The sequence below is a fragment of the Clostridium sp. CTA-7 genome (genome assembly GCF_054768095.1).
Window position 1 is genome coordinate 57,672 of sequence record NZ_BAAAAV010000003.1, and the last position, 230,686, is coordinate 288,357.

The 230,686-nt window shown below is 28.4% G+C and carries 226 protein-coding genes and 4 pseudogenes (2 of these 230 only partly in view); 25 read left to right on the plus strand and 205 right to left on the minus strand.

The genetic code is table 11. The features are described 5' to 3' along the window. The 4 genes from ACYUEX_RS06390 to ACYUEX_RS06405 all read right to left on the minus strand — a co-directional run. A protein-coding gene (locus ACYUEX_RS06390) for a hypothetical protein (protein WP_460287126.1) crosses the window boundary here: on the minus strand, nucleotides 1–655 show its 5' portion. Its footprint begins 401 nt before the window's first position; 655 of the gene's 1,056 nt are visible here — the first part of the coding sequence; its start codon is at nucleotides 653–655; its stop codon lies beyond the left edge, outside the window. A 259-nt stretch (nucleotides 656–914) separates the two neighbouring features. After that, on the minus strand, nucleotides 915–1,604 hold the full coding sequence (locus tag ACYUEX_RS06395) for a dual OB domain-containing protein (RefSeq protein WP_460287127.1): 690 nt from the start codon (nucleotides 1,602–1,604) through the stop codon (nucleotides 915–917). Nucleotides 1,605–1,614: 10 nt separating this feature from the next. Further along, the gene (locus ACYUEX_RS06400) at nucleotides 1,615–2,067 is read right to left on the minus strand and encodes a DUF488 domain-containing protein (RefSeq protein WP_460287128.1); all 453 of its coding nucleotides are present in this window, start codon (nucleotides 2,065–2,067) and stop codon (nucleotides 1,615–1,617) included. After that, on the minus strand, nucleotides 2,064–2,675 hold the full coding sequence (locus ACYUEX_RS06405) for a DUF488 domain-containing protein (protein WP_460287129.1): 612 nt from the start codon (nucleotides 2,673–2,675) through the stop codon (nucleotides 2,064–2,066). The genes ACYUEX_RS06400 and ACYUEX_RS06405 overlap by 4 nt, the downstream gene beginning before the upstream one ends. Before the next feature lie 385 nt (nucleotides 2,676–3,060). Between ACYUEX_RS06405 and ACYUEX_RS06410 the strand changes: the two genes are divergently transcribed. From ACYUEX_RS06410 to ACYUEX_RS06425, 4 genes are all read left to right on the plus strand, one after another. After that, nucleotides 3,061–3,291 (plus strand): hypothetical protein, encoded by a 231-nt coding sequence (locus ACYUEX_RS06410; protein ID WP_460287130.1) that lies wholly within the window; start codon nucleotides 3,061–3,063, stop codon nucleotides 3,289–3,291. Between the two features lie 317 nt (nucleotides 3,292–3,608). Then, the gene (locus ACYUEX_RS06415; RefSeq protein ID WP_460287131.1) at nucleotides 3,609–3,743 is read left to right on the plus strand and encodes a hypothetical protein; all 135 of its coding nucleotides are present in this window, start codon (nucleotides 3,609–3,611) and stop codon (nucleotides 3,741–3,743) included. A gap of 177 nt (nucleotides 3,744–3,920) precedes the next feature. Continuing rightward, a complete protein-coding gene (locus tag ACYUEX_RS06420) occupies nucleotides 3,921–4,343 on the plus strand; it encodes a hypothetical protein (RefSeq protein WP_460287132.1) in 423 nt (140 codons plus the stop codon). A gap of 118 nt (nucleotides 4,344–4,461) precedes the next feature. Beyond that, nucleotides 4,462–5,532, plus strand: coding sequence for a hypothetical protein (locus ACYUEX_RS06425; protein WP_460287133.1), 1,071 nt, complete (start codon nucleotides 4,462–4,464; stop codon nucleotides 5,530–5,532). A 70-nt stretch (nucleotides 5,533–5,602) separates the two neighbouring features. Here ACYUEX_RS06425 and ACYUEX_RS06430 read toward each other — a convergent pair whose 3' ends face one another. From ACYUEX_RS06430 to ACYUEX_RS06495, 14 genes are all read right to left on the minus strand, one after another. Beyond that, nucleotides 5,603–5,989 carry a hypothetical protein gene (locus ACYUEX_RS06430; RefSeq protein WP_460287134.1) on the minus strand — a complete coding sequence of 129 codons (387 nt, stop codon included), beginning with the start codon at nucleotides 5,987–5,989 and terminating at the stop codon, nucleotides 5,603–5,605. Between the two features lie 14 nt (nucleotides 5,990–6,003). After that, the gene (locus ACYUEX_RS06435; protein ID WP_460287135.1) at nucleotides 6,004–6,459 is read right to left on the minus strand and encodes a DUF5677 domain-containing protein; all 456 of its coding nucleotides are present in this window, start codon (nucleotides 6,457–6,459) and stop codon (nucleotides 6,004–6,006) included. A 117-nt stretch (nucleotides 6,460–6,576) separates the two neighbouring features. Next, a complete protein-coding gene (locus tag ACYUEX_RS06440) occupies nucleotides 6,577–8,028 on the minus strand; it encodes a protein kinase domain-containing protein (protein ID WP_460287136.1) in 1,452 nt (483 codons plus the stop codon). Between the two features lies 1 nt (nucleotide 8,029). Beyond that, nucleotides 8,030–8,671, minus strand: a complete 642-nt coding sequence (locus ACYUEX_RS06445) for a hypothetical protein (protein ID WP_460287138.1) — start codon at nucleotides 8,669–8,671, stop codon at nucleotides 8,030–8,032. Continuing rightward, on the minus strand, nucleotides 8,664–10,349 hold the full coding sequence (locus ACYUEX_RS06450; RefSeq protein ID WP_460287139.1) for a helicase HerA domain-containing protein: 1,686 nt from the start codon (nucleotides 10,347–10,349) through the stop codon (nucleotides 8,664–8,666). The genes ACYUEX_RS06445 and ACYUEX_RS06450 overlap by 8 nt, the downstream gene beginning before the upstream one ends. Before the next feature lie 13 nt (nucleotides 10,350–10,362). Beyond that, a complete protein-coding gene (locus tag ACYUEX_RS06455) occupies nucleotides 10,363–11,523 on the minus strand; it encodes a hypothetical protein (RefSeq protein ID WP_460287140.1) in 1,161 nt (386 codons plus the stop codon). Beyond that, nucleotides 11,510–12,304 carry a hypothetical protein gene (locus ACYUEX_RS06460; protein WP_460287141.1) on the minus strand — a complete coding sequence of 265 codons (795 nt, stop codon included), beginning with the start codon at nucleotides 12,302–12,304 and terminating at the stop codon, nucleotides 11,510–11,512. The genes ACYUEX_RS06455 and ACYUEX_RS06460 overlap by 14 nt, the downstream gene beginning before the upstream one ends. Before the next feature lies 1 nt (nucleotide 12,305). Beyond that, entirely contained in the window at nucleotides 12,306–16,364 is a 4,059-nt protein-coding gene (locus ACYUEX_RS06465; protein WP_460287142.1) for a hypothetical protein, read from the minus strand. 13 nt (nucleotides 16,365–16,377) lie between these two features. Further along, nucleotides 16,378–17,430 (minus strand): hypothetical protein, encoded by a 1,053-nt coding sequence (locus tag ACYUEX_RS06470; RefSeq protein ID WP_460287143.1) that lies wholly within the window; start codon nucleotides 17,428–17,430, stop codon nucleotides 16,378–16,380. After that, entirely contained in the window at nucleotides 17,427–18,482 is a 1,056-nt protein-coding gene (locus ACYUEX_RS06475) for a hypothetical protein (protein WP_460287144.1), read from the minus strand. Before ACYUEX_RS06475 ends, ACYUEX_RS06470 begins: the two co-directional genes overlap by 4 nt. Before the next feature lie 16 nt (nucleotides 18,483–18,498). Beyond that, the gene (locus ACYUEX_RS06480; RefSeq protein ID WP_460287145.1) at nucleotides 18,499–19,959 is read right to left on the minus strand and encodes a restriction endonuclease subunit S; all 1,461 of its coding nucleotides are present in this window, start codon (nucleotides 19,957–19,959) and stop codon (nucleotides 18,499–18,501) included. After that, nucleotides 19,960–21,852, minus strand: a complete 1,893-nt coding sequence (locus ACYUEX_RS06485; protein ID WP_460287146.1) for an HsdM family class I SAM-dependent methyltransferase — start codon at nucleotides 21,850–21,852, stop codon at nucleotides 19,960–19,962. A 12-nt stretch (nucleotides 21,853–21,864) separates the two neighbouring features. Continuing rightward, nucleotides 21,865–22,221, minus strand: a complete 357-nt coding sequence (locus ACYUEX_RS06490) for a hypothetical protein (RefSeq protein ID WP_460287147.1) — start codon at nucleotides 22,219–22,221, stop codon at nucleotides 21,865–21,867. Then, nucleotides 22,221–23,558, minus strand: a complete 1,338-nt coding sequence (locus ACYUEX_RS06495) for a restriction endonuclease subunit S domain-containing protein (RefSeq protein ID WP_460287148.1) — start codon at nucleotides 23,556–23,558, stop codon at nucleotides 22,221–22,223. The genes ACYUEX_RS06490 and ACYUEX_RS06495 overlap by 1 nt, the downstream gene beginning before the upstream one ends. A 528-nt stretch (nucleotides 23,559–24,086) precedes the next feature. On the opposite strand from ACYUEX_RS06495, the gene ACYUEX_RS06500 reads away from it, so the two are divergent. The 4 genes and pseudogenes from ACYUEX_RS06500 to ACYUEX_RS06515 all read left to right on the plus strand — a co-directional run bounded on the left by ACYUEX_RS06500 (nucleotide 24,087) and on the right by ACYUEX_RS06515 (nucleotide 25,458). Beyond that, nucleotides 24,087–24,296, plus strand: a complete 210-nt coding sequence (locus ACYUEX_RS06500) for a helix-turn-helix transcriptional regulator (protein ID WP_460287149.1) — start codon at nucleotides 24,087–24,089, stop codon at nucleotides 24,294–24,296. A gap of 76 nt (nucleotides 24,297–24,372) precedes the next feature. Further along, nucleotides 24,373–24,789: pseudogene (locus ACYUEX_RS06505) on the plus strand (tyrosine-type recombinase/integrase); the annotation flags it as partial. Nucleotides 24,790–24,801: 12 nt separating this feature from the next. After that, nucleotides 24,802–25,146, plus strand: coding sequence for a site-specific integrase (locus ACYUEX_RS06510; protein WP_460287151.1), 345 nt, complete (start codon nucleotides 24,802–24,804; stop codon nucleotides 25,144–25,146). Further along, nucleotides 25,147–25,458 carry a tyrosine-type recombinase/integrase gene (locus tag ACYUEX_RS06515; protein ID WP_460287152.1) on the plus strand — a complete coding sequence of 104 codons (312 nt, stop codon included), beginning with the start codon at nucleotides 25,147–25,149 and terminating at the stop codon, nucleotides 25,456–25,458. 9 nt (nucleotides 25,459–25,467) lie between these two features. Here the strand turns inward: ACYUEX_RS06515 and ACYUEX_RS06520 are convergent, their stop codons facing one another. The 9 genes and pseudogenes from ACYUEX_RS06520 to ACYUEX_RS06560 all read right to left on the minus strand — a co-directional run bounded on the left by ACYUEX_RS06520 (nucleotide 25,468) and on the right by ACYUEX_RS06560 (nucleotide 35,443). After that, nucleotides 25,468–26,382 carry a hypothetical protein gene (locus tag ACYUEX_RS06520; RefSeq protein WP_460287153.1) on the minus strand — a complete coding sequence of 305 codons (915 nt, stop codon included), beginning with the start codon at nucleotides 26,380–26,382 and terminating at the stop codon, nucleotides 25,468–25,470. A gap of 716 nt (nucleotides 26,383–27,098) precedes the next feature. Beyond that, a complete protein-coding gene (locus tag ACYUEX_RS06525) occupies nucleotides 27,099–28,478 on the minus strand; it encodes an McrC family protein (protein ID WP_460287154.1) in 1,380 nt (459 codons plus the stop codon). Nucleotides 28,479–28,480: 2 nt separating this feature from the next. Beyond that, the gene (locus tag ACYUEX_RS06530) at nucleotides 28,481–30,838 is read right to left on the minus strand and encodes an McrB family protein (protein ID WP_460287156.1); all 2,358 of its coding nucleotides are present in this window, start codon (nucleotides 30,836–30,838) and stop codon (nucleotides 28,481–28,483) included. A gap of 57 nt (nucleotides 30,839–30,895) precedes the next feature. Next, nucleotides 30,896–31,570 (minus strand): hypothetical protein, encoded by a 675-nt coding sequence (locus ACYUEX_RS06535; RefSeq protein ID WP_460287157.1) that lies wholly within the window; start codon nucleotides 31,568–31,570, stop codon nucleotides 30,896–30,898. 142 nt (nucleotides 31,571–31,712) lie between these two features. Next, nucleotides 31,713–31,877, minus strand: a pseudogene (locus tag ACYUEX_RS06540) (phosphoribosyl-ATP pyrophosphohydrolase); the annotation flags it as partial. A gap of 450 nt (nucleotides 31,878–32,327) precedes the next feature. Beyond that, nucleotides 32,328–33,005 (minus strand): hypothetical protein, encoded by a 678-nt coding sequence (locus ACYUEX_RS06545; RefSeq protein ID WP_460287158.1) that lies wholly within the window; start codon nucleotides 33,003–33,005, stop codon nucleotides 32,328–32,330. Beyond that, nucleotides 33,006–33,551 carry a sigma-70 family RNA polymerase sigma factor gene (locus tag ACYUEX_RS06550; protein WP_460287159.1) on the minus strand — a complete coding sequence of 182 codons (546 nt, stop codon included), beginning with the start codon at nucleotides 33,549–33,551 and terminating at the stop codon, nucleotides 33,006–33,008. It abuts the gene before it with no gap. A gap of 353 nt (nucleotides 33,552–33,904) precedes the next feature. Further along, nucleotides 33,905–34,477 (minus strand): helix-turn-helix domain-containing protein, encoded by a 573-nt coding sequence (locus tag ACYUEX_RS06555; protein WP_460287161.1) that lies wholly within the window; start codon nucleotides 34,475–34,477, stop codon nucleotides 33,905–33,907. A 264-nt stretch (nucleotides 34,478–34,741) separates the two neighbouring features. Next, nucleotides 34,742–35,443 (minus strand): hypothetical protein, encoded by a 702-nt coding sequence (locus ACYUEX_RS06560; RefSeq protein ID WP_460287163.1) that lies wholly within the window; start codon nucleotides 35,441–35,443, stop codon nucleotides 34,742–34,744. Nucleotides 35,444–36,102: 659 nt separating this feature from the next. Here ACYUEX_RS06560 and ACYUEX_RS06565 point away from each other — a divergent pair. Beyond that, on the plus strand, nucleotides 36,103–36,849 hold the full coding sequence (locus ACYUEX_RS06565) for a phage antirepressor (RefSeq protein ID WP_460287164.1): 747 nt from the start codon (nucleotides 36,103–36,105) through the stop codon (nucleotides 36,847–36,849). Between the two features lie 137 nt (nucleotides 36,850–36,986). Here the strand turns inward: ACYUEX_RS06565 and ACYUEX_RS06570 are convergent, their stop codons facing one another. The 3 genes from ACYUEX_RS06570 to ACYUEX_RS06580 all read right to left on the minus strand — a co-directional run bounded on the left by ACYUEX_RS06570 (nucleotide 36,987) and on the right by ACYUEX_RS06580 (nucleotide 40,386). Then, nucleotides 36,987–38,210: a hypothetical protein gene (locus tag ACYUEX_RS06570; RefSeq protein WP_460287166.1), complete on the minus strand. Its 1,224-nt coding sequence runs from the start codon at nucleotides 38,208–38,210 to the stop codon at nucleotides 36,987–36,989. 60 nt (nucleotides 38,211–38,270) lie between these two features. Further along, nucleotides 38,271–39,584 (minus strand): sensor histidine kinase, encoded by a 1,314-nt coding sequence (locus ACYUEX_RS06575; RefSeq protein WP_460287167.1) that lies wholly within the window; start codon nucleotides 39,582–39,584, stop codon nucleotides 38,271–38,273. A gap of 106 nt (nucleotides 39,585–39,690) precedes the next feature. Then, nucleotides 39,691–40,386, minus strand: a complete 696-nt coding sequence (locus tag ACYUEX_RS06580) for a response regulator transcription factor (protein WP_460287169.1) — start codon at nucleotides 40,384–40,386, stop codon at nucleotides 39,691–39,693. Nucleotides 40,387–40,676: 290 nt separating this feature from the next. Between ACYUEX_RS06580 and ACYUEX_RS06585 the strand changes: the two genes are divergently transcribed. The 3 genes from ACYUEX_RS06585 to ACYUEX_RS06595 all read left to right on the plus strand — a co-directional run bounded on the left by ACYUEX_RS06585 (nucleotide 40,677) and on the right by ACYUEX_RS06595 (nucleotide 43,282). Further along, nucleotides 40,677–41,171 carry a GNAT family N-acetyltransferase gene (locus ACYUEX_RS06585; protein ID WP_460287170.1) on the plus strand — a complete coding sequence of 165 codons (495 nt, stop codon included), beginning with the start codon at nucleotides 40,677–40,679 and terminating at the stop codon, nucleotides 41,169–41,171. A gap of 232 nt (nucleotides 41,172–41,403) precedes the next feature. Further along, the gene (locus ACYUEX_RS06590; RefSeq protein ID WP_460287171.1) at nucleotides 41,404–42,195 is read left to right on the plus strand and encodes a CPBP family intramembrane glutamic endopeptidase; all 792 of its coding nucleotides are present in this window, start codon (nucleotides 41,404–41,406) and stop codon (nucleotides 42,193–42,195) included. Nucleotides 42,196–42,199: 4 nt separating this feature from the next. After that, a complete protein-coding gene (locus tag ACYUEX_RS06595) occupies nucleotides 42,200–43,282 on the plus strand; it encodes a hypothetical protein (protein WP_460287172.1) in 1,083 nt (360 codons plus the stop codon). 155 nt (nucleotides 43,283–43,437) lie between these two features. Here ACYUEX_RS06595 and ACYUEX_RS06600 read toward each other — a convergent pair whose 3' ends face one another. Further along, nucleotides 43,438–43,758 carry a hypothetical protein gene (locus ACYUEX_RS06600; protein WP_460287173.1) on the minus strand — a complete coding sequence of 107 codons (321 nt, stop codon included), beginning with the start codon at nucleotides 43,756–43,758 and terminating at the stop codon, nucleotides 43,438–43,440. Nucleotides 43,759–44,038: 280 nt separating this feature from the next. Here ACYUEX_RS06600 and ACYUEX_RS06605 point away from each other — a divergent pair, with 280 nt between their 5' ends. Together ACYUEX_RS06605 and ACYUEX_RS06610 are read left to right on the plus strand one after the other, a co-directional pair. Next, nucleotides 44,039–44,929 carry a hypothetical protein gene (locus ACYUEX_RS06605; protein WP_460287174.1) on the plus strand — a complete coding sequence of 297 codons (891 nt, stop codon included), beginning with the start codon at nucleotides 44,039–44,041 and terminating at the stop codon, nucleotides 44,927–44,929. 340 nt (nucleotides 44,930–45,269) lie between these two features. Continuing rightward, on the plus strand, nucleotides 45,270–45,752 hold the full coding sequence (locus tag ACYUEX_RS06610) for a DUF2975 domain-containing protein (protein WP_460287175.1): 483 nt from the start codon (nucleotides 45,270–45,272) through the stop codon (nucleotides 45,750–45,752). 400 nt (nucleotides 45,753–46,152) lie between these two features. On the opposite strand, the gene baiCD is transcribed toward ACYUEX_RS06610, so the two are convergent. After that, the gene (gene baiCD, locus ACYUEX_RS06615) at nucleotides 46,153–49,626 is read right to left on the minus strand and encodes a bile acid Fe-S flavoenzyme BaiCD (RefSeq protein ID WP_460287176.1); all 3,474 of its coding nucleotides are present in this window, start codon (nucleotides 49,624–49,626) and stop codon (nucleotides 46,153–46,155) included. A 364-nt stretch (nucleotides 49,627–49,990) separates the two neighbouring features. On the opposite strand from baiCD, the gene ACYUEX_RS06620 reads away from it, so the two are divergent. Beyond that, nucleotides 49,991–50,974 (plus strand): MerR family transcriptional regulator, encoded by a 984-nt coding sequence (locus tag ACYUEX_RS06620; RefSeq protein ID WP_460287177.1) that lies wholly within the window; start codon nucleotides 49,991–49,993, stop codon nucleotides 50,972–50,974. Between the two features lie 299 nt (nucleotides 50,975–51,273). Here the strand turns inward: ACYUEX_RS06620 and ACYUEX_RS06625 are convergent, their stop codons facing one another. The 48 genes from ACYUEX_RS06625 to ACYUEX_RS06860 form a co-directional block, all read right to left on the minus strand. Then, a complete protein-coding gene (locus tag ACYUEX_RS06625; RefSeq protein WP_460287178.1) occupies nucleotides 51,274–51,444 on the minus strand; it encodes a hypothetical protein in 171 nt (56 codons plus the stop codon). Nucleotides 51,445–51,522: 78 nt separating this feature from the next. Next, a complete protein-coding gene (locus ACYUEX_RS06630) occupies nucleotides 51,523–52,059 on the minus strand; it encodes a hypothetical protein (RefSeq protein WP_460287179.1) in 537 nt (178 codons plus the stop codon). Nucleotides 52,060–52,118: 59 nt separating this feature from the next. After that, complete coding sequence (locus ACYUEX_RS06635; RefSeq protein WP_460287180.1) at nucleotides 52,119–52,928, minus strand: P-loop NTPase family protein; 810 nt, start codon at nucleotides 52,926–52,928, stop codon at nucleotides 52,119–52,121. A 169-nt stretch (nucleotides 52,929–53,097) separates the two neighbouring features. Then, nucleotides 53,098–53,634 carry a hypothetical protein gene (locus ACYUEX_RS06640; protein WP_460287181.1) on the minus strand — a complete coding sequence of 179 codons (537 nt, stop codon included), beginning with the start codon at nucleotides 53,632–53,634 and terminating at the stop codon, nucleotides 53,098–53,100. Between the two features lie 116 nt (nucleotides 53,635–53,750). Further along, on the minus strand, nucleotides 53,751–54,656 hold the full coding sequence (locus tag ACYUEX_RS06645; protein WP_460287182.1) for a hypothetical protein: 906 nt from the start codon (nucleotides 54,654–54,656) through the stop codon (nucleotides 53,751–53,753). Nucleotides 54,657–54,719: 63 nt separating this feature from the next. After that, nucleotides 54,720–55,424 carry an alpha/beta hydrolase gene (locus ACYUEX_RS06650; RefSeq protein ID WP_460287183.1) on the minus strand — a complete coding sequence of 235 codons (705 nt, stop codon included), beginning with the start codon at nucleotides 55,422–55,424 and terminating at the stop codon, nucleotides 54,720–54,722. A 152-nt stretch (nucleotides 55,425–55,576) separates the two neighbouring features. Next, nucleotides 55,577–56,089, minus strand: coding sequence for a GrpB family protein (locus ACYUEX_RS06655; RefSeq protein WP_460287184.1), 513 nt, complete (start codon nucleotides 56,087–56,089; stop codon nucleotides 55,577–55,579). A 152-nt stretch (nucleotides 56,090–56,241) separates the two neighbouring features. Next, nucleotides 56,242–57,324 carry an LCP family protein gene (locus ACYUEX_RS06660; RefSeq protein WP_460287185.1) on the minus strand — a complete coding sequence of 361 codons (1,083 nt, stop codon included), beginning with the start codon at nucleotides 57,322–57,324 and terminating at the stop codon, nucleotides 56,242–56,244. 242 nt (nucleotides 57,325–57,566) lie between these two features. Beyond that, nucleotides 57,567–58,106: a hypothetical protein gene (locus tag ACYUEX_RS06665; RefSeq protein WP_460287186.1), complete on the minus strand. Its 540-nt coding sequence runs from the start codon at nucleotides 58,104–58,106 to the stop codon at nucleotides 57,567–57,569. A 76-nt stretch (nucleotides 58,107–58,182) separates the two neighbouring features. Next, a complete protein-coding gene (locus ACYUEX_RS06670; RefSeq protein WP_460287677.1) occupies nucleotides 58,183–58,623 on the minus strand; it encodes an NUDIX hydrolase in 441 nt (146 codons plus the stop codon). Between the two features lie 105 nt (nucleotides 58,624–58,728). Next, a complete protein-coding gene (locus ACYUEX_RS06675; RefSeq protein WP_460287187.1) occupies nucleotides 58,729–59,574 on the minus strand; it encodes a hypothetical protein in 846 nt (281 codons plus the stop codon). A gap of 94 nt (nucleotides 59,575–59,668) precedes the next feature. Next, the gene (locus tag ACYUEX_RS06680) at nucleotides 59,669–60,034 is read right to left on the minus strand and encodes an ASCH domain-containing protein (protein ID WP_460287188.1); all 366 of its coding nucleotides are present in this window, start codon (nucleotides 60,032–60,034) and stop codon (nucleotides 59,669–59,671) included. Nucleotides 60,035–60,535: 501 nt separating this feature from the next. Then, complete coding sequence (locus ACYUEX_RS06685; protein WP_460287189.1) at nucleotides 60,536–61,774, minus strand: DUF6179 domain-containing protein; 1,239 nt, start codon at nucleotides 61,772–61,774, stop codon at nucleotides 60,536–60,538. Nucleotides 61,775–61,782: 8 nt separating this feature from the next. Further along, nucleotides 61,783–62,253: a DUF6323 family protein gene (locus ACYUEX_RS06690; protein WP_460287190.1), complete on the minus strand. Its 471-nt coding sequence runs from the start codon at nucleotides 62,251–62,253 to the stop codon at nucleotides 61,783–61,785. Between the two features lie 133 nt (nucleotides 62,254–62,386). Beyond that, nucleotides 62,387–63,367: a permease prefix domain 1-containing protein gene (locus ACYUEX_RS06695; protein WP_460287191.1), complete on the minus strand. Its 981-nt coding sequence runs from the start codon at nucleotides 63,365–63,367 to the stop codon at nucleotides 62,387–62,389. Between the two features lie 3 nt (nucleotides 63,368–63,370). Next, nucleotides 63,371–63,697 (minus strand): PadR family transcriptional regulator, encoded by a 327-nt coding sequence (locus ACYUEX_RS06700; RefSeq protein WP_460287192.1) that lies wholly within the window; start codon nucleotides 63,695–63,697, stop codon nucleotides 63,371–63,373. Nucleotides 63,698–64,000: 303 nt separating this feature from the next. Further along, nucleotides 64,001–66,025 (minus strand): ribosomal protection-like ABC-F family protein, encoded by a 2,025-nt coding sequence (abc-f, locus tag ACYUEX_RS06705; protein WP_460287193.1) that lies wholly within the window; start codon nucleotides 66,023–66,025, stop codon nucleotides 64,001–64,003. A 944-nt stretch (nucleotides 66,026–66,969) separates the two neighbouring features. Further along, nucleotides 66,970–67,422 carry a hypothetical protein gene (locus tag ACYUEX_RS06710; protein ID WP_460287194.1) on the minus strand — a complete coding sequence of 151 codons (453 nt, stop codon included), beginning with the start codon at nucleotides 67,420–67,422 and terminating at the stop codon, nucleotides 66,970–66,972. Between the two features lie 142 nt (nucleotides 67,423–67,564). Beyond that, nucleotides 67,565–68,308 (minus strand): YwqG family protein, encoded by a 744-nt coding sequence (locus tag ACYUEX_RS06715; RefSeq protein WP_460287195.1) that lies wholly within the window; start codon nucleotides 68,306–68,308, stop codon nucleotides 67,565–67,567. A gap of 168 nt (nucleotides 68,309–68,476) precedes the next feature. Then, complete coding sequence (locus ACYUEX_RS06720; protein ID WP_460287196.1) at nucleotides 68,477–69,292, minus strand: MBL fold metallo-hydrolase; 816 nt, start codon at nucleotides 69,290–69,292, stop codon at nucleotides 68,477–68,479. A 615-nt stretch (nucleotides 69,293–69,907) separates the two neighbouring features. Further along, nucleotides 69,908–70,720, minus strand: coding sequence for an MBL fold metallo-hydrolase (locus ACYUEX_RS06725; RefSeq protein WP_460287197.1), 813 nt, complete (start codon nucleotides 70,718–70,720; stop codon nucleotides 69,908–69,910). A gap of 245 nt (nucleotides 70,721–70,965) precedes the next feature. Further along, nucleotides 70,966–71,109 (minus strand): hypothetical protein, encoded by a 144-nt coding sequence (locus tag ACYUEX_RS06730; protein ID WP_460287198.1) that lies wholly within the window; start codon nucleotides 71,107–71,109, stop codon nucleotides 70,966–70,968. 391 nt (nucleotides 71,110–71,500) lie between these two features. Beyond that, nucleotides 71,501–75,421 (minus strand): beta-xylosidase family glycoside hydrolase, encoded by a 3,921-nt coding sequence (locus tag ACYUEX_RS06735; protein WP_460287199.1) that lies wholly within the window; start codon nucleotides 75,419–75,421, stop codon nucleotides 71,501–71,503. A gap of 445 nt (nucleotides 75,422–75,866) precedes the next feature. Further along, on the minus strand, nucleotides 75,867–76,517 hold the full coding sequence (locus ACYUEX_RS06740; protein WP_411167802.1) for an ABC transporter ATP-binding protein: 651 nt from the start codon (nucleotides 76,515–76,517) through the stop codon (nucleotides 75,867–75,869). A 4-nt stretch (nucleotides 76,518–76,521) separates the two neighbouring features. After that, on the minus strand, nucleotides 76,522–78,741 hold the full coding sequence (locus ACYUEX_RS06745; RefSeq protein ID WP_460287200.1) for a hypothetical protein: 2,220 nt from the start codon (nucleotides 78,739–78,741) through the stop codon (nucleotides 76,522–76,524). A gap of 794 nt (nucleotides 78,742–79,535) precedes the next feature. Then, on the minus strand, nucleotides 79,536–80,531 hold the full coding sequence (locus tag ACYUEX_RS06750) for a serine hydrolase domain-containing protein (RefSeq protein WP_460287201.1): 996 nt from the start codon (nucleotides 80,529–80,531) through the stop codon (nucleotides 79,536–79,538). Nucleotides 80,532–81,140: 609 nt separating this feature from the next. Next, a complete protein-coding gene (locus ACYUEX_RS06755) occupies nucleotides 81,141–81,560 on the minus strand; it encodes a 2-thiouracil desulfurase family protein (protein ID WP_460287202.1) in 420 nt (139 codons plus the stop codon). A gap of 401 nt (nucleotides 81,561–81,961) precedes the next feature. After that, the gene (locus tag ACYUEX_RS06760; protein ID WP_460287203.1) at nucleotides 81,962–82,489 is read right to left on the minus strand and encodes a GNAT family N-acetyltransferase; all 528 of its coding nucleotides are present in this window, start codon (nucleotides 82,487–82,489) and stop codon (nucleotides 81,962–81,964) included. Between the two features lie 107 nt (nucleotides 82,490–82,596). Further along, a complete protein-coding gene (locus tag ACYUEX_RS06765) occupies nucleotides 82,597–83,034 on the minus strand; it encodes a hypothetical protein (RefSeq protein WP_460287204.1) in 438 nt (145 codons plus the stop codon). A 145-nt stretch (nucleotides 83,035–83,179) separates the two neighbouring features. Beyond that, complete coding sequence (locus ACYUEX_RS06770) at nucleotides 83,180–83,701, minus strand: NUDIX hydrolase (RefSeq protein WP_460287206.1); 522 nt, start codon at nucleotides 83,699–83,701, stop codon at nucleotides 83,180–83,182. An 84-nt stretch (nucleotides 83,702–83,785) separates the two neighbouring features. Further along, nucleotides 83,786–84,190, minus strand: a complete 405-nt coding sequence (locus tag ACYUEX_RS06775) for a nucleotidyltransferase domain-containing protein (protein WP_460287207.1) — start codon at nucleotides 84,188–84,190, stop codon at nucleotides 83,786–83,788. 248 nt (nucleotides 84,191–84,438) lie between these two features. Continuing rightward, a complete protein-coding gene (locus ACYUEX_RS06780; RefSeq protein WP_460287208.1) occupies nucleotides 84,439–85,782 on the minus strand; it encodes a DUF4179 domain-containing protein in 1,344 nt (447 codons plus the stop codon). Nucleotides 85,783–85,786: 4 nt separating this feature from the next. Beyond that, nucleotides 85,787–86,335 carry an RNA polymerase sigma factor gene (locus ACYUEX_RS06785; protein WP_460287209.1) on the minus strand — a complete coding sequence of 183 codons (549 nt, stop codon included), beginning with the start codon at nucleotides 86,333–86,335 and terminating at the stop codon, nucleotides 85,787–85,789. 378 nt (nucleotides 86,336–86,713) lie between these two features. After that, the gene (locus ACYUEX_RS06790) at nucleotides 86,714–87,190 is read right to left on the minus strand and encodes a DUF4829 domain-containing protein (RefSeq protein WP_460287210.1); all 477 of its coding nucleotides are present in this window, start codon (nucleotides 87,188–87,190) and stop codon (nucleotides 86,714–86,716) included. Nucleotides 87,191–87,398: 208 nt separating this feature from the next. Beyond that, nucleotides 87,399–88,247: a PhzF family phenazine biosynthesis protein gene (locus ACYUEX_RS06795; protein ID WP_460287211.1), complete on the minus strand. Its 849-nt coding sequence runs from the start codon at nucleotides 88,245–88,247 to the stop codon at nucleotides 87,399–87,401. Nucleotides 88,248–88,410: 163 nt separating this feature from the next. Next, complete coding sequence (locus ACYUEX_RS06800; protein WP_460287212.1) at nucleotides 88,411–88,755, minus strand: hypothetical protein; 345 nt, start codon at nucleotides 88,753–88,755, stop codon at nucleotides 88,411–88,413. Nucleotides 88,756–88,821: 66 nt separating this feature from the next. Next, nucleotides 88,822–89,379 carry a GNAT family N-acetyltransferase gene (locus ACYUEX_RS06805; protein WP_460287213.1) on the minus strand — a complete coding sequence of 186 codons (558 nt, stop codon included), beginning with the start codon at nucleotides 89,377–89,379 and terminating at the stop codon, nucleotides 88,822–88,824. Next, entirely contained in the window at nucleotides 89,376–90,011 is a 636-nt protein-coding gene (locus tag ACYUEX_RS06810; protein WP_460287214.1) for a CPBP family intramembrane glutamic endopeptidase, read from the minus strand. The genes ACYUEX_RS06805 and ACYUEX_RS06810 overlap by 4 nt, the downstream gene beginning before the upstream one ends. 314 nt (nucleotides 90,012–90,325) lie before the next feature. Continuing rightward, nucleotides 90,326–90,664 (minus strand): DUF3784 domain-containing protein, encoded by a 339-nt coding sequence (locus ACYUEX_RS06815; RefSeq protein ID WP_460287216.1) that lies wholly within the window; start codon nucleotides 90,662–90,664, stop codon nucleotides 90,326–90,328. 271 nt (nucleotides 90,665–90,935) lie between these two features. Beyond that, on the minus strand, nucleotides 90,936–92,225 hold the full coding sequence (uraA, locus tag ACYUEX_RS06820) for a uracil permease (RefSeq protein WP_460287217.1): 1,290 nt from the start codon (nucleotides 92,223–92,225) through the stop codon (nucleotides 90,936–90,938). Nucleotides 92,226–92,347: 122 nt separating this feature from the next. Then, the gene (locus ACYUEX_RS06825) at nucleotides 92,348–92,896 is read right to left on the minus strand and encodes a lysozyme inhibitor LprI family protein (protein WP_460287219.1); all 549 of its coding nucleotides are present in this window, start codon (nucleotides 92,894–92,896) and stop codon (nucleotides 92,348–92,350) included. A gap of 33 nt (nucleotides 92,897–92,929) precedes the next feature. Next, the gene (locus ACYUEX_RS06830) at nucleotides 92,930–93,493 is read right to left on the minus strand and encodes a GNAT family N-acetyltransferase (RefSeq protein ID WP_460287220.1); all 564 of its coding nucleotides are present in this window, start codon (nucleotides 93,491–93,493) and stop codon (nucleotides 92,930–92,932) included. A gap of 58 nt (nucleotides 93,494–93,551) precedes the next feature. Continuing rightward, the gene (locus ACYUEX_RS06835) at nucleotides 93,552–94,130 is read right to left on the minus strand and encodes a DUF6434 domain-containing protein (protein WP_460287222.1); all 579 of its coding nucleotides are present in this window, start codon (nucleotides 94,128–94,130) and stop codon (nucleotides 93,552–93,554) included. 362 nt (nucleotides 94,131–94,492) lie between these two features. Next, nucleotides 94,493–94,639 (minus strand): DUF2922 family protein, encoded by a 147-nt coding sequence (locus ACYUEX_RS06840; protein WP_460287223.1) that lies wholly within the window; start codon nucleotides 94,637–94,639, stop codon nucleotides 94,493–94,495. 2 nt (nucleotides 94,640–94,641) lie between these two features. After that, nucleotides 94,642–95,463: a hypothetical protein gene (locus ACYUEX_RS06845; protein WP_460287225.1), complete on the minus strand. Its 822-nt coding sequence runs from the start codon at nucleotides 95,461–95,463 to the stop codon at nucleotides 94,642–94,644. A 64-nt stretch (nucleotides 95,464–95,527) separates the two neighbouring features. Continuing rightward, nucleotides 95,528–96,718 carry a serine hydrolase domain-containing protein gene (locus ACYUEX_RS06850; RefSeq protein ID WP_460287226.1) on the minus strand — a complete coding sequence of 397 codons (1,191 nt, stop codon included), beginning with the start codon at nucleotides 96,716–96,718 and terminating at the stop codon, nucleotides 95,528–95,530. Nucleotides 96,719–97,070: 352 nt separating this feature from the next. Next, nucleotides 97,071–97,364, minus strand: coding sequence for a hypothetical protein (locus tag ACYUEX_RS06855; RefSeq protein WP_460287227.1), 294 nt, complete (start codon nucleotides 97,362–97,364; stop codon nucleotides 97,071–97,073). Beyond that, the gene (locus ACYUEX_RS06860) at nucleotides 97,357–97,665 is read right to left on the minus strand and encodes a DUF2089 family protein (RefSeq protein ID WP_411167827.1); all 309 of its coding nucleotides are present in this window, start codon (nucleotides 97,663–97,665) and stop codon (nucleotides 97,357–97,359) included. The genes ACYUEX_RS06855 and ACYUEX_RS06860 overlap by 8 nt, the downstream gene beginning before the upstream one ends. Nucleotides 97,666–98,090: 425 nt before the next feature. On the opposite strand from ACYUEX_RS06860, the gene ACYUEX_RS06865 reads away from it, so the two are divergent. Further along, nucleotides 98,091–99,041, plus strand: coding sequence for a 5'-nucleotidase, lipoprotein e(P4) family (locus ACYUEX_RS06865; RefSeq protein ID WP_460287228.1), 951 nt, complete (start codon nucleotides 98,091–98,093; stop codon nucleotides 99,039–99,041). Between the two features lie 258 nt (nucleotides 99,042–99,299). On the opposite strand, the gene ACYUEX_RS06870 is transcribed toward ACYUEX_RS06865, so the two are convergent. From ACYUEX_RS06870 to ACYUEX_RS06920, 11 genes and pseudogenes are all read right to left on the minus strand, one after another. Continuing rightward, nucleotides 99,300–99,512 carry a hypothetical protein gene (locus ACYUEX_RS06870; RefSeq protein ID WP_460287229.1) on the minus strand — a complete coding sequence of 71 codons (213 nt, stop codon included), beginning with the start codon at nucleotides 99,510–99,512 and terminating at the stop codon, nucleotides 99,300–99,302. A 236-nt stretch (nucleotides 99,513–99,748) separates the two neighbouring features. After that, the gene (locus ACYUEX_RS06875) at nucleotides 99,749–100,420 is read right to left on the minus strand and encodes an ABC transporter ATP-binding protein (protein WP_460287230.1); all 672 of its coding nucleotides are present in this window, start codon (nucleotides 100,418–100,420) and stop codon (nucleotides 99,749–99,751) included. A gap of 12 nt (nucleotides 100,421–100,432) precedes the next feature. Beyond that, nucleotides 100,433–101,869 carry an ABC transporter permease gene (locus ACYUEX_RS06880; protein ID WP_460287231.1) on the minus strand — a complete coding sequence of 479 codons (1,437 nt, stop codon included), beginning with the start codon at nucleotides 101,867–101,869 and terminating at the stop codon, nucleotides 100,433–100,435. Between the two features lie 410 nt (nucleotides 101,870–102,279). Then, nucleotides 102,280–103,596 (minus strand): sensor histidine kinase, encoded by a 1,317-nt coding sequence (locus tag ACYUEX_RS06885; RefSeq protein WP_460287232.1) that lies wholly within the window; start codon nucleotides 103,594–103,596, stop codon nucleotides 102,280–102,282. Between the two features lie 142 nt (nucleotides 103,597–103,738). Continuing rightward, the gene (locus ACYUEX_RS06890) at nucleotides 103,739–104,401 is read right to left on the minus strand and encodes a response regulator transcription factor (protein WP_460287233.1); all 663 of its coding nucleotides are present in this window, start codon (nucleotides 104,399–104,401) and stop codon (nucleotides 103,739–103,741) included. A 327-nt stretch (nucleotides 104,402–104,728) separates the two neighbouring features. Then, the gene (locus ACYUEX_RS06895) at nucleotides 104,729–105,190 is read right to left on the minus strand and encodes a hypothetical protein (RefSeq protein WP_460287234.1); all 462 of its coding nucleotides are present in this window, start codon (nucleotides 105,188–105,190) and stop codon (nucleotides 104,729–104,731) included. Nucleotides 105,191–105,257: 67 nt separating this feature from the next. Beyond that, nucleotides 105,258–105,416 (minus strand): annotated as a pseudogene (locus ACYUEX_RS06900) (LiaF transmembrane domain-containing protein); the annotation flags it as partial. A gap of 43 nt (nucleotides 105,417–105,459) precedes the next feature. After that, entirely contained in the window at nucleotides 105,460–106,395 is a 936-nt protein-coding gene (locus ACYUEX_RS06905; protein ID WP_460287235.1) for a DUF5692 family protein, read from the minus strand. Between the two features lie 269 nt (nucleotides 106,396–106,664). After that, nucleotides 106,665–107,492, minus strand: coding sequence for a helix-turn-helix domain-containing protein (locus tag ACYUEX_RS06910; protein ID WP_460287237.1), 828 nt, complete (start codon nucleotides 107,490–107,492; stop codon nucleotides 106,665–106,667). 190 nt (nucleotides 107,493–107,682) lie between these two features. Continuing rightward, nucleotides 107,683–109,572: an endonuclease MutS2 gene (locus ACYUEX_RS06915; protein WP_460287239.1), complete on the minus strand. Its 1,890-nt coding sequence runs from the start codon at nucleotides 109,570–109,572 to the stop codon at nucleotides 107,683–107,685. A gap of 442 nt (nucleotides 109,573–110,014) precedes the next feature. Beyond that, complete coding sequence (locus tag ACYUEX_RS06920; protein WP_460287240.1) at nucleotides 110,015–110,542, minus strand: hypothetical protein; 528 nt, start codon at nucleotides 110,540–110,542, stop codon at nucleotides 110,015–110,017. 439 nt (nucleotides 110,543–110,981) lie between these two features. On the opposite strand from ACYUEX_RS06920, the gene ACYUEX_RS06925 reads away from it, so the two are divergent. Then, nucleotides 110,982–112,397 (plus strand): DUF4317 domain-containing protein, encoded by a 1,416-nt coding sequence (locus tag ACYUEX_RS06925; protein ID WP_460287241.1) that lies wholly within the window; start codon nucleotides 110,982–110,984, stop codon nucleotides 112,395–112,397. Between the two features lie 316 nt (nucleotides 112,398–112,713). On the opposite strand, the gene ACYUEX_RS06930 is transcribed toward ACYUEX_RS06925, so the two are convergent. The 26 genes from ACYUEX_RS06930 to ACYUEX_RS07055 form a co-directional block, all read right to left on the minus strand. Continuing rightward, entirely contained in the window at nucleotides 112,714–113,919 is a 1,206-nt protein-coding gene (locus ACYUEX_RS06930) for an MFS transporter (protein ID WP_460287242.1), read from the minus strand. Nucleotides 113,920–114,056: 137 nt separating this feature from the next. After that, entirely contained in the window at nucleotides 114,057–115,454 is a 1,398-nt protein-coding gene (locus ACYUEX_RS06935; RefSeq protein ID WP_460287244.1) for an MATE family efflux transporter, read from the minus strand. 72 nt (nucleotides 115,455–115,526) lie between these two features. Next, complete coding sequence (purF, locus tag ACYUEX_RS06940; protein WP_460287245.1) at nucleotides 115,527–116,945, minus strand: amidophosphoribosyltransferase; 1,419 nt, start codon at nucleotides 116,943–116,945, stop codon at nucleotides 115,527–115,529. Nucleotides 116,946–117,002: 57 nt separating this feature from the next. Continuing rightward, on the minus strand, nucleotides 117,003–117,665 hold the full coding sequence (locus ACYUEX_RS06945; protein ID WP_460287247.1) for an HAD family hydrolase: 663 nt from the start codon (nucleotides 117,663–117,665) through the stop codon (nucleotides 117,003–117,005). A gap of 70 nt (nucleotides 117,666–117,735) precedes the next feature. Next, nucleotides 117,736–118,389, minus strand: coding sequence for a dihydrofolate reductase family protein (locus ACYUEX_RS06950; RefSeq protein ID WP_460287248.1), 654 nt, complete (start codon nucleotides 118,387–118,389; stop codon nucleotides 117,736–117,738). A gap of 88 nt (nucleotides 118,390–118,477) precedes the next feature. After that, on the minus strand, nucleotides 118,478–119,596 hold the full coding sequence (locus ACYUEX_RS06955; protein ID WP_460287249.1) for a sugar ABC transporter substrate-binding protein: 1,119 nt from the start codon (nucleotides 119,594–119,596) through the stop codon (nucleotides 118,478–118,480). 50 nt (nucleotides 119,597–119,646) lie between these two features. Continuing rightward, complete coding sequence (locus ACYUEX_RS06960) at nucleotides 119,647–121,587, minus strand: alpha-amylase family protein (protein WP_460287250.1); 1,941 nt, start codon at nucleotides 121,585–121,587, stop codon at nucleotides 119,647–119,649. 25 nt (nucleotides 121,588–121,612) lie between these two features. After that, on the minus strand, nucleotides 121,613–122,626 hold the full coding sequence (locus tag ACYUEX_RS06965; protein ID WP_460287251.1) for a zinc-dependent alcohol dehydrogenase: 1,014 nt from the start codon (nucleotides 122,624–122,626) through the stop codon (nucleotides 121,613–121,615). Between the two features lie 952 nt (nucleotides 122,627–123,578). Further along, nucleotides 123,579–123,959 (minus strand): MerR family transcriptional regulator, encoded by a 381-nt coding sequence (locus ACYUEX_RS06970; protein WP_411167849.1) that lies wholly within the window; start codon nucleotides 123,957–123,959, stop codon nucleotides 123,579–123,581. A 31-nt stretch (nucleotides 123,960–123,990) separates the two neighbouring features. Beyond that, complete coding sequence (locus tag ACYUEX_RS06975) at nucleotides 123,991–124,977, minus strand: aldo/keto reductase (RefSeq protein ID WP_460287252.1); 987 nt, start codon at nucleotides 124,975–124,977, stop codon at nucleotides 123,991–123,993. 235 nt (nucleotides 124,978–125,212) lie between these two features. Beyond that, nucleotides 125,213–127,459, minus strand: a complete 2,247-nt coding sequence (helD, locus tag ACYUEX_RS06980; RefSeq protein WP_460287254.1) for an RNA polymerase recycling motor HelD — start codon at nucleotides 127,457–127,459, stop codon at nucleotides 125,213–125,215. 199 nt (nucleotides 127,460–127,658) lie between these two features. Continuing rightward, nucleotides 127,659–128,867, minus strand: coding sequence for an MFS transporter (locus ACYUEX_RS06985; protein WP_460287255.1), 1,209 nt, complete (start codon nucleotides 128,865–128,867; stop codon nucleotides 127,659–127,661). After that, on the minus strand, nucleotides 128,864–129,286 hold the full coding sequence (locus tag ACYUEX_RS06990; protein ID WP_460287257.1) for a MarR family winged helix-turn-helix transcriptional regulator: 423 nt from the start codon (nucleotides 129,284–129,286) through the stop codon (nucleotides 128,864–128,866). Before ACYUEX_RS06990 ends, ACYUEX_RS06985 begins: the two co-directional genes overlap by 4 nt. A gap of 464 nt (nucleotides 129,287–129,750) precedes the next feature. Beyond that, the gene (locus tag ACYUEX_RS06995) at nucleotides 129,751–130,767 is read right to left on the minus strand and encodes an alpha-hydroxy-acid oxidizing protein (RefSeq protein ID WP_460287258.1); all 1,017 of its coding nucleotides are present in this window, start codon (nucleotides 130,765–130,767) and stop codon (nucleotides 129,751–129,753) included. A 421-nt stretch (nucleotides 130,768–131,188) separates the two neighbouring features. Further along, on the minus strand, nucleotides 131,189–131,683 hold the full coding sequence (locus ACYUEX_RS07000) for a helix-turn-helix domain-containing protein (protein WP_460287259.1): 495 nt from the start codon (nucleotides 131,681–131,683) through the stop codon (nucleotides 131,189–131,191). A gap of 555 nt (nucleotides 131,684–132,238) precedes the next feature. Next, the gene (locus ACYUEX_RS07005) at nucleotides 132,239–133,177 is read right to left on the minus strand and encodes a hypothetical protein (protein WP_460287260.1); all 939 of its coding nucleotides are present in this window, start codon (nucleotides 133,175–133,177) and stop codon (nucleotides 132,239–132,241) included. A gap of 32 nt (nucleotides 133,178–133,209) precedes the next feature. Beyond that, on the minus strand, nucleotides 133,210–134,388 hold the full coding sequence (locus ACYUEX_RS07010) for a glycosyltransferase family 2 protein (RefSeq protein WP_460287261.1): 1,179 nt from the start codon (nucleotides 134,386–134,388) through the stop codon (nucleotides 133,210–133,212). A 27-nt stretch (nucleotides 134,389–134,415) separates the two neighbouring features. Beyond that, nucleotides 134,416–135,333, minus strand: a complete 918-nt coding sequence (locus ACYUEX_RS07015; protein WP_460287262.1) for a hypothetical protein — start codon at nucleotides 135,331–135,333, stop codon at nucleotides 134,416–134,418. Between the two features lie 3 nt (nucleotides 135,334–135,336). Further along, complete coding sequence (locus ACYUEX_RS07020) at nucleotides 135,337–136,317, minus strand: GDP-mannose 4,6-dehydratase (RefSeq protein ID WP_460287263.1); 981 nt, start codon at nucleotides 136,315–136,317, stop codon at nucleotides 135,337–135,339. After that, entirely contained in the window at nucleotides 136,311–137,075 is a 765-nt protein-coding gene (gene rfbF, locus ACYUEX_RS07025) for a glucose-1-phosphate cytidylyltransferase (RefSeq protein WP_460287264.1), read from the minus strand. The genes ACYUEX_RS07020 and rfbF overlap by 7 nt, the downstream gene beginning before the upstream one ends. Before the next feature lie 24 nt (nucleotides 137,076–137,099). Beyond that, nucleotides 137,100–137,330, minus strand: a complete 231-nt coding sequence (locus tag ACYUEX_RS07030; RefSeq protein WP_460287266.1) for a hypothetical protein — start codon at nucleotides 137,328–137,330, stop codon at nucleotides 137,100–137,102. A 484-nt stretch (nucleotides 137,331–137,814) separates the two neighbouring features. Continuing rightward, the gene (locus ACYUEX_RS07035) at nucleotides 137,815–138,513 is read right to left on the minus strand and encodes an LbetaH domain-containing protein (protein ID WP_460287268.1); all 699 of its coding nucleotides are present in this window, start codon (nucleotides 138,511–138,513) and stop codon (nucleotides 137,815–137,817) included. A gap of 279 nt (nucleotides 138,514–138,792) precedes the next feature. Next, nucleotides 138,793–139,878, minus strand: a complete 1,086-nt coding sequence (locus ACYUEX_RS07040) for a UvrB/UvrC motif-containing protein (protein WP_460287270.1) — start codon at nucleotides 139,876–139,878, stop codon at nucleotides 138,793–138,795. 155 nt (nucleotides 139,879–140,033) lie between these two features. Beyond that, the gene (locus ACYUEX_RS07045; RefSeq protein ID WP_460287679.1) at nucleotides 140,034–142,031 is read right to left on the minus strand and encodes an oxidoreductase; all 1,998 of its coding nucleotides are present in this window, start codon (nucleotides 142,029–142,031) and stop codon (nucleotides 140,034–140,036) included. 122 nt (nucleotides 142,032–142,153) lie between these two features. After that, complete coding sequence (locus tag ACYUEX_RS07050; protein WP_460287272.1) at nucleotides 142,154–142,951, minus strand: MerR family transcriptional regulator; 798 nt, start codon at nucleotides 142,949–142,951, stop codon at nucleotides 142,154–142,156. A 329-nt stretch (nucleotides 142,952–143,280) separates the two neighbouring features. Beyond that, nucleotides 143,281–144,900, minus strand: a complete 1,620-nt coding sequence (locus tag ACYUEX_RS07055) for a vanadium-dependent haloperoxidase (protein WP_460287274.1) — start codon at nucleotides 144,898–144,900, stop codon at nucleotides 143,281–143,283. A 510-nt stretch (nucleotides 144,901–145,410) separates the two neighbouring features. Here ACYUEX_RS07055 and ACYUEX_RS07060 point away from each other — a divergent pair. After that, nucleotides 145,411–145,773, plus strand: a complete 363-nt coding sequence (locus ACYUEX_RS07060; RefSeq protein WP_460287276.1) for a hypothetical protein — start codon at nucleotides 145,411–145,413, stop codon at nucleotides 145,771–145,773. Between the two features lie 177 nt (nucleotides 145,774–145,950). Here the strand turns inward: ACYUEX_RS07060 and ACYUEX_RS07065 are convergent, their stop codons facing one another. The 9 genes from ACYUEX_RS07065 to ACYUEX_RS07105 all read right to left on the minus strand — a co-directional run bounded on the left by ACYUEX_RS07065 (nucleotide 145,951) and on the right by ACYUEX_RS07105 (nucleotide 159,060). Next, entirely contained in the window at nucleotides 145,951–146,103 is a 153-nt protein-coding gene (locus ACYUEX_RS07065) for a hypothetical protein (RefSeq protein ID WP_460287278.1), read from the minus strand. A gap of 461 nt (nucleotides 146,104–146,564) precedes the next feature. Then, a complete protein-coding gene (locus tag ACYUEX_RS07070) occupies nucleotides 146,565–147,686 on the minus strand; it encodes a DegT/DnrJ/EryC1/StrS family aminotransferase (protein WP_460287680.1) in 1,122 nt (373 codons plus the stop codon). Nucleotides 147,687–147,727: 41 nt separating this feature from the next. Continuing rightward, on the minus strand, nucleotides 147,728–148,903 hold the full coding sequence (locus ACYUEX_RS07075) for a DegT/DnrJ/EryC1/StrS family aminotransferase (protein ID WP_460287280.1): 1,176 nt from the start codon (nucleotides 148,901–148,903) through the stop codon (nucleotides 147,728–147,730). A 100-nt stretch (nucleotides 148,904–149,003) separates the two neighbouring features. After that, entirely contained in the window at nucleotides 149,004–150,203 is a 1,200-nt protein-coding gene (locus ACYUEX_RS07080) for a MerR family transcriptional regulator (RefSeq protein ID WP_460287282.1), read from the minus strand. 356 nt (nucleotides 150,204–150,559) lie between these two features. Beyond that, nucleotides 150,560–153,241: an FAD-dependent oxidoreductase gene (locus tag ACYUEX_RS07085; protein ID WP_460287284.1), complete on the minus strand. Its 2,682-nt coding sequence runs from the start codon at nucleotides 153,239–153,241 to the stop codon at nucleotides 150,560–150,562. Between the two features lie 168 nt (nucleotides 153,242–153,409). Continuing rightward, nucleotides 153,410–154,249 carry a hypothetical protein gene (locus ACYUEX_RS07090; RefSeq protein ID WP_460287286.1) on the minus strand — a complete coding sequence of 280 codons (840 nt, stop codon included), beginning with the start codon at nucleotides 154,247–154,249 and terminating at the stop codon, nucleotides 153,410–153,412. A 352-nt stretch (nucleotides 154,250–154,601) separates the two neighbouring features. Then, nucleotides 154,602–155,948, minus strand: a complete 1,347-nt coding sequence (locus ACYUEX_RS07095) for an APC family permease (RefSeq protein WP_460287288.1) — start codon at nucleotides 155,946–155,948, stop codon at nucleotides 154,602–154,604. A 73-nt stretch (nucleotides 155,949–156,021) separates the two neighbouring features. Beyond that, on the minus strand, nucleotides 156,022–157,275 hold the full coding sequence (locus ACYUEX_RS07100; RefSeq protein WP_460287290.1) for a YeeE/YedE family protein: 1,254 nt from the start codon (nucleotides 157,273–157,275) through the stop codon (nucleotides 156,022–156,024). Between the two features lie 84 nt (nucleotides 157,276–157,359). Next, nucleotides 157,360–159,060 (minus strand): FAD-dependent oxidoreductase, encoded by a 1,701-nt coding sequence (locus ACYUEX_RS07105; protein WP_460287292.1) that lies wholly within the window; start codon nucleotides 159,058–159,060, stop codon nucleotides 157,360–157,362. Nucleotides 159,061–159,269: 209 nt separating this feature from the next. Here ACYUEX_RS07105 and ACYUEX_RS07110 point away from each other — a divergent pair, with 209 nt between their 5' ends. Then, a complete protein-coding gene (locus ACYUEX_RS07110) occupies nucleotides 159,270–160,163 on the plus strand; it encodes a LysR family transcriptional regulator (protein WP_460287294.1) in 894 nt (297 codons plus the stop codon). 437 nt (nucleotides 160,164–160,600) lie between these two features. Here the strand turns inward: ACYUEX_RS07110 and ACYUEX_RS07115 are convergent, their stop codons facing one another. Together ACYUEX_RS07115 and ACYUEX_RS07120 are read right to left on the minus strand one after the other, a co-directional pair. Beyond that, entirely contained in the window at nucleotides 160,601–161,344 is a 744-nt protein-coding gene (locus tag ACYUEX_RS07115; protein ID WP_460287296.1) for a hypothetical protein, read from the minus strand. After that, nucleotides 161,341–161,889, minus strand: a complete 549-nt coding sequence (locus tag ACYUEX_RS07120; RefSeq protein ID WP_460287298.1) for a sigma-70 family RNA polymerase sigma factor — start codon at nucleotides 161,887–161,889, stop codon at nucleotides 161,341–161,343. The genes ACYUEX_RS07115 and ACYUEX_RS07120 overlap by 4 nt, the downstream gene beginning before the upstream one ends. 395 nt (nucleotides 161,890–162,284) lie before the next feature. On the opposite strand from ACYUEX_RS07120, the gene ACYUEX_RS07125 reads away from it, so the two are divergent. Next, complete coding sequence (locus ACYUEX_RS07125) at nucleotides 162,285–163,043, plus strand: polysaccharide deacetylase family protein (RefSeq protein ID WP_460287300.1); 759 nt, start codon at nucleotides 162,285–162,287, stop codon at nucleotides 163,041–163,043. Between the two features lie 143 nt (nucleotides 163,044–163,186). On the opposite strand, the gene ACYUEX_RS07130 is transcribed toward ACYUEX_RS07125, so the two are convergent. From ACYUEX_RS07130 to ACYUEX_RS07150, 5 genes are all read right to left on the minus strand, one after another. Next, nucleotides 163,187–163,360 carry a hypothetical protein gene (locus tag ACYUEX_RS07130; RefSeq protein WP_460287302.1) on the minus strand — a complete coding sequence of 58 codons (174 nt, stop codon included), beginning with the start codon at nucleotides 163,358–163,360 and terminating at the stop codon, nucleotides 163,187–163,189. Nucleotides 163,361–163,856: 496 nt separating this feature from the next. Beyond that, on the minus strand, nucleotides 163,857–164,171 hold the full coding sequence (locus tag ACYUEX_RS07135; protein ID WP_460287304.1) for a hypothetical protein: 315 nt from the start codon (nucleotides 164,169–164,171) through the stop codon (nucleotides 163,857–163,859). 96 nt (nucleotides 164,172–164,267) lie between these two features. Continuing rightward, entirely contained in the window at nucleotides 164,268–164,774 is a 507-nt protein-coding gene (locus tag ACYUEX_RS07140; RefSeq protein WP_460287307.1) for an HIT family protein, read from the minus strand. Nucleotides 164,775–164,949: 175 nt separating this feature from the next. Then, nucleotides 164,950–165,198, minus strand: coding sequence for a hypothetical protein (locus tag ACYUEX_RS07145; protein ID WP_460287308.1), 249 nt, complete (start codon nucleotides 165,196–165,198; stop codon nucleotides 164,950–164,952). 69 nt (nucleotides 165,199–165,267) lie between these two features. Beyond that, the gene (locus ACYUEX_RS07150; RefSeq protein WP_460287309.1) at nucleotides 165,268–165,897 is read right to left on the minus strand and encodes a hypothetical protein; all 630 of its coding nucleotides are present in this window, start codon (nucleotides 165,895–165,897) and stop codon (nucleotides 165,268–165,270) included. Nucleotides 165,898–166,452: 555 nt separating this feature from the next. On the opposite strand from ACYUEX_RS07150, the pseudogene ACYUEX_RS07155 reads away from it, so the two are divergent. After that, nucleotides 166,453–166,605: pseudogene (locus ACYUEX_RS07155) on the plus strand (IS110 family transposase); the annotation flags it as partial. 333 nt (nucleotides 166,606–166,938) lie between these two features. On the opposite strand, the gene ACYUEX_RS07160 reads toward ACYUEX_RS07155, so the two are convergent. Further along, nucleotides 166,939–167,787 carry a MerR family transcriptional regulator gene (locus ACYUEX_RS07160; protein ID WP_460287310.1) on the minus strand — a complete coding sequence of 283 codons (849 nt, stop codon included), beginning with the start codon at nucleotides 167,785–167,787 and terminating at the stop codon, nucleotides 166,939–166,941. A gap of 215 nt (nucleotides 167,788–168,002) precedes the next feature. Here ACYUEX_RS07160 and ACYUEX_RS07165 point away from each other — a divergent pair, with 215 nt between their 5' ends. Then, nucleotides 168,003–169,085, plus strand: a complete 1,083-nt coding sequence (locus tag ACYUEX_RS07165; protein ID WP_460287311.1) for an NAD(P)H-dependent amine dehydrogenase family protein — start codon at nucleotides 168,003–168,005, stop codon at nucleotides 169,083–169,085. Between the two features lie 229 nt (nucleotides 169,086–169,314). On the opposite strand, the gene ACYUEX_RS07170 is transcribed toward ACYUEX_RS07165, so the two are convergent. The 10 genes from ACYUEX_RS07170 to ACYUEX_RS07215 all read right to left on the minus strand — a co-directional run bounded on the left by ACYUEX_RS07170 (nucleotide 169,315) and on the right by ACYUEX_RS07215 (nucleotide 176,085). Further along, entirely contained in the window at nucleotides 169,315–169,473 is a 159-nt protein-coding gene (locus ACYUEX_RS07170) for a hypothetical protein (protein ID WP_460287312.1), read from the minus strand. Between the two features lie 66 nt (nucleotides 169,474–169,539). After that, nucleotides 169,540–169,674, minus strand: a complete 135-nt coding sequence (locus ACYUEX_RS07175; protein WP_460287314.1) for a hypothetical protein — start codon at nucleotides 169,672–169,674, stop codon at nucleotides 169,540–169,542. Nucleotides 169,675–169,749: 75 nt separating this feature from the next. Further along, the gene (locus ACYUEX_RS07180; protein WP_460287315.1) at nucleotides 169,750–170,088 is read right to left on the minus strand and encodes a hypothetical protein; all 339 of its coding nucleotides are present in this window, start codon (nucleotides 170,086–170,088) and stop codon (nucleotides 169,750–169,752) included. A gap of 205 nt (nucleotides 170,089–170,293) precedes the next feature. Further along, complete coding sequence (locus ACYUEX_RS07185; protein ID WP_460287316.1) at nucleotides 170,294–170,764, minus strand: hypothetical protein; 471 nt, start codon at nucleotides 170,762–170,764, stop codon at nucleotides 170,294–170,296. Between the two features lie 77 nt (nucleotides 170,765–170,841). Further along, complete coding sequence (locus ACYUEX_RS07190) at nucleotides 170,842–171,003, minus strand: hypothetical protein (protein WP_460287317.1); 162 nt, start codon at nucleotides 171,001–171,003, stop codon at nucleotides 170,842–170,844. Between the two features lie 94 nt (nucleotides 171,004–171,097). Further along, the gene (locus ACYUEX_RS07195) at nucleotides 171,098–171,376 is read right to left on the minus strand and encodes a hypothetical protein (RefSeq protein ID WP_460287318.1); all 279 of its coding nucleotides are present in this window, start codon (nucleotides 171,374–171,376) and stop codon (nucleotides 171,098–171,100) included. Nucleotides 171,377–171,735: 359 nt separating this feature from the next. Next, the gene (locus tag ACYUEX_RS07200) at nucleotides 171,736–172,317 is read right to left on the minus strand and encodes a hypothetical protein (RefSeq protein WP_460287319.1); all 582 of its coding nucleotides are present in this window, start codon (nucleotides 172,315–172,317) and stop codon (nucleotides 171,736–171,738) included. Nucleotides 172,318–172,626: 309 nt separating this feature from the next. Continuing rightward, complete coding sequence (locus ACYUEX_RS07205) at nucleotides 172,627–173,904, minus strand: FAD-dependent oxidoreductase (RefSeq protein ID WP_460287682.1); 1,278 nt, start codon at nucleotides 173,902–173,904, stop codon at nucleotides 172,627–172,629. After that, entirely contained in the window at nucleotides 173,904–174,896 is a 993-nt protein-coding gene (locus tag ACYUEX_RS07210; protein ID WP_460287320.1) for a sulfide/dihydroorotate dehydrogenase-like FAD/NAD-binding protein, read from the minus strand. Before ACYUEX_RS07210 ends, ACYUEX_RS07205 begins: the two co-directional genes overlap by 1 nt. Nucleotides 174,897–175,038: 142 nt before the next feature. Continuing rightward, nucleotides 175,039–176,085 (minus strand): D-alanyl-D-alanine carboxypeptidase family protein, encoded by a 1,047-nt coding sequence (locus tag ACYUEX_RS07215; protein WP_460287684.1) that lies wholly within the window; start codon nucleotides 176,083–176,085, stop codon nucleotides 175,039–175,041. A gap of 256 nt (nucleotides 176,086–176,341) precedes the next feature. Between ACYUEX_RS07215 and ACYUEX_RS07220 the strand changes: the two genes are divergently transcribed. Together ACYUEX_RS07220 and ytfJ are read left to right on the plus strand one after the other, a co-directional pair. Further along, nucleotides 176,342–176,950: a DUF2953 domain-containing protein gene (locus ACYUEX_RS07220; RefSeq protein WP_460287322.1), complete on the plus strand. Its 609-nt coding sequence runs from the start codon at nucleotides 176,342–176,344 to the stop codon at nucleotides 176,948–176,950. Nucleotides 176,951–176,952: 2 nt separating this feature from the next. After that, complete coding sequence (gene ytfJ / locus ACYUEX_RS07225; RefSeq protein ID WP_411167900.1) at nucleotides 176,953–177,435, plus strand: GerW family sporulation protein; 483 nt, start codon at nucleotides 176,953–176,955, stop codon at nucleotides 177,433–177,435. 42 nt (nucleotides 177,436–177,477) lie between these two features. Here ytfJ and scpB read toward each other — a convergent pair whose 3' ends face one another. The 40 genes from scpB to ACYUEX_RS07425 all read right to left on the minus strand — a co-directional run bounded on the left by scpB (nucleotide 177,478) and on the right by ACYUEX_RS07425 (nucleotide 209,783). Beyond that, entirely contained in the window at nucleotides 177,478–178,086 is a 609-nt protein-coding gene (gene scpB / locus ACYUEX_RS07230; RefSeq protein WP_460287323.1) for an SMC-Scp complex subunit ScpB, read from the minus strand. After that, entirely contained in the window at nucleotides 178,079–178,828 is a 750-nt protein-coding gene (locus ACYUEX_RS07235) for a segregation/condensation protein A (protein ID WP_460287325.1), read from the minus strand. The genes scpB and ACYUEX_RS07235 overlap by 8 nt, the downstream gene beginning before the upstream one ends. Before the next feature lie 115 nt (nucleotides 178,829–178,943). After that, the gene (locus ACYUEX_RS07240; RefSeq protein ID WP_460287327.1) at nucleotides 178,944–180,164 is read right to left on the minus strand and encodes a D-alanyl-D-alanine carboxypeptidase family protein; all 1,221 of its coding nucleotides are present in this window, start codon (nucleotides 180,162–180,164) and stop codon (nucleotides 178,944–178,946) included. Nucleotides 180,165–180,250: 86 nt separating this feature from the next. Continuing rightward, nucleotides 180,251–181,555: a pyrimidine-nucleoside phosphorylase gene (locus tag ACYUEX_RS07245; RefSeq protein WP_460287328.1), complete on the minus strand. Its 1,305-nt coding sequence runs from the start codon at nucleotides 181,553–181,555 to the stop codon at nucleotides 180,251–180,253. A gap of 56 nt (nucleotides 181,556–181,611) precedes the next feature. Then, the gene (locus ACYUEX_RS07250; protein ID WP_411167905.1) at nucleotides 181,612–182,490 is read right to left on the minus strand and encodes a tyrosine-type recombinase/integrase; all 879 of its coding nucleotides are present in this window, start codon (nucleotides 182,488–182,490) and stop codon (nucleotides 181,612–181,614) included. Between the two features lie 70 nt (nucleotides 182,491–182,560). Continuing rightward, entirely contained in the window at nucleotides 182,561–183,196 is a 636-nt protein-coding gene (gene spoIIM / locus ACYUEX_RS07255) for a stage II sporulation protein M (protein WP_411167906.1), read from the minus strand. A 211-nt stretch (nucleotides 183,197–183,407) separates the two neighbouring features. Next, nucleotides 183,408–183,926 (minus strand): NUDIX hydrolase, encoded by a 519-nt coding sequence (locus tag ACYUEX_RS07260; protein WP_460287330.1) that lies wholly within the window; start codon nucleotides 183,924–183,926, stop codon nucleotides 183,408–183,410. 207 nt (nucleotides 183,927–184,133) lie between these two features. After that, nucleotides 184,134–184,940: a sporulation transcription factor Spo0A gene (gene spo0A / locus ACYUEX_RS07265; RefSeq protein WP_460287331.1), complete on the minus strand. Its 807-nt coding sequence runs from the start codon at nucleotides 184,938–184,940 to the stop codon at nucleotides 184,134–184,136. 340 nt (nucleotides 184,941–185,280) lie between these two features. After that, the gene (gene spoIVB / locus ACYUEX_RS07270; RefSeq protein WP_460287332.1) at nucleotides 185,281–186,471 is read right to left on the minus strand and encodes a SpoIVB peptidase; all 1,191 of its coding nucleotides are present in this window, start codon (nucleotides 186,469–186,471) and stop codon (nucleotides 185,281–185,283) included. A 182-nt stretch (nucleotides 186,472–186,653) separates the two neighbouring features. Further along, a complete protein-coding gene (gene recN / locus ACYUEX_RS07275) occupies nucleotides 186,654–188,354 on the minus strand; it encodes a DNA repair protein RecN (protein WP_460287334.1) in 1,701 nt (566 codons plus the stop codon). Between the two features lie 18 nt (nucleotides 188,355–188,372). Then, nucleotides 188,373–188,822: an arginine repressor gene (locus ACYUEX_RS07280; protein ID WP_411167911.1), complete on the minus strand. Its 450-nt coding sequence runs from the start codon at nucleotides 188,820–188,822 to the stop codon at nucleotides 188,373–188,375. A 1-nt stretch (nucleotide 188,823) separates the two neighbouring features. Continuing rightward, complete coding sequence (locus tag ACYUEX_RS07285) at nucleotides 188,824–189,675, minus strand: NAD(+)/NADH kinase (protein WP_460287336.1); 852 nt, start codon at nucleotides 189,673–189,675, stop codon at nucleotides 188,824–188,826. Between the two features lie 105 nt (nucleotides 189,676–189,780). Beyond that, nucleotides 189,781–190,590, minus strand: coding sequence for a TlyA family RNA methyltransferase (locus ACYUEX_RS07290; RefSeq protein WP_460287338.1), 810 nt, complete (start codon nucleotides 190,588–190,590; stop codon nucleotides 189,781–189,783). A 14-nt stretch (nucleotides 190,591–190,604) separates the two neighbouring features. Then, nucleotides 190,605–192,461 (minus strand): 1-deoxy-D-xylulose-5-phosphate synthase, encoded by a 1,857-nt coding sequence (gene dxs, locus ACYUEX_RS07295; RefSeq protein ID WP_460287340.1) that lies wholly within the window; start codon nucleotides 192,459–192,461, stop codon nucleotides 190,605–190,607. A 19-nt stretch (nucleotides 192,462–192,480) separates the two neighbouring features. Then, complete coding sequence (locus tag ACYUEX_RS07300) at nucleotides 192,481–193,356, minus strand: polyprenyl synthetase family protein (protein ID WP_460287341.1); 876 nt, start codon at nucleotides 193,354–193,356, stop codon at nucleotides 192,481–192,483. Further along, nucleotides 193,349–193,561, minus strand: a complete 213-nt coding sequence (xseB, locus tag ACYUEX_RS07305) for an exodeoxyribonuclease VII small subunit (protein ID WP_411167916.1) — start codon at nucleotides 193,559–193,561, stop codon at nucleotides 193,349–193,351. The genes ACYUEX_RS07300 and xseB overlap by 8 nt, the downstream gene beginning before the upstream one ends. Before the next feature lie 15 nt (nucleotides 193,562–193,576). Beyond that, entirely contained in the window at nucleotides 193,577–194,776 is a 1,200-nt protein-coding gene (gene xseA / locus ACYUEX_RS07310) for an exodeoxyribonuclease VII large subunit (protein WP_411167917.1), read from the minus strand. Then, a complete protein-coding gene (locus tag ACYUEX_RS07315; protein WP_460287343.1) occupies nucleotides 194,766–195,614 on the minus strand; it encodes a tetrahydrofolate dehydrogenase/cyclohydrolase catalytic domain-containing protein in 849 nt (282 codons plus the stop codon). Before ACYUEX_RS07315 ends, xseA begins: the two co-directional genes overlap by 11 nt. 23 nt (nucleotides 195,615–195,637) lie before the next feature. Continuing rightward, nucleotides 195,638–196,042 (minus strand): transcription antitermination factor NusB, encoded by a 405-nt coding sequence (nusB, locus tag ACYUEX_RS07320; RefSeq protein ID WP_460287345.1) that lies wholly within the window; start codon nucleotides 196,040–196,042, stop codon nucleotides 195,638–195,640. Nucleotides 196,043–196,167: 125 nt separating this feature from the next. After that, nucleotides 196,168–196,554, minus strand: coding sequence for an Asp23/Gls24 family envelope stress response protein (locus ACYUEX_RS07325; RefSeq protein ID WP_460287346.1), 387 nt, complete (start codon nucleotides 196,552–196,554; stop codon nucleotides 196,168–196,170). A gap of 84 nt (nucleotides 196,555–196,638) precedes the next feature. Next, nucleotides 196,639–197,169 (minus strand): SpoIIIAH-like family protein, encoded by a 531-nt coding sequence (locus tag ACYUEX_RS07330; protein ID WP_460287347.1) that lies wholly within the window; start codon nucleotides 197,167–197,169, stop codon nucleotides 196,639–196,641. 38 nt (nucleotides 197,170–197,207) lie between these two features. Next, nucleotides 197,208–197,816, minus strand: a complete 609-nt coding sequence (gene spoIIIAG, locus ACYUEX_RS07335; protein ID WP_460287348.1) for a stage III sporulation protein AG — start codon at nucleotides 197,814–197,816, stop codon at nucleotides 197,208–197,210. A gap of 13 nt (nucleotides 197,817–197,829) precedes the next feature. Continuing rightward, the gene (gene spoIIIAF / locus ACYUEX_RS07340) at nucleotides 197,830–198,408 is read right to left on the minus strand and encodes a stage III sporulation protein AF (RefSeq protein ID WP_460287349.1); all 579 of its coding nucleotides are present in this window, start codon (nucleotides 198,406–198,408) and stop codon (nucleotides 197,830–197,832) included. A gap of 8 nt (nucleotides 198,409–198,416) precedes the next feature. Continuing rightward, entirely contained in the window at nucleotides 198,417–199,646 is a 1,230-nt protein-coding gene (spoIIIAE, locus tag ACYUEX_RS07345; protein WP_460287350.1) for a stage III sporulation protein AE, read from the minus strand. Nucleotides 199,647–199,656: 10 nt separating this feature from the next. Continuing rightward, nucleotides 199,657–200,040 carry a stage III sporulation protein AD gene (spoIIIAD, locus tag ACYUEX_RS07350; protein WP_460287352.1) on the minus strand — a complete coding sequence of 128 codons (384 nt, stop codon included), beginning with the start codon at nucleotides 200,038–200,040 and terminating at the stop codon, nucleotides 199,657–199,659. Between the two features lie 8 nt (nucleotides 200,041–200,048). Further along, complete coding sequence (gene spoIIIAC, locus ACYUEX_RS07355; protein ID WP_460287353.1) at nucleotides 200,049–200,246, minus strand: stage III sporulation protein AC; 198 nt, start codon at nucleotides 200,244–200,246, stop codon at nucleotides 200,049–200,051. A 14-nt stretch (nucleotides 200,247–200,260) separates the two neighbouring features. Continuing rightward, nucleotides 200,261–200,779 carry a stage III sporulation protein SpoIIIAB gene (gene spoIIIAB, locus ACYUEX_RS07360; RefSeq protein WP_460287354.1) on the minus strand — a complete coding sequence of 173 codons (519 nt, stop codon included), beginning with the start codon at nucleotides 200,777–200,779 and terminating at the stop codon, nucleotides 200,261–200,263. Further along, nucleotides 200,767–201,690 carry a stage III sporulation protein AA gene (gene spoIIIAA / locus ACYUEX_RS07365; protein WP_460287356.1) on the minus strand — a complete coding sequence of 308 codons (924 nt, stop codon included), beginning with the start codon at nucleotides 201,688–201,690 and terminating at the stop codon, nucleotides 200,767–200,769. The genes spoIIIAB and spoIIIAA overlap by 13 nt, the downstream gene beginning before the upstream one ends. Before the next feature lie 154 nt (nucleotides 201,691–201,844). Continuing rightward, complete coding sequence (locus ACYUEX_RS07370) at nucleotides 201,845–202,207, minus strand: CD1247 N-terminal domain-containing protein (RefSeq protein WP_460287357.1); 363 nt, start codon at nucleotides 202,205–202,207, stop codon at nucleotides 201,845–201,847. A 95-nt stretch (nucleotides 202,208–202,302) separates the two neighbouring features. After that, a complete protein-coding gene (efp, locus tag ACYUEX_RS07375) occupies nucleotides 202,303–202,860 on the minus strand; it encodes an elongation factor P (RefSeq protein WP_460287358.1) in 558 nt (185 codons plus the stop codon). A gap of 156 nt (nucleotides 202,861–203,016) precedes the next feature. After that, on the minus strand, nucleotides 203,017–203,385 hold the full coding sequence (locus ACYUEX_RS07380; RefSeq protein WP_460287360.1) for a hypothetical protein: 369 nt from the start codon (nucleotides 203,383–203,385) through the stop codon (nucleotides 203,017–203,019). Beyond that, nucleotides 203,382–203,780: a hypothetical protein gene (locus ACYUEX_RS07385; protein ID WP_460287362.1), complete on the minus strand. Its 399-nt coding sequence runs from the start codon at nucleotides 203,778–203,780 to the stop codon at nucleotides 203,382–203,384. Before ACYUEX_RS07385 ends, ACYUEX_RS07380 begins: the two co-directional genes overlap by 4 nt. Next, the gene (locus ACYUEX_RS07390) at nucleotides 203,758–204,372 is read right to left on the minus strand and encodes a hypothetical protein (RefSeq protein ID WP_460287363.1); all 615 of its coding nucleotides are present in this window, start codon (nucleotides 204,370–204,372) and stop codon (nucleotides 203,758–203,760) included. Before ACYUEX_RS07390 ends, ACYUEX_RS07385 begins: the two co-directional genes overlap by 23 nt. An 11-nt stretch (nucleotides 204,373–204,383) precedes the next feature. Continuing rightward, on the minus strand, nucleotides 204,384–204,827 hold the full coding sequence (locus tag ACYUEX_RS07395) for a hypothetical protein (protein ID WP_460287364.1): 444 nt from the start codon (nucleotides 204,825–204,827) through the stop codon (nucleotides 204,384–204,386). Further along, complete coding sequence (locus ACYUEX_RS07400) at nucleotides 204,818–205,333, minus strand: prepilin-type cleavage/methylation domain-containing protein (protein WP_460287365.1); 516 nt, start codon at nucleotides 205,331–205,333, stop codon at nucleotides 204,818–204,820. Before ACYUEX_RS07400 ends, ACYUEX_RS07395 begins: the two co-directional genes overlap by 10 nt. Beyond that, nucleotides 205,293–205,730, minus strand: coding sequence for a type II secretion system protein (locus tag ACYUEX_RS07405; RefSeq protein WP_460287366.1), 438 nt, complete (start codon nucleotides 205,728–205,730; stop codon nucleotides 205,293–205,295). The genes ACYUEX_RS07400 and ACYUEX_RS07405 overlap by 41 nt, the downstream gene beginning before the upstream one ends. Beyond that, a complete protein-coding gene (locus tag ACYUEX_RS07410; RefSeq protein WP_460287367.1) occupies nucleotides 205,727–206,188 on the minus strand; it encodes a prepilin-type N-terminal cleavage/methylation domain-containing protein in 462 nt (153 codons plus the stop codon). The genes ACYUEX_RS07405 and ACYUEX_RS07410 overlap by 4 nt, the downstream gene beginning before the upstream one ends. Then, nucleotides 206,189–207,241 (minus strand): type II secretion system F family protein, encoded by a 1,053-nt coding sequence (locus ACYUEX_RS07415; protein WP_460287369.1) that lies wholly within the window; start codon nucleotides 207,239–207,241, stop codon nucleotides 206,189–206,191. Further along, the gene (locus ACYUEX_RS07420; RefSeq protein WP_460287370.1) at nucleotides 207,216–208,604 is read right to left on the minus strand and encodes a GspE/PulE family protein; all 1,389 of its coding nucleotides are present in this window, start codon (nucleotides 208,602–208,604) and stop codon (nucleotides 207,216–207,218) included. The genes ACYUEX_RS07415 and ACYUEX_RS07420 overlap by 26 nt, the downstream gene beginning before the upstream one ends. A 192-nt stretch (nucleotides 208,605–208,796) precedes the next feature. Next, nucleotides 208,797–209,783 carry a hypothetical protein gene (locus ACYUEX_RS07425; protein ID WP_460287371.1) on the minus strand — a complete coding sequence of 329 codons (987 nt, stop codon included), beginning with the start codon at nucleotides 209,781–209,783 and terminating at the stop codon, nucleotides 208,797–208,799. A 278-nt stretch (nucleotides 209,784–210,061) separates the two neighbouring features. Between ACYUEX_RS07425 and ACYUEX_RS07430 the strand changes: the two genes are divergently transcribed. Next, a complete protein-coding gene (locus tag ACYUEX_RS07430) occupies nucleotides 210,062–211,807 on the plus strand; it encodes an Rqc2 family fibronectin-binding protein (RefSeq protein WP_460287372.1) in 1,746 nt (581 codons plus the stop codon). A gap of 53 nt (nucleotides 211,808–211,860) precedes the next feature. Here the strand turns inward: ACYUEX_RS07430 and ACYUEX_RS07435 are convergent, their stop codons facing one another. The 21 genes from ACYUEX_RS07435 to ychF form a co-directional block, all read right to left on the minus strand. Continuing rightward, entirely contained in the window at nucleotides 211,861–213,018 is a 1,158-nt protein-coding gene (locus tag ACYUEX_RS07435; protein WP_460287373.1) for a THUMP domain-containing class I SAM-dependent RNA methyltransferase, read from the minus strand. Nucleotides 213,019–213,029: 11 nt separating this feature from the next. Beyond that, nucleotides 213,030–213,566 carry a bifunctional pyr operon transcriptional regulator/uracil phosphoribosyltransferase PyrR gene (pyrR, locus tag ACYUEX_RS07440; protein WP_460287374.1) on the minus strand — a complete coding sequence of 179 codons (537 nt, stop codon included), beginning with the start codon at nucleotides 213,564–213,566 and terminating at the stop codon, nucleotides 213,030–213,032. An 11-nt stretch (nucleotides 213,567–213,577) separates the two neighbouring features. Further along, nucleotides 213,578–214,492, minus strand: a complete 915-nt coding sequence (locus ACYUEX_RS07445; protein ID WP_460287375.1) for an RluA family pseudouridine synthase — start codon at nucleotides 214,490–214,492, stop codon at nucleotides 213,578–213,580. A gap of 118 nt (nucleotides 214,493–214,610) precedes the next feature. Continuing rightward, nucleotides 214,611–215,204: a DivIVA domain-containing protein gene (locus tag ACYUEX_RS07450; protein WP_460287376.1), complete on the minus strand. Its 594-nt coding sequence runs from the start codon at nucleotides 215,202–215,204 to the stop codon at nucleotides 214,611–214,613. A gap of 15 nt (nucleotides 215,205–215,219) precedes the next feature. Further along, on the minus strand, nucleotides 215,220–215,990 hold the full coding sequence (locus ACYUEX_RS07455; RefSeq protein ID WP_460287377.1) for a YlmH/Sll1252 family protein: 771 nt from the start codon (nucleotides 215,988–215,990) through the stop codon (nucleotides 215,220–215,222). Next, entirely contained in the window at nucleotides 215,990–216,244 is a 255-nt protein-coding gene (locus tag ACYUEX_RS07460; protein WP_460287686.1) for a YggT family protein, read from the minus strand. Before ACYUEX_RS07460 ends, ACYUEX_RS07455 begins: the two co-directional genes overlap by 1 nt. Before the next feature lie 6 nt (nucleotides 216,245–216,250). Then, nucleotides 216,251–216,700 (minus strand): cell division protein SepF, encoded by a 450-nt coding sequence (locus ACYUEX_RS07465; protein WP_411167946.1) that lies wholly within the window; start codon nucleotides 216,698–216,700, stop codon nucleotides 216,251–216,253. Further along, nucleotides 216,693–217,370: a YggS family pyridoxal phosphate-dependent enzyme gene (locus ACYUEX_RS07470; RefSeq protein ID WP_460287380.1), complete on the minus strand. Its 678-nt coding sequence runs from the start codon at nucleotides 217,368–217,370 to the stop codon at nucleotides 216,693–216,695. The genes ACYUEX_RS07465 and ACYUEX_RS07470 overlap by 8 nt, the downstream gene beginning before the upstream one ends. Nucleotides 217,371–217,463: 93 nt before the next feature. Continuing rightward, nucleotides 217,464–218,198: a DUF881 domain-containing protein gene (locus ACYUEX_RS07475; RefSeq protein WP_460287381.1), complete on the minus strand. Its 735-nt coding sequence runs from the start codon at nucleotides 218,196–218,198 to the stop codon at nucleotides 217,464–217,466. Then, on the minus strand, nucleotides 218,199–218,549 hold the full coding sequence (locus ACYUEX_RS07480; RefSeq protein ID WP_411167949.1) for a small basic family protein: 351 nt from the start codon (nucleotides 218,547–218,549) through the stop codon (nucleotides 218,199–218,201). A gap of 15 nt (nucleotides 218,550–218,564) precedes the next feature. Continuing rightward, nucleotides 218,565–219,284, minus strand: a complete 720-nt coding sequence (locus ACYUEX_RS07485; protein ID WP_460287382.1) for a DUF881 domain-containing protein — start codon at nucleotides 219,282–219,284, stop codon at nucleotides 218,565–218,567. Nucleotides 219,285–219,300: 16 nt separating this feature from the next. After that, nucleotides 219,301–220,050 carry a cell division protein FtsQ/DivIB gene (locus tag ACYUEX_RS07490; RefSeq protein ID WP_460287383.1) on the minus strand — a complete coding sequence of 250 codons (750 nt, stop codon included), beginning with the start codon at nucleotides 220,048–220,050 and terminating at the stop codon, nucleotides 219,301–219,303. A gap of 185 nt (nucleotides 220,051–220,235) precedes the next feature. Continuing rightward, a complete protein-coding gene (gene spoVE, locus ACYUEX_RS07495; protein WP_411167952.1) occupies nucleotides 220,236–221,354 on the minus strand; it encodes a stage V sporulation protein E in 1,119 nt (372 codons plus the stop codon). A gap of 22 nt (nucleotides 221,355–221,376) precedes the next feature. Continuing rightward, entirely contained in the window at nucleotides 221,377–222,351 is a 975-nt protein-coding gene (gene mraY, locus ACYUEX_RS07500; RefSeq protein ID WP_411167953.1) for a phospho-N-acetylmuramoyl-pentapeptide-transferase, read from the minus strand. Between the two features lie 34 nt (nucleotides 222,352–222,385). Then, nucleotides 222,386–223,747, minus strand: a complete 1,362-nt coding sequence (locus ACYUEX_RS07505) for a UDP-N-acetylmuramoyl-tripeptide--D-alanyl-D-alanine ligase (RefSeq protein WP_460287384.1) — start codon at nucleotides 223,745–223,747, stop codon at nucleotides 222,386–222,388. Nucleotides 223,748–223,762: 15 nt separating this feature from the next. Beyond that, nucleotides 223,763–225,214, minus strand: coding sequence for a UDP-N-acetylmuramoyl-L-alanyl-D-glutamate--2,6-diaminopimelate ligase (locus ACYUEX_RS07510; RefSeq protein ID WP_411167955.1), 1,452 nt, complete (start codon nucleotides 225,212–225,214; stop codon nucleotides 223,763–223,765). Nucleotides 225,215–225,315: 101 nt separating this feature from the next. Next, on the minus strand, nucleotides 225,316–227,511 hold the full coding sequence (locus ACYUEX_RS07515) for a stage V sporulation protein D (RefSeq protein ID WP_460287385.1): 2,196 nt from the start codon (nucleotides 227,509–227,511) through the stop codon (nucleotides 225,316–225,318). Between the two features lie 90 nt (nucleotides 227,512–227,601). After that, nucleotides 227,602–228,039, minus strand: a complete 438-nt coding sequence (locus ACYUEX_RS07520; protein ID WP_411167957.1) for a cell division protein FtsL — start codon at nucleotides 228,037–228,039, stop codon at nucleotides 227,602–227,604. 35 nt (nucleotides 228,040–228,074) lie between these two features. Continuing rightward, entirely contained in the window at nucleotides 228,075–229,007 is a 933-nt protein-coding gene (gene rsmH, locus ACYUEX_RS07525; protein WP_460287387.1) for a 16S rRNA (cytosine(1402)-N(4))-methyltransferase RsmH, read from the minus strand. Between the two features lie 11 nt (nucleotides 229,008–229,018). Further along, nucleotides 229,019–229,447, minus strand: a complete 429-nt coding sequence (mraZ, locus tag ACYUEX_RS07530) for a division/cell wall cluster transcriptional repressor MraZ (protein WP_411167959.1) — start codon at nucleotides 229,445–229,447, stop codon at nucleotides 229,019–229,021. Between the two features lie 200 nt (nucleotides 229,448–229,647). Beyond that, nucleotides 229,648–230,686 carry the 3' portion of a redox-regulated ATPase YchF gene (ychF, locus tag ACYUEX_RS07535; protein ID WP_460287388.1) on the minus strand. It continues 59 nt past the right edge of the window, so only the last 1,039 of its 1,098 coding nucleotides appear in the window; the start codon falls outside the window, past its right edge; it ends in the stop codon at nucleotides 229,648–229,650.

The following is a 230,686-nucleotide window of genomic DNA, read 5'->3' on the forward strand; positions in this document are numbered from 1 at the left end:
AATCTACCTCATAATTTTCTAACAATTTACCTGAAGCTACCTTTTGTCCAATAATATCATTAGCCTTTACAATTTCACTGTTAACTTTAAGTATTAACTCATTTTTTTGTATAAATTTACTAAATATCCTTCCTAATTTATTGATAGTAATTTTTATATTATTCTCATTATCTATTTCATCCTTTACCCTTTTATCTAAATCACTAATATTAATTTTTGTTCCTTCAATCATATTGCTATTAAATTCTATCTCTTTATAATCTGAATATAGCTCTACACTATCAATTTTTAAATCTAAAATAAACTCTTTCGAACAAATTTCATTGTTTGAAAAAATCTTTATTTCATTTCCTAATTCAAATAAAGATTTTTTAATTCCTAAACATGAAATTTCTTCTCCAATATTTAATCCAAATCTAAAAATCTCTTTATCTGTTAGTATTGGATCAACCCCTCCACTATTATCAGTTATTTCTATTAAATCTCCAAACATTTGTATTCTTACTTCGCATGGGTTATCCTTAGTTGATAAAAACCTTCTAGCAATAATTGAATTTTCTACAAATCTACTTAAGGATTCAGCTAAATCTTTTCTATCCGAAAGAACTTTTTTAAGAAAATTTTTATCAATAATTACTTTATTATAATTTTTCATACTCCCTCTCTCAATAAGTAATTTACAATTACTATATTTAATAGGAAATTAATTTGTTACTATTTCTTTGTTTTGTAAGTCAAATTAAAATAAACTTGTTTTCGAGTTAAAAGTATAATAAAATACCCTTTGTCCATTATGTACAAAGGGTATTTTTTAATGATATTTCGTCCATTTAGTTTTACGTTTTTTGTACATTTCGTCCATTATTTCTGTTTGGTGATGACTCATTGATGATACTTCTGATGACTCATGTAAATTAAAATGCAAATGGATTTTCTCCCCAATAGTTAATCTCTTCTTCAATAATATTGGCTACTAACTTATAATGTTTTCCATAATATTCTGGTGCCAAACTCATTATTAAAATTGCATCATTTAATATAAGTGGTCTAGGTGAAGAATCTATAACTCTTTGATAATATTTCTCCGTTAGATTATGATCTGTAATTTTAATGAACCTATATTCATTTTCTAGATGAATAAAATTTGCAGTTAGTCTTCCTTCATTGAATTTATCAGCCCATAATTTTAATTCACTTACTCTGAACATAATTAAAGAATATTTTTGTAATTGACTTTGTAAATCTTTTTCATCAATTGAATTTGAGTTATTATAAAAAATATAATCTTGATTCATTAAATATTTACTTATCTCTTTTTTATTAGAAACTCCTATTTTTTTCATATAATAACCATCATCTATTATATAGTTTTCAGGTTGTTCTATACAGTTTTGTCTACCTTTTAACCTTACCTTAACAACGTCCATTACGTCTACATAACTTCGCTCATCTTCATAAATTAAATCATTGTCATGTAACGCAAAGTGTGATGCACAATCTTCTGATACTAATCTAATAAACTTTCCATTTCCCTTATCAATTCCTGCTACGCAATATCCCCCATTTTTATCTGACTTAGTTAAAATTATAACCTCTTTCTCCATATTCATCCCCCTAAATATGAACTATCTCAATATCCTCATCCTTTAGTATATCTTTTATATATTCTGCAACTAATCTTCTGTGGCAATGTTCAGCTGTATCTTCGCTACATAAAAAACAAATCTTATCTAATTTATCTTTTAAATTATTTTTAATATAACTTTCTAACTTTCTTGCCTTAAGTAATTTTCCGAACTTTTCCTCATAGTTTTCCCAACTAATCTTCTTCTTTTTATAATCATCTAATATCTCTTTTGTTGGACTAAATTCAATATTATGAATATAGTTTATTGACAATATCCTTCTCAAAAAAAATTCCATATCTTTTCCTTTTGAGAAACCTGCCAACTGTGTTGAATTATTTAATCTTACATCAAATACTGTTTCAACATTATTTTCTTCTAACAATTCAAAAAAACGTTCAGCAGATTTTTTAGTAAAACCTATGGTGTAAATAGTTATCATTCCTCATCACCTCCAATTGAATATCCAATTTCTTTATTTCTTTTTCTATATGATTCCTCTATCATTTGTTCATCTGTTAAATTATTTGCAGTATCAAATGATATTTGCAATCTATTAGGAAAATACTTAGCCAAAAGCCTATCCTCTATTTTCTCTTGGCTCTGAATTTCTTTATTAGGCAATATATGATTTATTTTGAACCCATTATCTTTTAACCCTTTACTAACCATTATAGTTCTATGACAATCAAATGGGTCTTTCTCTGTACACATTAACGTTATGCTAAATCCTTTATTACAGCCTTGTTTTATTCTTTCAATCCCTTTTAAAAATTCTGCATCTTTCCTTGTCTTTTCAAAATCTAAGTATCCATCAGTCGTATACAGTTCTTTATTATTTCTTCTAGCACCAAATTCATTTCCCATTTTTAAGTAATAAATTCCTCGCTTATTCAATTCTGCTTTTATATTATTTTCATTAAATTGAGGTGTATATTTGGAAAATGGAGTTGATCTAACATCTACTACACAATTAATATTATAATTTCTTATCAATGCCACAAACTCTTCAATAGAGTGATTTGTATGACCTATTGTATAAATCTCCATATAGTCCTCCTAAATTAACATTTCTAGTATTATTCTACCATATTTTATAAGTTATTTTCTAATCTTTTCATAAATATTCAAATTATTATTCTCAAATGGTTTCTAAGACATCTATATTAAGTCTAGCAAGTTTTATCTTAATTAAAATCGGTTCATTACTAATATGGGTATAAAATAAGGCACAAACAAGAAGATCTTTTACTATAAGGAAAGTGATTACTGAAACGACTTTTTTCTCTGAAACCACTTTTATATTAACCTTTATAGAAATTCCAAATAATAATTTGATTTTACATCAATAATTATTTATATTGCATTAAAGGTAAATATAAATCACAATACATGTTGCTAACTACATTTACCTATATAAAAATTGAAAGGAATTATGTTTATGAGAATTGAAGAAAACTACATTTATTTTAATAAAGGAGATAACAAAATTGTAATTAATGATAAGAAGATTACTATACCTACCTATATTAACAATGCTAGAAGTAGGTATCGCTTTAACACTACTAATAACGTGATAGAGAAACAATGTAGTAAATATTTAACATTTTATGATGTTTTGAAGTCAACTGATAATGAATTTACCGATATCCATAAGGAAGAATAAATTTATTTAAATAGCCAAAAATCTGGTTTTGCAAGTTCTTGTAATAAATGTAAGAGTCAAGTTACATCCTCTACTTCTAAAAAAGATACTTATCCTACATCAGAAGAATCTTTAAACCTTAAGATACCTTTATCCCTTAAAAGAACTTACCAACATGCTGCAATTGATTATAACTGCACTTTAAAGGATTTAGTTATTAAAGCATTATAAGAATATAGAAAATTTCTTTAAAAACTCCAACTTTTGGAGTTCTTTATTTGATTTAAACTAACTAAATTTACTATAATGCAACAAATATAATTAAGGAGGCATTTCATATGAATGTAAAGAAGGTATTACTAGAATACAAAAACATATTTGATCAATCTAATAATATTGGGTATATCACTAATTTAACTAGAACTTTAGATGTTGTAGGCGATGAATTAGAAAAACTACTTAGTGTAAAATAAAATTTTCTAGAGGTAAAGGACATAATTTTCACAATGACAACCTATCCTGTATTTATTCATTGTGCTAAATTATACAAGTAACATTACAAGGATTACTTCTATGAATTTGACTTAAAACTATTTAACAAGATACAGAAATTTATAATCTCTCAAAAGATTTACTATAACAGCAATGATTTGTTTGAAGCAATCTGCGACTATAGTCTTCGTGAAATATGTGATATTACACATGAAGATAATTTTTACAATAACAAAATAGTCGCTATGTATCATTACTCACAAGAGAGTATATTAGAAATAGATTCCCTTGCTACAAAGTATGTAAATATATATTTTGATGAGATAAATATATTTAAATCATTAACATCAGAGTCACTAATAAAAGACTTTTATGATTTATATCTAGATAATAAGACTTATCACTTTAGGGTAAGATTAATAAATGAATTATACTTATATCTTAATAGTGAATATAAAAAAGAAATTAAAAGAATTATAGATATCGGGTTAAATAGTAGTAATTTTCTTATTACTGATCTACGAGAAGAATTTGAATATCTTGATCTTGCATTCAAATACAAAAACAAAGGTATTAAATGAAAAATTGCATCAGCGTCAGCTGGTGCATTTTTTATTTAAAAAGTTCTCTAAAAATTTGAAAACCTTCTTTCTACTGGTTATATTGTTTCAAATTAAAAGAAGAAAGGAGGTTTTATACATGGATACAATTAAAGCATTAATAAATATTTTCATTGATTATGATTACTTTAATAACAATCCTTATTTTACTAGAGGTAATAACAATGCCTCACTTGGAGTATTTTACTATGCTAGTATAGATAACCTAAATATCATTTATTTTGCTACTAGAGGCTTTTTACAAGTTTCAGCTTCTATTACTAAGTTTTTATATGATAATAATCATACTACACTTAATATTGAACATCTATCTCACTTTTTTAAAAAAGTTAACTTAATAATTAAATTTCTTTTAAGAGGCTACTCTATACCAAAGTTTCAATCCTGGAATTTAACTAGGTTAGACTTAGCAGCAAACTATATATGTTCATCTATGGCAGACAAGGCTGCTTATATTGAGTATTTAAAAACTCTTAAATATTCTAGGGCTGAAAAAACTAATTATGACACAAGTATACACGCTCATAATAAAAGTTTTTGCTATAACTTCTATGATAAAAATGAAGAGGCTAGAAAGCATAATATCTCTATAAATGATAATATTCTTAGAATTGAATTTCAGTTAAAAAACCCTTACTTATATAGAAATTTAAAGAATATTAAAACAGTAGGCAGTATTTTGAGTGACCAAAATTTGCTTAATAATCTTTTTAAAAGTAAACTAGATACTATTGGATTAACCATTAGACCAACAACTACAAACTCTACAATCAATTCAATAACTACTTTAACTAAGGAGCATAAAATAACTACTTTACTTTCTAAAAACATTATGACTTTTTTAAATTGTAATTTAGAAAGGTCCATTTCTTCTGCAACATTATATAGATACAAGAATATTCTTAAAGAATTTGGACTTAATATTAATTCTCTTCCGTCTAAAATATATAAGTATATAGATTTTAACAACTTCCAACTATTCACTACTGAATATACTAACTCATTATCACTAGCACTAACTTTAAAATATTTAAGACTGCTACTATTATTATTAGAAGAATTTATAATAACCACTAATTATAATATTACATTGCCAAATTACTATATATGTAAACCAAACATAAGTATTGATTTCTTAGATGATAGTTGATTCCTAATAACATCCTCTTCTTCCTTCTAAGTTTAAAATTTAATAATCCTATCTAGAGTATTTTTAGTTGCTACTTTTTTAAAGTTTCTCTATTTATACTCTTTTTGTGCTTTCTAATTTCTTTATTAATTCTGTTTTTCATTATTTTCAGTGCAAATGTTAATGTTTCTATATAATTTTGAATTCCATCATGACATGAGTTTTCAATATTTTCATATTCATTAATAAGAATATCTGATGCTTTTTTTATAACTAATAATTCTTTAAAATATAATTTTCTACCTTTATCTCTATAATTATCTCCATCATAATAATATTTTCCCCAAACAATAATCATATTTAATAACTTCAAGTATATATATAACGCTATTGAAGTAACTATATTATTATCTACATAACAATTTGTATTATAAAAACCACCTCCATCAATATAATCCCATTGTGTAATCAGGTCCACATGAACATAAGCACTTAAATACTATAGACTATGCTTAAATAATCATCACCTTCATTTACTTCTTTTAATCTACTTAAACCCATACAGCCTTTACTTTTATTCTTGTTATATCTAATCTTATTATCTTCTATGTATATATGTTCCAATCTCCAATTTAGAGAATTGTAATATAGTTCTTTACTAATGATAGGATCTCTCCTATAAGCCTTTGCTATTTCATAACTTTCTAATAACGTTCTTGCTAATATAAAACTGCCATAAAAATCATTATTCTTTAGTAGTAATGAAATAGACTTTAAGATGCTTGTACCTTTAGTAAATATAAATTTATCAAAGTTCCTATTAAGATCTTCTGTATTTAGGTCACTGACTAAAATATCCGCAAAAAACCTTTCTTCTATTAGTTCATTAGCAAAGGTTATTAATTCATCAAACAACTCATTAACTTCTACTTCTATTGTATCTAGCATAAGACATCCCCTCTCATGGTTTTATCTTAACGTAAAGGTAATATATGTGTCTGCCATAAAAGTTAAAAAAGCATGGATCATGTTCCATACTTTTCACAACTAAATTCAATACTTTTATTATAAATAGCCTAAGTACCTTGAATATTCATCTATTCTTTTACTAATTACTTCATCGCTAGGATCTAACTTTAGTGCATAATTAAAGAATGCTCTCGCTTTCTTATATTCTTTTATCTGATCATAGGCGTGTCCTAATTTCTTCACAATATAAAGCATACCGGGACTCTCTTTATTAATTCCTTCTAGAATATTTATTGCCTCTTCTTGTTCATTATTCAAGCCATATGAACAAGCAAGTTTATATCTATAGTCTAAGTTTTGCTTATTTTTATTATATAATTCTTTAAAACATCCTATACTTTCCTCATATCTTTTTAATTCAAATAACACCTTAGCCTTTAAATATGTTAAGTCTTCCTTGAAGTTTTCTCTCCTTATATCTTCAACACCATTGCTATTAATCTTTTCTATAGTTTCAAGGCTATCAAAGAATCTATCTTGTCTAAAATAAGTGTAAGCAATATGGTAAATTACATCTTGTGATGTGTTTCCATTATCATATTCATTTTTAAGTATTAACTCTGCTTCTGTAAACTTCTTTTCTTTATACAATCCAATTACATTTTCCATCCAATTTATATCTTCTAATAAAATTTGGAATTTATTGTTGTGAACTATCATACTATTATTTTCATTGAATATGTTTTTTAAATCCTTTTTAACTTCACTTACAGATTGGTATCTTTCACTTGGATCTCTTTTTAATAACTTTAAAATTACTGACTCTACTGCTAGTGAAATATTTTCATTTATTTCTCTAGGTTTTGGATAAGGCACATTATTTATTAGTTGATTAGCAGTTTCATGTGGTGTTCTACCAGTTAAAAACTTATATAATAACACTCCTAATGCATAAATATCAGAATTTAAGTACCTTTGATTAGATCCTGCTACTTCTGGGGCCATATACGCCCATGTACCACCACCATCAATAGTTTTAATAAATAAATCCTCTATTAACTTACTTGTACCAAAGTCAGTTATTTTAGCAATTTTACCATCAGTTAAAATATTCTGTGGTTTAATATCTCCATGACATATATTTTTTGAATGAATATATTCAACCCCATCAAGTATTTGGATAAATAAGTTGTATATTTCTTCAAAAGTCCTAGGGCTCCTAAAGCCTGATTCGCATAATTCATCTGATAATTTATGTCCTTTAAAATATTCCATTTCTATTACAAATAAACCATCTATCCTATCCATCCACTTTATCTTAACAACATTTTTATGGCAACTTCCTATAAATTCTTTTCCCTCTGATAAAGTATTATCTCCTCGTTCTTGATTTTTTGGTATTTTTAATGCAACAATTTCATTATCTTCAAAATTTATTGCTTTCCATACAATTCCAAAAGATCCCTCATCTATAAACTCTTGTAAAATATATTTACCTCCAATATTAGCATCAACATGAGGTTGAAAGTTTACTGCTTTTCTTTTCATACTATCCCACCTCTACCCACTGATTAAATCTAAGATTTTCACTTGTTCCATTAGCAACAGCCCTGTACACTAAATAAGAAGTCTTTATTCCATTTATCCCTGGTACATAATCGCCATTACTTTTTCTAAATCCATTATCTAAAATAGAAATACATTCATCAATATATTTAGGGTTTTCAGTTGAATAACTCCAATATACAAATAGTATTATTAGTACAGTACCGCCTAGTTGATGATATGCAATAAGTAAATTTTCAATCTTTTCTTTAATTTTCAAATCTTTTCTTTTACCTTTTTCATATCTTTCAAATTCACATATTAATAATGGCTCATTGTTTTCCTTTGAGAACCAAACAGAATCTGGTCTTACTTCACTAAACTTCTCACCATAAACTGCTGATTCTTCTGCAACAACTAAACTATAATTATTATAATATTTATACGGATATACTGGGCATTCTGAAATTGCAGAAATACCCTCTATTTGCCTTCCTATTGCTGTAATGTAGTTTAAACCCAAAGAATGCACTGTTTCTGAATAATCTCTTACACCAAACTTAGTCATCATAGGAAACATATTCTCTCTAATATTCCCATTCTTAAATTCTTCCTTAATAAAAATAATAATATCATTCTTATTCATCAAAAGAACCCCATTCTCTAATAACTTCCGGTGACTCTCCCCCATGTAGCAATGCTTTAGTTCCCACCTTTACAAGAAGAGGTGCTGGAATCGATCTACCACAAATAAGTGCTTCACCTGTAGACAATGATGGTAATTCATCAATATCTGATTTCGAAAACATATCTGATGTTTTAGCAATAAATCTTTGATCATCAGGATTTTTCAATCTCATAGTAATTATTGTATTACATTGAGATGTTACATCTGGATCAAGTTTAGATGGTCTTTGTGATATTATTGCAAACCCAGTCCCAAATTTTCTACCTTCTGCTGCAATCTTTTTAATTATCTTTTTTGAAATACATGGCACTCCTGCTGGTGCAAAGTTATGTCCCTCTTCATAAACTAAGAAACATGGTCTAGTCTGTCTTTTTTTATCTGCTGCTGCTCTCATAACATCACTAGATATTAATGCTGTAATAATTTGTTTTGCATCATCAGATAGTCCTTGTAAATCTATAATTACAAGTCTTCCTACGTTATTTCCTTTTTCCCCAACCATTTTATAAATATCTGTAGGTTCTCCTATCGCTCTAGTATAAAAACTTTTCGCCTCATTAATAACCCTTGTTAATTTCATCGATGCTACAGCCGCACTTCTATTATTTAATGCTTTTGCTTCACCTTCTGTTAAGTTGTCCCAATTCCTCAATTCCTCTAATCCACGTTCTTCAGATAGTAAATATGTTAAATCTTGAATATCTCTAGGTGGATTGCTATACTTTGCTTTCCAATACCTTATGGCTACATCCAAAACTCTGGATTGCGCCTCTGTCAATCCTGGTAAAATGGATGACAAATCATCCATATCAAATCTATCAAATTGGAGTGCCAGATGATTATTTTTACCGCTATACTTATAATCAAAAGTATCTAGTTGTGGAGTGTAAACTTTAATTCCACCATCTGCTTGTAGTAATTTTACAAATCGTTCTTGAATATTTTCAAGACTCTTTATTTCATTTTTATCTTCAATAAAACTAAGATCCTCATTGAAATGTATAGAACCTTTTTCAAAAGCCTTACCATATTCACCGTGAACATCAAAAACTATAACTGTTCCATTCATTTCTGCTACAAGTCTTTCAATTATTCTACCAACTGTATAAGACTTTCCTGAACCAGTCATTGCTAAAACTGCAAGATGCTCTGTTACTAATTTATTAACATCAAGATATACTGGAACTATATCGCTCCCCCTATCATATCCTATTAAGTTTCCAATATTTAAACTAGTATTCTCATCAAACTTATAAAATTTAGCAAGGAATTCATAGTCTACACCATATACTTTCTCTCCTGGATTTAAAGGTCTTCTAGGAATTTTAATTTGTCCATTATTATCTCTATAACCAACAAGTTCAATAGTTCCAAATAATGTTTCACCAGTAACACTTGCACCTGGTAATATTTCAAGACTTGTTAATCCTTCTCCCATATTAGAGTTATATAAAATATTATTTCTAGTAATTGATACTATTCTTCCTAATACAAAAGTTTCTCCCTCTTCTTCAACTTCAATATGCCTTATTTTTACAAATTCTCCTCTTTTGGCTGAAAAACTATTTTCTAACACCAATTTCAAATCATTTGGATTACCTGTATTTCCAATAAGTTTTCCTATATACTTATCCAAATTTCTCCCTCCTTTATACCTCAAATACATCTAAATTCTCTTTCCATATACTTTCTAACTCTTCATTTTTTAATGATTCTCTCGCTTGTGCCTTATAATATTCAAGTATTCTATTCTTACCATTATCTGTTGCTTCTATTGGTCTTAGTGCATACTTCGCATACCATAGTGGCATAGGTAATGCTTTTTGTTGATCAAATGTAATCAGTGATATTATCTGTGATGCTAATTCATCTAACATTTCAGTATCCCATTGAGTAACATTACCAAGTACCTCTACCAATAGTGGTGGGGTTGTATTCCCTGCTTTTACATGCATCCCCATCAATCCAACATTCCTTAACTCTTCTGGCTCGTATCTACTATCTTCATTAATACCATCTTGTTGATAAGCAGCAGTTCTAGTTCGTTTTACAAGTATACCTGTCATTAGCCTTTTAATTCCTACGTCTCTTAGTTTGGGCATTAAATCTGCCACTTTTAATAGTATAGCAGTATCAATTTTATCAGGAATATACTTAACTTTTTCATCACTTAATGCAAATATTACCGCCCCAAATTTCTTATTACCAATTGAAGCAATTTTAATTCCATCCTTTTTAAATGGATAAATTTCATCTTTGTACCTACCCCAGAAATCAGATATTATTTTTCTACATTTATTATATATATTAACTATATCTGTCCTGTCATCTAAAGGTGCATCTGCTCTTTCTAATAATAAAGGAACTTCTAAAATTACAAGTTCAGGTTTATCATCTTCTGACATTAATTCAGAAAGAAGTTTATACGCGTTTATAATATTAATAAACTTCAACTTCTTTTGACTATCAAGATCATCTATTTCATCAACTTCAACTTTACTTTCCTGTCTTGTCTTATAAATAGTACCATCTTTTATTAAGATATCCTGCCTTACAGCACCAGCAACATAAAGTATTCCCCCAAATGCATTTGATGTTCTACTTGAACATGCTATACCTGTTGCATTTATGGTAACTGGATTTATAATATCAATATTTCTGATAACTCCTCCATCTTTTAAAGTAGGAGCAATCCTATCAATAAATCTCATTTTTGCCGAAAGTTTAGATACTGTTGCTGGAAGACCTAATTGAATATTAGCAACTATACTTTGTGATATTGTAGTATTTCCACTATTAACACCATCCATTCTCTTTCTCACTCCTCTCTTTAACAACATCAATAAAGGATTTTAATTTCCCATTTTTAACCAATACAATTCCCTTTTCAGTTAACTTTCCTGAATTAATGTATTTAAAATCAATTAATTCCTTATACTTTTGATTCACTATCTTTAAATCATATTTCTTCCCAAAGTATTTCTCTAAATTATCAGATATATTTGTATTTATTTGTGATGCACACAAAATTATTAAAAGAACATGTAATTCATCAGTTTCAAACTCTTCTATAATTTCTTTTGATTCTTCTAATATTGCGTTTTTTGGCAATATATTTACAAAGATTTCTTTAAATTTATCTTGAAACTCTATAAGTTTGTAGTCTAATAACGGTAATGTTATTACCGTCATTAGACCACTACTTAAATTATTTCTATAATTTATACCATATATTTTTCCATTTTGAGCCAAAGTCTTATCTTTAACTGTTGATTCGATTTTATAACCTACAGGAATATCCTTGTATACTCCTTGATCTTTTTTTATTTTGATATCAAAAGAGGTATTAAAGTATTTTTTCAGATTTTCCTCATTCCATGAAGGTAACAATACTAATTGATTTCCCTTATTCTCTATCCAAGTATTTAAAATGTTAATAGATTCTTTAGGCATTTTACTTAATATAACTCCGGGTATAATAAGACTTCCTATCTTCAATTCATTTATTTTTACCACATCATAGTTACAATAATTATTTAAAACTTTATACTCTATTCTGTTTCTATATTCCTCTAATACCTGAATAGCCATTCTACACCTCAATTTTCTGCCTTATTATTTTAATATCTAACAATTCCTTCATCTCTTCTAAGTGGTTATCCCAATCTATATCTCCATCTTTAGTAATAACTTCTTTGTAAAAACTGAATGTAGTCTTCTTAATCTTAGATGAAGTTTTAAAGAATTTCTCTCCTTCATTTTCTAGTACATTCATTTTCCTTTTCATAGAAGTTTTAGTTTCACTATATAAATTCTCTTTTGGATATTCATCCATTCTAATTTCGATAGATGCTGGAGATAAACCTTGATGATTTCTAATTTTATCTATAGTTTTTATTAAATCTTCATCTCTCAACTCGTTCTTCTTAACTTTTGCTAAATTCATTACATTGTTTTTATATCCATCAATCATCCCTACGTTCTGATACATATCTTCAATTTTATCCTTTAAGAACTTCATATACTCTTCGGGCTTAGATAACATATCATTTCCTGCATCATCAACATCTTGTTCCAATCCACCGTTAATAAAGAAATCTAGTTGAGTAATTATTGTATCTAGATTCTTAACATCAGTATTATTTTTTAAATTTGCTGGAGCATCCGAAAAATATTTAATCCATCTTTCTGACTCTGCTTTTTTCTTATATCCATCAACAACAAACTTAAAACCTTTATAAATATTCTTATATTCACCTATTATTCCCTTATCATTTGACCATTTTAATTCACTATTTTCTATAGGTTCTAAACCACAATACTCTAATATTTCCTCTATCCTCATAGCAGCACCACTGAAATCACCGTCTTGCAACTTGTATGCAAGTGTATTAATATGAGTTACCATAGTGCCTGTACCTGACATTGTCATTTTCTTATAATCAGTTGAGTTCTGTAATTCATTACAATACTTTTCAAGAATATTTGTAATTGGTGATATTGGAAGCATAATATCTTCATAAACACATGTCTTTTTAACTTCTTCAATTTTTTCAGCAATAGATTTTTCTGCTGGTACTTTTAGGTTGTTTATATAATCAATAAATAGATGTATATGCCTTATTCTAAACCATAAAGGTTTTTCTTTATCATCAATTTTAATATCTTTAATGATATTAGGGTTATAACTATTTATATTATTCCATCCATCTTTATCATATACTTCTCTACATAAGGCATCAAATTTTACTATTTTACCAATAACATCCTTGAAATTGTTGTAAGTATTAATATCATTAACTTCTAACAATTCAATTTTTATTTCATCTCTAATTCCTTCTGCTTCTTGTAATTTCCCTTTGTAATAAGGTATTTGATTGTCTTCAAGAACTTTTAAATATGGCCCATTAATTACCTTTTTCATACTTTTTATCTCTTCTTTGCAGTCTTCATCAAGCCATTTTTTAACCATGTCATATTTCCCCTTAAGTTCATAAGATGATATTCTGCCAATAAATCCATCTTTTGTTCTAGTTAATAGATTAATGTCTATCATAAATGCTATCCATTGATCTACTATCTTTTTAGTCTTGATATCTTTAGAAACACTAAAGAAAAATTTATCCTCATATTCCTCCACTGATTTATTGCAATTAGAGTTAAATTTTAAAATTCTATTTACACAAGAAGGGATTGCAACCGTAAAATTGCCATGCTCATCTTTAACAAACAATCCAGTTTCTTTATAGCCTTGCCCTTCATTTAATTTACCTATCAGTATATTTTTAAGTGCCATTGTAAATTCAGTATAATCAGATTGAGAAAGTTTATAATCTTTTTGACTTCCAACTTCTTCACTATCAATATCATTGATCAACATTTGTTTAAAACCTACTGGTAAAATATTAATGGCTGAATCTGATTGCTTTTTATAGATTATTGGTCTTAAAACCCATCCTTCACTATCAACTCTATCAAACCACTCATTTGATGTAGTTTGTATATAATCTCTTATTTTTCTTACCTTTTCTCTAAATATTGGAGTAATAATATTTTTATTTTCTCTAATATCCAATATTTCTTTATCTAAGGAGATTACTTCTAATATATCCTTTTGAAGTCTTGTAATATTAATAAAAATTAAGCATTTACCAATTCCATCATATTTATCTTTAATAAACTTTTCAGTATATTCTTTACTAATTACTGAATCTGAAAGCACGATTATAGGATGTACACCATCTTTCATTAATTTATTATCCAATAGTACATCTTTTAATTTTTCTTCGTCTTTCCCCCAAATAATATCTACTATTTTATTGTTGTGTACATCTAAAAATGGACCATTTTCAACTTTAGTCCTTACGCAATCTATACCATTTATCGAATAAAAAATTTCCTCTGAATAACTTAGTTCTAAAGCCCTACATGATCCTGAAAGTATCCTTTTAACTTCATCTTTTCTATTTTTGCTTCTTTCTAATAACAACTTTTCTATTTCCTTATTCTTTTCTGAATCTGGAACATATCCGAAGTTATCTTTATCAACTCTATATCTTCTATTTATCTTACTTAAGAAAGCAAAATCAGGTCCTATATAATCAGCATCAGTTACTTCGTCAATTTGTAATTTTTCAATAATATAAGAATATAAATACTTTGCTGCTTCTTCAACTTCCTCTTTAGGATAAAGCATTCTTATCTGATCTAAAAATGTTTCTTCTTCCTTTCCAACTATATATTCATTTTCTCCAACACCTATTGAGAATGTCTTAAGACTTCTTAGTAAAACTTCTAAATCAAAATTTCCACCAATATTATTAATAAAAATATCCCCAATATCTTTCTTATATCCTTGTGAGTTTAAATATGAACCAATTTTATCTTTCTTTAATTTTACACAGTAGAATTCTTTAAATAACTTTCCACCTTCTATATCCTTTGCATCCAACATAGCCTTAATCGCTTCACTTGAATAATAATCTTTTTTATCTGGAATTTGCTTTAAAAGAGCATGTTTTATAGTTTCCTTAAACTTATCATTACAATCTATATAATCAAAGGATGATTTATCTATAAGACTCTCCTTGAACCTGTTGCTTGAATTTAATATATTTTCAAAAATATATCCTGTTTCCTTTTTTATAGTTTCATCTTCCATCTTTTGATCAACATTATACATAATAACATTGAACCATCCAAAATTACCTCCTGCAATTGTATATGCAGCCTCTATTGTTCCATTTGGATATTCAGGAATCATCCCTTTTTTACTTAGATATTCAGTAAAATCTGAAATATCAGCAAAAGAATTTTGAAGCATTTCATACATTTCAGTTCTTCTATCTAATGCTCCTATCCCCTGAATACTACCACCAATAACAGTGGAACATAGAAGTAAAAATGCTACTTCTGGATATTTCTTTCTAGGATCTTCATGCTTTATAGCATTAGTAATTACTTGAATTGCCTCTCCATCAATCTTACTTTGAAGTTCCTTATCTTTTTCTATACCATACTTTGCAATTTCACCTGCTGTTTCAAGTTCATCACAAACAACTAGTATATGTTCTATATTAAACTTCTTTATATAGTCAATGGCTTTATGTGTTAATTTATCTAATTTACTACCGTCAATAACAATATCGTCTAGGTTTATGCTTTCTATTTCTAAAATTGCACCTAGTGTTTCTCTATCAAATCCCATTGGTAATAATGCATTTTGAATAGATTCAACTATTTTGCCTTGAATACTTCCATCTGGTTCTTTAGATAAGTAAGTTAATGCAATGTATGTACCATATGCAACCCAATTATCTCCTATTAAGTCTTCATGGCACATTTGTGAATATCTAATATATAATGGTAGCACTTTATCTTCAAAATTTGGTTTGAAAATTCTTACTTCTTGTTGCTCACCATCTTCACTTACTATCCAACCTTTATCCATACCTAAAGGTTCTGATATAACTTCAAATCCTATTCTTGATTTACCTATACCCCACTTAGATATTAATGGGAATATTGTTGCCATATTGGCTTTTTTCATCATTTTAGTGAATGACCTAAATGTATCGTAAAACTCTTTTTGTCCAACCATAGGTTGATTTAATGGAAAATCACTTATACCAAAAGGTGACCACATTGACATAATCTCTACCCCCTTATTTTAAAATTTCTAATTTAATTAATTGATAATCTTTCTTTCCAAGAAGACCTCTTCCATGTCTTGGTTGCCCTTGTTCATTATCTACTATTCTTAATACCCCATTATTTATAGCAGTCATAAAGTAATGATCTATCCATTGATCATATCTTTCATTATTACTTCTATCAATCTTATCCTTCAAAGATGACCCAACCTTCTCTATAGGGAAGAATCCTCTCGCATCTGAATTTCCCATTATTAGTTCTTTTAATTCCTCAATTTCATTAAGGGTATTATTCATAATTAAACTATTAAAGGTTTCTTCACTAATATCTTCTTTGATTCTATACTTATCTAAAATATATCTTCTTTCACTTTCTTCTTTAATCCACCCCAGGTAATTAAAAAGCAGCAGAGGTATTTTTAAATATGTACTAGATCCAAGAGATGGTTCTTTCTTGTTAACTCCTTGAATTTCTACTATTTCATCATTGCAAATATCTAGTTCCTCTCTCCAAAATGGACCAAACACAATATTAGGATAGAGTCCTATTAAATTATTAACAGTTGCATCTTCCATCTTATTACTAAATATATAGTAGACATTATCTCCATAAGAAATATAGGATGTTTTTAAATTTTGGAGATAACCTTTTTCACATACTAAACATCCTCCATTTAATAATGCCAATACTATACTTCTAACTCTTACTGAATATTTTAATAGTTGTTCTGCTAGTGCTTTCTCCCATTCTTCATTTTCGTTATATTTATTTAAAAGATCTATTGCACCCTCCGTTAATACATAGCCCTTATCTTTTTCATTAATAAAGTTGCTACCTACAATAATTATGCCAGTCCTTGATTTTTCAGCCCCAAAAAGTCCATAGACCTCATCAGAATTTACAACCCTACCTCCTTCATCAACTTTATAATGAAGGTAATTTTTTGCGATATCTTTTTTACTTTTACATTGTATTTCTCTAGGCAGTGAACTTAGTATTTCTGCCCATCTTTCCAGATTGGATGCTCTAACCCAAAATCTATCTGTACCTATTTTTATTATCATAGTGCCTTCCTCAAATCTTCAATATAATCTTTTAGATTATTCTTAAATTTTCTCGATCTATTTTTAATTATTATGTCCTTCGAATATATAAGATCGTTTAAATCTTGATTTATTACATATTCACCATCTTTGTAATCCATCTTACGTTCAGGCAATAATTCAAAAACCACTTTACTAACCTCTGGTACTTTATCAGGGAATATTAATAACTCATTTTTGATACAATAATCATATATAAATTTATCTAATGAACCTACTTTAACTTCATTTCCTTTAGAATTGCAGATGTACACTTCTAAATTTTGCTCATTATAAGGATTACTTACCTCTGAAGGTCTTATTGCAACTCCATCAAATCCCTCTACTTTATATTCTAAACCTATCATAGATAAAACAATTAAAAATGTTTTCCAAGGAAAAGATAAAATATCTTTAACTTCCTTTTCAACCTGAAAATCTGAATATTCATAAGGAATTAAGGTGAATTCTTGTTTTTCTTTGTTTTTCTTTAATGAAATAGATGATGTTATTCTTCTACCCTTTATCCAATTTTCATTAGGATTTTTACCAACAGGTACTACATCTAAATCATTAATGTCCTCTGCTAATTGCATTAACTTTAATTTACTCAACATTTCTCCATATTGAGGATATCCATTAAAAATAACCTGATATAATGACTTTATTTCTTCATTTTCTTGTATAGGTACATTTTCAATTTCTATTATTCTCTCCGAAAATTTGGGTATGCTATCAACAAACTCAAACAGTGCTTTCCCATCTCCACTTTCACCGATAGAACATGCTTCTCTATATACCTTTAAAAGTAATGTATTCAATAGTGATGGATAATAGCAAAGAAGAGATGATATAAACTCTTCCCTGCTAACCTTACCACTAAATGTAATCCATTTTTTTGTTATTACCAATTTATTGCCTATAAGTTTCAAGAACTTTTCCTCTATTAAATAGCTAAATATTTCATTATAGTTTATTTCACCATAGTCATATAAAATATTTAACCTTTTTACTATATGATTAACATTTTGCAAAAGGTTCACCTACCTTTTAATTAGCTTCTTTTATTTTGGACATATCAAAGTTACCTTCTATTAAATCTTCTATATCTTGTTTTGATTGCTTAATTAAACTCTTCTCTAGATCTTTTATCTCTTCAATCATTCTTATTTTATCGCCTATTTTCTTTTGTATATCTATTGGTAAAATTGGAATTTTTAATTCCCCAATATCTTCCAAATGAAAATCAGGTTGATTAGAACCTTTGCATAATCTAAATGATTGACTTCTCCCATAATTACTGTTTAAAAACATTTCTACATAATACGGGTCAATTTCTTTTTTCAATTTTAATAATGCAACACTAACAAATATACTAAAATTATTATCCTTGTTAGGAACTGCCTTTGCATACCCTATACGGCCTACCTTCGTAAACAGTATATCCCCAGCCTCTACATTAGACCGTTTAGAGATTTCTTGATGTTCTTCCATAGATATATACTTTACATTTTCAAAGTCAATTTCATCATCTAATATATTTTTTGATGATATAAAAGTTACCCCTGCTTCTATATAATTCGGTGTTTTGTGAGTACCATCCGTTATTTTCGTACATAATTCTTTTAAGGGCTTAAATCCATATTCATAATGTATTAATTTAGAATCCAGTTCTAGATCATCTCTTTTATAAAACGTAGCCTCAATCCTAGAATCATCTACTAATGTTTCAGAAACATATAGAATATTAGGTTTATTATTAATAAAAGTATATTCTTTTTTCTTATTAAATTGATTCGTTTTATTTCTACTTAACTCATCTATTAATAATATTTCCGCCTCATTTTTTAATTTCTTTACTTTTAACCTTAAATCTTCCGTTTTTCTAATCTTATCACCTATATATTTTTGAATTTCACAGTTCGGTATAGGTACCTCAATTTCTCTTACTTCTTGAACACCTAGATTAGACCACACATTTGATTTTGAACTTCCTTTTGTCTGCATTTTACCGTATTTACTGTTGAAAAACGTGCATAAGTAATACGGATCATAAAGTTTACTTAATCTTATTGCAACAATATTAGCAGACATATTGGCTTCCCCGAACTCACTTGGAACTACAACAGAATCTCCTATTGTTCCAGTAATAGTCAATAACACATCTTCATATTCTAATTGCGATTTTTTTAAACTTTCATGTACATCTCTAGAAATAAATTTTACATCTTGGAGTTTAAAATTAAACTGCTGAATATTGGAAATGTTTAAGAATTTTACACCTTCTGTTTGATAATTTCTTTTTGAAGTAAATCCAATATTAATTCCTTTTGCTATATCTTTTATTTTATTCATCTTAAAGCATGAACTTAGTGAACAATTATCTTTCCATTTTAGATACTCATCGCTAAATGAGTCCATACTTAACCTATCTTCTATAAATTCACTATTAACCCATTTAATACTTGGTTTACTATTAATTATTCTATAATGCTCCAATATTCTCACCACCTATTCTATCTCCTCTTGTATTCCTACCTTATACGCCTCTACAATTTTTAACAAATCATTATGATCATCACCTAATTGTATCTCCACATTTTGCTTTACTGTAAATCCAACCTCATCTGCTACTGCCATAAACACTGGGCCTTGTTTTTCTCCTGGATGCTCCTTTTTCTTTAAGTATAATAATGAAGTTTTAGCACCTGCTCCTGATAGTGAGAATGTTTCTGCTGGCAGGCTAATAACTGCTTTAAGTATTGCTTTTCCACCTTCAAATTCTCCTGTTACTGGATTCTTCTTTCCCATTATATATTCTCTTACATACTTATCCCCAGAATTAGATAGTATTCCATCTGGAATTACTATCATTAATAATCCACCTTTTTTTAATAATTGTAGATTTCTATCAATAAATAATACTGCTGGATCTATTGAGTTTACTTCCTTCCATTTACCCTTACTATCTGGCTTTGATCCTAATGACAATTTATCTGGATTCATTTTGTTTTGCTTATCTTCATCAATATCCTCTGAATATTTTGCTATTATTTCAATTCCTTCTGGGTTTTCTATTGTTGACTTACCTTTTTTTATTGTTTTACTAACTCCACCTTTAGCAAATGGTGGATTTGTTATTATTGCATCAAAAGTTTCTGGTTCAAGATTTTCTGTCATAAGAGAGTTTCTTGTTTGGAATATTGGACATTTTGCTGCTCCATTCATAGCCATATTTAATCTTGCTTTTAAAACCATTCCTGGTGAATTATCTGCACCTATAAAAGAATGTTCTTTCATTAAATCAAAAACTTCCTCATAATGTTTTGTATTACCACCTAATCTAGTAAGCATATGACTTTTTATTTCTTGCAACATTTTTATTAAGAATCCTGCTGAACCACAACATAAATCCCCTACTTTAAACTTTGGATATCCAGTCTTAGGATCAGTCTCTATTAACTTTCCTGCTCCATCCTTAGTTAAATCATATACAACCATATCTACTGCGGCTTCCGTTACCTGCCTTGGTGTAAGATAGATACCCATTCCACCTTTATTTTCAAACTTTCCTCTTAAAAGTACATCAAACACTCTACCTGCTACATCTCCTGTTAAATCTAGTAAAGTTCCTGGTCTTTCTCCAATTTCTGTTTTTAATGGGCCTAAATCTTGTAATGTTTTTAAGACAGTTATATAAATAGTTGGATTTTCAAGTTTCACATAATCATCCACACTAAATATTCCTGCCCTTGTTCCATCATCTAGTGTTGCAACGTAGTCTTCATGATTTTTTACTATTTTAAATGCTTCTCTTATTTCTCCAACTGCTTTATTCTTATCTTTTGCATTTTCTATATATTCATATCTATAGATATCATCAAATTTCTTTCCTTCTAATTCGCCACCTCTTAATATATAATCAGTGTGACTTAATCTAAATACTTCCATAAAAATCAACTTACAAAACTCATCTATAGCATCATTAGAATTATTCACATGATCTTTCATGTTATAAATCATTTCATGAATACCATCAAACTTTTCTTGCAATTCTTGATACTTATTAATTGACCATATATCTCTATCAGTTAATTCTCTTCTTCCAAAATGGAATTTCTCCTTACCTTCTACTACTAAAGGGATCTCTGATATTGCCTTTTCATCTTCAACTAAAATATAAGAATTACTCGTTCCATTAGTGATCCAAACATATGTTGACATTGGATCTGTAGCCATTGCTTCATAAGTAATGTTAGTTATTAAGTCTGGTTTTAATTGATCATCCTCAACTTTCTTAACGTATACACAAACATCCTTATGGCTTCCTACAAATGTACTTTCATCTATATCTTCTATTTTTTCATAACCTAACTTTATTATTTTCTCTTTCAATTCTTTCATTTTCTAGTCCTCCTAGTTGATTCTTTTTAATACTGCTGCATTTGGATTTATATAATTGCCACTTTCCACAGCAATTTTCCTTATTTCTTCTACACTTATTACAATATCCGAAGGAATATTATTAATTATTTGCTTGATAGGTATTATTGGTTTAGAACCAATTGTTTTTTCAATGATACCTAAAACTACTTCTTTCATATCACCGCTACTAACACTATAAAATTCTCCATCTTGAACTATATTCTTATCCATCTGTAAAAATAGTTGAACTTGAGCCTTATTCCACTTAAGTCCAACTTCATTTAATCTTTCATATAACTCTTTTATTGTTCTCGGTGTTCCTAAATGATCATATATTTTATTAACCACTAATCCACCTCCTTCTCTGAATCACTTTTAATATTTAATGTATAACTTTTCATATAACTAATTATTAAGTCTTCAACCTCTTTTTTAAATCGAGGTATTCTTATATTTGCAAATTCTTCTCTTTGAAGTAATTTATATAGAGTTCCTCGTGCTATCATACTTATTTGACTTATTATAATATTTTGCTTTAATAAAAATAGTAAATAGTATTTGTCTATCTTCTTAGGAATTAAATTAAATAAAACATCACTGGTTAACATTCCATCTAATTCTTTTGTAATTAATGCTGTTGCATGTGATTTAGTCCCAGTAGCACTACCAGCCTTTGCAGTTATAATTTCACCTTCTTCAACTATATATCTCATTCTATTGCTTAAATTACAATAAACTTCTTTATGCGTTTCTTTTACAATGGATAAGTTTGCATCAACATCTGATAATGTAAAGTATCTTACTTTATCATAATCATTTAATTTAGGCTTCAATGCCTTTTTTATCTCAATTAAATCTCCTAACCTTTGCCATTTTATGTCTTTAGTATCTGTATTTATCAATTTGTAAAGGTTAGAATATAAATTTGCATAGTAATTGAAATCTAATCTATCTACATTCAATTCTTTATTTATAAAAAAAAACTTTTTACTTTCACTTTCCCCTTTATAGTAAAGATATTTTGAAAATAAAACTTCTGCCTTTTTCAGACTTTCATATGCTTCTACATTTAAATCTACTGTTTCATTAGAATTATCAATGTATTTATAAAATTCTTTTGGTATCATCATATTTTCAATATTTTTAACTAATAACCTATTTCCTCTACTTCCCTTTTGCATATTGATAATATTTTGCCCTATGTTACTCCTAAGAAAATTAACAAGTAACTTTACATCTTCTTTATTTTTCATAGTAATCTTTATAATATCTGATGTAATTACAACTTGATCTAAATCATCTTCTACACATATTATCTGTCCAGACCTACCTGCCGCAGTAATTAGAATATCCCCTTTATTTACTGTATCTTTCTCATTAACAATATCTTTTTTCACACATTTTAAAGCATCAAATACTACTACGCCATTTTTAATATCACCAGGCCCTATTACTCGAAAACCATCTTGTGAATAATATTCTTTTCTTATTCTTATTCCATTAGTTATTTGCTCTGTTATATTCTTTAACTCTATGAATTTCTCATTTTTTAAAGTATCATAAACAAACTTTTTTATTTTCAAATATTCATAGGAGATTTTATGACCATCTAAATTATTTACACTTACAAACTCATAATACATAATCCCAAAACCTCCATCACATAAATTCCCTTTTAATATCATTTCCCTTAAATATAATTTTATTCTTTATTTCCTTTAATAGCAAGCAAATTATTACAATTATGAAAAACAGAAAATTTAATTTTTTCCATTTTTTAGATTTTATAGTGGATTTTTTCAAATCAATGCTATAGATAAACATTTCCAATATTTAACATATATCTGATAATAAAATATTGGATATTTCAATAAATATTTTTTAAATTTGTGACCGATTAAAAAAAACTGTGTTATTCATACTATCGCTATTTTCAGTGTGATAATTCTTAATACAACGTTGGCTAAATGCATTATTTATCAATAAATTATTGTAGTGAAAATTTTTTTATTCTTTATGGCTGATTTTTTAGTTTAAATGTTATAGATAAATATTACATTGAAAATCATGTTCATACCTATTACTTTCACAACATCAGAATTAATAAGATACATGTTTAGATAAAAATTATTGGTTATTGTATAACATACTTTTTAATAAAAAAATTTGAAACTTTATAACAAAAATTGTTAAAACATAGAAGGGTGATATATATGAAGGAAAGATTAGGAAACAACATGGAAATATCAAAGTTTTACAAAGTCACTGATATACAAGAAATTTTAGGGGTTAGTAGATCTACAGCCTATAATCTTGTTTCAGATAATAATTTTCCTAAGATAAAAATTGAAAAATTAATCAAAATACCTAAACATGAATTTAACTTATGGTTAGAAAACTCACTTGAGAAAGGATGTATTTAAAATGGAAAAGAAGACAAATAAGAAGGAACTATGAAAAGGGAACCCATATCAAAAAGTTCAAGGAGGTAGTTGGTATATCTTTTGGTATGTAGTTGATGGTCTAACTGGTAAAAGGAAGCAATGTAGAAAAGGTGTTTTTAGGACTAAAAGAGAAGCACGAACTTACTTAGATAAAATTAAGGGAGATGTTGCAACTGGAACTTTTAGAGATGCTGATAATCAAAAGTTTGAGCAATATGCTACAGAGTGGCTAATTAATAAGAAAAATTTATCCCCTACCACCATAGAGCATTATACCTTTTTATTAAAGAAACATATAACACCACTTTTAGGCTCTAAAAAATTAAAAGACCTAACTCCAAGGACAATAGAACAATTTTATAATTACAAGGAAAAAGAAGGTACTATATCTAATACAACTATAAAGCATTTACATAGGCTTATTGTAAATATACTTAATAGCGCTGTAAGGAAAGACTATATTCTTAGTAATCCAGCAGTAAAAGTGGATAATATACCTCAAAAAGATGAATTTCATCCTGAACTCATAGATTTAGATGATATTCATACTGTTATTAATTCTTCCCCTACGCTAACACATAAAGTTGCTTTTGCTTTAGGGTTTCAAATGGGCATGAGACGTGGGGAAATATTAGGTCTTACTTGGGATAGCATCAATTTTCAAGAGCAAGAACTAAGCATCAATCAGCAATTAGTATTAACTACTAAAGGACCTATATTTAAAGCACCAAAGACTTCTACATCTATTAGAATAAACCCAATTCCTGATTCAGTATTTCAACTACTCCTTGAATTGCAAGAATATCAAGAAGAATTAAAGGAAAAATGAATGGTAAATAAACATAATGTTGTTATATGCAAAGATGATGGATATATTTATAATCCCTCTTCTTTAACTAGTAGTTTAAAGAGAACTCTAAAAAAACTGAAATTGCCGATCATGAGATTCCACGATAGACGCCATTGTTGTGCTCAACAATTGTACTTGCTAGGTATTGATAAAAAAACTGTTTCAGATTTACTGGGACATTATACTCCTGTATTCACTAGAAATACTTATCAACACAGGAATAAAAATATGATTAGAAATGCTCACAATACATTAGATAGTAATCTTAATGGACAAGCCACTCAAGATTAATTGAGTGGCTTAGTTATTTAGTTCATTTAAATCATGTAAATATATTTCCTTACCTGCAATATCAATAAATTTCAACTTAGTTGTTAAATGCCAATAGCCTGGATGTCTACTACATTCTATTATATCAAATGTTCTATTTTCAATACTCTTTAAATCATTTGTTATTTGATATTTACCATATTCTTTGTTAATAGCCGTACAAGAGTTTACTATAATATCATACTTCTTTAATTCTTCTAAAAACTCTTTTTTATATACATTTTCATATAAACACTTCCATAATTCATTTCTTATCTTATCATTTAATCCCTTTTTATAAAAACTACCTAATGATGCCTGAAATTTTACAGGATTAATTATATAAATATCATACTTATTACAGACAAAGTAACATTTCTCAATGGCTTTTATTAAATTAATAAGATATTTTTCTATATTATTACCACTTGCTCCCATTGCAGGTCCTAGTGGCTTAAACTTATTATTTTCTATTACAAACTCTTCTCTATGAGGAGACTCCATCACTACTGCAATTTTAATAATATTCTTTCCTTCTCGTAGTTTAGTTGTCCTTAATATAGATAAGATTTCCTTTTCCTCATATGTAGAATATTTGATTTCTGATTTATTTAAACATTTACTATTTTCTTCATAAGTATCTGGGCCTTTATATGAAACTATATTTATTATAGGATTTACAATGTGATCTACTTCAAATATCTTTTTCGCTATTATATCATAATCCCTAAAATTATCTGGTAATAATAATTTAATTTTTTCATCATCCTCAATTAAATTTTTTCCTAAACTAAATTCAAAATTTTTTAATTGTTTCATTTTATTCGCTATCTCTCTAATCATTTGTTCGTCAACTTTAATTACGTTTGTTTCATATTCTCCAAAACCTATAATTATTTTCTTCATCGCTATTCACCCACTATTTAAATTAAACTTCCTCTATTTTTCAATTATACTATATATTTTAATTAAATTAATACACTTAATTATAATTGATGAGCCTTTGATGACTATTTATAAAAATAAGCACTTTTCTAAAACTAATCTTTCCACCTGAAGCCCTCGTATTTTCAGTATTCATCACAACTTAACATTCCCCCAAAAATATTAAGTTAACTTGTTTTCGAGATAAAATAATTTAATATTCCACTTAATAAATCGTTACTATCAATGGCCACTCTACTTAAATAATACCTTTCACTATCCATGGCTAACACAATAATACATACTAATCTCTTATCTCTGAGGACTTTATAGTACTATAATCTTTGAAATAACTTTGTACTATATGATCTACAAAAATTAATAACAATTCATTTACATATTGTTTTTCTTATAAATTTAGATTTATAGATGATTTCATAATTCTCTTTTTTAAATCTTCTATATTAATATTGGTTCGTAAAATAGCTTTATTCTTTTTTGTACTGTTAATTAAATCATTATAACTATTTAAATACATACTTTCTCTTTTATTCGATTTTAAAAATTCAAAAATAAAAATTTCTCTTTAAAACATATAATGACTTTGCACAAAAATGTGCAAAGTCATTGTTTTCTCACTCTATTATATTATTATGGTAATTATATAATATTCTTTAATCTAATTTATATTTCAGCATCTATTTCTTAGTATTTAATAAATATGATATAGTTTCCAGCTTTAATTTTTCATCATTATTTTTACCAAGTAATGTGAAATCTCTACTTCTACAGTACTCATTATAATCTAACATAAAGTTAAAACTTAAAATTTCAATTTCAATAGATACTATACTAAAGCCACTATTAACTACATATTTTATCTCTCTATCAAACTCAAAGATTTTTGGATAAGCTAAAGCTAATTTATTATATCCACCTCTTAGGGCATAACTGCTCATTTGATATAAATCTCCCTGACTTATACCGTATTTTTCTTCTTTATTTTTATTGAGAAGCTTATATTTTGTATCTAAAATATAAACATTATCTTCATTGTCCTTTAAGTATATATCTTGTTTAAGATTAAAAGCTTTTCCTGAGTATTTACCATCTAAATATAAATCAGCTAAGTATAAATTACTCTTTTGCTTTGTTATTTCTTTAAATTTATCCTTGAAATTCTCCTTTATAAAGTTATATATAAAATCCTCATATATAAGCTCCATTGGAACTAAGAAACAAAAGTTTAGTTTTTCATTATCTTTGGTTGAAGTTATTGATGAATTTCTTAAAAACATCTCACAGAAAGCAATAACAGTTTCATATTCTTTGTTAAATCTAGTTATGCTTATTCCATCACAAGCATTTTCTCCTAATGCTACATCATCAACTTCATCTAGAATAAATATTATTTTCTTTAAATTTTCGCTACTTTCTTGATTTCTCGTTACATTTATAAGTTTTTTAGATACAAACTTAATTATTTTATTTACTTCATTGTTATAAACAAATGGCTCATAAATTGTGCTAAAAGAATTCCAACGTCCTGTTGAAATATTATTCTTAAGATACTCTGGAATATTTAATCTTCCTTTTAAATATGGTAATTCTTCCTCAACTTCTTCATAACAATTATATGGATTATTATAAACTACATCTAAAGTAATCTTACTAAAAATATAAATTAATATTTCAAGGATACTATCTTCTTTGTTAAATTCAATATTTGTATCAACTATAGGAAACTTTATTTTAGTACATCTTTTAAGCCAATATATTAAATTTAGCATTAAGTAATTATCTATATCCTCTTCTTTAACATCTTTATTAAATATCTTAGGGTATATTGTTATACTTTCACCTTCATAAGTTATATAGCCTACATAGTTTCTTGCTTTAACGTAATCACCATCAAAAGTTAAAAATCTTTGTTCAGAGTTACTTATTTCATCACTATATAACTCCCTATCATCATAAAACTTATATCTCTTTCTCCAACTCTCATTTAAAAACTTTCTAAATTCCTTTGTTGAGTTTAAATTAAGTTTTTGGAATTTACCAAACTCTCTTAATTTCATTGCTATTCCTCAATCCCATCATATTCAAGCTGAAAGGTATCTAAGTTTTCTTTTACTCTTATTCCACCTCTATTAAGTATTTCAACTACTTCTCCACTATTCATATAAAAATACTCATTTAATAATGGTATAACCTTATTGTTTATAATCCTACCTAAGTCATCCTTTATTTTATTTACAAAAAAAGCATGACCAATTAAGTAATCAGCAGATCTTTTCTTTTCATATATTGCTTTATTTATAGGTCTTAGTATATGCTCAAATTCTGGAATAATAGAATAATCAGTATACATAGGAATAAAGTCAAATCTTCTTCTTAATGCAATATCTATATTAGCTATTGATTTATCCGCTGTGTTCATAGTTCCTAGAATATATAAGTTAGGTGGCACGATAAACACTTCTTTAGATGGTAAGGTTACTGAAGTTTCATTAGGTTCCCCTAATCTCTTATCATCTTCTATTAATGTAATTAACTCTCCAAATATACGTGAAATATTACCTCTGTTTATTTCATCAATTACCATAACATAAAGATTATTTAAATCATTTTTAGCTCTTTCAACTAAATCCTTAAATATTCCATCTTGCTTTACAAAGGATAGCTGATCTGTATTATTTGTATTTGCTCTTATACCTTGTATAAAGTCTTCATAGCTATAATTTTGATGGAAGGTAGTAAATACTATTCTTTTTTCTGCTAGATATTTTTTATATCGGTTGAATACATCTTCTCTATTTTCAAGTGATTCATTTAAAATTTCTTCTACTTCCTTCTTTTCTACAATACTTACGGCATAATTAACAGTATTATAAGTTTTTCCTGTTCCCGGTGGCCCATATAAAATCATATTTAAAGGTGTTTCAATTTCTTTTTCAAATAGCTTGTCCTCTATAACTTCTTCAGGTTCAACTTCTCCTGTCCTAGATATAGGATTAATACTTGTAGCTAGGTTAAGTGTTTTTATTTTTTGTAAAAGAATATCTAAATCTACTTCGAAAATTTCATTAATAACTTCACTTTCAAATTCTTCTTTTTCCTCTTCTTTAACTGTTATTACTTGCTTTGAGCTAAATTTATTTCCCCAAGCCTTATTGCTATTAATACTATCTGTTGTTTTATCACTTTCTATAAGTTTTATAAACTTACGATAATATAAACCATCTTTTTCTGTTACATCATTAGTAAACACACCTAAAAAAAGTATTTTATTTTCATCTGAAACATAAAAGATATTTTTTGTATTTTCGTCTACTTTAATGTTTTTATAGTTTAATGCAACTATATTGTTTTTCAAGTTTTCTTCAACTTCTTCTCTTGAAAGTTCTATCCCCTTAAAAGCTTGAATTTTAAAGAAATTATTTTCTACATTCCATAGTTTTGCTACTTCCTTTGAAAACATAATTCTAGCGTAGACAACTCCTCTATTTTCTTCATTCTTAACCTTGATATTATGTTTATTTAATTCTCCATAAATTATTTCACATAATTTATCATAATGCTTTTCTAGTGGAGCATTTGGTTTTAACACTCTTACAAACTGCATTAGCTTATAATTTTTAAAAGCAGATAATTTATCTATTGGACTAATAATATACATTATTACATTTCTAACTATCTCTGGAACCTTGCCTAAGTCCTTATATTTTTTATAGCTTATAAGGCTTCTAACCCACTCATTTTGTCTTACAAATGTTAATGCTAATGTACGCTTATCTTCATAATCATTATAAATATTCTTGTTATAAGCATTTTTATCTATGTAAGCTACAACCTCAAATAATAACTTTAAAAAGTTATACTTTTCTTCATTATTTTTATAGTTGCTTAAAAAGTCTCCAGAACTAAACTTATCTAAAGCTTCAATATCAGATTTTAATTCATCAAGACTATTATTGCTTATATTGAAATTAATGAATTCTTCCCATTTGTTAACTAGCTTTTGAAAAGCAAACTCTTCCATTCCCATGTATTTTTGAATATACTCAACATTATTTTCAATAGCAGCCTGTACTATTTTTGTTATCTTTTCTGTATATTCACTTTTTGTTTCTTCGTAACATTTATTTATTATTTTCAAATACTCATCTATATTATTTAAATCATATATTTTCAATTCTGCATTTAAGCTCCACTGAAAATTTTCCGGCATTATTTTGATATCTAATTTATTTATATCTTCATCTGTTAAATACTTTTTATTTACTAGGATACTTATATAGTCTTTTCTTTCCGCCACCTCTGCATACATCTTTGAATTTACTTTATATCCTATATACCTAGGTGTTATGTTTTCAACAGTTCCCTCTAAATTTCTCATGTAATTTAAAACTTTATCTTTTAATGTATCAATATTCATTTACTTCTCCTTTAATTTATATTTCTTTATAAGATATGAAAATAGTTACTATTATTCTTAATAAAATTTTATTCTTCCATCATCTAGAATTTTATAATCTAAACCAACCTTAGTTATTGTATTAATAATATCTTCAGTATAGGAAGCATCTAACTTTCTTTTATCATCTAAAAGCTTATTTAAATATATAGAAGCATCACTTGTTTGTCCCTTAAGTATAGAATAATATTCGATACTATTTTTTGTTATGTTAATTTGCTCTTCAAGTTTTCCTTTAAACATACTATATTCTTCTTCCTTGAATTCATTCAAATCATAATTACTTAATTTAGCTAATTCATTTTCTAACTTCTTTTTTGTTGACTCTGAAAAATCTTTATTTGTATATACACTAACCATATTTGTTAAAATAGAATTAGTTTCCTTTGATATGTTATTTGCTATATTAAGGAAATCATCCATACGTTTAATTTTTCTTTCTTTTCCTATAGACAATGAAGATTTTAAAAATGAAGCTGATTCTGAAGTACTACCTTCATTTGATATGTCCTTTATAATAATAAAACTTACAGTAGCAATTCCTAGCATTATTCCTACCAATAATGCACTTAATCTACTTATTTTATTACTTTTATACTTCTTATATTTTTTACTGTCAAAACTATGTTTTTTGTTTGTGCTGATCATTTTCCTTTCAATATAACTATAAACATAATCATCATCTTTTGACATATAAGCACCTCCTAAATTACCCAATTAATATACACCATACCACAATATAAATATCTATATATTCATTTCTACTTACTTTAAAATTCACTATAAAATTTTCTACTTTATATATAATTAAATATCTATTGTAAGTCTTTTATATTTACTTAACGCTTTTTAAAACTATCCCCTCTTTAAACCCACCACGTTCTTCTAACTTTTCTAATCTCTTTTTATTTAAATCCTCTTCACTATATCCCATATTATTAGCTAGTCCATATAAGACTTCCATTACATCAGCTAATTCTTCTAAATTTTTATCTTCTAGATTACTCAAGGACAAAAGGAGTTGAGTCTCCTTAATTACATTTTGTTACATTTATTTATATTTTATCATATTTTAATGCTTTAAATAAGAAAAAATAGGAATTAATATGCAATTAATTCCCATTTATTTAAACCTAGGTATTTTAAATTTTAATTATAATTAATCAATACTCTGTTAAAAATCAAATTGAATTCAGTATTTAAAAGATTGGTAAAACTGATCAACATACGTCATCTAAAGAAGAAGGAAAATTTTAAGTAAAGGCTGATTACCTAAAAACAAGATTAAGAAACTTATGAAGAAACTATTGAATTAAAAAGTTAAATAGAAAAATAAGTCTAGAAGACAACAAAAACTCAGTTTAAATACTGAGTTTTTTTATTTGTATAAAGAATATAAAGGAAGTCTTATACCTTCCTTTATCATTAAAATATTCTATTAAAAGATGAATTAGGTAATTGCATGAAGAGCAGCGAATACTAAAATAATAATTAATAGTATGACAGCATACTTAGGTCCAGGAATTAACCCCTGCCAATTAGTTGCTAAATATATTAAATTGCTTTTGATTTTTTCTTTCCTAATCTCTATACTCTTTTCTATATTTAAATATTTTATTATTTCTAATAGAAGTTCACTATTTTCTTTATTAAATGGTCTTAAATCAATTTTCACTTTATCTTTAAAAATCAGACGAAATGTATCAAAGTCTTCTCTTCCATCTATTATATACTTTATATTTTCTATATCATTAATATATTCATATTCTATAATAGTATAGCTTCCAGATAACTTATATACGAAAACTCTTTTATTTGTTATAAATATTCCAAAATAAACTGGGCTTAAATATCCATACGTTGTTGGATACATTGTTATCCTTTTATTTAAAAAGCTTTGAAAAAATATACCTCTATATTCTATAGTTTCATCCTTATTAAGATTAACTTTTGCTAATTTATTTAAATGTGAAAAAGCAAGTTTTCTTACAATCTCTTCATTTTTAATTTTATAAAGATCTTCTGCATATTGATTTTTACTTTCAATAGATTTCTTTTCTAATTCACTTAGCTCTTCTTCTGAGTAGTCAATTTTATTTAATAGTTTTAATACTTCTCTATCATCCATTTAAATCACATCCTTCTCTATATTTTTTAATTTTTTTCTAGTTCTAGATATTCTAGTATGAATATAGTTTTCTGAATACCTAAGCTCCTTTGCTATTTCCTTTATTGTATAACCTTCTATATACCTTTTAATAAATATTACCTTATCTTTTTCTTCTAGGTTATTTAAAATATTATCTATAATTTCTTCATCTTCTATTTTTTCTAAGGTTTTATCTTCTACTGCTGTTATTTCATCTGTATATTCAACATAATTATTATTCTTAAAATTCTTTCTCTTAATATCTATGGCTTTATACTTAGTTATAGATATCAACCAATTTTTAAAGTTCCCCTTTTCTTCATCAAAACAATCAATATTAAACCAAATAGTTGTAAAAACATCATTATAACATTCATCTATAAAGTCCTTTTCATAGTCCTCCTTTAATATATTTCCTGCTACATAATAAACTAACTTTCCAAAGTCATTGACGAGCTTAGCGAAAGATTGAATATCTTTATTTTTAATCATATAAATAAGTTCTTTTTCATTTATATCTCTCAAATTTACACCTCATTTCTATTTGTCTTTCTATCTATTATTCGTTTTGAATTTATGCTTTCTGTCAGTTATTATCTTTTTTTCTAAATTTATTTAAGCTATTACATTTTTTGATTCCTTAAAAATTGTAACATTCTAAATGCGCTTATTAACCATAGCCAAATTTTAAAATAGCTAAAAAGATATATTTTCAAAACATAGTTAAAAAAATATAAAAATAAGCAAAAGAACATATTAGATATTGTTCCTTTGATTGGGAAATTATAAAAGTCAGGTTTCATAAACCTGACTTTTAATATTTAAAAATTAGACTCTGTTTTAAACCAATGTTGATAAATGAACATAAGTAAAGTAGCCTACAAAGTATAATTTGTTTTCACAAAACGATTTCCATCTATAATATATTTTTTACCATTAAAAGGACGACTTATTTCTTTTCCCTCAATATTAGTCTTGCTAACTTTAACCAATAACTGCTTAATATCTGTTTCAACAAGATAATATGCGCTTCTATCATTAAAACTATCCGCAAGTTGTAACACTCCTGGTTGTACCAAAAAATCAATTATATTCTCTACTTTACTTAGTTTTTTTTGCCTGATTAATGGATAAATAATCTTAGCTTTAGAATATTTATCTTTAACCACAGCATCATATATAGACCTGCAATTTCCTGTCTTATGATAAAGCGAAATATCTATGGATTCTTTGATTACAAAGACTGGTTTATCATCGCCATCTTTTAATAAAGAATCTATTGAAGTATCAAATAATTTAGCAATACTTTGCAAGTTTGTAACATCTGGTATTCCATTATCAGATTCCCATTTAGTTATTGCTTGTCTAGATACACATAGCTTTTCTGCAAGTTGTTCCTGTGATAAATTAGCGTTTTTTCTTAACATCTTTAATTTTTCACCAAAAGTCATTTATATTCCTCCATTCGTTTATCTAATAATCAAATCTTACCTTTTTGTACCTGTAAAACACAAGAAAAATGACTTTACATGTATGCTACTTTCCGTAGCATAATGCTTTTTACCCTCTAATGGACTTATTAAATAATTGTTCATACAGCCCAGTAATCCTTACGAGGAGCTTCACAACACTTTCTTAAAGCTCTCTCGCTTTTTTTATATAAAATATAATTAATTAGAGTTGCTAAATATATTAATAAAACTGGAAGTACCGTTTTAATTTAAAAGTAAATTTAAATCAATTATAGCATTTACCTTTAATCCAGTTTCCTTTATATCTATTTCCTTCAAAGTTACACCTTTAAAGTTTTCTTTATAAACTAAAATATTTCCATTATTAAAGTCTACCTTTAAATTACTCTCTTCTGGAAACCAATCCTTAATAAAATTATCTAATGCTAAATTTACAATCCAATTTGTAATTTTTAAATCTAACAATTTTACTTCCTTAATATTTAAAACTAAATTTTCATTTTCATCTAAACTAGGTATAACTTTAACTTCAATAGGTGTTTTCATCATATTAATTACATTATAATTTACGTTGACTACTATATAGCCATCTCCTATATCAACCTTAACATCGCTCATCTTATCATTTTTAGTATGCTTTAAGTAATAATCTAAACTATTAATGATAGCTTCTTTAGGTGCAAATATTTCTCCTTTAACACCCACAACAGGATTGTTTATAACTTCGATATTATTAGCCTGTAAGCCCGCTATAGAGCTTATAAACTCAACAACATTGCTTTCATTTGTTACTACTTCCTCTTGCTCATTATCTTTCTTAACATTTTTTATATTTTTTGTATCATTCTTTTGAAAAAATACTACTGCTACCACTATTAAAAAAATTAATACTAATGCAAATATAATATACTGTACCTTTTTATCTTTAACACTAAACTTCATCACTATTTCTCACTTATATACTTCTTATATTTTCTTCACTCTTGGTTAATTTAGCCCTAATTACATTTAGTTATATTTTATCATATGGAGTTTAATAAATCTATAATTGCAATACCCCTTACTTCCCTATAGCTATCTCTCATTATCTCTAAATACTAATCTGTATATATTTCTTTTACAACTTTTCTACTTCTTATTTTATAAATGCATATAACAGAACTTTTTAGAACTTAATTCTTATCTTCAAGTCATGAGAAAAATGTTTATATAAAAAAGTCGCCAAAGCGAATTTGCCGAGCTGTCGACTTTTTTTCGCGCATGTGCATTTCCGAAGCTTGCCTGAGGAAAATCTTGCACGCGCACTTTATTCTCTTTTTTACTCTATAGGGGTAACTTTAATAACTTATATGCTGTAAATAATTTATCTACATATTTTAAAAATACAATTTCATATAGAGTAAAAAATTATTTCATTACTAATAAAAAATTTTGTTAAAAATTTTAAAAAATATAGCTTTCTGCATATTTAAATAATGAATAGAAATTTTCTATTTAATAAAATACCTAATAAATCTAGCGAAATCAATGGTTTATAAAGGGACTAACATTTAGTGAGGTCCTTTGAAAATAAAAAAATTAATTTATAAAGTGAGGTTTATGTTATGGAGAAACTAGAAATTTTTAAAAATGACACCTTTGGAAAAATAAACATCTTAGGAATTAACGGTAGAGAATATTTTCAATCTAACCAATGTGCTTTAATTCTCGGATATTCAAATCCACATGCAGCTATAAAAAGACATACTAAATATGCTTTCAAGCACAAGGTTTCAACTTCAGGTGGAAATCAAGAAGTTATATTTATGCCTGAAAGTGATTTATTTAGACTTATTGTGCACTCTAAACTTCCTTATGCTGAAAAATTTGAAAGTTGGGTTTTCGAAGAAATACTTCCATCTATAAGAGCTAAGGGAATATATGCTACCCCTAAAGTAGTAGAGGAAGGATTAAAAGATTCAACTACCATTGAAAAATTACTTACAGATTTAAAGGAAGAAAGAGAACAACTAATATTTGAACTTGAAGAATCTAAAGAAAAAGTTAATTATCATGATACAGTTTTAAATAATGATTTGATAATTCCTATAACAGTAATTGCAAAAGACTATGGAATGTCTGGTATGCAAATGAATAAAATTCTTAATTCATTAAAAGTACAATATAAAATTTCTGATAAATGGGTTTTATATCAAGATTATGCACCTGAAGGATACACACTCTCTAAAACACTCAATACTCCTAGTGGAAGATCTATAATAGTAACATACTGGACTGAAAGAGGACGAGCTTTTATCTATAAACTATTAAAAGATAAATTAGATATTGTTCCCTTGATGGAGAAATTATAAAAGTCAGGCTTTATAAACCTGACTTTTCATATTTAAAAATTAAAATACATTAGGAATTCGTTTGGCTATTCAACTGTGAAATTTTTGAGGTAAAAATACATTATTATAGTTTTGTAAATATTTCTATCTAATTACTTTTATTCTATTATATTATAAACCTCTAGCTTAGTTGTTGCGTTATAATTTTCATCCTCTACAATTGATTTTACATAAAATGTTTTTCCACCATCTGCCCAACCTGCAAATGCTTTATGATGTCTTTCCTCTGTATTAGTAACTATGTTAGTTATATTTGTAATTTCTAACTTATCATTGATATTTGCAATACTTAAGGTATTATTTTGTTTTTCACCCTTTTCTAAAGCAGGTTTCAAACTACTTATAACAACTTTATCTTTATTTTCATTGATATGAAATTCAAAGAATGTACCACTATCTACATCTACAATTTTTGTAAGTTTCTTGTTATCTATATCATAATTCCAGATTCCATTTTTACCTTCTTCTAAACCTGAAAATAGTATTCTACCATTTTCATAAAGCATTTCTCCCCTAATATCAATTTTAATACCATCATCTTCTGATAATATCTTAGTGAATTTATTATTTTCAATATATCCTATAGTATTTTTTGTATTATGCTCTTTAGACGGATCAAAATCATCTGAATAATACCCTTCTAAATACTGATAGTTAACATAAATTCTATCTCCCTCTATTCCTAATATTTGTCTTAACACTCCATCTTTATCATTATGTCTTAATTCATTAGGGATAATATAATATTTTTCATTTGGGATATCTATTACAGCTAATTTTGGATCTTCCTCACTTCCAAATGTTGCTGCATCTATAGTACAATTTCTATAGGAATCATGACCATCATAAAGTAAGTTACCTTGCTCTTTAATTAATTTAGTATATACAGCTAATTCTTCTAATTCACCATCCTTATTAACAGTATATACTTTGTTATCATTTTTTATCTTAGTTGGGGAGGATCCATTATAAGAGATGTTTGTATATATTCCCCAGTCAACATTTTTATATGTCCAATTTACTTTATTATTGCTATCTAATTTACCAACGCCTACTTCTCTAATAACATCATCATTTTGGTAAATAAGTTGAATAATGTTTTCCTTTACATAAAGCATCCTATAAACAGTTCCAGGATCTATAGGTTCTGTTTCTGCAACCATTTTAATTTGAAAATCCCCGTTTTTTTTGTCTTTTGTGTTGTCATCAATAATAATTTTTTCTGTTCCCAATATTACATCTTTACTACTTCCCTTTGAACATCCTACCGGTATAATTGTTGTCATTATAACAATTAATAATACTAAATATTTTCTTTTCATATTAGCTCCTCCAATCACTTTATATCCTTAGTATAATAACTAGTTGTTATTGGAATAATATTAATATGTTTCCAAAGTATTAAAATTTTTAAATTTGACAATGAATTTAGATTTATTTCCATCTACCTCTACTTCTATTGTTGCATTATGTGCTTCTACAATATTTTTGCAAATATACAAACCTAAGCCGTGAGAATTTCTCTTATTTTTACTAGTACTATCAACCTTAACAAAGGGTTCAAATATACTTTCCTTCTTCTCAATTGGAATAACCTTTCCTTCTGATGAAATTGAAAACATTGTATGTTCATTAATATCTTTTAATTCAATCACTATTTTACTATTATTATTTGAATACTTTACTGCGTTTTCTACTAAGTTATTCACTAATATATATAAATATTGTTTATTTCCCTTTATACTAATATCATTAGTTTCATTAATTATTTCTAATGATTTTTCTTTTATACTTATTAAATTAGCTTGGACTATATCATTTAAAATAAATTTCAAATTAACATTTTCATAGGAATAATCTTCTAAATCACTTATTTGCTTTGAAATATCTAAAAGTGTACCTACTAACTCATTCATTCTTTTACACTCAAAAATAATTCTTTTTATAGCTATAGCTTTAAATTCCTCATCCTGAAAGTTATCCTCACTTAATATTTGTGCATATCCTGAAATACTAGTAATTGGTGATTTTAATTCATGAGTTATATTTCTAAAGATATTTTTTTCTTGTTCATCTTTCCTTTTTAACTTTTCACTCATTAAATTAAAAGAGTCTACCAAAACTCCTACTTCATCATTTGAAGTAATATTAATTTTTGAAGGATAACTACCTTTTCCTACTTCTGAAACTTTATTCTTAAGAAGTATTAATGGATTAACTATCTTTGATGATAAAAAATATATAGAAATTAATATAATTAAGAAAAGTCCAGTAAAAATATAATTAACTAACTTATTGATATTTTGATTTCTTATATACTCCTTTTCATAATCATTGGCTAACATTATAACCCCTATAGCTTCTTTATTCTTACCATATATTAAGTAACTTACTTTTCCAATAATACTATTAGATCTTCTTTCAATATCTATAACAGCCTTATTATCTTTAACTATACTTAAAGTTTCTTCTGATACCCAATATATATTTAGATCTAATTCTTTTTCATTAATTTCTCCTTTTAATAATAAGTTACCATTTAAGTCGTATAAAGCTCCTTGACAATAAGCTCTGTTTAAAATAAAGTTAATTACTTTATTATTTAAATCACTTATCGTGATTTCATTTTTATTAATATTATTAATGGCTAAATAATCATTTAAACTGCTAAGTGAAACCTGATAGTTTTTCTCCATATCATTTGTAATATACTCTTTAAAATTTTTATAAAAAAATTTATTTAATATTATATTGGATATAATTATGAATACAATGAAAATTAAGGATAATACTATTCCATATTTACGCCTTATCGTTAGCATTACTTTCCTTTAATATATAACCCACTCCAAAAACTGTTTCTATGTTGACTTCCTTTTTTAACTTTTGACGTAATCTTGTTATATGTACATCTATAGTCCTTGTATCTCCAATAAAATCATATCCCCAAACTAAGTTTAATAAATCATTTCTTGAATAAACTCTATTTTTGTTTTTTATTAAAAATAATAAAAGATCAAATTCCTTTGGTTTAAGTTTTATTTCTTCACCATTACATTCTACAATTCTACTGTGTTCAGAAATATTAATTTTGCCGCTAGAGATATTTTCTTTAGTATTATCTTGATTTGCAATTTCTTTTTTTCTTCTTAAAGCTACTCTAATTCTTGTTATTACTTCCCTAATATCAAAAGGTTTTGTAATATAATCATCTGCACCTAATTCAAGACCAAGAATCTTATCTGTAATATCAATTCTTGCTGTAAGCATAATTATAGGTATCTTATAATTTGAAATTTCTTTGCAAATAGAAAATCCATCTATATCACCTAACATAATATCTAGCAATATTAAATCTGGCTTAAAAGTTTGTATATCATCTTCTACTCTTAATCCGTTATCATTTATCTTAACTGAGTACCCTTCTTTAGTTAATGAAAACATTAATATCTGGCTTATATCTTCATCATCTTCAATAATCAATATATTTTCTCTCAAAGTATCACCCCTTTTATTACCATTATATATTCTTTGTTATTTTTTTACTAGTTTTCTAGTTATTATAATCCTATTAATGTTTTTAAATAGAATTTCAACCTTTAATACCGTTAGATATTTTAACTCAATAAATTATTCAAGTAAGAATGCACTATTATAGTATATAAGAGTTTTATGGAACAAATTTCTAAATCATGCTAATATAAGATTAAACAATTAATGTGAAATTGTATTGTTCATTATTAGTATTATGAACAAATAAATTATAAAAGAAATGGAGAGAAAATTTTATGGAAATAAGAAAAGTTTTGCAAAATGAAATAGATATTTTCTTTGAACTTATTGGTGAAGTTGAATATGATCTTTTTAATATAAAAAATGAAGAGCATATTAATTGGCTAAAAAAGAAACTTGATAGACTTTATTATAATGGAGCCGAGTTTTTCGGAGCATTTAATGAAAATAATGAGATACTAGGTATTATTACTATATTAGTGGATGTACCACCAGAAGGAATTAATGATGGTTATAATAGTTGTGAAGTTATAGAAATGGGAATAAACAAAGGTATTAGAAATAAAGGATATGGGTCACAGTTATTAAAATATGCCGAAAACTATGCAAAAAATCAAAATGTCTATTGCATGTATATGCATACATATGCTGGTGATTACGATGTAATAGCATTCTATGGTAAGAATGGGTTTGTTCCAGTTGGTATTATACCAGATATATATGGGCCTAAAAATGAAGGTATGTTATATATGAGAAAAATAATAAGATAGTAATACCTCTATATAAATTAGTTTTACTGAACAATTTTAATATTTAGTGACATAACTTTATATTAATATGCATTAGTTTTTATCAAGTAATTATATAAATAGGAATTTGTAATGGGGATTATTTTTGCGAGCACAACTTTGAATTAGCAGAAATCAAACATTAGGTGATAAAAGTCAAAGCGTCCATCCATTAAAATTTAATGAGTACTTCAAAATGTGAGGTGAAGAAATCATGACAGATAAAAAAATCATAGTACAATTTACAATGCTGACATTTTGCATAGCCTATTTTGTGTCAGGTGCTTTGATTGCTCTTGGGCAATTCGGATATTCGGTTTACAATTGGGTTCACTCGTTACAACAATTCGGGATGAATATTCCTTTTGCAATCTATATTTTGTCACCCGCTATTGCTTCATATATCATTCTGAAGAAGAATAACAAAATAGCAGATTTTAAGGAATGGTTGAAAACTGTTTTCTACGCTCCAAATAACATATTTCCTTATTTGTTCGTCGTTGCAGGACTTGCACTGTATTTTTTGATACATATTGCAGTTTCAGGTCGCACGGAAATGGTGCTTCCATTTTATACGTTCTTCCTTTCCCTACCTGGTGGCCTTATTATCGGTGGCTTGGAGGAATCTGGCTGGATGTACATATTGCAGCCTGGTCTTGACAAAGAATATGGCTTTATTTTATCTTCTATTTTCACAGGAATCGTTTGGTTTTTTTGGCATATCCCTCTCTTTTTTATTCCGGGGACTAATCATGGAGATGGACTCATTAACTTTTGGATGTTTGCAGTTCAACTCATGGCGTTTCGGTTTTTTAACGGAGCAATCTACAAAATATCAGGAAAAGGCTGTGTGTTTATGTGCGTATTATTTCATACCATGTTCAATGCAGCATCCCCCCTCTTTGGCACCATGACTATGACTTGGGTAGGAACTGTTGTCGCAAATGCTATGATTATTATTGTTTCAATTATAACTGTTGTGATATACGACAAAAAGAAGAGGTAATATGATGAAAGAAAAAATAATTAAATTTATTCTTATTGTAAGTTTTTATATAATTATGTTTTGCTTATGTATTTTAGGAATTAAAACTATATTTTTTATGAACTACTATGAATGGATGAATGTTGTGTTATTCTTAATCTCTGTTGCAATAGCTTCTTTAGGTGTTTATCAACTTATTAGTCGAAAATTTAATTTCAAATATTTGGGTGGAAGATCATTAGGTGCTATTATTCTTTCAATCATAATATTTATCCTTCCACTTTTTTATGTTAATGCTTTTAATAAAACACTCTTTAATAGTTGTAAGGATAGTGAAGCTTTATTAGAAAAAAAACTAGCATTAATTCAATCTAAAAACTCTGCTGAATCAGTAGAAATTGTTAAAGATACCTTTATTCAAAATAGTAATAATATTACAAAGGACTACAATATCATTACTGATAATAACTTAAACATTTATTATGGGATAGGAGATTATTCAGAAAGTATAGAGGTTATCAAAGCTGTAGTATCTTCTGCTAAAACTAACAAGTTAACAAAATATCTAAAGAAATTTCAAGATAAGGAAGCAAACTTTGTTATAGTAAATCAAATTAATAAAATAAATAACTTTATTGATAATAATGCTGCCGCTTATTATGATCCACTTACAGGAAACATAGTTCTCCAGTCATTGTCAAAATATAATTCACTTAAGGAATATGAAGGTGTAATTTTCCATGAGTATGTACACTACGCTTTGGACCTAGAGCTGAAAGATAAATTCGAAAATATACCTGAACTTCCTAATTGGTTTAATGAAGGTTTAGCTACCTATCTAGCCGAAATATATTATGGACCTGAAACAAAAGAATTTAATATAGTTCCTGTGGTTGGAGATATTACAGATGACTCTAATTTCAACAAAGCTAACGCTTTTAACTACTACCAATATTCTAAATACCTACTAAAATATATATTTGAGAAAGGTGGCGATAATTTTATAATTAATTTATTTGATGATATGAAAATTACCAATGATATATATAAATCAATAGAAAATATTCTAGGAGAAAGTTTTGATGAAATAGGGATTAATATGCTTTAAAATTACTTAAATTAGTTATTATAAACTAACAGATAAACTTCAATTTATCGAAGTGATTAAATAGAATTTAATGTGAACAATTTGAAAATATTATTCGTTAAAGTAAGTCTTTTAAAATATTTTTGTCTATAAGAAGAAATAGGGTTTTAACAACCCTATTCTGCAAGATCATATTCCATAACAATTTCTCCTGGACCTATAACAAGTACAACATCTTCATTAGTTAGAAGTTTAGTAGCTGTTATATCATTAAGATTCAAGTCAGTATATAACTTTAAGTATTTAAGAGGTGATAATACTATTACTGTCATGTTATCTGGACCTATATTTCTAAATCTAGCATTAACTTTTTGTGAAATTTCAGATCTATGAATGCCTTCTTTTAATACTTTAGTTTTAGTTTCTGCATGGGCTTTTGTAGTAATAAGAGAAATTGCTAATAATAATGTAAATATAAACTTTTTAATTTTAATCAACTCCTTTGTTATTAGTATGCATAGAATTAATAAAAATAAACTCAATAACTAGTGTTAAAGAGTTGTAAAATAAGTGCAGAAATACAAATAAGATAGAAAAGAAAATGTGTTAATGAAATAAAAATTCTAAAGAATAATTTGAAATTATTGAGAACTAAATAAAAATGTAGATGTTGCGAACTAATTAATAAAATTTGTTCTTTGAAAATTGAATAGTGTGGTATTTACAAAATATGTTATAATTAACTCATAACTGTACGATATTGTGAGGAGATTTGAAATGAATAAAAAGCTAACTTTAAAATTATTATTATTAACATTATTATCTTTTTCCCTTATCTCATGTGGACAAAAAGATAACATTTCTAAATCTAATAATGAAACTCAAAGTTTTATAAAAAAAGAAGAAGGCAATAGAAATAAGGATAGTTTGCCTAATGAAGAAGAGAATGCTGCAAATCAGGATACTAACATTCCGGATTTGTTTATTGTTGCAGGAGGTCCTAATAAAATTCCTGGAATCTGTGAATATTCTTTAGCTAAAATTAATGCTGGCCGCAAAATTAAACCTCCAGTTAGCAACAAAAACTCTACCTGCTATGTTGTAGAAACTGATGAGAATATCTATATAGATGTAACCTTTGAAGTATATAGCTTGATGAATAAAACTGAAATGGCCGGTGATATGATAACTACAAAAATAAGAATCAAAAATATTGAGTATCCTTGTTTTTCCCTTGTAGAAAGCACTGATGGAACTGCTTTAGAAGAATACGCCTTAATAAACCCTTTGGAAACAAAAAGAATTCATTATCTAGCAGAAGTACCTACAGCCGACTCAGCTACTGGTGAATTTGAGATTATTTTGACTATAAACGGAAAGGACTTCAGCAATAAGTTCAGTTTAGACAGCCTTCAATATTCAATAAAGGAAAATATGCAGCAAGATGTAAAGCAAAGCTTAACCGAAGAAGAGTATTATAATATAATAAAAGAAGCTAAACAGCATCAGCAGGATTATATTGATTCTATTGATGATCCTCATATTAAGCAGTCAGTGCAATCCTCGCACTCTGCTGCTATTGCAGAATCATCAGCATTGCACATAAAATATCCGGATGATACTGATACTATCGATGCAGCTTTAAAGAGGGTTCTTAATGGAGAATAATCTTAAACTATTGCGAAAATAAACTTAAATATTAATTTATTAAAAATACCGTACTATTCAATAAAATGTGCGGTATTTTTTAATGCGCAATTCAAATATATTATGAACAATTTGAATTTATTACGAATAAAAAATTGGGCAGGATAAAATGTTAACGGGTTTACTTCTGGGGTGCAAAAATCAATCTCATAGTATATTTTTAATGAGAGTTCACGTTTTCTATAAATTAAAATATATAATAATAACAATAATAATATAATGAAAAGAGATATAAATTAATTGATAAACGATAAATTATGTGTTAAAATCATTTTATCATTAAATCAGTGAGGTGCTTTAAATGAATGTTAAACAAGGTTCAACCACTTTCTTAAAGGTAATTATTTTTCTGCTTGGTATTGCGATGCTTGCTTTGTGTATCTTTTGGTTACCTAGCCTAGCCATTAGAGAACCAAAAGCACATCCAGGGGACTACTCGCTATACCCCTTATTAGGATATGCGTATGGATGCTGTATTGCGTTTTCTGTTGCATTGTATCAAGCTTTTAAACTATTAATCTATATTGAAGGGAACAATGCTTTCTCCGAGTTATCACTTAAATCTTTGAAGGTCATAAAGAAATGTGGGTTAACAATCATCATCTTCTTCGTATTAGGGATAATAACCTTAAAGGTAATTTCTAAAATCTCAGGAGATGACCCAGCAGGTCCTATATCATTAAGTATAATGAGTATTTTAGCAACAAGTATCATCACCGCTATTGTGGACGTGCTTCAAAAATTATTAAAAAATCTTCTAGATACAAAACCAGAAAATGATTAACGTTTTGATAAAATTCAATTAGTGAGGTTATTTGCTTAGAGAATTACATTGATATTAATCATTTTGGGAGAGAGCATTAGAAGGACATTTACCATCAGAAGTAAGAATAAAAATTGAGAATATATTAAATTCGTAAACAACTATTAATACTAGCTACATAAAAAGACTGCCATAACGGCAGTCTTAAATTACTTTCATTTGATTTTGATAAAATCTAAACTCTTTTTAAGGCATCTGAAAATAAATAATAAGTCAAAGATGGGAAGTATATTTTGAGTTAGACAAGGAAATAGGTTCCGCAGATAGTAGCACTATCTAAGGGTTCTGTTGACGCAGTATAACACAAAATAGACGAGCATTCTGACTTACTTATTTTTTGAAGATGCCTAATTATATTATTTTAATCTAAACCTAAACTTTTCTTTAATTCATCTGTAACATCGTATGCGCTATGCTTCATTGGTATTACATAATCATCATTTTCTCCATGTATAGGTGTCCATACTTGAGCATAGAAAGGATTCTTTTTAGCTATATCACCATAATGCCATTCATTTCTTAAACACTCTGGACACCAATGTCCACCATGTAATACAGCATTTGTTGAAAGCATAAATTCATGTCCATCTGCACATCTCCATTTAATTGGTGTATATATATCTAAAATTTCCTTTGCTAAGCACTCTCCCCCACGGAATTTTGCTGCTTTATTTAGATCCTCAATAGTTAAATTTTCTATACCTTTTTCTTCATCATAGCCATGATTTAGATAAGTTACCTCTTCACTTGGATGGAATAATTCATAGCCTTCCTCTACACTTTTAATAGCCTTTTGTTTTTCTCTTGATCCAAAGAAAGCATTAATCCAATCTTCTTCGTTATTTTCAAACATCCAATAAGTTCCCATTTCTTTATGACCTATTGCAATATTATTAGCTTTCATTTGCTCTACTGTTGGAAACATCGCTCTAACCATTGGATTTGCTGCCATAAGCTGCATTTCTTCTTTTACTGATGCCCAATATTGTTCAGCAGGAATACAACGGAAATGTAATATTTGGTCTAATTTATCTGCATCTGAATAATAATGGCCATGGAAATTATATTGTGCCATCATTCTTGTATCATACAAATCAGTAAACTTAATTCCAAATGCTCCAAGCTGCAAATCCATCAATTCCCAAGTAGCTAGACGATATCCTTTTCCACTACTTAAATTATATGCCTTTCTCCAAAATTCTTCTGGAACCCAATCTTCACAAAGATTAGCCATACATATTCCTGATTCAATAGAAGTGCTCCACTCTAATACATTATTTGGAGGTTGATGGAATACTATAGGTTCATCTTTAGCATTTTCATTACTTGGATGTTGTCCTGTTTGACGTATTGATACCCAATGTTTCAATCCTGAATCAAAAAGTGCCATTTCTGAAAATACCTTTGACATTCCATAATAGTCAAAAATAGAAGGATTAATTGGGTCGCCAACTCTTCCCCAATGAATTGGTGCTGTTCTTCCACCAGTCATTGCTACTGTTGCAACATATGCAAAATGTACTTTATCTGGATCAGGTTGTGCTTTAATAGCCTTTATTATATTTAAAGTAGAACCTATATTAGTGTAAAGTGTCTCTTTAGGATATTTATCAGCTGCTGGAGATACCATAGCACCTATATGCAATACATAATCTGCACCAGTTACACCTTTTAAAATAGTATCGTAATCAGCCATATCACCCCAGATAGCTTCTAAAGAAGGACATGCAAATTTTTTCATTATTTCTTTATTTTTTTCTGATGGTCTTGCAATAGCTCTTACTTTAAATCTACTACTCCTTGAAAGCAATTGTTTTAAAGTCTCTCTTCCCATAATTCCTGTTCCACCAGTAACAAAAACTACTTTTTTAGGTTCTAATGCTTCTCCATGAACCTTAGGATCATCAAAAGTCATAGCTACATCAAATGCTTCTCTAGTAGCATTTAAAGCTTTTCTTGCCATTGCTGCATCTCCAACTGCAAAATATGCTACTCCATTTTCTCTACATGCATCTTCTAACTCTTTTCCATCTCTTGATTTTGATCCAACTGCCATAACAACATAGTCACAAGGATAAGATACTTTTTCTTCATTCTTAATTCCAATAACTTTTCCTTCTTTTATTTCTGTCACTTTTACTTCTGTTATAGGGGTAATACCTGAAGCATATATATTTTCTGTTACACATATTTTTCTTGTAGTCCCCATATCTTGGCAGAAGTCTTTAAGCATCTCTAAAACAGTTACTTTTCCCCCTTGTGATGTAAGGTATTCTGCAACTTCCATTCCAACTAATCCACCACCAATTACAACAATGTTCCCTAAAGCTTTTCCTTTTCCATTAAGAACATCATGAGAGTTTAATACAAATGGTAACTGAGCTCCTGTAATATTGGGAATAATTGGTTCTGACCCAATAGCATTAATAAGTGTATGTGGTTTTATTTCTTCAATAATATTCTTTGTAACTTTAGTATTTAATCTTATTTCTACACCTAGTCTTTCGGCTTTCTTAGCCATACTTTCAGCAGCTTCCTTCATTTCTTCTTTTCTTGGAGCTTCCCCTGCAGTTAAAAATTGTCCTCCTAATACTCCTGTTGCTTCACATATTATTGGATTATGTCCACGCATTTTTAATATTATAGCAGCTTCTAAACCAGCTATTCCTCCACCAGCAATTAATACTGTTTCTGGCTTTTCAGCTTTATTTATTTTACATATTCCTTCTCTACCAAGGGCTGGATTTCTAAGACATGTAATATGTTCTGCATCCACATTTTCACAGCAATCGTAACAACCTTGATTACAGCCTACACAATAATCAATATCTTCAATATTTCCTAAACGTGATTTCTCACAAAAATAAGGATCTGCTAACTGAGCACGTCCAATTACTATCATATCAACTTTATCATCTTCTAAAATTTGCTCTGCTAATTCAGCATTATTTATTCTACCTACACCAACTGTAAGCATACCTGTTTCTTTTCTAATTCTTGCTGCATTTTCAATGTTGAATCCTCTAGGTAAATCTATTGGAGGAACTTCATATTTTAATGCAGCTGTTAAGATATTTCCTCTTGAAATATCAAGTACATCTACACCAGCATCTTTTGCAAGATTACAGAATTTAATAACTTCTTCTATTGTAAGTCCATTTTCTAAATAATCATCATGAGCATCTATACGCATAAATATTGGCATAGTATCTGGTATATTGTTTCTTACTGCCTTAATTACTTCTAATGGAAACTTAGCACGATTTTCAAAAGAACCACCATACTCATCATTTCTTCTATTTATTCCAGCTGAAAGAAATGAATGAGGAAGATAATTATGTCCTGCATGTATTTCAATACAATCAAATCCTGCTTCTACAGCTCTCTTTGCTGCTGCTCCATAACTTGCTACTACTTCTTTAATTTGATCTATAGTTATCCCTGGCAATGTAACCTCTGCACTTACTGGCATATCACTAGCTACTAATATTTGTGCAGATTTGTCACTACCAACAGCTAGGCTACCTTGCCATAATTGAATTCCAGCTTTACCGCCTGCTTCATGAATAGCATCTGTCAGTTTCCTAAATCCAGGAATATATTTATCATCACATATTGCTAAATATCTTCTTGGTGCACTCTTTTCATGCACACTTGTGACTTCAACCATATTAAGACCTGTTCCACCTTTAACTCTTTCTAGATGATATTGAATTAACTGATCATTTACCATTCTAGAGTTTCCAGCAAACTTTGTTCCCATAGCAGGAAAAATAATACGATTTTTCAGTTCCATTCCTCTAATTTTAATTGGTGAAAATAACTTATTAAACATACTAATACCTCCTTACCTTAGGCATCTGAAAATAAATAATAAGTCAAAGATGTGAAGGATATTTTGAGTTAGACAAGGAAACAGATTTCACAGATAGCCAAGCTATCTAATGGTTCTGTTGACGCAGTATAACACAAAATAGAAGAGCATACTGACTTATTTATTTTTTGAAGATGTCTTATATAAAAATTCTACAGTATAACGTTTATGGATAGTCAATAAGTTAATTTACTAAAGTAATATTCCCGCCAAATACTGATATGTATAAGTTTTCCACCGTGGTATAATATTTTTGTAACCTATTTATTAATAATTATAATAAAAACTGTACATTAGGGTAACAGTTTATTTGGGGAGATTTTGTATGAAAATAAATGAAGTGGTTAAAAAAACTGGTCTTAACAAAAGAACTATTCATTACTACATAGAAGAAAATTTAATTACTCCGGAAGTTAATTTAACTAATGGGTATTATATATTTTCAGTGGATGATATTAATAAATTGAAAACTATAAAACAATTACGATTAGCTGAATTTTCTATCTCTGATATTCGTTGCATATTGAAATATCCTAATACAATTCATTTTTATATCCAAAGACAAACCGAAAAGCTAGAAGAAGAGTATGTTTTGCTTGGTAAAAAAATTGAATGCTTACAGACTTTAAATAATAAATTACCCTTATTTGTTTCTTATGATGACTTAAGTAATCATATTGAAAATATTATTTTTCCAACACAAAAACCTACTTTAAATATTTCAAATAATTTAAATGATTCTAAATTAATTTCATTATATTTGTGGGGTAATTTTTTATATGATCTTCCAATGACTGAATATCGTCAGTTTTTATGGGATAAAACTCTTAAAACAATGGCTGATATTAATGACTCCAATATTGTTTTATTAAAAAAGTATCTATATTCCCTTTCAGCCTCTGAAATAGATAAGGAATTTACAAAACGTAATATTCATATAAACGAGGTATGTAGTATAAATAAATCTGATTATGAAAAATACGTAAATAAAATGAAATTGCAATTATATGAAATAGTAAAAGAACCTCAGCATCAACTTCAATGGAAAAATGCTTATTATTCTTACTTTTTACCTAGTATTTGTATTTTTGATTCTCAAGTTAATCAGTTAATGACTGAATTAAGTCCTCGCTTTTCAACTTATAGTGAAAATATACATGAGTGTTGTGAACTATTATATCAATGGCTATATACAGAAAAGGGAAATTCATTAAGAATAGAACTTAATGATAGGCTTAATAATTATATTAATATAAAAGACTATCATCATGGTCAGTTAGCAGCATTAGCTAATTTTAGTAGTTTATAATAAAATAGTGGACATATGTAAGTTTACTTATTCCGTCGCCTCGCTCCAAGTCAACGCAAACTTACATATGTCCACATACAAACTGAAGGTAAGGAAAGTATAAACTAAATCTACTTTTCCACTATCAAAAGCACCATTTATCCATATAATCATTTTCCACCGCATAAATTTAAACAATCTTATTGATAAATTGAAATTTGTAGGACTGTTAAAATTAAATATTTTATATAAAAAATGAATAGAATGATAATAAATCATCCTATTCATTGAATTATCATTTGTTAGATAGAGCTATTTTTTTACTTTACTGCAGTTAATGCGTCATTCTTCTTTTTAATTGATGTATACAAGCAACATAATGAAATCAAAGCAATATTAACAGCATACATAATTCCTGACTCGATTCCACCAGTTAAAGTTGCAATCACTCCACTAAATGTAACTACTGATAATGCTAATTTTTTATTCACTCTATATAACACCCCCCTTTCTAAATAAGTCTTTATATTAATTATCGACAAGAATTTAATTATTCAACAAATTGGAATTTAGCAAGTTAAAAAGGATACAATCTCCCAAGCATAATTCTTTTCTTTTCTTTCCCATACCAAAGAAAGCTCTATATATTTTCTAAAATTTCTATCTCTATATTCGGCTGGGTTATCTTTAATCTTGAAAATATAACCACCTCTAGTAATTTCTAATGTATCATAAGGCAATTCATATTTTGTATTGTTCATATCTTTTGGAAACTTACTTTGAGAATACATCTTTTCTATAGATCTAGAATCCGGTGCTCCAATTCCAATTATATAACCTCCAATTTCCCCAACAATATTAAGAGTATTTTCATCACCACCGTCATTAAACATTTTACCGTTATCAAGTTCACATGAAATTATGTCACCTAATGAAAAAGAATTTAAATCTAATAAAATTTTATAACATCCTTCTGGATGAACTGCTTTATTATCATTCATCCAATAAGTATTATATGTACCCTCTTCGATAAAGAAAAAACAAATTTCAGAATTTTTATATACTCTAAATAAACCAACAGGAGTTTCAAATTTATCTACAATCATATATGTTCCCCTTTTCAAATTCCTATTTTCCAGTCTAATCTACATATTGAAATTTGTACTTACAATCCATATATAAAATTCTTAAGTTTTTTATGTGTTTCCTCCCAATTTTCAAATGGATTTTCAATTATCATTTTATCTATGTTAAGATTATTTAAAATAGATAATTCTATTTCCTGTCTTGCTTTTAAGCATTTAACATACCCATCAAAACCTTCATATCCACAGCCCTTACCATATCCTTGTGATGTATGGTATTTTATTACTTCATCAAGCCATTTCTTTTCTCTCTCTTTTGAAACATCTTGTATACGTTGTTTTATATTGGTATTTTTAAGATATATAACTACAGGATTAAGTTGTTTTATGCGCTGATAAATATTATCTATATAATCATAAATCCCTTCAGTTTTCATATTAAATCTCATCATTGTCTCACAAAGTGGATTTTGTAAGAAACAACAATCAAACACATATATATAATCATTAGTCATTGCTGTTTTACTGAAATCTTCCCATTTGTTAATCATTACAGGATATTCTTTATCCCATGGGAGCATATCATATATCTTATATTGAATTACCTTATTAAATAATTCTCCGCCAATATTAGTTAATGAAATTACATATCCATTACTTTTATGCTCAGAACTACTTAATAGTATATCTTTTTCAGCCGTTGAAAATCTATCCAAATCATCATTAGTTACAAAAGCATGAAAGTTATAATCTGCTGGATGGTCAGGTGCTCCCTCTGGGAAATGTAATGCCTTTTCTCCTGATGTACTTATTAAGTTTGATATAAATTCACTCGTGGAAGTTTTTCCAGTACATGGCACACCTTCTACTATGAATAACCTATTTTTCATAATTCTCTTACCTCACATATTATATATAATCTGATTAAAACTATTCGCTAAATATTTATCCCCCTTACAAATTCCTATTTATCTAACTAATATTAAAATACTCTTTATTTCATATTATATTATTTTTTGAAATTGATTTAAATTCCTTGATAAATTGGAATTTGTTAATCTATTTCTGCCTTATCCATGTAATATTATCTAATTTTTTCAACAAATCTTGCCATTTCTCCTTATTATTCCAAATAATTACTTCTTTATCGAATTTTCCGAGAGTGACTTTCCATATACGTTTTTTATTTCTAAACTCGTCTAAATTATAAAATCTCCATTCGATGCCATTAGTATAAATAACCTGTTTGTAAAAATCAATATGTCCGTTTAACTGTTCTATATAGTCTTCCCAATCCAAATCTAAACCTATATACTTTATCTCAACTGCCCCAAGAATAGCTGCATTCTCACTTTTTTCTCTTGTCCTTATCACAAAGTCCGGAAATCCTGCGTCTCCTTTAAATGGTCTAGAAAAATCAGTTTTCCGTCGTACAGAAACATCTCTTAAAGAAATATCCCCACCTTGCTTACTCTCTCTAATAATATAGGCAATTACTGAGTATAAATCGCATTCTACTCGGTTTTGAGCTTGTATTAATTCAATCTCATCTTTATATAATGTGAAATTATTTGCTAATGACACATGTTTTCCCATCTTGTTGCATCTCCTTTATAAATTCTGATTTGTATATTTCATTGTTTATAAATGTTCTTCATAATTAATTATAAACAACTCGATAAATTCCTATTTTCCAATCTACATATTGGAATTTAGCTGTGTATTGCTTTAATATATCGTGTATTTTTTATAATCAAATCTGATTTCCACCAATTCTTGCTAATGTTCCATTGTTCAGGATAATCTGTCCATGACCATGTAATACCCCATGTACCATCTGATTCTTGAGTATTTAAAATAAACTCACATTCATAATCGCATATTTCTTTATTATCCATATAGAAATCACTTGTTTTAGTGCCTATGAATAAAGATGGCTTACATACGTAGTCAACTGCCCACTTTGATGTGTCGTATGTTATAACATGTTGAATCTGTTCATGTAGTAAAGCACTGAATTCCTCTATATCCAAAAGATCATTCATTGAGCTTTCTTTTATATACTCATACAATTCAACAAAGCAAGAAACAGTGTGCATAGATTCCATAGGAAAATGTAACTTAAAATAACTATATGCTTCTTTAGCAAGAACACAGGCCAATTCAAAAAGTTTGCTATTTTTATCTTCAAATTTCAATATAAAACCAATAAGGCATGCTGTAGGATTATATGATGTTTCCTGATGGGGCTCGAAACTCCACCATGGTGCATGAGGATAATCATTGTTAGTAGCCACTGTATTTGACCATGTATGTCCATCAAAATCATTTCCCAATGACAAGTAATTTAATACTCCTTGTATAATTGGGTGATTTTTATCATTCAGATTTATCTCTTTAATGATTTCCGTGGCAACCCATGTTTGCACTGGAGATGAATTAGGATTCCAACAATCTGGCTCAAGTGCATTCCCAAAGCCTCCATCCTCATTTTGGTATGCAATTAACGCTGTCAGAACATCTTCCTTGCTCCCGTTTTCAAACAGGTATTTCCATCTTGCTATATCAAGTGGTCTAGCATTCTTATAAATAAAGTTTCTAGCCTGTTCATAGTACATAATCAAACCTCCATTTAGTTTCTATGATAAATTCCTATTTTCTAATCTACATATTGGAATTTATTAATCAATATGCTTTCGTAACCAATGCTTGAATACATTCAACTGTTCTTTTGTATGAAAATAATGTTCTCCTGCGTCCATGATTTCTAATCTACAACAATATTTTTTAACAAAATAACTAATAGTTTCAAATTCACACAATTCATCCTTTGCTCCATACATAATATCTGTATCTGTATTCCATGTATTAATAGGATGTTGTTTTACATAACAGAAGTAATCCCAATACAGCTTTTGACCAATGGGTGTTTCTATAGTCATTTCCTTTTGCAAACGCTCTGGTGTTACATTAAACCATATCATCATATTTTCAATAATTCTTTCCATATTAACTACTGGCGATAAAAATAATGCCTTTCTCAAGATATCATTTTTATACGCTAAAAGACTAAAATAAGCTCCCATACTACATGCAAACAAACTCACTTCTTTCCAATGTTCTTTTGCATAGTTCATAATTATAGATAAATCACTAACGCAAAACTGTACTTTGCAAGGAGTACTATCATTTTTTCTTTCACCATGTTCTGGTAAATCAAAACTTAGCACTTGATAACCTTTTTGATGTGCTTCTTCAGCTAAAATTTGAATCACAACATCTTCCTTGTTTGACATATTTCCATGTACTGCAATAAAAAGTTTTTCACTCTTTTCTCCCCACAAAACTGCAGGAATATTACTAATATTAAATTTATCTTTAAACATATTTCCTCCATAATTTATAGAGGTAAAACCCTCCATAAAAGCTCTTTATTTTTCTTGTTTATCATAATAAAATCCTCCTTTCTCAGTTAATTCTATATAAAGTCTGTTAACTGCAAATTTACTATTTATAATACTCAACCTTAAACTGGAATTTATTTTTCTAAACCACACTTCCTATATATATCTAAAATTACTTGTTGCTTTCCTCTAATATAAGAATCAATATCTTGATGATATTTTAATGCCATTTTCTTTTTTATTTCACCATATGTATCTCTTTCTTTTTTATGATTTCTAAGATAATCTCTAAAAGTAATATGACGATATAGTTCTTCATTATCTTTATTACATACATATAAATGATGTATCATTAAATGCGGCTTATTAATATATCTAAATGCCTCTCTACCGTGTATGCCTAAATCCCCTTCATATATATAACCAATACTTTCTAATAATCCCTTAACCTCTTCAAAGTTTTTATCAATCACAATATCAATATCTATAATTGGTTTTGCACATAATCCTTCTACTGATGTACTTCCAACATGCTCTATTGAAATAATTTTTCCTGATAAAACTGTTAATAGTTCATTCTTTATACTTTTAAATTTCTCTTTCCATATTGGATTATAATCTTCTACTACTACATATTTAGTCTTCATCAATAGTCTCCTTTACAAATTACTATTTTTCTTATTCATATCATCTTCTAAAGAGTAAAAACTGTTATTATATTAAAATAATAACAGTTGTTGTTTTGCTTATAATATATTACATTACTTTAATTATCTAAATTTTCTTTTTAAATTTAATTCTATTCACCGAATCCATCATATTCATAATAAATACTTGTATCTCTTTCAGTACTTCTATTTAATATAAAATCTGGTAGAGTATCATTAAAAATGAAGTCGTTAAGTATTAATGCATTTTTATATCTATCCATTCTTAAAACTAAATTTCCATCTACTTCTTCATCTACACAAAGTTCTGGCGCTGGTATGCTAAGTTGTTCCGTATCTAAACTTGGGAATTTAAAAATAGTATATGCCATATTTAAACATTCAACAAGCTCCATATTAGTTCTAAGATAATCTAACATCTTATTTGCTATCCCAAAATACTTAATAGGATTAGTTTTCTGTAGCTTTTCAGCGACTTTAGAAAGTACTTCTCTTTGTCTTTCAGCCCTTTCAAAATCATCTCCAACACCTTTTCTTATTCTTGCATAAGATAAAGCTTGTTTACCATTTAAGGTTTGAAGCCCTGGTTTCTCTACTGAACAATTATTTCCACCAGTATCAATGCCTATGTACTTGTTTAATTCGTGTAATTGATATTGCTGAACGTCAATATCTATTCCACCTATTTGATCAATTATAGATTCAAAACCTACAAAATTTATCATTGCATATTTTTCTATATTTAAATCATAATTATATCTTATGGTATCCATTACAAGCTCTGGTCCACCTAAACTAAATGATGCATTCATCTTATCTTCCCCATAGCCTGGAATATATACTAATGCATCTCTATATAGAGATGTTAATTTCACTTTTTTATTATTACTATCTAAAGTTGCAATAATCATAGAATCTGATCTTTGATCTCCTGAATCAAAATTTATTCCATCAGCACCAATTAATAATACATTGGTAATTCCATCAACTTCCTTATAGTCAATAGTTTCTTCCTTTGGTTTAACAGGAGTTTCTACATCTGTTACCACTGTAGGTTTATTTTTTCTATATATCTTGCCTCTAACATATAAGTATCCTGACCCAATTAATATTAAACAAACCATAAATAACGAAAAAACAATGATAAAAATTTGTTTAGACTTATTTTTAATTTGTTTACCATTTTCAATTTGTTTACTGTTTTTATTTTTCATCATATCCCCCTTCAATAATCCCCTTCATAATTTGGCTTAGAATCACTATTTTCTGTCTTGACTGGAGAAGTTGCTCCTTATATTTACAATTAATTATACTACAAAATATGGTAAATCAAAATAATACTACAGTAATATAATATTGAGAATAAAAAACAGTCTTAAGGTATTTAAAAGGAGTTACTTCCCAATAAATTACTATTTTTCAACCTAATCTACATATTGGAATTTATATTAATAATCTATCTATAAATAAAATCTTTAATTTCATATGGTATAGGAGACTTATTTGCGAAATAATACTCTGCAATGGCATCTTCTAAATAGTCATAAATATCATCGTCTGTATATGCTAATCTTAATATATCAACTTGACTATCAGCAATTTCGCCATTAGCATATTTACGGGCATAATTTCCATTATTCTTTATATAATCTAAAACCATTCTTATTTTTATATTTTTTGTTTCGTCAAACAAACCACAGTTCACTAATTCTTTCTTAATAAAATCGCAGAACCACTCAAAATTATCATCCCAGTTTATATTTCCATTACCTACTGCTTCATTTCTTAACTTTTCTGTCATTCTAAGCATTTCCCCTTGAAGATTATCAGCTTGTCCCGACTTAGGAACCATATTTATCCATATATATTTACACTCTTCGAAATGTCTTTGTAAATAACCTTTTACTCCAATTTTCTCTACTACCTCATACTGTTTGCTCCAATCAATTCTATCATCATTGTTTGTAAAGTTATCTGATTTTTCTGCTTTTTCCATACATATCTTCTCCTCAACAAATTACTATTTCCATTACTCACCCTTAAATTGGAAGCTGTCGGGCTTTGTAGTATGCTCATTTTGTTGATTGCCACTTTCTCTCTGCAATAGAAAAACAATCCCGTAGTATTGGATAAGTTAATTGATCCGGCAAACAATCGAACAATCCTATTTTTCCCATCTCACTGTAATTTGGCAAATCACCTATATTCTGTACAATTGCAAAATACACTTGTCCATTTCCTTTGAAATGCCAACCATTCTGTATACCGTTTATATAGTAATCACATAATGGTTCAATAATAAATTCAACAGCTCCGGTTTCTTCATAGAGTTCTCTTTTTGCAGCCTCTAACGGTGTTTCACCAAGTTCAATATGACCACTGGGATGTTCCCATGTATCTCTTTCTTTATGCATACAAAATATCCATTTTCCATTATATATTGCCATTATATCAGCTGAAAAGTAATCCCCAAGTGCATTAAAAGGATAAATTTTAATTTCTATTATACTCACCTCCAAACCTAAGACAACTAATCTTCCCAACAAATTCTAATTTGCGCGTCAGTTACAAGCAGATGCTTGCTTTTATGGATTCATAAGTTAACTCATTTATAATATTTAACGGAATCTTACATGAAAAATTCTATTTTCTGGAATGAACCCACTGCTTATCAACGTTGTAATGCTCTCTGTATTGCCATACCAACATCCTGCAACAGGGATTAACCCTTGCTGGATAGCAATCTTGCTCAGGTTTATCATTATACTTCTGCCGACGCCTTTCCTTCTATGCTGTGGAAGTGTGAAATTGCCTACGTCAACATTTTTCTGATTATTTATCATCTTACCTATACCACCATATCCTAATGTCTCCTTATTGTTTGTGATTTTATAGAACTTGAAATTTCCATCTTCAAAGCAACCTTCCCATTGCTTCTCAGTAAGACTGTTCATTAATTCATATTCACTTGGACTTACCTCTTTCACACAATTCATGCCATACTCCGCTTCACGTTCAGACTCTCCATAAATAAAGTTAAATGCCTGCATATCAAAAAATGTTTTAAGTGAATTCATCTTTTCAAATGCAAGTCCAACATAATGTGAGTCATTGCTTGCAACAATGGCTGCTTCAATCTGAAAATCCTCCATTACTTTATTGAATATTTCTATTGATGCTCGGCGTTTTGAAGGAATCACATAAAATCCTCTTAACATTTTGCCATTGTCCCATGAAGTTCCAACAGAGAAAAATCCTGATTCTTCATCATTGCAAATGATGAGATATGGTTCTCCTTCAAACATAATAGAATTATGAAAACCATCATTTTTATATCCAAGTTCATCAAAGTAGTCTGTATAAAGATTCTGTATTTCACTCCATTTTGTTTTATTTACTGTAATATCGTTCATTTGCTTGTTATTCCTTTCGATTATAAAATTAACCATGAGAACCTGCCCCATAAGGGCATGATATTCTAATATAAATTTCTATTTATATTACTTAACCTTAAATTGGAATTTCTCAACGTATTTTAATTTTGCATTGTAGGTTATCTCATTTTGAGAATACAACTTTAAAATCTTCAAAAATTACAGGCATATTTTCCGAGAACTCATACCCAAGTTCTTTCCCATCCTCCATAAAAAAATGCATATGTCCTTTTTGCCAAGATTCTAATGTATCATCTTCACCTTCACGCTTACAAATATCAAATGTTATTTGATTAAATGGTAATATTGTCACAGCTGTTGTTTCAATTACACAGCGAGGATTGCCGTTCCAATCAGTAACAATACTATAGTCACCTACCTGTGGAATTCTATCTCCTTCAATTTTATATGCCAACAAGCTACTTGCTGTTGCTTGCTTTTTACCGGACAATACCATTTCTAATAATTCATTTGCTAACTTCTCTGTCAACTCAAAATGAAAACACTCTATATACTGTGTTGAAGGCTCCTTATTCTTAACATATAAAAATTCCTGCCAAAACTCATCTTTATTCAAATCCCATCACCTCTCAAAATATAAATAATCTGTATTTCAAATTCCTATTTTGTCTATTAGTTAAATATAAAACTACTTCATAATTTAATATATATCAATGTAACTTTCATAATATTATAATAACATATTTTCCATTTATATCTAAATATTCTTTTAAAAGAATTTCATACTATAAATGGAATATTACTTCATATAGGTATTCACAGAAATAATAAAAGCTATAGCAAACCATAAATTTTATAGTTCACAATAGCTTTATGTATTAAATGGAGCTCCTTCTCATATGCGTTCCAAGGAGTAAGTTCTAAATCATAGATTTAGATTCTCACTTAAGTAGTTACCTTATTTGTTTACTTAGTAACTACTTAAGCTGAAACCTTTTCTGTTAAGTCTCCATCGTCTGTTTTTATAAACTTATTTTCTTATATAATTCCTAAATCTTATTTCCCATTCTGAATTAGAAATATATCCTTCACCTTTACTATCTAAATAATCCTTTAATAAATATATTTCTTCCTTTGAAAGTGTTTTAAATAATTCTAATGCTTCATCATCCCAAAAGCATAGGCCTAATACTTCTACTAAATCACTTAAGCTATGAACCGCTTCTTTCACCATTGCAATCTTATCAGAAATAAATCTACAATCTTTTATTTCATTTATTAAATTGCGTAACTTTTCATTGTCCATAGCATCATTATCTATAAAATCAATTTCATTTAAACCCTCTTCATACTTAAAGCTTAAAAATACATTATCAATATTTCCAGTTGATAATCCAACTTTAATTCTAGGATAAATCTCTATAGCTGTTTTTTGAATATATTCTATCTTTTCATTATCGATTATCCCTAAAGTATCGCATACCCTCTTTGCTGAACTTTTTAACTTATCTAAAATCTCAGCTTTTGATAAATTTCTAAAAGTCCTTAATAACATTTCTCTTTCCATATCTGAAATCTCTAAGGATAATATATCCTCTCCTAAAATATCCAGCCCTACTGCATTTGTTAGTATTGGCTCAAAAATATTAATTAATAGCCCTTTATAATCAGGACAATAGCTATTTAACATATATATAACTTTATCCTTATTAAAATGTTTGCAAAACTCATTTTCGATAATCAAGGATTTTAAATATTCATTTATATACTGAATTCCCTGTAATTTTTCTGATACTGGATTAGAAAGTTGATAATCTATAGAACAGTCTATCTTATGAGCAAAGAATCTATAATCATATTTTTTAAAGAATTCTCCTATTTCCTTTAATGTATCATTATAAGATATGTTTTCTATATACGGTGAATTTTCTTTAACCTCTTCTAATAACTTCTTTCCCATCTCAATCATAAAATCTATTTTGCTCCAAGAAGCTTTTAATAAATGGCTTATATCTTCTCCTAGCAATACTTCTTTTTGATTATTTGATCCCTGTAATTCTAATTCTATTGAAAAACAAATTGAATTAAGTAACTCTTCAGCTACTTCTATTGGAACTGATGTACTATCACCCATTGTATATCTTTCAGTATGCTTAGATAGTAAATTCCACATTTTTAATTCAATAAGCATTCTATCTTCTTCACCCAGGTTTTTATCTATTTGCATATTATCTGAAAATGACAATAAACTTATATTATTTTCTTCCATAATGCCTCCTAAAATTCATGACCATATATATCTGTATCATCAACCTCATATCCGTATCTTGTATCTCTGCAAAGCTCTTCTAAATTAGTTCCACTTAAATATTCTACGGAGCCTTGGCATTTTCCATCAAAATGTCTTTTCATAAACTCAATAAGTTCATCATCAGATATCTGATCCACAGCCTCACTTTTAAAGAAATAAAAAGACTCTTGAATCTCCATTAATGTATCTTTGTAATTCTGTTGCATTATATAAGATGAATCACAAAAGGCTTCAACTAGCTTTTTCAAAACACCTTCTGAAAACTCAATTCTTCCTGTATCTTTTAAAGACTTAAAACGATTTTCAACTAGCTCATTAATATCTTCATTAGATAATGTTAAACCATATTTACTTGTCATTTCATTACAACTTTTCAGCTCTATTATCGCTTGTTTTTTTTGAATATCTTGAAGTGCTAAACTAATATTTTTATTCACACAGATCACCTCTAAACTTACTGTACTCCTTATTTAACCCTACTTCAAGACTTGAATTTTTCGCAATTTTGTGGTAATATATAATTAGAAAAAAGTAATCTCTAGTTAAAAATTTTAACTAGAGATTTTTTTATTATTCCTCTATTCCTTTTAGTGATTTATATATACTACAGAAAATCCCAAATAAAATTCCTACTGCAGGAAAGACCATCCATGAAGTCCCCCATCCATTAAAGGCAAAACCCCATATAAAAAACACAATTGTGGTTAATGGCCAAACTACGCTAGCTACTGCACCTATAACCCTATCTCCTTCTCTTGATTTCTCACTATACTCTCCTTGTTTTAAAAGCTTTTTGTGTGCATTATTACATGCACTTACATTAATAAAAAGAAATACAGCCACTGCAACAATTAAAACAAGTACTGTAGTTCCGTATACATAGCCCGCTTCACTTATCATTCCACCTATGAAAATTGCTATTGGCGATAAAATGCAAAGTGCCACTCCTATAATAGTCCCAAAGGTTACCTTTGATTTTAATCTTTCAGACTCCGCCTCAACCATCATTTTAGCATTACCCTCTAAGTTAAATAATCCTTTTTCAATATACTTATACTTTTCCATTAAATTTCCTGAGAAAATAAATAGTGCTACAGCAACTACTACAAGAACTAAAAGTATACTTACTGGAATAAAGCTTACCTTGTCTTCATTTAATCCATTAAAGATTATCCCATCCTCATGTAATTGAAAAAATAAAACTAAAAATGATCCCCCAAGCATACAAAGCATAACCCCTATACTCACAAGGAAATTACATCTTTTTGTATCCTTTAAAAAACTTCTTGCTCCTTCTAAACTAACCTGAGGCAGCTCATTGTCTTTATTTATCTCATTTGTTTCAATTCCAAACTCTTTTATTATTTCATCTATATTGCCAAATTCAGAAATTACAATACCAACGGCTTCATTTTCAGTTTTGCCCTCACTTTTAAGTTCTGAATACTTTTCTTCCATATTCATTAATATATCTTGCTTTAACTTCTTTAGCTCTTCTGTCCTTGGTAAAGTTTTAAACATATTCTCTACGTAAATCTTTATTGTTTCCACCTCTTACAACTCCTTAACAAATTTATTTATTACATTTTGTGTAAGCTTCCATTCTACACATTTTTCCTTATAAAACTCTCTTCCCTTTTCTGTTATCTTAAAGTAAGTTCTTCTTTTTCCAAAGGTTTCATCCTTAAAGTAAGATTCAACAAATCCATTTTTCTCTAGTCTACTAAAAGCTGAGTAAAGAGTTGTTTCCTTAATAACATATTCTTCGTTAGTTATATTTCTTATATTTTTTGAAATTTCATAACCATAGGAATCTCCCTCTAAAAGAATGCTTAATATTATTGTATCGTTGTATCCTCTGATTATGTCACTACTAATCAAATTATCACCCTCTTAAATTACTACTACGACAGATATAGTTATTACTTCATCTATCGTAGTAATGTAATAACACAATTACTACGACAGGTAAAGTACTTTTTAAAAATTTTTCCAAATTACTTTTTCTAGTATTTACAAAAAATAAAAGGGATCCTTCGATCCCTCTTAATTCCAGTTTTAAATATTATATTTTGACTATACAATTACATTTCTCTAATTATATATAAAAAAGCCATTACAGTTAATTTTCACCGTAATGGCTTTTATACAAAATTCAATAAATAATAGACCTGAAATACAATGTTAGCTATTAAGACTTAACCATATTTCCATAACAGCATCTAACTCTTCTATTAATGCTTCTTTCCTTGCGTACAATTTATTAAGCTCATCATAATGCATATTTAAGTCAGCCATAGCTAAGTCAATTTCTTCAATCTCTCCTTCAAGAGCTTCTACCTTTTTTTCAACTTTAGCTTTTTCAGCCTCTTTCTTTTTGGTTTCATCAAAATTAGTCTGCTTCTTAAGCTTTTTCCCATTTTTATTTTCATCATTATTGTTTAACTTCTTGCCATTTTCAGTCTTCTCTTTTTCATTATTCTCAGCCTTTAGCTTTAACTCCTCTTTTATTTCTTTATAGTAATCATAATTTCCTGGATAACTAATAAAGCCATTTTTTTCAATTGCAATTACTCTTTTACTTATTTTATTAATAAAATATCTATCATGAGATATGAAAAATATTGTTCCTTTAAAGTCTTCTAAAGCCTCTTCAAAGGTTTCTATTGAATCAATGTCAAGATGATTTGTAGGCTCATCTAGTATCAATAAATTTACATCCTCATATAATAGCATACTAAGCTTTAGTCTTATTCTCTCTCCTCCAGATAAGTGCTTTACTTTTTTAAATACACTGTTTCCAAAAAACATAAATTTAGATAAATATTCACGTGCTTTTCCTTCCAGTATTGAAATATCTTCTCTAAAGCACTCTAGAACAGTAAGTTCCTCATTATTAAAGGTAATTTTCTGTGGCAAATACCCCACCTTTACATTAGAACCTAATTCTACTACCCCTGCATCTTGCTGTTCTTCACCTAAAATCATCTTAAGAAAAGTAGTTTTACCACTACCATTAGGACCAATTAATGCTGCTCTTTCTCCATAATTAATCAGTAAATCAACATCTTTTAAAATAACCTTATCTTCAAAAGCTTTAGAAAGTCCTAAAGCCTTTATTGTCTGATTACCAGATCTTTCACTTTCCTTAAAATTAAGCTTCATAGTCTTTCTTTCAAACTTTGGTTTTTCAGTTCTTACATATCCACCTCTAGTTCTATAACTATTATTACTTTCTGTATCACTATTTAACATCTTATCAAGTCTTTTTTCTAAACTTGCAGCTCGCTTAAAGAATTTATTATTATCTGCCCTTATTGCCCAGTCCCTAAGATCTTTTATGGTGTTTTCTATATTCTTAATTTCCTTTTGCTGCTCTCTATATTGATGAAACTGTTCAATCATATTTTCTTCTTTTTGCTTTGCAAAATCAGAATAATTACCTTTATAGGTCTTGCTTTTCATATCTTCAATTTCTATAATTTTTGATACTACATTATCTAAAAAATATCTGTCGTGAGATACGATAATCACAATACCATTGTAGCTCTTAAGATAAGTTTCAAGCCATTCAATTGAGTCCATATCAAGATGATTTGTAGGCTCATCTAATAGTAATATATCTGGATTATCAATTAAAAGCTTACCAAGGATAACTGTAGTTTTTTCACCACCACTTAACAAATTAAATTCTTTATTTAAAAAGCTTTCACTAAATTTTAATCCTGTACAAATCTTTGATAACTTCTCTTCAGTACTATATCCACCTTTAACTTCATAAGCTTCAACTAATTGGCTATACTGCTTTAAAGCTTTTTCTAAAGTTGCTTCTTCTAAAAATTTCATTTCCTTTTCTAATTTACGCATTTTCTTTTCTATGCTATAAACTTCTTCAAATGCTAACTTTAAAACATCAATAACCTTTATACAATCTTCATACTGAGGGATTTGTTCAAGATAAGCACAAGTAGCTTCTTTTGGTTTATTAATAAAACCTTCATCATAACCTGGACTTGTAGCTCCTGGATATCCTACACAATAATCCATTGGTAATATTCCAGCTATTAACTTTAAAATAGTACTCTTTCCACTTCCATTAACTCCTACTATACCAACTTTCTCACCTGAATATACTTGAAAACTTATATCCTTAAGTACAAGAGTTGCTTCCATATATTTTTTTACATTAATTAACGATAATTCAAACATAAAAATTCCTTCTTTCATCCATTACTTCTTTTAGGCATCTTCAAAAAATAAATAAGTCAGAATGCTCGTCTATTTTGTGTTATACTGCGTCAACAGAACCCTTAGATAGTGATACTATCTGCGGAACCTATTTCCTTGTCTAATCCAAAATATACTTCCCATCTTTGACTTGTTATTTATTTTCAGATGCCTTAATCCTCTAAATGGATAGACAAAGAACATTACTAACCTTTATATTTTATTAACTTAACACCTAAGTGCTCAATTAAGGACTAAAAAATAATTAATCTATCCCAATTACTTTTCCATGTATAATTTACGTCCACATAATTCTACAATGTAATACTTAATCTTTTCATATGTCCTTAATTTTGAAAAATAAAAAAACTGTAAGAAGCTCTTATCTTCCTACAGTCTGAAAATCTTTTATTATCCTATAAGTTTCAACAATAAAACTATACTTAAATTAATGGCAATACATAAATATTGCACACTATTAATATAGAAATCTTATTAAACATATATACTATAATTTATAATCTTGAATTTCAGTAAAGTAAGTTACCTTCTAACGCCTTATTCCATAAAGAGTACAACAATTAAACCTAAATAATTAGGCAAATTAAAACTCATTATAAAATACATATTAAATTAAAATAATTTTAAATTATATTTCAATTAATATTAGCAATTAGCTGGTGTCATAACTTACTATCCCCTTTCAAGATATTTTTCTTTATTATACCACATTTTGTATATTATTCAATTTATTTTATATAATTTTTATTAAATAATTTATTGTTGATAATTGAATAAATTATGCTCAAAAATTTCAATAGAAATATAGTTACTTTGAACTAAGTCCAATATATCTGATGCATTTAATTCCAGCTTATTTTTTAGACAAATTGGAGTTTGTTATAACCTCTCTACCAAAGATTTATTTATCTACTTAATAGATATCTCCATTTTAAATTGGCTGCAATGACATATGTAGTCATTTGTTCATTTAATATATATCTTTCTACTTCTTCTTTTGGATTGAAACCCTCAGTATCTGCCCAAACAATTAAATTGTTATCTCTGCCCATTATCAAATCATTGCGTATCTCTAAATAGCAATCGAAAATGTCACAACTATAATACTCTTGCCAACCTGCTACATGAAATTTTTTCACATTAGTAAACAATAATTCCAACATAATTCCAGTACATTGGCTTTGGAAAATCATATGAAGTTCTCTTTCTTCAGATGTTCCGAAACACATACTTCTTTCTTTATCTACATATGCACCACTTTTATAATTCAATTCAACTAAGCATGAATCATGAAAACCACAATATTCTTTAAGCAAATAGTCAATATCTCTTTGTTCTTTAACTTCATACCATTCCATAAAACAAGCTCCTCCATTGACTCTTCATTTATCTTTTTATTTATAATCTATATTTAAATTAACTCGACAAAATTGGAATTTAACAATATTGTATAGTTATTATCTATTCAACAAATAAGCATCTATATATGATTTTTATAATCTAGCAGCATTGCCAATCATACATTACTTTTGAAAAATCCTTATTCTTCAAAGCATCCTTTGGAATAGAAAAAATACAATTTCCAGAATCTCCAAACATAATACCACATTCATCATCTATATCCAGCTGCAATAAAAGAAAATCCTCATCATTAAAACCTAAATAATCATTCTGCACAAAATATGGATAACCTCCAATTCTGCTGTCACAGCTATAACAATCCTCACTCAGTTTCTCATATTCTTCTTCTGAAAGCTCATTCTTAAAAAGTTTTTCAAATAAATCTAATGAAGAAGACATAGGCATTTCCCTTATTTCAAAATACATTTTTCCATTATTTGAAAAAGGTAGCCCTTGCTTATATCCTTCATTATTTTCATAAGGATTTTCCTTTATTAATTGTACTTCACTTTCTTCATAATCTTCTATATATTTTACTACAATAGGACTTTCTAAACCAAACATATCATCATTTACAATAAAAAACTGCAATAACCCTTTTTCTGGTAGCTCATCTAGCTTTTCAAGGTCTGATAGATTTATTTGTGCTAAAAATAACATAGGGGTTCCCTCTTCATCTATTGGATACTCTCTAATATTTTTTAAATATGGACATCCACCTAATTTACTCTCCCATGGTTTTGTTTTTTCACATTTAAAACCTATCTCATTACTATACCTAAAAGTTCTTTTTATTATATTTTCATGCTCTTTTAAAATCTCAGGAATTTCGTATTTAATCAATTTATCTCCTCCCACATGTTCCAATTTCATCTCAATTTACTCTTTATCATAATTCATTTTAAGAAGCTCCACTACTTATTGTGAATATATATTCTTCTAGCGTTCTTCTACAAATTCCCATTTCCCAATCTAATCTACATATTGGAATTTGTCGACTTCGTGTTATGCTCATAATTTTTCCATCATCTCATAACTCAATGTACGAAATACCTGACAATAATTTTGAAACCCATCCTCCCCGATAATATAAATATTGGGCATATAGTCCATTCTTGTTTTTGAATACATAATACGTTCCAAACCATTATCTACAGCTGTATGATTGCTTAAAGCCACATCTACTTTTTTACGCATTGCTTCACTAATAAAGTAATCCAATGACTTGAGATATTGTTTCACTTCATTCTTTGTCCATGGTGGTGTCGTACCTCCCCATAATGCTGCCATATGTATTTCTCCATCTTCTTTTACAGGAAATATGTAACTTAATCCTCCCGGAGTATGACCAGGAGTACCATAAACATATATTGTTTTATCACCTAATGTTATGGTATCACCATCCTGAATATAAGCATCAATTTTGTAATCTTTCCATGTTTCCGGTCTATCAGGCTTTGCCGGATGTTCTTTCCAAAAAATATCATCTACTTTAGAAAGATATGTATCAACATGATATTTTTCAACAAACCATCTCCCACATCCTGTATGATCAACATGTCCATGTGTCAAAACCAGCTTTTTTATTGTATCAGGATTCCACCCTACATCTTTAATCCCATCTAATATTGCCTCAAAAGCTTTTTTTGCTGGCCAAATAGCATCTATTACTATCAACCCATCACTTGTCTTTAATACAAAACAATTTGTTTGTTTTTGTGCAACAATTAGCAAATCGTCAAAAATCTTAGCATGGGTAAAAAATGACATATCCTCCATTGCTTTGATTGTTTCTTTCGTAATAACTGGTTTATTTAATCTATTCATTTAATATACACTCCTCTGTACAATATTAATTTTATAGTTGCACAGAGGATAAGCGATTCTTTGGATGCATACGTAAAAATATATTCATGACTTCACCTTCTCTACAAATTACTATTTATCTATTAGTTAAATATAAACTACTGCATAATTTAATATAGATTTCATAATATTATAATAACATACCTAGTCACAATGTAACTTACAATAAAACTCCTTAAAAAATTGGAATTTGTTTTGTAATAGTTTAAATTATTTATTAAAACAATATTTGTAAACAGTTGTAGCAACTAATAGAATAAATGCAATAGTTAACAATAAATTAGAAAGAAGAGTTATCTCTCTATATGTGTAAAGAATAATCATTTCTAGTATAAAAAAACTACTGCTAACCCATAACCTGACCTCTCTATTTTCTTTTTATTTAGCATATATATTACCTCCTAGTTAATTTGTTAAATCATTTAGCAAAAGTTAAAATTTAATAATTATCTTACCAAGAATAATATTACTAATAAATTTCTATTTTCCAATCTAATCTACATATTGATATTTGACGAATTGCTAATTATATCATACTTTTTACCAACCATACTATCTCATATAGCAGTGCGTTCTCTATATCTCGATAGTCAATCCAACCTTAAACTGCTCCAGTTTCTCCCCTAACTGCTCCTTCAAAATCCGATATGACTTTGCTCCAGTACAATGGCCGGTATATACTTTTTCAATACCAGTGTCTTTTACCCTATTAGCAAAAGCTTTTACTTCCTCATGAGATGCATTGTATAAATGAAAACCTCCAATTATAGCATAAATATACTTATCGGGAAAAGTGTTTGCCACCTCATGGATAATAAGATCTGCACCTGCATGAGAACAACTATTTAAGATGACCAGTCCCTTTTCTGTCTCAAAAACAATACTCTGTTCGTGAGAAAAATCATCAGGATACCATTTTCTTTCTTTTTTTATATACATCTTATTCTTTTTCCCAATCATAGCTAGATTGGATGTTTTATGAGGTATTAAGGTAACTCCTGGAATCAGCTCGTAATCTCCATCTACAAATACGATTCTATCCTTGTAAGTTTCCAAGGTGCCTTTGCGAATTCCTATATAGCGACTGAATATCCCAAACTTTAAGTAGCAGTTTTCCCCGCTGCCTGCACGCAAATAAAATTTTGCTTCTTTGTTTTCATGAAAAAAGCTTTCCATGCCGTTTGCGTGGTCATAATGAGCGTGGGATAACACGCCGTAGTCTACTTTTCTTATATCTACATCGAGTTCCTTCGCATTATCCAAATAAAGCTTAGAACCACCAGTATCCAACAGAATATTTTTGCCCTCATATTCTATAAAAATAGCAAGTCCCCATTCATCTTTTAGTTGTTCACTTGCTATATTGTCTACTAAAATAATTGCTTTCATAAACTCTACTCCTTATCAATAATCATATAACTCTCTATAAATTCCTATTTTATCTATTAGTTAAATAAAAAACTAACTTACAATTTAATACAAATCTTAATTAATTAGTTAATCTTATATTAACACTTTTTCCAATTTTATTCCAACAAACCTTTTGTTGATAATAAAAAAAGTGGATGAATGCTTTACATTACATTAAGTTTAATTACATAACTTACAAAATGAGTAGATTCAAGTGTTGAATCTCATGTTACCTCATTTATTTCTGTTTTAAAATTTTCACCATTATACTCTATTGTCATTGCTAGATAATTATTAGGATATTTTGATTTAGAACATCCACCTAAGAACAATAAGTAAATTGATATTATTAGAAATATTTTTCTCAATAGTTTCATTCCTTTCATATTTCAAAATAAATAATATTTATCCGTTCTCATTTACATATTCCTATTTATCTAACGCACAATATAATACATTAGTTTCTATTTCTAAATACATAAATAAAGTTCTATTTTTCAGTTACTCTACTTATTTGAATTCTTTCAGCAATTACCATCTTATCCACCATAAGATTATTTTATAAATCCCTGTTTATCTTTTATTATATAATTTTTACCTTTTAGTTTAACTCTATCTAATTTTATTGGTTTCATAGGTTTGATAGTCGCTACAACTCTGCTTATGATGAACTTATCTTTATATTTTTCTAACTCTATACAATCAAAACAAAAAGCTAAGGCTATTGCATTTAAACAATAGCCTTCTTTTCTTACATTATTACATATTTTCTTTTTTCTTTTTAAAAATTGAAATACCTATAGCTGAAATAAGTGTTCCAAATAGCCCTACAGCCACCGCTGGTGTTCCTCCTGTATTTGGTAATTTATCACCTTTATTTGGTTTTTTACCATTATTTTTGTTGCCACCGTTATTTTGTCCTTCATTGTCATTGTTGCCGTTATTATTATCTTTTTCTGTTAAACTAGCTAATGCTACCTCAAGGTCTTTTTCTGCTTTAGCTACTTCCTTTTCTGTAGCTTCTTCATTAGCAAATATGTTTCTTGCATTTGCTAATACATTGTCTAAATTCTTTAAGCTCTTTTCAGTATATTTATTTCTATCAATACTATTTGCCTTATCTATTAACTCTTGTAATCTATCCTTATTTGGTTTTAATCTTAACTCTAAGAATGACCTTATTAAATCTTCATAAGTCTTCATTACTTCTGCCTCTAAAGCATTTTCATCAGAAACTATCTTGTTTGCAATTTCTAATTGCTTTTGTAGCTTTTCCCACGTTGCTGAAAGATACTCATCTGCATCTAACCCATTAATTTTATCAATTAATGAAATAAGCGATTCCTTATCACCTTTTTCAAAGGATAACATTTGCATTACTTTACTTAATCTATCAAAGGATATATTTACCTCATCTTGAGTTGCATCATTATTTGCTAATAGAGCTTCTGCTTCTGCTAATGCATCTTTAAACTCCTTAACTACAACTGGAACAACTTTAGAAAGCTCTTCTTCAGTTAATTTATTAGCCTCTTCTACAGCAATTTCTAAATGTTTCTTAAATATATTTACTGTCACTTTTTCTAAGGCTTCAATTGCGGCTTCTAAGACTTCTTTTGCAACATCTACCTCTCCTTGAGTTGCCTCTTCATTAGCTAATACAACATTTGCAGCTTCTAAAGCTTTTTCTAGTACTTCCCATGATAAATCTGTATAATCAGCTTTGTTTAAATTTTTAACTTCTTCTACCACCTCTATTAAACCATCTTTACTTACAATGTCCACTTCGCTTCGGAAAACTTCTATCTCTGCCAGAGATGCAAAATCATTCCAGCTTTCATCAATATATACTTTCAGATAGCGTGCATGAACAGTGTCAAAGTCGATGGTCTGCAATTTCTCATTTAGTGGAAGTTCTTTTTGTCCTATAGTAGTAAAATCTTCATCTTTCATGCCTGTAGTACTATAGGAAAGTGTAAACTTCTGAATCAGTCCATTCGATCTATCACCACTTCCCTGACGCGGAAGTATGGTGATCTGATTTATATCATAAGAACCTCCTAAATCAAGTATAAACCAGTGAGGCGGCTTAGCGACTTCGTAACTCCATCTACTATGCCAGAAGGTATTGGCATCGCCATCTAAAATAGCAGAGATGTAACCACTCTTAGGCCCTTCTCCCCCGGCTTCTTCACTGGAGAATTTTGGAATAGAAATGCTGCTTTGGGGGATACGCTTCGGATTAACCGGGGTAGAAACCTCGACTCCTTGACTCCATGCACTATAACCGCCCTCATTTTTAGCGCGGACATACACCTTGTATAATGCACCTTCCGGTATTCCTGTTTTCACATACGGGCCCGTTATGTTAGTAACGATTTCCTCTCCGATTTTCAAATCGTAACTTGCTGCTCCCGGAACTTCGTCCCATGAAAATTCAATTTGCGTATTTCCTATAGCTTCTGCCTGAAGGTTCTCAGGAACTTCTGGAACTTGCGGCTGTTCTCCTGTTCCAGCCATAAACCAGTTGATACGGCAGGATCCAGGTGCACCTTCGCGATATACCAGACAGATTTTATTTACACCTGTCGATGAGGTCTCCAGTGGCACAACTACATTCTGGAATGTTTCCCGGTCTTCGGTGTTTGGAACATCTACCGTTGCCAGAACGTCTCCCTGAGCATCATTTAAGCGAACTTCAATCTGACCGCCATCTGCTGTTCCTGATATACGGAAGTTAAACCAGTCAGCTCCGTCTTTGAAGTCTACACGGTTATACGAAACCCAGTTGCCTTCTCTTAGATTGCCAAGTGCCAGATCATAAGCTTCTCCATTTTTGGTCAGATTATCTGCATTTGCATAGTCTGCTGTCCATTCAGTCAGCGGATTGTAATCCCGACTTGGCTCTCCAAGTGAAGTATCATAGCTTTGATTGTCGTATCTCTCAGCCTCGATTTTTTCATTTAACGTATTGTAGTTTCCATGGTCATCCGGCATGTCCATATGGAAGTAATCCAAATCCACATAACCGCCTAACTCTTTTGTGGCATAATTGAATGCACCAAATCCCATTCCTACATAATTGCCTTCATGCATATCATATCGCCCACCCAGTCTGATGAAGCTCTCTCCGTCCAGACTGTAAGAAAATTCGGTGCGATACTCAAAACGCGGCATAGATGCACGGAACCAGATATTTTTGGTATCGACAGGAATAGCCTCGGAAATCTGTTCCGTACCCTTGTCATTAATCATGACTCTCTTGTCCCCGCCCTCTGTTGTAACACCAATGTAGTTGTAGTCTCTCTGGATAACCGATAATCCGGCAATATCTCCATCCTTCATGTTGGAAATATCCATCTTAATAGTAGCAGAGCTTTCCGGCCCTACAACTCTCTGACGCAATGTATTCTGAGCTGTAGAGAGGTTGTCCGTTACGGTAGCCGTATGAAGGCGCATATATCCAGACCGCTCTGTTAGGCTCCATTTTTCCGGATCTGAGACATGATTCCACTGCCAGTGATTGCCAAGCATCTCACTGTCAAATTCATCGGAATCAGCAGGTTTTTCAGGCTCAGTGTGTGCACCGGTATTCGGTTTCTTCATGGTAACCACTGCTTGATCGCCATTTTGTCCTTTCACACCCATCATCGGCCATTTCAGGCCGTTTTCATCCTCTTCCCAGTAAACAGGCTGAAGTGTCGGAACGCGGCCAAGTTTACCACGGTCTTGGAAGATAACGGACCACCACTCAGAAGAGCCATCTTCCTGTGGTACATCTACAATTCCGCCCTGATGAATGCCATTTTCACCAAAATTCATATAACTGCGCATGATATCCTTTACATTATAAGGTCCATTTACCAGATCTTTTGTCTGGATATCAATGGACTTCTTGGTTGAAGTTCCGCTCCATGTAGGTGTGCTGATGATATGGTAAGTATCTCCAATTTTGTATACGTGAGATCCTTCATTAAAGTAACCACCTTGGTAATTGTAAATCGGAATGTTTTTCTGTTCTTGGTCGATAGCCAGTTCACCTGTTTGCCCATTTACCACATATAGTTTAGTCATAAAAAGACGTCCCTGTCCATGTATAACCCAAATATCACCATTTTCTTTGCCTGTCACCGGATCTTTGTCAAAGAGCAGCCCCGGATCATATAATCCCTTGATTGCTCCTTCCGGGTTATCCAGACGGTAAGTGTTCCATGGTCCGGATGCTTTGTCGGCAACACACAGGATTGCATATTCTGAATCTACGCCATCTTGCATATTAACCAGAAGATAGAATTTCTTAAGTTTTTCGCTGTAACGAAGACTGGTTGCCCATGGCCCTTTGTCATAAACATTTCTTCCATTTTTCAATGTCAGTCCGTCATCGTTCTTAGCTAGCTTTAAAGCAGCTTCCTCAGATAATGTATAACTTTCGTATTTCCAGTTTACCAGGTCTTTGGAACTCATGATCGGGCATCCCGGGAATAAATGCATACTGGTAGAAGACATGTAATAGGTATCGCCTACTCTGATGATGTCATTATCAGGATAGTCACCCCACATAACGGGATTGCTGAATGTTCCGTCACCGTTATCCGACATCCATGCTTTAAGCGGCATTGCTGGAAATAATATGATTACTGCCAAAAGCGCTGACAACCATTTTGTAATGCGTGTTCTCATTTTTTCTTTTTCCCCCTTTTATATTATTGGATACTCTAACATTAAAATGTAATCATCTTATGTTATAGCCCTAAAAGCATCTTATCATATTCCATTTTCTTCCACAATTTATTCGCAATTTTTTGCTATTTTTTCGCAAGAAACAAATATTCTAATCCTCCAGTTATCATAATCACTACCATACTGATAATTAAATAGTTCATTTCAAATGTATATTTCACAACCAGACTTTCCTCATTATAGTAACTAAATGGGGAGAGATATTTCAAAAATAGCTCTATTGCAAAATCATTTGTCTTAAATATCTGCATAGCGATCTGAAAAGAGTATGTAGTTTCTATTGATATACTACAAAAGAATGAAAAACCACTTGTTTATTAGATAATAAAAAACCTTCCACAAATACATATATCAATTTATGGAAGGTTGATTTTCTTAGAGTTAATTAACATTTTGAGATGTTAATTATTCTGTCTGCTTGATTTGCTAAATTTTCACTATGAGTAACCATAATTACAGTCTTTCTATACTGTTTACTTAAATCCTTAATTAGGTTAAATGCTATTTCAGCTGCAGCAGAATCTAAAGATCCAGTTGGCTCATCTGCAAGAATTATATCACCTGGCTTCAGTATTGTTCTTGCTAGTGCCACTCTTTGTTGTTCACCTCCTGAGAGAGTATTAACCTTTTCATCTTTAAATTTTTCTAAATGAACCTTTTCTAATATTTCCTCTATTCTTTTATCCTTTTCCTTGGTAGTAATATTAGAGAAATTCATCGCCAGAAAAAGATTCTGATATATTGTCATATCATTGATTAACGCAAATGATTGAAATAAGTAATTAATTGTATTTCGCCTTAGCATTGTAGCTCCGTTGCTTTCTATTTTAGGAATTTCTTTTCCTTTTAGCTTAATCTGCCCTGCATCCCTTGATTCTAAAAGACCTATCATATTTAAGAGAGTTGATTTTCCACAACCACTTGGTCCAACAATTGAAATAAACTCCCCGTCTTCAACGGACAAATTTAGATTTTTAAATATATATCTTTTCCCAAATTTCTTTGTAACATTTAATACTTCTATTGCTTTCGCCATAATTCTACTCTCCTTTAAACGCCATACGTATGTTTTCAATTTCACACTTAGTCATATACCTTGAAAAAATAAGTATCTGAATAACTGCCAAGATAAGCATTAACAGAAACCCAAACTTAGAATGCATAATAAGCATAAAAATCAACTCAATACATATAACAGAAATAAGCATAATAATTGGCATGCGATATAAATTAATAAATCCATAGCCTAAAAATTTCTTAACATTAATTTTTTCCTGATTTGCAATTCTAAAAACTGTTGCAAGAGCAATTAATATCCCTAGAAGGATAAGCGTTAATATTAAAAATACCACTCCAAACCATGCAATTGTAGTCATTAAATCTTTCTGTAATCCATCGATATATTTTCCTGTATTTACAAATTGAGGATTATTGTCATTCAATTTATATTTTTCAAGTATATCATTATCAAGATATTTTTCTGCTACTGCTTTATTCACAAATTTTATATAACCATTAAAGCCGTTTGCTCTAAGACTCTCTGATTCAAAATAAGTCATATTTTCTGGTGTACATATATAAATAACCGGATTAGTACATGTATTTTCATATGTTGACTCCGTATTCCATGTAAACATGTTATCTTTAGGAGTATATTCTATAAATTTTACATTCCTTTCTTTATTAAATACAGTACTGATATCTCCTTCATGTGGCATTTTTGTTGATGATTCTGTGAGCCAGTTTTTCATCTTAACTTTCTCATTTTCTGAATAAGATTCTGGTATCAGGTAAACTCTTGTTCCTGATTTTGCCTCATTTAGAATACTACTATCAACATTCAAATTCAGAGATTTTATATAATTTGGCGAATATAAAAAATACCAAAATGGGTTTTCAGGAATATCTTCATATACATTATTTTGTTTCCATCCATCTAACTGTTCATTATCGTGATACTTTGTATTTATTAGATATACTCCATTATCATCATACATCCCTTTGTACCAGTCATAAAAACTTTGATCAATCTCTCTTGAATTTCCACTAATGGAACTTTGATCATTCCCAATCGAAATATTCTTTAAAATCTGAAACTCCGATACACTACTCCACATTTGTGAAAGTCTTGCATTTTCTGATATGGTCTTCATAGGACCGTCTACATAAAGACCACAAAACACAATTCCCGCACTTACTCCAATATACGCCAGTACCCCAAAAATATACAATATATTTTTTGGTATTCTGCCCTTAATTGCATTCAGCGGACTAATTGATAGCTGAATTATAGCTGAAATTCCTATTTCTAATGTTACCAATATAAGGTTTATAACTGCAAATAATATGAAATAACTAATAAATAAACCTGTTATTTTGCTCCAACCAGAAAGCAGAATTCCTATCACGATTTGAATTGGAATATTTAGCAGTGCATAACCAATAAATCTTCCTAAGGTTTCAGTACAATATGCGGTTCTTGACCATCCTAAAAGTGCCAATTTACCACTTTTACTTATGTTGCGTATAGTTATAATCATAAAATACACAGTATTTAAAATTACCTGAGCAAAAATAAATACAAGTATTATTGTTTTTGCAAAACTATCATCTTGAAAAGAACCTTTCTTCTCATTGAGTAGATCATCAGCGGGCAAATTACAGGCTAAAGCCAATCCCTGTATAAAAGCATTTTTATCACTATCATTTAATCCAAGGACAACGTAGTCTCCGTTGATAGTACCACTTTCTTCTATTAAACGGTTTAACTTTTTAAAAACCGTTTTTTGTCCAAATCTGAATGAAGGAATTTCACCAACACTGTAAACACTACCTTTATCTATACCAAGAGTACTTTCATCCACTTCTGATAAAAGGAGGTTATTAAGCATATCTTTCTCAATAATTTTTTTACCATAAAATTCAAATGAAACCTCATTGTTTTCAACATCACCATATATGCCAAAAGTATAGCCTGAAAATATACCTTCATTATTTAACGCTGAATCTTTTCTAGCTATAAAGAGATTTTTTTCAAGTGCCTCATTTTGTAAAAATTCTTCAATATTGTCTTTATGATCCTCAGAAATATTTTGAAGATACACATCGAGTGCATAATCTGTTCTCAAATATTTATTCCACTGATTTTGATACTTGCTATTTAGCATAAAAATAGCAAGTAAGGCAAGTAAAATACCCTGCATTACTATTAATATAGCCCCAAGATAGCGAGCAGTACCAATATAGGATACTTTCTTCATTTCAAACTCTCTCCCTTTCATATCACTAGTATTGTATTTTTTCGAAACACCATAAGAATTTATTTGTCAGTGATATTAATAAAAAAATTAAAAGATAACAAATATTCTTTCACTCATTATAACCACCTTTCACTTCATATCTTATAGTAAACAAAAAACTCGTATTTTCATCTACTTTGATTTTTCATCTTCTACAATTATTATAAATGGATTGGTGAAAATAAAACACTTACAGTTAGTGTAAGATTAGTAAGGTGATATTTAAATGCATTAAGTGATACTCTATTTATGTAATAAATGTTGACTATATTTTACAAAGAAAAATGGAAACCCTATAGGTTTCCAACAATAAGTTTTTATTATATTTGGATTTTAAGAATCTCTTCTTCACTAAATTTGGTATATTTCATTATTTTTTCTATAGGCTCTTTATTCTTAAGCATTTGTTTTTGTACACAACAATCTTTTATCTATCTTAAAAACTAATGTTTAAGTTCTTACCACTATTATATTAAATTATTCACTTTATCTCGACGAAATTCCTATTTATCTATTAGTTAAATATAAACCACTGCATAATTTAATATAGATAAATGTTACTTTCTTAATATTATAAAAGATAGGCTGTGTATAGCTTTAGTTATCCCCAAGCCAATAAGTGCCAAACAACATTATACCGTTAAAATTCAAATGGCTAATTTATCGAAGAGTGCATCTTTAAATAACTGATTCCCTTTTAAGGTGCAAAATTTGTATTTGGTTATATCTTGAAATACGTCAAATTTGTTCATTATCTAATTTATATTTTCTATTTCCATTAATAGTTCATAGGTACTAAATTTTCTATTTCCTAGTATAGTTACCTCAATTTCTTCATTAGGATATACTGTTGACTCAAAGCTAACCCCAGGGTCTCCACCAGTTATAAAATATTTATAAATACCATCATCTCTTTTTACTATATAAATACCATAACCATAGTATACGTCATAATGAACATATACTTGTGGGGTCAATAATTCATTAGTAATATCCTTATTCAATAACTTATAATTTAATAATCCATCCCATAGCTTACTTATATCATTGGCTGTTACAAAAACTCCACCATCTCCTCCGCCAACTATTGGGATCGAAAATATATTAGTTTTCAACGTACCATCACTATTTTCTTCGTATCCATAAGCACAGTTTTTAGGTAGCATGTCCATACTAAAATAACCACTTGAATTCATTTCTAAAACATTAAAAATATGTTCTTTTACAAAGTCAACAAATCTCATTCCACTTACTTTTTCAACTATATAGGCTAGAATTACATATCCTCCGTTATTATATTGATACTTTTCACCTGCCTTAAAAACACTTTTTTGCATTATCATAGAAGGAAGAAAGTCTTTTGGTTCTTTCAGCATATACATAGGAATAGTTATTTCAGTAAAATCTTCATAAAAATAATCTGGTAACCCTGAAGTGTGCGTTAATAAATGCTTTACTGTTACATTTTCATCAAAATTATCACAATCTATATACTCTTTTAATAATGAATCAAACTTAAGTTTTCCTTGTTCAACTAACTTACATATAGAAATTGCAGTTAACAACTTAGCACCTGAAGCTATTCCGAACCTTGTGTTAATATTATTTATCCTATCATTTGAAATATCAGCAAAGCCATAAGCCTTTTCAAACAATACCTCTTCAGCTCTATTTATTCTTATGACACCTGAAAATTCTTTCATATTATTAATTTTATCTTCTATTAATTTTATATTTAAATTTTTATTCATATAATTCTCCCCTTTTTAATCTTCTATAATCTCCAATGCTTTTGGATAACCATCTATTACTTTTCCAAAGCTACGCTAATCTTAAAATTACAAAAATCATTCTAAATAAGAACGGCTGTTTTTTCATAATATACCTCCAATAAAAAAAATCATTTGCTGCCAAATGATTTTTAGACGTACACAAAATAAACGTACTTATTTTTATATAACTAAGCACATCCATGATATATAATCTAACTTTGGCAACACAATAAAACGTACCCTCAGTACGCCTAAAAACTATGTCATTCCAAAACAGATTACTTAATCATTTCAGCACCTCTTTCGTATTTAATATCAATATTATACCATAAAATCCATATTATATCCAAACATTTATATAGTACTGTTTGAGTCAAGTAAAAATTATAATTGGAAATTCTAAAAGCTATATTTTTCTGCATATTTAAATAGTAGATATTTTTTCAAGCTAATAAAAGCCTTAAATCCAGTAAAATTAATAGCTTACAGAGGAGATAACGTTTCGTTAGATCCTTTGCAAACAGAAAAATTATTATTAAATAATTAACCTCTGATTCTTTTAAACTATTCTTCATTTAAAATTAGAATTTATCTAATATCTTCTGAATCAATTACTTTATAGCCATTCTTAATCAATGCCTTAGCAAATAATCCTCTACCTTTAATTAATTTTCCAGAAAAGTTACCATCATAGATTTGATTAACTCCACAAGTTGGACTTCTTGACTGAAGGATTGCTAAATCAATATTCTCATCTTTTATTTTTTCTAATGCTAATTCAACACCTTTTTCATACTCTCTATGAACATTTCTACCATTACATTCAATAACACATCCATCCACTATTTCAGCAGAAGCCCTTGGAATATTCATTCCAGCTAGCATTTCAGGACAAATTTCAATTATTTCTTTATCCTTTAAAAACTCTACTACCCTTGGATTTAAATTATTTCCACCATTATATTTACAGTTACACCCTGTAATACAGGCGCTAACTAATACCTTCATTATTATCTCCTTTTCAAATTTACTATTTATAATAATCAACCTTAAATTGGAATTTGTATTCCTCTCAATACCATGCCATCATTCCAACTTCTCTAACAGTTCCTTTATAATAATCATTTATTATACTTCTAACAGCATGATCAGCATACCAATACCAACGCTAATTTAATTCTTTCGCAAATCGCTCAAAATCTTCTTCTGGATAATACTTATATTTAATATAATTTTCATCATTAATTTCTAAATAATAATAAACCATTTAATATTCCTTTACTATAACTTATAAATTTTTATTCTCCTAAAAGTATAAACCTATTAAACCTATTTTATATAAACTCATATACAAATTCCCATTTTCCAATCTAATCTACATATTAGAATTTAGTCATTACATTTTATACTCATACTCTACATTCTAACTGACAGTCACATGGTTCTTTTTCTACGTGTTCCCTACTGTATTCCTGTGCTTCCACACATCCCATTGCACGGTAGAATGCTTGGCTCTCTACTGCCGAATGCCCTGAAATATATAGTTTCTGTGCTCCATAATCTTTTGCCCATATTTTCGCCTGTTGAAACAATTCTTTCCCGATACCTTTTCCTCGCATGTCTTCTGAAACGTGAATATTAGATAAATCCAAATACTCTTTGTTTTTACCAAAGAGATTAGGTTCTATGGATACAAATCCTTTTAAGTCCTTATTCAAGAATGCTCCAAGTACCAATCCACCAGTTGCCGCCGTATTTTTTAAAGTGATAAACAGTTCAGCGTATTCTTCTTCTGTCCAGTAATCGGTAAAAGCAATTTCTTTGATACCCCACTTGCCGTCAATTTTTCTCCAACACTTTGTTACCCTTTGATGACGCTGAAAGTGAGCAAATAGTTCTCGATTAATGCTTTCTGTCTCTATTTTAATATATTTCATATCAACCTCCAAAGTATAAATAATCTTCTTACAAGCTGTTCGATAAACTTCTATTTATATAAGTAGTTTATAAAAAAACTAATGCACATTGATATTTAGTTATATGGCTAAAGTTTAAGATTAGCATCTATTTTTTTATAAAGCTTTTTCTTTAAAAAATATTCTACGCTTATAAATACAGCAACTACTATTGCAAATTCAACTTCTAACATAATAACACTTACATTACTCATATCAGAAAAAGTATTAGCATTAATAATATTAGATTTATTTACTATTAATACTATTATAGTAATCACTAATGTGCATATCCCCGAAATACTCCATATTAAACTACATTTTTTATTAGCAGAAGCTAGTAAGTTTGTATTCTTATAAAAATGATTTTTACCCTCATCTCCAGCTCCAGCAAATATCATTGCTATAGGCATAAATAAATCTAATATTTTATTAGTCTTTTTATATAGACTATATTTATATAATAAACCTATACTAATCATTAGTAATGGAACAGTAATGTTACAAATTAAAATAAATGTCTTCATAAAACAACCTCCATATTTTATATTAATTCTATAAGCTCTAATACTTGTTAAAGCTGATTTGCACTAAAATTAAAATGAATTGGGGAATATTACATAATTGCTAAATTGAAATTTATTTAATTTGCATCATGCTCATTTTTAGATACTATTTTTTACTATGAGTACCCATGCAATTCTTCATATCAAACAATAATTCTATAAAGCTCTTGTAATATGGTATAAAATATCCTGCATCAATCATATTGATAATTTCATTTTTATCAGCCCACATAACCTTTTGAACTTCTTCATATTGTAGTTTCAAGTCATTAATATCAATATCATGTTTCACTAGATAAAAATCATCAAACCCATCTTCAAAATTAATTGTTAATGAAGGACGTTTATCTTTAAGATTCAGCTTATATCCTATTTCTTCGAGGACCTCTCGTTCAGCTGCTGATTGGCTACAATCCCCAGATACAGCACTGCCACCAACAGTAATGTCCCACAAATTTGACCACCCTTCTTTAAAAGGCTGCCTTTGCTGAATTAGCATCTTTCCATCTGAATTAAAAATGCAAACATGAACTACCATATGATAAGAATTTTCTTTAAATTTACTTCCTCTTATCATTGTTTCACCGGTTTTGATTCTATTCTTGTCATAAATATCCCAAATCTCCATTTTTCACCTCACCAAATATAAGTAATTTTTGCTTACCTTATAATTATAAATTTCTATTTTCCAATTTACTCTACATATTGGAATTTAGCTTTTAGAAATCTCCAAGTTACTGAAATAATGTTTTTTATCAATGCTAACTTTATAGCCATCACTTAATACTTTATACGTTCCTGCATCTAACGGACTTTCTATCCATGACGGATCTACAATACCAAATTCAATTTCTCTGCCTTCCTTATACCATACTCTAATTGAAGTACACTTTCCATAATATTCAGTTTGTTTTTTATCAATATTTCCAAATATTTTCGTAAAATCTTGATTTTTAATCATAGTTTCTTTGTTTGATGTAATTATGCAAAGGTCTATATCAGAAGTGTTCTTATTGGTTCCACGTGCATAAGAACCTACTATAATTACACTTTCTATATGTAAATCTCCTTTTGCCCATTCTTCAATATCTTTCAAAAAATTTTCTATCATAATCATATATCCTCTCTCAAATTTCTATTTTATCTATTAGTTAAATATAAACCACTGCATAATAATATAGATAAATGTTACTTTCTTAATATTATAATAACACAATTTTCCATCTATATTTAAATATTCTTTTAAAAGATTTAACACTACAAATGGCATATATTAGCTAACATACAAACTTCAAAACTGAATAATTTATAAGCCAAATAAAAAAAACTATGAAAATACTCATAGCTTTTTTAGTACTACTAAGATTACTTAAGTTCATCTAAGTTTATTTTAATGGTTTGATCTGTTAATAGTTCTAAATATTTTGGATGGAATAATGAAATAACAATATCATCAGATAAGCTTAGCTTTTTATATACATAGGTTGCTTTTATCTCCAAATCTCCTTTTACTTCTTTATTTATTATTTGTATTGGTAAATATTTATTAGAACCATTAAATATTTGTAAGTTTTGTTGTGTTGCTATATAACCTTTTAAGTCCATTGTAATTAAGGTTTTATCATCTTTATCTTCTATTTTTTCAACCTTTAAACTACCTAAATCTAATAAATCTAAATCTATTCCTTCCTTTAGACTATATTGTTTTTTTCTATCATTACCATCCCCTATAGGTCCTGAATTACTTGCAAAAGTTATAATAGATAGTGTTCCATTTTTACTAGGATTCTCATATTCCTCCCTTATTATAATGCCCTTTTCATTTTCATCATTAGTTTTACCTTGGTATTTCAAGATTCCTTTTTCACTATCCCATAAATATGTCATAAAATATATTCCATTATCTACTGAATAGCTACTACTATTAATCATTTCTAATGTTATTCCAGTTGGTGATTTAATTAATTTACTAATTTCTGTTGTAAGGCCATCTTTAGAAATATTTTTATTTATATCTAACTCCTTTTTAGGTACACTATTACTATCTAATGATATTTTTAATGGTTCTGCTTCAATTGATACAGATTCTACATTGTCTCCTTTTCCATATAAATCTATACTATTTATTTTTATATATCCTTCTAATTTTTCTGGCCAAGTATCTCTACTACTCGATTCTATTCCATAACTCATCATTCCAGCATAAGTATAATCGTCTACAAAGTCTTTTTGCTCTAACCCTCCCATGCCCTTTATATCAGCATTAATATTTAATTCAGTATTTAAATAATATACTTTCGTTCTATCTAATGGCTCTTTACTATTAATCTTATAGAAAAAAACTAATTTGCCCCCATCATAATATACATTTTCAATATATACATTATAATTTTCATTATTTATTGCATAATCTTCTCCTATAGAATTATTGCCATATCCCTTATCCACCTTATTATTTCTAGTAAAATACTCTAAAACTCCATTAACAAAAGGTATTTCCTTAGCACTTATTTTCCCAAATACCCCTAATGATATAGTACATATGAGCATTATACTTGCAGCAACTATAGCTCTTTTATAATTTAATAACTTTGACTTCTTTTTATTGTTTTCACAAACTGTTTTTGCAATCTCTTTAATATCCCAAGGTTCCTTAACATTTGAATTCCTAGCCATTTCTCTTAATTTTTTATCAAAATTTTCATCCATGCCGCTAATCCTCCTTTAAAATTTGATATAGCTTTTCTTTTGCTCTAAAAACTCTTGACTTGATTGTACCTTCTGGAATAGATAAAATTTCTGATATTTCCTTGTAAGATAAATCATCAAAATAAAACAATATAGTAGGAATTCTTAAGTCTTTAGTTAAGGATGAAACTGCATTGTAAAGATCTATTTTATCTTCAGAGCTAACTGAATATTTAGATATGTTTTCAATGTTCTCTGTATTAACTAACTTTTTATTAGCATTATATATCTTATTACATTGATTAATTAAAATTCTTATTGACCATGTTTTAAATAATTTTATGTCCTTTAAAGTGTGTAGTTTATTGTAAATTATTATAACTGTATTTTGAACTGCATCCTTTATATCCTCCTCAGAGGATAAAATCCCCTTTGCTACTCTATAATAAGCAGTTGCATTCAATTCAATTAACGATATGAAGGCTTCCTCTTCTCCTTTTTGGGCAAGCATTGTTATATGTTCAAAGTTATCTAATGTTTTATCTGTTATGCATAAAGATTTCAAAATTCTCACTCCTTTTACGTATATTAGATACTTAAAATTCATCAATAGTTTCATAATTTATGAAATTTTTTTAATAATTTTCAAATAAAAAACATACAAAAACCAAGGGATCTATCCCTTGGTTAATAGCTATAATATTACTCATTAAATATTGTAACATAATTTTCCATTACAACACATAACCCCAAAATATATACTTTCTTTTATCTTGATAAAAATAAATCCTATTTTTTAATTTGTGCAAATACAACTAAAATCAAAAATGATAAAATAGAAAAAAACAATCCTATAGAAAGTATAAATTATGTACAAAAAAAAGCCAATAAAACTAGCTAAGTTTTACTGGCTTTTCAATTTAATTTAAATAAAATTAATATTGTAAATTAATTACACGCCCATGTCGTCTATAAGCCATGGTGAGTTTTCATCTTTTCGTATAAGAAAATACCACCAATCATATATCCCACTATCTTGAGGACCCACTCCATCTTTTTTGTACTTTACTTCATACCTAACTTTGTAAATCTTAAGGTTATTTTCTGTTGTTCCGTTTATTTTACCCATTCCGTTATTTAAATAACCTTCCTTAATTTTTTCGTTCTTTTCCTCTTCAATGCTTATTATCTTGGTACTATCCAAATTTTCAAATCCCCAAACTACATTTGGAGCATTAAATCGCTCTGTTAAAGTAGTCAATAAATTATCCTTATTCTTCTCATTCTTATACTTAAAATAATTTTCTACTACAGTTTTAGCAGAATCATCTTTAAAATCGACTGTCCTATTACTTTCTTTTGAGCAACCCACAAGAGTAATAAAAGTTATAATAATAACCATAATCTCACGGGTTAGATTTCCTTTCATAATAATCCTCCAATAAAATTTTATCTATCCCCTATTCTAATACCATTACCAATCAAAGATGAATTTTTTCAGCTAAATGCAATTAAATATTAAAGAACATCTTTAATATTTAATTCGAAATAGGTTAAAATTAAGTGCTTTATTTGGATTGCACAATAAAAAATCGAAAATTCAATCTCTTAAATAATGTGATTTTTTACGCTTATTATTATAGTAAAATAGTTCCCTTTGCCAAAATAGCTACCTCTCCAGACACTAATATTTCTTTTTCAGAAATGCTCATAGAAACCTTAATTTTACTAGGTCTGCCGACAAATCTTCCTTGATTTATTATAATATCATGACCTACATTAAAAATATTATGCTTATATAAATATGCACCTAATGGTCCAGCTGCACTTCCTGTTGCAACATCCTCAACGTTTCCTTGATTATCCCAGGTCCGTCCTTCTATATAATTCACATCAAATATATAAGCAAATTTAGCACCTACTTCTTTTAACATTTCTTCAAATTTAGAACTAATTATTTTTGCATTCTCTATTCCTGAAGTTAATGGTACTAATAAGTATGGTAATCCCGTTGATACAACTTCTATAGGAAATTCTTCGCTTAAATTCTCTTCTGACAAGTTCAATGCATGTACATATTTATTTCTCTTCTCTTTTGAAACTTCACAGAGGAATTCCGCTTTTCCTTGATTCATTTGTACTTCATAATACTCCTCTATCTTTTTTGAATTAACTATAATTGTTTTTTGATTTAATTGAAATGTAATTGCTATATCTTCTTCATTTCTAAAAATATGACTATGAATAGTAGCAGCTGCTCCCAAAATAGGATGCCCCGCAAAATCCAATTCTTCATCTACTGTAAAAATTCTTGCACTAAATATACTATCATCTATTCTTCTCACAAAAATTGTTTCAAATTGCTTAAACTCTTGTGTTAATTTCAACATAAGATTATCCTCTAATTCCTCATTACAAAAAACAACAGTTAATCCATTGCCAGATAAAATTTCATTGCTAAAAACATCAACATGAAAATATTCCATTTTAATTCCTCCTTATATAAAAAATATAATTAACATTTATTTTACCTAAAATTATAACATATAGTGTAAATACCCCATTATTTAAATTTCAAAGAACATCTTTATCATTTACTACGCAAAAGTTCATATTTAATTCCATGTTATTTTTTAGATAAATTGAGATTTATCTCTTTGTTTTGATCATATTTGATATTTTTTCAATGGCGAATCCAATAATTGCTCCGACTATTGTAGTATTAACTGTTATCCATATAGCTCCACTCAAAGAAGATGAAAATGTATATATAAGAGAGGGCAAGGATACCAATAGAGAAATAACAATCCCTTTTAAAAACGAATTTATTTTAAAATCGCATGCAGATATTAACAAACCAATAGCTATCCATGTTGCCCCAGTTGATAAATATACTTTCGTATCAATACCTGCCGCAAACAATAAAAATGTAATATTTATTATTGCTCCGACGATTCCACAGATTATGCCAATAACATATTTGTTTACCTTCATTACAATCTCCTTTCAAATTCCTAAATTCTAATCTACATATTGGAATTTAGTCATTACATTTTATACTCATACTCTACATTCTAACTGACAGTCACATGGTTCTTTTGCTACGTGTTCCTTATTGTATTCCTGTGCTTCTACACATCCCATTGCACGGTAGAACGCTTGGCTCTCTACTGCCGAATGCCCTGAAATATATAGTTTCTGTGCTCCATGCTCTTTTGCCCATATTTTTGCCCGTTGAAACAATTCTTTCCCTATACCTTTTCCTCTCATATCTTCTGAAACGTGAATGTTAGATAAATCTAAATACTCTTTGTTTTTACCAAATAGATTAGGTTCTATCGATACAAAGCCTTTTAAGTCTTTGTTAAAGAATGCTCCAAGTACCAATCCACCAGTTGTCACCGTGTTTTTTAAAGTGATAAACAGCTCAGCGTATTCTTCTTCCGTCCAGTCATCGATAAAAGCAATTTCTTTGATACACCACTTGCCGTCGATTTTTCTCCAACACTTTGTTACCTTTTGATGACGCTGAAAGTGAGAAAATAGTTCCCGATTAATAATTTCTGTATTTATTTTAATATATTTCATATCACCCTCCAAAGTATAAATAATCTTCATCGTCCGAAGATATTCATAATACCGTGCAATATCATTGTTGAGTAACAATTTTTTGTTTTTAATCTGAGGGCACCAAGAACAATACCAAAACACAGACCAGTTATCATCTTCCAAATCATCACATTTGCAACTCCCTTGGTTGTGCGAAAGGCAATTGCGTCTATATATCCCAAATGCCAAACAGTAAAAAGTAATGTTGAAATGATAAATGTCATCCATTCCTTTTTGAAAAGATCATTGAGCCTATTCCACACATAACCTCTGAAAATCATTTCCTCAAATACTGGAGTCACGATGCTACTATATAACATGAGAATTATGGTTTGAATGCTTTTATCACATGTGATGAACGGCGTAGAAATAAGCAAACACCCAAAAATAAAGGTTGCTACAATATAAAATAATCCAAATTTTTCTGGAAATATTGAAAGAGGTGATTTCGATTTCTTTGCTATAAAAATAAGCACAACTGTCAATATCAACATACCAAGCATGGTTGCAACATTATCTGTATAGTTATTTCGTTCAACAAAAAGAAAACCAATTTGTTTCAAGATTATACGTAACAGTTGAATTACAACTAATAGTGTTACGAAGAACGCCGTATTTTTTATGATCTTGATATCATTCAATTTCTATTACTCCTTTCCAAGCAAGAATTATAAAACAATCCTCAACTCAAATTACTCAACAAATTCCTATTTATATATTAGTTTATTAAATAACTATCTCATAAATAACTCCACACCATTATAACATATTCTTCCAGTAACATCTGTTCAATTTTAAAGAATATTTGCATCATACTTTCTGCATATTACAACATAAAAAAATATCGCAAATTCATTTCTGAATTATGCGATATTTTTTATGTTATCTATTTTTAACTTAATAGTATGATATTAAGAATTTTCTCATAAACTGTAATTTCAAATGAAGATTATGCTTATTTTCTGTACTTACGCTTCTCAGTTTTCACAGCATCCACAATCGCATAAACTATAACAAAACCTATTGCAAACCACATCAAAATGTATGGCCACTTCCACAGCGTAAATATGTGCAACGACAAAAGAGCAAAGACCACAGCTAAGCAGGCAAATACAACGGTAACAAGCTTATATTCTGCTTTTTTATCTGCTTTCTCCCTTTCTTCTTTCGAAAGCCATAAATATGAATTTGAAAAAATAGGGCCTCTACATCTTGCTGTAAATGAGACATAAACCACTAAAGCAATAGCAATAAATCCTACAATGCAACCTGAAACAATGCGCCATGTTTCCATATCATCACCTCACAAAGTATAAATTTTCTTCCTATGAAACAGCCAGTCGAATTCCTATTTATATATTCGTTTATTAAACAACTATCTCACAACTTTATATTATTATAACATATTTTCCCAATAATATCTGTTCAATTTTAAATAATATTTGCATCGTACTTTCCACATATTGCAAAATAAAAAATATCGCATAATTCATTTCTGAATTATGCGATATTCTAATACGCTATCTATATTTAACTTAATTATTCCAAATACTTATGAACTACCCTTATGATTCTTCATTCATAATTCCTAACTTATCAAATATTATAAATGCTAAGTTTAAAGCAATTCCAACTACAGCTGCTAGTCCCATTCCTTTTAACTCTACAACACCTATACTTAATTTTATACCACTTAATCCAACCATAAAAATAACTGATGTAAGGATTAAGTTTCTTGATTTTGAAAAGTCTACTTTCTCTTCTATAAAAGTTCTAAGTCCAGATGTAGCTATAGTTCCAAATAATAATAAGCTAACACCACCTACTACTGGAGTCGGTATTGTACTTATTATAGCTGAAAGCTTACCTGAAAACCCTAATATGATTGAAATTATTCCTGCACCACATATTACATATACACTATATACCTTTGTTAGTGCCATAACTCCTATATTTTCACCATATGTAGTAGTTGGTACTGATCCAAACATACCTGAAATCATAGTTGATAATCCATCTCCTAAAAGTGATCTATGAAGTCCAGGATTTTTTGATAAATCTTTACCTACTATGCTACTAGTAACCTTTAAGTGTCCGATATGCTCTGCTATTACTACGAATGTAGCTGGAAGTATAGTTAATATAGCTGTTATATCAAACTTAGCCATTTTTATTTGTGGTACTGTAAAGAACCCTGCATTGCTTATAGAAGTAAAATCTACAAGTCCCATAAAACAAGCTGTTATATAACCAACAACAACTCCTATTAAAATAGGTATTACCTTTAAAAATCCTCTAAGTAATACACTACTTAATATAACTGTTGTAAGAGTAATCATTGATACTATAACCCAAGTTGTGTTAAGTTCTGGTGAATTTGATCCTCCAACTGGGAAACCTGCCATATCAGCTGCTGTACTAGCAAGCTCTAATCCTATTATAGTAACTATTGCCCCCATTGCAGCTGGTGGAAATAATTTATCAATCCAGCCTGTACCTGTATAACCTACAATAATTGCAACTATTGAAAAAACAAGACCTGAAACTACAAAGCCTCCTTGTACAGTTTGAAAACTATAACCTTCACTAAGTAATAAAAATGTTGGAGCTAAAAAAGCAAAACTTGATCCTAAATACGCTGGTATACCTTTCTTTGTTATAAAGGCATAAAGTAAAGTACCAATTCCATTGAAAAATAGTACTGTTGTTGGATCAATATTAAACAAGATAGGTACTAAAATAGATGCGCCAAACATGGCAAATAGATGTTGAATACTTAATGGAATTGCCCTCCCCATTGGAACTTTTTCATTGACATCAACCATTAAAATTTCATTTTCTGACGTTTTTTTCATATTATTGTCTCCCTTCTTAGTTTCTCAGAACTAAATTAAAAGTGTTTTTTCAAATATATCATTTTTTTTATTAAAATACAATATTTTTTTTAGTTTAATAAATAAAAAAGCTTTATATATTTTTACTTCATATATTTATTAACTAACTCATAGCATCTTTCCTTAGTACTTGCTGCTAAGCTCGTTACTCTTTTTAAAGGTGCTATTGTTCCACCTTTGTTAGCATCAGCAGCTGCCTCACTTTTTTCATCTCTAGTCTTAATCCAATTAAGCTCTTCATCTCTTAATTTATCCATTTTTTCTTTTGATAATTGTTTCTCTAATTCAGCATAAGCTTCATTTAACATGTCATCCCACTGTTTAAATTCTTCATTAGCTGCATCAATCATATCTTGAGTTGCAGGACTAGCATATTTTTCTTTTAATGATATTTTTAAATCAGCTTCTAACTTATTTAATTTTTCTAAATATATTTGCTTCGTTGAATATGTGTTGTTATTATCATTTGATGAATCACTTCTATTTTCATTTTCTATCTTTTCTGAAGAAGTTACTACTTTTTCTTCTTTATTAGTTTGTTCTTCCTTTTCACTTAATCCATTACTACATCCCACTAAAAATAATGCGCATGTGCCTAAAATACAAATCTTACTTTTAATAAATTTACTCATAATTCTTCTCCCTTATTTTCATTGTTATTAAATTTATCTCTTTAAAAAATAATATGATGAATATTTTCTTCCGTCATGTCCAATCAATTTATTATCTGTAAGTGAAAAATCAAGTTTCTTTAATGCAGTTATCCTTTTAGTTGCCATATCAATAGCCTTTGTTGCCACCATGTCACAATCAAATAGTGAATATACTTCATCAATAATTAAGTTTAAAATATTTATTATTATTTCTTCTTCTTCATAATCACTTCTTAAATCCAAGCGAAGTAAACCACAATTATTAAAATAATCTTCTGAATCTCTATGAAATAATTCTATTGTGCCTATTACTTCATTTATATCTTTATCAATAATTGACCACCTTACAAATCCCTTACGATCATATTCAAATTTCCAATAATCAATAGCTTCTTTCATTCTTTTTTCAGAAATATAATAAAAATCATCTCCACCACAATTATCACTATTAAATATGGGCACTGCCTTTATGTCAGAATAAACTTTTAATAAATCATTACAATCATCTTCCAAAACTGATCTTAACTTATATCTATCATTTTCAAATTCTGGACAATTAAAATAGACATTACACATAATAATCTCCCTTTCAAATTCCTATTTTTTAACCCACTCTACATATTGGAGTTTCAAACTATATAGTCAATACAATTAAATCTGTTTTTTCATACCGATTATGCCCTTTCAATCCTTTTTTATATTTCCAACACTTAATTGCATCTTCAAGAGATCTGCCCTCATTATTAGCAAAAAAATCTCTAATATAAGTGTTGTATTCAAACTGTCTATCTATGGTTGTTCTTACTTTTTTCTTTTCTTCTAAAATTTGATAATAGGCATCTATTGCCTCTTTATATGTCTTTCCTGTGTTTTCTTTCAACCACTTTTGAAATGTCACAGGGAAAGAAAATGAATCTCCAATTTTTTTCTTAAAAAAGGCTCTGTGCTTTTCTGAACAAACGAAATTATCTTCAATTTTACTTTCTTCTGTTATAGTTTGAACATTAATTACTTTTGTTTTCTTTCTAGATTCTGATTTTCTCTTTTCTCCTGTATCTAAAAAATGTGAAATTCTATCAGTTAATTCAATTTTGCCACCACTTGTTGATAGTCCCTCGTTTCTGCAAAATGTAACAAGCTCTTCTTTCAGATAGTAATACTCTTGAAAAGTTTTACTATTCAAATCTCTATTTAATATTGGTCTTTTAGTCATTCATCTTCTCCTACAAATTCCTATTTTATCTATTAGTTAAATATAAACTACTGCATAATTTAATATAGACAAATGTTATTTTCTTAATATTATAATAACATGATTTTCCATTTGTATCTAAATATTCTTTAAAAGTATTTCTCACTACAAATCTCATATTAATTCACTTATGTATTCACAGAAATAATAAAAGCTATTGTAAACCACATTTTTTATGGTTCACAATAGCTTTGTATATTAAAGGGAACTCCTTCTCACATGCGTTCCAAGGAGTAAGTTCGAATAGCTAAATCATAGATTTAGATTCTCACTTAAGTAGTTACCTTATTTGTTTCTTTAGTAACTACTTGAGCTGAAACCTTTTATGTTAAGGCTCCAGCCTCTGTTTTTATAAGCTTATTTGCTATTATATTATCTATTAATTCTAATATATCTCTAATAGCTACATCTTCTTTTACATATATAACAGAAAGATTGATTTTTTTGCCTAAAATATCTTTAAAAGACATTGCTACTTTTTAATTTGTGCAAATACAGCTGAAATTAAAAACGATAAAATAGAAAAAAACAACCCTATAGAAAGTATCAGTATTAAAAAGCTATTAAATAATATAAGCAATCTAAAAATGAAACTTTTATATGAATAAAAAAGCATTAATATTATGCTAATAAGTATTGATAATAAAAAAATTGTTATTAATCCATCCTTTGAATTTTTTAAATCAGCTTTGCTTAATGTCATATGAGTGCTTACTGAAAATGCTATTATAATAAATATCCAAAATCTCACATTTGTAAAGTTTTCTATAGTAAATATATACTTTAAGCAATTTTTTAAAACATCTATTATGAAGCTAATATATCCTGCTAATGTTGTGAATTCTAAAGAAGCTAGGAAATTACTTATTGTCTTACCTTCTAAAATTCTTATAAAAGTAGTTGGTAACAACAATCTTATAGATAATATTAAAACTATCGCACCTACAAATATTGGAGCTACCCCTATAAAAAAGTTACCTATTCTTTGATAAATGCTCTTTTTATTATAGGAATGCTGAACTTCACCTAAAACACCACTTTCATTTAATTTAAATGAAAATAGCTTAACCTTGTCCACCTTATGAAGAAATATAATGCACATTATATAGTGACTAAGCTCATGTACAGTAGTTCCAATAAAATTTGTTGCAATTATTCCCTTTTTCCCAAAGGTCTTTAATAAATTAATATTTGTTTTTCCTTGAATATAACCAATTAAGAATCCAAAGACTAAGAAGCTTCCTACAATACTTAATGTTAGAATTAAGCTTAATTTTATAATATTTAATATCATATTTTATCTTTAGTGAAGGAATGTATCGCAAGTAACAATCCTCACTAACTCTCCTTTTCTTATATTATTTTTCTATAACTTCATTTATTAGGCTTGTATGATATTGTGCATCTAATGGGCCTGTTGTTTTACCGTTATTTTCTAAAACTATTATTGTTGTATCATTACTTACATTATATTCTGTATTTGAACTAAATCCGTCTATACATCCACTATGTCTTATAATATTATCATGTATAAAAAGTCCATACCCATAACAATCAACAGGAGTTGTCATTTCCTTATAAGATTTTTCTGACACTATGTTACCTTTATGTAACATTCTACTCCAACGGAACATATCAAAAATATTAGCATGAATATCTCCAGCTGCATAAGTAAATTTAGGGTTAGCTGCTATTTCTCCTGACACATCGCTTCCATGACCTTTAGCATCTAAATTCTCCATTTCCATACTACTAGTTGTCATTTTAGCAGGCTTAAATATATATTTATTTATATAATCTTCATAAGACAAACCACTGGCTTCTTCAATAATTAATCCAAGTAAGTAATAATTTGTATTGCTGTAGTCGTAGGCTTCACCTGGTTCAAAGTATAACTCTGTTAGATATAGATTTTTTAATATCAAATCCTTCGACCATCTCTTATCTTCAACATATTTATCAAAATAGCTACTATTTTCATAATCTTTAAGAATTTTTAAAGTCTCTTCATCTTTCATGAATACATCTATTTCATTAAGATAATCAGGAATTCCTGATCTCATTTGCAATAAATTCTTTACAGTAATCTTATTTCCATACTTATACTTTGGAAAATACTTATCTATTGTATCATCAAGATTAATTTTATTTTGTTCAACTAATTGCATTACTGCTGCTGCCGTAAATTGTTTTGTATTTGAGGCAATAGAAAATCGTGTTGTCAACTTATTTTCTCTCTTATCATCAGCATCTGCATATCCATATGCCTTAGCAAATTTAATATTATCTCCCTCTGCAACAAGTGCTACTCCTTGAAATCTATTATTAGCTGCCTCTTCATCTAAAAATTTTTCTAAATCTTCATATCCTGGCTCAACAACTTTTTCAATATTTGCTTCGACATTTTCTTTAGTTTGTTCTTTTTCTTTAATATCCCCCTGAGCACTTACATTCTTTGTGTTATCTACAGATCTTTTGCTACATGCAGATAAAGTTAACATACAACTACAAATAAGTGCTGTTCCTAATAATAAATATCTCTTCTTCATAATTCCCCCGTTAGATTTTTTCTCTCCATACTATTTTAACACTTGTTCTTAATAATATAAAGTTAACAATTTCGGGTAGCAATGATATACTTTGTTTATTTCGTTAAATTAAGGCATCTGAAAATAAATAATAAGTCAAAGATGGGAAGTATATTTTGAGTTAGACAAGGAAACAGGTTCCACAGATAGTAGCACTATCTAAGGGTTCTGTTGACGCAGTATAACACAAAATAGACGAGCATTCTGACTTATTTATTTTTTGAAGATGCCTAACTTAAAAAAATGTTTTATCAATTTTATAACCTCATTATGCAAATAAAAGAAGATACTAACTCACGCTAGCATCTTCTGATTATAAATCTTTGCTCTTCATTTTATTTAATTCTAATTCTTTCTTTTCTTTAATCTTTTTTCTTCCCTCTTCCCATATAGAAAGTTGTATAACTATAAGTATAATGAATGGGGATAAATTTCTTATACTAAATTCTATTTTTCCAAGATTAAATACTCCTATTGCAAATAGTAATGATATTATTGGCAAAATACCTCCTAATATCCAATTTTCACGTTTGCTTAATATATTTTGTATAATTAACATAACTGTACCAGCTCCAAATGCTATAATAAGCTCCATTGAATCATTCATTTTTATTCTCCTTACATTCCTCATTATATTTCTCTATAATTAACTTAGCAGTTTCAATATCAATCTTTGATTCAACTGCTAACCCCTTAATAAATGTTTGAAATGGCTCCTCCTCACTTTTATCATTTAATTCTATCTTTTGAATAAGTTTATCTAATCTTAATCTTACAGTTGGGTACGAAACATCATATAATTTTGCAATCTCCTTTAAAGAACCTGATTTTAATGCAAAATTTTTTAAAAACCCCAAATCTTCCTTTTCTAAAGCAAATACCCATTTAGGAATTTTATCAATATCCATTTCAAGCCTCCTTTCTTTAATAATGTTAAGTATAACATTAATTTTATTAAAGTCAATATTAATTTATTTTTAAATTTTATTAATAAAATTTAATTTAAGACAGCTAAAAAGTAGCTAAAAGTCAATGATTTTCAGAGTTTATTTAATTAAAAATACTTCATGTCAACTGAAGTAAATTCTTCAATATAACATTTACATAATCTAGCCTTTAGCACCGCATATTTCAGAAATTTAATTTATAATTAATTATAGTTAAATAATTTAACCAAAAACATTATTCAATATAATGCAATATTGACAATTTATGGAAATAATAGTATTGTTAAATATGTACCAATCATTTATTTTTAATTACAATTACTACTTGTTTTACTTATAAGAAAATATGAATAGTATTTTTAAAATATTTAGGATGGAGGATTGTTATGTTTAAGAAAAATGGAAAAGGGTCTATATTATTACTTGCAACTCTATTAATAATGTGTGTTAGTGCATTGGTAATAGGTTGTAATGCAAAACCAAATGATGAAAAAGCAAATAACACTGAAAAAATTACAAGCAATGAAGGTTCTGTTACAAATGACTGGAGAAAAGAATCATATATAAATGGTATTCTTTATCAATTATCAGCCGAAGTTAAAGGTTTACAATATCAGGCATATAAACTTGCAAGAGTACAACTTGATAAAAGAATTGCTGAAAGAGAAGCTGGTACGTATAAAAAACCAATTGCTATAATTTCAGATATTGATGATACACTTGCCTCAGACTGTAATTACATTGCTGGAATTGTGATGCAGGATGAAAAATGGGACAACGGACCTTGGAATGGTTATTATGATTCAATCGCTTCAACTTCAAACGTTGCAATCCCAGGTGCTGTTGAATTTATGAACTATGCAGCTGATAATGGAGTAGAAACATTTTATATTACTAACAGAGAGCATGATCAGCTTGATTTATCAGTAGCTCAGCTTCAACGTTTAGGTTTCCCTAATGCTGATAAAGAACATATACAAGTTTGTAATGAAAGTGGATCTTCAGATAAAACAGAAAGAAGAGAAAATATCCTTAAGGATTATGAAGTTGTTATGTATTTAGGAGATAATATTGGTGACTTCACAGAAGATTTTTCAAGAGAATTAGGTACAGTAAAGAGAACCGAACTTGCTTCTGACCCTAAATATAAAGATCTTTGGGGAGATAAATGGATAGTACTACCAAATGCAACTTATGGAAACTATGTTGACGCAGTATGGAATAATAAAAAAGATTTAACTGAAGCTGAAAAAGTCCAAGCTATTAAAGAAATCTTAAATAATTATAGTTATACAAACACTGATAAATATGAACAATGGTATAAACTTGGAAATTAAATTACTTAAATCATAGTTTCATCTAAAGTAGTATTGTAGTAATAATATTTGATTTAAGGATCTAAAAGCTCATATGTAGTTAAAAAATTTACATATGAGCTTTTAGATCTTACATTTCTTCTTCTAAAATTTGAACCTTTAATATTTGTTCTTAATAATATATAGATGGATGTTAAAATATACCCTACAGAATAGACTTTTAATCTGCTACTGCGACAGCCCCATTTAAAATAAACCATATATTATTCGTAATGTTATTTATATATGACTCTTCTTTGATTTCTTAATTCTGTTAATAAAGGTTTTTAAAAGTGAAACCAATATAGATACAACTCCTCCTAAGGCGAAGAATAGTTGTATATTGCCTGTGAATAAACCAACCAATACTCCAAGTCCTACTCCATAAGCTAAAAACATAGCTAAAACTTGTATTTCTTCATCTGACAAAAATAACCTACCATTCCACTTCATCTCTAAAACACTTCCTTTATCTTCAATATCTTTATTGCCTTATCCTTACTTTATGCCACTATATCATTATCATCCTTATTAGTAGGAGTACCTAATAAATAGGGACCATCAGTATTACTGGATCTTTATAATTAAATGTAATATCTTTCCTAATAGCAAAATTCTCAATAGTAGCAACTGGAAGGCATTGTTGAATGATAATAATAACTTCTTTTAATAATAAACTAATAAAATCTTTAAGCTATAACAAGTTTCCCACTCTTCAGTTTAAGTTTAACATCTGATTGATCTGCTACGTCGTTTGAATGTGTAACAACAATAATACATTTGTTGTTTTCATGAGCTAAAGCTTTAAATAGTTTTATTATCTCAATAGCTGTGTCATGGTCAAGATTTCCTGTAGGTTCATCGGCAAAAATTATATCTCCTTCTGTGGCTAATGCACGAGCTATGGCAACCCTCTGCTGTTGTCCACCACTTATCTTTAATACGCTCCTTTTAATCTCTTCTCTTGTTAATCCAGTTTTTTCTAATAAAGCAGAAGCTTTTTGTTTTCTGTTTTCTATTTTATTTTTAGTTATTTCCATTGCTGTTACAACATTTTGTAAAGATGTCATATATGGTATAAGATTATAGGATTGAAATACTATGCCTATGTTCTTATTTCTAAAGTTATTTAAGCCTAAAGTATTAATATTTTTACCATAATATAGTATTTCTCCAGATTTAGGTGTGTCTAAGCCGCTAATTAAGGAAAGAAGTGTTGTTTTACCTGACCCAGAGGAGCCTAATATAGTATAAAACTTTCCTTTCTCAAAGCTGAAATCAACATTATTTAAAATAGATATTTTTTTTGAAGCATCTTGATAATGATAACTTATATTTTTTAATTCTAATATTGCATTCATTTCTATACCTCCTTATTCATTCTTTAAAAGAATTGTTTTAGGGTTGAATCTAAGTATTAATACTGTTGGAACCGTTGTAGCTAAAATTACAATTAGAAATCCTATTAAATATAATTTTTGAAGGTCGCTTGAACTTACGCCAACATCAATTGTGTCTATGGCATCAACCTTTTCGTTCATTGTTCCCCCAGGCCCAACCATCACTATTCCTGAGTTTGAAGGTTGCGGACTTTTTTCTTTTTCAGAGACCTTCATTTCATTCTGTAATAGATTAGTCCCTATTTTCTGTGCTACTGCATTTCCTGTAAATGTTGATATACTAAAAGCTATACAAGCAACAATCATGATTTCTACTAATAATTGACTAATAATTTTAAGTCTACTTTCTCCCATAGACATTAATACACCAATTTCGTACCTTCTATCCTTAAGTGATAAAATTATTATAAGTGATAGAATTATTGCACCTGCAATGGCAACTATAATAACCATTGTTTCTGAAAATGATCCAACATTTTCAATAGGTCCCATCATCTGTTTATACAAAGAGTCCTTTGCATCTAATTTATAATTTTCTAAATTGATACCTGAAGCTTTTACATCATTTTTAAAGCTTTCAATGTTCATAGGATCATCCATGTAATATATAGCATTTTCAATAGTATCTGCTTCTCCTCCAGACGAGGAAGAATTCAATTGTGCTGTAACAGAAATAGGCACATATATTTTATTATAGGGACTTAAAAATGTCATCGCATCCATCATAGGATTTGATTCAATTTTTTCAGCTGTATATATTCCTACCACTTCTAATTCTAAAGTATTTTTTCCTTCTAAGTTTTTTACTTTTATTTTGTCACCAATCTTTAACTTATTTTCATCTGCTAGTTTTTTCTCTATAACGGCTACATTTTTTCCTTGATCGCTCTCTGTTAAGTTTCTTCCTTCAATCAGCTTACTTTTTCCCTCAGTAAAGTCAGGAGAAAGTTCTGTATATAAATTGCCTTCTAATGATACATCCGGCTGAGCCATATCTTCGGGACCACTAAATGATGATATCACAGAGGAATTCTTATCATCCTTCTTATCATCTTGTTCTTTCACAACAGGTTTAAAACCTTCTGCTGTAGCCAATCCTGAGGATGAGTAATTATATGCTTTGACATGCTCTAAATCCTTTAATTTATCTGCGTCCTTAATAGTTAGTGGAGTTATGTCCAGTTTACCACCTTTATTACCTGATTTAGCCATTGCTTTTTCAAAATCAACGCTAAGAGATACAGCACCACCAAGTTTTTTTCTAGCAAGCTCGCCTGATTTAACAGTAGCAGATCGTATTGCTAAACCAGCAAGAACCATATTGGCTATAACACTTAAAATTACAATTAATATTATAGTTTTCATCCTTCTTTTAGTAACACTTAATATTGCTCTTTTTATGAAGTTCATTATTATTCCTCCTATTTTTAATCTTTAGGCATCTGAAAATAAATAATAAGTCAACGATGGGAAGTATATTTTGAGTTAGACAAGGAAATAGGTTCCGCAGATAGTAGCACTATCTAAGGGTTCTGTCGACGCAGTATAACACAAAATAGATGAGCATTCTGACTTATTTATTTTTTGAAGATGCCTTATTACATTATTAATTGTAAATTTGTATTGTGTAGTTACTGTGAAGTCTAAGTGTTTTTAAAATGAAAAAGTTCACCTATGTAAATTTTGCTTATTCCGTCGCTTTGCTCCAAGTCAACGCAAAATTACATAGGTGAACTTCAAAACTGAAGGATGGAAATTATAAAAAGTTATTCACAGGGTAAACTTTTTATAATTTCCTAAAGAATGAAAAAAACAGAAGCTTAATTGCTTCTGTTAAATATAATTTTAAAACAAACTCCTAAATCGGTATTGCCCATTTTATACTCTATTCCATGAGCTTCAAATATGGTCTTTACAATATATAACCCTAACCCAGTACCTCCAGTACTTCTGCTTCTAGATTTTTCTATACGATAAAAAGGATTAAAGAGCTTTTCAAATTCAGTTTCATCTATATGTATCCCTGTATTTTCAACAGTTAACACTACCTCATCTTTTTCTACCCACAATTTTATAAAGACCTTCTCATTTCCTGCTGTGTGTATAATAGAATTATTAATAATATTAGATATTGCCTTTTTAATTAGTTTTTCATCTACCCGAACATAAGCCTCCTCAGATATTTCTAGATTTAAACTTATATACTTTTCATTTGCAATATAAATAAGTTTTTCAATACAATTATTAACTAGATATGATAGATTTATTTCAGTGTATTGTGGTTTAAACCCATGATCTTCAAGTTTTGATACTTCCAGTATTTCTCTAACCATTAATTCCATATCATTCAAGACTACTAAGGCTCTATTCATATATTTATCTCTATCCCTATAAGCTCCAATATTTCCAAGCATACCTTCAAGTTGCCCCTTTATTATTGTAATAGGTGTTTTTAATTCATGTGAAATTGTAGCAGTAAATTCTCTTCTTTTTCTTTCAATTTCCCGTTCTCTTTCAATGTCATCCAAAAGCTTTAAATTAGTATTTTTGAGTTCATTCATAGTATACTGTAAATTAGAAGCTAATTCATTTAAGCTTAAGGCAATTTCCCCTATTTCATCCTCACTATTTACCTCACAGCTTTTTTCAAAATCTAAAGCAGCTAGATGTTTAGCTGCGTTATTTATTTTAAGTAATGGCTTAGTAATTATTTTTGAATATATAAAGGCTCCAACAACTGATATAATAAGGACTACAAGGCCAATTAATGGTAGCAAATTAAAAATAACCTTTGAAGCTTCATCTATTGGCTGAAGTGGTACTACAACATTCATAGTATAGCTTCCATTATTATTTAAAAAAGTTAGCTGTCTTGAAACCATATAGGTAGAAGGAGATATACTATTACCCGAAATTACAATGCTACCTGTTTGGAATGTATCCATGGATTGAGACGTATTATCTATAATACCTTGATCTAATGTAGACATTTCTATCATATTAAATGGTAAGTATACAAGCCTTCCTAGACTATCCTGTATAGTCAAACTAACAGTATATTTAACACTGAACTCATCAAAGTATTTTTTAGCGTCATTAATTGAAAGCTTTGAAACAGTGTTTTCTAGTTTATTCAATCCTGTTTCAATAGTACTTTGTTTATATTTATAATAATAGCTTGGTAGTAAAAAATATAATATTAAATAGATGCATAAAGTTGATATTATTAGTAAAACAGATGTAATTTTAAAGATTTTAAAAGTAATACTTTTTTTTGTACTATTTTTCAAGTTTATAGCCAACACCTCTAATCGTTTTAATATAATCAACCTTTAACTTGCACCTTAAGTTTTTAATATGAGTGTCAATAACCCTAGCATCCCCATAAAAATCATAGCCCCAAAGTTGATTTAATAGCATTTCTCTTGTTAAAATCTTGCCTTTATTTTTAATAAAAATTTTTAGCATATCAAACTCTTTAGCTGTAAGTTCAATCTCTTCTTCACCTACCCACACCTTAAAGCAGCTAGCATCTAGTATAATATTTTCAAATCTAAATTTAACATCATCATCTACTGCTTTTGTTCTCCTAAGTACTGCTTCAACTCTTTTAATTAAAAGATTAACTGAAAAAGGTTTCGTTATATAGTCATCTACTTTTAATTCAAAACCTTTTATTTGATCTTGTTCCTCTTCTAAAGCAGTTAACATTATTATTGGTATCTTAGATGTCTTTCTAATAATTTCGCATACAACAAAGCCATCAATTTTCGGAATCATAATATCAAGAATCACCAAATCAAATTTACCTGAATTAAATTTCTCAATACCTTTTAATCCATCCTCAGCCACTTCAACAACATAGCCACTTTCACATAAAAACTCATGTAATATTTCTTGTATATCTAAATCATCTTCAATTACAAGTATACTTTCATTCATTTTTTCACCTTCCTATCTTAATTATTATAAAATATAATTGTGTTTTTTCTGTGAAGTTAGAGATTTTAATATTACACATAAAAATACCGTATATATTAACTTTTAAAGCTACTATGTACGGCAAAACAAACTATGTATTACTTATGTAGTTTTTTAATTCAATCATAGATTTCTATTCTCTACACTATTTTTAATATATTAATAATATCAAAAATTTTATATTTGTACAATTAAGCATAGAAAGATATTGCAAACAAAAAAAATAAGTATCCAAACTCCATTTAGACCTTCTCCCTAGTTGTTATATTTAAAATACTTTTGCACAATCTATTTTGTATATTTTAGCTTTGCTTTCTCAAATTTTACTCCAGATAATAAGAATAATATCCCTGAAAGGAATAATGCAAGTCCTAAACCTATATAAAAGCTTCCAAGATATATAGGATTTACTATACCAGAATTTCTTAATAATATTCCGAATGTTATCATAAATGCCATAATTAAATATGATTTAAAATCAAAAAATGAAAAAACACAGTGTTTACCTAAAGTACTATTAATTATTCTCACCATATGCTTCTTTACCATTTTGCTAAATATAAAATTATAAAAAATAAAGAAAACTATAGAAGAAATAATTAAAAATGGAATTGGATTTTTCGCATTTCTAAATAGATCTTCAACACCAAGATTTAATACATTACCTCCAGCAATCCCCCATAAAGCTCCTCCTAGTATAAAAAGTGTTCTTTTATTAGCTTTTATCTCAAATTTTTCTAATAGTTCCATTACTATCATCTCCGTTCGTAAATAATTAGTTCCTATGCAAACTATTTTATTACTTTTTATATAAATAGTCAATATATTTTATACTAGCACCAAATGAATTTTTAAATCTAACATGACTTTCGTCTTCTACATCAATTTTCTCAAACTTATAGTCTTCACAATTGTATTTTTTATTAATCCACTTTGAAACTAAAAGCGAGGTTGTAATTATATCTAACAGCCTCGCTTTTTTACTATTAAATTATTTTAACAAACTATGATTTCTTTAATTATATATTCTCAGCTATAATTTTCTTGTATGCTTTTGTATCAGTATATATTTCATCTTTAATAGGATTAATCTTATTTTTAAATATTTTTCTAAATTGATAAATAACAAGGGCTACATTTGCTATTAATGATAGTAGACTAACTACAAAAAAGACTGTAGGATTATGTGTAGTTGACACTGGAGCAATCTTATCTGCAAATTGAGGTACTGTTAATGAAAACATTGCCCAAAAGGCTAAAGTATGTGCTCTATGCTGTAGCCATGCCCCTTTTTTAATAACGATTGCTGGTATTGTACATGAAATTAATAATGCTAGTCCACAATAGAAGGAATGATCAGCTATACAATTATAGGTATATGCAAAATTCCATAAATCATAGGCAATAATCCATGGCCATATCATATCTGGCCATATCATATCTTGTGTTTTATCCTTTGACACATATATTCCAAGCCATCCACAAATAGCAATAATATTAAGCATTCCCGCAATACCATTCATAATATTCCAAGGGCCAGACATAACCCAAAGATTATTTATATATGTGCCTTCCCATGCACCATATGAAAAACATTGAAAGTCACGTATTACAGCTTCCATGATATTAATAGCTAAAATTAATGGTGGAAACAATAACATCCATTTCTTTTTTGCTAAGGAAGGTATATATCTAATAGCCATAAAGCCTAAACACCCAGCTAAGGCCGAATAAGCTTTTACCCAGTTAAACCAATTTCCAGTTCCATATTCATTTCCTGGTGCTGCTGTTTGAGGCCATACAAAAATAGTTAATATTGTTGGAACTACTAAAAACAATATTATTCCTGCCCACTTCTTAGAACGAGCAAGTTCATTAAATGCCATTAGTGAAAATAATACAAAAAACCAAATTCCCCAGCCTGTAAAACTTGTAACTTCATATAAAATTCCCATTTTAATTCCTCCAAAATTCTAACTTCTATTTAATTTATTAATTACTAATAGAAATTAGAACAAAAAGTTACTTTCATATCAATATTTTCTGCTTACAGAGCCTAATAAAAAAGTGGACATATGTAAGTTTACTTATTCCGTCGATCCGCTCCAAGTCAACGCAAACTTACATATGTCCACTTACAAACTGAAGGTAAGGAAAGTATAAATTAAATCTACTTCTTCACTCTCAATTACTAAAAGCCTTATATAATCATCTTTTCAAACTTTTATACTTTCCTAGAAATTATAAAATTAATTATATCTACAATTCTATCACTTAAATTAGGATATTCTTGTTTTATTAAATTTTTTACATCTTCTGCTGAAGTATCTAATGGTAGTGTATTTATTCCTTCTACCTTATTTCCTATAGCTATATTAGCCTTTGCATAGTCTCCTATTGCTATGTCTGATGCTATAGCTCCTGCACCTACTGCATATTTTCCTATTGATACTGCACCAAGGGAAAAAATCCCTATAGCTATTGCCCCAATTGAAAAAGTTCCTAAAGAAATAACACCTACTGCTAATAATAATCCTATTGATAAAAGAGCCAACGTAATTAATCCAATAGATAAAAAACCAAAACTTAAAATCCCAAAAGATATAAAACCTACTGATATTATTCCATATGATATATTTCCTACTGAAACTATACCTTTTGCCTTCTTAAAACCTCTTCCAATATTAATGTGAACAAGTGGTAATCCAAATAATATTCTCTTACTTTTATATTCATATTCCACTGAAGACCTTCTATTTATATTAATAACTACCTGTGTTTTTTTATCATCTACTTTTTCTTCTTCCCGTTCTTCTCTATTATTTATTTCATTACTTTGTAAAATATCAAATTCATCACTATCTTTAACTAAACTATCAATAGTTACATTATATAGTTCAGCTATTGCTATTAACTTCTTCAAATCTGGTATTGATTGTCCTAACTCCCATTTTGAAATTGCTTGTCTTGATACCCCTAATTTCTCTGCTAATTCTTCTTGAGATAGTCTATTATTATTTCTTAATAATTGTAATTTTTCAGCTAAACTCAATTACTTCACCTCCATAAAAAAATTATACATAATTACCATATTTTAATCTACCAACTATCAGTTTCTTTTTGTCAACCATCAGTTGCACCTCTGTATTTACAAGTATTCATCTGTGGTTAATAAAATTTTAATGCATATTTTTTATATTAGCTTCACATTCTCAATCTACTTATTATATTGTTTGCTTTAATTATTTGAAGTGACCTTTTTTAATTTCCCTTAAAGCCTTCTTAGACCCTCTCTCTATGTCCTTATTAAGTTTTCTTTGCTTATAAGCAACAAATAATTGATTTAAGTCATATCCCTCTGGATATAGTTCTGAGGCTTTAATTTCTAACTTTAATCTCTTATAATTTACCTCAACAAACTCTTTGTTAAATAAAATAATTACATTATTATACTTATCCTTTTCTTTATAAACAATGGCACTTTCATTCTTATCTAGCCAAAGAACCTTATCTCCTACAGCAAATTCATAATATTCTACGCTTTCCTCTTCAACTTCCTTTTTCTTATTAACTTTGCTATCCTTTATTAGTTCATAATTATAGTTCTTACTTTCTATATATCTTCTAGTTTTTTCAATTATATTATCTAAAATCCCCATTTTCTTTGATATATAAAGAGCATTACTATCTCCTGTCTTTCCTATATTAAGCTTATATAAAGGTTCTAAGGTTTCCTTTTTAAACTCCATTGCTGCATTTTCAAAGTCTGGATGTTGCTCTGAAAAGTTTTTAATTTCTCCATAGTGAGTTGTTGCTACTGTTATGCATCCCTTATGATACAATTCCTCTAAGATAGCTATTGCTAAAGCTGCTCCCTCATTTGGCTCTGTTCCACTACCAATTTCATCAAATAATAATAATGTTGATTTATTGCTTTCTTTTATTATATAAGCTAAGTTTTTTACATGAGATGAAAAAGTGCTTAAAGCATTTTCTACACTTTGATTATCACCTATATCTACAAATATCTTATTAAATATAGAGATTTCTGTACCTTCTTTAGCTTTTATATGAAAGCCTGATTGTGTTGCAAGAGTTAACATTCCCAAAGTTTTTAATACTACTGTTTTTCCTCCTGCATTTGGCCCTGTTATAATTAATGATCTATAATTCTTTCCTATTTCAAAATCTAATGGTACTCCATTTTTAATTAAAGGATAGCTTCCTTTAACTACTTTTATATAACCATGCTCATTTATCTTAGGCTTTATACCGTCTATATCTTTACTATACTTTGCTTTTGCCCAAATCATATCATACTCTGATATTACCTCAACATTAATTTTAATTTCTTTTATTTTTTCATATAACATTTCTGTTAAAGTAGCTAATATTTTATATTCCTCTATAGACTCTTCAGCTTTTAAAATTGCTAGTTCAGAAGTGTATTTACCTACTACATTTGGCTCTATAAATACGGTATTACCCTTTAATGATGTTTCAATAATTGCACCTTCAACTTGATTTTTAAAGGCAGCTTTTATAGGAATAGTATATCTGCCATTTCTTTGACTTATAAAAAACTCTTGTATATATTGTTTATTTTCAGAATTTTTTAAGAATCTTTCAAGTCTCTCTTTTATTTTCCCTTCACATATATCAATGTGCCTTCTTATTTTTTTAAGCTCCTTTGAAGCATTGGAATCTATTCTATTTCCTACTATTGATATATTTATTTCCTCTTCTATATAGCTTAAATCTGTTATATTATTGCTATATAAACTTAAAGTAGGGGCATAACCTTCTTTATCCTTCATAAATACTTTAAGCTTTCTGCAACCTCTTAAAAAGTTTGCCATCATACTTAAATCCTCTGGATCTAATGAGGCACCCTTCTCCATTTTATCTATAAGTGGACTTACATTAAATATTCCATCAAAAGGTATATTGTATGAAGCATCTAAAAGTGTTCTTCCCTCAGAGGTTTCATCCAATCTTCTATTTACTACCTTTATATTAGTACTTGGTTCTAATTTATCTATTATTGATTTCCCTAAGCCACTAGCACAATATCCTTTAACTATTTCCTTTAATTGATTATAATGCAATTTTTCTAATGTTGTATTATCCATTTGTAAATTCCTTCCTTAACTTTATTCAAGTCAACGAAACATAGACAGACTTCATTTTGAATTTATTATAAAATAAAAAAAGCTATGGATACTCCACAGCTTAAATCGCAACATAAGTAAGGGTAATACCCCCAAAGTAGTTTCGTGGACTCGTATCTTCAAATAGTGATTAATTCCATAACAAATAAAGGTCTTTTACACCTTAATTTTTTAGAATTAATATTAAGTTACTATTTTAGATACTAAACACTCACAAAAATACCTCTCTTTATTTGAAATCTATCTATTAAACATTATATATAAAAATGTATATTTTATCAACTTTATTTTAGGATATATTTATTTATTATACTGTTATTTTCATTATAATAAATAAAACCATATAATTGAAGTTTTCCCAGCTCCGTTAACTCCTAAAAAGTTGTAAAGGTTGGCATATTATTTACCTATAATTTTTACTCGCTCTTTTTGTAATACTAATTAAGAGTAATTGTATTACTGATATAAATACAATTACTAATGCAACAAATACATATAATATTTCATTTTCACTCTTTGGTAAATCATCTCTAAAAAATCTTGCAATCTTTGCATCTGAATATTTAACATCAATTATTGTACTTTTTTCTTCACCGCCATCTGGTGAAACAATTTTACCATGAACTACGTAATTTCCCAATAATACTGGATCATTTACCACTCCATATGGTAAGTTTCCTTTTAATTCAATATAATGTGGATCTATATCTTTATCTGGATACTTTTCCTTTAATATCTTTTTAAGTTTAGCTTTATCCTCACCTACTTTAAAAACTGGTCCTGTATTTCCTGAAGCTCTTTCAACTTTTATACTAATATCTTCACTTGTTAAAGGAACCTTTGGCGTTATCCTCATTGGAATGAAATAGAATGCTAGTACTCCTATACTAATGAATAACATAATAATTAAAACTATTTTTATCTTTTTCATTTTAATTCTCCATCCCTTTCATTTCCACATAAATGTATTATTTAACCAATTAGGTATACTTCTATTCTTCCATATTACTATTCCATTATCAATAATAATTAATAATAGAAATATTTTTCCCAATACTTTCTAAAGAAAGCTATTTATATAATATACCAAATTTAATGAACAATAAAAGTTACCTATCAAATTTTATTATTCCTTTCTCTTTATATGCATAATTATTAAAAGAAGATCTAATGATTATTGTTTGTATCCCATCTGCTTTAAGTTCCCCTAATTAAACCTTTAATTAATGTAAAAAAAATATTATACTTAAGTAAGTGTACAAATCTTTGATTTGACTTTCAGAAACTTAATAATTGAAATGAATATTACAATTAGTTTGATTATAATTAATACCTACAAATAAAAAAAGACTAGATTGAGGAGTTTATATATGAGAAAAAAAGATATACTTGAGTTAAAAAGACGCTTAAAAAAAGATCATTGTACCTTCACTAAAATGTGTGGTTGCTATGTTAATGGAGAAAAACATATTATTTTAAAATTTAGAGAAACATTTCTTAATTTAGATGAGGATGAATACTTTAAATACTTAGAAATTGCTAAAAAAGTACTGTCTGGAACTATTGGAAATAATATTTTAGAGCTTAACTTTCCAATTAATGAAGATCTTATAAATGAAAGACAAATTTCTCTTATGCAGCTTAAAAACAGTCAATTAAAGGATGATGCTCTTCTTGATGATTTTTATGAATCAATTATAGATAATTACGATTATACTGGTAACTTTTTAATACTTGTTTTTCATGACGCTTATGATGTTATTACTAAAACTAAAGATAATGCAAAGATAGATGAATCTGAAGAAGTATATGAATATGTTTTGTGTGCAATATGTCCCGTTTCACTTTCAGAGCCTGGTCTTAGATACTTTGAAGAAGAAAACAAAATAAAAGCACGTATTAGAGATTGGGTGGTTGATGCTCCAACTAATGGCTTTGTGTTTCCTGCTTTTATTGATAGAAGTTCAGATGTTAACTCTATTATGTATTACACAAAAAATGCAAAGGATACACATCCTGAATTAATGGAAAATGCTTTAGGTTGTTATTCAAAACAAACTGCTACTATACAGAAAGAAACATTCCAATCAATTATTAAAGATTCTTTTAGTGCTGATGAAAAGAAGGCTGATAAAATTTTTATGGAAGTGCAAGAAAATCTAAATACTATGATAGAAGAATACAATTGTATATATGATGATACAGATTGTGAACCTATAACTTTAACTAAGAATGATATACAAAACCTTTTAATAGATAGTGGAGTTACTGAAGAAATTACTAGTAAGATTGAAAAATCCTATGTAGAAACCTTTGGTGATGACCTTCCTCTAGTAGAAAATTTAATTGATGCAAAAGCACTTAAAGCAAGTGAACAAAGAAAAAAGGAAGAACGCCTTGAGAAACAAGTAGAAATACTTCAGACTAAACTTGATCAAGTTAAACAAGAGGCTGCTGTAGATAATGAAGCTCTTCTATCTACAGAAAGTAATTATGATAATCCAGCAAATAATGATGATAGTTTAGAAGGTACTAATGATAATATGATTTTAGAAGAAGTTTCTGAAACTGATTCAGAAGAAACTTTAGAAACTAACTTAGAGAAAGTTGAAGATATAAATTCAGAGGATAATAATACTACTACTGATTATGATGTTATACTTCAAGTAAAACCTGAAAAAATACCTCAAATAAAATCTCAAATAATTGATGGCCAAAAATGCATAGTTATTCCTATTAATGAGGATGAACAAACTACAGTTAATGGCTTAGATGACTTGATTTAAGAAATATAAAATAGCAAACTTAAAGATAAAGTTTGCTATTTTCTTTACTATTTCTTATTTATTAAACTTTAATCGCAATATATATTACATCATTTTCCATATTGCTGTTATAAGAGTTATATCTTTTACACTTATTTTCATCATAATAAACTTTATAAATTAATAATGAGGTTGTATTTTCCTAGTATTCATATAGAACTTTATGGCAAAGAGAAAAAGCACCAATCCAACTGAACTTCCTCTATCAAGTATACATAGGACAGTTCAACTCAGATTGTGCTTCTCTATTAATAAAATTTATTTAATTACTTTTACATCAGCTCCCTGTTTTTCTACAGAATAATAATCCTCCAATGAGTATTACAGGAAAAATAGCTGCTGCCAAAATCCCTTTTTTCAAGTCATTATTCAGGCTTTCCGAAACAAATCCAACAAAGCTTGGTCCTGCCGAGCATCCCAGATCTCCTGCTAAAGCAAGCAAGGCGAACATTGCTGTTCCTCCCCCTTTAATTCTGGCAAACGATATACTAAATACTCCTGGCCACATAATACCTACTGACAACCCACTTAGAGCACATCCAATTAATCCCCATATTGGAGATGGTGAAAGAGAAACCATTAAATAACTTATAAAACATAAGCCTCCACTTAGCATCATAAATTTCTGCAATTCTATTTTATTGCTGAATTTTGCATAAAATACCCTGGCACTTCCCATAAGAATAGCAAATGTACATGGTCCTGCCAAATCACCTATTGTTTTAGACACACCAAGTCCAGCTTCTGCAAAAGCAGATGCCCACTGACTAATGGATTGTTCACATGCTCCTGCACATATCATCAAAATAATCATACCCCAGAAAATATTTTTCTTCATAAGTTGCTTAATACTTAGACCTTCTTCTTTATCTAATGTATGAATAGGTACAATAGTATAGTAAATCCCATTCAACAATGGAACTATGGCCAAGATAACGGAAAGTATTCTCCAGTTCGAAATGCCAACTACAATAAAAAAAACAGTAGATAATAGAATAACGCCCGCCTGTCCCCAGCAGTAAAAAGAATGTAACAGACTCATCACTGCTTCTTTTTGCTCAGTTGGACACGCTTCCACAATTGGACTGACCAGTACCTCAGTGAGACCACCTCCAACTGCATACAGCATAACTGCTATAAGCAAACCAACAAAAGGATTAGAGAAAAGTGTCGGCAAAATCGAGAGTGCAATCAGCCCAGTAGCAGCAAAGATATGTGCACTCACAATGGATATCCGGTATCCAATTTTATCAACAAACCTTGCAGATAACAAATCCACCAGCAACTGAATTCCAAAATTAAATGTAATAAGTAAGGCAATCTTGTCGAATGATACATTATACTCTTTCTGAAAAGTTAAAAATAACAGCGGTGCAAAATTGTTGATAATTGCCTGTACAATATAACCAATAAATGAAGCATAAATGGTATGATTGTAATTCTCGCTAATTTTTAATTTAGTTCGCATTTTAATATCCCTCATTTCTTTTTCATGCTCTATGTTTTGACAATATCACTTACATATTCTGCAAAATAAAAATCCTACATTTAAAACTTGAACATCTCACTTAAATCTAAATACGAACATGATGAAACTTTATTAAAAATTTAACTTTAATATTAACATTCCGTAATAGATGGTTTTGCTGATTTAGTTACATCTTTTTCAGTAATATTTGCCATCCATTTTTTTGAATACATTAATTTTAGTCCAATAATTAATCTAATAAGCTCCTCACTAGAAATTAGCAAATAAACCCATTCAATAGGAAGTTTGAAGATAAATGCTGAGATAAATCCTATTGGAACTCCTATTCCCCATGTTCCAAACATATCCAAATATAATGTATACTTAGTTTGTCCACCACTTCTTAAGATCCCACCACCTATTATCATATTTGAAACCTTAATCCATAATACTAATGCAAACACAATTATTAACTTTATTGTATAATCCTTTAAATCATTAGATACATTAAATAAAATTACATATAACTTAGATATTGAAATTAATAAAACTCCAAATATTGCTGAACCAACAATACCTAAATGAACAAACTTTCGTGAATACTTAAATGCTTCATCATTTTCATCTTTACCAAGCTTATTTCCTATCATAATTCCTGCTGCAACACTGACTCCTGAAAATAATCCAATGCTGAAGCTTTGTATTGGAAATGTTAATGTCATTGCCGCAACTTGTGCTGTACCTATTCTTCCATATACAGTAGAGTACATTGTTTCACCTAAGGCCCAAAAGAACTCATTTATTAATATTGGAGTAGTTATTATCATAATTTTCTTTAAAAAATCAAATGATAAATCAGAAATTTGTTTTATTTTAAATGCTCCTGGATATTTCTTTAAATAGATACATCCCAAAAGAACCAAAACTTCTAAAAATCTAGTTATAGTGGTAGCATAAGCTGCACCTTGTATCCCCATTTTAGGAAATCCAAATTTACCAAATATAAGAATATAATTTAGTAAAGTATTCATCACTATTCCAAATATTCCTGCAAACATAGGTAATTTAACATGATCTGTACTTCTTAAAACTGATGAATACATAGTGATTAGAAGTACTGGTATATACCCAACTGCAGTAATCTTAAGGTATTCACTTCCTAGCTCAATTATTTTAGGATCATTTGTATAACAAGTTAATACTTGAGTTGTAAATACAAATGAAAACAAAGAAAATATTAAAGTTATAGCAAGCCCAAAAAATAAATTTCCACCAAAGGAACGTGCTATATTTTCTTTATCTTTTTTTCCCCAATATTGGGATATCATAATGGAAGTTGAAGCACCAATAGCATTTAAAGTTACTATAAAAATATTTGGAAATCTTGATCCTAGTCCTACAGCTGCAATTGCATCTTGTCCTAGTTGTCCTACCATAATTTGATCAATAATACTTAAAGAAGCTTGAAATAAGCTTTGAATAGAAACTGGTATTGCTATTGCTAACATAGTGCTTAAATATTTATTTTTTTTAAAAATTTTTTCAATCATAATTTCTCCTCATTTTCACTTTATTTGTAAGTAGTGCATATTGCACTACTTACTATTATAAGAATTTAAAAATTACCCAATTTTCGGATTTAAATCAATTTGCACTTCTTCTAAATGCGGATACTCTCCATCAAAACACGCTGTACAAAATCCACATTTATCATTCTGTTTTTCAACAGATTTTAATAAACTTTCAATACTAATGAAATTTAGCGAATCTGCTGATAAATATTTTTTTATATCATCTATAGATTTATTAGAAGCTATTAATTCTTTGTTATTTGATGTTGCTACTCCATAAAAACATGAAAACTTTATAGGCGGTGCTGCAACTATAACATGTACTTCTTTTGCTCCAGCTTCTTTTAATTGTTTAACTATACCTTTTAATGTTGTCCCTCTAACTAATGAATCATCTATTAATATCAATCTTTTTCCTTTTACATTTTCTTGTATTGGGCTTAACTTAATTCTAACAGACATTACTCTTTCACTTTGAGTAGATTGTATAAAGGTTCTTCCTGTATATTTATTTTTTACAAAGCCTTGTCCATATGGAATACCACTTTCCTTAGCATAAGAAAGTGCTGCTGGTATTCCAGAATCAGGTACCCCTATAACTAGATCTGCATCTATTTTAAATAATTTTGCTAGTTCTTTTCCCATGTTTTCTCTTGCTTTATAAACGCTTATGCGATCTATTTTACTATCTTCTCTTGCAAAATAGACAAATTCAAATATACAGAGCTTTTTCTCCTTTTTTGCTGGCTTTTTTATACTTTTTATCCCATCTTTATCTATAGTAACCACTTCTCCTGGTTCTACATCTCTTATAAATTCTGCTCCTATAGAATCTAAAGCACAACTTTCTGATGCTATGATATATGAATTATTTAATTTACCAATACAAAGAGGTCTCATACCTAAAGGATCTCTTGCTCCTATAAGTTTATCTTTCGCCATTATAACCAATGAATATGCTCCTTTTACATTATCCATTATATTTAATATACTGTTCTCTATTGATATGCCCCTTTCATGCTCCCTTAATATCATATATCCTAATATTTCTGAGTCTGTTGATGTCTTTAATTTATACTTAGTTAACTGAATTTTTAAATTGTTTATATTTAAAATATGCCCATTATGAGCAATTGCAAATTTTTTTTCTTCATTAGCAATTATAAAAGGTTGAGCATTTATACTTAAATTTTGCCCACTCGTTGCATATCTAACATGGCCTATAGATAAACTGCCTTTCAACTCATTAAGTAAATCTTCATTAAATACTTCATTTACAATGCCTACCTCTTTGAAATATTTTATCTTATCTTCTAGATATACAGCTATTCCACAACTTTGCTGACCTCTATGTTGTAGTGCATATAGCCCATAATAAGTTAACTCACTGCAATTGAATTCTTTACTGAAATCTATAACTCCAAAAACTCCACACTCTTCTTTAAATTTATCGTCTATTTCTAAAGTCATTGTTACTACCTTCTCTCTAATACTTTTGAATATAAGTACAAAAATACAAATATATATTTAAATGTCTAAATATGAATTTATGCTAGAAAATTCACTTATTATCATATCTGAATTTTTTAAATTCTGATTACCTGAATGAGGATTTAAAAAACCAATACACTTCATCCCTGCAGCTTTAGCTGCCTTTACTCCATTTGATGAGTCTTCGATTACAACACATTCATTTGGTGACACATTTAAAAATTGCGCTGCTTTTATAAATATTTCTGGATTAGGTTTACTTTCTTTAACCTCATCTCCACTAACAATAGCTTGGAAAAAATCTCTTATATTTAACTTATTTAAAATTATATCTATTAACTGTTTTGTCGATGATGAAGCTAATCCAATTTTTATGCCTTTTCTTTTTAGATCCTCCAAAAGTTCTTTTACATTTTTTGTTAATGATAGTTTACTCAACATCTCCATATGTTTTATAACATAATTTTTATGATAATCTACTATCACCTCTTTGTTCTCCTTTAAGTTATTATCTTTTATAATCTTTTCCCACATATCTTCTATACTAGTCCCAACAAAGGCTTGATGTTGCTCTTTAGATACATTTACATTAAAGTATGAAAATAAATATCTTTCTATTTCAAAATACACAGGTTCACTATCAACAAGAACTCCATCCATATCAAAAATAACTGCTTTAATCTCTTGTCTATTCATCATTTATCAATCCCCTCAACTACTATGTTGAAAATTAACATATAATTAAACTGTAAGACTCTACTACTATTCTTTATCTTTCAAATCTCAATAAATTATAGTTTTTTCTTGGTTTACATTCTATAAGTTTAAATTTCTTTATATCCTCTAAGTCTTTGAATCCATCACCATCTACAAGTGAAGTGTTATTGTAACCACCTATTATTACTGGTAATTGCATAAGTATTATTTCATCTATTAGATCTTGTTCAAAAAGTGTCCAATTTAAATATCCACCACCTTCAAGCATTATACTTGATATATTAAATTCTTTTTCTAAGTACTCAAAGAATTTCTTAAAGTCAACCTTGTCTTCTCCAAAAAATACGCATACTTTCCCTAAACCCCTTATTAAGTCCGCTTTTGGGTTATTTTTTTGTTCTTCAATTGTTACTACTATTGTCTTTTCACTATCAGTAAAAATATTTGAAGATAAATCTAAATCCATTGTACTTGTTGGCACTATTCTTACCGGACTTTTACTTTCTTCATATCTATTAGTCAAAAATGGATTATCTATATCTATAGTTTTCTTACCAACCATTATCCCATTGACTTTTCCTCTAAACCCATGAATAAATCTTTTATCATCATTATCTAAAAGGTTAAACAAATCCTTGCTAGAATTTCCTGATCCTAATGTTAATTTTCCATCTATTGATACTTGACTAAAAAGTGTTACTTTCATATATCTAACCCTCCCCTACTATTCGCTGAATATTAAACATATTTATTAGTTACTAATTTTTTTAAAATACTTCTGATTATTATTTTAACTAATTTTGATGAAGAACAGCTTTAACTATATCTTCAATTGAAATTGAATCATCTTTTACCATGCTCAATCCCAGCTCTATATCATCCCATATATCTCTCATTTTTAAGTCTACTGGGATACCTTCACTAAAATTAAGTTGTTTCAAAATACCTTTTATATTTTCAGATGCATTTTCTTCAACTTCTTTAATTATTTTTTTACTAACAGGCAACCTATGAACTTCGTTAAATAATCTTAATTGGCATTCATCACTTATCATGTAATTAACAAACTCCATTATAGGTTTCTTATATTCAGATTCTAATGATTTACAAGGAAATACCCATCCTACTGTAGATGTAGCTACTTTTGTTTGTTTACCTTCTATAGTAGGCATTAAGCATACTCCTAATTTATCTTCACATTTTTTAGATAAATAACTATATACCCATTCTCCATTTAAAATACATGCTATTTTCCCATCAATGAAATTTTTTAGCATAGCATCTGTCGCCTTATAATGAACAATTACACCTTCATGTATTGCTTCTCTTAAAAATGAAAATGTTTCTTTTAATGCTTCATGATCTAAATCTAGATTTTCATCTTTAATTGGCCATCCACCAAAAGCCGAAAAAAATGGTATAAACCAATAAGGTGTTTCCAGATCAACAGCTATTGGAACAATTCCTTCTTTTTTTAAATTTCCTTTCATTCTCTTTAAATCTTCAAAATCCATCGGAACATCTTTTACTAATTCTTTGTTATAATAAACAACTGCATTGTTACCTCCTATTATAGGTACACCATATTGCTTACCCTTATAACTCATTGTTTCACATGTCTTCTTGTTCACATAACCTTGAAGTAATGCTTCTGGCACATCAGAAAATAATCCTTGCTCTGCAAATGCTGTTAAATCTGATGGTATCAGTGCTAAATGTGGACCTTTTTTTGTTTTATGAATGTTTGTAAGAGCTTCTATATACTCCACTATATTCATGATTTCTATTTTATAATTTACGTTTGTTATTTCACTTAGTTCTCTAGCTACATCTTCTAGCAAATTTGCTGTTAAATCTGCCTCTCCATCACATTCATGCCATATTATTACTTCACTTTTATCTTTTATACTCATTTCTCATTCCTCACTATCCTTTAATATTATTAATTCTCTATGGAATATTTTTAATTGCTTTGATAATCATTAACTAAAACAATAACTTGTCCAGCTTCTAGCTTATCAATTTCATTGTTTAACACTTTCCTTTGGTCATCTTCTACACTATTTGCAACAATCTTAGGATTTTTTGCAAAGTTGATTGATTCATTTAGCTTTATTACTTTTTCTTCAGCCATATTTAAATTAAATACTACTACTAGCGCTTTATCGATATTTTTATATGCATATATTAGTACTTCATCTGAAGAATTTAAAATTTCAAAATGTTCTGAACTTAATAGATGCAAATATTTGCTTTTACACTCTTTTAAGTTCTGCAATAAATTAAGCATCCCATTAGCATTCTTGTTAGTCCATTTAATCTTCATTTTATTAAAAAAGGCTCTTGGTATTTCTGCTCCATTTGTATTATCCGCCAATCCACAATTTATAGGTTCATCTTCATTTACTTCTCCCCCTGTAGTTACATACGGAATTGCGTTAGGTAAAAACATATTAAATACTGCAATTGAACGAGCTAATTGAATTCCACCATTCCTCGTTGTTATTCTTGGAGTATCTGCAGTCTCAGCACACCCGAATATATGAAGCTTCAAGTTTTGTAATTCTGTTAAAAAATTAGTTAAATTCTCTTTATTTAATCTAGACATTTCTAGCCATTCACTGCCAAGCATTATGTTATAACCACTTTCATAAGCTTTTTCATGGTTTTTATTAAATAAATCCTCGCTCATGAATATAGCATTGGGCTTTAACTCCTTTACTACATCAAATAAATGATTTAATAGTACTGATGGTATAGTATGTCCTATATCAACTCTTATTCCATCTATATCGTATTCTGTAATGCTGTAACGCATAACTTCTTCAAAAAGCTTCCATAATCCATAATTTGGCTCTGTTCCTGGAAACTTATTAGCTTTTATCGTATCAAACATAACATATGGTGGTTGATCATCATTTAAAAACTTTTTAACCTCTGGATATACATCCTTATATATCTTTAAGAAAGTAATGTCTGTCCAAATTGGTTGTACATCATTTACCCAATCTGAATGTGCAGGTGGAGTTGTTATTTTCATTTCTTTTTCAACTAATAACAATAAATCTTCCCCTGTTTCTTCTGATTGAACCTTTAATTTTTCCCATAAACTAGAATTTAATATATCTGGTGATTGAGAAAATTTTCTTAGATGCATTTTAGTCTCTTCAGATTTATATATTGTCTCTAAATTATCATGTGTACACTCTTCAAAAAATCCTAGTTCGGGTATCTGTGGTGTTTTGAAATCATCTAAATATTCTTTTTTAATCCAATATACCCAATCTGGGTGATCCTTTATTATGTCACTGTTACGTGCAGTAACTCTTGGAACAAAATCATTTACTACTCTTATGCCTAAAAGATGACAAGCTTCCACTAATGCAGCATATTCATTGTCTATAGAGAAATCATCCATTTCATTTAACATCTCATCATGTAAATTCTCGTCTAACTTAAAATAATTTTTTATTACATAAGGACCTCCAATATCCCCTTTTTTATATAAGTCACTGTATTCTGTTATGGGTAATAAATATAATATATCTATTCCTATTTTTTTTAGCATAGGTAACAATATAATAAATCTCAAAAATGTTCCCATTTCTAATTTTCCATCATGGTTGTAATCCCAAGCTGTTGAATACCTAACTAGTGAACAATATATTGAACTTTTATTAAAGTCATTATTCAAAGACATTTCATAATTTTGCGATTTTAGAAATTTTAGTAGTATAGAAATATATTCATATGCATCTACTTGAATTTCATCTTCGCTTTCAGATAATATATTTTCAAAATGTATAGTATTCCAAATTTTAGGCATCCACACCAAGTACTTTTTCTTTTCCATTTGACTTTCTATAAACTCATCTATTTTGTTTAAATTACTTACTTTCTTCATTTTTCTACTCTCCATTTTTTCATTTTTATTTAAATTCAAAAACAGTTTTCATAGACTCTATATTATTAGATAATAATTCTTCAAATGCTTCTTTCGCATCTTCTATAGGATATTTTTTAGTTACTAGTTTTTCCAAGCCGTTTAATTTAGTTGCATATTTTATAGCTTTTTCGAATAATAAATTATATTCACCAGCACCTATTATTCTTATACCATTACCTTGATAATAAGCAGGATTAAATTTAAAATTGTAAGAAGGATCAATTCCTAATAAAATAATTCTTCCATCTTTTTCTATCATAGCTTCACACAATTCCATTTGGTTTCCTACAGAGTCTATGATTACATCAAATTTCCTATCCATATTTATTCTTCTTACTTCTTCTGTTAGTTCTTCTGGATAGTATACATAATCAGCTATTTCTTTTGAAAAGTTCTTTCTAAAATCATTCTTTTCAACACTTACAGTTAACCTTGCTATTCTTTTGCAAACCATTTGGGTAAGTACTCCCATTGGTCCAGCCCCTATTATAAGTACTGATTCTTCTGGCTGTATGTTTGCGGCTTTAATATTATGAAGTACGCAAGCTAATGGCTCAACTAACACTGCGGCTCCAAAACTTAAATTATCAGGTATTTTATGAACAAAAGTTTCATCACATACAAAATATTTTGCAAATAACCCAGTCTTATTTACTCCTGCAATAGCTAATTTACCATTATCACCTATACAAAAATTAGTTTGACCATTCTTACAATAATGGCACTTTCCACAATACTGATTAGGATCAATAACTACCCTATCATTAACTTTTACATTTTTTACATTAGGACCAACTTCTACTACTATACCAACTGCTTCATGACCTCTAACAATACCAGATGTACATTCCATGTTTCCTTTTAACATTTGCAAGTCTGTACCACATATTCCTGAATACTTGACTTTAATTTTGACGTCACATTCAGAATATATTTGTGGTTCATTAACCTCCATTACATCAATTTCTCTGTTTTTGTTAATAATTAATCCTTTCATATTAGCTATCATTCCTTTCGATGTGCTCAATGCACAAAATTTTAAAGCTGAATCTATAAATCTATCAGTGCAGTATAACATTTCGCAAGAACAATGCTTAAAGATAAATGTTTGTCTAAATCACAATACATGTATTACACAACTTGATGAAACTATCTCGTTAATCTCTAAAGATTTTACTTCTTCGGTAGCAAGCGCTTGCATAAAAGGGTAAATCATACCCATACTTCAAATATCTTTATGAAATCATAGCCATCAACCAAGTTCAACTTAATTTACTTAAGATATAAAATTTTACCTGAAAAGTATCACTTTATATAAAACACTAATACTTTAAGCTTTGCTCATAGCTAAAACATATCAGTAGGAACCTTCAATACAATATAACCTAAATAAGTAAATATACTCATCTTACACTCATCAATTTTTCCCTCATACTTCTATGTTTGTCTTTTTTAACCACTTTTTAATTATAACTCTTATAATATTAAATTTATACTGTAAATTTTTACAATATATTCCTAATATTTTTGTCTTTTTTTTACAATTATTCCTTTGTAATCCTTTTATTTTATTAAAATTATGTTAACTTTCTATTTTTCGATATATAATTATATATTTAACTAATAATTGACATGTATAATTGTTTACAAAATTATCATTAATAATTCATTTCTTACCCTCATTGATTCTTATGCATAAATGTAAAATTTGAAATGCTTTTTCAACAGTTTATTGTTTTATTTGTATGATTATTTCCATTAATATTTTACAAACTATTGAAAAAAAATTAAGCTGCCGTACTAAAAGATACAAACACAATATATTGCTATTTAATAAAATAACTTATACACTATATTGTAGTTGAATTTCTTTGTACGGCAGCTCCACTTGCACCTAATTATTTATCCTCTTAGAAGTTGACATTCAAAATTTGCTATTTATCCTCTTTTTACTTAACAAGTTTATCTATTTCACTTGAACAATCACCATAAAAATCGTTTATCTTATAATTTGCAAAATCTAAAGTTTTCTGTAATTCATTAATCTTTCTTATAATATTATCTCTTGCCTCTTCTAAAATTTGCTTTCTTGCTTCCCTTGTAGAATCACCTAATCTAGCTAATCTCATATATTCAATAATTGCTTCTAAAGGCATCCCTGCTCTTTTAAACTTCATAGCAAAATCTATCCAATGTAGTGACATCTCATCAAAATCTCTTATCCCATTTTCTTTTCTAGGAACTGGAGGAATCAGTCCGATTCTCTCGTAATACCTAAGATTATCTATTGATATTCCTGTTAATTCTGATACTTCCTTTATTGTCATCATTATCTCTCCAATTTCAACACATACTTTTGCTTTATAATCCAGTTAATATTTCTTGTTCTTTTGGATAACGTTCCCCTATAATTTCAATTTTAGAAAGTGCGTCATTTATCTCAGTTAATTCTGTTGCTGTGAACCTAATATTTTCTGATCCTATATTTTCCTTTAAACGTTCAAGCTTTTTAGTTCCAGGAATCGGCACAATCCAAGTTTTTTGAGCTAGTACCCATGATAGTGCAATTTGTGCTGGTGTTGCATTCTTTTCCTTAGCAATCTTTTTTACTAATTCAGCTAGAGCTTCATTTGCAGAAAGATTTTCTGAATTGAAACGTGGAATTGTGTTTCTAAAGTCATTGCTTTCAAACTTTGTATCTTTATTAATTTCACCAGTTAAGAATCCTTTTCCTAAAGGACTAAATGGTACAAATCCTATTCCAAGCTCCTCAAGAGTTGGTAATAATTCATTCTCTGGTTTTCTCCACCACATAGAATATTCACTTTGAATAGCAGTTACAGGAAGAACTGAATGAGCACGACGAATTGTTTGCGCACCAGCTTCTGAAAGGCCCCAATATCTCACTTTCCCTTCTTCTATTAACCTTTGGACAGTTCCTGCTACTTCTTCAATTGGTACATTAGGATCAACACGATGTTGATATAAAAGATCAATATAATCAGTTCCTAAACGCTTAAGAGAACCTTCAACTGCTTTTCTTATAGTTTCTGGACGACTGTCTACCCCTACTGATTTACCATTTTGAATATTAAAACCGAATTTTGTGGCAATAACTACTTTATCACGGTAAGGTTTTAATGCTTCCCCAACTAATTCTTCATTTGTATATGCTCCATAAACTTCTGCTGTATCAAAAAAAGTTACACCGAAATCTATGGCTGAATGAATTAAAGATATCATATCACTTTTTTCAGGAAAAGGAGGGTAACTTTGACTAATTCCCATGCATCCCAATCCAATAGTTGAAACTTCAAGATTACTATTTCCTAATTTTCTCTTTTTCATAAAACTCACATCCCTCTCAAACATTAATAAATATATGTTCTAAAACATCTTTTATATCATACAACCTTAAGTTAACTTCAGGTCAAGGGATTATTTATTAATTATTAAATAAATTAAAGCTGAGCCTAAAGGCTTCCATAAGACAGCTCATTAATTTTCATTTCTAAATCTATAACCTTTTCCAAATTGTATAACTATTTTTAAAAACATTATTTTATCTTATTAAAAAACTTCCTTAATTAAAGTTATTTAATAATGGTGATAAATTCCCTATATAATATATATCTAAAGCATGAAGTGCCCTTGTGCAAGCAGTGTAAAGTAACAGTCTATCTTCTTCATCCTTATATTTAGAATCACCTGCATTATATATCATAACCACATCAAACTCTAATCCTTTTGCAAGATAAGCAGGAATAATTACAATGTCATTAATATATTCATCTTCATCATTTATTATCATCTTAGCATCTATCTTATCTTTTACGTAATTGTAGACATTTTTTACTTCACTAATATTTTTAGTTATTATCCCAATAGAGTTATAACCTTCACTCCTATAAGCTTTTACTTCTTCTACTATTCTTTTATTTATATCCTTCTCCTCTAAAAATCCAATTAGCCTTGGTTCAGATCCATTTCTTTCAACATATTCATCAGCTATTTCTTTATTTAGTATTCTTCGTGAAAATTTAGTTATTTCCATTGTTGATCTATAGCTTTTAGTTAAATTAATAGTAGAAGTATTTTCTGGATTAAGTATTTCTACAATATTACTATAGCTTCCAACATTCATATATGGATTAATAGATTGAGATATATCTCCTAGTATTGTTTTATTTGCAGAGCCAAATAATTGATTAAATATTTCATACTGTAATGGCGAATAATCTTGTGCTTCATCTATAATTACATATTTTACTTCTGATGTTTTTGGAATATCACCTACTGCTCCTTTTATAAATAAAAGTGCTATTTGATCTTCATAATTAATCTTTTTAGCTCTAAAATTCTCTAATGTATATCTTTTAATTTCTCTAATAGTATCATTATCAAAATCAATATTTGCCTTTTCTAAGAAATATTCTAAGTTTTCATAAAGATTTGTATAAGTATCTAGCAAGTTAAATTTAGTCTTTTCTTCAACTTCATAAATTATATCTTTTATCCCTCCATTAACTAAGGCCCTACTTACTTTATTGATTTCTCTCTTCTCTAGATATTCTCCCGTTTCCTCTATTTCCTTTGCTACTTTCTCTACTAATCTTTTTTCATTAGATTCTATAAGAAATAAAATTCTATTTCTTATCTTTTCTAATTTTCTCTTAAGGGGAAGATCAACATAATCCTTATAATATAGCTCATTTATATCCTTGGAAGAAATTATAGTTTCATTTCTTAAAGTAATGTCAAAAAATTCTTTAGGATTTTCTTCTAGGTCTGAAATATATACTTTTAATAGCTTAACAAATTCCATAGAAGACTTAAACTTTATACTTTTAATTCTAACATCATAATATTGTTCCCCTTCATCACCAAAGATGTTTTCCATCATTTCACAATAATCTTCCTTAACATTTACATCCTCTAAAACTTTATGCATATATTCTTTGAATGTAGTTTGCAACATATTATCTTCACCAAGCTGAGGTAATACATTAGAAATATAATCATTAAATATGTTATTTGGCGAAAAAATTACTATATTTTTAGAAGTTATAGTATCACGATGTTTATATAAAAGGTATGCTATTCTATGAAGGGCAACTGATGTCTTTCCACTACCTGCTGGTCCTTGAACTATTAAGTTTTTATACTTCTCATTACGGATTGCTTTATTTTGTTCTCTTTGAATTGTAGTAACTATAGCCTTCATTTTACTGTCGCTGCTTTTACTTAATATATCTTGTAAGACCTCATCATCTATTTTAATATTGCTATCAAACATATAATCAATCTTACCATTATTAATTTTATATTGTCTTTTCATTGTTATCTTGCCATTTATTATTCCTTCAGGACATTCATAAGAAGCACTTCCAATCTCATAATCATAAAACATACTTGAAATTGGTGCTCTCCAATCATATATAAGGAAATCAAAATCTTCATTAATTAAATTAGAAATTCCAAGATAGAATTTTTCCTCTTTTCCTTCTCCATCTTCAATAAAATCCATTCTTGCAAAATAGGGTGATAAAAGCATTTGCTCATATTTATCAACTAGCTTTCTTTCAAACTCATGACTTTGCTTTTGAATCTTCATAGTATTTATAAACTGTATAAAATCTACAATATGCTGCAAACCATTATTTACTGAAACTGCTCCAACATTTTCCCATAGCTCTCTTTGAGTTTTAATTGCATCTTTTTTAAAGTTTTCTTTATAGTTTTTCTTTTCTTCTAATTGACTTTTTACCTCTCTTAATACCCTTTGTAACCATTCCTCTTCTATTATCCATTCAGATTTATTTATTGACAATATATCTCCTCCTTACAATGAAAAAAGCATTTTAAAGTGATATTAATATTTAATCATAAACACCCGAAATTACCAGTCTGTAATTATCTAATTATTTATGTTATAATTAAAGTGTAGAGAAAATATATTAAAAATTCCTAGTTTAAATATAAAAAAGGCAGCCTCATAAAAGACTGCCTTTTAACTGTTTTTTTACTTCTTAAACAGAAGTTGCTTCATTAATATTATCTTCACACACACTATTTCTTCCATGTAAGAAATAATATAATAGCACAGTAATAAATGTAACTATTGCCATCGCTAAATATAATCCTCTATAGCCTATTGACGGTACCAAAAGTCCTAATATGAACGGCCCAAAACCTACCCCTAAATCTTGAAATATAAAACTAGTTGAAGTAGCTAATCCTATATTATGCTTCGGAGAAACTTTTATTGCAATTGCTACGCAACTTGAAGATATTGTACCATATCCAATTCCCACTAAAGCTCCAACTAATAAGAGTGTAAATCCATTATTGACTCCACTCATAATAAATAAAGCTATAGCAAACAATATTATAGACGGATACATAACAAAGTTTTCTCCTTTTGTATCAAGCCATTTTCCTGTAAAAGGTCTTGAAACAAAAACAAAAACTGCATATACAATAAAGAAAAAGCTCCCTGCATAAGCTAGATTGATTTCTTTAACATAAGGTGTAATGAATGTAAGAATACTTGAGTAGCCAAAAGCAATTAATGCTGAAACTATAGAAATTGGAACTGCTTTGATCTCAAAGAAATTATGTATAGAAAAGTTACTCCTCTTCTTTAATTGCTCTTTTGCAAGCTCTAATTTTGGAACCTCCACGAAGAACACTGCAATGAAACTAATTGCTAAAAAAGCAACACATACAATGAAATTCATGTAAAAGCTTGCATGCTCAGTGATTAACATTCCTAAAAATGGTCCAATTGCAGCAGCCAAAGTCAAGCTTAATGTATAATAGCCAGTACCTTCACCTCGACGTTCATTAGGAATAATCTTTGCCACAATGGTTCCTGTAGCTGTTGATGCAATTCCCATAGCTGCTCCATTCAGGAAACGATTAGCCAAAAGCATTCCCATGCTGTTCACTAAAAGATATAAACAAGTAGTTATTAAGAATAAGGTAAAACCAATATAAAGCATTCTCTTACATCCTATTTTTTCTATGTATTTCCCTGAAAAAATACGTAAGACAAGTGTTCCTATTATAAATATTCCAGAAGCTAACCCAGCTTGACTAGGTGTAGCATGAAATTTTTCTGATGCAAATAAACTCATTGTCACCATCAATAAGTAGAAAGTAAAATAAAGAAAAAAGTTTGCCGTAGTAACAATCAGGAAATTTTTTGTCCATAATTTAGGTTGATTCAATTTCAACTCTCCTTTTCATTTGTAATATTTTCTAATATTCTTGGAATTACTTCAAATACAATTTGTTGCTCTTCTTTTGTAATATCTTTCATCACTTCATATTCTAAACATGTTATTTTTTCACGACAGATTTGATAGAGTTCTTCTCCTGTTTCAGTCAACTGAATGATTTTTTCACGCTTATTCTTGCCGGTTATTTCTTTTATAATCATTTTCTCTTCTAAACTTTGAACCCTTCTAGTCACGCTAGGTTTTTCTACATTATAGTACTTAGAAATATCTACAAGTGAAGATGGTCCATTGTTTTTTAGATAAAAAATAACTTGCCATAAAGAATACGAAAGATTATATTCACTTAACAAATCATTAAGCTTACTTATTATTGGTCGGTATAAAGATATGAATCGCTGAAAAAAGCCTTGCATTTTTAATACCTCCTAATTCAATATAGTTACCTTCGTTAACTGTTAACCAAGGTAATTATATATTATATATATATATATGTCAAGTTTCTCTATTAGTATGCATATTCACGCTTCAATAAATCAATTGTTTTTCAGTGCTATGCAAACATGATAGCCAAAATACCTTGAATTTATACATAAGTAAGAGATGGGATTGGTACATGGCTTATTAGATTTAGGTAATTAAGATGAATATATTTTTTACAAAATATTAGAATATAAGATAAATGCATTTATCCACTAATTAGATTTTATTGCATGTGATGGAGAAATAATTGTTGGCAATATAATCTACTCAAAAGCAAAGGTAATTAATAAAAGTAATAAACTTTATTTTGTATTTTAATATAATTGTTTCTCAATTATATATAAAAAAGCCATAGATTTCTCTATGACTTTAAATAAAATTATCTTCAATGTATTAATTAATATCTTATCATATCTCTAGTAATATCTTCTAAAGAATAGGCTCCACACATTGCCATTGTATCTTCAAGCTCATTTGCTAATTTTTCAATATATACTTTTACCCCTTCTTCTGCTCCACCATAAAGTGCTGTTACAAATGTTCTGCATATAAGTACTCCATCAGCTCCTAAAGCTAATGCTTTAAAAACATCTACTCCTGAACGTATTCCGCCATCTACGAATATTTTCATTGAGCCACCTACAGCATCAACAATATCAGCTAACACTTCTGCAGTTGCTGGGCATTGATCTTGTACTCTTCCACCATGATTTGAAACAACTATAGCAGCAGCACCAGCTTCTTTAGCTTTTAATGCACCTTTAACAGTCATTATACCTTTTACGATAAACGGTAGTTTAGAAAGTTCAATAATTTCCTTAAGCTCGTCTACAGTTTTTGCTCCAGCTGGAGGATTCATATTCTTTAAAAATGGAAGTCCAGCTGCATCAATATCCATAGCTACTGCAATAGCTCCCGATTCTCTAACTAACTTCATTCTTTCTTCTATTGTTGTTATATTCCAAGGCTTTACAGTAGGAATTCCTAATCCATTTGCATTTTTTATAGCACTTGTAGCGCCTTTCATTACCTCTGGGTTTACCCCATCTCCAGTGAAGGCTAAGATTCCTTCCTTTGCACATGTAGAAACTAAAATATCATTATATTGCATCTCATCATATTTATCACCATAATGCACTTGAACAGCTCCTACTGGCGCAGCAAAAAATGGATACTTAAATCTTCTATTGAATAATTCTATACTGGTATCAACCTTTTTGTTTTCTGTTAATGTGTCCATGTTAATACGAATTTCTTTCCACTTATCATAATTACGTATTGCTACATCACCAACGCCTTTTGCCCCTGGACCTGGCATTCGATTTTTACATACTCTTCCGTTACATTCATTACATGCTTTACAATAATCACCAATACAAGTTCTCGCATTCTTCAATACTTCTTGATAATTCATTCTACTACACCCTTACTTTCTATAAGTGAAACTCCCAGTCTATTATTTTGTAAGCTTGCTTACACCTACAAATCTATATAAGTTATGGAGTTTCCTTATCTATAATTGTTACGTCAACCTACTCTTAAGTATATCACAGAATATATAATTATTTAGTTTCTTGAAAAAATATTATGTGTTTTTTCTATATCTATTAAAACCCACATTTCTTGCATTCCACCAAGGGTGTGTACATTATACATAACCTTTTCTTTACTTTCAGAATTTGATAAAAGTTAACCACTAATAATGCTTTTATCAAATTACCTATTTCGAACAAAATCTTAATAAATATCCATTTAAATCTTGATATTCCAATAACTATTTATTTCTTCTATCATTATTTGTATATCTCCTAATGATAAAAAAGCAAATTTATACTCTAGTTTTTATTAGAATTCCTTATTGAGTACTTCACCCAGGCATTGAATATAAGAAGTATTCCTATAACAAGACAACCTGCACTGATAGCTTTAATAAATCCCGAAAAAAATTGTTCATAAGCTTTTATACTAGGTTTATATATTGCAGAATAAATTATTGTAATAAATGATATCAATAATGCACATAAGGCCCCAACCAATGATTCATTTCTTTTTAATTTTTGAATTTCATTAAGTAATGAAATTATATTTTTATTATTTTCCACCTCTTCATTTTCCTGTTCAATATATTCACCCTTTAGTAGCTCATTAACTGAAACCTCCAACACTTTACCTATTTCTTCAAACAATGAACTATCAGGCATACACTTACCACATTCCCACTTTGAAACTGCTTTATCAGTTACATTAAGATATTCTCCAAACTCTGCTTGAGTCATTTTTTTGTTTTTTCTAGCTTCTGCTATAAATCGTCCAATTTTTTGTGTATCCATAATAACACCCTCCTTTAATAATATGATAATTCAAAAGTCACTATATTCAAACCCACCAAAGGTAGAGTATGTAGAGTATAAGTAGAATGTAGTAATTTCACTACTTATTACTGTTTGTAATATCCTATTTTTATATAGTAAATTTAATTACTTAACAGATTTTAAGTTTACGTATCACTCTTTACTTACTTATTTGTGATACAGTTCTTTCTTAATTATTCTAAATTAAAAATGCTTCATAAAAACATAAAAACTCTGATTAAATAAATGTACTAGGTGGAATTCCAATGTCAAAAACTACAATTCCTGCCCCTAAAACATTTAAGCGACGACGTATAATATAAAGGTAAAAATAGGTAATAATATTTATAAACATTACTATAACCTTTTTGTTTCTGAATTAATAGTGAGGAATTATTTTCCTGGTATTTGTATAGAACCTATGTCAAAGAGAAAAAGCACCAATCCAACGTAGATCGTGTGCTTCTATATTAATAATTTATTTAATTCTTTTTATATCACTAAAACAAAATAAATAACTACTTTTTATATTAATTATATTTTATAGTTATTCAAATTCACAATATTAGCCTTATCAATAAATCCTGAATTAAACCATGGAAATTCTCTAATTACGTTTTCTATTGATTGTGATAACCATCTAATATAAGGATCATATATATAATTTATTAAGTTTTCATCCTCTATGTGATAAAAAGGGCATAAATCAAATTCTCTTGTTCCCAATAGCACTACCCCAGAAAAATGGTAGAATAATAGAGGTGAATAATCCACATGCACAACATTATTCTTTCTTGAAACTTTATAATTCTTTATATTCCAAAATGCAGCATTCGCTCCAATAGAGTTTACTATATGAACATTTTTAAATATATTAGGCCAATCTTCTACATACCTTTGGTCTCCAAAAGTTTTATTAACCACATCATATTCAACAGTACATTTTTTTAAGCACCTCTCCCCCCAAAGTCTCACTGCAGTTTTTGCTTCATTATTATTTTTAAATCCTACAAATCCTGTATTATATAATCCACTTAGTTCGTAATAGAACTTAAACTCTTCTGAATTTCTATGATCTGTTAAAAAAATTGACGCATCAGGATTCTCATTAAAAATATAATCTATATCAGAAAAAAAGAATAAATCTGCATCTACATGTGCATAATATTTCGCATTGTCATATTTATTAATTACATAATATAAAAAAATAGGTTTTAGTGTCCAACAATATTCATGAAATATTCTATTAGACTTAGCTAATACTAAATCATAATTAGTTCTCTCTATATCTTTTAGTTGTACTAGAATCATGTTTTTGAAACCTATTTTATTTAGTATATGGTAAACAGAATCATTCATACATAAAATAAATAACTTAAAATCACTACAACAGTTCTCTAAAGAAACATACATTGGTATGGCTTTAAATAAATTTGCTTCCGATAAAATCATTGATAAATGATATTTACTCATAGTTATCCTCCTCTTCAGTACATTTTTAGAATTTAATAATAAACATTATAAATGTCTTTTATTAAGGCTAACATAGCTTCTGTAATATATTTAATTCCAAATATATCTCTTAAAATTTTAGCTTCAATAATTAATTTATTTATATCTACATCTATAGTTGGCATAACTTTATTTATATCTGTAACACCTTCTATAAAGTAGCGTCGTCTACATGTTTGAAGTAATTCTAAAAATATATCTAAAAAAGGCTTGAAATAGCTTACAGCTATCATATTATTTATATCTTTAGTTAATTCATTAAGATCATAATCATTAATCGATGTTATACCAGACATACAAACTAATAGTACATCTAAAAAATAAATATTATTGTATTTTTTACATACATAATTTATATTTTCACGAGTTTCAAATATATTAATATTTGTAGGATGCTCTTGATGAACATTTAATATATTTTTATCAAATATAAATTTGCTACCAGACTTATATAGTCTTATTCCTAAGTCATAGTCTTCAAATCCATATCCAACTATATCTTCATCAAACATCCCTACTTCTATAACTCTATTTCTTTCTACGGAAGCATTATTAGTTATAAAAAATCTCCATGGCAAAACATAGTCTTTTAATTCTTCATTGTGTTGTTCCAATATATTTTTTAGACCTCGCATAAATTCTGTATTTAAGTCAAAAGAATTTTTCATATAACTTCCATCAATTATTGATTCAACATCTATTAATGGATGCTTATCTGGCATATTAGACTTCTCATTTGTTTTAGGCACATTTTCACCTAAATAATTTTCATTGCTTACATCTAGTTCTTTATAATAAAAAGTAAAAACTCTTTTCCACGGAATTCCGCATACAACTATATTTTTTTCTTCATGATTTTTTAAATGTCTATTTATAAAATCTCTAGGAGCTATCATATCACTATCATGGAATATTAGAATATCACCAGCTGCTCTTCTTATTCCTTCATTTCTTCCACGAGCAATTCCTCTATTTTTTTCAAGTCTCACAAATTTAAATACAAAGTTAGCTTTAAAATTTTCTAACATTTGTAGAGTATTATCGTTAGATCCATTATCTACTACAACAACTTCAAAAATATTGAAGTCACAATCTTGATTATTTAAGGATATAAGATTGTAGTATAACCGTTCTTTAGAATTATATGATGGTATTATAACACTTACTTTCATTACTTTCTCCTCCCTCGTTAATCTTTTCTAATTATCATCAACTGCAGCTGTAGTCCTATATTCCTTAAAATTTGGATCTATCGTTTCAACATCATCAATAATTTTTTCCAATGCTCCTCTATATATTTTGTAAATAAATGGTATATTTACTCTATCTTGTTCGTGAACCTGCCTAATATCATATTTGCTAATTATTCTAAAACCACTAAAGTGATAAAATATCAATTTATTATTATTCACCATTATATTATCATTTAAAATTGTGAAATTATATTTCGAATAATTCCAATGTCCTATATTTATTCCTTGAGTTGTTATTTCCTGAACATTATTAAATAAGAATGGCATATCATCAAGATATTTTTGATCTCCAAATTTATTATCTTCAGGATTTGAAGTACAACTATCTATACACATTTTATCCCACCAATTAACACACGCTAATCCGTTAATATCTTTTTTAAAACTAATAAATCCCGAGTTAAAATTTCCAGTTAGAGATTGCATAGTATGATTAAATTCTTTTGAATACATTGGCAAAAATATTTCTCCACTAGATAGTAATACGGAAGCATATGGTTGATTTTCAAATATTACATTAGGATTTTGATAAAAGAATAAATCTGAATCTATATAAGTTACTCTTTCAATTGAATTATCCAAAGTAAATATATACTTTATAAAACTGGGCTTTAATGTCCAACAATATTGATTTAATTTTCTTGAAGCTTTGATTTCTAACAAATCTTTTCTATTTAGTTCAGGAATTGTTACTAATACTACTTTATCTAAATTAATTTTCTTAAGAAACTCATAGCATTTGTCATCTGCACAAAGAATATATATTTTAAAGTTATCAATAGTTTTATGCAAAGATAAAAAACATGCAATTGCCTGAATTAATCTAGTACTAGATACAACCATACAAAAAACACTCTTTTGCATTATTTATATCTCCTTTTTAAAGAAATCTTTATACCATTCTATAGTTTTACTTAGCCCTTCATCAATTGTATATTTTGGACTCCACCCTAATAAAGTTCTTGCTTTCTTTGCTGATAAATATTGATGTGTTATTTCATTATTTCCTTGATTTAATATTATAGGCTTTAGATCACTACCCATAATTTTTAATATTTTATTAACTAGTTCTAAAACTGTTAATTGTATTTCATTACTAAAGTTAAAAGCTTGTCCTCCTAGCTTGAGATCTACAACTTTTTCAGCTAAATTAATATATGCGTCTACTGCATCCTCTATATAAAAATAATCACGAATAAAGCTTCCATCACTTCTTATTAAAGGAGCTTCTTTATTTAATATAGATTGAATACTTTGTGGAATAATTCTATTGAAGTTTAAATCTCCACCGCCATAGAGATTTCCACATCTTGTAATACATACTGGCAGCTTGTAGCTTTCATAATAAGTTTGAGAAATTAGATCTGCACAACTTTTTGAAACATCATAAGGGTGCTTTCCTTGAAGTGGCATATTTTCATCATATGGAAGCCTTTCTTGATCACCATAGGCTTTATCACTAGATGCTACTATTACTCGTTTAATTAATGGGCTTCTTCTTGCTGCCTCAAGTATATTCCAAGTTCCTTCTATATTAGAAATAAAAGTTCCTAATGGGTTTCTATTTGCAACTCCAACAATGGCTTGAGCAGCTAAATGGAATACTGTGTCTATTTCATATTCTCCAAGTATCCTTTCTATTAATGAATAATCCTCTAAAGCGCCGTATACAGCATTAACCTTTTTATATTCTTCCCCAATATATATATTTGATTTTGGTATATAATCTCTTACTAATATAGTTACATTTGCCCCATAATTTACTAGTTTTTTAACTAAATAACTTCCTAAAAATCCAGTACCACCAGTTATAAAAACATTTTTATTACTCCAAAACTTGTTTACCATATTTTCCATTCTCCTTTTCCTTCGTTCCAAATTTTATTTACATTATTTATATCATTTAAGGTGTCCATAGCAGTCCAAAAGCCATTATGAATATATACTGCTAATTCATTATCTCTCGCTAATTTCTTTAAGGGATTCTGTTCTAAAACGCATGTTGTATCATTTTCTAAATAATCAAATATTTCTGGTTCAAAAACAAAAAATCCACCATTTATTATTCCATCAGTACTCTTTTTTTCGTCAAAAGATTTAGCTAATCCATCTTCTACAGTTAAAATTCCATATTGACTTTTCTTATATATGCCTGTAACTGTTGCTATTTTTCCCTGTTCTTTATGAAATTTTAATAATTCATCTATATTTATATCTGCTAGTCCATCTCCATAAGTTAACATAAATGTTTCATTACCAATATACTTTTGAGCCCTTTTTAACCTTCCTCCTGTCATAGTTTCAATACCTGTATCAATAAAGTTTATCTTCCATGGCTCTGATTCAGAATCTATATTAATATCCCCACTTTTCATATCTAAAAGAAAACTTCTAGTCTTCCATGAATAATCTATAAAATATTCTTTTATTTTTTCCCCTTTATAGCCTAACAAAAACATAAAATCATTAAATCCATAATGACTATATATTTTCATTATGTGCCATACTATAGGCTTATCCCCAACCTCACACAAAGGCTTAGGAATATTCATTGTTAACTGACTCATTCTAATTCCTTTTCCTCCAGCAAGTATAACAGTTTTCATCTTTTGTCCTCCACTCTTTTTCTTTTAATTAGTTTTGTTATTTTTTAAATCTAGTATTGAATCAAGATCTAAATATCCACAATGATCCTGTTCATCGTATAAAATTATAATTACCAAAGTATTTACATATCTATCATTCATCCTCGAAACAGCTATCTCATAACTTATATTTATAATACATTTATCTTTGATAAACTCATTAACTTCACATTCTAGTTTTTGGGTATTTGAGCCTTTTAATATTTTTATTTTCATTTTAATTACCTACCCCATACTGTTTTTCATAATATATATTATTCATAAAATTTTATTGTGCTACCCATTTTAATTTCTTAAGCTGAAATATAGAGATTTCTCTAAGAAGACATTTATTTTATCTATATTGGTATGCAATAAAGAATGAGAGAGGGAAATTAAGTAAATATAATGGTAAAATCCCTGTCTAAAAGAAAAGAACCCACCAAAGGTAGAGTATGTAGAATATAATAATTTCACTGCTTATTACTGTTTGTAATATTCTATTTTTATATGGTAAATTTAGTTACTTAACAAAATTTAAGTTTACATATCAACTCTTTACTCACTTATTTGTGATGCAGTTTTCCATATCAGTAACAAGTGCTATTTTTTTGTTAGCAAAAAAGATAGAATATTTATATATCCTACCTTTTATAACTGACAAATGTATATAATATTGCTTGCATTAATAATAAAACAAGTTATTAACTATGAATTTTCCCTAATTGTGAATTAAGGTACTATGCTTACAACAAAGACCACAACTACAACGTGTATCACCAAATTTCAAATCGTAAACTTCTGAAAGCTCTACATTAACTTTAATAACCTTTTCTGAAAAATCTGATCTTTCCTTTGGTACTTCTAAAAGATTATCTGCCTTAGCTTGTGTATTTATAATTGCTCCAATTGGAACATACCTATTTGCAGCTATCCTAATTCCCCCTGTTACTATTGCTCCAATATCGATATAACAGTTGTCCTCTACTATAGCGTTAAATACAATTGAATTAAATCCAACAAATGTGTTATTTCCTACAATAGCTGGCCCATGAATTAATGCTCCATGAGTTATACTTACTTTATTGCCAATATATATTGAATACCCTACACCATTTACATAGTATTTAGCATCTCTTAGCCCATGTAATATTGCTCCATCTTGTATATTAGAATTGTAACCTATATAAAATGGTGTTCCCTCATCTGCTCTTATCACTACATTAGCACCGACAAATACATTCTCTTTTATTGCTACATCACCTATTACACTTGAAAATGGCCCTATAAATGCACTTTCACTTACTTGAGGATATACGCTTATAGGATTAAATGAAGTAACTGGGTTTTCTCCAATAAAATAAGCATACAAATTAGTTGGCCCTATTGTCCTATAATCTTTTTTTATACTATTATCCACTATAATTTTCTCCTTAAATTAATATTACATTATATTAAGCTTAATATTAATTTGTTAATCACTCTATAAATATAAGAACCCACTATAACACTTTATTTTAGTTATGGTGGATTTTACGATAAACCTTGCTGGCTTTTTAACTTACATTTTTTAAAGAGTTTATATAATTAATAGTCATATATATTACACTGCCCTTACTTTATTGGTAAAAAACGTACTTATTTATGGTATTGTTCACTGTATCACATTCTACGCTTATATAAGAATTCTTATGGTTAATTACAAATTATCTGAAATAAATTCATCAATAGCTCTGTCAACACTTAAGCTATCCATATCATTAATCCATTGTTCTAGAATAGCTATATATTTACATGTACTTTCTTTACTTTTTAAATAATTATATATTATATGAGCCTCATCTATTTCATCCTTACCAACATTAACTGAACTTTTCAAAGCATCACTGAAATGGGATATAATATTACTTTTAAATTTATGCTTTATTTCATTAATACTAAGATTGCTAAGTTTATACCTTTCACTGAAAAGCAGTTTATTATATCTTATTAGAAAAAACTTAATTTCTTTATTATTTAGAAACTCTACCAAAGCAATATTTTTATTAGCTTCTGTAAATCTAATAATTTTTGCAGTACTTATCAAATGCTTTACTGCTTTTATATAATCTCTATATTTAGCTGCACCTTCAAAATCAAGGTTTGCAGCAGCAATATTCATTTCCTGCTCCATTTCTTCCAAAATAGTCAAATCAGTGCCATTAAGCAATTTTATCACTTTTTCTACTAAAGCAAAATAATGATCTTTAGAAGGATTGGCTGTGCACATACCAATACACAAGTTCATAGAATACTTTAGACAGCCTGAAGCCTTTCTAGAAGCATTAGTACACAAAATTTTACTATGTTCTTTTATACCGTAAAGAGCTTTTTCTACAGTATTCTTATTAGTATAAGGTCCAAAATAAAGCTCTCCATCAGAACTGTTAAGATCGTTGCATATTTCAATATCTGGATATTTTTCGTTCATTTTTATTTTGATATAACAATAACCTTTTGGACTTTTCATTTGTCTATTATATATTGGTTTAATTTCCTTAATTAATTTACATTCAAGCAATAAAGCTTCAAATTCCGTATCTGTTAGAATATAATCAAAGTTCTTAAGATTTTTCACTAATTTTATTACCTTTGGAGAATGAGATTTCGAATTTATAAAATAGGATCCAACTCTACTTCTTAGATTTTTAGATTTTCCTACATAGATAATAGTATCTAAGGAATCTTTCATAAGATATACTCCAGGTGAAGAAGGCAGTTTTTTAATTTTTTCTTTTATGTTCAAAGTTATGATCCCCCTAAGGCAAATATTTATTACATTTTATCATAGGATTGTTTTGATTTACAAAATAATTTAACTATTATTTCTTTTAAAACATAAAAACTCTGATTAAATTATTGACTAAATAATTCAATCAGAGCTTAAAATTAAGTTATTGATTAGATATTTCTTGCTACTTCATATGCATCCCATATAGCATACATTATGTTTTGAACTTTGTTTGCATCACCAATCATTCTAATATTAGTGTGTAAGAATTTAATTTTATCGTATAGTGAATTTTCTGAGTCATATCCAATTGCAACGATTGCTGAATCAGCTTTAACTATTTCTTGAGATTCTTTACCTTCAATTAAAAATCCTTCTTCTGTTGCTTTTATTACTTTAGATCCACATCTTACATTAATCTTCTTGAAAGTTACTAACTCTTTTAACATATCGTGGTTTGCATGGCATAAAGGTCCACCAACTTGTAATATATCACCCATCATTTCAACAATAGTTACATCTTTGCCCATGTCTTTTAGCCATAAAGCAGTTTCACATCCTACTAGTCCTCCACCTATTACTATAGTAGAGTTTCCTACATCTTTTTTCTTAAGTAATACTTCTTCTGCAGTATATACATTTTCTGTTCCTTCAATAGTTAATCTTCTTGGAGTAGATCCTGTAGCTACTATAATTGTATCTGCATCAGTTGCTTTAATTATTTCTTCTGTAACAGTTATATTGTATTTTACTTTTACGCCAAGCTTTTCTAATTGTAATTCATACCATTCAACAAGTGCTATATCATCTTCCTTAAAATCTGGAGCTCCTGCTGCTACTAGGTTCCCACCTAATCTGTCACATTTTTCAAAAACTTCTACTTCATGTCCTCTTATTGCAGCTACTCTTGCAGCTTCACATCCTGCAATGCCTCCTCCAATAACCAGTACTTTTTTCTTTTCATCAGCTTTTCTAAGTTCTAATTCCTTTTCTCTACAGCATGCTGGATTAACTGCACATGTTATATTTGCAAAATTCTGTAATCTTCCCATACATCCTTCTTGACAAGATAAACACGGACGAACATTCTTATAGTCATCTGCTAATATTTTATTAGGAATTTCAGCATCTGCAAGTAATGGTCTTGCAAGTCCAATCATATCTGTCTTTCCTGATAATATAGCATCACTTGCTAATTCAGGATCTTCCATTCTTCCTGCTGTAATTATTGGAACATCTACTGCGTTCTTAAGAATTTCATTATATGGTAAATATAATCCCTTTTTTTGATACATTGGTGGATGGCTCCAGTACCATGAATCATATGATCCAACATCTGCATTTAAGGCATCATATCCTGCAGCAACTAATATTTTAGCTGCTTCTATTCCTTCTGGAATATCTCTTCCCATTTCTTCGAATTCTTCACCTGGTAGACCACCCTTACACCAGTCTTTTATAAAACTCTTAATGCTGTATCTTAAAGATACTGGATAATCTTCTCCACATCTTTTCTTTATTTCTTGAACTATTTCACAAGCAAAACGCAATCTATTTTCTAAGCTTCCGCCATATTCATCTGTTCTGTTGTTAAAGAATGAAATTGCAAACTGATCAAGTAAATATCCTTCATGAACAGCATGTATTTCTATACCATCAAAACCAGCTTTTTTAGCTATTTCTGCTGATTCTCCAAATTTTCTAACATATTCTTTTACTTCTTCAGTTGTAAGTTCACGACATACTACATCCTTTAAAAATCTGTGTGGAATTGCAGATGGTCCAACTGCTGTTTTACCAACAATTGATGGAATACTTACACGTCCAAATCCAGCTGATAACTGTAAAAATATCTTTGATCCATAAGCATGAACACGTTCAGTCATACTCTTTCCTCTTGTTATAAAGTTAAGAGGATTTAAAGTCGGACATGGCATTGATGGTAATGCACATTTTTCAATGTCATTTTCAACCATAGTAACACCTGTCATTATTAAACCTGTACCACCTTTAGCACGTTCAACATAGAACTCTTCCCCTTTTTCATTAAAACTTCCATCAGAATTACATAATCCACCTGGCCCCATTGGTGCTAAAACAAACCTATTTTTTATTTCTAAGTTACCTATTTTAATTGGTTCAAATAAAACTTTGTACTTTTCTTTTATCATAAGACATCCCTCTCCCTCTAAAATAATTTTATGATTGGCAATACCTCCATCTAAAAATCATTATAGAACATAAAGGAACTTTAACTTCAATAGTTATTGTGATAATTTTATCAAGTAATTTATTTTATAGGTATCCATATTTCTATATAAGTATGTAATTTAGCTGGTTTCTCAACATCTACAAGAAGAATCTTTCCAACCATATCTCCTATAATTTCAAATCCTCTAGCACTCGCATACTCCTTCGCACTTTTAAAAGCTACTTCAGGACTCTTTGTTAATTCATCATCAATAACTTGAATTGTATGAATGCATGAAGTAGCTTTTAAATTCTTCCTATGCAAGTCCACAGAAATGTTAAACTTATCTATATGCTTCTCTAAAACCATATATCCAAAATTGCATATATTACTATCTCTATGCTTAATTACACCTAGCTGAACTATTGGCATTGCTTTAACGCACTGTTGGACCATCTTTTGAGCTCGTCTATCTCTAGAAATCCATCCACACTCATCATCATACAACATTAATATTTCTGGAGATTTAACAAACTCATATTTATTAAGCAGTTCATTAATAAGGCGTATACTTTTTAAATTTTCTTCTATTGAGTCTGCAAGCTCTTTATAATACTTACTTTTTTCTTCTGCCTTTTTTTTATATTCTTCCATCCTATCCTTAGTAGATAAATAGCTACTGTCTTCACCACTAAACTGCTTAACAATAGCCTTCATAGGCATTTCCATATTTTTATACTTTGTATAAGATAATAGGCGAAATACATCTACTACATTATAATATCTCCATCCATTTTTCTCCTTATTTACCTTAATCAAATTTTCTTTTTCAAAAAAATGAATTGCACTTGTTGTTATTCCCAATATATTTGACAAATCCTTAACACTATATTTCATTTCTATCCTCCAAAACCTAAAGTAGCTTTAGCCTTTATTTAAAATTAATATATATGTTTTTCTGAATTACTTAAATAAACTCGTTACTTTTTGCATTTATAATTTATATTCTTTAAAAATACCATTATTTTTTCTAAATATTCTCTTTATTTAAGATAACATGTTTCTTAAATTATTTCTAGTTTTTAACATTTTATTTACAATAAAAAATTTTTTCTTAATAGAGGAAATTTTCTTCTAATAAAAGAAACCATCATTAAATTTTTAATCATTTAACGATAGTCTCTTTATTTAATAATTTATTATTACATATTTTATAAGCATATTTTTTAAATTGTTACCTTTGTACCATCAAACTTTGTGAAGGAAAAACCTTGAAACTCTTCATTATAGGTGCTTCTATAGTCCTGAAGTAATCCTATTGCCACAGCTTCTCCAAGTTTCATTCCCTCTAAGCCGTCTGAACGCCAGTGAACCCCTACAAAATCTCTTCCAAGAGAAATATTAGAAGCAAGCTTATTTAATTCTCCTCCTACTTTTAAATTATCCTCAAGATATGGTTGTAAATTAAGTCCGTCGACACTAGCTACTACTGGATTAGGAATAATATAATCCTCATTGAAAAATGCTTTTAGAATAGTTACACCTGCTCCAATCTGAGCTGCATGACCTGCAGGATATGCAGGATGAGCTGGGCATCCTTCAGGATAGGCCATAGGTAGAAGATAGGTTCCATATTTTTTGAATACTATCTCTAATACCCTTGAATATAATAATTCCTGATTAATCGGATGCTTTGCGGCACCTATCTTAAGATTTTGTATGCATCCCCCAAACTCTTCTGGTCTTAATCTTCTATGAGCCAAAAACTTTTGGAACCAGGTTGCTTCAAGTGCCATCCTGGCTGCACGAGTCACAAAATCCAAAACATGTGCAGTACCAAAGGTAACAAACCCCTCCTGGGTTTTTGAAAATAGATAGGGATTACTTAAAGATACAGCTTCCTGACCAAAGCCTAGTAGTATCAAACAAGCCGTTAGTGCCGCCTGAATGCTGGTGTCTTTATGGACATATTCGCCGAGGTCTCTGCCATTACTAATATATCGAGATAGCGGGTCAAGTTTTAATACTGAAGAGGGTGCCTGTCCATTCTGTATATTAAGCCATTCATTATATGAGGTCATATAATCGATTTTTTCCATAGGTACAGTGTATTTCTGTGTTATAGTTTTTGCCCCAAAAGGAATATCCTTTAAGAGGAACTGCGAAACATATGGTCCTTCCAAAGCTCCAGGGGCATTACCACGGAATAATGTTTCCGTAGTGACTTTGCATTTGCACTTAGGACCATCAAAAACCGAAAACTTTGATAAATCCTCGGTTGCAGCCTTAGTTATAGGGTTGGTATCATAATCTACAAAAGGGATATCACGAATTAAAGCCATCCAATAATCCTCAGCCATTTCACTTGCTTCTATAGCACTGGAAAAGCTCGGAGCTGGTGCTATAGTAAGATGGTTAGAATCTGATCCTACCATCTCGTACGCATATGAGGCCTGAGGGTTAACGAATTTTCTACTCCCTCCTAGTGGTATCAAATTAAATTTTTCTGGATTTGCAGTAGTTAATGCCCTTATCCAAATATTGTAGGCATCTAAATTTACTTCTCCTAACAAATTATGAGGTAAAGCTTTTGTATAATTTCCAATCTTGTTTACATATAAAATTTCATCATTATTGCATCTTTGTCCCTGAAGAATCAAGTTCTTCTGAAATAAAGCAGACTCAGTTCGTTTTTCAAAGGCCTCAATGCGCCTCTGTTCTGGTGTTAAAGGCCCAATTTCACACTGTTCTGTTATTGTATTATATTTAGGGCATACGGACTTAGTAATACAAACTTTATCTTCGCTCTCATTCGTTTCCTTCTTTTTATCTTGCTTTTCTTCCATCTTAATCACTCCTATTATTTAGTTAGAACTTTCCTCTATTAAAATTTAAATATATTATCTATATAAATTCTTCAGTATATTATATGTAGCAAGTTATTAGATTTCTATTATTAATCTCATTTGTTTTTATAATTGTTACAGCATCATTGCTAAAAATAAATTCGCCACAAAGACATTACCGCCTAGAAAGATGAAAGAAATCATTGAGCAAATCTAATAGAAAATTACTTGTCCTAGATATTACAACCATAAAATGTATAAGTTTGCTAAAAACAATGAGTGAATTAAAAATAAAAAGAAAAGAATAAAATTAATAATCGAAAAATATAAATCTATTACTGCAATAAATGAAAATATTCTGATGAGATGCTTAAAGGAAAAGAAGAATTCTATGAGGAATTTATGAGCATAAAATATGTATAATATAGCAAATCAATAATTATAACTTATTATTTGGAACTTTTAAATCAAATAAAATATCTAATAAGTATATAATAGGAGGTATGAGATATGAAAAAACTATTAGTATATTTTTTCCTACTTACATTCAGTATAATTCTACTTGTAGGATGTTCTGTAAATAGTAAAATTTCTATGACTGGTATATATTTAAAGTCAATTAACGGAAGCAATATTATTATTGGTGAGGATAGCAGTCCAACTCTTATTGGTAACAAAACAGGTAAAGAAAATATTTTTGATGATTTGAAAAGTGGAGATAAAATTGAAATCACTTACGATTTAATTAACGAAACTTATCCTGCACAAACTCAAATATATAGTTGTAAACTTATAGAAAGAGGTAGTGTAAATGATATCCCTAAAGATATATTAGATAAACTACAAGAAATGGGATGGACTTTTGATTTATAAAATTAAATAATATATAAACTACACCATTAAAACTAATGTTATATGAATTACCCAGTAAAGTGGATAGGAGTATAATGGTCCACTTTACTATGTAATTATCAACACTAGTTTAAAACATAGTCTATTTTTTCTATATAATTGCAATTAACCTCTATATAGTTTTTTTCTGTATACTCATTAATCTTTTGTAGACTTTGATTTATTATTTCTTACTGGAACAAATTCTGAAGTTGTATCATTAGGATCAATATATTTATAATCTCCATTTTCATCTTTTCTGAGCCCTAAAGATGCCATTTTCTTCTTACTATTTTTATGTTTATTACTCATTTCTTTCTCACCTCTTGTAATATTTATATTTGCCATTGAGTACTATATTATTCTTAGTATTACAGTCAAAAATTATAGATAAAATTTAAATATTAATTTAAATTTATTTTTTATCAATACTACTAACATATATAACTTCTTATAGAATAAAAAAACACGAAAATCTAACATTTTAGATTTTCGTGTTTTTCATGATGGTAACTATCCACTAAGTTTAAGTATTCTGAGAATATTACACATATAGAATATACGATTTTCTCTAATTCTCTTAGGATTTCTCTCTATGATAATTTTTTAAAATTATACAATTATTTGTAAGTTTTATTTTATAATTATCCTGTAATATTTTATCTATATTTTAAATTTTAAGTGGCATCATTTATTGTAGTATAATTATTTTTCTTATTATGGTAAGGTCTACGTCATTTATGATACGTTTCATCATTCATTATGCTAAGTAACTATTTTCTATAGAATTCTCTTATTTTCTCACAGACATAATCTATTTCTTGTATAGTTAACTCTGGGTAAATTGGCAGCGCTAATATTCTTTCTGATACTCTTTCAGCTACTGGAAAATCTCCTTTTTTATATCCTAAGTAGCTAAAGCACTTTTGAAGATGTAGTGGAATTGGATAGTATATGCTAGTACCTATTCCTTGCTCATTTAAATATTGATTTAATTCATCTCTCTTATGGCAGGTTATGTTAAATACATAATAAACAGGTATTTGATCACCTTTGATTTTTGGTAAGGTAATTTCTGATATATCCTTTAATCTTTCAACGTATAAGTCATGGATTTGACTTCTCTTTTCTAGTGCCTCATTTATATATTTTAATTTAACGCGTAAAATTGCTGCTTGTATGTTATCTAATCTTGAGTTATATCCTATATACTCATAGTGATATTTCTTTTTAGCTCCGTGAACTCTATACATTTTAGTAATATCTGCAAGTTCATCATTATTTGTAACTATTAATCCACCGTCACCATAAGCTCCTAGTGTTTTAGTTGGAAAGAATGAATAGATACCCATGTCACCTATAGTACCTGCGTGTCTGTATGTATCATCCTTACCTTTCCATTGCATACCAAAAGCTTCTGCTGCATCTTCTAATACAGATAAATCATGTCTTTTTGCTATATCCATAATATCATCCATATTAGCCATTTGGCAGAATAAATGTATTGGAATTAGCCCTACTGTATTTTTTGTTATTTTTTCTTCTATTTTTCTAGTGTCTATGTTGAAGGTTTCTTCATCTATATCTACAAATACTGGTTTTCCTCTATGCTTTGCAATACATGAGGTAGATGCTAAGAAAGTAAATGGAGATGTTATTATCTCTTTTTCATCCTTATATCCTAATATATCAGCTGTAATAACTAAAGCATCTGTCCCTGAAGCAACACCCATAGCGTGTTTTACCTTTGCAAAGTCTTGAACTTCTTTTTCAAAAGCTATAACATCTTCACCTAAAGTTTTAACTCCATTTTTTATTGAATTTATCATAGCTTCATTAAACTCAGCCATTTTCTCTTCGTATTCTCTTTGTGATGTATAAAATCCTACTTTTATCATAAATCTCTCCTTTTTAAATGTAACTTAAAATTCAAACTTTATTTTACCTCTTCTACAGCTTTAATAAGCTCCTCAATTACATACTTAGCATCCTCTAAAGATAAGGTTGAGTACACTGGTAATGTTATTTCATTTTTATATTGATTATATGCATTGGGATAATCTTCTATTTTATACCCTAAATTTTTATATAGCGTAAACATTGGCAGTGGTATAAAGTGAACATTTGTAGGTATATCTTTTTCAGCTAATATTTCTATAACATTTGCTCTATCACTTTCCTCAAATCCTTTTATTCTTAATGGATATAAATGATATGATGTTTCCATCTCCTCATTTTTAGAGAAAGGTATTATAGCCCACTCCTTATCTTCTAAAGCTTTGTTGTAAATCTCAAATATTGCTCTTCTTCTATCTAACATTTCCTCATATCTATCTAATTGAGACACACCTATAGCTGCATGTAAATCAGACATATTGCATTTAAATCCATCTGTTACTATATCATATTGCCAAGCACCAGCTTTCATCTTAGATAAAGCATCCTTTGTTTGCCCATGTAGTGCTATATATTTAAACTCTTTATATAAATCTTCTTTTCCATGAAAATTATTGTTATTAAATGTTATTCCTCCACCTTCAGCTGTAGTTAAATTCTTAACTGCATGAAATGAGAATACATGGAAATCATATTGAGATCCAACTTTTTTTCCTTTATAAGTTGCACCAAAAGAGTGTGCTGAATCTGATATAAGTATTATATCTTCTCTATTTAACTTTTTAAGTATTGTTTTTACCTTATCATAATCTACAGGAACACCTGCAAAATCTACAGTTATTATTGCCTTAGTTTTTTCAGTTATTGCCTCCTCTAATTTATCTAAATCCATTATAAAACTATCTTTAGCAACATCTACAAAGGTTGGCTTTATTCCTCTATGTAGAATAATGCTAGCACTTGCGGTGTAAGTATAAGGTGTGGTTATTACTTCATCCCCCTCTTTTATATCGTAAAATTTTAAAATAAGCTCCATACCAGCTGTTCCACTACCTAAGGCCACTGCTTTTTCGTTTTCACAGTAACCAGCTATTTTCTGCTCAAATTCTAAAACCTTAGGGCCACTTGTAATCCATCCTGATTTTAAAACCTGAACAACACTTTCTACTTCTCTTTCTGTAATATCTGGTGGTGATAACGGTATTTTTCTTGACATTTAAAATCTCTCCTTTGCAATTAGTCACACTTTAATAAATAATGTAGTATTTTTTTCTTTATTAATAATGACTCATTATTTTTATAATCCTTTTTTAAATCTATTTTTTTCCTTTGAAATATCCTGTATGCTTTGATATGTATATATACCCATTGTCAAAACACTCTTTCTCTAGTAATTTGTCTAACTTCATCAACTTATTTTCACTTATTTTTTTAACTATATCGCTTTCCATAGAAAGCATATATTGAAATAATGCTTCTTTTTCTGTTATTTTTAAATTATCTATATATAGATTGCACTCTATGTCTTTAAAAAACTTTGATAAGATACCTAACCCATTTTCAATTTGAAATTTCTTTGTTAAATTAAAACTTTCAGCTTCTAATATCTCCTTATCAACCATTGATAAAAATTCTCTCATTTCCTTCATATGATTTTCACCAACAGTAGATATAAAAATGTATCCATCCTTTTTTAGAACTCTTTGCATTTCGCTTAGTGCTTTATCCATGTCATTTAAGTGATATAGCATATGGTTCGCTATAACTATATCAAAAGTCTCCTCTTCATAAGAAATATTTTCAGCATCTTCAACCTTAAAATGAAATCTATCTAAATTTGCCTTTAAATTTAATTTAGCATCTTCAACCATACCTTCTGAAAAATCAGTAATATGTATCTCCCATTCTTTAGGTATCTTTTCATAATTCTTAGCCCACAAGCTGCCATCACCACAACCTAGCTCTAAAACCTTGCAATTTGTCTCTAAAGGTAGTTGCTTAAAAAACCACTCCATCCAACCTTCCTTATTAGTGCTGAACTTATCATGAATATTTATCCTTGCCTTTAAATTAGAAGCATCTATATACTGCTTCATCCACTTATTATCTTTATTTATCAAATTGATAATGTTAATAAACTTATCCCAATTCAAATTTTTATCTGTATCAATCATTTTCAAAGCCTCATCAATAGCCTGAATAACATTCAATTCGTGATTTATTTTTTCCTTAATAATTTTCTTTTGTATCTTTAATGACTTTTCAAAATCATTTTCCTTTACTTCCTCTTTCATAACATCTTTAATTTCATCTAGGGATAACCCAATAAATTTTAAAGTTAAGATTTTTTGAAGTTTAGGAAAATCATTCTTACTATAAAGTCTATATCCCGACTCATTATGAAAAGAAGGCTTTAAAAGATCAATCTTATCATAATATCTCAAAGTCCTAAGAGTAACTCCTGCCTTCTTACTAAATTCACCAATAGTAAATTGTTTCTTTAAATTATCTTTCATAAAAAAATCCTCTCAAAAGAAAATAAATTTTATTTAGTAACGTCACACCTATATATTACTCCATGACGTAAGGTCAAGGTCAATAGTTTTTAATTTAAGATTATCTTCTGTCGCAAAAATTTCTTCATCATTATTAAATTATAAAATAAAAAAACTATGAGGGTTTATCCCATCAGTCGTGTAAATTATAATGTTTTATTTTCCTGGTATTCATATAAACCTTATGGCAAAGAAAAAAAGCACACATTCAACTAAGATTGTGTACTTTTCTATTAATAAAATTTATTTAGTTCTTTGCTTTGTTAGACATTTTTGTTGATATGAGAGTTGTGTAATCACATATGAGCAAGTTTTTATTATTTAAAAAATTTCCTTACTTTTCTAACTGTGATTCTACATTTACGTTTAATCATACTTTTAATAACTATAGGCTTAAGTTTTTTTAGTTCTACACCTTCCTCATCATATTTTCTCACAAGTGATATGGCTCCAAACTTACATCTAATTGTACATGCTCCGCAGCCTATGCACATGTATTCGTCTCTAACTGTAGCTCCACAGCCAAGACAACGTTCTGTTTCTTTTTTCATTTGCTCTTCTGTGAAAGTATGGCGTAAATCCTTGAATGTTTCTTTTGATTTCTTACCATCTACATGGAGTGCTCTTTGTCTAGGCATACGATCATAGTTTGCAAAAATTAAGTTTTCTTTGTCTAGTGCATGATAAGCTCTCCTATCACGTCCATTAACTAAGCTTTGACCTGGATGAACATACCGATGAATTGAAATAGCTGCTTCTTTACCCATGGCAATGGCATCTATTGCAAAGCTTGGGCCTGTCATTGCATCTCCACCTGCAAATATATCTTTTTCTCTAGTTTGCAATGTAAATGAATCTGCCTTTATTGTCTTATTTGGGTTTAATTCTACCTGACTTCCCTCTAAAAGATTCCCCCACCCTATTCCTTGTCCAACAGAAATTAATATATGGCTTGCCTTAACAATCTTAACTTCCTTTTCATCAAACTTTGGATTGAATCTTTTATTTTCATCAAAAACAGAAATACATTTCTTAAACTCAATTCCAACTACCTTACCATTTTCAGTTAGAATTCTCTTTGGTCCCCAAGAATTATTTATTTCAATATCCTCAGCTAAAGCTTCATCTATTTCTTCATCTAAAGCAGGCATTTCTTTTCTTGATTCAAGACAGAACATAGAAGTTTTAGCTGCACCAACTCTTGCACCAGTTCTTGCAACGTCAATTGCAACATTACCACCACCGATTACAACAACTTCTCCATCTAAATTAATTTCATTTCCTAAGTTAACTTCACGTAAGAAATCAACTCCAGTCATAACACCTTCTGCCTCTTCTCCTTCTATACCAAGGTTTCTTCCTGCTTGTGCACCTATTGCAATATAGAAGGCTTTATATCCTTCATCTCTTAAGTATTTAAGACTTATATCTTTGCCAACCTCAACACCAGTTTTGAATTCTACGCCTAATTCTCTTAAAATATCTATTTCAGCATTTATTACATCCTTTTCTAATCTATAAGATGGAATACCTAGTGTTAGCATACCACCAAGTACTTTTTGCTTTTCAAATACAGTTACCTTGTATCCATCAATAGCTAAGTAATATGCACAAGATAAACCTGAAGGTCCTGCTCCAACAATAGCTATCTTTTTACCATATTCATGTCTTTTATTTGGCACATAACGATGTTCCATATTTAAATCTTGTTCTGCTATGAATTTTTTAATTTCATCTACAGCAACAGGTTCATCAATATCACCTCTTGTGCAAGCAGATTCACATTTTCGTGGGCAAATACGTCCACATACTGCTGGAAATGGATTTTCATTTTTTATAAGTTCAAGTGCTTCTTTATATTTTCCTTGAGAAGCAAGCTTTATATATCCTTGAACAGCTATATGTGCTGGACAATTGGTTTTACAAGGACTTGTACCAGTTTTAACTACATTTTCTCTGTTAGTTCTGTAATCAACATTCCATTTATCTGGTCCCCATTCAGTATTTGATGGGAACTCTTCTCTTTTTTCTTCAATAATTGGTGTTTTAGTACATAATTTTTGTCCTAATTTTAAAGCATTAACAGGACATACCTTAACACATTCTCCACAAGCAACACATTTGTCTTTATCTATTTGTGATATATAATTTGAACGAACAAAATCATTGTGTAAGAACATTCCTGCATTTCTAGTAGCTAAGCAAGAACAACCACAGCAGTTACAGATTGCATGAGTTTTTCCTGAACCATCTGTATTTGGTATTTGATGCATAAGCCCATTTTCTTCTGCTCTTCTTATGATATCAAAAGCTTCTTCACGGGTAATCTTACGTCCTCTACCTGTACGTATATAGTATTCAGCAGCATCTCCAAGCTGGATACACATGTCTTCTTTTAAATGCCCACAACCTTCACCCATGGCTTCTCTTGCTGTACGACAAGAACAGTCTGAAACTGAGAAAACAGTATTTTCATTTAGATATTTAGAAATTTCCTCATAAGATGCTCTTCTTGTTTCTCCTTCAATAGCCTTTTCTATAGGTATAACACGCATAGGCCCCTTTCCTACTGGAAAAATACCTGCTGCCATAGGTGCTTTTCTTTTCCCGTATTCATCAAATGCCTGACCTATTTGAGTAAAGTTATTAATATCTTCTTTGTGTGGATGATTAACTATAAGTTCCATATGTCCAGGAACCCAAATTTCAAGCCAATATTTATCAACCCCATCTTTGTTACCTACTAGACAGGCACCTGAAACAGCTAATTCCCATAAAATTTTAGATGTTTCTTCTATAGATTTACCACAAAGTGATGCTACTTCTTCTGCACTTTGCGGTTTACGAAATTCAAGATAAAGTGCTACTTCTGCCATTTTTTCTGTAACAACAGGCTCTAGGGCTTTATACTCTGGATGATTCTCTGTAATCTCTGATTTTGAACCACGTTTTGTCTTAGCAATCTTATTAGCAAGCTCTAGTACTTTTTCCTTTGCCATATTTGTTCTTTAGCGAGAGAAGGTATTAATGAAACTCTCACTAAATCTATCCCCCTTACATTTTATATTTTTTATTGTTTTATTTAAATAAATATTACTTCACAGGTTATAGGAATACTTGTCCTTATTTTTATAATCCCTAACTTTATATATTATTTAGAATAATGCCTATACTGCTTTAATTTTACCTCTGCTGAAGCTTTGTTCAGCCTTGCCTGTGTGCAGTTGCCATATATACCAGAAAACATAAGGAATTATTAGTATAGCGTTAACTATTCCCCATACATATAACACATCTGCATTCATCCATGTTGATGCATCCATTACAGCTGGAAATAAGTTAGGGAAACAAGCTCTAATTAGCACATGAGCTGATAATGTATAAATACGAGCAGCTATATAAAGTTCAGGTTTCCTTTTAATAATTGGATATACTTCTGCTGCCATTAATATGCATATAGAGCTTGCAAAATATTTGCCAGTTTCACCATATACAAAGCATAAATTCCAAGTTGTATATAGAAAATTCCAAGCTACAGTAGTATAAGCTATAAACATACTCTTATCTTCAGCACTTAATTTGAAGAATTTCCTTCCATTTGGGAATGGAATAGTAACACATAATAATAAGCCACAAAGTGCATTAGCATAGTTTCCTAAAGCAACATCTTTTAGTGTAGCTTCAGCAATATTTAAGAATAATACTAAATATACAAACCAAACTATCCAATCCTTCCTCATGAGATCCCAAAATTTACCTTGATATTGTTCTTGATCAGCTAAACGGAAGAATCCACCTATTGCAAGTGGAAGTATAGCACTAAATGTTTTTGCCCAACGGAACCAGCCATTTACACCTCCCATAAGCCAAATTGGAAAAGTACATAATGCTGCAACCCAAAAAACAGCTGAAAACTTATAGTGGTTCTTCATGAATTCAATCATGAAGAGAAGAAAAATAAAATAAATTGCCATTGAAAGTACATAATGCCAAACAGGAATATTCATAATATAAATCCCCTCCCTCAAATTAGTATTAGAAATTATTCCCAATACTAATATAATATTACATAAAATCAACATAAATATCTAGTGTTTTAATCGTTTTCTTATTAAAATTTTCTATTTATTCCAATTTATCATAAATATAGCTAATACATTCTCATATCTACAATTATTTTAAATTTACTTAAACTAAAGCAAAAATTTTATGATGAGTTTATAAATAAAGTCAAGTACCACCAGCTAAGCTGGTGGTACTTGACTATTTAAAATTATTTTTTCAACTAAATAACATTTTCCAATTATATGGTTATTAACTGTTCCTAGGTCAGCCAATTAACCTATATGCACTATACTTTTAAATACTTCCATTATCCACTTCACATCTGGAAGTAGTATTAACTAATAAATAGAAACCTAAACCAAGAGCACTCCAAACTAAAAGAGCAATTATTGATTCTTTTCCAAGTCCTGCTGGTGACATTGGTAGTAGTAATAATAAAATAAATACTATACTAACAACTACACCTAAAACTGAGAAAATTTTTCCACTTATGTTTTTGCATTTTCTGTAAGCAATTAGTGATACATAGAAATATGCAATAGATGCGCCTAAAGAAGACATGTCAACTATCCAACTAATAACCTCTCTCCCAAACCATGGTGCAATCAAGCTAACAATTACTATGAAAATAATTGAGTTCTTAAAAACTCCATTACTATTTAATTTCCCCATAGATTCTGGAAGCATATTATATTGAGCAATTGAACCAAGTAGTTTTGAACCGCATATCATAAATCCATTTATTCCACTCCATACAGCTGCACATAATGCAATTACTAACATAATAAATGCTCCTTTACCTAAAGTACTTATAACAGCGCTTCCTGCTGCCCATTCCAAATTAGCAACTTCGCTTGGTGCGTATGCTAAAGCAGTTATTATATTTAATATATTATATATCATTGCTCCCATAATTAATGAAATTACTGCTATTAAAGATGCTTTTCTATTTGAGAAATTAAATTCTTTACATAGTTGTGGTATTGCATCAAAACCTACAAAAGCAAATGGAGTTATAGCAAAAACTTTAGCAATCTCACCCAAATCAAATTTATAGCTACTTATATATACCTCATTAAATTTAGCTCTATCTCCTTTTAAAATCATTCCAACGAAAACAATAAATACCATAGAAATTAATGCTATTATTATTATATTTTGCACCTTACTAGTCTCCTTTAATCCCTTTATATTTGAATAAGCAAATACAAGGATTATAAAGCTAGATGCAAGAATATCACCTATATAAATATCAAATCCGGCAACGCTATAAAGGTATCCAAATTCTAATACACCACCAAAAATTTTCTTAATAACTAGTGGAAATGCAGTTGCATTTAATGGAATCATTGTAAAATAGGCTAATGTAAGAAACCATCCAACAATAAACCCGTGTTTTTCCCCTAAATTATTATATGTAAAGGAAAACTCTCCTCCTTCTTCATTTTGACTATCCATCATCACTACATAATTTTTTTCAATTATGATAATGCATAAAGCACCAAAAGCAAGACCAAATAAAGTATTTATAACGCCTGCTTCTTTTAAAAATTTAGTTCCTGGTAACATGAAAGAACCCCATCCAATTATTCCACCAAGAACAATAGAAAATATGTTAAATTTACTTAAATTACTCTTCATAATTTAACCTCTCTTTTTCTAAATAAAAAACTATGTAATATATTCTACATAGTTTTTTAAATCATAAAAATTATTATATTGATATATCACACTTTTTAACAAATTTAATTCCTATTAAACCACCTATAACCATAGCTACTAGGAAAGTCCATCCAGATAATGATAAATTAGATATACCTCCAAGCAATGCTCCAGCATTACATCCACCAGCTAATCTTGCACCATATCCCATCATAAGACCAGCAATTATATATGAAACAATATCTTTTAATTTATATCTAAAGTTAAACTTACATTTAGCTGCAAGTAGCATACAAATAAAGGCACCTATAATTATTCCAATATTTCTTAATGATCCTGGGTCATTTAAAAGTCCCTTATTAACTATTTTAACTGCACCATTTAAAGCTTCTACATTAGTAAAGTTTATACCAACTAAACTTAATAACCAAATTCCCCACTCTACAAATGTACTAGTAACTCCCCAGCTCTTATTTGTAGTAACTAAAATGAATATGAATAAAATTGCCATCCAAATAGCTCCAGTCATAAATGACCATCTCTTTACAAAGAAAGAATGATAAGTTTCTTTACTAAAGAATTTATAATCTTTTTGTTTTTCGATTTCCTTTTCCCAATCTGCATAATTCTCTTCTCTATATGTACCTTCAGCTTTTCTCTTACTTTCATATTTATTAACGAAAATATATATTAATAAAAATAAGAATAAAGATACTAATATTGAACCTAAATATCCAAAATGATCTGGTAAATACACAGTAATTGCCTTTTCATATAAAAATGTTTTTTCTAAGCTTGCTAAATGCCAAACACCAAAAACGCTACCTATACAAAAAAACGGTAAAACTATTATTGCTCTTCCAGCGCCTTCTCCAATGTCTGTTAAAGTTCCAGATGCACAACATCCAGCCGCAATCATTCCAATACCAAATAGTAATCCACCAATAAATAACCCTAAAGTTGCTGGTTTTACACTTTGTGATCCTGGCACTATGCTAGCACCTTGTGCAGCTCTGAAAGCTATTTCTCCACCTTTTATACTTGATGCATAATGTATACCAGCTGTTACTATAACTGTTATTGAAAATAAAACAAGTAAAGCCTTAACAAAATCTGCATTTCCCATCATTACTGGCTTTCTAACTCCACCAGCAAAACCGAATCTTGATCTTTGAAGAGAATATCCTATCATTAATCCAGTAATTAGGAATAAAGCTAGTTTGCTATCTACTTGCCCTTTAAAATATGCAAACCCTAAAGTTATTAATACTAACGAAAACCCTATATATATCTGATTCTTCTTCATAAGCTCCTCCAAAATAGTTAAATATTTTATTATTTATTAATTATTAGAAAGTTCTTCATAAAGAACTTTCTAATAATTTTCATACTAGTTAAAGTTATATTCTGTAACTATTGGTTCTCTATCTAATACTTTGTCATTGTAATACTCATAGAAAGATATTCCCATAAATCCACCAGCAACATTAAATACATTATCATATCCTAAGTGTTGTAATGCTAAGGCTGCATTGTAACTTCTTTGAGCACTTCTACAATGTAAGTAAACTGGTCTATCTTTTGGTATTTCACTTAATCTATCTCTTATTTCACTTAAAGGAATATTTTTAGCATCCTTTATATGACCTTGCGCATACTCGTTAACTTCTCTAACGTCAACAATAAATGCTCCTTGTTCTACTAACTCTCTAACTTGTCCAACATATACTTGCTTGAAAGTTCCTTCTAATAAGTTTGATGCTACTAATGCTGCATGGTTAACAACATCTTTAGCTGTTCCAAATGGAGGTGCATAACAAAGTTCTAAATCTTTTAAGTCCTCAATTGTTCCACCAACTTTAATTAAAGTAGCTATTATATCAACTCTCTTATCCACTGCACCTCTACCTATAGCTTGTGCACCTAAGATTCTTCCTGTTGGAACTTCGAAGATAAGCTTAAAGTGTAATGGTTCACTTCCTGGCATTAATCCAACCTTATCTTGTGGAATTACTCTAACTACTTCATATTTAGTATTCATATTTGTAGCTGTTATTAATCCTTCTGTTAAACCTGTAGATGCTCCATTAAAATCAAATACTTGAATACAAGAAGATCCTATATATCCTGAATTTCTAACTTGTCTTCTGTGAATATGATCTGCAACATGTCTTGCTTGTTTTTGAGCAGGGCCTGCTAATGGTAATTTAGTTATTTGGTTTGTTAATGCATGGAATACTTCTACAGCATCACCAACAGCATAGATATCTTTATCGTTAGTTAAATAGTTTTGGTCAACCTTTATGCCACCAGTTTCACCTATTTCTAATCCAGCTTCTTTTACTAAGTCTGTTTCTGGAGCTACCCCTATTGCCATAACTACAGCGTCTGCTTTTATAGTTTTTCCAGATTCTAATACAATAGTATCTTTCTTAAAAGAGCTTACTTTATCTCCAACTATTAAATTTATTCCATTATCATACATAGCCTTATGTAAAACTTGAACCATATCATAATCAAATGGTCTCATTATTTGATCCATTGCTTCTATTAATGTTACTTCATATCCAGCTTCTTTTAAGTTTTCAGCAGTTTCTACACCTATGAATCCTCCACCTATTACAGAAACTTTTTTGCATCTATTATCTTTAATAAAGTTATTTAATTTAGCTATATCTACAACATTTCTTATTGTGAATACATTAACATCTTCAATTCCTTTTATTGGAGGAACTATAGCCTTTGCCCCTGGTGAAAGTATTAGCTTGTCATAGCTTTCAGTGTATTCTTCTCCAGATACAACATTTCTTACTTTAACTTCTTTTTTATCTCTATATATTGCTACAACTTCTGTATAAACTCTAGCATCAATTCTATATTGGCTAAAGAATTTATCTGGTCTCATTAAAACTAAATCTTCACTATCTTCTACTTGTCCGCTTAAATGATATGGTAAACAACAATTTGAAAATGATACGTGAGGACCTCTTTCAAACATTATTATTTGGTTACTTTCATCTAGTCTTCTAAGTCTTGCTGCTGCTGAAGCTCCACCAGCAACTCCACCAACAATAACTATTTTTTTACCCATTTCTTTATCTCTCCCTTAATTAAATTTATTATTTTTGTTAATTTTTTATCATAGTTTAACTATATCATACTTTTTTCCTGTTGCATTATGCGAAAATATCATGCTAAATAACATTATGTTATACATAAATTTACTTTATTTGCTATATTTCGATACTTGGTGTATATTTAAACTATTATGTTTATTAACTAACTTATGAGGTGGAACAAATGAATTTGACGTATTTAAGGGCATTTTATACTACTATACAATGTAATAGCATTTCAAAGGCAGCTATAGAACTACATCTAACCCAACCAGGATTAAGTAGACAATTAAAAAGTTTAGAAAGAGAAATTGGAGAAGTTCTATTAGATAGAAGCAATAAAGGTGTGGAATTAACAGATGCTGGTAAGATATTATATGAATCTGCAAGTAGTATGCTTGCTTTAGAAGATAATATAATGAAAAATTTAGAAGAATTGAGGATTAAAAATAATAAATTATATTTTTTATGTTGCCATAGCATAGGACAAAGTATCCTGCCATGTAGTATTTATACCTTTAAAGAAATTTACTTTAATATTGACATACAAATGGAACTAGAAAATCATACTAAAATATTGGAAGATTTACTTACACATAGCGTTAATTTAGCTATAATTCAAAATATAGAATTGCCAAGTAATCTAAATACAATAAATATTATATCAGATGATCTTATATTAGTATCAGGTAATATGTCAGCTCCTGATTCTATTTCGCTGGAAGAATTGCCTTCTTATCCAATTATTTTAAAAAATAAATATTCAGGAATTTATAAAACCTTAAATAATGAACTATCTAAACATTCCATTAACATAGATAATTTAAATATTCTTCTTCTATTAAATTCAATTGAATCAATAAAAGCTAGTGTTATAGGAAATAGAACCTTATCTTTTCTCCCTGAAGCATCTGTACGTCATGAATTAAGAAGAGGTACTTTAAAAAAGATTACTATTGATAATTTAAAAATGCCTATTGATTATTGTATGGCTTATAGAAAAAATTATCATCTTACAAGTAACGAACAAAAGCTTGCTAAATTTCTAACTTCGAAAAAGAGATGTTTCTGTTATTAAAGATTTCTTTTTCTAAAGTTTATAACGTATACAGTCATTTAAAATACTATTATTTAATATAAAAAGTGGATACAAAATTACTGCATCCACCTTTATTTTCTTATAATTTCTTCATTAAAATCTATTTTTATGAATTATCTTTATTTATCAACTTAGCATTCACAGAAACTCATTAAAGTCCGTGGTTAAGCTTTTTCTATTGATTTCTCCCCAAGTTTTTTTTATAAAACACTTGATATTTCTATAGAAATTGAAGCATCTCTTTTCTTATTCACTCAATTAACTTTTGCATTTAATATATATAATGATTAGTACTAGAACTATCAGGTAATTTACATTTAATAATGTATCCCATTATTGCAATAGTTCCAGCAAATTTTAAAATAGAATTATAAGTTTATGCTAATAAAGATCATTTGAAACCATATACAATATTATTAGAAAATCAACCATACCATATACAATATTATTAGCAATGTAAGCATAAAAATAAAATACCAATAGTACTTAAATATCTTATTCCTATGATAAATATTATTTGATACACCAAGAGATACTAAAGAATTTTTTAGATTATTCAATGATTCAAGATTATTTTTTTTCATTACTAAATTTATGCCTCTAGGAAAAGTATCATTAGTAGATTTAATATCTATCTTCAAGTATTCACAAGTTATATTCCAGTACAAATTAATAGTTTTCTTAAAGGTGACATTTTTAATTTCCTCAATAGGGATTTCATAGCTTTTAACCATCTTAAAAATATAGTTAAAATAATAAATAATTAAATGAGTCTTTGTTATATAAATTTGACAATAATGAAGCATATCGCTCCAAAGAGGTGACCAACTTACTACAAAGTCTCCAGGAGAACCAAAGTATTTAATAATTAGATTTTCATCACTTGGAGAATATTTTTTATCAAAAGCTGGAATAATGAGTTTTTCAAATACTTTAGCATATTTTAAACCATGAATTGTGAAGTCTCTTTCTTTTCCTAAGCTATCATAGACAGAAATAATATTTTTAAATGAGTAATCAATGTCTAGGTCTTTACTATTCTCAATACACATAGATAGATGAAAAGTAATAGTTGCTTTAATTTTATTTATTTGCTCTTGGCTTAAAGATACATCAGGTAGACTATTTTCATCTATATCAATTAATTCATAATCTTTCATTCTTCGCCCTCCAAATCATACATATATTTTTTTAATTTATTTCTCATCCTCAAGACTCTTAAATTAATGGCGTTTTCTGTGAGATTTAATTTCTCAACAATTTCTTTTGAGTTTTTGTTTTCTAGAAATCTACTTTTAAAAATCTTTTTATCTACATCATTTAAGCTTTCCATAAACTTCGTTGCAACTGTTAATTCTTCCTTTGTTATTAATGAGTCCTCTATATTATCTGTACATTTAGTCAAATTTTCATCTAATACAGTGGAAGTATTATGCTTTTTTTCTTTTCTCATTAAGTCTATAGATGAATATTTTGTAATTGAAGCTACCCACTTTTTAAAAACTGTTGAATCATACTTATAACCATCTATTCCTTTCCATATCTTTAACAAAACATCATTTACACATTCTTCGCTTAACTCTAAAGAATTAGAGTATAGATAAGCAATTTTATATATATAATTCCCATATTCTTCAATGACGAAAGTTAGTGCTTCTTCATTTTTATTTTTTAATTCACTAATGAAATTAGATTGATCAATCATATAATCCTCCTTCCTTACGAAAAATTTATCGTATTCATTAATTAAGTCGCATATAATAAGAAAATATTTCATTATTTTTCTAATATTTTTAAAATAAACAAAATAATATATACTTTTAAAAATATTAATAGACTTAATATTTTATCTTTTATAAATTGTAATCTCAATTTGTTTCGCGACTTAATCTTAACGCAGAAAGTAATTCTATGGATTTTTTTATTTAGTTCAATTTGATTTTACAACTAGCCATTACCTATTTCATTTTGTAACTCTTCATATCATCAACTATCATTACTTTTACTATGTATAGAAAATTCTTATCAATATATGGAAGGTATAATTACAATAGTTATGATAAAAATACTAATATGTTTAAAAATAAGGAGGGGTATATTTTGAGAAATATATTAAGTAAGTTTAGTAAAACTTTATTCCTTACTTCAATTATCATAATAGGATTTAACTTTTTAAAAACTACTTCTTGTTATAGTAGTAAAGAAATATTAGTTGATACACCTTCCGATATTTCTTCTAATAGAAAGGTTGTATATTTGACCTTTGATGACGGACCTAGTAAAAATACTCCAAAGATTTTAGATATATTAAAAGAAAATAATATTAAAGCAACCTTTTTTATTATTCATCCTTATATAGAAAGTCATAATGCAATTGTTCAACGTATTTATGATGAAGGCCATGCTCTAGGTAATCATACATATAATCATGAATTCAAATATGTTTATACATCTGAAGAAGCATTTTTTAAAGATTTTAACAAGCAACAAGATTTTATAAAATCAATAACAGGAAGTCCAAGCACTGCCTTTAGATTTCCTGGTGGATCAAAAAATACTATAGTTAGAAGTGCTCGTGGAAAAGATTTTACTAAAAATATAATTATTAAATTAGAAGAACAAGGTATACATTGTTATGATTGGAATGTAGACTCTGGAGATGCTCATGGTAATAATATATCTTCAGGTACACTATGTAATAATGTTCTAAAAGAGATTAAAGATAAAGATGGCAATCTAAAAAATCCAGCAATTGTACTTATGCATGATTGTATGACTAAGAAAACCACCGTTCAAGCATTGCCAGGAATAATTAAAATTTTTAAAGACAATGGCTATGAATTTGATATTCTAGAATAAAATATAGAAATTTTAAAGTATGCCCTTAAGGCTGTCCATTACAATTTTTTTGGACATTTATGGCATACTTTTTTTCCTAACGATGAATCATTAATTAAGATTCTATATTTAGCTACTATTGATATAACAAAATCATTTATTTTTTATTTGCTATCTTTTTTGTCCATTTCACTTAAAATAATATCTATTTTTTTATTTAACTCTTTATTTTTATTAATAAAACTTTTAATACCTTTTATGGCTTTATATAATAATATTATTATGGCAATTAATAGAGTCAAATTAATAATAGTGGCAATAATAATGCTAATTTCCATTCAAAATACTCCTTTATATATTATTTTCAATAACTACTAAGAAGACTTAAAAATATTGTGCTAACCCATAAGTATATAAGAGTTATACAACAAATAAATATACTCTTACTAGTATCTTTTCCATCTCTAACTTTATGTAAAATAGACACTATATTATTTACTAGAAGTATCATACATATACTGCCTCCTAATAATATTAAGGCAACCATTTTAAATTTTCCATTATAAAACATTAACTTATTAATAATCAATAAATTGTAATTACTTATTAATCATTTATTCTTATATTGGCATAATTTACAAATTAATACCAATAATCCTTATATATATTTATAATTAAAACCAAAGAGCATAAGCATTTTCATTATGAAATTTAGGATAAAATCATAGATCAAAAAGTCAGCTAAACTGCTAACCTTTCTTTATCACAATATGAGTTAATCCTTTTTGCATTATGAATTAATTATTTCAACATTGTAAACTGGAATTTGACATCCTACTTTGCTGTTCTGCCACGATATACAATCAGAGTAATTGCATTTAATATAATGGTAATAACAATAAGAACTGATGCCACAAACACTAAAGAATTCGTTATATCCATGAGAGCAGTCCAATCCCAAATATTAACCAGATGATTAGTATAAAGGATCTGGAAAAATAGCGAAATAGCACAAGCACTCAGGCTTATGGTTGAAAGAACACCCCAATTTCTATTGTCATTCTTTTTGTATCGCATAAGATTAACAACAGGAAGTATCCAAGAAATTAAACCAAGCACAAAACTGGCAGGATTAAGTAAAGTAATCATAATATTCTCCTTTTATATAAATTTTTATTTGTACACTAGGTTCTCGATAAATTCCTAATTTATATTGTAAAGTAATTAAGTTTACTATTACGCAATCTATAGTATACTTCCTTTTAGTCTATCCCTATAAAGTTCTACTGTTTCATGATAATCCATAATAATTCCTTCTTCTCTGGCAAAGTTTCCAAAGCCTATGGTCTCTCCTTTTAATCGAGGAAAAAGTTGAAAATGTAAATGTTTTCTTTTACCATCACATATTGTACACATATATACTTTTTCTGCACCTATAATTTCTTTATGAAGTTTAATTATTGCATCTGATACTTTTAATATATGTACCCCTAATTCAAGAGGCATTTCAGAAATGTCTTCATAATGTTCTTTTGCTACAATAATTGTATGTCCAGTTGCTCTTGGATATTTTTCAAATTGACATCGCACCTTTTCATCCTCATAAAAAATTAAGCCATCATCAGGGAATATATCTCCTGTACTGAAGTTATGACATGAGAAACATATGCCCTTTTCTTGCAACTCTTTTATCTTTTTAAATCTTTTATTCAGTGCTTTTTTTTCCTCTTCAGACAATTGCTTAACGTACAATTTACTCACTCCTGTTCATAGCATTAATAAACTCATTTCAATACTATAATAACATTATTTACAAATATATTCCAATAATCCCTTTATATAGTCTGAAAGTTGCATTAAAACTAAACCCGATGTTTTCTAAACATAAATACTCTCTTTTTTATAAGCTCCAATAACTCCATCTAAACTAAGTTCTTTTATTTATTCCTGTCTCACTACTTAAGTTAGTTACAGCCTTTCCCATATCTCCCATAGACACTTCTGTTTCATCTGCAACTGTACTAATCTTTGCTAATCCTGATTCTAAATCCATAGAAAATTTAGTAAGCATTGTCCCTGCATTAACTAAAGGCACAGTAAATGTCTTAGTCATCATATTTCCTACACTGATCATAGCTCCACCCAATGCTTGTACTCTTCTCCCTGCATTTATCATATATTCGCCTCCTTTTGTTAATTTAAGATATTAAAAAAAGAACCACATAAGTGATTCTTTAATCTAGCTTTATCTATTAATTTTTAATTTATATTCTTTGTTTTCCATTCTTGGGAAAGATACATATACATAATCAGTATTATCTTCATTTAACTCCCATATATATTTTTGCTTTACCTTTTCACCTTTATAAACTCTCTGATATTCATTTGAATGTTCATTTTCATATGCTGAACTAGAGCTATCGAGAATATAATTATCATCATCTTTAACTTTTAAAGCATCTACTCCTACTTGACAAAAACCTTCATCAATTTTCTTCCCGCTTGGATCCTCTTCTCTTCCATTAAAAGATATATTATTGACTTCCCAAACTATTTGCACAAATGACTTAGGATTCCCCTGTCTAGGTGCTATGTAATTAGCTTCCAAGACTCTAAATTCATATTCTCCTAATTCACTTTTGACAATAAATACTTCTCCCTCAGAAAGATAATTAGCTGATTCTTCTGTTATCTCCTTTTCCTGCTTATTATTTGTTTGTAAACTTGCTATTAATTCGTCTTTTTCTTTAACTTCCTCTTTTAAAGATGTAATTTCACTTTCTAAATCTTTAATTTTAGATTCAGACGTATTACTATTACATCCAACTAAAGTAATAATTGAAATAATAGTTAAACTTAATATAAATTTCTTCATAATCATACCCCTATAATACATGATAAATATATTATACACCATATTAACAATTATTTCCTATTCATATTTTTTCAAATTTTCTTGCATCTCTTTTACTAAAGTTAAATAAGCAACTGCTTGCCCTGCACCATACTCTCCCCCCTTGTATGATGTAGTTATAACATTTAATAGAAAACTTATATTATTCTAACGAATATTACATCACATCATTATTTTATTATTCTATTTTAATATTTATCCCGTCTAGCATCTTACGATGCGAAACGCATATCTTTTGTAATATTAGTTTTCTATCTAAATCCCTATTAGGGACCTAACCAAATTAAATATATTTTAGTATAATAACTCCTGAATAGAGGATAGATGTATCCCCCCTGGGAAGCTTTATAGGCTAATACCCGTAAGAAAGCGTATCATTCCATCAGGTAGATTTCTATGTTTAGCTGGTTGGGTTTCCCTTTGGGAATTACCCGTGTCACAAACAAGGTTATAGACTAACTGATAGGTTGGAATTTCTATTCTATCTCTAAACTAAATTTAAAGGAGATATATACAATGTCTAAATTTTTTAATAGTCCTACAGTAGGTATTGATGTTTCAGCAGATTTTTCATATGTTGCAATACTTGCGCCTAACGGAGATATTTACAAGAAGTCTTTTCGAATAAAGCATGATGTTAATGGCTTCAACCACTTAGTAAAGAAAATAAATCTATAAATAACGCAGCTTAATATATCCATATTTTGTAATCATTCGTGTTTCGAAATGATTTATTTGTAATGCTCTTTTTTATTAAAAATATTTTTTAAAATTTTACTTGACTATTATTAGCTGGTCTTTTCTAAATAAAAAGAGAGCAGAGACGTTCTTTTTAAGAACGTCTCTGCTCTCTTTTTTTAATATCGTTATAATATCATACCAAATATTACTTATCAATATTTAACTTTTTAATTTTATTTTTATTGCCTACTTAGCTAATAGTCTATTTTTAAGATCTATTTTTAAAACCTCATCTAATTACTCCTATATTAAATCCTTTTCCTAATCTCTATTTTTGTGTGTAATTGGGACTTGTATTTTGTATTTAATGGATTTATTTCGTTTTTTATTATACGGAGTATATAAAATAACTTCACAAAGATATTCTCCGGCTATTTCATACCCCGATTTTTCAATTTCAGAGTATATTTGTTTTGCATATTGGTATTCTTGTATTGTATCATCTGCATAAATTGTTATGTACATATTTTCAGGTAAAACATGCTGAGATTTGCTTATAGGATAATCGTCATCTACAAATATAAATACTTTGTTTGATTTTAATTTTTGTCTTATAAAATCATCTTTTTCAATAAGTGTTCCTGCATTAAAGAAGTATGAAAGTGGTAACCCATTTTTAATCATATAGCTTTTAAATTCTCTTAACATTTTCTCATACCCTGAATATCCCTTTTCAAAAAAATCAATATCTGAAGTAAAGGTATCTATTCTTCTTTCAGGTAAATACTCATATACTATCTTTCCTATAGGCGGAATAGAATTTAGACGACTTAGATTTGATGTAAACCGCCTTATAGTACATAAACTTCTTGTAAGCTGCTTAATTTCTTTGCTTAGCTTTTTATCTTGCTCCATAAGAGATTTGTAAAGATCTTCTTGAGATGATTGGGTAAGCTGTTTATGAATTTGTTCTAAGGTCATTCCACATATTTTCATGGTATGAATTAAGTCTAATTCATCGCTTTGAGCTATATGATAATAGCGATAGCCGTTTTGTGGGTCTTGATACTCTGGCTTTAGCAATTCTTTTTTATCATAAAAACGTAGTGTTTGAGTTGATACATGGTTTAATTCTGCCATTTGTCCTATTGTTAAATAATTCTCACTCATATATATGTCCTACCTTATACTATAGTATAATCTTTCCAAATTAATATACTTATATTATAAAACATAAAGACTTAAATCATCAAGCTTATTAACTCTTATACATATGTTAATTCCTAGAATGTAAAAAATTTAACAATTTATTTGACTTTATACTTACTATAAGCTTTATAATGAAATCAGAAAATTCAATTTTTTAATATTAGGAGGGAATTTTAATGGAAAATAAAGTGAAAGTAGTGCAATATGGCTGTGGAAAAATGAGTTTATATCTTATGAGGTATGTATTAGAACATGGTGGAGAGCTTGTTGGTGCCTTAGATTTAAATCCAGAAGTAATTGGAAAAGATATTGGTGAGCTATTAGATATGGAGCCACTCGGTGTAAAGGTAAACAGCGCTGAAGAAGCTGATAAATTCTTAAAGGAAACTCAACCTGATGTTTGCATTATCGCTACAAGATCAACTATGGAAGATTTAAAACCTGCATTTACAGTTTGTGCTGAAAATGGTGTAAATGCTATCAGTACTTGCGAAGAAGCCTTGTATCCTTGGAACTCATCTTATGATATTACAAAAGAATTAGATGAACTTGCAAAGAAAAACGGTTGTACATTATGTGGAAGTGGATATCCTGATATGTATTGGGGAAGCTTAATTACAACTTTAGCAGGGTCAATGCATAAAATTACTAAAATAAGAGGCGTTAGCAGCTATAATGTAGAAGATTACGGAATTGCTCTTGCAGAAGGTCATGGAGCTGGTCTTTCTATTGAAAAATTTAAAAAAGAAATTGGTAACTATAATGGATTAAATCATGAGGAAACTGCACAAGCAATTAAGAACGGTAAAGTTGTTCCTTCTTATATGTGGAACCAAAATGGATGGTTATGTAGTCAGTTAGGATTAACTATAAAATCACAAACTCAAAAATGTATTCCTATGACACATAGAGAAGATTTGTATTCTTCAACATTAGATATGACTGTTAAAGCTGGAGATGCAACTGGAATGTCAGCCATTGTTACAACTGAAACTGAAGAAGGAATAACTTTAGAAACTCAATGTCAAGGTTATGTTTATGGTCCTGATGATTTTGATAAAAATGATTGGACATTTGAAGGCGAACCTGAAACATCAATTAAAGTTGATAGACCTGCAACAGTAGAATTAACATGTGCTACTCTTGTTAATAGAATTCCTATGTTAATTGATGCTGAAGCTGGATATATCACTACTGAAAAGCTTCCTGTAAATCATTACCTTGTTAAACCAATGCATGAATATGTTAAAAGCAAATAATTAGAATATTAAATTTCTTATATTAAAAACATATTAATAGAAAATCCCTTTTTATAGGGATTTTTTTTATTAATATCCTTTTTAATTAATTCTTGTAATAGTAGATAATGATGTTAATGTTTCATTATAAAAAGATAAATCAGAATTACCTAAAATAAATAGATTTTAAGTTCCTATAAAAGGATTCTCTCCACCAAACATAAATCCCCATCAGCATAAATCCTAATGATCAAACTACAAATACAATAAAGTTTTTTAATAAAATATTAACTGTATTCTTTGATCTTGCAAACCCTGCTTCAACAGCTTCAAAACCTAAATTCATAAAAAGTATTAAAATACCTGAAAGAAATACCCAAATAGTATCAACTATCATTGTAGTCTCCATGATATATTCCCCCTTTTTTTCTTAATTTGAGATATAAAAAAAGAACCACGTAAGTGATTCTTTAAATTAATTATTTAATTCTGGATATAGTTCATAAATGTTATTACTTAAAGCTTCTTCAAACATTCTACATTTTTCATCTATTTTACACCATTCATCTAACTGCTTAGCTTCTTCCTTACTTAATCCGTTAGTTTTCATCGAATCTCTTTCACTTTTATAGTAATCTAGTGTAATTTGATATGATTCAAGAACCTCAAAGTCTCTAATCCAAAATCAAAATGATCTACCATTTAGAGGTTCTCCATACACCTTTACCTTGCCTCCAAATTGTAATTGGTCACAAAATTTTTTTATACTAAAATCAGAAGATTGATACCATCTTATTCCAGAAAGACCTATAGTATAAGTATACGATGAATCTTTATACCAAGTCATTTTATCTACTTCACCTTCATAATAAATTATATCTCCTTTTTTATATTCTTTGTGACTATTATACTCCTCTGCAATTTCTTTATAATTTATTGTTTCTACATTTTCAACTTTCTCCTCTTGAGTTCCACAACTAACCAAAAATAAACTAAATAATATTACAGTTAAAATCTTTTTCATAATTCCCTCCATTATATAACATGTCTCCCATAGTATTATACCGTAAATTGGTAACTTATACATATTTTTATAGATTATCTTGCATCTCTTTTACTAAAGTTAATTAAGCAACCGATCGCCATGCATTTATCACATATTCACCCCCTTACTTTAAAATTGAACATAAAAAAGAACTCTTGAATATCAAGAATTCTTTTTTTTAATTTTATTTATCTTTGAGTATCATTAAGTATAAAACTTCTTCGTTCTCACCAATATACCAAGCTTGATTTAGACTATCTTTAAGATTATAATAGATACTATCTCCTTCTTGATAAGTACGTTTGCCACCTATATTCTCAATTTTAAGATACACTCTATGAGATGCATTGTCTATTGTAACAAATTTCATTTCATAAACATCTATTGTAGTATCTTTAATTTCTCCGTTATCATCCTTCATCTTTATAGTTATCGGTATTAATCCACTTTCTATTCCACCAGATATATACTGAACCTTACCTTCTTCATTTGTTATAATATCTTTAATATTTGCTAGCTCTTCTTTACTTTCTTCTAGAGTTAACTTTTCCTGTACAATAACTTCACTCGGTTTTGGTTCATTAGGTTTAGGTTGACAACCATAAAATTGAAATAATGAAATAATGAATATAATAGTAACTAATAACTTTTTCATAAGCACTACACCTCTAATTATAATATTTACTAATATTATAGCTATATTCCGGTATATTTACCACATTTTGATAAAAATTATATAAATCTCCTTAATTTTGCTTGCATTTCTTCTATTAACTCACTATTGTTATATGCATTTGACTTTTGTTTGACTACATCATTCCATCGTGGTTCTTTTATCCATGATTCCTTTAAATATACCTTACCATTTTCATTTACTTCTTTAGTAGTTTTCATAGATAAAATATATTCACAAGCTTCATCAAAGCAAAAAGCTGAGTGAGTATTATTAATTTCAACAATCTCACTATGCCTTTGCTTGTATTTTTCACTAATTCTTAGAATCTTGCTGCTTTGTACGAAAGGATATTAAGGATTGCACTCCGTTTTGAGTATAATTAAATATCTCAACTAATTGTGGATCCGTAAGCTCCAATCCTATTTCTCTCAGCTCATCATAACTAGGTCTCACCATAGCAGCTTTTGCTACTCTGTTGAATATTTCATTTTTTTCTTTCATACTAACTACATCTTTAGGCGATGATGGCCCATGGAATAATATATGGGCTGCACTTAATAATGGGTTATTTATATCTCCACCAGCTACCATTCCTAATAATGATGGTCTTTTTAATTTACATACAAAAGGCTCTTCACTCCAGCCAACTAATTCTATTTCTTGTCCCTCTGATATTTTTTTAATTCATCTAAACTTGTTACTTCCATAATATCCTCCTAAACTGGTAATGTATCTAAAAACTTTAAATCATAAGGTGCTTGTCCTTTTGGTACTCTACTAGCAATAGTGTATTGTGGTGCCAAAAATTCACCATCTTTGAAATTAAAGGATACAGGTTTTCCTTTACAACCAGGATATTCAAAGCATTGATATCCTAAAGTTTCTCAATTACCATCCTTTTCCTAAGTGAAAAAAGAACCACTTAAATGATTCTTTAACTTATTTATCATTTATTTAATTTTGGGGTACATTTTATATATATTATCTTTTAGAGCTTTTTCAAAAATCATAATTTCTTCGTTACTCTTACAATGCCTATCCAATATTTGAGCTTCTGATTCGCCGATTCCAATTTTTGTTTCAAGTCCTGCCCTAAATTTTATATAAGTATCTAAATCCATGGTCTTTTTTGTATCCGAATTATCATTACTTATACTCTCATAATATACTATTGCCTCTGCATCAGGAAATGTTGAGTTATTAAATGAATCTATCATGCAATTTAAAGTAATATAGTCTCCAACTTTAGCATCTTCGCTTATTATATTACTTTCTAACTGCACAATTACGTTATAACCGTAAATAGAATTTTCTATTTTATAGAAATATATATAATTATTATTATTTTTAATATCCTCAATTTTACCTTTTACTTCTACTTTATCACCAATCTCATACTTTTTATCTGCATTATATTGTTCATAAACTTTTTTTACAGATTCCTCCATGGGTAACTTTTTGATTTCTTCCTTATTACATCCATAGAATAACCGACTAAATATTAACAGACTAAATATTAATACTCTCCTCATATAATCTCCCCCTTCATAAAATATACCATAATTATACATTGAATGCTAGGAACTTAACTATATGATTTAGTTATATTTTCAAGATTTTTTTCATCTCTTTTACCAGTTCACTATTATTTATTTGCTTTATTTTTTCTTTTTCTATATCATTCCACTGAGGTCCTTTAATCTAACTTTCCTATTTATATACATTGCCATACTTTTCAACTTCTTTAAAAGTTTTCAGAGATAATATATATTCACAAGCCTCATCAAAAATAAAATAAGGACACCTTTTTACAGATGTCCTTCCTAGGTATTTTTTATACTTTATATTAATCTTTGATTAAATAATCCATCTAAATTAACTTTTTTAATTCTATCTTTAATTTCTTCCTTATCAATAGTATACAATCCGATTTCTTTCATTCTCTTAAAATATTCAGCTCCAGCAAAGGTATATCTATTTTTTCTACCTTCCCTCGTTCCTGCTTTTTCATTTGCAAAAGATATTATATCTCCTATTGCAATAGATCCTGGTAAAATTAATAGAGGTATTCCCATTGCAAGTCTTACAGCATTATGTCCTGCCAGGCTACCTGTGCATATTGCTTCTGTATGTCCTACAAAAAGACCACTTTTTTCTCCAGCACAAAATAAATTATCTACTCCTTTAACCTTTAAATCATTAGTTCTTGGAGCTACTGATAAATACCTTATTGAATTCCCTTTACTACCTGCATATGGATCTACATATTTTGCTTTTTCTAATCCTTTTATTTTTCTTAACTTCTTTAAAGGGTAATAGGTAGTCATTAGCTTAGCATGTCCTGTATCAAGAAGTATTATATTTTCTGCAAATTCTTTTAAAGCATATTGCTGACAAACTTTTGCATTAAGCTTATCATAGTTTATATCCTCTTTTGGTACTTCTAAAATGACACAACCTGTTTTATCTAACTTTTCTACTATGTCTTTTGATAAACTTTCTTTTGCTAATTTACAGGATCCTGAAATAGCTCCCAAATTATCTTCGTCTCTTTCACCTTGTATATCTGATACTCCACATCTTTCACTTATACTTAATCTTGGTCCAAAAGCTGGACATCTTAAAATGCACATTGAACATCCATTTCCGTATCTTAAACAGTTTCCCATTGGCCCTGTTGTTCCTGTAGTTTCAATAAATACATCTCCTTCTTCGTAAGTGCCATCACTAAGGTAAATTCCCTGTATTCTAGATCCTTCTATCTTAACGTCAGTAACTCTACTTTCTATATGAATATTTATACCTAGTTCCTCTAAATAGTTACTTACATTACCTTCAATCAAATTTACATCATATAATGTTGCATGCTTATGACCTGGAAACTCTATATCTTTATGCCTTGAAGTATTATCTACTATATTTATTAAATCTCCAGCACCAAGTTCAATTAATTCTTCTGAAGCTGTCCATCTTCCATTATTTCTCATTATTCCGCCTACATTTCCAAGGCCTAGCAATAAATCAGTCTTTTCATATAAATGTACTTCTGCTCCTGCCTTTTTTGATGTAATAGCAGCTGCGCATCCTGCCCAGCCTCCTCCAACGATTATTGTCTTTATCATATAAATCTTCTCCCTTCAAACACATTTCTTGGATCAGCTTGGACCTTACAAAAACGTTTTACTCTGTGTCCAGAAAATCTTGCAGTGCAGCTTCCACATACACCTTCACCACAACACATTTTTATATTATTGCAACAAGATAATTTTATATCCTCTCCTCCAATTTTATCTAAATAATCTATCATTTTAACAGTCAATATATCTGCTCCAGCTATGTGAATATATCCTACACTTTTTTCCTTTATGGCAGACCTTATACTTACTTTTGCTTCATCTGTTAATTCTCCTCTATCTATTACAGATTGTTCAATTATATTTAATTTATATTCATTTAAAAATTCTTTAACGTAATTATCTTCATATGGTGCTTTATCTAAAATTAAATTTATATTATTATTACTTAATGATAATTTTCTTATTACTGGTATCATCGGAGCCATACCAATTCCTCTAGCTATAACTAATACATTATTATTTACTTGTTTATTTAAATTTTTTAGTCCAAATACACCATTCCAATATGGTCCCCTAATAGTTATTTCTCCACCCTCTTCTATATCTAATAACTTCTTTGTTTTTATTCCTCTTATTTCTATCATTATAGTTACAATATTTGTTTCAATATTTGATTCTAATATTGATATAGGTACATCGAAGTATATATTTTCGTTAGTTCTTATAAAAATAAAACTTCCTGGCTTAACCAAGTCAATTGCTAATTTATGTGGAACTTTAAATTTAATTAGAAGAACATCTCGCTGATAAAGAATCTTTTTTTCAACTAAACAATTATATGTTTTTCTTCCTTCCTTTGGCTTGGATCCATTATTAATAAATTCATGATATATACATACTCCGTTCCAATTTAAGCAATCACAAAAACAGCTTCCTTGTAATTGAGAGCAAAGTATACATTCATTTGATTCTGCTAGATGGCAAGGGCAATACTCCGTTCCTGCATCTATACAATCTACAGCTTCTTTAATCATTTAAATCTCCTAGCGAATTTCTTACATAATAATAGATTATTTTTTATTTTTTATTTTGTTACAATATATTTGTAAATACAAAAATAAGGTAAATTATATATAATATAACTTACCTTACTCTTATTATTTATACTATTTAGCTTTACTCTTTATTAAAGATTATCTTTTCAAATTCCTCTTTACTCATATTTACATTGCTTATTAATGGGAATTTACTTTTTTCTTTTTTCTCATCTTTTATTGAAATTTTTCCTAAAATATCACCATTTTCAATATCCATACATCTTTTAAATACTTCTACTTCAACTACATCCTTTTCTTTATATCCATAAATAATATCACTATTTTCTACTATATTACCTAGTCCAGCTAACCCTTCCTTTTCTAGAATATCTTTATTAGATATACTTTCAAAAGTATTAGCACTAGTTATATAATTGAATATTTTTTCTGTTTGATTCCACCTATCAGCACAATTTAATACCACTATTATAATATTTCTACCATTATAGTTTACAGATGAAACTAAACACTTTCCAGCACCACCTGTATATCCGGTTTTAACACCATTTGCTCCTGGTATTCTATGTAATATTTTATTTATATTTTGATAATCTCTTGTAAAATTATATTTATCTTTAGATATAACCTTTTCTCCTACGATTTCCCTAAAAATTTCGTTTTCCATACCTTTAGATGTTAAAAGAGCTAAATCATATGCTGAAGAATAGTGCTTTAAACTATCTAAACCATGTGGTGATTCAAAATGTGAATCTATAGCTCCTAGACTTTTTGCAAAATCATTCATTATATTAGAAAATTTTTCAACTGAGCCACCTATATCTTCTGCTATTGCAATAGCAGCATCATTTCCCGATTTAAACATAAGCCCAAATAACAATTCTCTCATTGTCACTTCTTCACCAGCTTTATATCCTACAGTTGAACCCCTAATAGATGCAGCATTTTTACTGATGGTTACTTTTTTATCTAAATCTCCATAATTTATAGCTACAAGGGATGTCAATATTTTAGTGGTACTTGCCATTGGAACAATTTCGTATCCATTTTGGTCCCATAAGACTTGCCTTGTTTCTGCATCAATAGCTATAGCATTTCTTGCAGATACTCTCAATGGAATTTTAGTGTTTACTTTATTTCCATCTATATCTACAAAATCTTCGTCTATCGTTTCTGAGCTTTCATTATTAATATCTTCATAGTCTTCAATAAATGCTTTTACTGAATAAATATTCCATTCTGTTGTCAATAATACTAATAAAATAGTAAAAATAACTTTTTTTAAAACTTTCATAAAAATCACCCTCTATGTTAACCATCTATAAGTAGTTTGTTCCAAAAGATATTTTTTAAACACTATTTTTACTATTTTTTATATTTTTTATTATGGTAATTATTACAATCATATAGATAGGAGTTTACAAATGGCTTTAATATTGATACTTTTAATAATAATTTTATTACTTATTATTCCTATACCATTAAAATTTGAATTTATCTTTAGTGAAAACATATTTAAATTTAAACTATTTAACTTAAATATGTTTTCTTCTAATAAAGGAATTGAAAATAAATTTTTTAAAAATTTTATTAATAAACATAATTTAAAGAATAAGGAAAAATCTAAAGTAAATTGTAAAGATAAGAAGACCATTAACTCCGCCTCCCTAAAACATAAGAAACTTACTAAAAGATTATCAATTAAAAGTTTATATAATAATATTTCAACTAATAAATTTAAACCTTTAATGAAAATAAATGGAACCCTAGAATTCGGCGTAGAAGATTCTGCTTCTTGTGCAATCATTTATGGGCTAATGTGTAATATTCCTACTGTTTTAAATCTAATCTTAGATAAACCTTTTAAAGTTAAAGGAGTAAATTTAGACATTAAACCTAAATTTAATACTGAAATTCTATATTTTGATATAAATAGTATATTTTACTTTAATGTTGCTAATATTATATATATATTATATTTAATATATATATCTTTTGAAATTAAGGAGGTGACTCCCGAAGAGGGAGATTAATTATGTCAAATGAACATCCTGTTGAAAATTTAATGAAAAGTACCATGGAAAACCTAAGAGATATGATAGATGTAAACACTGTTATTGGTGAAGCAGTTGAAACACGTGATGGTAGCTATATTATTCCTATCTCAAAGGTAACATTTGGATTTGCATCTGGTGGTAGCGAGTTTGGAAACCAATGTAAGCCTGCTCCTGATAAAGATGCTAAACATCCTTTTGGTGGTGGATCAGGTGCTGGTGTTACAGTTAAACCAGTTGCTTTTTTAGTTCTTAGAGATGATGCCGTAAGGCTTTTACCTGTTGATCAAAATTGTACATATGATAGAATAGTAGATTCTGTTCCACAAGTTCTTGATATGATCAAAGGTTTTATTAATAATGATAAGAAAAAAAATAAAGATTTAAATAATACTGTTCAAGACAATTGCTATGATTCTATTAAAGTTGACGAAAGTGATTCCTCTTCTAATAATCTAAGTTAGAAGCTTATAAGATATATTTTAGGATTTAACCTAAAATATATCTTATATTTCATCAATTATATTATTCATCATTTCTATCGCTTCTTCTTCACTATCTGAATATAAATCTAAAGCTGGCAATTCCTTTAATTCCTTTAATCCAAATTGCCTTAAAAATTCCTCTGTAGTTCCAAATAATATTGGCCTTCCTGGAACTTCTAATCTTCCCACTTCTTTAATTAAATCTTTCTCTAATAGCTTTTGAAGTGCGCTTTCGGATTTTACTCCTCTTATTTCATCTATATCTACTCTTGTAATAGGTTGCTTATATGCAATTATTGATAAACTTTCTAAAGAAGCCTGTGAAAGAGATTGTCTCTTATTCTTTCTTAGTAACTTTTGTATGTATTCGCCATTTTCTGCTTTAGTCACTAATTGATACTCTCCATTTATTGATATTAGCTTTATTCCCCTTTTTTCATCTTCATATTCTGAAATCATTTCATTTAATATACTAGAGATAACTTTAGGTGAAGCTTCTATAGAATTACTTAATTCTTTAATTGTTAATGGCTCTCCACTAACAAATAACAAACCTTCAATTATAGACTTAATTTTAGGTTTTGATGAAACTTCTTCAAATTCATATTGTTTAACCTCAATATTATTCATCTAACTTCCTTCTTTCTATTAATATATCCTTAAAGCTCTCATCTTGATAAACCTTTACCATTCTAAGCTTTATTAGCTCTAATAATGCCAAAAATGTTACTACTACTTCTAATTTGCATTCGCTTTTATTTATTATATCGTCTCTAAACTTAATAATTTTATTATTTTGTATATTAATTAAAAGCTCGTCCATCTTATCTTCAATTTTATACTTATCTACATATATCTTTCTTTGAATTATATTTTCTTTATTTTGTTTCATAAGGAAGTTTTCTAATAAAGAATTGTAAATATTGTATAAATCTATTATTGTTATATTTTTAAATATATCTTCATCTTTTTTATCATTCTTAATTTCTTCTATTATTTCTGGCTTTTTTGTATATACATCTCCAGAATTTATATACTTTTCTCTTAAAAATAGTGCCGCTCCCTTTATTTTCTTATATTCTATAAGCTTTTCCATAAGATTCTTTTCTATATCTTCTTCATTTTCTTCAGAAACCTTAATATTTGGTAGTAGCTTTTTAGATTTTATTTCTATAAGTGTAGCTGCAACTACTATAAACTCTGATGTTATATCTAAATCCATAGTTTTCATTTCATCTAAAAATTTTAAATACTGAGTAGTTATTTTATATATTTCTACATTATAAATATCCATTTCATTTTTTTTAATTAAATGTAGCAATAAATCAAATGGGCCCTCAAAATTTGCTACTTTTACTTTTAGCATTTCCATAACTATCATTCCTCTTTGATAATACTAGTTTCTTTCCAATATATAATATCAATTTTAATAGTAAAGAACAACATTTTTTACATTATAAAAGGGGATTATTAAAAATCCCCTTTTACTATATTCCTTTTTTAAACATATTCTTCATATTAAATTTAAAGTTTTCAAATATACCACCTAGCTTAATATCTCTATCTGAGTATAATTCTACTTCTCCAATTTTATCATTTCCTAGATAAACTTCACATTTACCTACTATATCACCTTGTTTATATTCTTTCTTAACTTCATCTAGTACTATTCTCTTTTCTAACTCTGCATTTGTTCCTTTTGGAACTACCGCTACTAGATCATCTTTAGCTTTAGCAACTAATAATTTATCTGTCTGCTTACTTAAGTATATATTTTCTACATCTTCATCTTTAACTAAAACCTTTTTACCTTCATATTTAGAAAAACCATGATTTAAAAGCATACCAGCATCTCTATTTCTAACCTTATATGTTGGTGCTCCCATAATTACAGATAGCATTCTAACTCCATTTCTTGTTGCAGTTGCAGAAATACAATATTTTGCTTCCTCAGTATATCCTGTTTTTAATCCATCACAACCTTCAAAAAATCTAACAAGCTTATTATGGTTAACTAATTCTATAGGAGATTTTCTTCCTTCTGATATAGTTTCCATATATATTCCTGAATATTTTAAAATTGTTGGATGCTTTAGAAGCTCCATAGACATAATTGATATATCTCTAGCAGTAGATAAATGTCCTTCTATTGGTAAGCCATTACAATTTTTAAACGTAGTATTATTCATGCCTAATTCTTTAGCTCTTTTATTCATCATATCTATAAAAGCTGATTCAGTTCCACCTAAATATTCTGCTAACGCTACTGCAGCATCATTACCTGATGCAATAGCAACACCTTTTAATAATTCCTCTACTGTTCTAATTTCACCTGTATCTAAAAGCATAGTGCTTCCACCCATTTTTTTAGCATTTTCACTACAAGTTACTTTATCAGATAATGAGATTTTTCCACTATCTATAGCCTCCATAGTTAAAAGCATAGTCATTATTTTTGTTACAGATGCTGGTGCAAATTTTTCATCAATATTTTTTTCATAAAGCATTTTTCCTGTAGTTGGCTCTATTAATAATGCAGACCTTGCATCTACATTTATTCCTTCATCACTAAGAACCTCCATAGTCCACTCTTCATAAGTTTCTACTGAATTATCATATGGCTTTATATCTGCTTTTACAGTAATTGAAGATATAGATAATAAGCTTAAAACAATTGCAACAACTTTATTTATAATTTTTTTATTCATTATATTGCCTCCCTTCAAGCTTATTATTACCAATAAAAATAAAAATATGACAAAAAGAACTAAATTCTTCTTATCATATTTTTAATTTATTCTACTATATCATAAATTAAAGGAATCTCATTTTCTAGCTTATCAGATATAAGAATATTATTTATTATATCATTCTTAGCTTTCTCTATATTACTTTCATCATTACTATGAATATAAGCTAGTATATCCCCCTCTTTTACTTCTTCTCCTCTTTTTTTATTTAAAACTATTCCTACAGATAGATCTATTATACTTTCTTTAGTTTCTCTTCCTGCTCCAAGTTCCATTGCTATTAATCCAAACTCTTCTGCATTTATTTTTGATATAATACCACTTTGCGTAGATTTAACTTCCACAATATGTTTAGCTTTAGGGAATTTATTAGCATCATCTACAAAGCTTGCATCTCCGAATTGAGCCTTAACAAACTCTTTTAACTTTTTTAATCCTTTTCCATTATTTATATTTTCTAATAATAATGCTTTACCTTCTTCAAAGCTCTTTGCTTTATTACCACAAATAAGCATATAGCTACCTAAAGTTAATGTTAATTCTAATAAATCCTTTGGACCATTTCCCTTTAATAGTTCTATGGCTTCTATAACTTCAAGTGAATTTCCAATTGCATACCCTAAAGGTTGATCCATATCAGAAATTACTCCTATAGTTTTTCTACCAACAGATTTTCCTATGTCAACCATTTCTCTTGCCAAGGCCTTTGCATCTTCTGGGGTTTTCATAAAGGCTCCATCTCCAACCTTTACATCTAATACTATAGCATCTGCTCCTGAAGCAATCTTTTTGCTCATTATACTTGATGCAATTAAAGACATATTATCTACAGTTGCAGTAACATCTCTAAGAGCATATATTTTTTTATCAGCTGGCGCAATGTTTCCTGTTTGACCTGTTAATGCTATTCCTATTGTATTAGAATTATTAATAAAAGTTTCTTCAGAAAGCTCTACTGAGAATCCATCAAAAGCTTCTAATTTGTCTATAGTTCCTCCAGTATGCCCTAAACCTCTTCCTGACATCTTCGCAACTGGAACTCCAAGTGATGCAACTAATGGTGTTAAACAAATACTAGTTTTATCACCAACCCCTCCAGTTGAATGCTTATCTACTTTTACTCCATTTATAGATGATAAATCAATTCTATCTCCTGAATTAACCATAGCCATAGTTAAATCTGCGGTTTCTCTTTTATTCATTTTATTAAAAAATATAGACATAAGTAGTGCTGAAGCTTGATAATCTGGTATTTCTCCTTCTGTAAATCCTTTTACAAAAAACTCTATTTCTTCTTTAGATAATTCTAAACCTTTTCTTTTCTTTAATATTACATCGTACATTCTCATAAGACTTTCCCTCCTGCTTAGGTATATTATAAAAAATTATTTCTTAGTTGTTATTATTATGCTCTAGGGTGAGAGTTTTTATATACAATATTTATTTTGTCATTGTTTATTATTTCATAATATGTGTCCATATAAGTTAACACTTGGTTTCCTAAAAGCTTTTGTACAGCTCTAACATTAGCACCATTTTGTAATAAATGAACTGCGAAAGAGTGCCTAAATGTGTTTAAGTTAACTTCCTTCTTAATACCTGCTTTATGAGAATATTCTTTTACTATTCTCCAGACACCTTGTCTTGTTAATTGATTTCCATTTAAATTAACAAATAAGTTTTCAACGCCTGTGGATGCAATCTGATCTCTTATCTTGAAGTATTCCTTTATCGCTTCTGTTGCACTTCTTCCTATTGGAATAAGTCTTTCATAATTTTTATTATCATGGCACTTCACAAAATTTAATTCTAAATTAACATCATGAACCTTTATCCCTATTATTTCAGAGACTTTCATACCTGTTGCGTACATAAGTTCTAACAAAGCATTATCCCTTATCCCCTTATTACAGTATTTATCAACAATTTTTATTATTCTGTCGACTTCATCAACAGTTAATATTTCTGGTAATTTTTTAGTTGTTGCTGTATTTTTGTAATAAATTTTAGGTATTTCACTCACCACTTTTTGATCTTTTAAATAATTATAAAAACTTCTAAGACTTATAACTATCCTATTTATAGATCTCTCCGATTTTCCTTCACTAAGTAAGTGTTGTATATATCCAAGTACTGATACATTATCTGTTTCATCAACACTCATGTTCTTACTATTTAGGTATTTAACGTATAAGTTAACATCAGTTACATAGGCATAAACAGTATTTTCACTTTTATGACTTTTTAATAAAGCTTCCTTATAATTATTCACAATTTCTTTCATAATTCTCCCCTATCCTAATATATTATTAATTCGACAAAAAAATTCTTATTCCTTCTTTATTCTCATTGGATTAGGTTAAGTTATAAACTTTCGTAACTACCAATCTTATTAATCCTGGACACATATAGCACTCAATTAAAACACCTATAGCAAATAGGAAAATAAAAAAACCTAATTTCATTATTAATTCATTTGATATTAACTTATTAGATGCCACCCCATTAAAGAATTTTTCTTTTAGCTTTGCAGAAGATAATTCTAATGAAATAATGCTTATTCCTATGAAAAAAGGTATATAAAATATATTTTGTGGAACTGTTGATGCTAGAGCAACCCAAATCCCTTTTCCTTCAAAGGTAGTTAATAGAAAACTAAAGGTATATCCTAAAGTAAATCCTTTAATCAAATCAATAATTAAAATAATTGGAGCTCCAAAAACAGTAAATCCAAGTGCTATTATAAGTAAAATAACTATTATATTATTTTTTATAATGCTTATAAGAAGTTCATTAGTTTTTACTGATTGAATATCTAAGCTTTTAATAAATCCTGTAAAGTAATTTGATAAGTCCTTTGCATCTACTCCATCCATATATTTTATGGTATATGAACCCAGTAGTATACCTACAAAGAAAAATGTTAATACAAGTAAATAAAATATTTTATTTTCTCTAAAGTTTGAATTCAACTTCTTTATTAAATTCATATTATTCCTCCTTCATAGTTGCTATAGAACATAATATGTTTAAACTTCCATCATTATTCATAATTGAATATATGTAAAACCTTTTTTATTAAAAAATTTAAATAAAAAAGTGGACATACAATGAAGGAATTAAAAATAGCACTGAAAAACTTTTGTTTTTCAGTGCCCTAACTACGACCTTGTATCTTTTTGTATTTGAACTTAATAAATTTTATAAGTATGAAAAAACACTTATCGTCTTTCCGTCTATTATATCACCATTTTTTATCATACTTTTTACATCTTTTATATTTAATATTTTAACATTTGTAAATTCATCTTCATCTTCATTTTTTTGACCTTTTACTAAATTCCACGCTTTATATAAGTGTATAATTTCATCACAAAAACCAGGTGCTGTTGCAATAGATCCTAAATATTCTATATCCTTTGCAATATAACCTGTTTCTTCTTGAAGTTCTCTTTTGGCACATTCCATAGGATCTTCATTTTTATCAAGCTTTCCTGCTGGGATTTCTAATAAAACTTTGTTTAATGGCAATCTAAATTGTTCTACTAAAATTATATTCTCCTCATCTAAAAATGCTATAATTGCAGATGCTCCAGGATGCTTAATAACATCTCTATTAGTATTTTTACCATTAGGTAAAGTAACATCTATGTTTACAAAATCTATAAAGTTTCCTTTATGAATTAACTTCTCACTTAATATTTTTTCATCTAACTCCATAAAATATTTCCTCCTAATTTATTTATACTATTTTATTATACACTATTATTTTACATTTACATCTATACATAATCTTTAATAACATAAAAATTAAATCTCTATTAAATAAAATAAAAATCCTACTTTAAACTTAATTAGAGTAGGATTTATAATTTTTTTTTATTAAATAAACATAAAATATTTTGCTTATTAATTATATTTATACAATTAACTTACTTTATTCTTAAGTCTTAACTTATCAGCAATTATGGCAATAAATTCACTATTTGTTGGCTTACCTTTTTCATTGTGGATTGTATATCCAAATAACTTATTTATAGCATCAACTTGACCTCTTCCCCAAGCTACTTCTATTGCATGTCTTATAGCTCTTTCAACTCTAGAGGCTGTAGTGTTGTACTTTTTAGCTATAGACGGATACAATTCCTTTGTTACAGCAGACAATAATTCCATATCGTTAACAACCATTGTAATTGCTTCTCTTAAATACATATATCCCTTTATATGAGCAGGTACACCAATTTCATGTATAATATTAGTTATTTCTGTTTCTAAATCAATAGGTCCCTTTGGTTGTTGTTTTACTTCTGTCTCAACTACAGTAGATTGTTTTCTAACAATTTCATTAGAAGATCCACTAAACATTTCTCTTATTCTCTTTGTAAAAACATCCATATCAAAAGGTTTAACTACATAATAATCTGCACCTAATGTTATAGCTCTTTGAGTAATTTTATCTTGACCTACTGCTGATAAAACTATTATTCTAGGCATTTTTTCTAAATTCATAGAATTAAGCCTTTCTAATACTCCTAGTCCATCTAAGTGAGGCATAATAATATCCAAAACTACTAAATCTGGATTTTTTTCCTCAATAAGAGCCAAGGCTTCCCTTCCATCCTTAGCAACAGCAGTAACTACTATATCTCTCTGATTTAATAAATAATCATTTAAGATACTACAAAACTCCTTGTTGTCATCAGCTATTAAAACTGAAATTTTTGAATCGTTCATACTTTTCTCCCCCATTTTCCCAAAATACTCCAATCACCTTAAGTTAATCATAAACTTATTCTTCATTCATTTTTAAAATTCATCTATAAATATTATATATAGACATAACATAAAAAAAGAATCTTATACAAGATTTATTTAATATCATTATAACACAATTTATTTAATTTCAATAGTTTTTTTACAATTTTTTCAAAATTTTATGGTAAAATTTATTTCTTCTCTTATAACATCCCTATGATTACATAATTTATAATTATAAAATTTTATCATAATTATATATAAAAATAGAGACTACTGATATTTTATCAGCAGTCTAAAATAATAGTATATATTCTTGCTATTCTATAACTCCTGCATCTTTTAGCATCCATTCAATGTATATTCCATAACCTACATCGGGTTTATTAATTAATACGTGTGTTACTGCACCAACTATCTTATTATTTTGAATAATAGGACTTCCGCTCATTCCCTGAACTATTCCTCCTGTTTTTGCTAAAAGCTCTTCATCTGTTACTTTAATAATCATGCTTTTAGGTCCAGGCTCTTCTTGAGGCAATAACTTTATTATTTCTACATCATACATTTTAGGTCCATTTTCATCTATAGTAGTTATTATTTTAGCTTCTCCTTCTTTTATTTCATTTCTAAATCCTACTTTAAGTGGTTTACAGAAGGTTTTATTAATTAGCTCTTTGCTTGCCTCTCCAAATATTCCGGATTCTGTATTTTTTTCTATCTTTGCTAAGCTTTCCTTTTCATTAACAAATAGTCCCTTTAATTCTCCTGGAGAACCTTTTTCTCCTTTTCTGACACTTATTACAGAAGAATTCAATAAATCACCATTTCTAATTGTAAAAGGTTTATTAGTATCGCCATCTGTTATTGGATGACCTAAAGCACCAAATATAGAACTATTTTTATCATAAAATGTTAATGTTCCTATACCTGCTGTTGAATCTCTTACCCAAAGTCCTAACTTATACTCATTATCTTCCTTTCCCAAATCGATTTCCTTACTTTGAGTACTATTATTTCTAAGATAATCTACACTTACTTTGGAGTTTGTAAGATTTTTTATTTTTTTAGATAAATCTTTAGAGCTTTCTATTTCTTCACCATTTATCTTTGTAATAACATCTCCTAATTCTATTCCTGAAGCTTTGGCAGGGCTCTCAACCTTTCCTTCTATAGAATCTATATCAGAATGACCTACTACTAACACACCCTTAGTTGATAACTTTATTCCTACACTTGTTCCTCCTGGATATAATTCTAAATCATTCACTTTAGAAACTGCTACTGACTTTATAGGAATCAATCCTAAAAATTTTACTTCAAGCTTATCCTTGTTTATCTCACCATTTTTAACCAATATATTCTTTGATAGTAATATATCTGAAGTTGGAACAGCTTCATTTATATATATTCTTTCTGGAATACTATTTAAACTAAGGAACGTAAGTAAACCCAGAATCAACATTGGAGTTATTATTATACCTAAATATTTTAATTTTTTCATTCTCATACTATCTCCTCCTTTGCTTCTGTATTTAACTTGCCCTCATCCTTAATCATATATGCTGTATTAAGTTTGTTAAAAGCGTTAAAAATTTTAAATATATAACTTTAAAAATATAAAAAAATAAAATCATGGTAAATAACCATGATTTTAGTGTGTTCATTTTTTATATACTTATGTATGTGATTTTAAGAATAAGTTTTTAATATTTCTTGTTTTTTTAATTCTGCAAATGCTACCATTTCTGAAGCATTTTCTAAAGTAACATCACTTACTTCATCTCCGCTGGTCATCTTTGCAATTTCTTTAATTTTATCATATTTATCCAAAGTTCTAATTTGTGTAAATGTTTTTTCATTTTCAACTTTTTTTGATACAAAATAATGACAATCAGAAAGTGCTGCAATTTGAGGTAAATGTGTTATACATAAAACTTGATGTTTAGTAGAAACTTCATACATTTTTTCTCCAACTCTTTTTGCTATAGTCCCACTTATACCTGTATCAATTTCATCGAATATTAATGTAGGTATTTTATCCTTATCAACAAATACACATTTAAGAGCTAGCATAATTCTTGAAAGTTCGCCTCCTGAAAGAACCTTTTCTAAGGGTTTTAAAGGTTCTCCTGGGTTTGTTGATATAAGAAAAATAACTTCATCAAACCCTCTTGAATTAAAGGATTCATTTTTTTCTATTAGTATTTTAATTTTTGATTTTTCCATTCCTATATATGATAATTCATATTTTATTTTTTCTTCAAGATTAACTGCATTTTTTTCTCTAATAATATGCATTTGTTCTGATATTTCTCTCATTAAAGTTTCTATATTTTCTTGTTTTAAATTTAATTCTTTAATTATCTCTTCTGAATTAATTAACTCTTCATATTGAATTTTTAATTTTTCTAAATAGTTTAAAATTTCTTCAACAGATTCTCCATATTTTTTCTTATATAAGCTAATCTCATATATTCTAGAGTTTATTTTTTCAAGTTCAAACTCATCATAATAAATTTCAGATGATAAATCTCTTACTTCTCTAGATACTTCTTCTAAAGCGTATAATGCCTCTTCTATTCTTTCTCTTTTATCTTTTAATTTTTCAAAATGATTTTCAACTAAAGATAGCTCATTAACAGCTTTTGATAAACCTTCTATAACTGAAATACCTTCAATTGGACTATCTAGTATTGAATAAGTTTTACCTAAAGCTAGTGATATTTTTTCAGCATTAGATAAGAGATTGAATTCCTCGTTTAAAGTTTCTTCTTCTCCAATTTTCAGCTTTGCTTTTTCTATATCTTCTATTTGAAACTTTATATAATCTGTGAGTTTGTCTCTATCTGCATTACCATTTAATTCTTTTATTTTTTCTAAAATTATATTTTGCTCTTTTCTTAACTCATCAAATTTATCTAGATAAGGCTTTAATTCTTCTCCTATAAATTCATCTAAATAATAAATATGGAATGCCCTATTTAATAGATTTTGATTTTGATGCTGTCCATGTATATCTAATAACTTTTCTCTTATTTTCTTTAAATATGAAAGTACTACTGATTTTCCATTTACTTTTATTATACTTTTACCTGATAAAGTTGTTTCTCTTGAAATTATTAGTATATCTTCATCTTCAATATCTAATTCCTTTAAAACATCTAAAATTTCCTCATTTTCTATTGAAAATATTGCTTCTACAACAGTTTTACATTCACCATATCTTATTAAATCTTTTGAGAACTTTCCGCCTAAAACATAATCTATAGTGTCTATTAGTATAGATTTACCAGCTCCTGTTTCTCCTGACAATATATTAAACCCTTCTTTAAATTCAACTGATAAATCTTGAATTAAAGCGAAATTTTTTATATTTAATTGCAATAACATATTACATCACCTTTAATTTTATAAAATCATTTTTCTAACTTTATCTACTAATTCTTCAGCTTTATCTAAACTTCTTACTAATATAAATATTGTATTATCTCCAGCAATTGTTCCTGCAACTTCTGTGTCAAATAGTGTATCTATTGCTTCAGCAACTGCCATGGCAGATCCAGTAAGTGTCTTTACAACAACAAACTTATCTACATTTTCAACCGATACAGCAGCATTAGATAATATGCTAGATAATTTATCATTTATATCTTTTGATTCTTTCGATGATGCAACATATCTATAATTTCCTGAAGCACCTTGCATCTTTATTAGCTTTAGTATTTTAATATCTCTAGATACAGTTGCTTGAGTTACGTCAAATCCAGCCATTTTAAGCTCTTCTGCAAGTTCCTCTTGTGTTTCTATATCCTTTTCACTAATTATCTCTAAGATTTTGTTATGCCTCTTTGATTTCAAATTAATCACCTTCACATTCTTTCCAGTTATTTAGAATTTTTGCCCGTAGTACTTTAAAATAATCATAATCATCAAACAAAACTATATTTGCATATTCTTTTGCTTTTTTTATCTTTATTATAGTTTGATTTGTTGTTTTTATTGCTTTTTGACCATCAAAAGTTATATATACTTCTTCATCTTCATTTTCTGCTTTAACTTCAATTTCACTACTACTATTTAAAACAATAGTTTGCATCCCCTTTGGATGAGGACATATTGGAGTCAATGTAATTACATCTACATCTGGATAAATAAAGGGACCTCCAGCTGAAAATGAATATGCAGTTGATCCAGTAGGTGTTGCGATAATTAATCCATCACCTTTGAAGTTATAATATCTTTTACCATCTATAAATATTTGAAACTTTACCATTCTTGATAATGTTCCTCTTGCTACAACTATATCATTTAGGGCTAATGATTCATTTTTTATGCCTTCTAAAGGTAAATCGCATGTTAAAAGCATTCTCTTTTGAGAAATATAATCCCCTTCTTTTAGTTTTATAAAAGCTTTATCCATTTCAGAAACTTCTATGCTTGATAAAAAGCCTAAATTTCCAATATTAATTCCTAAAATAGGTACATTCAATTTCCCATTTATTCCTCTAGCAACGCTTAATATTGTCCCATCTCCACCTAATACGATTATAAGATCAAGCAATTCTTTAAACTTATAATTTATTATATCATAACTATCTAACATAATTATTTCTAAGTTATGAAAATACTTATAAAGCTTTTTCTTAACTTCCATAGCTATCTCATTATTCTTATCTTTAGATGGATTTATTGCAATAGCAACTTTCTTCATAATACCCCCTATATGCTCCTCTTAACAAATAGTAAATCATATAAATTCTACTTAAGACTTCAAGATAAAACTTGAAGTCTTAAATTAAATTTATATGATAAATTTTTATAATAACTGATGAGAATCATTTACTATATTATCTATGTCTTCTAGAGAAAATGTAGACCCTTTATTTATATCTTTAGTAAAATAAACTAAGTATTCAATATTTCCTTCTGGCCCCTTAATAGGAGAGTAACCTATAGAAAGAATATTTAAATTTTTATTAATTAAAAATTCAGCTATACCTAGAACTACTTCTTTATGAACATTTATATCTCTTACTACACCTTTTTTCCCTACTTTTTCTTTGCCAGCCTCAAATTGAGGTTTTATTAAAGCTACAACTTCACCTTTATCATTTAATAAGTTAATGGTTGCAGGCATTATTTTCTTTAATGAAATAAATGAAACGTCTATAGATGCAAAATCCACCTTCTCACCTATGTCTTCTGGGGTTACATATCTAATATTAGTTCGCTCCATACATACAACTCTAGGATCTGTTCTTAACTTCCAAGCAAATTGACCATAGCCAACATCTATAGAAAACACCTTTTTTGCGTTATTTTGTAGCATACAGTCTGTAAAGCCTCCTGTAGATGCCCCTATATCCATACATACTTTATCTTCTAAATTAACGCCAAATTCCTTTATAGCTTTTTCAAGCTTTAATCCACCTCTACTTACGTAAGGTATTTCTTCCCCTTTAAAGATTATCTCTGAGTCAATACTAACCTTTTCTCCAGCCTTATCAACTCTTCTACCCTCTACAAATATTTTTCCTGCCATTATGCTTGCTTTAGCTCTTTCTCTTGATGTAAATATACCTTTATCTACTAATAGTATATCCAGTCTCTCTTTCTTTCCAGACATCTTTATCTCCTTTATTATTTAAGTTCTATAATAGATTCTGCTATTCCTTCTGGATCTAATTTATTTTCTTTATATAATAAATTTACATCACCCTGTGATACAAATTTATCCTTAAATCCTAGTGCCTTAAATTTATTTTTAAATAATAATTCTGATAACTCCATTAAAACATAGCTACCAAATCCTCCATTAGTTATGTTGTCTTCTATAGTAACTATATCATAGCCTTCTTCCACTAACTCTTTTAACATATCAGTATCTAATGGTTTTACAAATGTTGCATTTATTATAGTTGGATTTATACCATTAGCTAATAAAACTTCTCTTGCCAGTAATACATGTTGAAGCATTTTTCCTACTGCTATTATAGCTATCTTTTCTCCACTTATAACTTTTTCCCATTTTCCGTATTTAATTTCTGTTAGTGGCTTCATTTCTTTACAACAATCTGCTCCTCTTGGATATCTTAAAGCTACAGGTCCATCTTGTGTAAGAGCCCAATTTAACATGACCTTTACTTCATCTAAATGCTTTGGAGCTAATACTGTCATATTAGGAACTTGTGTTAAATAAGATAAATCAAGTATTCCTTGATGAGTTTCACCATCTTCCCCTACTAAACCAGCTCTATCTATTGCAAATACAACTGGCATATTTTGTATACATACATCATGAATTAATTGATCAAAAGCTCTTTGTAAAAAGGTAGAGTACACTGCAAAAACAGGTCTCATGTTTGCACTTGCTAGACCTGCAGCAAGTGTTGTTGCATGTGCCTCTGCGATTCCTACATCAAAAAATCTATCTGGAAATTCTTTTGCAAAGTTTTTAAGTCCTGTACCATCTGGCATAGCAGCTGTTATTGCTACTATTCTATCATCATTCTTTGCTAAATCTATAATTGCATCACCAAAAGCTTTGGAATAAGTTTTTTCACTCGGAATATACGCTTCACCACTTTCTAAATCAAATGGATTAACTCCATGAAACTTATTTGGGTTTTTCTCTGCAAGCTCATAGCCTTTTCCTTTACTTGTTACTACATGTATTATAACAGGTTCATCAATTTTCTTTGCTTTTTCTAATACCTCAGTCATCGTCTCTATATCATGTCCATCTATAGGTCCTATATATTTTAAACCCATCTCTTCAAAAATCATTGATGGTACAACAAATTGCTTAATACTATCTTTAAACCTTGATATACAGCTTGCTAATTTTTTTCCAGCTCTTGAATTGTTTAACGTTGCATTTACGTTAGATTTTAGTTTATTATATTTGGGTTCCATCCTTAAATTACTTAGATGAGTTGATAACCCTCCAACATTATCCGCTATAGACATTTGGTTATCATTTAATATTATAATCATTTTAGTTTTATTAAATCCTACATCATTTAATGCCTCTAAAGCCATTCCACCTGTTAAAGCTCCATCGCCAATTACAGCGATAACTTCATTATTCTCTTTTTTAATATCTCTAGCTCTTGCCATTCCTAAAGCTGCTGAAATAGAGGTGCTACTATGACCTGTATCAAATGTATCATATTTACTTTCACATCTTTTTGGAAATCCACTTAATCCATTATGTTTTCTTAAAGTGTCAAATCTATCTTTTCTTCCAGTTAATATTTTATGAACATAGCTTTGATGCCCAACATCCCAAACTATCTTGTCATTTTCTAAATTAAAGCTTTTAAATAAGCTTATAGTTAAATCTACTACTCCTAAATTAGAAGCTAAATGTCCCCCCGTTTTAGAAACACTATCTATTAAAAATTCTCTAACTTCTCCAGCTAATACTTCTAGTTCAACATTTGATAACTTCTTAACTTCTTCTGGAGAAGTAATCTTATCTAATATTTTACCCATAATCAAACCTTTCCTTCTGTTAAAATTCCCTATTCAATAACTCTAAAGTTATTTCTTCTAAATCTATAGATTCTACAGAAAGGCCTTTCAACAATTGAATGCACTCTTTAGTTAATGTTTCACATTCTCTTTCACAATATTCTAAACCAAATATAGATATAAAATTAGATTTATTATTATTTTCATCACTTTTAGTATTTTTTCCAAGCTTTGAAACATCACCTATTATATCTAAAATATCATCTTTAATTTGAAATGCTAAACCAAGTTTTATTCCAAACTCATTTAAAATTTCTAAATCATTTTTTGAAGCTTCTGCAATTATACCAGCAGCTACAATAGATGCTCTTATTAATTCCCCAGTTTTTTTACTATGCATATAAAGAAGTTCTTGTTTAGATATATCTTTTCCTTCATTTATAATATCTACAATTTGGCCACCTATCATTCCTTCTGGGCCGGCTGCTTCTGCTATTTCTCTTGAAGCTAGTAAAGCCCTTTCGCCATACTTTATAGAAAATTTCATCATTAAACTCATTGCTTCATTTAATAACATATCTCCTGCTAATACGGCAATATCTTCTCCGAACTTTTTGTGATTAGTTGGCATTCCCCTTCTTAAGTCATCGTTATCCATACAAGGTAAATCATCATGAATTAGAGAATAAGTATGAATCATTTCTATTGCTGAAGCCATTTCTATTACGTCTTTATAATTTTCTTTATATAATCCATAAGTTAATAAAAATAATATAGGTCTTATTCTTTTACCTCCTATATTTAAACTATAACTTGCTGAATCATATATAATTTTATTATAACTTCCTTTGTTATTAAAATATATACTTAAATAATCATTAATAAAATTTCTATTAATTTCTACCTTACTACTCATTCTTTAGCTCCACTTCCATATTTTCTTTTATTGTTATTAATTTTCCTTCTAAAGAATTTAAAGTCTTATATAATTTATTAACAATCTTAACACCATTTTCATATTCTTTCATCAATTCCTCTAGAGGAAGCTCATTATTTTCCATATTATTCAAAACATCTTGTAAGCTCTTAACCATATCTTCATAAGATTCTTTTTTCGCCATAAATTCATCAACTCCTTAATCTATGGAAAGAATTTTTCCTTTTACTTTTCCATCTTTAAATATTATATTAAACTCATTTAAATCCTTAATTTTTTCTTTAGATGAAATTACATTGCTGTTATTATCTTCAATAATTGTATATCCCTTTTTCAATACATTAATGGGATTGTGAGCTTCTAAAATATCATTTAAAGACTTTATTCTTAATTTTTCTTTTTCTATTTTATTATTTAATATGCTTTTCATTCTGTCTTGTATTCTATCTAACTCTAAATATGAATTTGATAATACTACCTCAGGACTATTTAATGATAGTATTTTTTTATAGTTTATTATCTTTTCCTTTTCATAATTTAACTTAGTAAAAGATATTTCATTTATTCTTTTTTTATAGTCATCTATTTTACTTAAGATTTCGCTTTCTAATGGAACAGCTATTTCAGCTGCTTGTGATGGAGTCGAGGCTCTAAAATCACTTACAAAATCAGATATTGTATAATCAACCTCGTGTCCAACTGCAGAAATTATTGGAATTTTAGAATTAAATATTGCCTTTGCTAATTTCTCTTCATTAAAATTCCATAGCTCCTCTATGGATCCCCCGCCTCTACCGATAATTATAACATCAACACTTTTATTTTGATTAAAGAATTTTATTCCATCTATTATTGTAATATAAGCATTCTCACCTTGAACTAATGCTGGGTATAATACTATATCAACTAAGCTGCTTCTTCTTCTTGATACATTTATTATATCTCTTATTACTGCTCCTGTTTCAGATGTTACAACTCCTATCCTTGTTGGCATATTAGGTATTTCTTTTTTATACCTTTCATCGAAATATCCCTCTTCTAAAAGCTTTTGCTTAAGTTTTTCAAACTTTATATGAAGTTCACCAATACCTTCCTTCTGCAACTTATCAATATAAAACTGAAGAGAACCTGTTCCTTGATAAATTGAGCATCTTCCATTAGCTATAACTTCCATTCCTTCTTCTAACTTAAAATCAAGTTCAGCTTTATTGCTTTTAAACATAACACAATTTATTTTGCTTATAGAATCTTTTAAAGAAAAATAAATATGTCCGCTACTATGGTATTTTAAATTAGATATTTCTCCTTTAACTAAAAGATTATTTAATATAAAATCATTATCTAGTGTTTTTTTTATATAATTATTAAGTTCACTAACAGTTAAAGTTTTAATTTTCATTTTTATCTAACGCCTCACATGCATTTTTTATAAGTAATGTTGTTGTTAAAGCTCCAACACCACCTGGCACTGGTGTTATCATTTGCACTCTATCAATAACTTTGTCAAAATCTACATCTCCAGTAATTTTTCCATTTAAAGAGGATGTTCCTACATCAATTATTATAGAATTATTATTTACAAACTCTTCCGTTAAAAATTTAGGTTTACCTATTGCAACTACAATTATATCTGCATTTTTACATACTTCTTTTAAATTTTTTGTTCTAGAATGACAAATTGTAACTGTAGCATTTTTATTTAAAAGTAATTGAGCTACTGGTTTTCCTACTATATTGCTTCGTCCTATTACTACCACATTTTTACCCTCTAAATCAACTTTAGATTTTTCTAATAATGTCATTATAGAACTAGGTGTACATGGTAAAAATACTTTTTCATTGCAATATAATTTTCCTTGATTAATATATGTTAAACAATCTATGTCTTTTTCAGGGGAAATAGAATTAGTTACTCTTTTCTCATTTAACGCTTTTGGAAGTGGTAATTGAAGTATTATTCCATCAACATCATTATCAGAGTTTAATAATTCTATTTTTCTTATTAATTCATCTTCTAAAACTTCCTCATCTAGTAATAGCTTTTGGAAGTTGCATCCTAATGAAAGGGCAAGCTTTTCTTGGTTATTTATATAATAAATAGAACCTCCATCATTTCCTACTAATATTGATACTATTTTAGGTGCTCTTAAACCTATTTCTTCTCTTTTTAATATGTATTCTTTTATTTCTTCTTTTATATTATTTGCAATTTCTCTACCATTTATAATTTGCCCCATTAGTAATTCCCCCTTAACTAATTTTATAAAGTTTTAAAGGCTTTATCTAAAACTCCATTTACAAATGAAACACTTTTTTCATCTGAATACTTCTTTGTTAATTCAATTGCTTCATTTATAGCAACTTTCTCTGGAACATCATCTAAATAAAGCATTTCTCCAATTGCTAATCTAAGTATTGAAATATTCACTTTTGAAACTCTATCTAATTTCCAGTTTGTTAATGCTTCTTCTATCTTTTTATCTATTACATTAATATTTTCTTCAACCTTAGCTAAAATCCCTCTTATATATTCTAAATCTATAGTTTTTAAATTCATTTCATAATCTTCAATAAATGTTTCAATAGTTTCCTCTAATGTATTTTTACTTAAAGTCATACCAAAAAGTAACTCCATAGCTATTTCTCTAGATTTTTTTCTATTCATTTTATCCTCCTAAGTATTCTAATACTATTATTATTAACCTTCTAAAACTTTCTAATCATAAATATACTACAACAAAATTATTTAAAGCACAAGGAAAACACCCTCTGAAAAATCAGAGGGTGAAATTAATTTTCCTTACTTTCTTCTTTTTCAGTTTTTTTCAAGTAAATGCTTTGAACGTTTATGTTTACTGAATCAACCTTTAGTCCTGTCATTGCTTCAACAGTCTTTTTAACATTCTCTTGAACCGCACTTACTACTTCAGGTATTTTTACGCCATATTCTACTGCTAAACTTAATTCTATTACGGCACTATCTTCATTTAAAGTAACTTTAACATTTTTTCCTACACTTTTCTTACCTTTTAGCAATTGTGATATGTTGTTACCACCTAATTGTTGTAAGTCTTCTACACCTTTAACTTCTTCAGCAGCAATACCTGCTATTACACAAACAACTTCATCAGAAATTTTTACTATTCCTAAATTATCATCATAATTTTTATTGTCCATCTAATTACCTCCTAAGGGTTTTATAAACAAAACTCTTTTTTTCTTATGTTCATTATATCAAAGCAGTAATTATATTACAACGTATTATTTCTTTACTTCTATTATGACATCGCTAATTCCTGAAACATTTTCTACTATTTCCTGAAGCATAGAAGCATCTGCTTCTGAAAGGTCATCTGATCTAACAAATATTCTAACTTTGTTTCCATCTATAGAACATAATGCATCTTCAAATCCTTTGCTTTTAACATTTACTTCAATTGTACTTTCTTTATCTGCAAGCATAGTTTTTTCTCTTAATTCATTACTTGCAAGATCCTTTTGCTCTTGAGATGTTTTTGTATCATTTATTATTGTATTTAATGATTCAATAGTTACTGCAGTATTTTTCTCTCTGTCACTTCTTATACTATAAAAATAATCTTGTGCTCCTAAAGTTTCTTTATCATCCTTTTTCTTTTCATCATCTTTATTTTCATTTGTTCCTTGTGATATTACTTGACTAAAGTCTGTTGGATCATTTAGCCCTGTCTTGTTTAGTTTTGCTGCTATGACTCCTACACATACTATAAGAGCCATCAGTGTGAAAATAATTCCAAATTGTTTTTTTGTCATTTTGATTTCCCCCCATCTATTTTTCATTTAATTATATGCTAATTTTTCATAGGATATACATTAACCTTGTCTATAGAAATTCCATATAGACTAGATACAGCTATTTGAATATCATATTTAACCTTACTACTACTAGCCCCTTCTGCTACTATTACAACTCCTGTTATCTCTGGTTTATTAGTTTGTAAAATATATGGCTGATTTTTACTTCCATCTCCAGCCATAACTACTTTACTTCCATCAGTTTTTTGATTATTAACTCTCTTTCCACCATCTTTATCAGTTTCCTCTGTTACTGCTTGTTGATTAGTCTTTTCTGTTGCAGGAATTTTTACCTCACCGCTTTTAAAATAAATCATTACTTCAACTTGTCCTACATTCTCTATTTTAGTTAAAAGATTTCTCAGCTCTTTTTTCTGTTGCTCTTCATAGTTATCTACTACTTCTTTAGCTTTATTTTCTAAATTAGATGAACTTTGTGTAGTATTTTCTACACTTGTTGGTTTTGTTTCTTTTTTTCTTCCTGTAGTTAAAAAACTAATAGCTAATAAGACAAATGCTAGTACTAATGCAATGCATACTGCATTTAAGAACTTTTTATCGTTTACAATCTTAGCTATTTCCTTTTTCCAATCACCTTTCCCCATTTTCTCACTCCCATCAATTAACTTTATATACCTCTATTTTATCTTTTGGTACATTAAACACTTCTGCTAAGTAACTTACTATTTCATCTTTGTTATCTACTTTTTCATCTTGTGAAGACACAGTTTTACTACTTTCTTTTGTATTTACAATAATCTTTTGTATCTTTGAAACCTCTTTATTTTTAACTCCTACTTCAACTTTATTTATAGAGTAGTTAATGTTATCCATATCAACTTTGCAATCTATCTCACTAATGAATTCATTATTTGTAAATTTCTCTTTTAAAAGTCTATTGCAATTTTCTTCTAAATTACGCTTAAAAACAGACTCTCCATTGTTACTATAGTTTTTACTTGTTTCTATACTTTTATTTTCATTTATATCTAAATATCTTTGTATCTCTAAAGAAATATCTTCTTCACCTTTTGAAAATACTGAGATTATAGGAGATAACATAACTGTTATAAGTATTAACCCCAAAACAAACTTTAAGTATTTTTTCATATTGTTATCTGGAGCTATCAATTCTATTGCTGTCATCAATATAAGCATAGAAACAAGGGTTATAACAAATCCTTTTATTTCTTCCATATATCTTTCTATCCTCCTATAACAAATTTTCCTGCTGATGCCATAATTGCTAATAGTACAAAAAACATTAAGCTTACTGACAATACACAAGACATTATTAATATTAAAGAATCTCCTGCTGATGCAATTGAATTAGTAATTCTTTTATCACTTATTGGCTCTATTAAAGCTGCAGTTAATTTATAGACAAATGAAATTAAAACTAACTTTATTATAGGGTACAGCATCATAAGTATTATTATGATTAATCCAACTGAACTTATTGCATTTTTTATAATTAATGAATATCCTGCAACTGACGCTATTGCATCTGAAAAGGCCTTTCCCACTATAGGAATAAAATTATCTATAGCAAACTTTGCAGTCTTTAATGTAACTGCATCTATAGTTGATGATGTAATTCCTCTAACAGTTAATAATCCTATAAAAACAGTTAAAATTATTCCCTGAAGCCATATAGTAATTTGCTTTGTTAACTTGCAAAAATTACTTATTTTATTTTCAGTTGAAATATTATTCGTAAATTCTAAAACAAATGTTATAAGTATTAATGGTATTATTATATTAATATATATTCTTGGAATAATTAGTGTAGCTCCTATAACTATAGGATCCATTGTTGCAGCTTGTGTAAAACCACCAATTGTTGCAATCATTGTGACTAATACTGGTAGTATAGCTGCCATAAAATTTGTTAATTCATTTATTATATTAACTGCTATATTTATAGAAACTATAAAGCTTTTAGATAGAATTATTATTAATAGAGCGTAACATGCAAAAAATGCTACGTTAGACAAACCTTCATTTGAAAAAGCTGATTGTAAATTCTTAAGTAAAGAGCATATTATTGCAATAACTATTATACTTACCGATAAAGCTAGTACAGTTTTTACTTCTTTAAATAAAAAGCTTATAACTGCATTACTAATAGTTTTAAATGACAAGTTCCCTTCTCCATTTTTTATATATCCTTTTATATATTCAACTGGATCTAAATCGTTCATTATTTCAATATCTGATTTCATATTATTTATATAGTTATATAGGGAATCTAACTGATTATTTACCTTTTCATCATCTAATAAAACCTCTTCTGTAGTTAATTCATTATTAATATTTATATTGTTAATATTTTTATCATTAGCTAAAGCACTTTTTCTTGGAAGAATTATAAAAGTTAAAATAATCATGCTAATAACTAATACAAATCTTTTTGTAAAAATATATTTTTTCAACATAAAACACCTACAATATTTGTAAAATTGATTGAAGTACAGCCATAAGTATTGGTATTGCTAATGTTAAAATTAATACTTTAGCTGAGAATTCAACCTTACTTGCTATGCTACCAGCACCTGCATCTTTACATATCTCGCTGCAAAAAGTTGCTAAATATGCTATAGCTAATATTTTTATAACAACTCCAATATAAACCATATCAATATTGGCTTTGTCTGCTATTTCCTTAATAAAATGTATTACTTCATTGAGCTGTGTAATAATAAGTAGAAAAATTATAACTCCTGCTGATAATGATATTAATATTGATATATCACTTCTTTTATCTTTAAATAGAAGAAAAATAAATAATGCTGCAAAAGCAAAGGCAACTATCTTTATAATATCCATAATAGCACCTATAACATAAACATAGTCTTTACAGTATTAAATAGATTGCTTATCAGTCCTATTACTGTAATAAGAATTATAACTATTCCTACAATGTTAGCTATTGTTGCTATTTCTTCTTTGCCGCTACTTTTTAATACTTTCTCCAAGACTACAAGAAGAACACCCATAGCCCCTATTTTAAATATAATACTTACATCTAGCATATATTACCCTCCTATCAAATTAAAAAAATTGAAATCATAGCACCTATACATACACCTATAGCTCTATACATTTTTATATTTTTTTTTGCTAATTCTTCTGCTGATTTACAGTTTAACTTTATATTTTCTATTGTTAAGTTAAATAATTTATCTTGTCCATAAACCCCTGTTTCTCCTAATGCCCTTAGAAAATCTTTAACTATTCTTCTATCTTCTTCATATATATAAATTTCTGACTTATTATTTTTATATTCATTTTCAAAAGCTTCATATACACTTGTGCTTTCTCCCATTAAGAGCTTATCTGAAACTTTAGATAAAATAGCATTTATAGGAGGATCTACCTTTAATGAAATATATTTTAAAGCTTCCGGCAAAGGAGTATTTGCATATATTACTTCATTATTTAAAAACAGAATTGATTTTAATATTGAATTAAGTTGCTTGCTTCTCCTTTTAAAGTTTTCACCATAATAAAACCCTATATAGGTGCAAGATAAGAAAATAATTACAACAGCTGTTATCTTAAGCATTTAAACTCCCCCTCTGCTTCTATTAAATATATTTGCTCTATTGTTCCAACCCCATTTCTATTACTTAAAATCACTATCCTATCTAAAATTGAATTTTCCAACAAATCCTTAAAAACTTTTCTTTTATAAACATCTTCTATACTATATCCATGAATAGTAACTATTATGTTTACACCCGAGTTAAACGCCATATGAAGAGCTTCTATATCTCCATCTGTACCAATTTCATCACAAATAAGTATGTCAGGTGAAAGACTTCTTATAGCCATAATCATTCCATCTTTTTTTAAGCAATTATCTAAAACATCACTTCTAATTCCAACATCTAATTGTGGCACCCCATTAAAACACGCAGCTATTTCACTTCTTTCATCTATAACAGAAACCTTTTTACCCTTTAACTTTACAATTGGCATACCTGATGAAATATTTTTTGCTATGTCTCTTAAAATTGTTGTTTTACCACATTTAGGTGGAGATACTATCAATGTATTAAAAACTCTATCATCCTTAGTTATGTATTTCATTATTTCATTAGAACATCCTATTACCTCTCTACATATTCTTATATTTAAAGAAGATATATTTCTTATAGTTCTTACTTCACCATTTACTAATACACATTCCCCAGCTATGCCTATTCTGTGTCCTCCTCTAATAGTTATATATCCTTGCTTTATTTCTTCTTCATATGCATATAATGAATAATTTGATATTTTAACTAAAATTTGTTTTATATCATCAATTGTAGTTACATATTTTAATATTATTTCTTTATATGCCAAATTAACTATTATAGGCTTATGAACTTTTATTCTTATTTCTTGTACAGGCTCCTTTAGTAATATTTCCCTAAGTTCATTACTTATTTTTAAAGGTAAGACCTTTAAAATTTCTTCCTCATTTCTCACTTTTATCACTTCCTTTTCTAAGGTTATATTTAAACTTATTTCTTTCTATCAAATAATATTCATACTTATAATTAAATATGTAAAATATTTTTATTATTAAATAAAAAAATACCTATCAGCTAAATACTGATAGGTATAAAAACTTGTTATAAAATTAAATTGCATCTCTATTACAGAAGGGACACGGTATAGTTTTATTATAATCTATAGATTCTTTCTCTACAAACAAAGGCTTTTCACAATTTTTGCAGCTTATTTCTATATATTCATCATCCATTTCTATAAGGTCTTCAATAGAAACTTCTTGAAATAATTCATCTTGCAATCCTGTAAGATCTTCATCTATATATTGTACATTTTCCTCTAAGTAATCTTGTCTGTTACTCATATCTTCAATTACATTTAACATATCATCTAAAACTGAGGAAATACTATTAAAGAGGTTCTTATATTTATCATCACTAACATTTTCAATATTAGTTTTGATATTTTCTATTTTATTTTTTATATCCTTCACATCTTCACTTCCTTTTAAATATAAATATATCCTCTTATTTAAATTATAACATATATGTATAATAAAAAAGCTAAGTAAAAACTTAGCTTTTGTTATTATACTCTTTCCATGTATTCACTAGTTCTAGTGTCTACTCTAATTACATCCCCTTCATTAACGAACATAGGAACATTTACAACTGCTCCTGTTTCTAATGTAGCAGGTTTCATTGCATTTGTAGCAGTATTTCCTTTAATTCCTGGATCTGCTTGAGTTATTAGTAATTCAACAAAGTTTGGAGCTTCTACTGAGAAAGCTTCTCCTTTATAGAACTTTATTACAGCAAACATATTTTCTTTTATGAACTTTATAGCATCTTCCACTTTTTCATAGTTTAATGGGATTTGTTCAAAAGTTTCTTGATCCATGAAGTAGTATAGTTCTCCATCTGAATAAAGGTATTGCATTTCTTTTCTTTCAATTACTGCTTCTTGTAATTTAGTTGTTGGGTTAAAAGTAGTATCAGTAACACCACCTGAAATAACATTTCTAAGCTTTGTTCTTACAAAAGCTGCACCCTTACCTGGCTTTACATGTAAGAACTCTATTACTGTATAAACTTGTCCTTCATGCTCGAAAGTAGTACCTTTTCTTAAATCTCCTGCTGATATCATTAAATATCCCTCCAAAAACTTTATTCCATACTTAGTGTAACACTGCGTTAACTAAATAGTCATAACTTAAACAATGTTTATGACATAACAAAAATATTTTATCAAAATTCACAAATAAATGCAATTACTTATAAAAAGATATAAAAAATATTGTCATTATTTACTTATTAATTCCATTTCTAATTCTATGCTGTTCTCCTTATAATTTAAATTATAATTAAGTATATAATAATTATCTATTTTCTTTAAATTACTTATTATTTCTTCCTTATTTCCTTTTAATATACATCGTATATTCCAATCATTCTCTTTTTTATTATAACTTAATATTCTGGAATTATTCATGCTACTTAGCTCATTTTCTATATCCTTAATATATTTAACATTTTTTACTTCTGTTATACATTGTATTTCCTCTTTATTAGATTTTTCTTTGCTAAAAATAAAGATACTAACTTGGATAAATGTTATAGCAATAACGACAAAATAAATTACTTTTAAGTAAAATGATTTTAATTTCATCATAAATTTACTCCTAATATAAAAGTGTCTTTTTCTCCTTTTGTCATAGAATTAATTTTTATTTCTTCTGTAGATTCTATTTCATAAATTTTATTTTTTGTTTTAATTTCAATAACACCCTTATTATTTTGAATTTGCATACTTAATATATCTGGATTTATAATATTTATACATTTTTCTATATTATCTGTTTTTATTCTAACTTCTTTATTTAAGTCCTTATCTATTTTAACAGTCTCTTCCTTAGGCATTAGTTTATTAAGACAGCTTGGAAATATCATTATGTTAAGTAATATTAAAATTAATATTGATCTTTTATTTATTTTATTAATTTTGTCATTTCTTTGTTTTATATATTCTATTGGTATAAAATCTTTATTTAATAAATAATCTTTCATTTATTTTATCTCCTATATTAATATAAACCTTTTCTTTTATTAAATCTAACTCCTTTAAGTTATTATCTATTACTATTGTTTTATTAATTTCTTGTATTATTTCCTTAACCTCTTCTTCTTTATTAAGAATATGAGAATTTATTATAATTTCTTCATTTATATCAACTACATAGTATAACTCTTTAAGCTTGTATATAGCTATAAAGCTTTTAAATTTATTCTTTGTTTTTAATATTAAATCTTTAATTAAAAATTGAATTGGCTTTACTGTTAAGCTTTCTATATTACTATAAAATCTATTTAATCCAATACATCTTATTGAGTACAAATATACACAATTATACTTTTTAACATATTCATAATGGAAAAGAAGATCATCTTTATTAGAAAAATCTTCTAATATTTTGTTATCAATAAACCTTTCTATATTAGTTTTTTCTTCTATATCATATTTTTTTATAAATAATTGTTCAGAAAGTATTATAATATTTCTTTTTCTTCCTAATTTTTTTATTAAAGTATCTATATTAAAAGTATTGTATTCATTTCCCTTATATAAATATATATTTTTCATAATAGCAACTGACTGCATAAAAATATCTCCTATTTCACAATATAATTAGTTTTATAATGGTTAGGTGTCAAAATAATATTTTCCTGACTTGCTGTTTCTTTCAATCCAATGAACCTTCTACCATTTTCCTTTTCCTCAATCATAAAATAATCTTTTCCATTAAAGACAACAGATAGGTTTTTATAATTACTATTTGAATAAATCTTTTTTTCTTTCTTTTCTAAAATCCCATCATTAATTAGCTTTCTATATTCCTCTTTATTTTTATTTATAAAATCATTAGTTAAATATAATAATTCACTTTCAACCAATGTTAAACTTTTTGTTTCCTCATATATATAAAAATTGTTAGATTTTAAATAGTTGTTTTGTATAACCTTTAAAGCAAGTGTAACTATAAATGATATAAACATAAGTATAATCATAGTTTCTAGCAAAACATATGCTCTTTTGCTACATGATTTTATATGCATTGTATCTTTTCCTCACCATATGAATTTTTTATTTTTAAATAGTACAATTTTTTCTTTTTTACTATATTAAATTCTGAAACATCTCTCATAATTACATTTGTACTTCTTTTGTAATTATTTTTATATGTCTCTAAAACTATTTTCTGGTTAAACTTATCTAGTTTTATTTTCTTTTGAACTAACCCATCTTCATTATGATTTTCTTTTATATTAATTACTATTTCACATTCTTGATTTAGATTACCTTCTTTAATCTCAATATCTTTTATCATTTTTGCTTTTAATAATCTATCAATGGTTAATAATCCATCATCAAAAGCATCTTCCCTTATGGCTTTATCCTTTAAAGTCTTATAACTATTACAAGCTACAAGTACAGTTCTATAGGACAAACCTATAAGTATAATTTGTATTGAAATAGTTATAGTGATTTCAAGCAAAGTAAATCCTCTTTTTTTCTTTTTATTATTTATCCATCCAATCCGACTTAATAAATTCCCTTTCACATAGAATCTCCTTATTATTATTCTTAATAGTAACTTTTATCTTAATAATTGAATCATTGCTACTTGATAAAACCTTATTAATCTCTATACCATTTCCTGAATTTAAATCTAACAATGATGTATTAGTTAAATTATTTAAAAGGTTTTTTGTGTACTCATACTTTATAGTTGTGTTATTATTAAATTTTTCTATTAAACTAGGTATTTTTACATTATATTTAATTTCGTTTTCTATAGCATATGCTATTCTGTTAGCCTCCTCTTTTTCCCCTCTCTCATTAAATGACTTGGCTCCAGCTAAAGAAAGCTTAAGTGCTAAGGTAGTTGCTATTAATAAAATCATAATACTTATTACTACTTCAAGTAAAAGGCTTCCCTTTCTTTTTCTCTTAATCATTCTATTAAATCACCTTCATTTATTCCAATAATATCATTTCCAACTCCAATTCTTATTTCTTTAAAGATTTTATCCTTATATGAAAGCTTTATTGTTCCTGAGTTTTTAATAAACCCTTCTTCATTTATTTCCGTATATCCTAAGGAAAAATTACTACCTACTTCTATATCTGAATCCATTTTCACAGTTCGTGTTATTGGATTATATGAATTGCTTACAGTAAAAGATAAATACTTTCTATTTTTATCAATAACTACTTTTCCACTAACTTTATTTTTTCTACAATAACTTTTACCATAACTTAATAAAGCTTTAACTTCATAAACAGAGCTATCTATTGTTAACTTTTCTTCCCTGTTCTTAAAAGATTTAATAAATCCATAAGAGAAAGTGAACAAAATAGTTATTATTGACAATACTACTATTAATTCTATTAATGTAAATCCGCGCTTCTTCATTTAAAAACCGCTTTCTAATAATGAATTAAAAAGAGGCAATATAAATATCATTATAAAGTTTATAACTAAAGCACCCATTATCAAAACCATAGCAGGTTGTAAAAATGATATATATTTATTCATAACCCCTAGAAATTTTTTCTCTAAATATGTTGAAAGAGAATTTAGCCTTTCTTCCATGGCGCCTCCTTCTTCACCTAACTTTATAATCGCTATAGTATATTTGCTGCAACTTCCACTTTCAGATAAGGTTTCTGATATACTTTTTCCTAACAATATACCATTGTTTAAACTTACAAATCTTTTTTTTAGTATGGAACTTCTAAAACTTGAAGCTGAATATTCTAATCCTTTAGATATATTTACTCCACTTTTAATTATTATTGTAAGTAAAGAAATAAATATAAACTCATGAAACTCTTTTACAATTAAAAATTTACTAAATAAATTTTTAATTACATCTTTTATAAATAACTTAAATATTATATATGGAACTAATATTCCCCATGAAGTTAAATATATCAAGAATATAATAGGATTTTCCTTTGTATAATTCATTAAATTATTAATACTTTTACAAATAAAAGGGATTTCAACATTTAAATTAACATAGAAATCATAAAGGTTTGGTATTATTATAAAAACTATAAATAGTAATAGTACGATAATAGATAATAATAAGATAACTGGATATGTTAATATATTTTTTGCTGTAGATATAATAAACTTCATATTGCTATAATGCTTTTCTAATCCTTTTAGTACTTGTGATAAGTTTCCACTTTTTTCTCCTATTGAAACCATTCCTATAAATAATTCTGGGTATATTTCGGAAAAATATCTAAAACATTGTTCTAAAGATTTTCCTTCTTTAATAAAAAACTTTATTTTTCTTATACTTTCTTTATAATACCTTTTAATTGGTAACTCCATTAACAAATCCATCATAACTAAAAGAGAGATACCTTCTTCATGTAAACTTCCCATATTTCCTGCTATTAAAGATAAGCTATCGTAGTCTACTTTCTTATATACTGATTTTATTTTCTTCATAATCTAAACCTTCTTCAATTAAAAAATTATTATAATCCCGAATAGATATATCTCCTTTAAGTAATAAATCCTTTAAATTATCTATCATTTCTTCATTACTTAGCTCTTTTATTTCCTGGAAAATATTTGAAACAATCTTTTTTATAGAACTATCTATTAGAACAACTGAACTAACAGCTTTTCTTCCTTTATATCCTGTAAAGTTGCAATTATTACACCCAGCACTTTTATAATTAACTATTTCTGTACCTTTAAAAATATTTTTCTTTTCTTTCACCTTACAGTTATTACAAAGAACTCTAATTAATCTTTGTGATATTATTCCAACTAAAGAATCCTTAATAAGATATGGCTTTACCCCCATATCTTCAAGTCTAAGGTATACTTCTTGAGGAGTCTTAGTGTGAATAGTAGAATATACCTTATGCCCAGTTAAAGATGCTGTAACTGCCATTGCCGCTGTTTCTTCATCTCTTATTTCACCAATCATAAGAACATCAGGATCTTGTCTTAATATACTTCTAAGACCAGTAGAAAATGTTATATTAGCTTTTCTATTTAAGCTTACCTGGTTAATTCCTCTTATTATTACTTCTACTGGATCTTCTAATGTAGTTATATTTATATCTTTTTTATTTATTTCTTGTAAAATGCAATAAAGAGTACTAGATTTTCCACTACCAGTTGGTCCATTTATGATTACCAACCCATTTTTAAAAGACATTATTTTTTTCAATTTTGAAGATTGCTTTTCATTCATATTTAGATTCTTTATATTGTAATTAAACATTTCTCCGTATAGTATTCTAATTACCAACTTTTCACCATATGTAATTGGTATAGTAGATAATCTTAAGTCATAATTTTTTTCATTAATTTTTATAAAACTTTTTCCATCTTGAGGCCTTCTTTTCTCGGTTATATCCATATTTCCACTAACTTTTATTTTAGATAGTAATTTTTGATATTCTTCAGTTCTTATTTTAGTGATTGCTATTAAAACTCCATCAACTCTAAATCTTATTAATATATCTTCTTTTTGTGGTTCAAAGTGAATATCTGAAGCTTTTAATTTTATTGCCTTGTTTAATATAACTTCAAATAGATTTTCTTTTTCTCCCAAAAATATTTTTTCAATAAGATCTTGTATAAACTCTTCACTTACTTTGTGTACTTGTAACCTTTTTGAAAATAAAAATTCTATTTCATCCTTATTATTTAGTTCGTCCCTTGATGCTAACATAATTATAGAATCCTCTTTAACCATAATCGGCAAAGATTTATTTTCTAAAGCTTTATTTTTATTCAACTTTCTAGATATACTTATATCAACTTTTGATATATCAAACTCTAAAATATTCATATAACATCACCATTTAAATTATTGTCCCATCAAGGAAAATTTATACAATTCTTTTTTTAGATTTTAATATATTTTATAAACACCTTCTATAATAGACGCTAGTTTAAACATCTAAGAAAATTATAATATATTTAATTCATATATTTTCTTAGATAAAAAAAGAGATATTTATAATTTTACTTATAAATATCTCTATCTGAATCTAATAAAATGATATGATCCAGAATCCCCATTAACCATACTAATAGCGTCATCTGAACATTTGTATATCTTTTCCTGTTTATGATCTTCTCCTCCACTAAAAGTTATATTGCCATCCTTATCTTTAGAAAGTCCTTTTTCTAAATTTATAAACTTAGGAAAATCAAAAACTAATCTTTTTATAGTTCCTTCTTTATATTTATATAAGGAATAATTATTATCTTGTAATTTTCCTAAAATAAATATACCATCTGAATTTGATTCTATATCACTAACATCTGAAATATTTTTTATTGTTTCTGTAACTTCTCCATTTTTATTTATAACTTTTACTAGCTTTTGTTTTCCTCCCTTGTCTTGAACTAATACTATTTCATTATCTAAAACCTTTAAAAATTCTACATATCCTAAATCAAGCTTATATAGAAGTTTTTCTTCTTTATCTATAATATTATAAATAAATATTCCATTATTCTTATCATTATCTATTCCATAATAAACTAATGTATCTTCATCTAACCAATCAATTAATTCTCCAGAAATTGATACATTACTATTTATTTGTATTTCCTTACTTTTTGATAAATCTTTTAATTTTAATTCTAAATAATCTTCTCTTATAAAGTAAGCTAAATAATCTCCACCTATAGATAACTTAGGTGATATTACAGTTTTTCCTTCTTCTATTAACTCTTCTTTACCTAAATAGTTAACTTTATTTTGCCCATTTTCATTATAAATAAAATTTCCACTTTTCAAATCATAGGCTGTAATTAAATATTCAGTATCTATTTTTTCATATTTGTCATTTGTTAAATTATATATTTTGTACTCACCTAAGTTTTCCAAAGCTATAGCTCCGCTCTTTATATCTATTTTTTGCTCTTCTTCTTGCTTATTATTGCATCCATATAAAAACATACTTATTAATAAAATTAGACTTACAAGGAAATTTATTCTCCTTCTTTTTTTATTCATTTTTTACCTCTTCTAATTAATATAATTCAACTTTACAAATAAAATCTGTTGATTCAATCATATATATTTCATTATCTATTATTTTAACTAATTAATTTCCTCATAAAGTTAAATCCACTAACTTTATTTAATTATAATCTAAGTATTTCCAAAATTATACCTGATTATATTTATTTTCTTTAAAAACTCTTATTTCTAGCTTTATAACCACCATTGATAATTACACTAATTAAATGTTATACTATCCTTATCTTATTACCAAAGAAAGGATGATACTTATGGCTTTGGATGGTATCTACTTATATAGTTTAGTATATGATTTAAAAAAATCAATATTAAATTGTAAAATAGATAAAATTAATCAACCAGAAAAAGATGAAGTAATTTTAACCCTAAGGAAAGATAGACAAAATATTAAGTTATTAATTTCAGCTTCTTCTAAATTCCCTAGAATTCACTTAACTAATATAAGTAAACCTAACCCATTACAAGCACCTATGTTTACTATGGTTATGAGAAAATATTTAATTGGAGGAAGAATAACTGATATTTCGCAATTAAATGGAGATAGAATCCTTCAATTACACATAGAATCTACAGATGAATTAGGATTTAACAGTAAATATATTTTAATAGTTGAAATTATGGGAAGACATAGCAATATAACTCTTGTTAGAGAAAGAGATAATAAAATTATGGAATGTATTAAGCATATTTCTGCCGATATAAATACCTATAGAGTTTTATATCCTGGTATAAATTATGTATATCCTCCGAGCTCTAACAAATTAAATCCCTTTAATTTCTCAATAGATGATTTAAACCTATATTTAGATACTAATAATGTAACTATTGATGAAAATATATTCTCAAATGTATTTACTGGTATAGGTAAATCTCTATCTAAAAGTATATATAAAAATATTTCACAAGATAATAATACCATAAATATAGAATTAATTTTTAATTTCTTTAAAATCTTCATAAAAAATTTAGAAAATAATTTCAAATTTAAGATTTATATGGATAAGGATATTTTTAAAGATTTTCATTGTGTAGAGTTAGAAAATTTAGAAGCTATATATTCATCATTATCTTTTAATAATCCAAGTTCTTTGCTTGATGAATTTTTCACTGTAAAAGACAAACAAGATAGATTATTAAATAGGTCTGTAGATTTACAAAGATTAATTTTAAATAATATAGATAGATGCAATAATAAGGCTAAGAAATTAAAAAATATACTTAAAGAATGTGAAGAAAAAGAAAAATATAAAATTAATGGTGATTTATTAACTTCTTATATATATATGATTAAAAAAGGCTTAAAAGAAATATCATTATTAAACTTTTATAGCGATAACGAGGAATATGTAACTATAAAATTAGATGAAAATAAGACACCATCAGAAAATATACAATCCTTATATAAAAAATATAATAAACTAAAAAAATCTGAAGAAGCTGCTTTAGAGCAGCTAGAGAAAAATGAAGAGGAACTCCTATACTTAAACTCAGTTATGACAAATATCTTAAATTGTGAAAGCTATATAGAAATAGATGATATAAAAAAAGAATTAGTTGAAACTGGGTACTTAAAATTTAAAAATACAAGTAAAAACAATAAAAAAGATAAATCCTCTAAGCCTATACATTTAATTTCCTCTGGTGGAATAGATATTTATATTGGTAAAAATAATATTCAAAATGATTATTTAACCTTGAAGTTTGCTAATAAAAATCACATATGGCTTCATACTAAAAACATACCTGGTTCACATGTTATACTTTGTAGTGATAATCCGTCTGATATAGCTTTAGAGGAAGCTGGAATCCTTGCTGCTTATTATAGTAAAGCAAAGAATTCTACAAAGGTTCCAGTAGACTATACTAAAGTAAAAAACTTAAAAAAGCCTAATGGCTCTAAACCAGGAATGGTTATATATCATACAAATTATACTTTATACACTGAACCATCACTATATAGCAATTTAAAAATTGAAAATAATAAAATTATTAAATAATAAAAAAGTAGAAACCATATTATTGTATAATCACAAAATATGGTTTCTAATTTTTATATATGATTTATAAGCATATCTCCATTATTTTTTATAAGTTCATTATCAAAATATTGGTAGTAATAGCACTTTAACTTACCATTATATAACTTTCTATTTTTAGTTGACTTTCTTCCAAAAGGTCCTTCAAATCCTTCATAGGATGTAAGAATATTATAATCCCAATTGAAAAACTTCTTTTTAAAACTTCCAAAAGTTTTATATAGCTGTTCTACTTCTTTCTTTTCTCCTAATCTTTCTCCATATGGAGGATTAGAAACTATAAATCCATATCTACTGCTATTTGAAAAATCCTTAAAGTCTCTTCTTTGGAATTCAATGTACTTTGAAACTCCTGCCTTTTCAGCATTACTTCTTGCAACCTTAAGTATTCTTCCATCTATATCATATCCAATAAGTTTTATATCCTTATTTTTTATCGCTCTTTCTGCACCTTCTCTAACTTGTTCAAAAATATCAGAATCCATTGTAGGCCAAGTTTCACATGTAAAGCTTCTACACATTCCAGGTGCAATATTTTGCATAATCATAGCTGCCTCTATAAGAATAGTACCTGAACCACAAAATGGATCTACTAAAACAAAATCTTCTTTCCATCTTGATATAAGTACCATTGCAGCTGCTAAAGTTTCTTTAAGTGGTGCTGCTCCTGCTTCTTCTCTATACCCTCTTTTATGTAATCCTGGTCCTGAAGTATCTATAGTTAATGTGACAACATCCTTTAAAATTGATACTTCAATCTTATATAAGGGACCATTTTCTTCAAATTGACTTATTCCATAAGAATTAGTCATGCTATCGACTATAGCTTTTTTTACTATAGATTGACAATCTGGAACACTATGTAATGTAGATTTAACAGACTTACCATTTACATGCATAATCCCATCTTTAGGAATTATATCACTCCACTTAACATTCTTTGTACCTTGAAACAATTCCTCAAAACTCTTAGCTTCAAACTCTGCCATATTTATTAAAATTCTATCTGCAGTTCTTAAATGAACATTAGCGATAGCTATATCCATTTCATCACCAGTAAAATAAACTTTACCATTTTCTGTTTTTAAGTCTTCATAACCCAATGCTTTTAACTCTTTAGCTGTAATGCCTTCTAGCCCAAAGGTAGTGGTGGCAATTAAATTATATTCCATATTACTCTCCTTTATCCTTCGAATATTTTTACTGAGTCTACTCCATCAATTTCTTCTATTTCAACTCCTATTATTTCACTTTTTGATGTAGGTATGTTTTTTCCAACATAATCAGCTCTTATAGGTAGCTCCTTATGACCTCTATCTATTAAAACTGCAAGTTGTATTTGTTGTGGTCTACCTGAATCAATTATCGCATCAATTGCTGCCCTTACAGTTCTACATGTATATAAAACGTCATCTACTAATATTACTTTTTTACCAATGACTTCTACACCTAAATCAATATTATTTACTCTTGGGCTATCCTTTATTTCTGTTATATCATCTCTATACAAAGTTATATCAACATATCCTACTGGTACTTTTACCCCTTCTATATTTTCAATATTTTTTGCAATTCTATTCGCTAAAGGATAACCTCTTCTTTTAATCCCTACTAAAACTATATTTTCAACACCTTTATTTTTTTCAATTATTTCATGTGATATTCTTATTAAAGTTCTTTTAATCCCTTTATCATCTAATAAATTTGCTTTTAACTTCATTAAATACACCTCTATCTTCTTATATTCTCTAATAGTTCTAAATAATATTTAGGTAAGTCTGAATTAAATTCTATATATTCATTAGTTCTTGGATGAATAAATCCTAAGGTTTTTGCATGTAATACTTGACCTTCTAGCTTAAACTTTTGTTTTTTATTCCCATAAAGAGGATCTCCAACTAAAGGATGACCTATAGATGCCATATGAACTCTTATTTGATGTGTTCTTCCAGTTTCTAAAGTACATTTTACTAAAGATGTTCCATTGTTGTACTGTTCTAAAACATTATAGTGCGTTACAGCTCTTTTTCCATCCTCAACAATAGCCATTTTTAATCTATCTTTTTTATTTCTCCCAATAGGCTTATCTACAGTACCTTCTAGTTTACTAAACTTTCCTTCTACTAAAGCATAATATTCTCTTTTAATTGTATGATCTTTAAATTGCTTTGCTAGCTTATTATGAGACTCATCATTTTTAGCTATAACTAATATTCCTGATGTATCTTTATCTATCCTATGTACTATTCCTGGCCTTATAACTCCGTTTATTCCAGATAAATCTTTACAATGAAATAGCAATCCATTTACTAATGTACCACTATAATTTCCAGGTGCAGGATGTACAACTATCCCCTGTGCCTTATTTAAAACTATTACATCCTCATCTTCATAGACTATATTAAGATCTATATCTTCTGGAACTACATCAAGTTCTATAGGCTCTGGCATGATTACGGTAATCTCATCTTTTTCTCTTAATTTATAATTACTTTTTACATATTTACCATTTACTAATACTGAACCTGAATCTATCAATCCTTGTATAAATGATCTAGACTTTCCTTCTATCATATTAGACAAATACTTATCTATTCTTGCTCCTATATTGTTCTCTTCAGTTATTTTAAATACTAATTCATCCATTGATATGAATCTCCACTTTCTTTATAATTCTTAACACATTATAATACATTAAAACCTTGCACTCAATAGTTAAAGATTTATTAAAAATAAAAAATCCGTATTAAACGGATTTTATGTATTAATTTTTAGCGAAAAAGCTTTTTATCTCGTCCATATCTTCAGTATAAACTTCTTCTATTTCTTCTATGTTCTTATTTGATAACTCTATACTTCTTTCACTAGCTACTTCTTCTAAAGGTTCAGAAACGCTATAATTTTTAGTTAAATCTCTTTCTAATTCATCAAAAGTTTGAGTTTGTGCATTCATAAAGTTTCTAAATTTAGCTCTAAACTTAATAAATTCTTGCTTAACTTTCTCATATTCATCATTTATTTCAATTACATCATTATGGGCTTTATCTAAAACCTTTTGAGCTACATCATTAGCATTTTTTATTATTAGATCTGATTCTCTTTGAGATGTTTCTCTAGCTTGTTCAGCTGCATTTTGTGCTAACAATAATGTATTTTGAATAGTATTTTCTATTTTTACATAATGCTCTAATTTTTCATTAACTCTAGATAAATTTTCTTTTAATCTTGAATTTTCTTTATAAAGCTCTTCATAGTTCTCTATAATTTCATTTATAAATTCATCAACCTCTTCACTATCATATCCTCTAAATCCCTTTTTAAATTCTTTATTACTTATATCCATTGGAGTAAGCTTCATAAAATCACCTCTACATTATATATATTTTTTTATTATAACTCTCTGTTTACCACTTCTAGTTCCGCCAATAACATCTCCAACAATAAACTTTCCAATTCCTCTAATTGTAATTCTAGTATCTTTCAAAATGTCTTGACTTTTATCTTTTGCTTTAACATAATTTATTAAAACTTTACCACTATCTATAAGCTCAATAGCTTTTGCCCTAGATAAATTAGCAATTTTTGCAACAATGCTATCTGCTCTTAATGAAGAAATATTTATAATTATCTCTTCAAACTTTACAGATGGAATATCATCTATATTCTCTATTATTTTTATTTCCACAGGAGATTTTCCTATCGAAATAAGATTATTTAATATATAATCAGATATTTCTTCTAAAACCGGTAAATATGCCTTATTTTCTCTAACTAATATGTCTCCTAATTTATTTCTATCAATTCCTAGAGACAATACAGCTCCTAAATAGTCTCTATGCTCTAAAGCTGAAAAATTCGATTTATTAATAATTTCTAAAATTTTAATTGGATATTCAATATTATAACTATTATTAAAAGATATCATTCTTCTTTCAGATTCATCAAAAAAACCATTACTTTCAACTAAAAAAGTATTAGTATTACAATTTTTCTCAAAAAAGCTCCAAATATTAGGTGAATAAAAACCATTGCTAAAAATAGTTATATCTCTTTCATAGGCTAACTTATACTTTTCATATATTTTTATAGCCTCTTTCACATCATCCTCAGTAAAACTTTTAAGTATAGTTTCTTTTTTTAACATTAAAAATACATCCTAATAGTTGACAATAATATAATTGCAAATAAAGGTGAAAAGTCAAGCATACTATTACCTATAATTTTCTCTTGTAAAATTCTAAATGGTTTTAATATAGGGTTATTGAATGATGTAATTAATTCATAAAAAGAACTTTGCCTAACATTTGGTAAAATAGACATAAAGGCTTCCATAATAATAGTTATTTCTAAAACTCTAGATAATAACTTTATTGCTGTAAATATTATTCCTATATAAATCTCCCCCTATTTATTCCAATTAAATAAAGCCTTTGAACTTAATTCATTTTTTAATTCGTTAGTAACTTCTACATTAGAAGGTGACAGTAAGTAAACTCTTTGCTCTATTTCTTGTAGTGTGGCACCTAAAACATAGCAAGATCCACTTATAAAATCTACTAATCTTTGAGCTACCTTTGTTTCTAAAGTAGTAGCATTTACTAAAACTATTTTTCTTGCTTTTATAGCATCAGCAATTTCTCTAGCATCATCATAATTAGTTGGTTTAGTTACCATTACCTTCGCTGTTGATGAAGTATGAATATTAACTACTTTATTGCCTTTTTGTTTTGATATAATTGGTTCTATTTCTTCTTGTATTTCTTCTTCAACTTCTACATCTTCTAATTCTTCAAAATCATCCTCATACTCACCTAGCCCAATTATTTCTTTAAATTTTCCAAACATATTACCCATTCTTTACTCCTCCTAACGTATTTCTTTTACCAAATATTCCTTCGCCAACTCTTATTAAGTTGGCTCCTTCTTCAATTGCTATCTTATAATCATTTGTCATTCCCATAGATAGAATCTCCATAGAAATGTTTTTATATGAATTCTTGCTTAATTCATCATATATACTTTTCATTTTTTCAAAATAATATTTATTTTTATTATCATTTCCTTTTGGAATTATGGTCATTAATCCTTTTATTTTACAATTATTACATAGCTCTATTTCATTTATTAAGTCATTTAGTTCTTCTTCAAAAATCCCACTTTTACTGTCTTCTCTTCCAATATTTATCTGTATTAAAATATTAGCTATGCAATTTTGCTTAGAAAATTCACTTTCTATCTTTTTTAACAACTTACTGCTTGATAAGGAATGTATTAAATGAACTTTTCCAACTAAATACTTAACTTTATTAGTTTGCAAACTACCTATAAAATGCCATCTTATATCTTTTTCAAGGATTTCTTCTTTATTAATAAGTTCTTGAACTTTATTTTCTCCAAAGTCTCTTTGACCAGTTCTATATGCTATTTCTATATCTTCTATAGGTTTAGTTTTCGAAACTGCTACTAATGTGACATCTTTAGGTAAAGCATTTTTGATTTTAGTTATATTTTCTTCTATAATCAAGACATTTCCTCCTAAAGAAGTTATTTATACAATGTAAATATTCTTCAAAAAAACTTAAATTCCTTCAATTTTAAAAATTTTTTTAATAAAATTTTATTTTCCTTCATACCTTTGCATAAACCTTGCTTCAGTATTTTGACTCGTTGCTGGAATAATTATTTCATCTTTTTGCTCTATATCAACTTTAATCTTTCTTAAGATCAATTTTTGCATATGACTATTTTCAGATAATAATGAAGCTTTCATTTTCTCTGGATCACCTATCATATATATATAAAATGGTGCTGATTCCCATGAATGATCTTCAAACCCTATAAACGCCGAATTACAAGTTACCCCTGTATTAGGTAAAACTCTATGTCCCTTTATAGCTATAGCCTCTGCACCTGCTTTTCTAGCTTCATTTACTATTAATGCCATATCCTCTTGGTGAAATATTTTTCTCATTATGTCACCTTCTGTATCTAATACTTTATCTATATCTCCATCTTGTACTTTTATAACTAATCCAGCTCCTTTTACTGCAGTAACTCCACTTAATTTTCCATAATCAAGTAACTGGCTTTTCATATCCTCTACAAGTTTTTTATTTTTTTCTGGATCATTTCCTTCATATTTACTTATTTTATATCTATAATCTATGTTTTCACTTTTTATACTTTCTATTTCCTTGTATAGCTTATTTCTTTCTTCCAAGGCTTTTTTATATTCAACTGCATTCAGAGATATACTATAACTAGTTTTATTTAAGTCTATATTAATCATTATAAGAATCCCTGTTATAATTGAAGCTATTAAAATAAAAATTTTCCCTTTCAAATTTTTCATTTAATCACCTCGTTTATGAGACTTTAGCTTTTCAATTAATAATCTTCTTATAACTGCAAAGTTATCAAATATTCTACCTCCAAAGACTATAACAGCTGCTATATATACTGGTATTCCAAGTTTATCTCCTAAATAGGCTAAACCTGCTGCTAATATTGCATTTCCAAAGAAACCTGAAATAAAAATATCTGCTTTAAAGTTTTTTGATAATGATGCCCTTACAGCTCCAAACACAGAATCTAAACACGCTAATATTGCAACAGACATATAGGGAGATAAAGTATTTGGTATATTTATATCTAATAATAATCCTAAAAGTATGCCTATTAAAAGTCCTATAAATGCTATCATAAAAATCCCCCCTAACTAATTTACAGGTTTAATAAATTCAGTTTTTAAAGATTGTGTTGTTTTATTTATTATTATTTCATCACTTTCTTTTACTTCAACATTGTAGTTTGGCAATGCTCCATAGTCTAATACTCCTATAAAATTAACTTCTACACTTAATGCTTTATTATCACCTATAGCCTTTATAACTATTTTGTCTTTTGGATTGATTCTACCTGCTGTACCTATCCAAATTCCATCACCAGAAACCTTTATTCCACTTTGAGGAGTTACTCTAAAATCATTTACTGATATAGCTTCAGCTCTAGCATACCTTAAAGTATTAACTATATGTACTATTTCATCTTCACTTATACTTCTAGAATTACCAGTATTACTAGAACCAAATATATCAGTTTTTGGTGTTATAGTTATAGCTATTCCAGGTCCCTTTACATCCACTAACCCTAGATTCATTCTAGAATTATCCAATTGCTTCTTTATTTCTGCTTCAACAGCACCTTCTTTAGCTGCTGTTTCTTCTAGCTTCTTTAACTCCTCTGACAAACTATTGTTTGACTTTAATAATTCTTCTTTTTGCTTTTTTAAGTCATCTATTTCTGCAATTATATCTAAATTTTGAGTAGCTGTATTGATTTTGTTTTTTTCGTTAAGTAACTTAAATTGATGTGCTAGCAAAAATCCTAAAAGTGCACATACAATAGCAACAAATATTTGTGATGTAGCTCGCTTCATATAGCTTCCCCCTTCTCTAATTTTCTTGCTTTATAACTGGTAGACCATCAAAACTCATATCTATATATCCTTTTGAAATAACGCCTTGTTCTATAGCATTAAGTGATAAGTTCATTTTATCTACTAAGTCATTGCTGTCTCCAATCATTATTTTTATATTTCCGATATAACATATTATGTTATTTAAGTCTTCAACATCTATTTGAGAAAAAACATACTCATCTGGCATAGCCTCAACTATTTTATAAAATTTATCTAATGTATCTGAAAAATTACTCTCCTCAGAAACTTTATTTCCTATAGTTTTATCTGATATATCCATTCCTATAAGTTTTACTAATTTTCTATCTTCTAAACTGACTAACTCCTCAACAATAACTCCATTATTATTAATAACCTTTATTTTATTTCCATCATCAAAATAAAATGCAATTTTATTTTCATTTACATTTATATGCAAATTATTTATTCCTTTTTTAGTTATTTTCACTTCATTTATATATGGATTTTCTTTTAGTACTTTTTCCATCTCCTTATAATCTATAGTAAATATATTTTGACCTATATTATATTTTAATTTTTCTTGTAGCCTTTCATCAGTTAATGTAACTAATCCACTTATAGTTATTTTTTTCAAATTAAATACTGGAGATTTATATACAAATATTATTATTCCTATTATAAAAACAAATACCCCTAAAATTAATTTCTTTAATACTTTTTTTCTCTTCTTTTTTCTTATAAATTGATTTGTTTTGTTATTCATAATTCTCCTACTTTTACATAATATAATTATATACTATAATAATATCACTTTATGGGTATTTTTTCATTATTATTTTTACTAAATTTAAATTTTTTATAATAATTTATTTAAAAAAGATATATCTTAAAATTTTACAAAGAAAAAAGAGTGAATAATAAAGAAAAACCCACTCTTTTTAATAAAATTTATAACTCTTTCCCTTGTGTTTGTCTTGATATGTTTAAAAGTATTCCCATTGCCATCATATTAATTACTAATGATGTACCTCCATAGCTTATGAATGGCATTGGAACTCCTGTTACAGGCATAGACCCTGTTACAACTGCAATATTAATAATAGCTTGAACTGCAATTATTGAAGTTATTCCTATTGCTAGTAGTGTTCCATAAGTATCTTTTGCTTTCATTGCTACCTTTATTCCTCTCCACACAAAGAATACAAAAAGCGCAATAATAAAAAGGCATCCAATTAACCCAAGTTCTTCTCCTATTATGGAAAATATAAAATCATTATGTGGCTCAGGCATATATAAAGTTTTTTGTCTAGATTGACCAAGTCCTAATCCAGTTACTCCTCCAGCTCCTAGTGCATAAAAAGATTGAATTAATTGATATCCATCTCCAGCTGGGTCTTTCCATGGGTTTAGGAAATTCAGCATTCTAGCCCTTCTATAATCTTCCCCAAATATGAATACCATAACTGCTACTAATAACACTGGTGCAACCTTACCAAACAAATCTTTAATTCGTCCGCCTGCAACGAAAAGCATTATAAAAGTAACAATCATAATAATTGCTGCTATACTCAGGTTCTTTTCTGCTAATATCATAGCTGAGAAGAACCCTGATACACCTAGATAGGGTACTATTCCTGACCAAAATTTTTTCACCCCATCTCCCTTTAAATCTAAACTCATAGCTAAAAATAAAACTACTACATACTTAGTAAGTTCCGAAGGTTGAAATGATAATGGTCCTAACTGAATCCACCTCTTTGCTCCATTTACTGCTGGAAAGAAAAATACGGCTACTAATAATGGAACAGTTATTATCAAAAGATGTGGAGTAATTTTTTTTAACTTATGATAATCGAAAGTAACCATAACCCCCATCGCTACTAACCCAGTTATTGCCCAAATTAATTGTTTTTTTAAATATACCATGCTATCTCCCTCTTTAAACATAGCATAGTATGAACTTGCTGAGTATATCATAATTACTCCTATTGCTAGTAAAAATATAACAGCATAAAATATACCATAGTCAATTTCGCCAACTCTTACACTGGACTTTTTTTCTCTCATAAAAGCTCCTCCAATTCAATGATTAAAGGGCTATAAATCCTATAAAGCATAATATTACAGTTACTATAGAAAAAACTGTAACAATTTTTGTTTCACTCCATCCTACTTGCTCAAAATGATGATGAATAGGTGCCATTTTAAATAATCTTTTTCCTCTTAATTTATACGATGAAACTTGTAAAATTACTGATATTGTTTCAAAAACATATATTCCACCAACAATAAATAGTATTAATGGTAATTCTAGAATTAATGCAATAGTAGCTATAGCACCTCCAATTGCAAGGGAACCAGTATCACCCATAAATACTTTTGCAGGGTAAGCATTGTATTTTAAGAATCCTAGCAAACCTCCTGCTAAAACGACTGAAAATACTGCTAATGATTCATGTTTCATTGTAAATGCCACAACTGCAAAAAATGTTAATACTAAAACACTGACAGTAGATGCTAATCCATCTAATCCATCTGTTAAATTAACAGCATTAGTAGCACCTGCATAATATACTATTACAAAAGGAATATACAATATCCCTAGTGGTATTTTTGTATCAATAAAAGGTATTTTTAAAGCAGTTCCTAAATTAACATATCCATAAACTGCAATTGCAGTTGAAAAGATAATTAATAGCACCATTTTTTGCCAAGCCTTTAATCCTTCATTTTGTTTCTTTATGATTTTTAGAATATCATCTAAAAATCCTATAAACCCGAAAGCAAGTAGCGAATAAAGCGCAATCATCGCTTCGTCCATTGGATTAAATCTCATAACCACCATAACTATTAATGTTGATATTATAAATATAATACCTCCTATAGTTGGAGTTCCTGCTTTTTTAAGGTGGCTCTGAGGCCCTTCTTTTCTTATATTTTGACCAAACTTTAATCTTCTAAGCATTGGTATTGTTATAGGTCCTAGTATTATCGATATTATAAAAGCTAACACTAATCCTAAAGTTAGATTTGATGTTACTATGTCTATTAATTTATCCCCCATTGTAGCTGCCTAAATAGGCAGTTCACCTCCTTCGTTATATTGAGACTTCTTCTAATGAACTAACTATATCTTCAAACTTCATACCTCTTGAAGCCTTTACTAAAACTACATCATTTTCTTTAAACATAGTATTTATATTTTCTATAAATTCTTCCTTAGTAGCAAAAGTAATGATATTTTCTCCTGTAAATCCTGATTTAAAATAACTTCTATATTCTCCTATAGCAATTAATAAATCTACTTTATTTGAAGCATAAATTCCTACTTCTTTATGTGATTTTACAGCTTCATCACCTAGTTCATTCATAGTCCCAAGTATAGCTATTTTTCTTCCTATCTTGTAAGTACTTAGTACATCAATTGAGGATTTCATTGAATCTGGGCTAGCATTATAACAATCATTTATAATTGTTAATCTATCATTTTTTAAAACTTGTAACCTCATAGATGTAGCTTCTAAATTTTCAATCCCTTCTTTCATTTCAGAAAAAGAAACATTTAAAATTTTAGCTACTTCTATTGCAAGCATTGAATTTAAAACGTTGTGCTTACCAGCCATAGGTATTATAAATGTACTTTCCTCATATTGATCCTTAACAGTAAATGTTGTTTTGTTCTCCTCTAGTATAATATTAAATGCATAAAGATCATATTCATGATTATATCCAATTTTTACAATTTTAAAACATTTATCTTTTATTCTTAATAAATTCTTATCTTCTCCATTTATTACAAGAGTATTACTTTCGGTAAAGTAATTAAATATTTCTGATTTTGCTTTTAAAATGTTATCTTGAGTTTTCAAATTTTCTATATGAGATAATCCAATATTAGTTATTACCGCTATATCTGGTCTAGCACACTTAGCCAAGACATCTATCTCTCCTAAATCACTCATTCCCATTTCTAAAACAGCTACATCTATTGTGCTATCAAGCTCTAATATCATTAAAGGTAATCCTATTTGATTGTTAAAATTGCCTTTTGTTTTAAAAACCTTGTATTTTTTGCTTAAGAAAGCTGCAATTAAATCTTTAGTAGATGTTTTTCCACATGAACCAGTTACACCAACAACTTTTAAACCTAACTTATTTCTATAAAAATTAGCAAGATCTAACAAAGCCTGTGAAGTGTCTTCTACCTTTATTATGGTGCCATTATTCTCTATTTTGCTTACATCAAATAAAACTTCATCTACTACTGCTATAGATGCTTTTTTAAAAAAGGCTTCATTTACAAACTTATTTCCATTAAAATTTTCACCTTTTATAGCAAAGTATATATTGTTTTCTTCTATCTTTCTTGTATCTATACAAACATTGTTAAAATTAGTTTTTCCTTCAATTATTATTTCGCCTCGTACAGCTTCTAAAAGTTCATCTAACGATAATTCCAATTTATGCACCTCTAATTATTTCTTTTTATTTGATAAAATTTCATCAATTACTTCTCTTTCATCAAAATGAATTACACCTTCATTAGTTATTTGGTAATTCTCATGACCTTTTCCAGCTAAAACAACTACATCTCCTTCTTCAGCCATACCTAATGCAAGTTTTATAGCTTCAACCCTATTTTCAATTGCTAGATAATTTGACTTTGTTATTCCTGCAACTATTTCTTTTATAATAGCCATTGGATCCTCTTCTCTTGGATTATCAGATGTTATAACAGCTAAATCTGCAATTTCTGTTCCTATTCTTCCAAGTTCAGCTCGTTTAACTTTATCTCTGTCTCCACCACATCCATATACTGCAATTAATCTATTTTTAGCAAATCCTTTTAATGTTTCTAGTATATTTTTTAATCCGTCTGGAGTATGTGCAAAATCTATTATTACTTCGTATGGTATATTATATTTATATCCAACTCTCTCACATCTTCCTGGTACTATAATATCTAATAAACCTTCTTTTATAAACTCTTTGTTTATATCTAAAATACTCATTGCTCCAACCGTCCCTAAAGCATTATAAACATTATATTCTCCTGGTAAAATAGAGTTAAAATCTTCTCCATTTATCTTAAAGTGTATATCTCCTTCTTTTAACATAAGATCTGATGCTTTAAAATCACTATTATTTCTTATTGAATAAGTTTTTACTACTTTATTTCCTAATTTTTCAATATCCTTTAGCACTCTATATCCATAATCATCATCAACATTAATAACACAAGCTTTACTTCTTTCAAAAAGTTTGAATTTAGCATTATAGTAATTATCAAAAGATTTATGGAAATCTAAATGATCTCTTGTTAAATTTGTAAATATTCCAACTTCAAATTCACAACCATAAACTCTATCTAAATATAAAGAATGTGATGAAACTTCCATAACACAATATTCACAGTTTGCCTCTACCATATCCTTAAATAATTTTTGAAGCTCCAATGACTCTGGAGTAGTTCTTTCTGATTTTAGTTTAATATCTCCTATATAATTAGCTATAGTACCAACTAACCCAACTTTTTTACCTGCTTTTTCTAGCATTGACTTTAACATATATACAGTTGTTGTTTTTCCATTTGTTCCTGTAACACCAATTAGTTTTAAATTCTTAGTTGGATGTCCATAATAGTTAGAAGACATAGTAGCAAGTGCTTTTCTACCCTCTTTCACAACTAAAACAGTTATATCTTCCCCTTTAATTTCAATATTTTTTTCACAAACTATAACCTTTGCTCCAGCTTCTACTGCTTTATTTGCATAGTTATGACCGTCAACTTCAAATCCTGTAAGGCATACAAATAAGTCACTTTTATTTACTTTTCTGCTATCATACTGAATACTGTTTACTTCTTTATCTAATGTTCCTTCTAATAATTCATAATTTACTCCCTTTAATAAATCTAATAACTTCATTTCACCATCTCCTTAATATTCTAAAAAGAACTCCCCATATCTTTTGTATAAAAATTTAGCATGTGAGTTTCCCACATGCTAATGTAAAGGGATATTCTAAATTAATCTCCATATTCTTCGTTTAATATAAGTTTTACGTTTGTTCCTTTTGTAATCATCTCACCCTTTGGAATGCTTTGTTTAAATATAGGCCCCATTCCCTCAGATGTATATTTAATGCCTAAATCATCGAGAATTTTAGTTGCAGACTCTAATGAGTACCCCCTCAAATCTGGCATAACGACATTTTTATTATAAGACTCTGAGTCACCTATGTCTATATTAATCTTAGAATTTTCTTTAACAGTATATCCTGGATAAGGTTTTACATTTGTTATTATAGACCCATTTCCTTGAATATTATACTCTAAATTGTATTCTTTTAATATTTTTTTCGCTTCATTAACTTCTAATCCTCTTATCTCAGGAATTACTACTTCTTTTACTATGCTATCTATATTATCTTTCGATATTTCTGAACTCATATAATTAAATATGTCTGTAAATAAAATATTTGCAAGAGGAGCAACTATTTGACCTGCATAATAGGTTCCTGTACCAGGTTCATCTATTGATATAAACACTGATACCTTAGGATCATCAGCTGGCGCAAAACCAGCCAAAGAAGATATATATTTTCCTGATTCATATCCTCCACCATTTGGGTTAACCTTTTGAGCAGTCCCTGTTTTAGCTGCTATATGATATCCTTCAACATAAGATTTACTTGAACCACCTTGAGCTACAGTTCTTTCTAAATAATCTCTTAAAATAGCAGTGTTCTCTTCACTTAAGATATCTACTATATTTGGTTCAAAAGTTTTATCAGTTACAATATTATTATACTCATCCTTATGAATTACTTCCTTCATTATATGAGGTTGAATAAGCTTCCCTCCGTTTACAATACTATTAAATGCAGTCATGTATTGAACAGCATTTACAGTATTCGTTTGTCCAAATGAAATCGTTGCAAGGTCAGCCTCTGTAATATCTTCAGTTTTTTTAGTTATTCCTTTTGCTTCTCCTGGTAAATCCACACCACTCACTTTTCCAAAGCCCATTTTTTTTATATACTCATTTAGTTTTTCTTTTCCTATTCTTTTACCTATATCCATAAAACCAACATTGCAGGAATTTTCAAGAATTTCAGGTAATATTTGTGTTCCATGTCCTGATGTCTTCCAACACTTTATTGTATGAGGTCCAACTTTTAAGCTTCCATTACAGGTAAAAGTATCTGACTCTTTAACTAATCCTTCTTCTAAATTACCTATCATTGTTACAACTTTAAAAATTGATCCTGGCTCAAAGGTGTCATTAACTAAATGATTTCTCCACATCTTTTGAACCTTTTCAGCTGTATTTTCTCCGCTATAATTTTCTATTCCTTCATATGGTTTATTAGGGTCAAAATCAGGCTTATTTACCATTGCTAATATTTCGCCATTACTAGGATTCATTATTATTATAGAAACCTGCTTTGCTTGGTTATCCTTATATCCCTTTTCTGCTACTTTCTCAGCAAATGCTTGTAAAGTAGCATCTATAGTTAAAGTAACATCCTTTCCATCTACTGGTGGTGTAAATTTTGAAATTGTATATGGTAATTCATCGTTATACTTCTCTAATTCAGAAATACGAAGTCCAGGAGTGCCAGATAGATACTCATTATATTGTAATTCTACACCAGTTAATCCTTGCCCATCAATATTAGTACTGCCTAATACATGAGCTAAAAAATTTCCCCTTGGATAATATCTTTTTGTATCTGGAGATACTATTACTCCTGGTATGTTTAAATTTTTAACCTTATCAGCCGGTTCTTTCTCTATTCTTCTTACTAATGTTGCAGCTCCTGCATCTGCTCCACTTGGAAGCTTTGTATTTAATTTCTTAAGAACCTTTTCTACATCCATTCCTAAAGCTTCTGCTATTTTAGGGGCTATATTTTCATTACTTGAATTTTCTTTTCTTAAATGGGATCTTATTGAGTTAAGGTCAAAATCTACTCTATAAACATTTGCAGATACAGCGAGTTCTACCCCATTTCTATCAAGTATTCTACCTCTTCTTGCATCAATTTTAACTTCGCTCGTCCACTGCTCTTCAGCTCTTTCTGAGTACTCACCTCTTTTAACTATCATTATGTAGGACAATCTAATTATTAAAAGAGCAAATAAACAGGTTAATGCGGTAAGCGCTAATGACATTCTCTTTTTCATTAGCGCTTTATCTCTATAATTCTTTCTATTCACATCAATGCCTCCATGTAATTGATTAAAAACATGTAGAGTACTAATTTTGTACTCTTTATCTTGGCAAGTGTACTATTTTATTACTTATGTTTATTCACTTAAGTTCGCAAAGAAGTTTTTTGTTAAGTCTACTACTACTGAATCATTTTTTCCTGGGATTTTCATTCCCTCTTTATTAGCTGCATCTACTATATCTGAAAGCGGCTCATATTTTAATAAGTTTACTTTTAATGCTTTTCCTTCTTCTGTAGCAACCTTCATCTCATTTTTAACTTTAGAAAGATCATTTTGCATTTTATAAACCTTACCATCTCTTGCTATGCTACTAATACCTAGAACTAATGCAATACAAGACACTTGTAATATATTTTTTACAGTAGCCTTTTTCGCTTGTCTTTCTTTTTTTTGTGACTCTCTTTGTTTTCTCTCCTGATTTTCTTTTTCTATTCTTTTGTCTATTTCATCATATTTTCTCTTTGGATTTAATGCTGTATTACCCCTTATATAATCATATTCTCTATCAACCATTTTATTACATCTCCTCTGCATTTTACTTAATTTTTTTAAATTCTCTCTATAACCCTCAACTTAGCGCTTCTACTTCTTGGATTTTCTTCTACTTCATTTTTTGTAGGCTCTATAGCCTTTCTACTTATTAACTTCACTTTAGCTTTTCCACCACAAACACAAATTGGAAACTCTTTAGGACAGGTGCATGAAGTAGCTAGTTCCTTGAACTTAACTTTAACTATTCTATCTTCTAAGGAGTGGAATGTTATTATTGCCATTCTTCCCCCTTTATTTAATCTATTTACTCCATCTTCAATAGCCTTATTTAATATAGATAATTCACTGTTCACTTCTATCCTTATCGCTTGAAAAGTCCTTTTAGCAGGATGTGGTCCTTCTCTTCTAGCTCTTGCAGGTATAGCAGCTTTTATTATTTCTACTAATTCCAAAGTTGTTTCTATAGGCTTATTTTGTCTGTTTTCTACTATGAATTTAGTAATTCTCTTTGCAAATTTTTCTTCACCATAATCTCTAATTATCCTATATATCTCTTCTTCTTCATATTCATTTATAACTTCATATGCAGATAGTGAGTTTTCTCTATTCATTCTCATATCTAAAGGAGCATCTTGCATGTAACTAAAGCCCCTATCCCCCTCATCTAATTGATAAGAAGAAACTCCTAAATCCATAAGCATACCATCAATTTTTTCAATATCTAAATTATTTAATATAGAATCAATATTATAAAAATTACTATGGACAAACTTTACATTTTTAAAACTTTGTAACCTTTCACTAGCTGCTTTTAATGCATCTTTATCCTGATCTACTCCAATCAAAGTTCCACTTTCTGATAAATTTTTTAATATTTCTAAAGAATGTCCTCCACCGCCAAGTGTTCCATCCACATATATTCCATCTTCTTTAATATTTAATCCCTCTATGCACTCATTTAAAAGTACAGAAACATGTTTAAAATCCATAATCTTACTCCTTATATTCCTAAATCGCTCATTTTTTCAGCAATAGAATCATAATCTATATCCGACTCATTGTATTCTTGCCACTTTTCCTTGCTCCAAATTTCAACCCTAGTCAATACTCCTATACTTACTATTTCCTTTTCTATATTTGCATATTCCTTTAAATTTTGAGGAATTAAACCTCTTCCTTGTTTATCTACTTCAATTTCGCAGGCTCCTGAAAAAAAGAATCTTACGAATGCTCGTGCATCTCTATTTGTAAGTGGTAAAGATTTTAATTTTAATTCAAGAGCTTTCCATTCTTCCATAGGATAAGCATAAAGACATCCATCTAAGCCTTTTGTAATAACAAAATTATTACCAAGCCCATCTCTCAGCTTTGCAGGGACTATCATTCTATTCTTAGCATCTATCGCGTGTTGATATTCTCCTATAAACATCTTTACCCCTACCTTTTATAAATTCGCTCCACTTTTAACCACTTTTAACCACTTTATACTATTATTTTATAGAATTTTAAGCAAATCTTCAAGGCTTATTTGATTTTTTAAGAATTTTATTTACATAATTAATAAAAAGTTATAAAATTTGGTGCAATAAAAAAAGACTGATATTACTCAGTCTTTTCTATAAGATATAATTAAACATTAAATCTAAAGTTAACTACATCTCCATCTTTCATAACATATTCTTTACCTTCTAATCTGTAAAGTCCTTTTTCTTTAGCAGCTGCTTCTGATCCACATTCAACTAAATCATCATATGAAACTATTTCAGCTCTAATAAATCCTCTTTCTATATCTGAATGTATCTTACCAGCTGCTTGTGGTGCCTTTGTGCCTTCTTTAATAGTCCAAGCTCTTACTTCTTGAACTCCTGCTGTTAAATAACTTATTAATCCTAATAGTTTATAACTACCTTTTATAAGCTGATCTAAACCTGACTCTGTTAAGCCATATTCGCTTAACATTTCTTGCTTCTCATCTTCCTCCAAACCTGATAATTCTTCTTCTAATTTTGCACAAACAACTACAACCTCTGAGTTTTCACTTTCAGCATGGGCTCTCACTTTTTGAACATATTCATTATTTGTGTTTCCTTCCATCATATCATCTTCTGATATATTACATGCATAAAGAACCGGTTTTGAAGTTATTAAGAATAATCCTTTTATTAATTCTTCTTCTTCTTCAGTAACTTCTAATGTTCTTATTGGTAAGTTTTGTTCTAAATGTGCTTTAACTTTTTCCATTAATGCATATTCTTCTTTTGCCTTTTTATCTCCAGACCTTACTTGCTTAATTGATCTTTCCATTCTTCTTTCTAAAACTTCTAGATCAGCAAATATAAGCTCTAAGTTTATAGTTTCTATATCTCTTATTGGATCTACTGAACCTTCTACATGAACAACATTTCCATCATCAAAACATCTCACTACATGTACTATGGCAGAAACTTCTCTTATATGGGATAAAAATTTATTTCCTAAGCCTTCACCTTTTGAAGCTCCCTTTACTAAACCTGCTATATCGTAAAACTCAACTGCAGTATAGACTTTCTTCTTAGTATTATACATCTTTTCTAAAACATCTAATCTTTTATCTGGTACACTAACTACTCCAACATTTGGTTCTATAGTACAAAAAGGATAGTTTGCTGACTCCGCTCCAGCTTTTGTA

Excerpts from the sequence above, each read along its gene's own strand:
- ACYUEX_RS07060 (WP_460287276.1), top strand. The coding sequence starts at position 145,411 with ATGAAAAAACTATTAGTATATTTTTTCCTACTTACATTCAGTATAATT.
- ACYUEX_RS07110 (WP_460287294.1), top strand. The coding sequence starts at position 159,270 with ATGAATTTGACGTATTTAAGGGCATTTTATACTACTATACAATGTAAT.
- ACYUEX_RS06445 (WP_460287138.1), bottom strand. The coding sequence starts at position 8,671 with ATGAATAAGAATGATATTATTATTTTTATTAAGGAAGAATTTAAGAAT.
- ACYUEX_RS06400 (WP_460287128.1), bottom strand. The coding sequence starts at position 2,067 with ATGATAACTATTTACACCATAGGTTTTACTAAAAAATCTGCTGAACGT.
- xseB (WP_411167916.1), bottom strand. The coding sequence starts at position 193,561 with ATGGCGAAAAAAGAATCTTATGAAGATATGGTTAAGAGCTTACAAGAT.
- purF (WP_460287245.1), bottom strand. The coding sequence starts at position 116,945 with ATGACTTTAGAAATAGACGATAAATTTAAAGAAGAGTGTGGAGTTTTT.
- ACYUEX_RS06595 (WP_460287172.1), top strand. The coding sequence starts at position 42,200 with ATGAAAGAAAAAATAATTAAATTTATTCTTATTGTAAGTTTTTATATA.
- spoIIM (WP_411167906.1), bottom strand. The coding sequence starts at position 183,196 with ATGAATTTAATAAAGAAGTTGAATTCAAACTTTAGAGAAAATAAAATA.
- rsmH (WP_460287387.1), bottom strand. The coding sequence starts at position 229,007 with ATGGATTTTAAACATGTTTCTGTACTTTTAAATGAGTGCATAGAGGGA.
- ACYUEX_RS07475 (WP_460287381.1), bottom strand. The coding sequence starts at position 218,198 with ATGAAAAATTTGAAAGGGAAAATTTTTATTTTAATAGCTTCAATTATA.
- ACYUEX_RS07015 (WP_460287262.1), bottom strand. The coding sequence starts at position 135,333 with ATGCAAAAGAGTGTTTTTTGTATGGTTGTATCTAGTACTAGATTAATT.
- ACYUEX_RS06745 (WP_460287200.1), bottom strand. The coding sequence starts at position 78,741 with ATGAAGAAAGTATCCTATATTGGTACTGCTCGCTATCTTGGGGCTATA.
- spoIVB (WP_460287332.1), bottom strand. The coding sequence starts at position 186,471 with ATGAGAATGAAAAAATTAAAATATTTAGGTATAATAATAACTCCAATG.
- ACYUEX_RS07240 (WP_460287327.1), bottom strand. The coding sequence starts at position 180,164 with ATGAATAAAAAAATTATAAATAAAGTTGTTGCAATTGTTTTAAGCTTA.
- ACYUEX_RS07095 (WP_460287288.1), bottom strand. The coding sequence starts at position 155,948 with ATGAAGAGTAATTTAAGTAAATTTAACATATTTTCTATTGTTCTTGGT.
- ACYUEX_RS07420 (WP_460287370.1), bottom strand. The coding sequence starts at position 208,604 with ATGAATATTTTAGAGTTTGATATATCAAAAGTTGATATAAGTATATCT.
- ACYUEX_RS06895 (WP_460287234.1), bottom strand. The coding sequence starts at position 105,190 with ATGGAACTATTAGAAAAATTTGAGATAAAAGCTAATAAAAGAACACTT.
- efp (WP_460287358.1), bottom strand. The coding sequence starts at position 202,860 with ATGATATCAGCAGGAGATTTAAGAAAAGGTACTACTTTCGAGCATGAA.
- ACYUEX_RS06840 (WP_460287223.1), bottom strand. The coding sequence starts at position 94,639 with ATGTCTTTTAAAGATATTTTAGGCAAAAAAATCAATCTTTCTGTTATA.
- ACYUEX_RS07465 (WP_411167946.1), bottom strand. The coding sequence starts at position 216,700 with ATGGGTAATATGTTTGGAAAATTTAAAGAAATAATTGGGCTAGGTGAG.
- ACYUEX_RS07200 (WP_460287319.1), bottom strand. The coding sequence starts at position 172,317 with ATGAGGAGAGTATTAATATTTAGTCTGTTAATATTTAGTCGGTTATTC.
- ACYUEX_RS07300 (WP_460287341.1), bottom strand. The coding sequence starts at position 193,356 with ATGAGTAGTAAGGTAGAAATTAATAGAAATTTTATTAATGATTATTTA.
- ACYUEX_RS06515 (WP_460287152.1), top strand. The coding sequence starts at position 25,147 with ATGGTAAATAAACATAATGTTGTTATATGCAAAGATGATGGATATATT.
- spoIIIAB (WP_460287354.1), bottom strand. The coding sequence starts at position 200,779 with ATGCTTAAGATAACAGCTGTTGTAATTATTTTCTTATCTTGCACCTAT.
- ACYUEX_RS06735 (WP_460287199.1), bottom strand. The coding sequence starts at position 75,421 with ATGAGAACACGCATTACAAAATGGTTGTCAGCGCTTTTGGCAGTAATC.
- ACYUEX_RS07250 (WP_411167905.1), bottom strand. The coding sequence starts at position 182,490 with ATGAAAGAAATTGTGAATAATTATAAGGAAGCTTTATTAAAAAGTCAT.
- ACYUEX_RS06415 (WP_460287131.1), top strand. The coding sequence starts at position 3,609 with ATGAATGTAAAGAAGGTATTACTAGAATACAAAAACATATTTGATCAA.
- ACYUEX_RS07105 (WP_460287292.1), bottom strand. The coding sequence starts at position 159,060 with ATGGGTAAAAAAATAGTTATTGTTGGTGGAGTTGCTGGTGGAGCTTCA.
- ACYUEX_RS06435 (WP_460287135.1), bottom strand. The coding sequence starts at position 6,459 with ATGCTAGATACAATAGAAGTAGAAGTTAATGAGTTGTTTGATGAATTA.
- spo0A (WP_460287331.1), bottom strand. The coding sequence starts at position 184,940 with ATGAACGATTCAAAAATTTCAGTTTTAATAGCTGATGACAACAAGGAG.
- ACYUEX_RS07455 (WP_460287377.1), bottom strand. The coding sequence starts at position 215,990 with ATGTTAAAAAAAGAAACTATACTTAAAAGTTTTACTGAGGATGATGTG.
- ACYUEX_RS07050 (WP_460287272.1), bottom strand. The coding sequence starts at position 142,951 with ATGAAATATAGTGTTAAGGATTTGTCAAATATATTGGGAATAACAACA.
- ACYUEX_RS07410 (WP_460287367.1), bottom strand. The coding sequence starts at position 206,188 with ATGAAGAAGCGCGGATTTACATTAATAGAATTAATAGTAGTATTGTCA.
- ACYUEX_RS06925 (WP_460287241.1), top strand. The coding sequence starts at position 110,982 with ATGAGAAAAAAAGATATACTTGAGTTAAAAAGACGCTTAAAAAAAGAT.
- ACYUEX_RS06835 (WP_460287222.1), bottom strand. The coding sequence starts at position 94,130 with ATGACTAAAAGACCAATATTAAATAGAGATTTGAATAGTAAAACTTTT.
- dxs (WP_460287340.1), bottom strand. The coding sequence starts at position 192,461 with ATGGGTAAAATATTAGATAAGATTACTTCTCCAGAAGAAGTTAAGAAG.
- ACYUEX_RS06410 (WP_460287130.1), top strand. The coding sequence starts at position 3,061 with ATGTTTATGAGAATTGAAGAAAACTACATTTATTTTAATAAAGGAGAT.
- ACYUEX_RS07100 (WP_460287290.1), bottom strand. The coding sequence starts at position 157,275 with ATGAAGAAGAATCAGATATATATAGGGTTTTCGTTAGTATTAATAACT.
- ACYUEX_RS07220 (WP_460287322.1), top strand. The coding sequence starts at position 176,342 with ATGGCTTTAATATTGATACTTTTAATAATAATTTTATTACTTATTATT.
- ACYUEX_RS07235 (WP_460287325.1), bottom strand. The coding sequence starts at position 178,828 with ATGGAAATGCTAAAAGTAAAAGTAGCAAATTTTGAGGGCCCATTTGAT.
- ACYUEX_RS06565 (WP_460287164.1), top strand. The coding sequence starts at position 36,103 with ATGGAGAAACTAGAAATTTTTAAAAATGACACCTTTGGAAAAATAAAC.
- baiCD (WP_460287176.1), bottom strand. The coding sequence starts at position 49,626 with ATGTTTAATAAGTTATTTTCACCAATTAAAATTAGAGGAATGGAACTG.
- ACYUEX_RS07150 (WP_460287309.1), bottom strand. The coding sequence starts at position 165,897 with ATGAAGAAATTTATATTAAGTTTAACTATTATTTCAATTATTACTTTA.
- ACYUEX_RS06440 (WP_460287136.1), bottom strand. The coding sequence starts at position 8,028 with ATGAAAAGAAAAGCAGTAAACTTTCAACCTCATGTTGATGCTAATATT.
- ACYUEX_RS06575 (WP_460287167.1), bottom strand. The coding sequence starts at position 39,584 with ATGGAGAAAAACTATCAGGTTTCACTTAGCAGTTTAAATGATTATTTA.
- ACYUEX_RS06815 (WP_460287216.1), bottom strand. The coding sequence starts at position 90,664 with ATGGAAACATGGCGCATTGTTTCAGGTTGCATTGTAGGATTTATTGCT.
- ACYUEX_RS06470 (WP_460287143.1), bottom strand. The coding sequence starts at position 17,430 with ATGATAATAAAAATAGGTACAGATAGATTTTGGGTTAGAGCATCCAAT.
- ACYUEX_RS07435 (WP_460287373.1), bottom strand. The coding sequence starts at position 213,018 with ATGGAATATAATTTAATTGCCACCACTACCTTTGGGCTAGAAGGCATT.
- ACYUEX_RS06395 (WP_460287127.1), bottom strand. The coding sequence starts at position 1,604 with ATGGAGAAAGAGGTTATAATTTTAACTAAGTCAGATAAAAATGGGGGA.
- ACYUEX_RS06945 (WP_460287247.1), bottom strand. The coding sequence starts at position 117,665 with ATGATGAATAGACAAGAGATTAAAGCAGTTATTTTTGATATGGATGGA.
- ACYUEX_RS07405 (WP_460287366.1), bottom strand. The coding sequence starts at position 205,730 with ATGATTAAGAGAAAAAGAAAGGGAAGCCTTTTACTTGAAGTAGTAATA.
- ACYUEX_RS06750 (WP_460287201.1), bottom strand. The coding sequence starts at position 80,531 with ATGAATAAAAATTTAAATATAAAATTAATAGAAGATAAAATTAATAAT.
- ACYUEX_RS07145 (WP_460287308.1), bottom strand. The coding sequence starts at position 165,198 with ATGATAAATGCAGGGAGAAGAGTACAAGCATTGGGTGGAGCTATGATC.
- ACYUEX_RS06905 (WP_460287235.1), bottom strand. The coding sequence starts at position 106,395 with ATGGGAATTTTATATGAAGTTACAAGTTTTACAGGCTGGGGAATTTGG.
- ACYUEX_RS06920 (WP_460287240.1), bottom strand. The coding sequence starts at position 110,542 with ATGAAAAAGATAAAAATAGTTTTAATTATTATGTTATTCATTAGTATA.
- ACYUEX_RS06890 (WP_460287233.1), bottom strand. The coding sequence starts at position 104,401 with ATGAATGAAAGTATACTTGTAATTGAAGATGATTTAGATATACAAGAA.
- ACYUEX_RS07390 (WP_460287363.1), bottom strand. The coding sequence starts at position 204,372 with ATGCAGTCAGTTGCTATTATGAAAAATATATATTTATATAAGGGAAAT.
- ACYUEX_RS07480 (WP_411167949.1), bottom strand. The coding sequence starts at position 218,549 with ATGATAGCATTTATAGGACTTTTAATAGGCATACTTTTAGGATTATTA.
- ACYUEX_RS07180 (WP_460287315.1), bottom strand. The coding sequence starts at position 170,088 with ATGAAAAAGATTTTAACTGTAATATTATTTAGTTTATTTTTGGTTAGT.
- ACYUEX_RS06950 (WP_460287248.1), bottom strand. The coding sequence starts at position 118,389 with ATGAAAGTAACACTTTTTAGTCAAGTATCAATAGATGGAAAATTAACA.
- spoIIIAC (WP_460287353.1), bottom strand. The coding sequence starts at position 200,246 with ATGCTAGATGTAAGTATTATATTTAAAATAGGGGCTATGGGTGTTCTT.
- ACYUEX_RS06485 (WP_460287146.1), bottom strand. The coding sequence starts at position 21,852 with ATGAAAGAATTGAAAGAGAAAATAATAAAGTTAGGTTATGAAAAAATA.
- ACYUEX_RS06875 (WP_460287230.1), bottom strand. The coding sequence starts at position 100,420 with ATGAATGCAATATTAGAATTAAAAAATATAAGTTATCATTATCAAGAT.
- ACYUEX_RS06740 (WP_411167802.1), bottom strand. The coding sequence starts at position 76,517 with ATGGCGAAAGCAATAGAAGTATTAAATGTTACAAAGAAATTTGGGAAA.
- ACYUEX_RS07020 (WP_460287263.1), bottom strand. The coding sequence starts at position 136,317 with ATGGTAAACAAGTTTTGGAGTAATAAAAATGTTTTTATAACTGGTGGT.
- ACYUEX_RS07260 (WP_460287330.1), bottom strand. The coding sequence starts at position 183,926 with ATGGAGTTAGATGAAAAAATATTAAGTGAGAAGTTAATTCATAAAGGA.
- ACYUEX_RS06685 (WP_460287189.1), bottom strand. The coding sequence starts at position 61,774 with ATGGAAGAAAATAATATAAGTTTATTGTCATTTTCAGATAATATGCAA.
- ACYUEX_RS06655 (WP_460287184.1), bottom strand. The coding sequence starts at position 56,089 with ATGAAGACTAAATATGTAGTAGTAGAAGATTATAATCCAATATGGAAA.
- ACYUEX_RS06460 (WP_460287141.1), bottom strand. The coding sequence starts at position 12,304 with ATGGCTATTCAGGTATTAGAGGAATATAGAAACAGAATAGAGTATAAA.
- ACYUEX_RS06590 (WP_460287171.1), top strand. The coding sequence starts at position 41,404 with ATGACAGATAAAAAAATCATAGTACAATTTACAATGCTGACATTTTGC.
- ACYUEX_RS06535 (WP_460287157.1), bottom strand. The coding sequence starts at position 31,570 with ATGTCAAAAGATGATGATTATGTTTATAGTTATATTGAAAGGAAAATG.
- ACYUEX_RS06630 (WP_460287179.1), bottom strand. The coding sequence starts at position 52,059 with ATGATTGTAGATAAATTTGAAACTCCTGTTGGTTTATTTAGAGTATAT.
- ACYUEX_RS06500 (WP_460287149.1), top strand. The coding sequence starts at position 24,087 with ATGAAGGAAAGATTAGGAAACAACATGGAAATATCAAAGTTTTACAAA.
- ACYUEX_RS07330 (WP_460287347.1), bottom strand. The coding sequence starts at position 197,169 with ATGACAAAAAAACAATTTGGAATTATTTTCACACTGATGGCTCTTATA.
- mraY (WP_411167953.1), bottom strand. The coding sequence starts at position 222,351 with ATGGGGGATAAATTAATAGACATAGTAACATCAAATCTAACTTTAGGA.
- ACYUEX_RS07425 (WP_460287371.1), bottom strand. The coding sequence starts at position 209,783 with ATGAATAAAAAAAGAAGGAGAATAAATTTCCTTGTAAGTCTAATTTTA.
- ACYUEX_RS06585 (WP_460287170.1), top strand. The coding sequence starts at position 40,677 with ATGGAAATAAGAAAAGTTTTGCAAAATGAAATAGATATTTTCTTTGAA.
- ACYUEX_RS06995 (WP_460287258.1), bottom strand. The coding sequence starts at position 130,767 with ATGAATTATCAAGAAGTATTGAAGAATGCGAGAACTTGTATTGGTGAT.
- ACYUEX_RS06710 (WP_460287194.1), bottom strand. The coding sequence starts at position 67,422 with ATGGAATGGTATGAAGTTAAAGAACAAAGAGATATTGACTATTTGCTT.
- ACYUEX_RS07055 (WP_460287274.1), bottom strand. The coding sequence starts at position 144,900 with ATGGAAGAAAAGCAAGATAAAAAGAAGGAAACGAATGAGAGCGAAGAT.
- ACYUEX_RS06545 (WP_460287158.1), bottom strand. The coding sequence starts at position 33,005 with ATGGATGATAGAGAAGTATTAAAACTATTAAATAAAATTGACTACTCA.
- ACYUEX_RS06455 (WP_460287140.1), bottom strand. The coding sequence starts at position 11,523 with ATGGATGGTGTTAATAGTGGAAATACTACAATATCACAAAGTATAGTT.
- ACYUEX_RS07075 (WP_460287280.1), bottom strand. The coding sequence starts at position 148,903 with ATGTCAAGAAAAATACCGTTATCACCACCAGATATTACAGAAAGAGAA.
- mraZ (WP_411167959.1), bottom strand. The coding sequence starts at position 229,447 with ATGTTTATAGGAGAATATCAACACGCGATAGATGCTAAGAATAGAATG.
- spoIIIAG (WP_460287348.1), bottom strand. The coding sequence starts at position 197,816 with ATGGGGAAAGGTGATTGGAAAAAGGAAATAGCTAAGATTGTAAACGAT.
- ACYUEX_RS07185 (WP_460287316.1), bottom strand. The coding sequence starts at position 170,764 with ATGAAAAAGTTATTAGTTACTATTATATTCATTATTTCATTATTTCAA.
- ACYUEX_RS06915 (WP_460287239.1), bottom strand. The coding sequence starts at position 109,572 with ATGGATAATACAACATTAGAAAAATTGCATTATAATCAATTAAAGGAA.
- ACYUEX_RS06610 (WP_460287175.1), top strand. The coding sequence starts at position 45,270 with ATGAATGTTAAACAAGGTTCAACCACTTTCTTAAAGGTAATTATTTTT.
- ACYUEX_RS06970 (WP_411167849.1), bottom strand. The coding sequence starts at position 123,959 with ATGATGACAATAAAGGAAGTATCAGAATTAACAGGAATATCAATAGAT.
- ACYUEX_RS06855 (WP_460287227.1), bottom strand. The coding sequence starts at position 97,364 with ATGAATGATTCAATGGAGCTTATTATAGCATTTGGAGCTGGTACAGTT.
- ACYUEX_RS06520 (WP_460287153.1), bottom strand. The coding sequence starts at position 26,382 with ATGAAGAAAATAATTATAGGTTTTGGAGAATATGAAACAAACGTAATT.
- ACYUEX_RS06965 (WP_460287251.1), bottom strand. The coding sequence starts at position 122,626 with ATGAAAGGATTAATTATTAACAAAAACAGAGAAATTGATGTAATGGAG.
- ACYUEX_RS06880 (WP_460287231.1), bottom strand. The coding sequence starts at position 101,869 with ATGAACTTCATAAAAAGAGCAATATTAAGTGTTACTAAAAGAAGGATG.
- ACYUEX_RS06495 (WP_460287148.1), bottom strand. The coding sequence starts at position 23,558 with ATGATATTAAAAGGGAATTTATGTGATGGAGGTTTTGGGATTATGTAT.
- ACYUEX_RS07520 (WP_411167957.1), bottom strand. The coding sequence starts at position 228,039 with ATGGTTGATAGAGAATATGATTATATAAGGGGTAATACAGCATTAAAT.
- ACYUEX_RS06645 (WP_460287182.1), bottom strand. The coding sequence starts at position 54,656 with ATGTACTATGAACAGGCTAGAAACTTTATTTATAAGAATGCTAGACCA.
- ACYUEX_RS07190 (WP_460287317.1), bottom strand. The coding sequence starts at position 171,003 with ATGAAAACTACTAAAGAAGTAAATGAAAATGGTAAGGTATATTTAAAG.
- ACYUEX_RS07430 (WP_460287372.1), top strand. The coding sequence starts at position 210,062 with ATGGCTTTGGATGGTATCTACTTATATAGTTTAGTATATGATTTAAAA.
- ACYUEX_RS07065 (WP_460287278.1), bottom strand. The coding sequence starts at position 146,103 with ATGAGTAATAAACATAAAAATAGTAAGAAGAAAATGGCATCTTTAGGG.
- ACYUEX_RS06675 (WP_460287187.1), bottom strand. The coding sequence starts at position 59,574 with ATGGGGCAGGTTCTCATGGTTAATTTTATAATCGAAAGGAATAACAAG.
- ACYUEX_RS06570 (WP_460287166.1), bottom strand. The coding sequence starts at position 38,210 with ATGAAAAGAAAATATTTAGTATTATTAATTGTTATAATGACAACAATT.
- ACYUEX_RS06755 (WP_460287202.1), bottom strand. The coding sequence starts at position 81,560 with ATGAAGGTATTAGTTAGCGCCTGTATTACAGGGTGTAACTGTAAATAT.
- ACYUEX_RS07085 (WP_460287284.1), bottom strand. The coding sequence starts at position 153,241 with ATGGCAAAGGAAAAAGTACTAGAGCTTGCTAATAAGATTGCTAAGACA.
- abc-f (WP_460287193.1), bottom strand. The coding sequence starts at position 66,025 with ATGTTTGAATTATCGTTAATTAATGTAAAAAAATATATGGAAGCAACT.
- ACYUEX_RS06870 (WP_460287229.1), bottom strand. The coding sequence starts at position 99,512 with ATGAAGTGGAATGGTAGGTTATTTTTGTCAGATGAAGAAATACAAGTT.
- ACYUEX_RS07005 (WP_460287260.1), bottom strand. The coding sequence starts at position 133,177 with ATGAGTAAATATCATTTATCAATGATTTTATCGGAAGCAAATTTATTT.
- ACYUEX_RS06930 (WP_460287242.1), bottom strand. The coding sequence starts at position 113,919 with ATGAGGGATATTAAAATGCGAACTAAATTAAAAATTAGCGAGAATTAC.
- ACYUEX_RS06530 (WP_460287156.1), bottom strand. The coding sequence starts at position 30,838 with ATGAATATTGATACATTAAAAGATAAAGTTTTAAATTACATGAGAAAT.
- ACYUEX_RS06800 (WP_460287212.1), bottom strand. The coding sequence starts at position 88,755 with ATGAAGGTAAACAAATATGTTATTGGCATAATCTGTGGAATCGTCGGA.
- ACYUEX_RS06760 (WP_460287203.1), bottom strand. The coding sequence starts at position 82,489 with ATGAAATATATTAAAATAGAGACAGAAAGCATTAATCGAGAACTATTT.
- recN (WP_460287334.1), bottom strand. The coding sequence starts at position 188,354 with ATGTTATTGCAATTAAATATAAAAAATTTCGCTTTAATTCAAGATTTA.
- ACYUEX_RS07450 (WP_460287376.1), bottom strand. The coding sequence starts at position 215,204 with ATGAAGCTTACTCCAATGGATATAAGTAATAAAGAATTTAAAAAGGGA.
- ACYUEX_RS07010 (WP_460287261.1), bottom strand. The coding sequence starts at position 134,388 with ATGAAAGTAAGTGTTATAATACCATCATATAATTCTAAAGAACGGTTA.
- ACYUEX_RS07000 (WP_460287259.1), bottom strand. The coding sequence starts at position 131,683 with ATGGATACACAAAAAATTGGACGATTTATAGCAGAAGCTAGAAAAAAC.
- ACYUEX_RS06975 (WP_460287252.1), bottom strand. The coding sequence starts at position 124,977 with ATGAAAAAGAGAAAATTAGGAAATAGTAATCTTGAAGTTTCAACTATT.
- ACYUEX_RS06775 (WP_460287207.1), bottom strand. The coding sequence starts at position 84,190 with ATGATTATGATAGAAAATTTTTTGAAAGATATTGAAGAATGGGCAAAA.
- ACYUEX_RS06990 (WP_460287257.1), bottom strand. The coding sequence starts at position 129,286 with ATGCAAGGCTTTTTTCAGCGATTCATATCTTTATACCGACCAATAATA.
- ACYUEX_RS06665 (WP_460287186.1), bottom strand. The coding sequence starts at position 58,106 with ATGGAAAAAGCAGAAAAATCAGATAACTTTACAAACAATGATGATAGA.
- ACYUEX_RS07380 (WP_460287360.1), bottom strand. The coding sequence starts at position 203,385 with ATGATGAAATTAAAATCATTTTACTTAAAAGTAATTTATTTTGTCGTT.
- ACYUEX_RS07315 (WP_460287343.1), bottom strand. The coding sequence starts at position 195,614 with ATGGGGCAAATTATAAATGGTAGAGAAATTGCAAATAATATAAAAGAA.
- ACYUEX_RS06425 (WP_460287133.1), top strand. The coding sequence starts at position 4,462 with ATGGATACAATTAAAGCATTAATAAATATTTTCATTGATTATGATTAC.
- ACYUEX_RS06660 (WP_460287185.1), bottom strand. The coding sequence starts at position 57,324 with ATGAAAAATAAAAACAGTAAACAAATTGAAAATGGTAAACAAATTAAA.
- ACYUEX_RS06960 (WP_460287250.1), bottom strand. The coding sequence starts at position 121,587 with ATGAAGAAAGTAAGTAATTTAAACAAAATAGATGAGTTTATAGAAAGT.
- ACYUEX_RS07175 (WP_460287314.1), bottom strand. The coding sequence starts at position 169,674 with ATGAAAACTAACGGATTAAGTAAGGAAGAAGCTAAGCAGTTAGATGAA.
- ACYUEX_RS06620 (WP_460287177.1), top strand. The coding sequence starts at position 49,991 with ATGAAAATAAATGAAGTGGTTAAAAAAACTGGTCTTAACAAAAGAACT.
- scpB (WP_460287323.1), bottom strand. The coding sequence starts at position 178,086 with ATGAATAATATTGAGGTTAAACAATATGAATTTGAAGAAGTTTCATCA.
- ACYUEX_RS07115 (WP_460287296.1), bottom strand. The coding sequence starts at position 161,344 with ATGAAAGATTATGAATTAATTGATATAGATGAAAATAGTCTACCTGAT.
- ACYUEX_RS07245 (WP_460287328.1), bottom strand. The coding sequence starts at position 181,555 with ATGAGAATGTACGATGTAATATTAAAGAAAAGAAAAGGTTTAGAATTA.
- ACYUEX_RS07510 (WP_411167955.1), bottom strand. The coding sequence starts at position 225,214 with ATGAAGTTATTAGATTTATTAAAGGGAGTAAATTATGAATTATTAGAA.
- ACYUEX_RS06635 (WP_460287180.1), bottom strand. The coding sequence starts at position 52,928 with ATGAAAAATAGGTTATTCATAGTAGAAGGTGTGCCATGTACTGGAAAA.
- ACYUEX_RS06640 (WP_460287181.1), bottom strand. The coding sequence starts at position 53,634 with ATGGGAAAACATGTGTCATTAGCAAATAATTTCACATTATATAAAGAT.
- ACYUEX_RS06650 (WP_460287183.1), bottom strand. The coding sequence starts at position 55,424 with ATGTTTAAAGATAAATTTAATATTAGTAATATTCCTGCAGTTTTGTGG.
- ACYUEX_RS06780 (WP_460287208.1), bottom strand. The coding sequence starts at position 85,782 with ATGGATGAAAATTTTGATAAAAAATTAAGAGAAATGGCTAGGAATTCA.
- ACYUEX_RS07030 (WP_460287266.1), bottom strand. The coding sequence starts at position 137,330 with ATGAAAATAAAAATATTAAAAGGCTCAAATACCCAAAAACTAGAATGT.
- ACYUEX_RS06845 (WP_460287225.1), bottom strand. The coding sequence starts at position 95,463 with ATGATATTAAATATTATAAAATTAAGCTTAATTCTAACATTAAGTATT.
- ACYUEX_RS06605 (WP_460287174.1), top strand. The coding sequence starts at position 44,039 with ATGAATAAAAAGCTAACTTTAAAATTATTATTATTAACATTATTATCT.
- ACYUEX_RS06770 (WP_460287206.1), bottom strand. The coding sequence starts at position 83,701 with ATGGAGATTTGGGATATTTATGACAAGAATAGAATCAAAACCGGTGAA.
- ACYUEX_RS06795 (WP_460287211.1), bottom strand. The coding sequence starts at position 88,247 with ATGGAATATTTTCATGTTGATGTTTTTAGCAATGAAATTTTATCTGGC.
- ACYUEX_RS06955 (WP_460287249.1), bottom strand. The coding sequence starts at position 119,596 with ATGAGTATAAAAGATAAAAGTGAAGTAATAATATGGCATGAATGTGAT.
- ACYUEX_RS06555 (WP_460287161.1), bottom strand. The coding sequence starts at position 34,477 with ATGACTTTTGGTGAAAAATTAAAGATGTTAAGAAAAAACGCTAATTTA.
- ACYUEX_RS07130 (WP_460287302.1), bottom strand. The coding sequence starts at position 163,360 with ATGGAAATTAGCATTATTATTGCCACTATTATTAATTTGACTCTATTA.
- xseA (WP_411167917.1), bottom strand. The coding sequence starts at position 194,776 with ATGAAAATTAAAACTTTAACTGTTAGTGAACTTAATAATTATATAAAA.
- spoVE (WP_411167952.1), bottom strand. The coding sequence starts at position 221,354 with ATGAGAGAAAAAAAGTCCAGTGTAAGAGTTGGCGAAATTGACTATGGT.
- ACYUEX_RS06465 (WP_460287142.1), bottom strand. The coding sequence starts at position 16,364 with ATGTCAATGTGGTCACCTTTTGGTATAAGTGATTTTCCATTAAATCAA.
- ACYUEX_RS06865 (WP_460287228.1), top strand. The coding sequence starts at position 98,091 with ATGTTTAAGAAAAATGGAAAAGGGTCTATATTATTACTTGCAACTCTA.
- rfbF (WP_460287264.1), bottom strand. The coding sequence starts at position 137,075 with ATGAAAACTGTTATACTTGCTGGAGGAAAAGGAATTAGAATGAGTCAG.
- ACYUEX_RS06405 (WP_460287129.1), bottom strand. The coding sequence starts at position 2,675 with ATGGAGATTTATACAATAGGTCATACAAATCACTCTATTGAAGAGTTT.
- ACYUEX_RS07285 (WP_460287336.1), bottom strand. The coding sequence starts at position 189,675 with ATGAAGAAAGTTGCTATTGCAATAAATCCATCTAAAGATAAGAATAAT.
- ACYUEX_RS07090 (WP_460287286.1), bottom strand. The coding sequence starts at position 154,249 with ATGAATATTCCTGTTTGGCATTATGTACTTTCAATGGCAATTTATTTT.
- ACYUEX_RS06765 (WP_460287204.1), bottom strand. The coding sequence starts at position 83,034 with ATGAAGACATTTATTTTAATTTGTAACATTACTGTTCCATTACTAATG.
- ACYUEX_RS06720 (WP_460287196.1), bottom strand. The coding sequence starts at position 69,292 with ATGAATAGATTAAATAAACCAGTTATTACGAAAGAAACAATCAAAGCA.
- ACYUEX_RS07395 (WP_460287364.1), bottom strand. The coding sequence starts at position 204,827 with ATGCATATAAAATCATGTAGCAAAAGAGCATATGTTTTGCTAGAAACT.
- ACYUEX_RS06805 (WP_460287213.1), bottom strand. The coding sequence starts at position 89,379 with ATGAAGATTATTTATACTTTGGAGGGTGATATGAAATATATTAAAATA.
- ACYUEX_RS07080 (WP_460287282.1), bottom strand. The coding sequence starts at position 150,203 with ATGAAAGATAATTTAAAGAAACAATTTACTATTGGTGAATTTAGTAAG.
- pyrR (WP_460287374.1), bottom strand. The coding sequence starts at position 213,566 with ATGAAGTTAAAAGCAAATTTATTAGATGATAAAGGGATTAAAAGAACT.
- ACYUEX_RS07325 (WP_460287346.1), bottom strand. The coding sequence starts at position 196,554 with ATGGACAATAAAAATTATGATGATAATTTAGGAATAGTAAAAATTTCT.
- uraA (WP_460287217.1), bottom strand. The coding sequence starts at position 92,225 with ATGAAAAAAACGTCAGAAAATGAAATTTTAATGGTTGATGTCAATGAA.
- ACYUEX_RS07195 (WP_460287318.1), bottom strand. The coding sequence starts at position 171,376 with ATGGTAGCTGGTGGAGATATAAATAACCCATTATTAAGTGCAGCCCAT.
- ACYUEX_RS06525 (WP_460287154.1), bottom strand. The coding sequence starts at position 28,478 with ATGAAATTAAGAGAGTTTGGTAAATTCCAAAAACTTAATTTAAACTCA.
- ACYUEX_RS07445 (WP_460287375.1), bottom strand. The coding sequence starts at position 214,492 with ATGGATGAATTAGTATTTAAAATAACTGAAGAGAACAATATAGGAGCA.
- ACYUEX_RS06935 (WP_460287244.1), bottom strand. The coding sequence starts at position 115,454 with ATGATTGAAAAAATTTTTAAAAAAAATAAATATTTAAGCACTATGTTA.
- ACYUEX_RS06790 (WP_460287210.1), bottom strand. The coding sequence starts at position 87,190 with ATGAAAGGAAATCTAACCCGTGAGATTATGGTTATTATTATAACTTTT.
- ACYUEX_RS07210 (WP_460287320.1), bottom strand. The coding sequence starts at position 174,896 with ATGATTAAAGAAGCTGTAGATTGTATAGATGCAGGAACGGAGTATTGC.
- ACYUEX_RS07170 (WP_460287312.1), bottom strand. The coding sequence starts at position 169,473 with ATGGAGACTACAATGATAGTTGATACTATTTGGGTATTTCTTTCAGGT.
- ACYUEX_RS07415 (WP_460287369.1), bottom strand. The coding sequence starts at position 207,241 with ATGAAGAAAATAAAATCAGTATATAAGAAAGTAGACTACGATAGCTTA.
- ACYUEX_RS07160 (WP_460287310.1), bottom strand. The coding sequence starts at position 167,787 with ATGAGTGAGAATTATTTAACAATAGGACAAATGGCAGAATTAAACCAT.
- ACYUEX_RS06825 (WP_460287219.1), bottom strand. The coding sequence starts at position 92,896 with ATGAGTAAATTTATTAAAAGTAAGATTTGTATTTTAGGCACATGCGCA.
- ACYUEX_RS07490 (WP_460287383.1), bottom strand. The coding sequence starts at position 220,050 with ATGAATAACAAAACAAATCAATTTATAAGAAAAAAGAAGAGAAAAAAA.
- ACYUEX_RS06850 (WP_460287226.1), bottom strand. The coding sequence starts at position 96,718 with ATGAAGAAGAGATATTTATTATTAGGAACAGCACTTATTTGTAGTTGT.
- ACYUEX_RS06830 (WP_460287220.1), bottom strand. The coding sequence starts at position 93,493 with ATGTGTAATGTCTATTTTAATTGTCCAGAATTTGAAAATGATAGATAT.
- ACYUEX_RS07290 (WP_460287338.1), bottom strand. The coding sequence starts at position 190,590 with ATGTCTGGAAAGAAAGAGAGACTGGATATACTATTAGTAGATAAAGGT.
- ACYUEX_RS07135 (WP_460287304.1), bottom strand. The coding sequence starts at position 164,171 with ATGATTACTTTACTTAATCCTGCCAGTTTTGTGCTTGGTTTAATTTCT.
- ACYUEX_RS07165 (WP_460287311.1), top strand. The coding sequence starts at position 168,003 with ATGGAAAATAAAGTGAAAGTAGTGCAATATGGCTGTGGAAAAATGAGT.
- ACYUEX_RS06860 (WP_411167827.1), bottom strand. The coding sequence starts at position 97,665 with ATGGATATTGATAAAATTCCTAAATGGGTATTTGCTTTAGAAAAGGAA.
- ACYUEX_RS07120 (WP_460287298.1), bottom strand. The coding sequence starts at position 161,889 with ATGATTGATCAATCTAATTTCATTAGTGAATTAAAAAATAAAAATGAA.
- spoIIIAF (WP_460287349.1), bottom strand. The coding sequence starts at position 198,408 with ATGGAAGAAATAAAAGGATTTGTTATAACCCTTGTTTCTATGCTTATA.
- ACYUEX_RS07485 (WP_460287382.1), bottom strand. The coding sequence starts at position 219,284 with ATGAAGCGAGCTACATCACAAATATTTGTTGCTATTGTATGTGCACTT.
- ACYUEX_RS06725 (WP_460287197.1), bottom strand. The coding sequence starts at position 70,720 with ATGAAAGCAATTATTTTAGTAGACAATATAGCAAGTGAACAACTAAAA.
- ACYUEX_RS07385 (WP_460287362.1), bottom strand. The coding sequence starts at position 203,780 with ATGAAAGATTATTTATTAAATAAAGATTTTATACCAATAGAATATATA.
- ytfJ (WP_411167900.1), top strand. The coding sequence starts at position 176,953 with ATGTCAAATGAACATCCTGTTGAAAATTTAATGAAAAGTACCATGGAA.
- spoIIIAD (WP_460287352.1), bottom strand. The coding sequence starts at position 200,040 with ATGGATATTATAAAGATAGTTGCCTTTGCTTTTGCAGCATTATTTATT.
- nusB (WP_460287345.1), bottom strand. The coding sequence starts at position 196,042 with ATGAATAGAAAAAAATCTAGAGAAATAGCTATGGAGTTACTTTTTGGT.